Source organism: Kribbella qitaiheensis (assembly GCF_042657745.1).
Lineage (GTDB): Bacteria > Actinomycetota > Actinomycetes > Propionibacteriales > Kribbellaceae > Kribbella > Kribbella qitaiheensis.
In genome coordinates, this window is sequence record NZ_JBHSKE010000015.1 from 112478 (window position 1) to 318566 (window position 206089).

General features: G+C 68.7%; 183 protein-coding genes, 2 tRNA genes and 1 riboswitch (1 of these 186 only partly in view). Of the genes, 114 read left to right on the plus strand and 71 right to left on the minus strand.

Going from position 1 to position 206089, the window contains the following annotated elements:
• Positions 1-400, plus strand: partial view of a MurR/RpiR family transcriptional regulator gene (locus tag ACFPJ1_RS14585; protein ID WP_380104149.1) — the final stretch only. Its footprint begins 488 nt before the window's first position; the window shows 400 of its 888 coding nt (coding positions 489-888); its start codon lies off the left edge, out of view; the stop codon is at positions 398-400.
• A gap of 101 nt (positions 401-501) precedes the next feature.
• Entirely contained in the window at positions 502-1920 is a 1419-nt protein-coding gene (locus ACFPJ1_RS14590) for a hypothetical protein (protein ID WP_380104150.1), read from the plus strand.
• A gap of 6 nt (positions 1921-1926) precedes the next feature.
• Here ACFPJ1_RS14590 and ACFPJ1_RS14595 read toward each other — a convergent pair whose 3' ends face one another.
• Complete coding sequence (locus ACFPJ1_RS14595; protein WP_380104151.1) at positions 1927-3111, minus strand: citrate synthase; 1185 nt, start codon at positions 3109-3111, stop codon at positions 1927-1929.
• A 74-nt stretch (positions 3112-3185) separates the two neighbouring features.
• On the opposite strand from ACFPJ1_RS14595, the gene ACFPJ1_RS14600 reads away from it, so the two are divergent.
• The gene (locus ACFPJ1_RS14600) at positions 3186-4340 is read left to right on the plus strand and encodes a citrate/2-methylcitrate synthase (protein WP_380104152.1); all 1155 of its coding nucleotides are present in this window, start codon (positions 3186-3188) and stop codon (positions 4338-4340) included.
• 39 nt (positions 4341-4379) lie between these two features.
• Here the strand turns inward: ACFPJ1_RS14600 and ACFPJ1_RS14605 are convergent, their stop codons facing one another.
• On the minus strand, positions 4380-5837 hold the full coding sequence (locus ACFPJ1_RS14605) for a flavin-containing monooxygenase (RefSeq protein ID WP_380104153.1): 1458 nt from the start codon (positions 5835-5837) through the stop codon (positions 4380-4382).
• Between the two features lie 133 nt (positions 5838-5970).
• Between ACFPJ1_RS14605 and ACFPJ1_RS14610 the strand changes: the two genes are divergently transcribed.
• The 3 genes from ACFPJ1_RS14610 to ACFPJ1_RS14620 all read left to right on the plus strand — a co-directional run bounded on the left by ACFPJ1_RS14610 (position 5971) and on the right by ACFPJ1_RS14620 (position 8745).
• Entirely contained in the window at positions 5971-6339 is a 369-nt protein-coding gene (locus ACFPJ1_RS14610; RefSeq protein ID WP_380104154.1) for a YciI family protein, read from the plus strand.
• Positions 6340-6609: 270 nt separating this feature from the next.
• Positions 6610-7830, plus strand: coding sequence for an RNA polymerase sigma factor (locus ACFPJ1_RS14615; protein ID WP_380104155.1), 1221 nt, complete (start codon positions 6610-6612; stop codon positions 7828-7830).
• A 12-nt stretch (positions 7831-7842) separates the two neighbouring features.
• Complete coding sequence (locus tag ACFPJ1_RS14620; RefSeq protein ID WP_380104156.1) at positions 7843-8745, plus strand: aminoglycoside phosphotransferase family protein; 903 nt, start codon at positions 7843-7845, stop codon at positions 8743-8745.
• Here the strand turns inward: ACFPJ1_RS14620 and ACFPJ1_RS14625 are convergent.
• Together ACFPJ1_RS14625 and glgB are read right to left on the minus strand one after the other, a co-directional pair.
• Positions 8714-9766 carry an NUDIX hydrolase gene (locus ACFPJ1_RS14625; protein WP_380104157.1) on the minus strand — a complete coding sequence of 351 codons (1053 nt, stop codon included), beginning with the start codon at positions 9764-9766 and terminating at the stop codon, positions 8714-8716. The genes ACFPJ1_RS14620 and ACFPJ1_RS14625 overlap by 32 nt on opposite strands.
• A 143-nt stretch (positions 9767-9909) precedes the next feature.
• Positions 9910-12102 carry a 1,4-alpha-glucan branching protein GlgB gene (glgB, locus tag ACFPJ1_RS14630; protein WP_380104337.1) on the minus strand — a complete coding sequence of 731 codons (2193 nt, stop codon included), beginning with the start codon at positions 12100-12102 and terminating at the stop codon, positions 9910-9912.
• Between the two features lie 362 nt (positions 12103-12464).
• On the opposite strand from glgB, the gene ACFPJ1_RS14635 reads away from it, so the two are divergent.
• Together ACFPJ1_RS14635 and ACFPJ1_RS14640 are read left to right on the plus strand one after the other, a co-directional pair.
• Positions 12465-12695: a ribbon-helix-helix domain-containing protein gene (locus tag ACFPJ1_RS14635; protein WP_380104158.1), complete on the plus strand. Its 231-nt coding sequence runs from the start codon at positions 12465-12467 to the stop codon at positions 12693-12695.
• Between the two features lie 5 nt (positions 12696-12700).
• The gene (locus ACFPJ1_RS14640) at positions 12701-13105 is read left to right on the plus strand and encodes a type II toxin-antitoxin system VapC family toxin (RefSeq protein WP_380104338.1); all 405 of its coding nucleotides are present in this window, start codon (positions 12701-12703) and stop codon (positions 13103-13105) included.
• A 23-nt stretch (positions 13106-13128) separates the two neighbouring features.
• On the opposite strand, the gene ACFPJ1_RS14645 is transcribed toward ACFPJ1_RS14640, so the two are convergent.
• The 5 genes from ACFPJ1_RS14645 to ACFPJ1_RS14665 form a co-directional block, all read right to left on the minus strand.
• Complete coding sequence (locus ACFPJ1_RS14645) at positions 13129-14544, minus strand: maltokinase N-terminal cap-like domain-containing protein (RefSeq protein WP_380104159.1); 1416 nt, start codon at positions 14542-14544, stop codon at positions 13129-13131.
• Positions 14541-16265, minus strand: coding sequence for a maltose alpha-D-glucosyltransferase (gene treS, locus ACFPJ1_RS14650; protein ID WP_380104160.1), 1725 nt, complete (start codon positions 16263-16265; stop codon positions 14541-14543). Before treS ends, ACFPJ1_RS14645 begins: the two co-directional genes overlap by 4 nt.
• 339 nt (positions 16266-16604) lie before the next feature.
• Positions 16605-17405: a sunset domain-containing protein gene (locus ACFPJ1_RS14655; RefSeq protein WP_380104161.1), complete on the minus strand. Its 801-nt coding sequence runs from the start codon at positions 17403-17405 to the stop codon at positions 16605-16607.
• A 135-nt stretch (positions 17406-17540) separates the two neighbouring features.
• Complete coding sequence (arfA, locus tag ACFPJ1_RS14660) at positions 17541-18713, minus strand: channel-forming protein ArfA/OmpATb (RefSeq protein WP_380104162.1); 1173 nt, start codon at positions 18711-18713, stop codon at positions 17541-17543.
• Positions 18714-18812: 99 nt separating this feature from the next.
• A complete protein-coding gene (locus ACFPJ1_RS14665) occupies positions 18813-20969 on the minus strand; it encodes an MMPL family transporter (protein WP_380104163.1) in 2157 nt (718 codons plus the stop codon).
• Between the two features lie 144 nt (positions 20970-21113).
• On the opposite strand from ACFPJ1_RS14665, the gene ACFPJ1_RS14670 reads away from it, so the two are divergent.
• Positions 21114-21743: a TetR/AcrR family transcriptional regulator gene (locus ACFPJ1_RS14670; RefSeq protein ID WP_380104164.1), complete on the plus strand. Its 630-nt coding sequence runs from the start codon at positions 21114-21116 to the stop codon at positions 21741-21743.
• A 228-nt stretch (positions 21744-21971) separates the two neighbouring features.
• Entirely contained in the window at positions 21972-22616 is a 645-nt protein-coding gene (locus ACFPJ1_RS14675) for a winged helix-turn-helix domain-containing protein (protein ID WP_380104165.1), read from the plus strand.
• Positions 22617-22937: 321 nt separating this feature from the next.
• Here the strand turns inward: ACFPJ1_RS14675 and ACFPJ1_RS14680 are convergent, their stop codons facing one another.
• Complete coding sequence (locus ACFPJ1_RS14680; RefSeq protein WP_380104166.1) at positions 22938-27311, minus strand: S8 family serine peptidase; 4374 nt, start codon at positions 27309-27311, stop codon at positions 22938-22940.
• Positions 27312-27643: 332 nt separating this feature from the next.
• On the opposite strand from ACFPJ1_RS14680, the gene ACFPJ1_RS14685 reads away from it, so the two are divergent.
• From ACFPJ1_RS14685 to ACFPJ1_RS14695, 3 genes are read left to right on the plus strand one after another with little or no spacing between them, the layout of a single operon-like run.
• The gene (locus tag ACFPJ1_RS14685; RefSeq protein WP_380104167.1) at positions 27644-28300 is read left to right on the plus strand and encodes a winged helix-turn-helix domain-containing protein; all 657 of its coding nucleotides are present in this window, start codon (positions 27644-27646) and stop codon (positions 28298-28300) included.
• A gap of 25 nt (positions 28301-28325) precedes the next feature.
• Positions 28326-28754 carry a MarR family winged helix-turn-helix transcriptional regulator gene (locus ACFPJ1_RS14690; protein ID WP_380104168.1) on the plus strand — a complete coding sequence of 143 codons (429 nt, stop codon included), beginning with the start codon at positions 28326-28328 and terminating at the stop codon, positions 28752-28754.
• Between the two features lie 49 nt (positions 28755-28803).
• Positions 28804-29979: a threonine synthase gene (locus ACFPJ1_RS14695; RefSeq protein ID WP_380104169.1), complete on the plus strand. Its 1176-nt coding sequence runs from the start codon at positions 28804-28806 to the stop codon at positions 29977-29979.
• Here the strand turns inward: ACFPJ1_RS14695 and ACFPJ1_RS14700 are convergent.
• Together ACFPJ1_RS14700 and ACFPJ1_RS14705 are read right to left on the minus strand one after the other, a co-directional pair.
• Entirely contained in the window at positions 29976-30314 is a 339-nt protein-coding gene (locus ACFPJ1_RS14700; protein WP_380104170.1) for a hypothetical protein, read from the minus strand. The genes ACFPJ1_RS14695 and ACFPJ1_RS14700 overlap by 4 nt on opposite strands.
• A gap of 83 nt (positions 30315-30397) precedes the next feature.
• Entirely contained in the window at positions 30398-32386 is a 1989-nt protein-coding gene (locus ACFPJ1_RS14705) for an alpha-1,4-glucan--maltose-1-phosphate maltosyltransferase (RefSeq protein ID WP_380104171.1), read from the minus strand.
• Positions 32387-32640: 254 nt separating this feature from the next.
• Between ACFPJ1_RS14705 and glgP the strand changes: the two genes are divergently transcribed.
• The gene (glgP, locus tag ACFPJ1_RS14710; RefSeq protein WP_380104172.1) at positions 32641-35238 is read left to right on the plus strand and encodes an alpha-glucan family phosphorylase; all 2598 of its coding nucleotides are present in this window, start codon (positions 32641-32643) and stop codon (positions 35236-35238) included.
• A 25-nt stretch (positions 35239-35263) separates the two neighbouring features.
• Here the strand turns inward: glgP and ACFPJ1_RS14715 are convergent, their stop codons facing one another.
• From ACFPJ1_RS14715 to ACFPJ1_RS14725, 3 genes are all read right to left on the minus strand, one after another.
• Positions 35264-35521, minus strand: a complete 258-nt coding sequence (locus ACFPJ1_RS14715; protein WP_380104173.1) for a hypothetical protein — start codon at positions 35519-35521, stop codon at positions 35264-35266.
• A gap of 108 nt (positions 35522-35629) precedes the next feature.
• A complete protein-coding gene (locus ACFPJ1_RS14720) occupies positions 35630-36508 on the minus strand; it encodes a transglutaminase-like domain-containing protein (protein WP_380104174.1) in 879 nt (292 codons plus the stop codon).
• Complete coding sequence (locus tag ACFPJ1_RS14725) at positions 36505-37356, minus strand: MerR family transcriptional regulator (protein WP_380104175.1); 852 nt, start codon at positions 37354-37356, stop codon at positions 36505-36507. The genes ACFPJ1_RS14720 and ACFPJ1_RS14725 overlap by 4 nt, the downstream gene beginning before the upstream one ends.
• Before the next feature lie 207 nt (positions 37357-37563).
• On the opposite strand from ACFPJ1_RS14725, the gene ACFPJ1_RS14730 reads away from it, so the two are divergent.
• From ACFPJ1_RS14730 to ACFPJ1_RS14745, 4 genes are all read left to right on the plus strand, one after another.
• Positions 37564-38046 carry a PadR family transcriptional regulator gene (locus tag ACFPJ1_RS14730; RefSeq protein WP_380104176.1) on the plus strand — a complete coding sequence of 161 codons (483 nt, stop codon included), beginning with the start codon at positions 37564-37566 and terminating at the stop codon, positions 38044-38046.
• Positions 38047-38142: 96 nt separating this feature from the next.
• Positions 38143-38565, plus strand: coding sequence for a DUF3995 domain-containing protein (locus tag ACFPJ1_RS14735; protein WP_380104177.1), 423 nt, complete (start codon positions 38143-38145; stop codon positions 38563-38565).
• Positions 38562-39059 carry an RNA polymerase sigma factor gene (locus ACFPJ1_RS14740; protein ID WP_380104178.1) on the plus strand — a complete coding sequence of 166 codons (498 nt, stop codon included), beginning with the start codon at positions 38562-38564 and terminating at the stop codon, positions 39057-39059. Before ACFPJ1_RS14735 ends, ACFPJ1_RS14740 begins: the two co-directional genes overlap by 4 nt.
• Positions 39056-39514 carry an SRPBCC family protein gene (locus tag ACFPJ1_RS14745; RefSeq protein WP_380104179.1) on the plus strand — a complete coding sequence of 153 codons (459 nt, stop codon included), beginning with the start codon at positions 39056-39058 and terminating at the stop codon, positions 39512-39514. Before ACFPJ1_RS14740 ends, ACFPJ1_RS14745 begins: the two co-directional genes overlap by 4 nt.
• A gap of 47 nt (positions 39515-39561) precedes the next feature.
• Here ACFPJ1_RS14745 and ACFPJ1_RS14750 read toward each other — a convergent pair whose 3' ends face one another.
• The 3 genes from ACFPJ1_RS14750 to ACFPJ1_RS14760 form a co-directional block, all read right to left on the minus strand.
• Entirely contained in the window at positions 39562-40353 is a 792-nt protein-coding gene (locus tag ACFPJ1_RS14750; protein WP_380104180.1) for an SGNH/GDSL hydrolase family protein, read from the minus strand.
• Positions 40354-40533: 180 nt separating this feature from the next.
• On the minus strand, positions 40534-40935 hold the full coding sequence (locus ACFPJ1_RS14755; protein WP_380104181.1) for a PPOX class F420-dependent oxidoreductase: 402 nt from the start codon (positions 40933-40935) through the stop codon (positions 40534-40536).
• Between the two features lie 162 nt (positions 40936-41097).
• Positions 41098-41364, minus strand: a complete 267-nt coding sequence (locus ACFPJ1_RS14760; RefSeq protein ID WP_380104182.1) for a hypothetical protein — start codon at positions 41362-41364, stop codon at positions 41098-41100.
• Between the two features lie 259 nt (positions 41365-41623).
• Between ACFPJ1_RS14760 and ACFPJ1_RS14765 the strand changes: the two genes are divergently transcribed.
• Positions 41624-45916 carry an nSTAND1 domain-containing NTPase gene (locus tag ACFPJ1_RS14765; protein ID WP_380104183.1) on the plus strand — a complete coding sequence of 1431 codons (4293 nt, stop codon included), beginning with the start codon at positions 41624-41626 and terminating at the stop codon, positions 45914-45916.
• A 2-nt stretch (positions 45917-45918) separates the two neighbouring features.
• Here ACFPJ1_RS14765 and ACFPJ1_RS14770 read toward each other — a convergent pair whose 3' ends face one another.
• Together ACFPJ1_RS14770 and glgX are read right to left on the minus strand one after the other, a co-directional pair.
• On the minus strand, positions 45919-46443 hold the full coding sequence (locus ACFPJ1_RS14770; RefSeq protein ID WP_380104340.1) for an SGNH/GDSL hydrolase family protein: 525 nt from the start codon (positions 46441-46443) through the stop codon (positions 45919-45921).
• Between the two features lie 30 nt (positions 46444-46473).
• Complete coding sequence (glgX, locus tag ACFPJ1_RS14775) at positions 46474-48579, minus strand: glycogen debranching protein GlgX (RefSeq protein ID WP_380104184.1); 2106 nt, start codon at positions 48577-48579, stop codon at positions 46474-46476.
• 350 nt (positions 48580-48929) lie between these two features.
• Here glgX and ACFPJ1_RS14780 point away from each other — a divergent pair, with 350 nt between their 5' ends.
• Together ACFPJ1_RS14780 and ACFPJ1_RS14785 are read left to right on the plus strand one after the other, a co-directional pair.
• On the plus strand, positions 48930-49955 hold the full coding sequence (locus ACFPJ1_RS14780; protein WP_380104185.1) for a Gfo/Idh/MocA family protein: 1026 nt from the start codon (positions 48930-48932) through the stop codon (positions 49953-49955).
• Positions 49952-50995, plus strand: coding sequence for a Gfo/Idh/MocA family protein (locus ACFPJ1_RS14785; RefSeq protein WP_380104186.1), 1044 nt, complete (start codon positions 49952-49954; stop codon positions 50993-50995). Before ACFPJ1_RS14780 ends, ACFPJ1_RS14785 begins: the two co-directional genes overlap by 4 nt.
• A gap of 75 nt (positions 50996-51070) precedes the next feature.
• Here the strand turns inward: ACFPJ1_RS14785 and ACFPJ1_RS14790 are convergent, their stop codons facing one another.
• Complete coding sequence (locus tag ACFPJ1_RS14790) at positions 51071-51835, minus strand: GntR family transcriptional regulator (protein WP_380104187.1); 765 nt, start codon at positions 51833-51835, stop codon at positions 51071-51073.
• Positions 51836-52156: 321 nt separating this feature from the next.
• Between ACFPJ1_RS14790 and ACFPJ1_RS14795 the strand changes: the two genes are divergently transcribed.
• The 12 genes from ACFPJ1_RS14795 to ACFPJ1_RS14850 all read left to right on the plus strand — a co-directional run bounded on the left by ACFPJ1_RS14795 (position 52157) and on the right by ACFPJ1_RS14850 (position 63093).
• A complete protein-coding gene (locus tag ACFPJ1_RS14795) occupies positions 52157-53188 on the plus strand; it encodes an ABC transporter substrate-binding protein (protein WP_380104188.1) in 1032 nt (343 codons plus the stop codon).
• Positions 53185-54132 (plus strand): ABC transporter substrate-binding protein, encoded by a 948-nt coding sequence (locus ACFPJ1_RS14800; protein ID WP_380104189.1) that lies wholly within the window; start codon positions 53185-53187, stop codon positions 54130-54132. Before ACFPJ1_RS14795 ends, ACFPJ1_RS14800 begins: the two co-directional genes overlap by 4 nt.
• Before the next feature lie 13 nt (positions 54133-54145).
• Positions 54146-55003: an amidohydrolase family protein gene (locus tag ACFPJ1_RS14805; RefSeq protein WP_380104190.1), complete on the plus strand. Its 858-nt coding sequence runs from the start codon at positions 54146-54148 to the stop codon at positions 55001-55003.
• A complete protein-coding gene (locus ACFPJ1_RS14810; protein WP_380104191.1) occupies positions 55000-55845 on the plus strand; it encodes a substrate-binding domain-containing protein in 846 nt (281 codons plus the stop codon). The genes ACFPJ1_RS14805 and ACFPJ1_RS14810 overlap by 4 nt, the downstream gene beginning before the upstream one ends.
• A gap of 37 nt (positions 55846-55882) precedes the next feature.
• The gene (locus ACFPJ1_RS14815) at positions 55883-56692 is read left to right on the plus strand and encodes an ABC transporter ATP-binding protein (protein WP_380104192.1); all 810 of its coding nucleotides are present in this window, start codon (positions 55883-55885) and stop codon (positions 56690-56692) included.
• A complete protein-coding gene (locus tag ACFPJ1_RS14820) occupies positions 56679-57527 on the plus strand; it encodes an ABC transporter permease (protein ID WP_380104193.1) in 849 nt (282 codons plus the stop codon). The genes ACFPJ1_RS14815 and ACFPJ1_RS14820 overlap by 14 nt, the downstream gene beginning before the upstream one ends.
• Before the next feature lie 28 nt (positions 57528-57555).
• Positions 57556-58572 carry an amidohydrolase family protein gene (locus tag ACFPJ1_RS14825; protein WP_380104194.1) on the plus strand — a complete coding sequence of 339 codons (1017 nt, stop codon included), beginning with the start codon at positions 57556-57558 and terminating at the stop codon, positions 58570-58572.
• A complete protein-coding gene (locus tag ACFPJ1_RS14830; protein ID WP_380104195.1) occupies positions 58569-59243 on the plus strand; it encodes a 4-carboxy-4-hydroxy-2-oxoadipate aldolase/oxaloacetate decarboxylase in 675 nt (224 codons plus the stop codon). Before ACFPJ1_RS14825 ends, ACFPJ1_RS14830 begins: the two co-directional genes overlap by 4 nt.
• A gap of 107 nt (positions 59244-59350) precedes the next feature.
• Positions 59351-60130 carry an enoyl-CoA hydratase/isomerase family protein gene (locus tag ACFPJ1_RS14835; RefSeq protein ID WP_380104196.1) on the plus strand — a complete coding sequence of 260 codons (780 nt, stop codon included), beginning with the start codon at positions 59351-59353 and terminating at the stop codon, positions 60128-60130.
• Positions 60130-61077, plus strand: a complete 948-nt coding sequence (locus ACFPJ1_RS14840) for a methyltransferase domain-containing protein (RefSeq protein ID WP_380104197.1) — start codon at positions 60130-60132, stop codon at positions 61075-61077. The genes ACFPJ1_RS14835 and ACFPJ1_RS14840 overlap by 1 nt, the downstream gene beginning before the upstream one ends.
• Before the next feature lie 20 nt (positions 61078-61097).
• The gene (locus ACFPJ1_RS14845) at positions 61098-61979 is read left to right on the plus strand and encodes an acyltransferase (protein WP_380104198.1); all 882 of its coding nucleotides are present in this window, start codon (positions 61098-61100) and stop codon (positions 61977-61979) included.
• On the plus strand, positions 61972-63093 hold the full coding sequence (locus tag ACFPJ1_RS14850) for a hypothetical protein (RefSeq protein ID WP_380104199.1): 1122 nt from the start codon (positions 61972-61974) through the stop codon (positions 63091-63093). The genes ACFPJ1_RS14845 and ACFPJ1_RS14850 overlap by 8 nt, the downstream gene beginning before the upstream one ends.
• Before the next feature lie 42 nt (positions 63094-63135).
• Here the strand turns inward: ACFPJ1_RS14850 and ACFPJ1_RS14855 are convergent, their stop codons facing one another.
• Positions 63136-63870, minus strand: a complete 735-nt coding sequence (locus ACFPJ1_RS14855) for a class I SAM-dependent methyltransferase (RefSeq protein ID WP_380104200.1) — start codon at positions 63868-63870, stop codon at positions 63136-63138.
• 143 nt (positions 63871-64013) lie between these two features.
• Here ACFPJ1_RS14855 and ACFPJ1_RS14860 point away from each other — a divergent pair, with 143 nt between their 5' ends.
• Together ACFPJ1_RS14860 and ACFPJ1_RS14865 are read left to right on the plus strand one after the other, a co-directional pair.
• Positions 64014-64796, plus strand: a complete 783-nt coding sequence (locus ACFPJ1_RS14860) for an electron transfer flavoprotein subunit beta/FixA family protein (protein ID WP_380104201.1) — start codon at positions 64014-64016, stop codon at positions 64794-64796.
• A gap of 14 nt (positions 64797-64810) precedes the next feature.
• Positions 64811-65758, plus strand: a complete 948-nt coding sequence (locus ACFPJ1_RS14865; protein WP_380104202.1) for an electron transfer flavoprotein subunit alpha/FixB family protein — start codon at positions 64811-64813, stop codon at positions 65756-65758.
• A 599-nt stretch (positions 65759-66357) separates the two neighbouring features.
• Here the strand turns inward: ACFPJ1_RS14865 and ACFPJ1_RS14870 are convergent.
• The 10 genes from ACFPJ1_RS14870 to ACFPJ1_RS14915 all read right to left on the minus strand — a co-directional run bounded on the left by ACFPJ1_RS14870 (position 66358) and on the right by ACFPJ1_RS14915 (position 81798).
• Positions 66358-68016: a PucR family transcriptional regulator gene (locus ACFPJ1_RS14870; protein ID WP_380104203.1), complete on the minus strand. Its 1659-nt coding sequence runs from the start codon at positions 68014-68016 to the stop codon at positions 66358-66360.
• 96 nt (positions 68017-68112) lie between these two features.
• Positions 68113-69219, minus strand: coding sequence for an o-succinylbenzoate synthase (menC, locus tag ACFPJ1_RS14875; protein WP_380104204.1), 1107 nt, complete (start codon positions 69217-69219; stop codon positions 68113-68115).
• Entirely contained in the window at positions 69216-70220 is a 1005-nt protein-coding gene (locus tag ACFPJ1_RS14880; RefSeq protein ID WP_380104205.1) for a GNAT family N-acetyltransferase, read from the minus strand. Before ACFPJ1_RS14880 ends, menC begins: the two co-directional genes overlap by 4 nt.
• Positions 70217-71440, minus strand: a complete 1224-nt coding sequence (locus tag ACFPJ1_RS14885; RefSeq protein ID WP_380104206.1) for a M20 family metallopeptidase — start codon at positions 71438-71440, stop codon at positions 70217-70219. The genes ACFPJ1_RS14880 and ACFPJ1_RS14885 overlap by 4 nt, the downstream gene beginning before the upstream one ends.
• Position 71441: 1 nt before the next feature.
• Positions 71442-74789, minus strand: a complete 3348-nt coding sequence (locus tag ACFPJ1_RS14890) for a serine hydrolase (protein WP_380104207.1) — start codon at positions 74787-74789, stop codon at positions 71442-71444.
• Between the two features lie 28 nt (positions 74790-74817).
• Entirely contained in the window at positions 74818-75804 is a 987-nt protein-coding gene (locus ACFPJ1_RS14895; protein ID WP_380104208.1) for an ABC transporter ATP-binding protein, read from the minus strand.
• Positions 75801-77726: a dipeptide/oligopeptide/nickel ABC transporter permease/ATP-binding protein gene (locus ACFPJ1_RS14900; RefSeq protein WP_380104209.1), complete on the minus strand. Its 1926-nt coding sequence runs from the start codon at positions 77724-77726 to the stop codon at positions 75801-75803. Before ACFPJ1_RS14900 ends, ACFPJ1_RS14895 begins: the two co-directional genes overlap by 4 nt.
• Before the next feature lie 3 nt (positions 77727-77729).
• On the minus strand, positions 77730-78731 hold the full coding sequence (locus ACFPJ1_RS14905; RefSeq protein WP_380104210.1) for an ABC transporter permease: 1002 nt from the start codon (positions 78729-78731) through the stop codon (positions 77730-77732).
• A 41-nt stretch (positions 78732-78772) separates the two neighbouring features.
• Entirely contained in the window at positions 78773-80377 is a 1605-nt protein-coding gene (locus ACFPJ1_RS14910; RefSeq protein ID WP_380104211.1) for an ABC transporter substrate-binding protein, read from the minus strand.
• 29 nt (positions 80378-80406) lie between these two features.
• Positions 80407-81798 carry a serine hydrolase domain-containing protein gene (locus ACFPJ1_RS14915; protein ID WP_380104212.1) on the minus strand — a complete coding sequence of 464 codons (1392 nt, stop codon included), beginning with the start codon at positions 81796-81798 and terminating at the stop codon, positions 80407-80409.
• 147 nt (positions 81799-81945) lie between these two features.
• Between ACFPJ1_RS14915 and ACFPJ1_RS14920 the strand changes: the two genes are divergently transcribed.
• The 5 genes from ACFPJ1_RS14920 (at position 81946) to ligA (ending at position 88403) form a co-directional block, all read left to right on the plus strand.
• Positions 81946-82602 carry a nucleotidyltransferase domain-containing protein gene (locus ACFPJ1_RS14920; protein ID WP_380104213.1) on the plus strand — a complete coding sequence of 219 codons (657 nt, stop codon included), beginning with the start codon at positions 81946-81948 and terminating at the stop codon, positions 82600-82602.
• A gap of 148 nt (positions 82603-82750) precedes the next feature.
• Positions 82751-83953, plus strand: coding sequence for a cysteine desulfurase family protein (locus ACFPJ1_RS14925; RefSeq protein WP_380104214.1), 1203 nt, complete (start codon positions 82751-82753; stop codon positions 83951-83953).
• A complete protein-coding gene (gene mnmA / locus ACFPJ1_RS14930; protein ID WP_380104215.1) occupies positions 83953-85041 on the plus strand; it encodes a tRNA 2-thiouridine(34) synthase MnmA in 1089 nt (362 codons plus the stop codon). Before ACFPJ1_RS14925 ends, mnmA begins: the two co-directional genes overlap by 1 nt.
• Positions 85042-85136: 95 nt before the next feature.
• Complete coding sequence (locus ACFPJ1_RS14935) at positions 85137-86144, plus strand: uroporphyrinogen decarboxylase/cobalamine-independent methonine synthase family protein (RefSeq protein ID WP_380104216.1); 1008 nt, start codon at positions 85137-85139, stop codon at positions 86142-86144.
• 129 nt (positions 86145-86273) lie between these two features.
• Positions 86274-88403, plus strand: coding sequence for an NAD-dependent DNA ligase LigA (gene ligA, locus ACFPJ1_RS14940; protein ID WP_380104217.1), 2130 nt, complete (start codon positions 86274-86276; stop codon positions 88401-88403).
• Between the two features lie 55 nt (positions 88404-88458).
• On the opposite strand, the gene ACFPJ1_RS14945 is transcribed toward ligA, so the two are convergent.
• Positions 88459-88881 carry a hypothetical protein gene (locus ACFPJ1_RS14945; RefSeq protein WP_380104218.1) on the minus strand — a complete coding sequence of 141 codons (423 nt, stop codon included), beginning with the start codon at positions 88879-88881 and terminating at the stop codon, positions 88459-88461.
• A 78-nt stretch (positions 88882-88959) separates the two neighbouring features.
• Between ACFPJ1_RS14945 and ACFPJ1_RS14950 the strand changes: the two genes are divergently transcribed.
• A complete protein-coding gene (locus ACFPJ1_RS14950; protein ID WP_380104219.1) occupies positions 88960-89997 on the plus strand; it encodes a PT domain-containing protein in 1038 nt (345 codons plus the stop codon).
• Positions 89998-90035: 38 nt separating this feature from the next.
• Positions 90036-90254, plus strand: a complete 219-nt coding sequence (locus tag ACFPJ1_RS14955; protein WP_380104220.1) for a hypothetical protein — start codon at positions 90036-90038, stop codon at positions 90252-90254.
• Between the two features lie 62 nt (positions 90255-90316).
• On the opposite strand, the gene ACFPJ1_RS14960 is transcribed toward ACFPJ1_RS14955, so the two are convergent.
• The gene (locus tag ACFPJ1_RS14960; RefSeq protein WP_380104221.1) at positions 90317-90961 is read right to left on the minus strand and encodes an amino acid-binding protein; all 645 of its coding nucleotides are present in this window, start codon (positions 90959-90961) and stop codon (positions 90317-90319) included.
• A 227-nt stretch (positions 90962-91188) separates the two neighbouring features.
• On the opposite strand from ACFPJ1_RS14960, the gene gatC reads away from it, so the two are divergent.
• From gatC to gatB, 3 genes are read left to right on the plus strand one after another with little or no spacing between them, the layout of a single operon-like run.
• Entirely contained in the window at positions 91189-91488 is a 300-nt protein-coding gene (gatC, locus tag ACFPJ1_RS14965) for an Asp-tRNA(Asn)/Glu-tRNA(Gln) amidotransferase subunit GatC (protein WP_380104222.1), read from the plus strand.
• A complete protein-coding gene (gene gatA, locus ACFPJ1_RS14970) occupies positions 91488-92993 on the plus strand; it encodes an Asp-tRNA(Asn)/Glu-tRNA(Gln) amidotransferase subunit GatA (protein WP_380104223.1) in 1506 nt (501 codons plus the stop codon). The genes gatC and gatA overlap by 1 nt, the downstream gene beginning before the upstream one ends.
• Positions 92990-94492, plus strand: coding sequence for an Asp-tRNA(Asn)/Glu-tRNA(Gln) amidotransferase subunit GatB (gatB, locus tag ACFPJ1_RS14975; RefSeq protein WP_380104224.1), 1503 nt, complete (start codon positions 92990-92992; stop codon positions 94490-94492). The genes gatA and gatB overlap by 4 nt, the downstream gene beginning before the upstream one ends.
• A gap of 52 nt (positions 94493-94544) precedes the next feature.
• On the opposite strand, the gene ACFPJ1_RS14980 is transcribed toward gatB, so the two are convergent.
• A complete protein-coding gene (locus tag ACFPJ1_RS14980) occupies positions 94545-95609 on the minus strand; it encodes a PQQ-dependent sugar dehydrogenase (protein WP_380104342.1) in 1065 nt (354 codons plus the stop codon).
• A gap of 427 nt (positions 95610-96036) precedes the next feature.
• Here ACFPJ1_RS14980 and ACFPJ1_RS14985 point away from each other — a divergent pair, with 427 nt between their 5' ends.
• Positions 96037-96537 carry a GNAT family N-acetyltransferase gene (locus ACFPJ1_RS14985; RefSeq protein ID WP_380104225.1) on the plus strand — a complete coding sequence of 167 codons (501 nt, stop codon included), beginning with the start codon at positions 96037-96039 and terminating at the stop codon, positions 96535-96537.
• A gap of 123 nt (positions 96538-96660) precedes the next feature.
• On the opposite strand, the gene ACFPJ1_RS14990 is transcribed toward ACFPJ1_RS14985, so the two are convergent.
• A complete protein-coding gene (locus tag ACFPJ1_RS14990; RefSeq protein ID WP_380104226.1) occupies positions 96661-97950 on the minus strand; it encodes a class I SAM-dependent methyltransferase in 1290 nt (429 codons plus the stop codon).
• Positions 97947-99326 carry an FAD-binding oxidoreductase gene (locus ACFPJ1_RS14995; RefSeq protein ID WP_380104227.1) on the minus strand — a complete coding sequence of 460 codons (1380 nt, stop codon included), beginning with the start codon at positions 99324-99326 and terminating at the stop codon, positions 97947-97949. Before ACFPJ1_RS14995 ends, ACFPJ1_RS14990 begins: the two co-directional genes overlap by 4 nt.
• Before the next feature lie 197 nt (positions 99327-99523).
• Here ACFPJ1_RS14995 and ACFPJ1_RS15000 point away from each other — a divergent pair, with 197 nt between their 5' ends.
• The 10 genes from ACFPJ1_RS15000 (at position 99524) to serA (ending at position 113350) form a co-directional block, all read left to right on the plus strand.
• Positions 99524-100456: a 2-hydroxyacid dehydrogenase gene (locus ACFPJ1_RS15000; RefSeq protein ID WP_380104228.1), complete on the plus strand. Its 933-nt coding sequence runs from the start codon at positions 99524-99526 to the stop codon at positions 100454-100456.
• 34 nt (positions 100457-100490) lie between these two features.
• Positions 100491-101579: a WD40/YVTN/BNR-like repeat-containing protein gene (locus tag ACFPJ1_RS15005; RefSeq protein WP_380104229.1), complete on the plus strand. Its 1089-nt coding sequence runs from the start codon at positions 100491-100493 to the stop codon at positions 101577-101579.
• 79 nt (positions 101580-101658) lie between these two features.
• Positions 101659-101946 (plus strand): ubiquitin-like small modifier protein 1, encoded by a 288-nt coding sequence (locus tag ACFPJ1_RS15010; RefSeq protein ID WP_380104230.1) that lies wholly within the window; start codon positions 101659-101661, stop codon positions 101944-101946.
• A 169-nt stretch (positions 101947-102115) separates the two neighbouring features.
• Positions 102116-104377: an MMPL family transporter gene (locus ACFPJ1_RS15015; protein WP_380104231.1), complete on the plus strand. Its 2262-nt coding sequence runs from the start codon at positions 102116-102118 to the stop codon at positions 104375-104377.
• Between the two features lie 106 nt (positions 104378-104483).
• A complete protein-coding gene (gene ilvD / locus ACFPJ1_RS15020; RefSeq protein WP_380104232.1) occupies positions 104484-106181 on the plus strand; it encodes a dihydroxy-acid dehydratase in 1698 nt (565 codons plus the stop codon).
• A 313-nt stretch (positions 106182-106494) separates the two neighbouring features.
• Positions 106495-108240, plus strand: a complete 1746-nt coding sequence (locus tag ACFPJ1_RS15025) for an acetolactate synthase large subunit (RefSeq protein ID WP_380104233.1) — start codon at positions 106495-106497, stop codon at positions 108238-108240.
• 82 nt (positions 108241-108322) lie between these two features.
• Positions 108323-108985 (plus strand): acetolactate synthase small subunit, encoded by a 663-nt coding sequence (gene ilvN / locus ACFPJ1_RS15030; RefSeq protein ID WP_465261071.1) that lies wholly within the window; start codon positions 108323-108325, stop codon positions 108983-108985.
• Positions 108986-109105: 120 nt separating this feature from the next.
• Entirely contained in the window at positions 109106-110125 is a 1020-nt protein-coding gene (gene ilvC / locus ACFPJ1_RS15035; protein WP_132195401.1) for a ketol-acid reductoisomerase, read from the plus strand.
• A gap of 135 nt (positions 110126-110260) precedes the next feature.
• Positions 110261-111475 carry a S1 family peptidase gene (locus ACFPJ1_RS15040; protein ID WP_380104234.1) on the plus strand — a complete coding sequence of 405 codons (1215 nt, stop codon included), beginning with the start codon at positions 110261-110263 and terminating at the stop codon, positions 111473-111475.
• A 276-nt stretch (positions 111476-111751) separates the two neighbouring features.
• Positions 111752-113350 (plus strand): phosphoglycerate dehydrogenase, encoded by a 1599-nt coding sequence (gene serA, locus ACFPJ1_RS15045; protein WP_380104235.1) that lies wholly within the window; start codon positions 111752-111754, stop codon positions 113348-113350.
• A 607-nt stretch (positions 113351-113957) separates the two neighbouring features.
• On the opposite strand, the gene ACFPJ1_RS15050 is transcribed toward serA, so the two are convergent.
• The gene (locus ACFPJ1_RS15050; protein WP_380104236.1) at positions 113958-114524 is read right to left on the minus strand and encodes an O-methyltransferase; all 567 of its coding nucleotides are present in this window, start codon (positions 114522-114524) and stop codon (positions 113958-113960) included.
• 254 nt (positions 114525-114778) lie between these two features.
• Here ACFPJ1_RS15050 and ACFPJ1_RS15055 point away from each other — a divergent pair, with 254 nt between their 5' ends.
• The 6 genes from ACFPJ1_RS15055 to ACFPJ1_RS15080 all read left to right on the plus strand — a co-directional run bounded on the left by ACFPJ1_RS15055 (position 114779) and on the right by ACFPJ1_RS15080 (position 119922).
• Positions 114779-114931, plus strand: a complete 153-nt coding sequence (locus ACFPJ1_RS15055; RefSeq protein WP_199234912.1) for a hypothetical protein — start codon at positions 114779-114781, stop codon at positions 114929-114931.
• Complete coding sequence (locus ACFPJ1_RS15060) at positions 114928-115992, plus strand: 3-isopropylmalate dehydrogenase (RefSeq protein WP_380104237.1); 1065 nt, start codon at positions 114928-114930, stop codon at positions 115990-115992. Before ACFPJ1_RS15055 ends, ACFPJ1_RS15060 begins: the two co-directional genes overlap by 4 nt.
• Positions 115993-116118: 126 nt before the next feature.
• A complete protein-coding gene (locus ACFPJ1_RS15065; RefSeq protein ID WP_380104238.1) occupies positions 116119-117210 on the plus strand; it encodes a branched-chain amino acid aminotransferase in 1092 nt (363 codons plus the stop codon).
• A gap of 149 nt (positions 117211-117359) precedes the next feature.
• A complete protein-coding gene (locus ACFPJ1_RS15070; protein WP_380104239.1) occupies positions 117360-117758 on the plus strand; it encodes a hypothetical protein in 399 nt (132 codons plus the stop codon).
• A gap of 296 nt (positions 117759-118054) precedes the next feature.
• Positions 118055-119644, plus strand: a complete 1590-nt coding sequence (gene cimA, locus ACFPJ1_RS15075; protein ID WP_380104240.1) for a citramalate synthase — start codon at positions 118055-118057, stop codon at positions 119642-119644.
• Positions 119641-119922, plus strand: coding sequence for a hypothetical protein (locus tag ACFPJ1_RS15080; protein WP_380104241.1), 282 nt, complete (start codon positions 119641-119643; stop codon positions 119920-119922). Before cimA ends, ACFPJ1_RS15080 begins: the two co-directional genes overlap by 4 nt.
• Here the strand turns inward: ACFPJ1_RS15080 and ACFPJ1_RS15085 are convergent.
• The 6 genes from ACFPJ1_RS15085 to ACFPJ1_RS15110 form a co-directional block, all read right to left on the minus strand.
• Positions 119913-121187 carry an MGH1-like glycoside hydrolase domain-containing protein gene (locus ACFPJ1_RS15085; RefSeq protein WP_380104242.1) on the minus strand — a complete coding sequence of 425 codons (1275 nt, stop codon included), beginning with the start codon at positions 121185-121187 and terminating at the stop codon, positions 119913-119915. The two genes, ACFPJ1_RS15080 and ACFPJ1_RS15085, sit on opposite strands and share 10 nt — an antisense overlap.
• A 15-nt stretch (positions 121188-121202) precedes the next feature.
• A complete protein-coding gene (locus tag ACFPJ1_RS15090) occupies positions 121203-122288 on the minus strand; it encodes an epoxide hydrolase family protein (protein ID WP_380104243.1) in 1086 nt (361 codons plus the stop codon).
• Positions 122289-122351: 63 nt separating this feature from the next.
• The gene (locus ACFPJ1_RS15095; protein ID WP_380104244.1) at positions 122352-123434 is read right to left on the minus strand and encodes a ribonucleotide-diphosphate reductase subunit beta; all 1083 of its coding nucleotides are present in this window, start codon (positions 123432-123434) and stop codon (positions 122352-122354) included.
• Complete coding sequence (locus ACFPJ1_RS15100; RefSeq protein ID WP_380104245.1) at positions 123431-127429, minus strand: ribonucleoside-diphosphate reductase subunit alpha; 3999 nt, start codon at positions 127427-127429, stop codon at positions 123431-123433. The genes ACFPJ1_RS15095 and ACFPJ1_RS15100 overlap by 4 nt, the downstream gene beginning before the upstream one ends.
• Positions 127430-127592: 163 nt before the next feature.
• Positions 127593-127707: riboswitch (cobalamin riboswitch) on the minus strand.
• A gap of 62 nt (positions 127708-127769) precedes the next feature.
• On the minus strand, positions 127770-128351 hold the full coding sequence (locus ACFPJ1_RS15105; protein ID WP_380104246.1) for a DinB family protein: 582 nt from the start codon (positions 128349-128351) through the stop codon (positions 127770-127772).
• Positions 128352-128426: 75 nt separating this feature from the next.
• Complete coding sequence (locus tag ACFPJ1_RS15110; RefSeq protein WP_380104247.1) at positions 128427-129707, minus strand: Fic family protein; 1281 nt, start codon at positions 129705-129707, stop codon at positions 128427-128429.
• Between the two features lie 134 nt (positions 129708-129841).
• Here ACFPJ1_RS15110 and ACFPJ1_RS15115 point away from each other — a divergent pair, with 134 nt between their 5' ends.
• Entirely contained in the window at positions 129842-130669 is an 828-nt protein-coding gene (locus ACFPJ1_RS15115; protein ID WP_380104248.1) for a class I SAM-dependent methyltransferase, read from the plus strand.
• A gap of 4 nt (positions 130670-130673) precedes the next feature.
• Here the strand turns inward: ACFPJ1_RS15115 and ACFPJ1_RS15120 are convergent, their stop codons facing one another.
• Genes ACFPJ1_RS15120 through ACFPJ1_RS15130 form a run of 3 tightly spaced genes read right to left on the minus strand, consistent with a single transcriptional unit; the run spans position 130674 to position 133043 of the window.
• A complete protein-coding gene (locus tag ACFPJ1_RS15120; RefSeq protein WP_380104249.1) occupies positions 130674-131576 on the minus strand; it encodes a CehA/McbA family metallohydrolase in 903 nt (300 codons plus the stop codon).
• 37 nt (positions 131577-131613) lie between these two features.
• Positions 131614-132525: a 3-methyladenine DNA glycosylase gene (locus tag ACFPJ1_RS15125; RefSeq protein ID WP_380104250.1), complete on the minus strand. Its 912-nt coding sequence runs from the start codon at positions 132523-132525 to the stop codon at positions 131614-131616.
• 26 nt (positions 132526-132551) lie between these two features.
• Entirely contained in the window at positions 132552-133043 is a 492-nt protein-coding gene (locus ACFPJ1_RS15130) for a GNAT family N-acetyltransferase (protein ID WP_380104251.1), read from the minus strand.
• 70 nt (positions 133044-133113) lie between these two features.
• On the opposite strand from ACFPJ1_RS15130, the gene ACFPJ1_RS15135 reads away from it, so the two are divergent.
• The 5 genes from ACFPJ1_RS15135 to ACFPJ1_RS15155 all read left to right on the plus strand — a co-directional run bounded on the left by ACFPJ1_RS15135 (position 133114) and on the right by ACFPJ1_RS15155 (position 136757).
• Positions 133114-133902: a fumarylacetoacetate hydrolase family protein gene (locus ACFPJ1_RS15135; protein ID WP_380104252.1), complete on the plus strand. Its 789-nt coding sequence runs from the start codon at positions 133114-133116 to the stop codon at positions 133900-133902.
• Positions 133895-135433 carry a glutamate--tRNA ligase gene (gene gltX / locus ACFPJ1_RS15140; protein WP_380104253.1) on the plus strand — a complete coding sequence of 513 codons (1539 nt, stop codon included), beginning with the start codon at positions 133895-133897 and terminating at the stop codon, positions 135431-135433. The genes ACFPJ1_RS15135 and gltX overlap by 8 nt, the downstream gene beginning before the upstream one ends.
• A gap of 4 nt (positions 135434-135437) precedes the next feature.
• Positions 135438-136412 carry a CPBP family intramembrane glutamic endopeptidase gene (locus ACFPJ1_RS15145; protein ID WP_380104254.1) on the plus strand — a complete coding sequence of 325 codons (975 nt, stop codon included), beginning with the start codon at positions 135438-135440 and terminating at the stop codon, positions 136410-136412.
• A 116-nt stretch (positions 136413-136528) separates the two neighbouring features.
• A tRNA-Gln gene (locus ACFPJ1_RS15150) sits at positions 136529-136600 on the plus strand.
• Between the two features lie 81 nt (positions 136601-136681).
• Positions 136682-136757, plus strand: a tRNA-Glu gene (locus tag ACFPJ1_RS15155).
• A 61-nt stretch (positions 136758-136818) separates the two neighbouring features.
• Here ACFPJ1_RS15155 and ACFPJ1_RS15160 read toward each other — a convergent pair.
• Positions 136819-139362 carry an ABC transporter permease gene (locus tag ACFPJ1_RS15160; protein ID WP_380104255.1) on the minus strand — a complete coding sequence of 848 codons (2544 nt, stop codon included), beginning with the start codon at positions 139360-139362 and terminating at the stop codon, positions 136819-136821.
• Between the two features lie 3 nt (positions 139363-139365).
• A complete protein-coding gene (locus tag ACFPJ1_RS15165) occupies positions 139366-140118 on the minus strand; it encodes an ABC transporter ATP-binding protein (RefSeq protein ID WP_380104256.1) in 753 nt (250 codons plus the stop codon).
• Between the two features lie 200 nt (positions 140119-140318).
• Here ACFPJ1_RS15165 and ACFPJ1_RS15170 point away from each other — a divergent pair, with 200 nt between their 5' ends.
• Together ACFPJ1_RS15170 and ACFPJ1_RS15175 are read left to right on the plus strand one after the other, a co-directional pair.
• A complete protein-coding gene (locus tag ACFPJ1_RS15170) occupies positions 140319-141611 on the plus strand; it encodes a GAF domain-containing sensor histidine kinase (protein WP_380104257.1) in 1293 nt (430 codons plus the stop codon).
• 1 nt (position 141612) lies between these two features.
• Positions 141613-143646 (plus strand): sensor histidine kinase, encoded by a 2034-nt coding sequence (locus ACFPJ1_RS15175; protein ID WP_380104258.1) that lies wholly within the window; start codon positions 141613-141615, stop codon positions 143644-143646.
• Here the strand turns inward: ACFPJ1_RS15175 and ACFPJ1_RS15180 are convergent.
• A complete protein-coding gene (locus ACFPJ1_RS15180; protein ID WP_380104259.1) occupies positions 143606-143980 on the minus strand; it encodes a response regulator in 375 nt (124 codons plus the stop codon). The genes ACFPJ1_RS15175 and ACFPJ1_RS15180 overlap by 41 nt on opposite strands.
• Positions 143981-144073: 93 nt before the next feature.
• On the minus strand, positions 144074-144748 hold the full coding sequence (locus ACFPJ1_RS15185) for a response regulator transcription factor (RefSeq protein ID WP_380104260.1): 675 nt from the start codon (positions 144746-144748) through the stop codon (positions 144074-144076).
• A gap of 167 nt (positions 144749-144915) precedes the next feature.
• Here ACFPJ1_RS15185 and ACFPJ1_RS15190 point away from each other — a divergent pair, with 167 nt between their 5' ends.
• Complete coding sequence (locus tag ACFPJ1_RS15190) at positions 144916-145440, plus strand: 2'-5' RNA ligase family protein (RefSeq protein ID WP_380104261.1); 525 nt, start codon at positions 144916-144918, stop codon at positions 145438-145440.
• Here the strand turns inward: ACFPJ1_RS15190 and ACFPJ1_RS15195 are convergent, their stop codons facing one another.
• Positions 145441-146160: an IclR family transcriptional regulator gene (locus ACFPJ1_RS15195; RefSeq protein ID WP_012922430.1), complete on the minus strand. Its 720-nt coding sequence runs from the start codon at positions 146158-146160 to the stop codon at positions 145441-145443.
• Between the two features lie 142 nt (positions 146161-146302).
• Here ACFPJ1_RS15195 and leuC point away from each other — a divergent pair, with 142 nt between their 5' ends.
• From leuC to ACFPJ1_RS15220, 5 genes are all read left to right on the plus strand, one after another.
• Positions 146303-147733: a 3-isopropylmalate dehydratase large subunit gene (leuC, locus tag ACFPJ1_RS15200; protein ID WP_380104262.1), complete on the plus strand. Its 1431-nt coding sequence runs from the start codon at positions 146303-146305 to the stop codon at positions 147731-147733.
• Positions 147734-147746: 13 nt separating this feature from the next.
• The gene (gene leuD / locus ACFPJ1_RS15205; RefSeq protein ID WP_380104264.1) at positions 147747-148346 is read left to right on the plus strand and encodes a 3-isopropylmalate dehydratase small subunit; all 600 of its coding nucleotides are present in this window, start codon (positions 147747-147749) and stop codon (positions 148344-148346) included.
• Between the two features lie 396 nt (positions 148347-148742).
• On the plus strand, positions 148743-149909 hold the full coding sequence (gene corA, locus ACFPJ1_RS15210) for a magnesium/cobalt transporter CorA (RefSeq protein WP_380104266.1): 1167 nt from the start codon (positions 148743-148745) through the stop codon (positions 149907-149909).
• Between the two features lie 259 nt (positions 149910-150168).
• On the plus strand, positions 150169-150357 hold the full coding sequence (locus ACFPJ1_RS15215) for a hypothetical protein (RefSeq protein ID WP_380104343.1): 189 nt from the start codon (positions 150169-150171) through the stop codon (positions 150355-150357).
• 335 nt (positions 150358-150692) lie between these two features.
• The gene (locus ACFPJ1_RS15220; RefSeq protein ID WP_380104268.1) at positions 150693-151271 is read left to right on the plus strand and encodes an HU family DNA-binding protein; all 579 of its coding nucleotides are present in this window, start codon (positions 150693-150695) and stop codon (positions 151269-151271) included.
• Between the two features lie 164 nt (positions 151272-151435).
• Here ACFPJ1_RS15220 and ACFPJ1_RS15225 read toward each other — a convergent pair whose 3' ends face one another.
• Both ACFPJ1_RS15225 and cofC read right to left on the minus strand, forming a co-directional pair.
• A complete protein-coding gene (locus ACFPJ1_RS15225; protein WP_380104270.1) occupies positions 151436-151642 on the minus strand; it encodes a hypothetical protein in 207 nt (68 codons plus the stop codon).
• A 20-nt stretch (positions 151643-151662) separates the two neighbouring features.
• A complete protein-coding gene (gene cofC / locus ACFPJ1_RS15230; RefSeq protein WP_380104272.1) occupies positions 151663-152334 on the minus strand; it encodes a 2-phospho-L-lactate guanylyltransferase in 672 nt (223 codons plus the stop codon).
• A gap of 16 nt (positions 152335-152350) precedes the next feature.
• On the opposite strand from cofC, the gene ACFPJ1_RS15235 reads away from it, so the two are divergent.
• Complete coding sequence (locus ACFPJ1_RS15235) at positions 152351-153259, plus strand: lysophospholipid acyltransferase family protein (protein ID WP_380104274.1); 909 nt, start codon at positions 152351-152353, stop codon at positions 153257-153259.
• A complete protein-coding gene (locus ACFPJ1_RS15240) occupies positions 153256-154260 on the plus strand; it encodes an NAD(P)H-dependent glycerol-3-phosphate dehydrogenase (RefSeq protein WP_132191392.1) in 1005 nt (334 codons plus the stop codon). Before ACFPJ1_RS15235 ends, ACFPJ1_RS15240 begins: the two co-directional genes overlap by 4 nt.
• A 24-nt stretch (positions 154261-154284) precedes the next feature.
• On the opposite strand, the gene ACFPJ1_RS15245 is transcribed toward ACFPJ1_RS15240, so the two are convergent.
• Positions 154285-155433 (minus strand): ROK family transcriptional regulator, encoded by a 1149-nt coding sequence (locus ACFPJ1_RS15245; protein WP_380104277.1) that lies wholly within the window; start codon positions 155431-155433, stop codon positions 154285-154287.
• Between the two features lie 69 nt (positions 155434-155502).
• On the opposite strand from ACFPJ1_RS15245, the gene ACFPJ1_RS15250 reads away from it, so the two are divergent.
• Both ACFPJ1_RS15250 and ACFPJ1_RS15255 read left to right on the plus strand, forming a co-directional pair.
• Positions 155503-156597: a Gfo/Idh/MocA family protein gene (locus ACFPJ1_RS15250; protein ID WP_380104279.1), complete on the plus strand. Its 1095-nt coding sequence runs from the start codon at positions 155503-155505 to the stop codon at positions 156595-156597.
• A gap of 18 nt (positions 156598-156615) precedes the next feature.
• On the plus strand, positions 156616-157623 hold the full coding sequence (locus tag ACFPJ1_RS15255) for a sugar phosphate isomerase/epimerase family protein (protein WP_132298708.1): 1008 nt from the start codon (positions 156616-156618) through the stop codon (positions 157621-157623).
• 148 nt (positions 157624-157771) lie between these two features.
• Here the strand turns inward: ACFPJ1_RS15255 and ACFPJ1_RS15260 are convergent, their stop codons facing one another.
• A complete protein-coding gene (locus ACFPJ1_RS15260) occupies positions 157772-159058 on the minus strand; it encodes an IS4 family transposase (RefSeq protein ID WP_380104282.1) in 1287 nt (428 codons plus the stop codon).
• A gap of 9 nt (positions 159059-159067) precedes the next feature.
• On the opposite strand from ACFPJ1_RS15260, the gene ACFPJ1_RS15265 reads away from it, so the two are divergent.
• Entirely contained in the window at positions 159068-159238 is a 171-nt protein-coding gene (locus tag ACFPJ1_RS15265) for a hypothetical protein (RefSeq protein WP_380104284.1), read from the plus strand.
• Between the two features lie 131 nt (positions 159239-159369).
• Here the strand turns inward: ACFPJ1_RS15265 and ACFPJ1_RS15270 are convergent, their stop codons facing one another.
• Complete coding sequence (locus ACFPJ1_RS15270; RefSeq protein ID WP_380104286.1) at positions 159370-160062, minus strand: MerR family transcriptional regulator; 693 nt, start codon at positions 160060-160062, stop codon at positions 159370-159372.
• Between the two features lie 135 nt (positions 160063-160197).
• Between ACFPJ1_RS15270 and ACFPJ1_RS15275 the strand changes: the two genes are divergently transcribed.
• Complete coding sequence (locus ACFPJ1_RS15275; protein WP_380104287.1) at positions 160198-161022, plus strand: SMP-30/gluconolactonase/LRE family protein; 825 nt, start codon at positions 160198-160200, stop codon at positions 161020-161022.
• A gap of 6 nt (positions 161023-161028) precedes the next feature.
• On the opposite strand, the gene ACFPJ1_RS15280 is transcribed toward ACFPJ1_RS15275, so the two are convergent.
• Positions 161029-162186, minus strand: a complete 1158-nt coding sequence (locus ACFPJ1_RS15280; protein ID WP_380104288.1) for an MFS transporter — start codon at positions 162184-162186, stop codon at positions 161029-161031.
• A 95-nt stretch (positions 162187-162281) separates the two neighbouring features.
• On the opposite strand from ACFPJ1_RS15280, the gene ACFPJ1_RS15285 reads away from it, so the two are divergent.
• Positions 162282-163097 (plus strand): DeoR/GlpR family DNA-binding transcription regulator, encoded by an 816-nt coding sequence (locus tag ACFPJ1_RS15285; protein ID WP_380104290.1) that lies wholly within the window; start codon positions 162282-162284, stop codon positions 163095-163097.
• The gene (locus ACFPJ1_RS15290) at positions 163094-164287 is read left to right on the plus strand and encodes an MFS transporter (RefSeq protein ID WP_380104291.1); all 1194 of its coding nucleotides are present in this window, start codon (positions 163094-163096) and stop codon (positions 164285-164287) included. Before ACFPJ1_RS15285 ends, ACFPJ1_RS15290 begins: the two co-directional genes overlap by 4 nt.
• Here ACFPJ1_RS15290 and ACFPJ1_RS15295 read toward each other — a convergent pair.
• From ACFPJ1_RS15295 to ACFPJ1_RS15305, 3 genes are read right to left on the minus strand one after another with little or no spacing between them, the layout of a single operon-like run.
• Positions 164260-164856 carry a nucleoside deaminase gene (locus ACFPJ1_RS15295; RefSeq protein ID WP_380104292.1) on the minus strand — a complete coding sequence of 199 codons (597 nt, stop codon included), beginning with the start codon at positions 164854-164856 and terminating at the stop codon, positions 164260-164262. The genes ACFPJ1_RS15290 and ACFPJ1_RS15295 overlap by 28 nt on opposite strands.
• Positions 164856-165950 carry a trans-sulfuration enzyme family protein gene (locus ACFPJ1_RS15300; protein ID WP_380104293.1) on the minus strand — a complete coding sequence of 365 codons (1095 nt, stop codon included), beginning with the start codon at positions 165948-165950 and terminating at the stop codon, positions 164856-164858. The genes ACFPJ1_RS15295 and ACFPJ1_RS15300 overlap by 1 nt, the downstream gene beginning before the upstream one ends.
• 23 nt (positions 165951-165973) lie before the next feature.
• Positions 165974-166570: a TetR/AcrR family transcriptional regulator gene (locus ACFPJ1_RS15305; RefSeq protein ID WP_380104295.1), complete on the minus strand. Its 597-nt coding sequence runs from the start codon at positions 166568-166570 to the stop codon at positions 165974-165976.
• Positions 166571-166737: 167 nt separating this feature from the next.
• Here ACFPJ1_RS15305 and ACFPJ1_RS15310 point away from each other — a divergent pair, with 167 nt between their 5' ends.
• On the plus strand, positions 166738-167871 hold the full coding sequence (locus ACFPJ1_RS15310) for a D-alanine--D-alanine ligase family protein (RefSeq protein WP_380104296.1): 1134 nt from the start codon (positions 166738-166740) through the stop codon (positions 167869-167871).
• Positions 167872-167899: 28 nt separating this feature from the next.
• On the opposite strand, the gene ACFPJ1_RS15315 is transcribed toward ACFPJ1_RS15310, so the two are convergent.
• From ACFPJ1_RS15315 to ACFPJ1_RS15330, 4 genes are all read right to left on the minus strand, one after another.
• Positions 167900-169126: an RNA polymerase sigma factor gene (locus ACFPJ1_RS15315; RefSeq protein WP_380104298.1), complete on the minus strand. Its 1227-nt coding sequence runs from the start codon at positions 169124-169126 to the stop codon at positions 167900-167902.
• 34 nt (positions 169127-169160) lie between these two features.
• Positions 169161-169577: a YciI family protein gene (locus ACFPJ1_RS15320; protein ID WP_380104300.1), complete on the minus strand. Its 417-nt coding sequence runs from the start codon at positions 169575-169577 to the stop codon at positions 169161-169163.
• Between the two features lie 147 nt (positions 169578-169724).
• Positions 169725-170246, minus strand: coding sequence for a DUF3515 domain-containing protein (locus ACFPJ1_RS15325; RefSeq protein WP_380104301.1), 522 nt, complete (start codon positions 170244-170246; stop codon positions 169725-169727).
• Positions 170225-170461, minus strand: a complete 237-nt coding sequence (locus ACFPJ1_RS15330) for an Lrp/AsnC family transcriptional regulator (protein WP_026163142.1) — start codon at positions 170459-170461, stop codon at positions 170225-170227. Before ACFPJ1_RS15330 ends, ACFPJ1_RS15325 begins: the two co-directional genes overlap by 22 nt.
• Positions 170462-170588: 127 nt before the next feature.
• Here ACFPJ1_RS15330 and ACFPJ1_RS15335 point away from each other — a divergent pair, with 127 nt between their 5' ends.
• The 3 genes from ACFPJ1_RS15335 (at position 170589) to ACFPJ1_RS15345 (ending at position 173183) form a co-directional block, all read left to right on the plus strand.
• Positions 170589-171551, plus strand: coding sequence for a thiamine-phosphate kinase (locus ACFPJ1_RS15335; protein WP_380104302.1), 963 nt, complete (start codon positions 170589-170591; stop codon positions 171549-171551).
• Between the two features lie 133 nt (positions 171552-171684).
• Positions 171685-172500, plus strand: coding sequence for a bifunctional hydroxymethylpyrimidine kinase/phosphomethylpyrimidine kinase (gene thiD, locus ACFPJ1_RS15340; protein ID WP_380104303.1), 816 nt, complete (start codon positions 171685-171687; stop codon positions 172498-172500).
• Positions 172497-173183 carry a DinB family protein gene (locus ACFPJ1_RS15345; protein WP_380104304.1) on the plus strand — a complete coding sequence of 229 codons (687 nt, stop codon included), beginning with the start codon at positions 172497-172499 and terminating at the stop codon, positions 173181-173183. The genes thiD and ACFPJ1_RS15345 overlap by 4 nt, the downstream gene beginning before the upstream one ends.
• 3 nt (positions 173184-173186) lie before the next feature.
• On the opposite strand, the gene ACFPJ1_RS15350 is transcribed toward ACFPJ1_RS15345, so the two are convergent.
• Entirely contained in the window at positions 173187-174398 is a 1212-nt protein-coding gene (locus ACFPJ1_RS15350) for an ROK family transcriptional regulator (RefSeq protein ID WP_380104305.1), read from the minus strand.
• 48 nt (positions 174399-174446) lie between these two features.
• On the opposite strand from ACFPJ1_RS15350, the gene ACFPJ1_RS15355 reads away from it, so the two are divergent.
• Together ACFPJ1_RS15355 and ACFPJ1_RS15360 are read left to right on the plus strand one after the other, a co-directional pair.
• Positions 174447-175076, plus strand: coding sequence for an HAD-IA family hydrolase (locus ACFPJ1_RS15355; protein WP_380104306.1), 630 nt, complete (start codon positions 174447-174449; stop codon positions 175074-175076).
• Between the two features lie 167 nt (positions 175077-175243).
• Entirely contained in the window at positions 175244-176260 is a 1017-nt protein-coding gene (locus ACFPJ1_RS15360) for an MFS transporter (RefSeq protein WP_380104307.1), read from the plus strand.
• On the opposite strand, the gene ACFPJ1_RS15365 is transcribed toward ACFPJ1_RS15360, so the two are convergent.
• Both ACFPJ1_RS15365 and ACFPJ1_RS15370 read right to left on the minus strand, forming a co-directional pair.
• Positions 176251-177870, minus strand: coding sequence for a GxGYxYP domain-containing protein (locus tag ACFPJ1_RS15365; RefSeq protein WP_380104308.1), 1620 nt, complete (start codon positions 177868-177870; stop codon positions 176251-176253). The two genes, ACFPJ1_RS15360 and ACFPJ1_RS15365, sit on opposite strands and share 10 nt — an antisense overlap.
• A gap of 141 nt (positions 177871-178011) precedes the next feature.
• Positions 178012-178626, minus strand: coding sequence for an HAD family hydrolase (locus ACFPJ1_RS15370; protein ID WP_380104309.1), 615 nt, complete (start codon positions 178624-178626; stop codon positions 178012-178014).
• A 318-nt stretch (positions 178627-178944) separates the two neighbouring features.
• Here ACFPJ1_RS15370 and ACFPJ1_RS15375 point away from each other — a divergent pair, with 318 nt between their 5' ends.
• From ACFPJ1_RS15375 to rpmB, 5 genes are all read left to right on the plus strand, one after another.
• A complete protein-coding gene (locus tag ACFPJ1_RS15375) occupies positions 178945-180225 on the plus strand; it encodes an ABC transporter substrate-binding protein (protein ID WP_380104310.1) in 1281 nt (426 codons plus the stop codon).
• Position 180226: 1 nt separating this feature from the next.
• On the plus strand, positions 180227-181297 hold the full coding sequence (locus ACFPJ1_RS15380) for a carbohydrate ABC transporter permease (protein ID WP_380104311.1): 1071 nt from the start codon (positions 180227-180229) through the stop codon (positions 181295-181297).
• On the plus strand, positions 181287-182114 hold the full coding sequence (locus ACFPJ1_RS15385; protein WP_380104312.1) for a carbohydrate ABC transporter permease: 828 nt from the start codon (positions 181287-181289) through the stop codon (positions 182112-182114). Before ACFPJ1_RS15380 ends, ACFPJ1_RS15385 begins: the two co-directional genes overlap by 11 nt.
• A gap of 30 nt (positions 182115-182144) precedes the next feature.
• Positions 182145-184133, plus strand: coding sequence for an aldo/keto reductase (locus tag ACFPJ1_RS15390; protein ID WP_380104313.1), 1989 nt, complete (start codon positions 182145-182147; stop codon positions 184131-184133).
• Positions 184134-184212: 79 nt separating this feature from the next.
• On the plus strand, positions 184213-184434 hold the full coding sequence (rpmB, locus tag ACFPJ1_RS15395) for a 50S ribosomal protein L28 (RefSeq protein WP_132191415.1): 222 nt from the start codon (positions 184213-184215) through the stop codon (positions 184432-184434).
• A 66-nt stretch (positions 184435-184500) separates the two neighbouring features.
• Here rpmB and ACFPJ1_RS15400 read toward each other — a convergent pair whose 3' ends face one another.
• Entirely contained in the window at positions 184501-184980 is a 480-nt protein-coding gene (locus ACFPJ1_RS15400; protein ID WP_380104314.1) for a P-loop nucleotide/nucleoside kinase family protein, read from the minus strand.
• 14 nt (positions 184981-184994) lie between these two features.
• Positions 184995-185978 (minus strand): SAM-dependent methyltransferase, encoded by a 984-nt coding sequence (locus ACFPJ1_RS15405; RefSeq protein ID WP_380104315.1) that lies wholly within the window; start codon positions 185976-185978, stop codon positions 184995-184997.
• Between the two features lie 1404 nt (positions 185979-187382).
• Here ACFPJ1_RS15405 and ACFPJ1_RS15410 point away from each other — a divergent pair.
• From ACFPJ1_RS15410 to ACFPJ1_RS15470, 13 genes are all read left to right on the plus strand, one after another.
• On the plus strand, positions 187383-189026 hold the full coding sequence (locus ACFPJ1_RS15410) for a DAK2 domain-containing protein (protein WP_380104316.1): 1644 nt from the start codon (positions 187383-187385) through the stop codon (positions 189024-189026).
• Entirely contained in the window at positions 189023-191266 is a 2244-nt protein-coding gene (recG, locus tag ACFPJ1_RS15415) for an ATP-dependent DNA helicase RecG (RefSeq protein ID WP_380104317.1), read from the plus strand. The genes ACFPJ1_RS15410 and recG overlap by 4 nt, the downstream gene beginning before the upstream one ends.
• Positions 191263-191844, plus strand: a complete 582-nt coding sequence (gene rsmD / locus ACFPJ1_RS15420; protein WP_380104318.1) for a 16S rRNA (guanine(966)-N(2))-methyltransferase RsmD — start codon at positions 191263-191265, stop codon at positions 191842-191844. The genes recG and rsmD overlap by 4 nt, the downstream gene beginning before the upstream one ends.
• Complete coding sequence (gene coaD, locus ACFPJ1_RS15425; protein WP_380104319.1) at positions 191844-192314, plus strand: pantetheine-phosphate adenylyltransferase; 471 nt, start codon at positions 191844-191846, stop codon at positions 192312-192314. Before rsmD ends, coaD begins: the two co-directional genes overlap by 1 nt.
• A 128-nt stretch (positions 192315-192442) precedes the next feature.
• Positions 192443-192964, plus strand: a complete 522-nt coding sequence (locus ACFPJ1_RS15430; protein WP_380104320.1) for a YceD family protein — start codon at positions 192443-192445, stop codon at positions 192962-192964.
• A gap of 65 nt (positions 192965-193029) precedes the next feature.
• Positions 193030-193221, plus strand: a complete 192-nt coding sequence (gene rpmF / locus ACFPJ1_RS15435) for a 50S ribosomal protein L32 (RefSeq protein WP_380104321.1) — start codon at positions 193030-193032, stop codon at positions 193219-193221.
• Between the two features lie 35 nt (positions 193222-193256).
• Positions 193257-193988 (plus strand): ribonuclease III, encoded by a 732-nt coding sequence (gene rnc / locus ACFPJ1_RS15440; RefSeq protein WP_380104322.1) that lies wholly within the window; start codon positions 193257-193259, stop codon positions 193986-193988.
• Position 193989: 1 nt separating this feature from the next.
• Positions 193990-194844: a bifunctional DNA-formamidopyrimidine glycosylase/DNA-(apurinic or apyrimidinic site) lyase gene (gene mutM, locus ACFPJ1_RS15445; protein WP_380104323.1), complete on the plus strand. Its 855-nt coding sequence runs from the start codon at positions 193990-193992 to the stop codon at positions 194842-194844.
• Positions 194845-195021: 177 nt separating this feature from the next.
• Positions 195022-195177, plus strand: a complete 156-nt coding sequence (locus tag ACFPJ1_RS15450) for a hypothetical protein (protein ID WP_241995774.1) — start codon at positions 195022-195024, stop codon at positions 195175-195177.
• 213 nt (positions 195178-195390) lie between these two features.
• Positions 195391-198939 (plus strand): chromosome segregation protein SMC, encoded by a 3549-nt coding sequence (gene smc, locus ACFPJ1_RS15455; RefSeq protein ID WP_380104325.1) that lies wholly within the window; start codon positions 195391-195393, stop codon positions 198937-198939.
• 82 nt (positions 198940-199021) lie between these two features.
• On the plus strand, positions 199022-199594 hold the full coding sequence (locus tag ACFPJ1_RS15460; RefSeq protein ID WP_380104326.1) for a TetR/AcrR family transcriptional regulator: 573 nt from the start codon (positions 199022-199024) through the stop codon (positions 199592-199594).
• Between the two features lie 73 nt (positions 199595-199667).
• Positions 199668-200699 carry an alcohol dehydrogenase catalytic domain-containing protein gene (locus ACFPJ1_RS15465; protein WP_380104327.1) on the plus strand — a complete coding sequence of 344 codons (1032 nt, stop codon included), beginning with the start codon at positions 199668-199670 and terminating at the stop codon, positions 200697-200699.
• Between the two features lie 15 nt (positions 200700-200714).
• On the plus strand, positions 200715-201698 hold the full coding sequence (locus tag ACFPJ1_RS15470) for a zinc-dependent alcohol dehydrogenase family protein (protein WP_380104328.1): 984 nt from the start codon (positions 200715-200717) through the stop codon (positions 201696-201698).
• Here ACFPJ1_RS15470 and ACFPJ1_RS15475 read toward each other — a convergent pair.
• Positions 201688-202017 (minus strand): nuclear transport factor 2 family protein, encoded by a 330-nt coding sequence (locus ACFPJ1_RS15475; protein ID WP_380104329.1) that lies wholly within the window; start codon positions 202015-202017, stop codon positions 201688-201690. The two genes, ACFPJ1_RS15470 and ACFPJ1_RS15475, sit on opposite strands and share 11 nt — an antisense overlap.
• A 92-nt stretch (positions 202018-202109) precedes the next feature.
• On the opposite strand from ACFPJ1_RS15475, the gene ACFPJ1_RS15480 reads away from it, so the two are divergent.
• The 6 genes from ACFPJ1_RS15480 (at position 202110) to ACFPJ1_RS15505 (ending at position 205897) form a co-directional block, all read left to right on the plus strand.
• On the plus strand, positions 202110-202631 hold the full coding sequence (locus tag ACFPJ1_RS15480) for a hypothetical protein (protein ID WP_380104330.1): 522 nt from the start codon (positions 202110-202112) through the stop codon (positions 202629-202631).
• Between the two features lie 131 nt (positions 202632-202762).
• The gene (locus ACFPJ1_RS15485) at positions 202763-203296 is read left to right on the plus strand and encodes a sigma-70 family RNA polymerase sigma factor (protein ID WP_380104331.1); all 534 of its coding nucleotides are present in this window, start codon (positions 202763-202765) and stop codon (positions 203294-203296) included.
• On the plus strand, positions 203293-204030 hold the full coding sequence (locus ACFPJ1_RS15490; RefSeq protein WP_380104332.1) for an anti-sigma factor: 738 nt from the start codon (positions 203293-203295) through the stop codon (positions 204028-204030). Before ACFPJ1_RS15485 ends, ACFPJ1_RS15490 begins: the two co-directional genes overlap by 4 nt.
• A 31-nt stretch (positions 204031-204061) precedes the next feature.
• Positions 204062-205165 (plus strand): threonine aldolase family protein, encoded by a 1104-nt coding sequence (locus tag ACFPJ1_RS15495; protein WP_380104333.1) that lies wholly within the window; start codon positions 204062-204064, stop codon positions 205163-205165.
• 22 nt (positions 205166-205187) lie between these two features.
• Positions 205188-205319, plus strand: a complete 132-nt coding sequence (locus ACFPJ1_RS15500; RefSeq protein ID WP_380104334.1) for a hypothetical protein — start codon at positions 205188-205190, stop codon at positions 205317-205319.
• A gap of 26 nt (positions 205320-205345) precedes the next feature.
• Positions 205346-205897, plus strand: a complete 552-nt coding sequence (locus tag ACFPJ1_RS15505) for a dihydrofolate reductase family protein (protein ID WP_380104335.1) — start codon at positions 205346-205348, stop codon at positions 205895-205897.
• Positions 205898-206089: the final 192 nt, after the last annotated feature.

The window sequence follows — 206089 nt, forward strand, 5'->3', positions numbered from 1 at the left end:
CCGGATCGGGCGTGGCGCGAACTGCTGGAGCGATGTACACAACGCGCTCACGAGTGCCGCCTTGCTCGGTGCGGGGGATGTCGCTCTCGGCATCTCGCACAGCGGCGAGACGATCGAAGTACTGGAACCTCTGCAGCGGGCCGGGCGGCAAGGAGCCCGGACTGTTGCCATCACCAACTATCCGCGGTCGCCGTTGGCGCGGGCCGCGGACATCGTGCTGGTCACGGCCGCCCGGGACGTCACCTTCCGAACCGGCGGGATGGCCGGGCGGCACGCCCAGATGATCGTGCTCGACGCGATCTACCTCGGGGTCGCGCAGCGCGACTACCTCTTGGCCGAACAGGCCTTCGACGTCACCGCCGACGCAGTCGCCAACCACCGCACCAGGCGCGCCAACTGAGCCATAGCCATAGCCATAGCCATAGCCATAGCCAGAGCCAGAGCCAGAGCCAGTGCAACACCTCAGCAGAAACTCCCTCGACCCGCCCTTGGAGGAGAACCATGCAAAGCCCCCACCGGATCCTCGGCCCCAGCCGCCGCACCCTGCTACTCGGCGCCGGCGCAACCGCCGCCTCGCTGGCAGCAGCCGGTGCCACTGCCGGCACCGCAGCAGCTACCGCCGGCACCGCAGCAGCTTCAACCGACGCCTTGGCCGCTAACGTTGCTGCAGGCAATCAGGCTGCCGCGATCCCATCGCCCGACACCCTGCCGCTGACCGGCGGCCCGGAGTTCCCGGTCGGACTGTTCTGGCCGCCACATCCCTACGCCAGTACGCCGGAGCGCTTCACCGAGATCGCCGAGGCCGGGTTCGACTTCGTCATCTCGGGCAACTACGCGGGTGACGGCAACATCTTCCAGTACCAGCTCGGTCTGGCGCGTGATGCCGGGTTGCAGATGCTGATCTCGGACGACATCCAGATCCGCAACATGTCGCGCTGGTTCGCCATCTCCGACAACCCGGCCGACTTCCTCACCATCACGCCGGCCGAGGCGCGCGAGTTCTACACCCGGGCCAGGGATGCCTACGGCCCGTTCTCGTCGCTGGCCGGGTTCAACTTCTACGACGAGCCCGGACCGGGCTGGTTCGGCACGCTCGCGAAGACGCTGGAAGTCTCGCGGGAGCTCGCGCCACAGTTGCTGCCCTACATCAACCTGTTCCCGTCGGACGACCCGAACTACTACCGGGACTTCGTCGACGTGGTGAAGCCGTCGCTCGTCTCGTTCGACCGGTACCCGTTGCTCTCCGAGGGCCGCGAGGACGCGAACTACTTCCACAACTGGGCGATCGTGCGGGATGCCGCCCTGCGAGGCGACGTACCGGCGTGGGTGTTCATCCAGACCCTCGCGTACAACGGGCATCGCGAGCCGACCGCGGCTGAGCTGCTCTGGCAGGTCAACGTCAGCCTCGCCTACGGCGCCAAGGGCATCCAGTACTTCACCTACTGGACTCCGGAGGCCGCGCGCGGCGAGGGATTCGGCCCGGCGCTGATCACTGTGGACGGCAAGCGCACCAGCCGGTACGCCGCGGCCAAGAAGATCAACACCACCTGGCTCCACCAGGTCGGACGCGAGCTCAAGCCGTTGGTGTCCGAGTCGGTCGTGCATGCCAACGAGACGCCGTTGCCGAACGGGACAGTCGGCTTCGCCCCGACGGAGCTGGTCACCGGGATCTCCGGGCAACCAGTTGTCGTGGGCACCTTCCGCAGCCGCGACACCGCGGTCAAGGATCGCTGGCTGCTGGTGGCGAACCGGTCTCACAGCGCCAGCACCCGCGCGACGGTGACGGTCGACCCGGCCAAGGTCTACGGAGTCGAGGTGTTCCAGGCGATCTCGAAGCAGTTCGGCGCGCAACGCGGCAGCGACGTACCGGTGAACCTCGCGCCCGGCGCTGCCACCCTGCTCCGGCTCAAGGTGAAGTAACGCTGGTCAGGTGACCGAAGGGCCGGTGTAGACACCGAGGGCGCGGAAGCGGAGCCCCGGCTCGGCGTACTCCTCCAGAGCATGGGCGGTCCAGCCGATGATGCGGGCGAGGGCGAACAAGGCCTCGCCCGCATCCGGCCGGAACCCGTACGCGTGCATCATCGCGGCGACGGCGAGATCGATGTTCGGGAAGCCCGCGAACTGCCCGGTGATCACCCGGACCGTCTCCATCACCGGCTCGCCCGCGATCAGCTCGAAGAGCGCCTCGGCTCGTGGATCGCGCTGCTGGTAGATCCGATGCCCGAACCCCGGTACCGGCTCGCCCGAGCGCAGCTGGTCGGACAAGGCCTCGAGGGGATCCCGCAGGGCTCGGCCGAGGAACTGGTACGCCAAGGTGGTCGCGGCACCGTGGTAGTGCCCGTCGAGCGCGCCGAGCCCGGCCGACACCACGGAGTACAGGTTGGCTCTGGCGCTGGCGGCGACGCGCGCCGCGACGGTGGAGACGGCCAACCCGTGGTCGGCGAGGAGGATCGCCGCGGCCTCGAGCACGCGCGGTTCAGGCGGTCGCGTCGACAGCTTGGGCCACAACCGCGCTCCGACTGTGCCCTCGCCGCCCTCGCCGCCCTCGCCGCCGTCGCCACCCTCGCCAGGCAGCGCCTCGATCAGCACTCCGAGCAGCCGGCGCGCAGCGAGCACCACGGACTCCGGCGCGAGGTCGAACCGCATCGGATCACCAGCACCCAGTACTGCGACGGCAATGCGCAGCTGATCCGTCATGCGCGCACCCGGAGGCGCAACGTCCATCGCGGAGCGGGCCAGCGCAACCAGCTCGGGTGGCGCAGGGAAGGGCTCGCTCTCTTCCAGGCGGCCGGTCCAGAGGAGCTGTGCCACGGACTCCACCGACTGCGTGGTCGCCAGGTCGCGGACGGAGTGACCTCGGTAGTACAACTCCTCGTCGGCCAGTAGCGACAACTCCGACTCGATCCGCTCCACCACGCCGGGGTGATCGACCGTCCGACTCGCCAGTCGCTCGACATCGGCTGCCGCGAACAGGCTGCCGCGACGACCGCGCGCCCGGACGCTGGTGAGCTGACCGCGGCTCACGTAGGCGTAGATGGTCTCCGGCTTCACCTTCAGCCGGCGCGCCACCTCGGCCGTCGTCAGGTAATTCTCGTCACTCTGCTGCGCCATCCGCCGCTCCTCCGAGCGTCTATGTTGACTGGATCAACATTGACAATACTTGATCGCGATTCAACGCTGAGCTTATGACAATCACAGTGGATGGTCCGATCGAAGTGCCCCCGGGGCTGCGCAACGTCATCGTGACGGAGACCGAGCTCGGTGATGTCCGGGGAGGCGAAGGTTTCTATCACTACCGGCAGTACTCCGCGATCGATCTGGCGCGCTCGAAGACGGTCGAGGACGTGTGGTTCCTGCTGTTCGAGGGACGGCTCCCGACCGCCTCGGAGCGGGATGACTTCCTCGCCGAACTGGCTCCGCTGCGGGTGCTGCCGGCCGAAGTACAGGCGGTGTTGCCGGCCATCGCTTCGGCAGGCCCGGTCTTCAACCCGCTGGCAGGGTTGCGATCCGCCCTGTCCGTACTGGCCGCGGCTCGCCAGTTGCCGCCGTTGTGGGACGCGGATCGCGCGCGACGTAAGGCCGATGCCATGCTCGTGTGTGCGGTGACGCCGACGATCCTGGCCGCGTTGTACCGGCTGCGCGAAGGGCAGGAGCCGCTGGAGCCGCGGGCCGATCTCACCGCGGCGGCGAACTGGCTGTACCTGGTGACGAGCCGCGAGCCGGAGGTCGAGCAGGCGCGGGCGATCGAGCACTACCTGATCTCGACCATCGACCACGGCTTCAACGCGTCGACCTTCACCGCCCGGGTGATCGCGTCGACCGGAGCCGACGTGGTGTCGGCCGTCGCCGGGGCGATCGGGGCGTTCTCCGGACCGCTGCACGGCGGCGCGCCGGACCGCGCGCTCGCCAGCCTGGACGAGATCGGTACGCCGGACCGGATCGACGGCTGGGTCCGCGAGAAGGTGTCCGCGGGGGATCGCATCATGGGCTTCGGGCACGCGGTGTACCGGACCGAGGACCCGCGCTCGATCATGCTGCGGGACATCGCCGTCGAGCTGGGCGGCGACCTGGTCGACTTCGCCACCACGGTCGAACGGCGGATCGTGGAGGTGCTCGCCGAGCTGAAGCCCGGCCGCAACCTGTACGCCAACGTCGAGTTCTACGCGGGCGTGGTGATGTCGCTGTGCGGGTTGCCGCGGGCGATGTTCACCCCGACCTTCGCGGTCAGCCGGGTGATCGGCTGGTCCGCCAACATCCTCGAGCAGGCTGACGATCCCAAGATCATCCGCCCGGCCGCCCGCTACGTCGGCCCGGTTCCGCCGGTGCCCGTGCCCAGCTGAATCGGCCCGGCCGAATCAGGCAGCCCCGGCAGCGCCGAGTCAGCCGACCGGCTGTGGGGTGGCGGATCTGAAGTGCATGGTGCCGTCGTCGAGGGAGCCGTAGCGCAAGGTGACCAGGTCGCGGGGGTAGTTCTGGCGGAGCCGCCAGGGACCGTACGAACCCTGGCGGGGCAGGATGGACGCGGCGCGCCGGATGTAGCCGGAGGAGAGGTCGACCACCGGCCGCGGCGGCGCGTCGTACTCGGCGGGGTCGATCTCGGGGACGCAGATCCGGGTGCCGGTGCGGTCCAGGTGGTTGAGCAGCCGGCAGACGTACTGCGAGGTCAGGTCGGAGCGAAGGGTCCAGGAGTTGTTGGTGTAACCGATGCACCAGGCCAGGTTCGGTACTCCGCTGAGCATCATGCCCTTGTACACGAACGTGTCGTGCGGGTCCACCCGCTCGCCGTCCACCGTCAGCTCGATCTTGCCGAGGGCAACCATCTGCAGGCCGGTCGCGGTCACCACCAGGTCGGCCTCGAGGTGCTCGCCGGACCTGAGCCTGATGCCGGTCGGCGTGAACGTCTCGATCTCGTCCGTCACCACGGAGGCCGAGCCGTCCCGGAGCGACTCGAACAGGTCGGCGTCCGGCACCAGGCACAACCGCTGGTCCCACGGCTTGTAGCGCGGCGTGAAGTGCGGATCCGCTGGGATGGAGTCGGGTAGTTGCTTGGCGACCGTGCTGTTCAGCAGCCAGGCGGCATGGGCGGGCCAGCGCCGGAACGCGCTGTAGACCGCGGAGCTGAAGGCGACGTTCTTCCCACGGATCAGCCGGTGCGCGAGCTTCTCCGGCAGCAACGCCCGCAGCCGGTCGGAGAACGCGTCCTTCGCCGGTCGGGACGCCACGTAGCTCGGCGTCCGCTGCAGCATCGTCACGTGTGCCGCCTGCGGAGCCATCGCCGGTACCAGCGTCACCGCCGTCGCCCCGCTGCCGATCACCACGACCCGCCGGCCGCTGTAGTCGAGGTCCTCCGGCCACTGCTGCGGATGCACCACCCGGCCCTGGAACTCGTCGAGCCCGGGGAAGTCCACGACGTACCCGGAGTCGTAGTTGTAGTAGCCGCTGCACACGTAGAGGAACGAGCAGGCGTACGTCTCCTGGCTCGTCTCCACCGTCCACAGCGCTTCGCTGGACGACCACGAAGCCCGTACTACGCGGCGCCCGAAGCGGATGTTCTTGTCGATGCCGTACGTCGTCGCCGTCTCGTGCAGGTACTCCAGGATCGACGGGCCGTCCGCGATCGCCTTCGCCGCCGTCCACGGGTGGAACGGGAACCCGAGCGTGAACATGTCTGAATCCGAGCGCACTCCGGGGTACCGGAACAGGTCCCAGGTCCCGCCCAGGTCCTCCCGGGCCTCGAGCACGGCGTACGAGTGCTGCGGGCTCTGGGTCTGCAGCCGGTAGGCCGCCCCGATCCCGGAAAGCCCCGCTCCGACGACCAGCACGTCCAGATGCTCCACGCGTTCCTCCGCTCGGTCTGTTGAGTGCCCAGTCAACAGTAGGCGAAAAACCCGCCCGGGGGGTTTGTCGATTCCGTCGGAGGCCGTTCGTCAGCAAGATGTCAGTAGAAACCCCGACACAAGGGAGCCAGAGATGGCGCAGTACATGTTCCTGTTGTTCGACACCGAGGACTGGTACGACCAGGTGACGGCGGAGGAGTTCCAGTCCCAGATGAAGTTGCACACCGCGTTCGCGGCAGCGGTGGAGGCGGCCGGCGCCAGCATTCTCGGTGGTGAGGCGCTCGAGCGATCTTCCACAGCGAGCACGGTCAGGCAGGGCAACGGGGAGCCACTCGTCACCGACGGCCCGTTCATCGAGACCAAGGAAGCCCTGGGCGGCTTCTACGTGATCGAGTGCAAGGACCTCGACCAGGCTCTGGCCCTGGCGAAGGTCTGCCCCTCACCCAACATCGAGGTCCGCCCTGTCATGGACACCAGGTCCGGCGCCGAACCCCCGGCCTGAACAACTACATCATCAACTGCTGCGAGCTCGCCCGCATCCCCAGTGGACAGCCGGACGAGGGGTGCCGGCTGCGGCAAGGGGCAGCGGGCGAGCTCGCGCTGGCGCCTGGCGGGCAGTTGCCGCGGCAGCGTGCCCAGCGGGGCAGCCGGGCGAGCTGGCGGCTGGTGAGGTGGCAGCTGGGTGCCGGGAGCGGCCCGGGTGGGGGCGGGGGTTGGGCTTTGAAGGGTGATTCGGGAGTGGGGAGGGGGTGGGTAGGTGATTATGGGTGAGGTGGGGGCTCGAGAAGTTGTGCGGGTGGTGGATGAGGCGCATCGGGAGTTCTGGTCCACGGTGCTGGCTTCGACTGTGCGGTTGACGCGGGATATTGATCTGGCGGAGGACTGCACGCAGGACGCTTTCGTGCAGGCATTGAGGACCTGGCCCGACGGAGTCCCGGCGAATCCGGCCGGCTGGCTCACCACGGTGGCTCGGCGACTCGCGCTGGACCGGCTGCGACGTGAGACGACGCTGCGGCGGAAGTTGCCGCTGCTGATCGAGGATCCGGCCGCGCCGGGAGACGGCGAGCAGCCGACCGACCCGCTCCGGCTCGTGTTCACCTGCTGCCACCCCGCGCTCGCCCGCGACTCCCAGGTCGCGCTGACCCTCCGCCTGATCTGCGGCCTGACCACCCGTGAGGTCGCCGCCTGCCTGCTGATCAGCGAGCCGACCGCGGCAGCCCGGATCACCCGGGCGAAGAAGAAGATTGCCGCCGCGGGAATCCCGTACCGGATCCCCGCCGACGACGAGCTCCCCGACCGCCTGGACGCAGTACTGACGGTGGTGCAGCTCGTCTACACCGCCGGGCACGTCGCGGCCGGTCCCGAGCTGACCCGAGCCGACCTGACCGGCCGTGCTCTGGAGCTTGCCCGGCTGCTGGTGAGATTGATGCCGAGCGAGCCCGAACCCCAGGCACTCCTCGGACTCCTCCTGATGACGCAAGCCCGAGGCGACGCCCGAGTCAGCGAGGACGGCGAACTGGTGCTCCTCGCCGACCAGGACCGCTCCCGCTGGGACGCCCGCCTGCTGGCTGAAGGCGTCTCCCGAGCGACTGCCGCGCTGAACGAAGGCCGAGGGCGCTTCGCGTTGCAGGCCGCGGTCGCCGGCCTGCACGTAACGGCCCCGTCGTGGGAGAAGACCGACTGGCATCAGGTGGTCCGCATGTACGACGCGATGCTGCTCAGCTGGCCATCGCCGATCGTCGCCCTCAACCGCGCAGCCGCCCACAGCCTCGTCCCCGGCGCCGACCTGGACGTAGTACTGACCGAGCTGGATGCCCTAGGCAACGAGCCTGCGCTCAAGTCCTACGCCTATCTGCCCGCCGCCCGCGCCGACATCCTGGCCCGTCTCGACCGCCCCACCGAAGCAGTCAAGGCGTACGACGTTGCCATCGCGCTCACCGTCAACGAGACCGAGAACCGGTTCCTCCAACGCCGCCGCGCCGCCCTGCTCTGAAACACTGGAGCTGTGGACGCAGCGATCGAGTACTTCGAGCAGTACGCCGGCGGCCCGGTGCAGCTGATCGGCCAGGGGATGGAAGGCGTCGTGTACGACCTGGGCGGCGGCGAGGTCGGCAAGGTGTGGTTCGGTCGGCAGCCCGAGGACGTCCGCCCGCTCCAGGCATTCCTGGCAGAACTCTCAGAACAAGACCTGCCGTTCCGTACTCCGGACATCGTCCGCGTGGACCTTGTCGACGGCCGCGCGGTGAGTATCGAGACCAAGCTCCTCGGTACTCCGCTGAGCGAGTCCCTGGCCACTGGCGCGGTCACCCGACAACAAGGCCTGGACCTTTTCGCGGACCTGGTGGAGGCACTCGGCAGGACCACGGCGGGTCAAGCGAGCAAGGCGCTTCCACTGATCGGGGAGTCGACCGCCTCGTGGCGCGGTACTTGGGGAGAGACGCTGGCCGGAGTCGTCGACCGACGGGCAGCAGCGTCACGCCACTACTTACAGAAGGACATCAACGGGTTCGACGAGTTGCTCGAGAGCGTCCAGGCCAAGCTGAAGGCGATCGAGCCGGACGACCTGCAGATCCTGCACGGCGACATCTGCCCGCCGAATCTGCTGATCGACGGGGATGGGCGGATCGCGCTTCTCGACTGGGGATTCCTCACGACGGCGGGCGACAACACCTTCGATGCTTCGACCGCGGCCGGCTTCTTCGACATGTACGGACCCGACGCCCGCCTGATCGACGACCTGCTGCTCGACCGCTTCGAAGCCGCCGGCCACTCGCGGGAGCGCATGTACCTCTACCGAGCCGCCTACGCGATCACCACGGCAACGATCTACAGCCCGGACGCGAGCGACGGCCACTACCTGTGGTGCGTCAACAACCTCAACCGGGCAGATCTCCGGGACGCTGTTTGATCGGACTGCCGTCGCTGAGGTTGTGCAGCACACCCGGTTCGGCAAGGAGGAGCGGCAGCCGCCGTGCGTTGAGCGGCGACACCAGACCCTGGAGTTCCTCAACGGAGTACCAGGAGACGTTGAGGATCTCGAAGCCGTCGGGATTCAAGGTCTCGATGAAGGACGCGTCGTACTGGCCCCCGTCGTACAGGATCTCAATCGCGTCACCCCAGCCTTCCCACCGGGGCAGCCAGTCGATCGCGAGCACTCCCTCGAGGGGCAACGTCGTCCCGAGTTCCTCCTGCATCTCGCGCAGCGCGCCCGACGCGGGATCCTCGTCCGGCTCGACCACGCCGCCGGGGAGTTCGAGGTCCTTCTTGTAGCTGACCTTGCAGAGCAGCACGCGGCCGGCCAGATCGCGGATCACCACGTGCGCGATCACCCGCTTCTTCGGCAGCACCGAGTCCATCAGCGCGGTCCAGCCGGACAGCGTGTCGACCGCGGGATCGTCCCGGCGGAGGCCGTACACCACGACATCGCGGCGCTCGCCCTGCAGCACGGCACCACCGCGCAACAACCCCTCACGCCGGAAGCCCGAGCGGATGGCGACCCGCGCGGACGAGCGGTTCTCGGGATCCACCTCCGCCTGCAGCCGTTCCAGGCCGAGCTCGCCGAAGGCGTAGACCACCAGCAGCCGCACCGCGCGCCGGGCCACCCGCTGTCCGCGGTACGGCTTGTACGTCGTCCAGGAGACCGACCCGACGCCGGGGGAGATCCGGCGGACCTCGACGTTGCCGACCGGCCCGGGCTGCCCAGGGAGCTCGATGGCGAAGTTCACCACCGCCCGGTCGTCCGCGTACAGCGCGCGCCACCGCTCGACCCCCTCGGCCAGGCTCGCGCGGGTCGGCGTACCGGGGAAGTCGAACCAGCGGGCCATCTCGTCGTCGGCCAGGCCGTAGGCGAGGTCGATGTCCTCGTCCCGCCAGGGACGCAGTGTCAGCTCACCATCGGTCAAGGTCGGTTGGGGAGGCACGGCGGTCACCCCGCGAACGCTACCCGATCGGGCCAGGCAGAACTTTCCGCGGACTTCCCGCATCAGAGTCGGTACCGGCGTGCGGGGTCCATCGGGGCGGATGCGACCTCACACGCCGGGCCTTCCAGTTCAGGCGCGGCCGGTACTGCGGGTCAGCCGTCGTGGCGGAACCAGACGGTGCCGAGCGGGGGGACCGAGATCTCGGCGCTGCCGGCCATCCCGTGCCAGCCAGGGCCGTCGGCCTCGATGCCGCCGAAGTTGCCGACCCCCGACCCGCCGTACACCTCGGCGTCGGTATTGACCACCTCTTGCCAGTGCCCGGAGTACGGCAGGCCGACGCGGTAGCCGTGGTGCGGGATCGCGGAGAAGTTGGCCACGCAGGCCAGGGTCGGCTCACCTGGCTCGCCGTACCGGACGAACGAGAAGACGTTGTTGCTTGCGTCGTTCGCGTCGATCCAGGAGAACCGCTCGGGCACGTGGTCGTTGCCCCACAGTGCCTTGGTGTCCCGATAGCTGCCGTTCAGATCCTTGACCAGTTGCTGCAGGCCCCGGTGGTCGCTGTGGTCCAGCAGCCACCAGTCCAGCTCGCCCTTCTCGGACCACTCGGACTCCTGGCCGAACTCGCAGCCCATGAACAGCAACTGCTTGCCGGGATGGGCCCACTGCATCGCCAGGAACGCGCGCACATTGGCGAGCTGCTGCCAGCGGTCACCCGGCATCTTGCGCAGCAGTGAGCCCTTGCCGTGCACGACCTCGTCGTGGGAGATCGGCAGCACGAAGTTCTCGGAGTACGCGTACATCATCGAGAACGTCATCTCGTGGTGGTGGTACTGCCGGTGGATCGGCTCGTGCTCCAGATAGCGGAGCGAGTCGTTCATCCAGCCCATGTTCCACTTGAAGCCGAAGCCGAGTCCGCCCAGATGCGTCGCCCGGGTGACACCCGGCCAGGAGGTCGACTCCTCGGCCACGGTGATGGCGCCCGGCACCCGCTTGTAGAGGGTCGCGTTCATCTCCTGCAGGAACGACACCGCCTCGAGGTTCTCCCGGCCGCCGTACTGGTTCGGCACCCACTGGCCCACTTCGCGGGAGTAGTCCAGGTAGAGCATCGAGGCGACGGCGTCGACCCGCAGCCCGTCGATGTGGAACTCCTCGGCCCAGTAGACCGCGTTCGCGACCAGGAAGTTGCGCACCTGCGGCCGCCCGAAGTCGAACACCAGCGTGCCCCAGTCGGGCTGCTCGCCGCGGCGCGGGTCCGGGTGCTCGTACAGCGGCGTCCCGTCGAACCGGGCCAGCGCCCAGGCGTCCTTCGGGAAATGCGCCGGCACCCAGTCGACGATCACCCCGATGTTTGCCTGGTGCAACGAATCCACCAGGAACCGGAAGTCGTCCGGGTCGCCGAAGCGCGACGTCGGCGCGAAGTACGAGGTGACCTGGTAGCCCCAGGAACCGCCGAACGGGTGCTCCATCACCGGCATCATCTCGACGTGGGTGAAGCCCATCTCGGTGACGTAGGCAACGAGTTCGTCGGCCAGCTCGCGGTACGACTTGCCCTTGCGCCACGAGCCGAGGTGCACCTCGTAGACGCTCATCGGCTCCGCATACGCCTGCGAGGAAGCGCGGTGGTCCAGCCAGGCCGCGTCGTTCCATTCGTACGTCGAGTCGTGCACGACCGAGGCGTTCGCCGGGGGAGTCTCGGCCAGGTTCGCCATCGGGTCGGCCTTCTGCCGCCAGACGCCGTCGCGCCCGCAGATGTCGAACTTGTACCGCGTGCCCGGGCCGACGCCCGGCACGAACAGTTCCCAGACGCCGGACGAGCCCATCGTGCGCATCGGATGCGCGCGGCCGTCCCAGAAGTTGAAGTCGGCGGTCAGCCGGATGCCCTGCGCGTTGGGCGCCCAGACGGCGAACGAAGTACCGGTGACGGTGCCGGTCGGGCCGTCGTACCGGCGGACGTGGGCGCCGAGCACGGTCCACAACTGCTCGTGCCGGCCTTCGCCGATCAGGTGCAGGTCCATCTCGCCGAGCGACGGGAGGTATCGGTACGGGTCGTCGACCTCAAGCGCCGGGCCGTCGGTGTAGGTGACCTCGAGCCGGTAGTCCGGCACCTTGTCGACGTCGAGCACGCCGACCCAGACACCCTCGAACTCATGCTCCAGCTCGACCCGCTGGTCGTCGTACACCGCCGTCACGGTGCTCGCGAACGGCCGCAGCACCCGCAGCGTCACCACGCCGTCGCCGAGGTGCGGCCCGAGCACCTGGTGCGGATCGTGATAGGTCCCGCCGACCAGCCTCTCCAGCACCCCCCGATCGACCTTGACCGCCTTGCTCCCCGTGGACTTGCCGATCGGCTCGACAGACGGAGCCTCATAAGCCGACGCCTGCGCAGGCTCGAACGCCACAACCTGCGGCGCCTCGAATGCCCCCGGGTCGCTCGTCCCGGGCTGTCCCAACGGCTCGGTGGGCGTGGGCTCAGGGGTGGTCGGTGCGGTTTCGGGAGCCGGCTGTGAGGTGGGACCGGCCGGCATCTCGATGGCCTGATGACGCTCTTCGCCCGTCGCCTCGGAGGCCGGCTGTCCCGCCTGGTCGCGCTCGCTCGAATCCATACGCCCATCCTGCCCGATCGAAGCCATTTCCAGTGCACCCCGTACCCGCCGAACCAAGACCTACACGGCTCGGGCACGGACCGGTCGGGGTATGCTGACATACCATGAAGAGGACGTCGGTGAAGCTGCCCGATGAGCTGGATGCCCAGCTACGGCACGAGGCCGCTCGGCGTGGCATGACGATCTCCGAGCTGACCCGCGAGGCCGTCGAGTCCCACCTGGCCGGACGGCACGGTCGCCGACGTCGGCTGCTCGCCGCCGGTGCCGGCCGCAGTGGGCAGTCGGACGTGTCCGAGCGGATCGAAGAGATCCTCGCGGCGGAGGTCGAGCGATAGCACTCATCGTCGATGCCGGTCCGCTCTATGCGTACGTCGATGCGGACGATCGGCATCACGCCGAATGCCTCGAGCTGCTGGCCACACACCCAGGTCCTTTGCTGGTCCCGACCCTCGTGATCACCGAAGTCACCTACTTGCTGGCAAGCCGGCTCGGGACGACCGCCGAAGTACGGTTCCTTGGCGACCTGGCCGAAGGCAACCTGGTCGCTGAGCCCGTAGTACCGCGGGACTGGCTGCGGATCGCCGAACTGGCAGCGGTCTATCGCGACCTGCCTCTTGGTACGGCGGACGCGTCAGTGGTGGCCGCGGCCGAACGGCTCGGCGTCGCCCAGGTAGCGACCCTCGACCGTCGTCACTTCAGCGTCGTTCGGCCACTGCACGTCGACGCCTTCGAGCTGCTGCCCTGACCGTGCCGTCCGGGCGCGTGCTCCTACTCGGTGGTGCTTAGTTGGGCTGCGGCGGCTAGGGGAATGGGGAGCCAGGTGGGGCGGTTGCGGGCCTCGTAGAGGGTCTCGTAGATGACCTTGTCGGCGAGGAACGCGCTCAGCAGGACGCTCTCGTCGCGGGGGTCCGAGCCGGCCACCTCGGCGTACCCGTCGCAGAAGGCGCGGCGGTTCCGGTTGGCCCATTCGGCGGCGCGGTAGGCGATCTGCTGGTCGCCCTGGTGGTCCGCGAGCAAGGAGCGGGCCGCGTAGTCGAAGGAGCGCAGCATGCCCGCGATGTCCTTGACCGGGGTGTCCAGCGCGCGCCGCTCGATCAGCGACTTGGCCGGCTCGCCCTCGAAGTCGATCAGCTTCCAGCCATCGATGGTCCGCAGTACCTGACCCAGGTGGAAATCACCGTGGATCCGCTGCACCGTGACCGGTACGTCGTACGCCGCGAGGGCGTCGAACGCGCGGCGCAGGCCGTCGGCGTACTGGCCGAGCTCGGGGATCGCCGCGACCGCCTTGTCGAGGCGGCGCTTCATCGCGGCCGAGTGCTCGACCATCTGCGACGGCTCCCAGACGTCCGTGCCGAGCGCCTTCGCGAGCTCGGCGTGCACCTCGGCGGTCGCCGCGCCGAGCCGGTGCGACTCTCCCGCGAAGTCGCCGCCGACCTCCTCGGCGTGCAGGTCCGCCTCGGCGTACAGGTCACGCACCGAGGTGGTCGCGTACGACCAGCCGTCGGTGGAGTTCTTCTCGAACGCCGTCATCATCGCCAGGTCGCCGGAGTCGGTCCCGCCGCCGGCGCGCGGCCAGGAGCCTCGCGCAGACCCGAGCACCTCCGGGACCAGGTCCGAGCCGGCCTCGGTGAGCGCCGACTCGATCTCGACCCCGGGATTGCTCCCGGGCTCGAGCCGGCGGAACACCTTCAGCAGCGCGGTGTCGCCGAAGACCAGCGACGTGTTGCTCTGCTCGACCGTGAGGACCAGCGACTGCGCGTCGTCCGGTACCACGAGGCTGCGCTCGGGCGCGTGCACCGGATGGAACTCGAGTCCCTCCAGTCGGCGCCCGTGCGTCAGCGCGTCCAGCCAGTACGGCGTCGCTTCCTTGTCGTGCAGCGCGTCGTACACCCACACCCGGGTGTCGCCCAGGTCCTGTTCGTCCCACTCGCCGATGAACGCGTGGCCCTGGTTGTCGACCGGGGCGGGGTGGTAGCTGAGCGGCAACTGGTAGACCCGGATTGCGTTCTCCGCGCCGGGCGGCCCGGCGCAGTAGACGAACCCGATCCGGACCGCGGGCCAGGCGCCCTCGTCCGACAGCCACGCCGAGGTGGCCATCGCGTCGACGTGGACGTCATGTCCCTTCTCGCCGAACCACCGCTGGTTGGCGCAGAAGGACTGGACCTGGTCCAGATGGGAAGTCACGAAGAGCTCTCCTCACGATCAGCCGCCTTGTTGACCGGCAAGCGGAACCAGTAGAAGCCGTGCGCACCGAGCGTGAGCAGGTAGGGCAGTTCGCCGATGGTCGGGAAGTGCACCCCACCGAGCAGCTCGACCGGCTCCACGCCCTGCCACTGCCGCAGGTCCAGTTCGATCGGCTGCGGAAAGCGTGACAGGTTGTTCACGCACAGCACCACATCGTCACCGAACTCGCGAACGTAGGACAGCACGCTCGGGTTGGAACCGCCTAGATCAGTGAAAGTACCCATGCCGAAACACGGGTGCTGCTTGCGGGTCTGGATCATCCGCCGGGTCCAGTGCAGCAGCGACGACGCGTTCTCCATCTCCGCCTCGACGTTCACCGCCTGGAACCCGTAGACCGGGTCCATGATCACCGGCAGGCTCAGCTTGCCCGGGGTGGCCGTGGAGAACGACGCGTTCCGGTCCGGGGACCACTGCATCGGAGTACGGACGCCGTCACGGTCGCCGAGCCAGATGTTGTCGCCCATGCCGATCTCGTCGCCGTAGTACAGGATCGGCGAGCCGGGCAGCGACAGCAGCATCGCGGTGAACAGTTCCATCCGGTTCACGTCGTTGTCGAGCAACGGCGCGAGCCGGCGGCGGATGCCGATGTTCGCCTTCATCCGCGGGTCCTGGGCGTACTCGCCCCACATGTAGTCGCGCTCTTCGTCGGTCACCATCTCGAGGGTGAGCTCGTCGTGGTTGCGCAGGAAGATGCCCCACTGGCAGGTGTCCGGGATCTGCGGGGTCTGGGCCAGGATCTCCGAGATCGGGAATCGCGACTCGCGCCGCACGCCCATGAAGATCCGCGGCATCACCGGGAAGTGGAACGCCATCTGGCACTCGTCACCACCGGAGTCGCGGTCGCCGAAGTACTCGACCACGTCGCCGGGCCACTGGTTCGCCTCGCAGAGCAGGACGCGGTCGGTGTAGTTCGCGTCCACCTCCTTGCGGACCCGCTTCAGGAACTCGTGCGTCCTGGGCAGGTTCTCGCAGTTGGTGCCCTCCTCCTCGAACAGGTACGGCACCGCGTCGAGGCGGAACCCGTCGACGCCGAGGTCGAGCCAGAACTTCAGCGCCTCGATCATCGCGTCGCCGACGGCCGGGTTCTCGAAGTTCAGGTCGGGCTGGTTGGAGTAGAACCGGTGCCAGAAGTACTGCTGGCGGACCGGGTCCCAGGTCCAGTTCGAGGTCTCGCTGTCGACGAAGATGATCCGGGCGTCGGAGTAGGCGGTGTCGGTGTCGGACCAGACGTAGAAGTCGCCGTACGGGCCGTCCGGATTGTGCCGGGACTCCTGGAACCAGGGGTGCTGGTCCGAGGTGTGGTTCATCACGAAGTCGACGATGATCCGGATGCCGCGGGCGTGGGCGGCCTCCATGAACGCGGCGAAGTCGGCGACCGTGCCGACCTCGGGCATCACGTTCGTGTAGTCGGAGATGTCGTAGCCGCCGTCACGCAGGGGTGAGGGGTAGAACGGCGGAAGCCAGAGACAGTCCACGCCGAGCCACTCGAGGTAGTCGAGTTTCTCGGTCAAGCCTTGCAGGTCGCCGATGCCGTCGGCGTTCGAGTCCTTGAAGGACCGCACGAGGACCTCGTAGAAGACGGCCCGCTTGAACCACAGCGGGTCACTCTTCGTCAGTCCGTGGTGCTGCTCCGGCAGCATGTCGGTCACGCTCACCTCCATCGGGTGTATCCCCTCGGTCCAAACCTAGCGGTACTGCGGTTTGCCGCCGCGCGGCATTCGGACGACGCGCGGGTGGACTCCTGCCCCCAGCACTGGAATCCTCTGTTCTCCCATACCCGATCGGCGCGGCTCCAAAAGGAACCCCGATCGGCACAGTCCTGCAGAAGGCACGGCTGAAGGTGAGTCCGAGCAATGATTGAACGCTGCGGGATGGGCGGGTCCGGACGGCGTTCTGCTCAGTGTGACGGGCGTTTACCAGTACAAGCAAATGGGGCTCGATTGCCCTATTCGCGGTCCGATTCGTGACCCGGAGTACGTTGCTTTCCGGGCTACGGATCGTTATTTTCCGGGGCTCGCGGACTTGCGCGGCTTGCGGACGTACTTGCTGAAGCCGGCGCGTTCGGCGTCGGCCTCGGCACGGAACCAGACCTCGGGTTTGGTCCGTCCGTAGTACGGCGAGTCAGGCGTATGGAACAGCATCGACTGCACTTTGCCCTTGATCGTGAAGCCGTCCGGCGGCCCCTGATGCGGCACCGCCTCGGCCGAGCCCTCGCCGTACCGCCCCGGCGGGACTGCATCGGTTTCGGCCTGTACGTCAGCCGCCGCGGGCTGGGGGTCGTCGAACAGGGTCGGCACGGTGTTCCCGTTCTCCACATCCATCCGTCGTGAGAACGCGGGAGCAGCCACCGCCTTCGCCTGTACCGCGGGCGCCGGCTCGGGCTTCTCCTCGGGCTCGACGGCTACGGCTTCGACGGGTTCTGGCTCAGGGAGCGGTTCCGGGTCGGCGGCGCGGGCTTCCTCGGGGTCGGGCTCCGGATCGAGGAGCCGTTCCGGGTCGGCCGCCACGGATTCCTCGTGCTGGGTCTGGTCGAAGGCTTCGACCGGTTCCTCGTGCAGGCGCTCGGCGGGGTCCTCGAAGCGGCGCGGCGGCGCGGCGGCCGCAGTACCGGCTGCTGCTACGCCGGCCCCGACGAGGACCTGACTCTCCTCGGTCTCCTCGGCCGCCTCGCGGGTCTGCTCCTTGGCGGTTGCCTTCGCGTGCGACTGCCCCCGGCGTGTCAGCAGGAACCAGGTGATCGCAGCGCCGAGCAGGAACGCGAGCAACGCCCACAGCCAGTTGTGCCGCACCAACCACCCCATCAGCGCACGCTCTTCGTACGAGCGGGAAGTGCACGGTGCAGCAGCCAGGCGGCGGCGCTGCCGACCACGAACGCGGCCAGCAGCAGGATCCAGACCTGGGCGATCAGCCAACTCATCAAATTCCCCTAAGGAACTCTATGGAACTCGGATCTCGACCCGGCGGTTCGCGATCCGGCCGGCGGAGGTGGTGTTGGGCGCCACCGGACGGGTCTCCCCGTAACCGCGGCTGGTGATGCGCTCGGCGGGTACGCCGAGCCGGACCAGGGTCGCCTTGACGGCGTCGGCGCGCTGCTGTGACAGCGGCAGGCTGGTCGCTTGGCTGCCGAGGTTGTCGGTGTGGCCGCCGACCTCGACATCGACGGAGTCGCAGCTCTTCAGCAGCGAGGCCGCGCGCACCACCGAGGGCCGGGAGGCCTCGTTCACGATGGCGGTCCCGGACAGGAAGACGATCTTGTTCTGCGTCATCAGCCGGGCCAGCCGCGCCTCGAAGGTCTGGCACGCCTCGCTGACCTGCGGCTTGTCGGCCGTCGGCACCTGAAGCTGGTTGGCGATCACCGCGCCCGGTACGGCGGTGGCCACGGCGCGCGCCGCGGTCGCCTTGCTGGCCTGGTCGGCGACCTTGCCGCTCAGAGTGACCGTGGTGCCGTCGTACTTCACCGATGCCTCGCCGGTCGCGCTCGAGAGCGCCTGCAGCAACGCGGTCAGGGCTGCCGGGTTGCGCAGGCCCGCGGCCGGGTCGATGGTCAGTTGATTGTCGAACTTCATACCCTCGGTGAGCAGGCCCTCGATCTCCTTGGCCACCGAGTCCTTGGTGGCCTGGTCCCGCACGACCGCCTGGACGGTGAGCGAGTCGTCCGTCCTCGTCACCGCGAAGGGCGCGACCGCCACCTCTTCCTCGGTGGTCGTCGGCGTCCCGGTGGGCGTCGCGGTCGGATCGGCCGTGACCTCGGACTGGGCGACATTGCTACCACCCCTGCTGCTCGCGGTCCGGACCCCGTCCACCGCGGCCACCACTGCTCTGGCCTCGGTCGCGTCACCCCCGGCCGGTACGACGACCGTCGCGTCCCGCCCGGCGAAATCGACCTGTACTCCGGTGATGCCGCGGGCGTCGAGTGCTGCCAGCGAACGGTCGCGGAGGTCGTCCTCGGTCGGGCCGGTGCGCACCGCGATCAGCACAGCCGTGAGTAGGAGAGGAACGATCAGGGCAGCCAGCACCCAGACAAGTGCGGGCCGCCGCCGGACGAGTCCGGAACTCGTCGTGGCGGCCGGAGTGTTGTCGGACCGGGATTCGTCCGGGGATCCGGGCACTGTTCCTCCGTCGGATGCGGTCAAAAGTGACCGTGCGCGAGGACATTACTCCGTCAGGCGGCCACTGCGCACTCCAACTCGCGAACGTGTGCGTGGGGATCAGCCCGGGGTGGACTCGGTCAGGCCGATACGGGTGTGGAGAGTGCGCAGGGGAGCGGGGGACCACCAGGCCCAGCGACCCATCAGGCGGAAGGCTGCGGGCACCAGAACACCGCGGATCAGCGTGGCGTCGATCAGGACGGCCAGTCCGCTGCCGATGCCGAACAACTGGATGAAGCTGACCGAGCTGGTCCCGAAGGCGAAGAAGCTGACCGACAGGATCACCGCCGCCATCGACACGATCCGCCCGCTGCGCGCCAGCCCGGTGGTGACCGAGTCGGTCAGAGTGGCGCCTTCGTCGTGCTGTTCCTTGATCCGGCTCAGCACGAAAACCTCGTAGTCCATCGACAGCCCGAAGGCGATGCAGAAGAGCAGCACCAGCATGCTCGTGTCGAGAGGGAGTGGGGTGAACCCGAGCCAGCCGGACAGCCGGCCGTCCTGGAAGATCAGCACCATCGCACCGAGCGTCGCGGACAGCCCGATCACGTTCAGAATCAGAGCCCGCAACGGTTGCAGCAGACTCCCGGTGAACAGGAACAGCAGTACGAAGGTCGTCAGCGCGATCATCCCGCCGGCCAGCGGCAGCCGGGAACCGATCGCGTGCTGACTGTCCATGAACCTCGCCGTGTTGCCTCCGACCAGGAAGTCACCCGGCCCCGGCAAGGCCCGCACCGACTCCACCAGTTGGCGAGCCTCTGCGGAACGCGAGTCGGCCTCCGTCACGACAGCCAGTCGCTGAACACCGTCGGCGACGAGTCGTGGATTCGCCGGCGCGACCTGCTTGCCGCCCGCGAACGTCCCGGCCGCCGACTCGACCCGGACCACGTCCGGCAGGCTCGACAGCTTCTCCGCGTACTCCGGGAGGTCGCTCGTGGTGACCGGGCCGGTACTGATCAGGTTGAGCGCGTTCGTGTCGTCGCTGCCGAAGTCGTCGCGCAGCGCATCGCCGACCACTCGGCTGGTGGCCGTCGTCGGCAGCACCCGGTCATCGGGTGTCCCGAACTCCACATGCAGCAGAGGAGTTGCCAGCAGCAACAATCCGGCGACCACCGGCAGCGCGGTCAGACCCGGCCGCCGCATCGCCAGCGCGGCCAGCCGGCCCCAGAACGGCGCCTCGGTCTTCGGCACACCCTTCGCCCAGGGGAGCCGGCCGGCGTTCACCCGGTGACCGAGCACCGTCAGCAAAGCCGGCAGGACCACCAGGGCGCCGACCATGGCGATCACGATCACGCCGATCCCGGCGTACGCGAAGGAGCGGAGGAAGAAGAGCGGGAAGAGCAGCAGGGCGGCGAGCGCGACCGCGACGGTCAGCGCGCTGAACACGATGGTGCGGCCGGCGGTCTCGACCGTGCGGACGACCGCCGCCTGGACGTCGGCGCCCTTGCCGAGTTCCTCGCGGTAGCGGCTGACCATCAGCAGCGCGTAGTCGATCGACAGGCCGAGTCCGAGCGCCGTGGTCAGGTTGACCGCGTAGATCGAGACGTCCGTGGCCGATCCGAGCAGCGAGAGTTCGGCGAAGGTGCCGAAGATCGCGATCGTGCCCACCGCCAACGGCAGCAAGGCGGCGACCACGCTGCCGAACGCGAGGACGAGCAGCGCCAGGATGATCGGTACGGCGATTGCCTCCGCCAGCGCGAGGTCACGGCCGACCTGCGCGTTGACGTCGTGGTTCACCCCGACCTCACCGCCGAGGTTCACCGTCAGCCCGTCGCGCTCACCGCCGAACGTGCTGATCAGCCGGTCCGCGATCTCGGTCCGGGAGTCGAAGTCGCCGGTGATCGAGGCGACCACCAGCGCCTTCGTCCCGTCCTCGGACCGCATGGCCGGCGCCTTGGTCGACCAGTACGACGCGACGCCGGTGAGGTCGGGCTCGGCCGAGATCCTGCGAGTGAGTTCGGCACCGGACTTCGCGACGGCCGGTACATCGACACTGCGTCCAGCGTCGACGACGAAGACGAGGTCGGCCTGGCCGTCGAACTTGTCCGCGAGTGCGGTGGCGGCCTTGGTGGATTCCGCGCCGGGGTCGTCGAAACCGCCGCCGGCGAGCTTGCCGAAGGCGCCGAAGCCGACGACGCCGGCGGCGATGAGCAGGAGCGCGGTGATCAGCAGGACCGGTTTCGCGCGGTGAGCGGTGAAGGTGCCGAGGCGATGCAACATGGCGGAACTCCGTCAGGTCAGGAACTGGCAAGGGAGGTCGGGCCGCCCCGAACGCGCCGGCAGGCGATCCGCAGAAAGTTGACGGGTGTAAACTTTATGGGTGTTAACTTGCCAGAGATGTGCACAGCCGTCAACATCTGCCAGATGAGCAGTCGGGATGCGTATCACCACGGAGATCTGCGGAACGCCCTGATCGCCGCGGCTGCCGAGCTGGCCGAACAGGGCGGGCCGGCCGCTGTCACCATCCGCGCGGCGGCCCGGATCGCCGGCGTCACCCCGACAGCGGCATACCGGCACTTCTCCGGGCATGAGGCGTTGCTCGCCGCGGCCAAGGGGCACTCCCTGGACAAGATGGGCGAGGCGATGCGCAGGCGGCTGGCCGCACTGCCGCCGGAGCCGGACGAGGCCAAGGCGGCGATGGCCCGGATGGAGGCGATCGGCCGCGGCTACGTGGATTTCGCGCTCTCCGAGCCCGGCCTGTTCCGGACCGCTTTCGTGCTGGACGTGGACAAGCCGGCGCCGGACCTCCGGGGTCCGGACGGGCCGCACACGATGCTCGTCAAAGGGGTCGACGAACTCATCCGGCTGGGTTTCGTGGGGGAGGAGTACCGGGTCGGATCGGAGGTCGCGTCCTGGTCCCTGGTGCACGGGCTGTCGCTGCTGGTGCTCGAAGGCCCGCTGGCCCGGCTGCCGAAAGAGGAGCGCCAGGCGGTGGTCGATCAGACGATGAAGGCCTTCATCCGGACCTTCTGGGTGGCGCGTTCGGCCACGTGATCGCGTGGCCACATTCGGGTTTCTTCGGCCGCAGTCGCCGCGACTCAGCGCGACCGTGGAAGGCCCATTCCGTGGCGCTCCGTAGAGAACCACTGCCCAAGCGTGTCCGGCTTAGGCCAGGGCGCATTTGTGCCAGCGGTGCGCGCAGGTAATCCCTTGACTAACTCTTCGGGGTTGGCCGTACTTATCCTGCGACTGACCCCGGCATGCGGTGAACGGAGGGGCTCCATGGAGAGGCTGCCGGACTCGTCATTGATCATTGGGGTGGCCACGTCCACTGCCGACCGGGTGCAACTCGCCCGGTTGCTGGGTGGTGCCGACGCGCTGCTGCTCGTCTCCAGCGCAGAACAGGCCCGTGCTTTCCTGGACCTCGCCGCCTGCGAGTCGACCCCCGTAGTACTGACTCCCACAGTGTTGCCCACGGCATCCAGGGGAGCGGTCACTGCCCAGATCGAGTCACCCCTGCCCACATCTGGTCTCCCGCAGGGCTCCAGGCCCGCCGTGGTGGCGGCTCCACCCGCAGCGGTACGACCTGCAGCGGTGGCCACACCACCCGCAGCGGTGGCCGCAGTACCGGCCTCTGACGAGGCGCTGCGTCTCGACGAGGACCGCCGGGTGGTGCGCTGGAAGGACCGCGAGATCCCGCTGACCCGCCTGGAACACGACTTCCTGCACTGCCTGGTGAAAGAACCGGGCCAGGTCTGGACGTACCAGCGCCTCCACCACGCGGTCTGGGGCAACGAGCACCTGGGCCACGGCTCCCACATCCACTCGGTCGTCAAACGCCTCCGCCAGAAGCTCGCCGAACTAGGCGCCGCCGTAACCATCCACGCAGTCCGAGGCGTCGGCTTCCACCTCCTACCGGCCGCCTAGAACCCCTACGCAGTTCCTCTGGTCCTGGCCCGAAGCGCTTGTGTCGCTCGCTCCCACGACGTCCACCGCGAGCTGGCGGCTCGGCTGTACCGGGCGACAGGACGTGGTCGCCCTTGACGTCCACATCCATGCTTACCGAGGCGGCTGGGGTGCAGTGAGAACGCAGTACCTCCTGTCCGTCCGTACGCCGCGGTCCTCAGCGATCGCCAAACACGCGCATCCACCAGAAACTCGCCCGGTACGGTGCGGGGGCGTCGTACGCGGGCCGGCCCCGGACAGAGGATCCTGTCCGGGGCCGGCTTCGGTAGGGCTAGGTCGTGGTTACTTGATGGACTTCAGGGCGAAGTCCTCCACGGCCGGCTCACCTGCGACGAGCCTCGTCACGCGGGTTTGCGGCTTGTAGCCGTCCTTTGCGGCGATCAGGGTGAGCGGGTTGTTGCGACGGTCCAGCCAGTAGGCGTAGGTGCCGTCGGATTCGGTGATGAAGGTGTACGACTGGGCCCACGAGTCGACCTGGACGATGGCGCCCGGCAGCGGAGCGGTCGTGCCGGAGGTGGCTACCCCGGTGACCGTGCCCATGAGCTTGCTCCAGGTGTTCGGCGGCGTGACGTTCATCTTCACGTCCACCGGGTTGACGGCGTACGGCGTGTTCTCTCCGATCGTGACCGTACCGGTGTAGGTACCCGGCTGGTCGACGTTCGCCGACAGGCCCACCTTCAGGATGACCGACTCGCCCGGGGCCAGGCTGGCCTCGGTCTTGTCGATCGACAGCCAACTGACGTCCGCCGACGACTCGGCACAGTCCTCGAGACCCGGCAGGGCCTCACTGTCCACGGTCGCGGTGAAGCCGCCGGAGGAGCCACCGACCTTGTAGAAGCCACACGCCGCCGCACCGCGGTACCGCGGCATGTTGGCGTTCGGCAGAGCCGCCCAGGTACCGGCGGCCGGGTCGAAGGCGAAGCCGGCGTTGGTGACGGCGCCGGCCTGGACACCACCGACGACCAGCAGCTTGCCACCGGCGACGGCGAAGGACGCCGCCCAGTGGTCAGCCGGGGCGTCGGCGATGGCGGACCAGGAGTTGCTGCTCGGGTCGTAGACGTAGCCGGACTTCTGCGCGGCCGCGCCGTCGTTACCACCAGAGCAGTACACCAGTCCGTCGATCGCGCCGCAGGATGCGAACGCAACCGACTTCGGGTAGTTCGCCAGCGTGGCCCAGGTGTTCGACGCCGTGTCGTAAGCGACCACGGAGTTGGACATCGGGGTGCAGCCGGAGGTGGTGCAGCCGCCGACGGCGTACAGCTTGCCGTCCAGGACAGCCTGGCCGGCGGCCGCACGCGGCGCCGGGTTGCTGGCTACCGCGGACCAGGCGTTGGCCGCCGGGTCGTAGGCCCAGGTGCCTGCGTCCGGACCAGCCGCTCCCCAGCCGGAGCTGGCGATGATCTTGCCACCCACAGCGCCGACGGTGACGGCGTTACGGGCGCCCGGCAGCGGGGCGATCGCGGTCCAGGCCAGGGTGGCCGGGTCGTAGACGTAGCTGTTGGCAGTGGAAGCGCTGCCGTTGCCACCGGCGATCGAGTAGACCTTGCCGTCGAGGTTGACGACCCGGTTGTCCATCACGGTCGCCGGGTAGTCGGCGATGTCCGTCCACGGAGCCGCCATCGGCTTGGCCGCGGCGGGCGTGCCGGCCATCTTGCCCGACAGTTGGTTGGCGAACGAGGTCGCCACCTGCAGCCGCTGCAGCGGTGCACCGGTGCTGTTGAAGACCTCGGACTTGGTCGTGGTGCTGCCGTCGGCGTTCTCGATCTCGAAGCCGCCGTCGCGCTCACCGAACTTCACGTCCACCGGCGCTCCACCGGTGTTCTTGACGGTGACCGACTTGGTGACCTTGCCACCGGGCAGCTTCAGGTTGGCCTCGATCGACCCCGGGGTGACCGAGATCCGGCCGGCCGCGAGGGTGAAGTCGGCCTGGGTGACCCAGTCGGCCTCGACGTTGACGTTCTGCGTCGAGGAGACGTAGTTGCCCGCCTTGGTGGTGAAGCCGTGCTCGTCGGAGTCCGAGGAGTACAGCCAGTAGAAGCCGTCGGCCAGCCCGGTGTCCTCGGGCGTCGCCACGGTGGTCGCGGTCTCGGCCGGCTTGTCGTCACGGGTGACGACGGCGCCGTTCACGTAACCGTTGGTGTTGGCGTCCTTCACGTTGCCGACGACCAGACCGCCGCCGACCGGCACACAGTTGACCTGGCTGCCGATCAGGACGTTGTCGAGCTCCCACCACCACTCGTACGAGGCGTCGTAGTAGTGGAAGCGGACCTGCACGGCCGACTTGCCGGCCGCCTGCGGGATGGCGATCTCCTTGACACCGCGGAGGTCAGCGACCTGCGAGGTCAGGTTGGCCCAGGTGGCGCCACCGTCGATCGACAGGTCGATATCGGCCTTCTCGCCGCCGAGCCAGTTGAGGTCCTGGTTGAACTTGACCACCGGAGCGGTGACCGCGGTCAGGTCGACCACGGGGCTGACCAGCGAGGTGTCCTGCTGCTGGCCGGGGCCGTACCGGTCGCTGTCGACGATCGCGAAGCCGCCGGACGAGCCGGTCAGATTGCCGCGGTTCGCGACATCCTCGAACTTCCACACCTGGCCGTTGTTCTTGTTGTCCACGACGGTCCAGCCACTCGGGGTGGCCGTGGTGTCGAACGTCTCGTAGACGCCGTCGGAGCCGTACTTGTACCCCGGCGCCGTGGTGCACGCGTCGGTACGGACGGGGACCGCGACGTTCTTGGTCAGGTTGCCCGTGCCGACCGTGATCGGCTGGCTGACGGTCTGGTAGCCGGGGAGCTGGGACTCGATCTTGAGGGAGTACGACGCGCTGGACGGCACCTTGAGGGTGTACCGGCCGTTGGTCGGGGTGGTGTAGTCGAACACGCCACCCGGGCCCTCGACGCTCACCTTCGCGTACAGCGGCCAGCCGTGGCCGGAGCCGTCCGTGATGGTGCCACCGACGTTCACCGTCGGCGCGGACGCCAGGGTGAAGTTCTTCGTGGTGGTCGCGTTCGCGGTGATGGTCGCGGTGCCGGTCTGGCCGACGTAGCCGAAGGCGGCTACCGCGAGGTTGTAGTCGCCGGCCGGGAGGACCGACGAGAAGGTGCCGTTCGCACCGGTGGTGAGGGTACGGTCCGGCGTGCCCGCCTGGGTGACGGTCACGGTCGCACCGGAGATGGCGGCGCCACCAGTGGCGGTGACGGTACCGGCGAGCGTGCCGGTGTCACCGATCGGAGCGGAGTTCAGCAGCGCCAGCGCGTCGAGACGGCCTTCACCGTAGACGTTGTTGTCGTCGGTGGTGCCACCGCACTGGGAGTCCGCCTTGTCCACGGCCGAGCCGTCGAGCAGCGCGCGGGTGGCCACGACGTCGCCCTTCAGGCTGGGAGCCGCCGACCACAGCAGCGCGACGGTGCCCGCCATGTGCGGCGAGGCCATCGAGGTGCCGTTGAAGCTGGCGTAGGCGTTGCCCGGAACACTGGACCGGACGTTGACGCCCGGGGCCGAGATGTTCGGCTTGATCTGGCCGTTCTGCCCCGGACCGCGGGCCGAGAACGAGGCGATGTTGTTGTTGATGTCGTAGGCACCGGCGGAGTAGTTGCTCTCCAGGCTGCCCGGCGAACCGCTCGTCTGGCAGGCCGGACCGCTGTTGCCGTTGGACCAGGCGCCGAAGATGCCGGAGGCGGTCCAGGCGTCGGTGATGTCCTCCATGAACGGGTCGTTGGAGGGCAGGGTGGTACCCCACGAGTTGTTGATGATGTTCGGCCGCTTGCTCGCGTCCGGGTTCTGCCCGGCGAGGTTGGTCGGCTCGAGCATCCACTGACCGGAGTTGATCAGCGCGGCGTCCGACGGGCAGCACCCGTTGGCGGCGATCCACTTGACCGCCGGCGCGACGCCGATCTGGTTGCCCGCACCGTCGTCACCGGCCATGGTGCCCATCGTGTGGGTGCCGTGGCCGTTGGTGTCACACGGCGCCGAACCACAGGTACCGGCCGCGTCGAACCAGTTGTAATTGTGGTCGAAGGTGCCGTCACCGTTGTTGCCGCGGTACTGGTTCACCAGCGCCGGGTGGTCGTACTGCACGCCGGTGTCGATGTTCGCGATGACGATGCCGGCGCCCTTGTCGCCGTACTGGCTCCAGACGTCATCGGCGTTGATGTTGGCGATGCCCCACTCGACCGCGTTGATCTCGCGCTCGGTCTTGCCGTCGGTGACCTTCGGGACCTCCAGGGCGACCGGGTTGTAGATGCCCTCGACCTCGGCGTGCGTGGCCAGGCTCTGCGCCGTGGCCAGCGTGCCGCTCGAGACGCGGATCGCGTTGGTGCCCCAGAAGGCCTGGTACTTCACCTTCGACGCGTCGAGCTCGGCGCGTACCTTCGCCTGGCTCTCGGCAGCGGTCTTGCGCAGCGCCGCGGCGACCGCGGTACCGCGCTGGTTCCAGTCCGTGATCGTGCTGGCCTTGGACAGGTCGGCCTTGGCGGTGAAGCGGACCCAGTAGTCCGTCGCCTCCTTGGCGTCCGAGCCCTCCAGCTTCGACAGCACGTCCGGCTTGATCTTGGAGGCCGGCGCGGGCGTTCCGCCGGGCTTGGTGGGTGGTGCCGCCTGGGCCAGGCCGGCCGCGGCCAGCCCGGTGGTGACGACGGCCACCGCCGCCAGAGCACTCACCAGTGATCTGGCGAGTCCCCTTCTTCGTTGATGTGACATCTCTGCAGCCCCTCACTTGTACGACCCCGAGTCGACTCCCCCGAGTCATTGGTGCAGAGGTGCAGGACTTCGCAGATAGATCGTGGTGAACCGGTTCTGCGAACGCTCCGTGCCCCCCAGGTCGCGACGTGTTACGCCGAGAGCCTGACGTGGACCTTATGTGTCAGATGCGGAGCGGAACAAGCACACTTGGTGAGCAAGATGTCACTAGCAGTCCCTTGCTTGTAAGCAAGGTTTCGCCATTGTTTGTCAATGCGTTGACGATTTGAGGCAATGCTTGACATCGTAATCAGATGGTCACCGCCCGTGTCCCCGCCCAGACCGCCGGCGCTCTCGATCTGACCGGATCCGCCCAGGAGCCGTTCCCACTGCTGATCGCGGTGGCAGCGTCCATGGAGGAACGGGTCCGGCTCGCGGAACTCGTCGACGATGTCGCGCCGCTGCTGCTCGTCTCCAGCCTTGAGGAACTCCGCAGACTGCTCACCCCCGCGCAACAACCGCCGCCGGCTCCACCCGAGCAGCCGGAGCCCCCGGAGCCGGAGGCCGTCGATGAACCCGTCGCCCGGAAGGTGCCGGATCGCCGTACGGATCGCGGTGACCGGGACGCCGACGTACTGGCGATCGACTCGGCCCGGTCGGTCGCGCAGTGGCGGGAGCGGGAGGTGCCGTTGACCGATCTCGAGCACGATCTGCTCACCCGGCTGATCACGGAACCGTTGAGGGTGTGGACGTATGAGGCGCTGCATCAGGCCGTCTGGCGCAACCGGCACCTGCAGGGCACGGCCGACGTGCACTCGCTGGTGAAGCGGGTACGCCGCAAGCTCGACGAACTGGGCACCACCGTCACGATCGACGCGGTCCGCGGTACGGGCTTCCGCCTCACTGACCACCAGCGCCCGTCCACCACGTCCCACCAGCGCCAGTCGATCAGCGGCCTCCGCGCGGGGTGAGGCACCTTGACAGTAGACTGTCAAGGTGACAAGGGCTGAGAGTTACCGGTTGCTGGTGGCCGATGTGTATGAGCTGGCGGGGGTGTCGCGGGGGAGTAGCGAGCAGATCGCTGCCGAGCAGGGGCAGACGGTGGCTCGCTGGCATGTGATGAGCGTGCTGTCCGACCAGGCGTTCACCGTGCCCGCGATCGCGCGGCGGCTGGGGCTGACCCGGCAGAGCGTGCAGCGGGTGGCCGATGAGTTGGTGGACGAGGGTGTCGTCAAGCGTTCGGGCAATCCTGACCATCAGCGATCGCCGCTGCTCGCGTTGACCACGGAAGGGCGCGAGATGCTTCGGAAGATCGTGGCGGCTTCGGATGCCGACCGGTCCCAGCGGCTTGCTCGGGCCGGCGTGACGGTCGCCGAACTCGATGCCGCGCGCGAGACCCTGGGCAAGCTGCTGTCCGTGCTCTGACATGAGATCGACCTGCTGAGCCGTGAGTGGCGGAGTAGCCTCTGGGATTGTGCGCTTCTCGGCTCTGAGTCATCTCGAATGTCCCAAGTGCGGCCTCACCCATTCCGCGGATCAGGTGATCGGCCTGTGCTCGTGCGGATCGCCACTGCTCGTCCGGTACGACCTCGACGAGGTGCGGGCCGGGCTGAGCAAGGACGACGTGGCCGCGCGACCGCCCGACCTCTGGCGGTACCACGAACTGCTCCCGGTGCGCTCGCCGGAGAACGTGATCAGCCTGGGGGAGGGGATGACCCCGCTGCTCGCAGTACCGCAGTACGGGCGGGAGCTCGGGGTGGACGGGCTGCTGATGAAGGACGAGGGGCTGATCCCGACCGGGACGTTCAAGGCGCGCGGGGCTGCCGTCGGGGTGTCCCGGGCGCGGGAGGTCGGCGTACGGAAGATCGCGATGCCGACGAACGGGAACGCCGGGTCCGCGTGGGCGACGTACGCGGCGCGGGCCGGGATGGAGGCGCTGATCGCGATGCCGATCGCGGCGCCGGAGATCTGCCGGCGCGAGGTGAAGGTGGTCGGCGCCGAGCTGAAGCTGATCGACGGGCTGATCGGTGACGCCGGGGCGTGGGTGCGCGAGCAACTCGCCACCCGCGAGGGGTATCAGGACGTGTCGACGCTGAAGGAGCCCTACCGGATCGAGGGCAAGAAGACGATGGGCCTGGAGATCGCGGAGCAGCTCGGCTGGAAGCTGCCGGACGTGATCCTCTACCCGACCGGCGGTGGTGTCGGGCTGATCGGGATCTGGAAGGCGCTGGCGGAACTCGCCGAGCTGGGCTGGGTCGAGGGACCGATGCCGCGGCTGGTCGCAGTACAGGCGACCGGGTGCGCGCCGATCGTGCAGGCCTGGGAGAAGGGCCTGCCGGAGAGCGAACCCTGGCCGGACGCGAAGACCGTTGCCTTCGGCATCACCGTGCCGAAGGCCCTCGGCGACTTCCTCGTCCTGCAGGCCATCAAGGAGACCGACGGCTGCGCGATCGCGATCGAGGACGACGACATCCTCGCCGCCCAACGGCGAGTAGCTGAGCTCGAGGGCTCCTTCATCTGCCCGGAGGGCGCCGCCAACTTCGCCGCCGTCCAGCAGTTGCGCGAGTCCGGCTGGATCAAGGCCGACGACCAAGTCGTTGCCCTCAACACCGGAACCGGCTTGAAGTACCCGGAGACCGTGCCGCTCTAGTCCTCGGCGCGCAGTTGTTGCCAGCGGGTCGTCAGCACGAGGCCGGCTATCAGCCCGACCGGGAACCAGTACGCGTAGGCCGGGCCGTGCTGCGTCAACTCGCCGCCGGGCACCATGAAGACCACTGCCAGCAGGATCGTCACCCCGGTCGGATAGGAGAGCCGCTCGGCGAGATCGCGGGGGCTGTACCACTGCCAGAGCACACCAGCCAGGGTCCCTGCCAAGGCGAGGAGGCCCGCGCCGAGCCGCTCCGACTGGCTGATCTGCGTCTCCGTGCCCGGGACGATCCCCGACAGCACGAAACCGATGGCCGCCGGCAGCATCCACCCCGTCATGCGGCGGACCTCCGGAGATACGCGTTCTAGTACCGACATCATCGCCCCCAGTTCTTTCGTGTGAAGGCGATGATGTCAGGTGATCAGGCCTGGCCGCGGCGGACGGCGAGGATGTGGGCCGGGTTGCCGTTGGGGTCCAGCTTGATGTAGTTCTGCTGGCCCCAGCGCCAGGTGGCGCCGCTGATCTCGTCGTACACCGTGAAGGTGTCCTCGGGGCGCATGCCGAGTGCTGCCATGTCGAGGTGGACGAGTGATTCGCGGACCGAGTGCGGGTCGGTGTTGACCACCACGATGACCGTGTCGCTGTGGCCGTCCGGACCGGTGACCCGCTTCGAGAAGCACATGATCGCCTCGTCGTCCACGTTGTGCAGACTGAGGTTGCGCAACTGCTGCAGTGCGGGGTGCCGGCGGCGGATGTTGTTCAGCAGCGTCAGGTACGGCGCGAGGGTGCGGTTCTCGGCCGCGGCGGCGTCCCAGTCGCGCGGGCGGAGCTGGAACTTCTCGGTGTCCAGGTACTCCTCGGAGCCCGGCCGCAGCGCGACGTGCTCGAACAGCTCGAAGCCCGCGTAGACACCCCAGGCCGGGGACGCTGTCGCGGCGATCGCGGCGCGGATCTTGAACGCGCCCGGCCCGCCGTACTGCAGGTACGCCGTGAGGATGTCCGGGGTGTTCACGAAGAAGTTCGGCCGCAGGAAGTGGCCGGTCTCCTTGGTCAGCTCCTGCAGGTACTCCTCCAGCTCCCACTTCTCGTTGCGCCAGGTGAAGTAGGTGTACGACTGGTGGAACCCGACCTTCGCGAGCTCGCGCATCATCGGCCGGCGGGTGAACGCCTCGGACAGGAAGACCACGTCCGGGTCGGTCTTGCGGACCTCGCCGAGCAGCCACTCCCAGAAGTTCACCGGCTTGGTGTGCGGGTTGTCGACCCGGAACACGGTGACGCCGTGCGAGATCCACAGCTTCACGATCCTCAAGACCTCGGCGTAGATGCCTTCGGGATCGTTGTCGAAGTTGATCGGGTAGATGTCCTGGTACTTCTTCGGCGGGTTCTCCGCGTAGGCGATCGACCCGTCGGCGCGGACCGAGAACCACTTCGGGTGCTCCGTCACCCACGGGTGGTCCGGCGAGGCCTGCAGGGCCAGGTCGATCGCGACCTCGAGCCCGACCTCACGAGCCCTGGAGACGAAGTGGTCGAAGTCCTCGAAGGTGCCGAGCTCCGGGTGGATCGCGTCGTGCCCACCTTCCTCCGAACCGATCGCCCACGGGGATCCCGGGTCGCCCGGCTTCGGGTCGAGGGTGTTGTTCGGGCCCTTGCGGTACGACTTGCCGATCGGGTGGACCGGCGGCAGGTAGAGCACGTCGAACCCCATCGCGGCGACCGCCTCGAGCCGTTGGGCAGCGGTACGGAAGGTGCCCGAGTGCCACTCCTGCTTCTCTTCGTCGTACGTCGCGCCCTCGGAGCGCGGGAAGAACTCGTACCAACTGCCGTAGAGCGCGAGCCGCCGGTCCACCCACACGGGGTACGTCTCGGACGAGGTGATCAACTCGCGCACCGGGTAGCGCCCGAGCGCGGAGCGGACCTGCGGCGAGATCCCCGCGGCCATCCGGGCTTCGGGCGGCAGCGCGGGATTGGCGAGCGCCTGCGCGGCGTCGCTCAACGCACTGCGATCCACACGGACCGCGGGCGGTACGCCGGCCGCGGCGCGATCGAAGAAGGCCGCGCCCTCGGCGAACATCAGGTCCACGTCGAGGCCGGCCGGGATCTTGATTTCCGCGTTGTGCCGCCACGTCCCGTACGGGTCGCTCCAGCCCTCGACCGAGAAGGTCCACGCGCCCTGCTCCTGCAGGGTGACGTCGACCGTCCAGCGGTCGGTGCCCTGGCCCACTGGCGTCATCAGCATCCGTCTGGTCTGGCCCGTCGGCGACGTCAGTACGACGTTCGCGTTCACCGCGTCATGGCCTTCGCGGAACACCGTGGCCGCGATGGTGAACGTCTCGCCCACCGACGACTTGGCCGGATACGCGCCGGCGTCGACGGTCGGGGTGACCTCGGTGATCGGGATGCGCCCAGTCATGGAGTAAACGAACCTTCGCTTTCCGACTCGCGGTGGTTGACACGGGAGTTGTACAGCACTGACGTTATCGGTTCCCAACGGTTCGCGGGGCCATGCACACCGTTACTGGGGCCGGTCCTCGCTGGGGCGTCGCGGTCTTGTGAGCCGGGCGGCCGGTCCATACTGCGGAACAGGGGCTGCAAGTTCTTGCTCGCGTTGCAAAATCGATGCAGCCCGAGGGTGAGTTCGGCTCCATCGGCCGGTACGGTGTCCCGGTGCGAGCGATACGACGATTCTCCGTCCGCCCTGTCCTGCCCGAGCCGCTGACCGGTCTCGGCACCCTGGTGAACAACCTGCGCTGGGTCTGGCACCCCGAGACGCAAGACGTCTTCGAGGCTGTCGACCCCCAGCTCTGGCGCAGCACCGGCGGTGACCCGGTCAGGCTTCTCGGTGAGGTCCCGGCGGCCCGGCTCGACGAGCTGGCGAACGACCACGCCTTCCTCCGCCGTCTGGAGCTGGCTGTAGCCGACCTGACCGGCTACGTCACCGACGACCGGTGGTTCCAGGCCGAGGCCGGTTCGCCGGTCAGTTCGGTGGCCTACTTCTCCCCGGAGTTCGGCATCACCCACGTGCTGCCGCAGTACTCCGGTGGTCTCGGCATCCTGGCGGGTGACCACCTGAAGGCAGCGAGTGACCTGGGTGTCCCGCTGATCGGTGTCGGCCTCCTCTACCGGCACGGCTACTTCGGCCAGTCGCTGAACCGCGAAGGCTGGCAGCAGGAGCGCTACCCCCTCGTGGATCCTGACGGGCTGCCGATCAGCCTGCTCCGCGACGGTGACACCCCCGCGACCATCAACGTGACGCTGCCCGGCGGCCGCAAGCTGTGCGCCCAGATCTGGGTCGCCCAGGTCGGCCGGGTGCCGTTGCTGATGCTCGACGCCGACATGGAGGACAACGAGCCCGCCGAGCGCGAGGTCACCGACCGCCTGTACGGCGGGACGACCGAGCACCGGCTGCTCCAGGAACTGCTGCTGGGTGTCGGCGGCGTCCGGGCGGTCCGCGAGTACTGCCGGATCACCGGCCACGCTGCGCCCGAGGTGTTCCACACCAACGAGGGTCACGCCGGCTTCCTCGGCATCGAGCGGATCCGCGAGCTCGCCCACGACCAGGGCCTCGACTTCGACACCGCGCTCGAGGTGGCCCGCGGCGGCACCGTCTTCACCACCCACACGCCGGTCCCGGCCGGCATCGACCGCTTCTCGGTCGAGCTCATCCAGCAGCACTTCTCCGTCGACGCCTTCGGCGACGGTGTTCCGATCGACCGGATCCTCGCGCTCGGCGCCGAGGACTTCGAAGGCGGCGACCCCGGCGTCTTCAACATGGCGATCATGGGCCTTCGCCTGGCTCAGCGGGCGAATGGCGTCTCCAAGCTGCACGGCGTCGTCAGCCGCGGCATGTTCGCCGGGCTGTGGCCGAGCTTCGACCCGTCCGACGTGCCGATCACCTCGATCACCAACGGCGTGCACGCCCCCACCTGGGTGGCGCGCGAGATCTCGAACCTGACCTACGCGGCCGCCGACGAAGGCGACTCCGAGGGCATGTTCGAGGGTCTGGACAAGACCACCGACGCGGCCCTGTGGGAGACGAAGCGGATGCTGCGGCAGCGCTTCATCGACGACACCCGCGCTCGCGTCCGCGCCTCCTGGGTGAACCGCGGTGCGAGCGAGGCGGAGCTCGGCTGGGTCGACTCGATCCTCGACCCGGACGTGCTGACGATGGGATTCGCCCGCCGCGTCCCGTCGTACAAGCGACTGACGCTGATGCTGCGTGACCCGGCCCGGCTGAAGGCGCTGCTGCTGCACCCGACCCGGCCGGTCCAGATCGTCATCGCGGGCAAGGCGCACCCGGCCGACGAGGGTGGCAAGAAGCTGATCCAGGAGATGGTCCGGTTCGCCGACGACCCGGAGGTCCGGCACCGCATCGTCTTCGTGCCCGACTACGACATCGCGCTGGCGCAGCCGATGTACCCGGGCTGCGACGTCTGGCTGAACAACCCGCTCCGCCCGTACGAGGCCTGCGGCACGTCCGGCATGAAGGCGGCGCTGAACGGCGCGCTCAACCTGTCCATCCGCGACGGCTGGTGGGACGAGTGGTACGACGACGAGTTCGGCTGGGCGATCCCGTCGGCCGAGGGGATCGAGGACACCGACCGCCGCGACGACCTCGAGGCGCACGCGCTGTACGACCTGATCGAGAAGCAGGTCGCGCCGCGCTTCTACGACGGTGAGGTCCCGGGCCGCTGGATCGAGATGCTCCGGCACACCATCAAGGAGCTCGGCCCGAAGGTGCTCGCCACCCGGATGGTCCGCGACTACGTGCAGCAGCTGTACGTGCCGGCCGCGCACTCCTCCCGACGGCTCAACTCGACGTACGAGGGTGCGCGCGAGCTGGCCGCGTGGAAGAAGCGCGTCCGCGCGGCCTGGCCGCAGATCCGCGTCGACCACGTGGAGCTGCAGGGCCTCGGCGACGTACCCCAGCTCGGTACGACGGTCGGCATCCGCGCGTTCGTCTCGCTGGGCGAGCTGACTGCCGGTGACATCGACGTGGAGGCGCTGCACGGCCGGGTGAACTCCGAGGACGAGATCACCGATCCGGTCCGGGCGTCGCTGTCCCTCGCCGAGACGTACGAGGGCAACCGCCACCGGTACGAGGGTGAGCTCAAGCTCGACCGCACAGGCCCGTTCGGCTACACCGTGCGAGTACTCCCGAAGGACGACATGCTGGCCAGTCCGGCCGAGCTAGGTCTCGCAGCCGGCCCGTCCGACCCCGAGGACCCGGAATCCCCGGACCTGCCCGCAGGCTCCGAGTTCTAAGTCACTGAACAACGCCGGGCCCCGCCTACCTCACTAGGCGGGAGCCCGTCATCGGCCAGACCGCTACCAACTCCAGCGCTCTGAACCCCAGTGCCTTCGTCTCGTAGTCGTCGGTGAACATCCCGCCGAACACGAGCACCGCCATCACGACATCGATACCGAGCCAGGCGCCGACCGACGCGATGTGCAGCACCAGCACGACTTTCCGGGTCCTCGCCCCCAGTCGCCAAGGCTTGCCCGCCTTCGCGTTCGTCCGCGCTTCCGGCACCACCGCCGTACTCATCGCCCTCTCCGGACACTCGACTCGATCAACACGTCGATCGTCGGGCAGGACAGCCTTCCCGGGCATCGGCTCCGGGAAGGCTTCGCACCTACTTCGTCTGGGGTAGTCCTACGGCGCGTCGACCTTCTGGCGGGTATTGAGGTCGACAAAGGCGGGCGGCGTACCGGAGGGGGAGTGGACGAGGACCCGGTCGCCCGGGTGCAGGTCCGGGTCCTCGCGGTACCGGTCGCGGAGCTTGGTGGTGGCGGTCTCGTCGCCGGCGTCCGAGGCGATCAGCAGGGCGGCGAGCTCGTCGGTCGGGGTGAGGTCCATCTCGAGGTCATCGGCCATCGCGCCCCAGCCGTCCCAGAGCAGCAGTTCGTCGCGTTGCAGGTGCGCCAACTGCAGGAACACGTAGTCGCGGATGAACCAGCCACCCTTGAACGGCAGCGAGGGATCCACGCCGTAGACATCGCCGTCGATCTCGCCCGCGCGGAACGCCCGCCACACCTCGGCGGCCGAGTCGAACTTCCCCTTCGGAATGTCGTGGACATCGAATCCCCAGTGCTCGGCCGGCTCCAGTTCCGCGTCCAGCAGCACCCAGCGGTCGTCGTTCCAGTACTCGACGACGACGTGGTCGTGGTGGAACCCGGGCGCGAAGTACGAGCTGAAGCCGACCCGGCTACGGGCCGGGATGCCCTTGTGGCGCAGGGCCGAGACCATCAGCAGGGTGTAGTCGCGGCAGCAGCCGACGATCCGGTCGGCCGGTTCGCGCGGGGTCGCCAGGGGAGTGCCGTTGCGGCGCTGGTCGGTGGCCAGCATCGCCTCGACCCAGCGGTGGTTGATCTCCTCGAGCCGGTGGCCGGTGAACTCGATGCCACCGCCGCGGTAGTGGATCAGCAGGTTGCGGATCACCGCGGTGAGTTCGGCGATGTCGGACGGCAGTTCGTCCAGGAGAGCGGCGTGGGCGCCGGGGTCGCTGTAGGCGGACTGCTCGGCATAGTTCATCGGTTCTTCCCCTCACGTGGATGGATCGGTACTGCGACGTCGACCGCGGGGCCGTCGCCGGGCATGTCCTGGTAGCCCGCGCGGTACACCTCGCGCGGCGGGCCCGCGGCCGGCCCGGCGTACTTGCGAACCCAGTCCTCGACCAGGTCGTAGGCGAGCATGATGCGGGGGTAGACGCATTCGTCCATGGTGATCGTGCAGTAGGCCTCGGTGTGGGCGGGCTCGACGCGGATGCCGATCGGCCCGGCCGGATCCACCAGCCCGGTGAACGGCACGCACACCTCGACCGTCGCCTCGCTCTCCGGTGTCACCGCGCCGTGGTAGATCACCCACGAGCCGCCGGCGAGTCCCGCGCCCGCCTTGGTCAGGTGCGCGCGGATCTCGATCGTCGAGGACACGATGACGCCCATCAGCAGTTGCTGGTCCGTGTCCGCCCGGATCGAGGCGATCTTCGTGTCCGGTACGTCGCGGACCAGAACCGGCCGGGGAGTCAGCCCGGGGGAGCCGGCGCGGATCAGCCGGTCGCGCAGGTACTCCAGCGTCGCCTTCCGCGCGGCGGTGTTCGCCTCCTCGGCAGCCCACCACCGGTCCAGCCGGATCAGAGCTTCCTCGTCGGTCCCGGTGAGTACTTCGGCGATCGTGCTCAGCGGCATGTCGAGCTGTCGCATCACGCTGATCCGGCGAGCCCGCTCCAGCTGGTCCGCGGAGTACAGGCGGTAGCCGTTGACCGGGTCCACCCGGGCTGGCGGCAACAACCCCGAGACGTCGTACAGCCGCAAGGCCTTGTGCGAGAGCCCGGCCCGCCGACCGAACTCGCTGATCGTCAGCTCGTCCTTCGTCACCTCCATGCCGTCAGTCAACACCCTGCCCCAGGGGCAAAGTGAAGCTTGCGATGGCGGGGATAGTGAGACTTGCTTTCATGACGGTAGCGATATATCGTTAGTGTCATGAGATATATCGAGGAGGAAACCATGAACACCGAACGAGAAGGCCGCAGACGCGGTCACCACCACCATCCCCGGCGCGGCGGACCGCGATCGGGTGAAGGAATGCCCATGCATCGGCGGCGCGGCGGACGCGGCCGGGCCCCCCGCGGCGACGTCCGTGCGGCGGTCCTGATGCTGCTCGCCGAGGAGCCGATGCACGGCTACCAGTTGATGCAGGCGATCGCCGACCGCAGCGACGGACGCTGGACGCCCAGTCCCGGCGCGATCTATCCGACCATCAGCCAACTGGAAGACGAAGGCCTGGTCACCGTCATCGCCGATGCCGGTCGCAGGCTCGTCACCTTGACCGACTCCGGTCGCGAGCAGGCGGACGCCCGTCGCGAGACCGGCTCCGACCCCTTCGCCGAGTACGAGAGGTCCGAACCTGCCACCGACCTGCGCGGTCTGCTGGAGGAACTGCACGCTGCCACCCGGCAGGTAGCCCGCTCCGGCACCGAGGAACAGCGCGCCGCGGCAGCCAAGATCCTGACCGACGCACGCCGGTCCCTCTACCTGCTGCTTGCCGACGGCCCCGAGGCCCCGAACGACTGATCGCGTGGCGCAGTGAGAGCTGCGTCACGCGGTGGAACGTTTCGCGTTCCCGCCTCCTCTTCCAGGCGTCTCGACAGTCTGAGGAGGAGATGACCCATGAAGGCTCGACAGGTCGTGGCCGGTGTCCATGTCTTGCTGGCGGCGGTGCACGTGTACTGGGCGACCGGGGCGACCTGGCCCGCGATAGATCAGAGCTCGCTTTCGCAAGCTGTGCTCGGCCAAGAGGTCTCCTTCGCTCCACAGGTCGTTCTGCCCCTGGCAGTACTGCATGTACTGCTGGCCGTGGCAGTGCTGACGGTCGACCGCCTTCGACTGGCTCGGCTGGTGGTGGCAGGTCTGGCAGCCGGCTTGGCCCTTCGAGCCGCGGCCGGCCTGATGTGGGACTTCGGCCTCGGCACAGATTCCGGTACTGCGTTCTTCTGGCTGAACCTTTTCTTCTACACCCCTGCCTGCATCACATTGCTGGCTGTGGATCTGCGGCTGCTCCGGACGAGGCAACTGAGAGAGTTGCCCGCGTGATCGAAGAACCTGAGCAGTTGGTCCGCAGGGCGCAGGGTGGTGACACCCTCGCGATGAACGACCTGCTCGACCAACTCATGCCGTACGTCGGCCGGATCTGCGGGCCGATTGCCTTGAGCAACGGACCGGACGCCACCCAGGAGGCGCTGGTCGCGGTGTTCAGGTCGCTGCGGACTCTCAAGGAACCGGGTGCGTTGTTCGGCTGGGTTCGCGCCATCGCGGTCCGCGAAGCGATCCGGGTGGCACGGCAGGACCAGCGGCAGGTCGCCGCCGATCTCGACGAGTTGCCCGCGCCGAACGACCCGCAGTTGCTGGTCGACGTACGGGACACGCTGGCAAGGCTGGCTCCGGAGCACCGCGCACTCCTGGTCCTGCGCGACCTCGAGGGCCTCGACGAGCAGGCGGCCGCCGCCCTGCTCGAGCTACCCGCCGGAACAGCCAAGTCCCGGCTGCACCGAGCTCGCGCAAGCTTCCGAAAGGCATGGGGATCATGACGAACTGGCCGCAAGCAGAATTGGACGACGTACGCCGACTGCACGCGCTGGCAGCTGGTATCCCCGGAGCCGCGGTCACCGAGCGGGTCTTCAACGAACCGCTTCCAGCCGTCTGGGACCTCATGTGGAGCGACGGTCGGCGCTTCATCGAGTTCCAGCCCGACATGCGCTCGGTGGAGAACGTGCAGCGCGAGGGCGACCGGATCACGATGCTCGTCCGCAGCACCTTCGGCATGAGAGCCCGCCTGGAGGGAGTAGTCCGCCCCGGCTGGTGCTGGCTGCAAAGCCGCTTCCTCCTGATCGGCATGGCCGCCACCGAGGAACCAACCGGCGGCACCCGAGTAGCCCTCACCGGCGGCGTCCGCGTCCCCGGCAGGGCTGCGCTGGTCCCGGTCGGCGTACGCCGCGAGAGCAGGAAGTCGCTCGACCGCCTGGCGAGCAACCTGGAGAGTTAGGAGAACGACGCGGCGCCACCCGGGCTGGCTGAGTTGGGTGCCCGTGGCTACTGAGGTTGGAGGATGGCTGGAGGGAGAGCGGCGAGGACGGCTCGGGCCTGGTGGTGGTAGCCGAGGTCGTTGGGGTGGAACAGGTCGGGAGCGAACTGGCCGCGCCAGGGGCGGGAGAAATGGCGGGAGAGTTCGGCTACCGGGAAGCCTCGGTTCGCGGCGGCGCTGTGGATGGTTCTGTTGATGCTGGCGACGTACGGGCTGCAGAGGCTGCCGATAGTCCAGAGGCCGTCGGGCAGCGGCAGATCCAGCATGACGGAGGAGCGCGGCAACCGGTCGACCAACTGGCGCAGGGTGGAGCGCAGGCGCTTCGGGGGAGTGGCGAAGATGTCGTTGCTGCCGATGCCGCAGGTGACCAGGTCCGGTTTCAGGCCGAGTTCCTCGAGGACCGGAAGCTGTTGGTCGATCACTTGCCAGGTCTGCGCACCGGAACGGGACAGGTTGAGGACGCGCCAGGGACGGCTACTCCTGGCCGCCAATGCCGACATCACCTGACCGACGTAGCCGTGGAGCGGTGACGAGGCTCCGACGCCCTGGGCGGTTGAGTCGCCGAGAACGACCCAGAGCGGACCCTCGCCGGCGACGGCGGTTTTGTTGTTCGCCCGCCAGAACTCGGCAAAGGTCTGCGCCTGCACGTCGACGAAAGCGACGCCGTTGAACCACCGCTTGAGTGCACGTCGAGCCGTCGCGGTCTCGGCGTCGCCCCACCGAACCACGAGATGATGAAGAACGCCGATCGGCGTCTGGTGCTCGCGATTGACGCGCTCGTCTTGGCGCAGCAACAACATCCAGAGCCCCCCTCTGAATCCCGACCGAACAGCAGCCCTGCGCGGGTGTCGCGGACGAGGCGCTGCGGTGAACGAATGGCGAACAGCGACGGTACGACACGAAGGTGAACAAGCCGCCGATCGGCTGGAGGGCACTAAAGAGGGAGAGGCCGCCGGTCGACGGCGGGCCTCTCTCTGGGACTATTCAGGTGCCCCCTGCTGCATCGTCGTCTTCTCGACAACGATGCTGGTCGCGTACCGCGGCGTGCCCGGCGGCTCCACGTCCGCCCACTCACCGGCGTACTTCTCCGCGATCGCCCGCTCTAGCGCACAGTCCGGATCCACCGCGAGCTGGCTGACCGTCCCCCGCAGCTCGATGTAGTGCGTCGGCCGGGCCGGATCTACGACGACAAGAGCGATCCGCGGATCCCGCCGCAGATTCCGCAACTTCTGCCGCCCCTCGACCAGACTGATCCGAACAACCTCCCCGTCCCACATGAACCACAACGGCGTCACCTGCGGCTCGCCGCGCTTCCCGATCGTCGACACAAAAGCCACCGCCGTCGACCCAAGCAACCCATGAAACGCCGCTGGAATCTCCATAGCCTCCCCATCGCCATCAACCACCCACGACCAACCCACACCCGAGGCTAAGCACGCCCACCGGTCCACCGGCCGCGCTCACCGACTCGCGCGGGCAAGTCTCGGACCGAAGCAAGAGGCTGCCAGTGACGGGCGGCCTCTTGCTTCGGTAGGTGACATTGATCAGGCGGTTGGCATCGCGGTGTGGTATCGCTGGACGCCGACGGTGATGCCCAGACCCACACCGGCGAACGTGATGCCGGCCAGGGCGCCCAGGGCGACGGAGGTCGCGTCCAGACCGTCGTCGGGAGGCGCCGGCGCGGGGCTGACGATCTCCTCCGAGGAGCCGCCTTGGCCGGGGTACTCCTGCGCCATGGCCGGAGAGGCCATCATGAGGAATCCCAGGCTGACGACTGCGCCTGCGCCGAGCGACGTGATGCGTCTGACCATCGGGCGGTTCACCCGGGGGCGGTTGACGAGCGAGCAGCTTGCTGATGACTGGTTCGACTGTGCCGCCAGTCCTGGTTGAGTCTTGTGGAACATCACGGACCTTCTGTCTATCCCGAGGCGGGACTGCTATCGGCTGTCCGGTGACGCCTCGTGGCGTTGGTGCAGTTGTCCCGCCGAGCGGTATCGAGTCGGCCCTGACCGGTATCAAAGCGGTATCGCCGGCCTTGACTGCGCGCAGTACTCGGTCGACAGTCAAAACGTGGGTATCGCCGTACTCGGCCCGCTCACGATCGAGGGGGAGCGGAAAAACCTCGCAAGACGCGACCGCGTCGTACTCGCTGCTCTCGTCGTGCATCCGGGGGAGGTTGTCAGTGCTGGGGTACTCGCTGACGTGCTGTGGGGGGAACGACCGCCGGCGTCGTGGCAGAAGGTGGTCCAGGGATGCGTCGTCCGAGTGCGCAAGGTGCTCGGCCTTCACTCGATCGAGACGTCAGCGGACGGCTATCGGCTGACGGTGCCATTCGACGAGATCGACAGCCGGCGCTTCGAGCGTGCCGTCGGCAGAGCCCAGGAACTTCTCGCGGCAGACGATCCCGAGCGGTCGGCACTGGTGCTCGCGGATGCGCTGGCGCTCTGGCGGGGTCGACCACTCGTGGACCTGGAAGGCTGGGACACCGGACGCATCGAGATCGCGCGCCTGGAGGAGTTGCGACAGCTCGCCGAGGAGTTGTACGTCGAGTCGTCCCTCCGCTCCGGCCGGCCCGAGAACATCCTGGGGAAGGCCCGGGCACTGACAGAAGAGGCGCCGCTGCGCGAGCGGAGGTGGGCTCTGCTGGCGACGGCGCAGTACCAGTCCGGACGTCAGGCCGACGCGCTGACCACGCTTCGCCGGCTTCGGGCTGTGCTCGATCGGGAGCTCGGCCTGGACCCCAGCCAGGAGATCGACGCACTCGAGCAGGCGATCCTCCGCCAGGACCCGTCACTGGTGGTCGCCAGTGCCCTCCCGGAACCAAGCCCGATCTGCCCGTACCAGGGCCTGAAACCCTACGACCTCGAAGACGCGGACCTGTTCTTCGGCCGGGACGCCGAAGTCGCCGCGGGCCTGCGGAAGCTATCCGGTGGCTCGGTCCTCGCCGTCGTCGGGCCGTCCGGTTGTGGCAAGTCGTCGCTGGCAAGAGCGGGCGTCGCGGCCACCCTGCAAAGAGATGGCGGACGGGTCGTGACGATCACGCCCGGCAGGCATCCGGTGACCGCGTTGACCGCCGCGCTACCGGGCAGCGGACCAGCGCCCACCCTGCTGGTCGATCAGTGCGAGGAGGTCTTCTCCCTCTGCGACGACCTGGCCGAACGCCGGGCGTTCCTCGCCCGGCTGACCGAGTACTGCGTTGACGCGCAGCTCATCCTGTCCCTCCGGGCCGACCGGCTCGCCGACGTCTCCTCGCACCCGGCGTTCGCCCACTGCGTGGAGACGGGACTCCACCTGCTCACCGCGATGTCCGAACCCGATCTCCGGACGGCGATCACCGAACCGGCCCGACTTGCGTCGCTGTTGGTCGAGCCGGGGCTTGTCGACCTGCTGGTAGGCGAGGTCGCCGGACAGCCTGGCGCTCTGCCGTTGATGTCCCACGCATTGGCGGAGACCTGGCAACGCCGCGAAGGCCGAACGCTGACGGTCTCCGGCTACCACGCATCCGGCGGTATCCAGGGCGCGGTCGCCCAGTCGGCCGAACTCGTCTATGGCGAACTGGACCCAGAACAACAGGTCAGGCTGCGCGAACTTCTCCTGCGCCTGGTGACTCCGGGTCCGGACGGCCAGCCGGTTCGCAGTCGCCTGCCGAGGCGAACGGTGGTTACCGGCCCGGAGTCCGACCTCCTGATCGATCTGCTGGTTGGAGCCCGCCTGGTCACCAGCGATGACGGCGTCGTCGAACTGGCCCATGAGGCTCTCGCCCGGGCCTGGCCCCGCCTGCGCGGCTGGCTCGAGGACGACCTGGAAGGCCAGCAGATCCTCCACCACCTCACTCAGGTCGCCGACTCGTGGAACTCACTCGGTCGACCCGACAGTGAGCTCTACCGTGGAGTGCGCCTCGCCAACGCCCTGGACTGGCGGGAGAGCGCGACGGTGGCGCTGACGGAGATCGAGAGCGAGTTCCTCGCTGCCGGCCAACACCTGTCGGAGGCTGAACTTCGCGCGGTCGAGAACCAGGCTCGATACCAGGTCCGCGTCAACCGACGTCTCCGAGGAGCCCTGACCGCAGCCGCCCTGTTGCTGGCCGGGACGCTGATTGCTGGCGTGGTAGCCGTTCGGCAGGCGGACCAAGCCGACCAGCAGGCAGCCGCCGCGGAGCAGGCGGCCGTCCGGGAGCTCGCGCGCCGCGTTGGGGCACAAGCGCTGCTGACAGAAGGCATCAGCCACTCTCTGTTGCTCGCAGCGCAAGGGGCACGCCTGGACGACTCCCCGGAGACACGAGCCAACCTGCTGGCTGCGCTGAACAAGCGCCCACTGCTGGTCCGGTCATTTCCGGCTGCAGTGACCGGTGATCTCGGCGCCTTCTCGTTCTCCCCAGACGGAACTCGTGTCGTCGCGGGCGGTAAGAACGCGACGTGTTATCTGTACGAGACGGAATCGGGGCGAGAGATCGCCTCATTCGCGTTCGTGGCGCATCCCGACACACAACTGAGCGGGCATGTCGGCGGGATCGGGGTGGGGGGTGGGGTGTCCTGCTACCCACTCTTCACCTCGGACGGCCGGTACGTGTCGGCGATGACCAACTACACCACCGAAATGCCTGAGGGCCCGCGCGCCAAGGCCGTTCGGCTGCTGACCCCCGACGCCCTCGAAGTGGTTCCGCTCGCCTTCCCGAGCCAACAGTTGCTGTACTACCGCGACCTCGTCTCCAGCGCCGACGCCCAACACCTGGCTGCGAGCGTTCAGTTCATCCCGCAGGGGGGTGAGATGCCGATCGATGCCCCCGCCCTCGCGCTCGTCTGGGATCTCCGCGCACGCGAACGCAGGCCGCACACGGTCACCCTCCCGCCCGGCCCTCACGGACTGGCCCTCAGCCCCGATGGCCACACCGTCTACACCCAGCAGCCGCTGGCGGCGTACGACGTTGCCAGTGGGAAAGTGCAATGGCGACGCGAGGGACCCGGTCTGGTCGCAAGCAGTCCACCGCCAGCCATCGACCTCACTCGGGACGGCAACCTGTTGGCGCTCCAACCCATCGGGGCGACGGACAAGGCGATCGCGTTGGTCGACGCGCACACGGGCAGGACAGTGAGGATGCTGCGCGGTCATACCGGCGCCCTGCGAGACGTCGCCTTCTCCCGTGACGGCACGCTGCTCGGCTCCGCTTCGCAGGACGGGGAGGTCATCGTCTGGGACGTGGCTACCGGCAGTCCTCGCGAACGGATCAAGACTTTCGAGATCTCGTGGGGCGTTGGCTTCAGCCCCGACAACCGCACGCTGTACACGGCCGGCGACGAGGGCATGCTGCGAGCGTACGATCGCGCTGGGCAACAGCTGTATCTGCGCCGGACACAGCCCGTGCCCCCGCGCGACTACCTTCACGCGCTGGCCTCTGCCGACGGCAACAGAACAGCCTATGTATGGCGGGACGCAACGGACTCCTGGCTGAGCTTCGCCGACGCGGCGACCGGGGCCACCACCGCACCTGTGCGACTGCACGGCGAAGTCGAGCAGTCGCCCCGGACACCCGCTTCGTGGCATCCGGACGGCCGGCACCTCGCCGTGTTCGATGCCGGGGGCGCCGTCACGATTCTCGACGCCCAGACCGGCAAGGTTGTCGTACGGCGCCACGTCGTCGAGCCGGACATCTATTCAATTGCGTACGTCGAGGGCGGAGACCACATCCTGGTCAGTGACTCCCGGAACCACACCACGTTCTTCGACGCGCGCACACTGCAGCCCAGCAACGTACCCTTCAATCTGACCAGTAATTGTTGTACGGCGGCATCCCCCGACAATGAGAAAGCGGTCCTCTTCGATGACTCGCCCGACGGCGCGGCAGAGCACTGGCGGGTCATCCGTACGGCGACCGGCGAGGTGCTCTCGGAGGGCGACCTGAATCTCCGTACCAACCATGCGGCGTACTCGCCCGACGGTCGGCGCATCGCGGCGACGGGGAGCAAAGGCGAGCTAGTGATCATCGATGTGCCCTCGGGTCGCCCCCATATTGCTGCGACAACCGGGCACAGTGGCGCGGGCACGTTCGTTCGATTCTCGGGGGACGGGTCTCGGCTGGTGTCGGGCGCTGCCGATGGGACCTTGAGCCTCTGGGACGCACGCAACCTCGAACTGCTCGGCACCATCGCCACCTCGGCCGGCACCAAGAAGGTGGCTGTGTCCCCGAGCTTCACCGAGGGGCATGACGCGGTGACGGTCGCCGCGTTCGACGGACACACCTACCGCTGGGACACGCGCATCGGGCCGACGCTCGACTTCGCCTGCAAGATGGCCGGCCGCAGTCTTACCGATGAGGAGTGGAGACAGGCCTTCGGCGAGCGTCCGTACGAGAAGACCTGTCCCTGACGTCAGAGTGACGTCAGTACTTCGCGATCGTCGTCGGTCACATAGGGCGTCGGTGTGGCGGCGGTAGCCGAGGTTGTTGGGGTGGAAGTTGTCCGGGGCCAGCATGCGGCGCCTCGGTGGGCCGCGTGCCGGGACACTTCCGCCACCGGGAGGCCGCGCTCGGTCGCGGTGCGGATCGTCTGGTTGATGCCGGCGACGTACGGGCTGCACATTCCGCCGATGGTCCAGAAGCGGTCCGCGACCGTCAGGTCCATCACCACCGACGACAGCAGTCGCTCGATCACCTGGCGCAGATGGTCGCGGGACCGCTTCGGCGGCGTACCGAGGATGTCGTTGCTGCCGATCCCGCAGGTGACCAGGTCGGCGTTGAGACCATGGACCAAGGGAAGTTGGTCGTCCAGCACGTGCCGAGTTTGCGCACCGGAGCGCGAGAGATTCACCACCCGCCATGGACGACCGGTCCGGCGCAGTGCGTTCAGCACTTGGCCGACGTACCCGTGCAGCGGTGACGACAGACGGTGACCAATGACCGTACTGCAGGGACCGAAGCGGGCGCATCATAATGCGCGAAGGAGGACCAGGCAGCGGGGAGCCAGCGGGACTATGGCGCCTGCTTCTACTTCGGTGGCGCCGGAGTTGCTGGTGTCCAGGACTACCTCGTAGGCGGGGGCCCAGGAGGCGTCGGGGACGGTGACCTCGCGGGTCTCGGCGGTGGCGTTGAGGGCCAGGAGGAAGGAGTTGTCCGTCTGGCGGTTGCCTTCGACATCGAAGCCGCGGAGGGCGTCGCCGGCCAGGAACATGCCGATGGTACGGAGGTTGCCGTCGTGCCAGTCGGCCTCGGTCATCTCGCCGCCGTGCGGGGCGATCCAGGAGAGGTCCTTGCGGCCACCCGGTACGACGGGCTGGCCGGAGAAGTAGTGCCACTGGCGCAGGGTCGGGTGGGCGGCCCGGAGCGCGAGCAGCTTCTGCGTCAGCGCAAGGTGATCCGACCACTCAGCTGGCAGGGACCAGTCGAACCACGAGGTCTCGTTGTCCTGGCAGTAGGCGTTGTTGTTGCCGTGCTGCGTCCGCCCGCATTCGTCGCCCGCGGTGATCATCGGTACTCCGGTCGACATCACCAGGGTCGCCATCAAGTTGGCCATCTGGCGTTTCCGGAGTGCCATCACCCGTCGGTCGTCCGTCTCGCCCTCGACCCCGCAGTTCCACGAGCGGTTGTCGTCGGTGCCGTCCCGGTTGTCCTCGTGGTTGGCCTCGTTGTGCTTGTGGTCGTAGCTGACCAGATCGCGCAGGGTGAACCCGTCGTGCGCGGTGACGAAGTTGATCGACGCGTACGGGTAGCGCCCGTCGTCGCCGTACAGGTCGCTCGAGCCGGACAGCCGGTAGGCGAGGTCCTGGACGCCGTGCGACGAGGTCCGCCAGACGTCTCGCACGCTGTCGCGGAACTTGCCGTTCCACTCCGACCAGGGGGTGCCGAAGTTCCCGACCTGGTAGCCGAAGTGGCCGACGTCCCACGGTTCGGAGATCAGTTTGACCCGGCCGAGCACGGGATCCGCGGCGACCTCCGCCAGGAAGGGATGCCCGACCGTGTCGACCTCGTGCCGCTCGTTGCGGATCAGCGTCACCGCCAGGTCGAAGCGGAACCCGTCGACGCCCATCTCCTCGACCCAGTACCGCAGCGAGTCCATCACCAGGCGGCGGACCTGCGGGTGGGAGGTGTCGACGGAGTTCCCGGTGCCGGTGACGTCGTACATGGTGCCTGTCTGGGTCAGCCGGTAGTACGCGCGGTTGTCGATGCCGCGGAAGCTCAGCGTGGGACCGTCGAAACCGCCTTCGGCAGTGTGGTTGTAGACGACGTCGAGGATCACCTCGATGCCCGCGGCATGGAACGCGGCCACCATCGCCTTGAATTCCGCGACCTGCTCGCCCAAGGATCCCGACGACGAGTACGGCGCGTGCGGGGCGAAGAAGTTCAGCGAGTTGTAGCCCCAGTAGTTCGGCAGGCCCCGGGCGGCGATCGAGGGCTCGGTCAGGAAGTGGTGGATCGGCAACAACTCGACCGAGGTCACCCCGAGCTCGACCAGATAGTTGATCACCGAGGGATGGGCCAAACCGGCGTACGTACCGCGCTGGTGCTCGGGCACCTCCGGGTGGAGCTTGGTGAAGCCCTTGGTGTGCAACTCGTAGATCACGGTCTCGCCCCACGGGACCGGCCGGCTGATCGGCGGCGGCGGTTCGGAGGCCGCGACGACCACCCCGACCGGCACGTGGCCGGCCGAGTCGCCGTCGGAGGAGTCGTAGATCAGCGGGCTGGCGAAGTCGAGTGATCCGTCGACGGCTCGCGCATAGGGATCGAGCAGCAACTTCGACGGGTTGAACCGCAGCCCGTGCGACGGGTCGAAGGGGCCGTGCACGCGATACCCGTACCGCTGGCCGTGGCCGACGCTGTGGACGAAACCGGTCCAGTACTCACCTGTGTGGGCCAGGTCCAGGTTGCGCTGGCTGCCGTCGCCGCCGATCAGCGCCAGCTCGACCCGTTCGGCGGCTGGCGCCCACACCGTGAACGTGGTGCCGTCGGGGTGCACTTCCGCCCCGAGCCGCTGATTCGGATCGGGGGACTCAGGAGGGCCGAGCTCGTTCGGGGCGGCGGCGGTGGCTTCGGTCACCGGCACATTGTGCCCATGACAGGTCAAACCTGCCTCGGGGGAGGCAGGAGATGTCCACAACGAAGTTGCTAGTGTTCAGAATCGATAGTTGCGAACACCCACGCGCAATGATACAAACGCAGGAATGTTACTAAATTACCTGATCCACCCGCTTCAGGTGATCTCTTGCCCGTGAAACTACCTCCGGTGTCCTTTCAGAGACATGCAGCCCCGTCGAGACTCTCGAGCCGTGAGCCTCCTCTTCGTCATCCTGCAGCGTCGGGTCGTCGAGGGCATTGCCTTCTCCGGACTGAAATAAGGTCCGTTCCGGACTGAAATAGATCTCGAACAGATCCCCTGAAAGGGAGCTCATGTCGGAACCCCCACTGTCCGATCTGACGGTCGGACTGATCGGCGCGGGCAACATCGCGCACCTGCACGTCGCGGCCTGGAAGGCGCTCGGCGCCCGGGTGCTGGTGCACTCGGCGGCCGGTGCGCCCGAACTCGCCGAGCAGTATGGACTGGAGGTCGCTGCCACCCTGGACGGCCTGCTCGAGGAGGTGGAGTTCGTCGACATCGTCACCCCGTCGGCGACCCACAAGGAGATCGCGCTCGCGGCGATCAAGGCCGGCCGCGACGTGATCTGCGAGAAGCCGCTGACCCTGACGGCGGTGGACTCGCAGGAGTTGTCCGCCGCCGCGGAGGCCGCCGGCGTCCGGATCTACCCGGCACACGTGGTCCGCTACTTCCCCGCGTACGCCGCGGCGTACAACGCTGTGCGTGCCGGGCGGATCGGCGAGGTCGCCGTGGCGCGGTTCTTCCGGCAGGCGAGCTCACCGGCCGGCGCCGGCTGGTACCGCGATGTCGCGCGCTCGGGCGGCGTCATCATGGACCTGATGGTGCACGACCTTGACCAGGCCCGCTGGCTCTGCGGCGAGGTCGCCACTCTGTACGCCGTACAGAGTCCGCCGACCGTGGACGGAATCAGCCCGGTCAACGTCGCGGCGCATGTCACCCTCACCCACGTCAGCGGGGCGATCAGCCATCTCCGGGCGACGTGGGGAGCGACCGGGACCGAGTTCAAGTCCGGCTTCTCGATCGCCGGGTCCACCGGCACGTTGCAGTACGCGTCGGACACCGACACCGGGTTCCAGGAGGAGTTGCAGGACCTGGCTCCCCAGAGCGATCTGCTGATCCCGGCGTCGACGCTGTACGAGAGCCCCTACCTGACCCAGCTCCGGGATCTCGCCGCCGCGCTACGCGGCGGACCCGGGCCCCGAGTCGTCGCCGCCGACGGAGCGGCCGCGGTTTACCTGGCCGAGGCCGCGCGCGAGTCGATGGCGACCGGGCGCAGGATCGACATGAGCACGTTCGACCCGTCAGGAGTTGTCGCATGAGCTTGAAGGTTGCGCTCGCCTCGTTCGCGCACACCCACGCGGCGTCGTACGCGAGTCTGCTCGGCGCGATGCCCGACGTCGAGGTGCTCTCGTCCGACCCCGACGGTGCCGCGGCGCCCGACGCGGGACCCCGTGGCGCCGAGTTCGCGTCCGCGATGGGAGTGCCGTACGTCGACTCGTACGACGAACTCTTCGCCTGGGGCCCGGACGCCGTGGTGGTGACGAGCGAGAACGCCTTGCACCGTGGGCTGGTGGAACGCGCCGCGGCGGTCGGAGTACACGTGCTCTGCGAGAAGCCGCTTGCCACCGAGGTCGCCGACGGAGAAGCCATGCTCGCTGCTTGCGAGGCGGCCGGGGTGATCCTGATGACGGCGTACCCGGTCCGCTTCGCGCCGTCGTACGGGCGGTTGAGGGCGTTTGTCGAGGCCGGGCGGCTCGGCGACGTGTTCGCGGTGCTCGGGACGAACAACGGGAAGATCCCGTACGACCAGCGGCAGTGGTTCACCGACGCCAAGCTCGCCGGCGGGGGAGCCATGGTGGACCACACCGTGCACTGCGCGGACCTGATCGACGGGCTCACCGGTGGGGTCGAGGCTTCGCGGGTCCATGCCGTCGCCAACCACGTGCTGCACCAGGACAAGAACGTCTCGGTGGAGACCGGCGGTCTCGTCACGATCACCTACGAGAACGGGCTGTTGGCAACGATCGACTGCTCCTGGAGCGTCCCGGACAGCGGGCCGACCTGGGGTGGGGTGACGCTGCAGGTGACCGGGACCAACGGCTCGGTGGAGATCGCGCCGTTCCAGCCGCACGTCGGCGGCACCGACGCGTCCGGCGAGGTGTTCCTCCCGGTCGGCGGCAACCTCGACGCGATGATGCTGGCCGAGTTCCTCACCGCGGTCCGCGCCTCCGGCCCGGCCACGCCGGGTCAGCCGCCGGCCTCGGTCCCGCAGCCGGACGGCGCGGTCGGCCTCCGCACCCTGAAGATCGTCGACGCCGCCCGTCGCTCGGTCGCCTCCGGCCAGCCGGTCGACCTCTGACCCGATTGCCGTAGTCCCGCCGGACGATGCGCGGCGAACATCCGGGCGGCCGAAACCTGGGTGGCTGCCTCTCGCTCACTTGCGGGAGGCGGCCTCCAGGTGGGTGATGACGTCCTGCAGGTGATCCGTCATCGCCTGCGAGGCACCCGCCGCGTCGCGGGCGCAGATCGCGCTGATGATCCGCAGATGAGCGGCCAATGATGTCTCCGTCCGGCGCGGGATGCGCGTCATCCGGAAATGGTGCCGGATGTTCTGCGCCCGCAGCCGCTCGATGATCAGGGTCGCCGTGTTCTGCCCGCTGAGCTCCCGGATCAGCCGGTGCAGCCGGTCGTCGAGATCCGCGTACTCGAGCACGTCGCCGTCCGCGACCGCCCGGCGCATCTGCTCGCCCAGGTCGGCCAGGTCGGCCACCTCCTCGTCGCTGACCTTCGCGGCCGCCTTCGCCGCGCAGAGCGACTCGAGCACCATCCGCGCCTCGGTCACCTCGATCGCCTCGGCGATCGAGAGCGTGCGCACCCGCGAACCGCGCTGCGGGATCCGCTCGACCAGGCCCTCGGCGGACAGGTCCAGCAAGGCGGCCCGGACGCCGCTGCGCGCCACGCCGTACTGCGCGGCGAGGTCGGCCTCGACCAGGCGTTGCCCCGGGGCGAGCCGGCCCGTCGCGATGTCCTCGCGGACCGCGTCCCGGACGTACTCCTGAGCAGCCATGCCGTTCAGGCCGGCGCTTCTCACCGCTCCGTCACCGGCGTGCGCGTCCGTGGCTGCGAGCCCGGGCTGGGTGTCGATGTTGTCGTGGATGGCGAGTCCCCCTCTCTTGGCTACGCCGGATCCTGCTGACACACCAGTCTGGCGGCCGATCGGGTCCGGTGGCGGTTGGCAGGTCCGTGCGATCCCGGCCTGCTGATGAACGGCAGCATAATCTGTTGACGATAATGTTGACAATTTTGTCGACACATTCCTATGCTCCAGGTCCACGAGGCCTCTCCGTACTACGCCGGCCCACCCCCAGCCAGGCGCTCCGCAGCACCCCGCACCGCTGCACCACCCCAGACCCCGCGCAGCACCCGCACCCCTCCCGAACACCTCGGACCGCTGCACCATCCCGGATCTCCGCCCCGTCCGGGCCCTCCGCATCACCTCGCTGACCATCGGAGAACGACCATGTCCCAGGGCATCCCCGCGACGCTCGCCCACCCGTCCCGCCGTACCCTGCTCAAGTTCGGGGCGCTCGCCTCGCTGGCCGGGCTCACCGGCTGCGGCAGCAACGAGGCCGCCGGCGCCGGCGGCAAAGCCGTCACCATCGTCAACACCAGCTCGAACAGCACCCTGGTCCTGCAGGAGTTGCTGGACCGGCAGAGCTATCTGCCGTCGGTCGAGCTGTCCGCGAAGACCCAGAACGTGTCCGACGGCTCCAAGCTGATCGCCAGCCTGCTCAACGGCAGCACCGACATCACCCTGCTGTCCGGCTTCGGCCAGGTGCTGCCGGCGATCGAGAAGGGCGCCAAGCTCAAGATCATCTCCGGCTCCGGCCTGCTGCTCGCGCACGCGGTCTACGCCAAGGACGGCGGCATCAAGTCGGCGCAGGACCTGGTCGGCAAGACCATCGGTACCGGCCCGGTTGGTGCGCTCCTGCACCAGATCATGGTGGCGTACCTGGCCAAGTACGGGATCAAGAGCGAGCAGGTCAAGTTCGTCAACATCGGTTCCAGCGCCGACGTCTTCAAGGCGATCTCCGCCGGCAAGGTGGACGTCGGGCCGTCCCTGGTGGACGTCTACGACCAGCAGGACAAGTACGGCGTGCACGCGGTCGCCGAGCTTTGGAAGGAGCTGCCGGAGTACACCTACCAGGGCGCGTACACCTCCGACGCCGCGATCAAGAAGAACCGCGACGTCCTGGTCCGCACGCTGGCCGCCTACGCCAAGCTCTTCCGCTACATCTCCTCGCCGGACTCCAAGACGACCTACCTGGACGCGTACAAGAAGGCGGTCCCGAGCAGCGACGCGACCGAGGCCGGCTCGATGTGGAAGTTCGCCCAGCAGCCGGGCGCGTACGCGGTGGATCTGGCGCTGAACGAGGACCGGTTGAAGTACATGCAGGACCTGAACGTCTCGCAGGGCGTGCAGTCGAAGGTGCTGCCGTTCGACCAGATCGCCGACATGTCGCTGGCCAACGACGCGGTGAAGATGCTGTGAGCGAGCTCCCGCTGCGGGTCGCGCTCGGACGCTACGGGCACACCCGAGACCTGCTGGACGGCCGGATCCTGGTGGACGGCTGCCGGCTCGAGCCGGTCGAGTTCGAATCGATGATCCCGGCGTACCGGCGGATGGTCCGCTCGGTCGAGTTCGACGTCTGCGAGCTGGCCCCCACCACCTACCTGATCGCCCGCGCGCTGGGCGCCCCGTACGTCGCCCTGCCGGTCTTCCTCAGCAGGCGGTTCCACCACGAGGGCCTGGTCGTCCGCGAGGACGCCGGGATCAAGCGGCCGACGGACCTGCACGGCAAGCGCGTCGGAGTACGCGCCTACTCGGTGACAAGTGCCGTCTGGACCCGCGGTGTGCTGAGCGACGAGTACGGCGTCGACGCGGACCAGATCAACTGGATCGTGGACGACGACGAGCACGTGGAGTCCCTCGTCCTCCCGCGCAACGTCAGCCGGCCGGGAACCAAGCTGCTCGACCTCTTCCGCAGCGGCGAGCTCGCGGCGGCGTTCACCCGGGGAGCCGGCATCGGCAATCCCTCGGTGACGGTGGGCGGCTCGGTCCGGTACCACGAACTCCTGGCCGACGCTGATCAGCTCGCGGCCGACTGGTACCGGCGTACGGCGGTCTATCCGATCCACGGGGTCGTCGTGGTTCGGGAGGAGTTGCTGGCCAAGCACGACTGGCTGGCGGACTCGTTGGTGCGGGCGTTCAGCGCAGCCAAGGACCGCTACCTCGCGGACACGTCGGCCAGTCTGCCGGAGGACCTGCGCTATCGGCGATTGGCCGAGGTGGTCGGGGACCCGCTGCCGTACGGACTCGAGGAGAACCGTGCCTCGATCTGCGCCCTGATCGCGTACTCGAAGCAGCAGGGTCTGATCCCCACCGACAGCAGCACCGACCTGCTGTTCCCCCAGCTCGCTACTACCGGCTCCTGAGGAGACGACAACAATGCAGGACATAGCAGCGGTCGACGCGCACTGCCACGTGATCGCCGAAGACCGAGAGGCCTACCCGCGCAACCCGATCGGCGGTGTCGAGTCGAAGTGGTCGCAGGCGCGGCCGGTCGGCGCAGCGGACCTCATCGAGGCCATGGACAAGGCAGGGATCGCACGTGCGGTCGTAGTCCAGGCATCCACCGCCTACGGGCACGACAACAGCTACGTGGCTGACTCGGTGGCCGCCCACCCGGATCGATTCTCGGGTGTGTTCTCCGTGGACATGCTGGCTCCGGATGCGCCCGAGCAGTTGGCCTACTGGCACTCCCGGGGGCTCCAGGGCGCGCGACTGTTCACCACTGGCAGCACCATGCCGGGTCAGGCCTCGTGGCTGGCCGACGAGCGGTCGTACCCGGCCTGGGCCTGGGCCGAGGAGCACCAACTCCCGCTGTGCGTGCAGATGCAGCCCGAGGGAATCCCGCCGCTTCGCGAGCTCCTGGAGCGGTTCCCCGACGCCACGGTCATCCTGGATCACTCTGCACGGCCCGACCTCAGCGAGGGTTCGCCGTACGACGCCGCGCGCGAGCTGTTCGACCTGTCGCGCTACGAGGGCGTAGTACTGAAGGTCACGGAGCGGAACCTGGTCGCGAGTACCAAGGCGCCGGCGGATCCGGAGAGCTTCCTGGGCCGGCTCGTGCTCGAGTTCGGCGCCGAGCGGCTCATGTGGGGGTCGAACTTCCCCGCGGCCGAGGACGACCTGCCGACGCTGACCGAGACCAGCCGGCGGATCACGGACTTCCTGTCGGAGGACGTGCGTCGCCAGTTCTTCCGGGGCACGGCCGACCGGCTCTACCCAGGGGCCGCCGCATGACCCCGCTGCGGACCGTCCTCGCGGACTACCCGCACGTGCGGGACCTCAAGAACGGCACGCTGGACGGACCGGCCTTCGAGTTCATCGAGGTGGACCCGGTGCACCGGGCGTTCCCGGCGATGGTGCGCGAGCAGGCGTACGACGTCTGCGAGATGGCGATCGTCACCTACCTGCAAGCGAGGGCCGAGGGGAAGCCGCTCCTGCTCCTCCCGGTGGTCCTGCGGTCGCGGTTCCAGCACGACCACCTGGTCTGCATGGCCGACAACCCGATCGGCCCGGGCGATCTGGCCGGCAAGCGGGTCGGCGTCCGCACCTACGCACAGACGACCGGCGTCTGGCTGCGCGGCATCCTCGCCGACCAGTACGACGTACCGCTGGACGAGGTGCAGTGGGTCTCCATCGAGGACGGGCACCTCGCCGAGTTCCGCGACCCCGAGCAGGTCGAGCGGGCGCCGGAAGGCTCGAAGCTGGTGGAGATGCTGTACGCCGGTGAGCTGGACGCCGTGATCATGGGCCAGGACCTGCCGGACGACCCGCGGCTGGTGCCGGTGATCCCGGAGCCGAAGGCGGCCGCGGAGGACTGGTACCGGCGGGAGAACGCCGTACCGATCAACCACATGGTGGTGGTCCGCGCGGACCTGGCCGCCGAACGCCCGGGGCTGATGGACGACCTGTTCGACCTGTTCGCCCGGGCCAAGAAGAACGCGCCGCAACCGGCCGGGATCGACATGACCCCGATCGGGCTGCCGGCCAACCAGCGGGCGCTGGAACTGGTCACTCGCTACGCCTACGACCAGGGCCTGATCCCACGACGGCTCGCCGTCTCCGAGCTGTTCGGCTGAGATGCCGCACCCGACCGCACCCGACAAGGCAGGAACCATGATCCAAGCACCGGAGAAGTTACGCATCGAGCGGCTCTCCAAGACCTTCCAGACCGCCCGGCGGCCCGCTCACACCGTGCTGCACAACCTCACCTTCGGCGTCGCGGAGGGGGAGTTCGTCAGCCTGATCGGCGAGAGCGGCTGCGGCAAGACGACCGTACTGCGGATCGTCCAGGGCCTGCTCCAGCAGGATGAGGGCGACATCGTTGTCGACGGCAACGTCGTGCACGGGCCCGGCCGGGACCGCGGACTCGTCTTCCAGCAGGCGAACCTGCTGCCCTGGCGGACCGCCCGGCGCAACGTGGAGTTCGGCCTGGAGCTCCAGGGGCTGCCGCGGGCCGAGCGGTCGGCGAAGGCCAAGGAACTGCTGGACCTGGTCGGCCTGGGCGGTTTCGCCGAGCACTTCCCGCACCAGATGTCCGGCGGTATGCAGCAGCGCATCGGGCTGGCCCGGGCCCTGGCCATCGACCCGGCCGTGCTGCTGATGGATGAGCCGTTCAGCGCCCTCGACGCGCAGACCCGCGAGGTGCTGCAACGCGAGCTGATCCGGATCCACGCCGAGACCCGTAAGACCGTCCTGTTCGTCACCCACGACCTGGACGAGGCCCTGTACCTGAGCGACCGGGTGGTCATCCTGGCCGCCAACCCGGGCCGGGTCAAGGAGGTCATCGAGGTGCCGTTCGAGCGGCCCCGCCTCGAGCTGACCGCGCTCCGCGGCCTGCCCGAGTTCCAGCAGTTGCGCAGCAAGGTCTGGCAGCTGATCCGTTCACAGGACAACACCTCAGGGAGTGCGCATGTCCAGGACTGAGACCGAGGCGCCGCAGCTCCTGGCCGCTGCGGCTGTCGATGCCGAGAGCAACGACTCGATCGGCGACCAGCAGGCCCGGAACCGACGCAAGTACCGGCTGATCCGACTCGCCTCCATCCTGGTGGTGCTGGGCGTGTGGGAACTGGTCGGCCGGCAGATCGACCCGCTGTTCATGTCGTACCCGAGCGCCGTGGCCCGCGCCGCGGTCACCCTGACCACCAGCGGCGAACTGCCGTCCGCGCTGGCCAGCAGCCTGCTGACGCTCGCGCTCGGCTTCTTCATCGCCGCGATCCTGGGCGTCGTCGCCGGTCTGCTGATCGGCCGCTACAAGACGGTGGAGGTGGCGACCGACTGGCTGGTGAACGCTCTGTACGCCACGCCGCCGGTCGCAGTGGTGCCGCTGGTGATCCTGTGGTTCGGCCTGGGCTTCAGCGCGAAGCTGTTCGTGGTGGTGCTGCTGGCGATCTTCCCGGTGCTGATCAACACCGCCAGCGGAGTACGGAACGTGGCGCCGTCGCTGATCGACGTGGGCGCCGGGTTCGCCGCGAGCGAGTGGCAGATCTTCACCAAGATCATCCTGCCCGCGTCGCTGCCCTACACGATGACCGGGCTCCGGCTGGGGGTCGGCCGCGCCATCATCGGCATGGTCGTCGCCGAGTTCTTCACCGCCATCACCGGACTGGGCGCGCTGGTGATCAAGTACGGCAACCAGTTCGACACCGCCTCGATGCTGGTGCCCGTCCTGGTGCTGATGCTGCTGGGCGTCGGCCTCACCGCCGGACTGCGGCGGGCCGAGGCCAAGATCGCCCCCTGGAAGGAAGAGGAGCACAACTGATGCCGGCCAGCCGAGGGGGGAGTGGTAGATGATCATCGACATCCACGGCCACTACACCACCGCCCCCGCCGCTCTGAACGCCTACCGCGGCCGCCAGATGGCCCTGCAGAACAAGCCGGTCAAGGGCACCCTGTCGGTCACCGACGAGCAGATCGTCGCGTCGCTGGCCGGGCACCTCGACCAGATGACCAGCCGTGGCATCGACTCGCTGTTCTTCTCGCCGCGCGCCTCGGCGATGGGCCACGACGTCGGCGACGAGGTGATCAGCCGGCACTGGACCGAGATCAACAACGACCTGATCGCGCGGGTGGCGGGGTTGTACCCGGGCCGTTTCGTGCCGGTCTGCCAGTTGCCGCAGAGTCCCGGCGTACCGGCTGAGCGCGCGGTACCGGAGCTTCGGCGGTGTGTCGAGGAGCTCGGATTCGTCGGCTGCCTGATCAACCCGGATGTGTCGGGCGGGCTGGCGCCGTTCACGCCGTCGCTGGGGGACCGGTCGTGGTACCCGTTGTGGGAGGCAATGGTCGAGCTGGACGTGCCGGGCATGATCCACGCGAGCTCCACCCGCAACCCGGCGATGCACCTGAACGGCTCGCACTACATCGCGCAGCACTACGCAGCCGTGGTCGAGTTGTGCTCGTCGACCGTCTTCGAGGACTTCCCTGGATTGCGACTTATTGTGCCGCACGGCGGCGGTGGCATCCCGTTCCACTTCAACCGGAACCGGGCGCTGCACGTCGCGGAATCCCTGCCCCCGTTCGAGGAAGTCGTCCGCAACCTGTACTTCGACACCGCCGTGTACGACGCGGACTCGCTCGAGATGCTGGTCCGCAAGATCGGCGTGGACAACGTGCTCTTCGGCTCCGAGATGTTCGGTACCGCGAAGACGCGCGACGCCGTGTCCGGGCGGTTCTTCGACGATATCCTCGGTGATGTCGAAGCAATTGGGCTGTCCACAGAGGACCGGGAGAAGCTCCTGTACGGCAACGCGCTGAAGGTCTTTCCCCGTGCTGCGAAGCACCTGTCGCTGGTTGGAGTCCAGGCATGAGTGCACGCGTAATCCGTCGGATCGAGCGTCCTGCCCCGGAGCTGGTCAAGGCGGCCGCGTCGTACGGCGTCGCCACGTTGCACGAGGCGGCGCAGCGCCGCGGCCTGATGGTGGACATCCACCCGGTCGTGCCCGGGCTGCACGCCTGCGGCCCGGCGGTGACCTCGCTCAACCACCCCGGGGACAACCTGATGCTGCACGCGGCTGTCGAGGTGTGCGAGCCGGGTGACGTGCTCGTCGTCGCCACGATGAGCCGGTCGACTGACGGGATGTTCGGCGAACTGCTGGCCACGCAGTGCCGGGCGCAGGGGATCGCCGGCGTGATCCTCGACGCGGGCGCCCGGGATCGCCGGGACCTGATCGCGATGAAGTACCCGGTCTGGTCCCGCGCGATCAGCGCGGCCGGGACCGTGAAGGCGACGCCCGGTTGGGTGAACGTGCCGGTCGTCTGCGGCGGCGCCACCGTCACTCCGGGTGACCTGGTCGTGGCCGACGACGACGGCGTCACGGTGATCCCGCGGGCCGAGGTCGCCGCGGTGGTCGAGGCGGCCAAGCTCCGCGAGGAGAAGGAGGCGCGGAACCGGGTCCGGCTGGAGGCCGGCGAGCTAAGCCTGGACGTGAACAACCTCCGTCCGCTGCTCGAGCGGCTGGGTGTGACGTACGAATCCTGATGTCCTCTTGACGTCATCGTGGTACCGGTCCGGTACGGTGCCGGGGATGTGACCGGCCGGTAGCCGTAGGCTCGGCCGGTACCCCGATGACGTGTAAGGAGCAGGAGATGGGCGAGTTCGTCAACCTGACGGTGGCCGACGGGGTCGGCACGATCCGGCTGGACCGGCCGAAGATGAACGCGCTGAACGTCCAGGTCCAGGACGAGATCCGCGCCGCCGCCGAGCAGGCCGGCGCCGACGACGCAGTACGGGCCGTCGTCGTCTACGGCGGCGAGAAGGTGTTCGCGGCCGGTGCGGACATCAAGGAGATGGCCGACATGTCGTACGCCGACATGGTCCGCCGCTCCGGCCCGCTGCAGGCCTCCCTCTCCGCGGTCGCCGCGATCCCGAAGCCCACCGTCGCCGCGATCACCGGCTACGCCCTCGGTGGCGGCTGCGAGCTCGCCCTGTGCGCCGACTACCGGATCGCCGCCGACGACGCCAAGCTCGGCCAGCCCGAGATCCTGCTCGGCATCATCCCCGGCGCCGGCGGCACCCAGCGGCTGAGCCGCCTGGTCGGCCCGTCGAAAGCGAAGGACCTGATCTACACCGGCCGCTTCGTCGACGCCGCCGAATCGCTGCAGATCGGCCTGGTCGACAAGGTCGTTCCCGCTGCCGAGGTGTACTCCGCGGCCGTCGCCTGGGCGTCCCAGTTCTCCCGCGGTGCCGCGCTCGCGCTGCGCGCCGCCAAGGAAGCGATCGACGCGGGTCTCGGTGTCGACCTGCACACCGGCCTGGAAATCGAGCGGCAGCAGTTCGCAGGACTCTTCGCCACCGAGGACCGGTCGATCGGGATGAAGTCTTTCGTAGCGAACGGCCCCGGCAAGGCCGAGTTCAAGGGAATCTGATGACTACTGCTGGACCCAAGCCCGCCGCCTCCGCCGAAGAGGTCGAGGCCGCGTGGAACGACAACAAGCTGGCCCAGGTGCTCTACCACGACTGGGAAGCGTCGACCTATGACGAGAAGTGGTCGATCTCGTACGACGAACGCTGTGTCGACTACGCGCGCGGCCGGTTCAAGGCGGTGGCCGGCACTGACGGCTGGCCCTACGGCAAGTCCCTGGAGATCGGCGCCGGTACCGGCTTCTTCACGCTGAACCTGAAGCTGGCGGGCGTGCTCGCCGAAGCCCACGTGACCGACCTGTCGCCCGGCATGGTCGAGGCGGCCAAGCGGAACGCCGACACGCTGGGCTTCGCGATCGAGGGCGAGGTCGCCGACGCGGAGAAACTGCCGTACGACGACGACACGTTCGATCTGGTCATCGGGCACGCGGTGGTCCACCACATCCCGGACGTCGAGCTGGCGTTCCGCGAGATGCTCCGCGTGCTCAAGCCGGGCGGCCGGTTCGTCATCTGCGGCGAACCCACCCGGTACGGCGACTACGTGGCCCGGCGGCTCTCGCGCTTCACCTGGTGGGCGACCACCAACGTCACCAAGCTTCCGGCGCTCTCGCACTGGCGCCGTCCTCAGTCGGAGCTGGATGAGTCGTCCCGGGCGGCAGCGCTGGAGGCCGTGGTCGACCTGCACACCTTCGACCCGGACACCTTGGCCCGTACGGCGGAGCGCGCGGGCGCGACCGGCGTACGGACTCTGACCGAGGAACTGTTGGCGGCTTGGGTCGGGTGGCCGATCCGGACGTTCGAGGCGGCTGTGCCGGAGGAGAAGCTCGGCTTCGGCTGGCGGATGTTCGCCTACAAGTCCTGGCTGCAGCTGTCCAAGGTCGACAAGGTGCTGTCGCAGGTCGTGCCCGACGAGCTCTACTACAACGTGTCCATCACCGGCGTCGCTGAGTAGGCCGTGTACATACTGGACGGATGCGGTTGCTGACGGCGGCGAATCTGCGCTGGGTGGTGCACCACCGGGCGTGGACGCCGTACTACCTGAAGCGGTACTGGCGGTTCGCCTGGTTCAAGCTGCGGCATCCGCAGGTGATCACCGAGGGATTCGTGTTCCTCGGCAAGAAGCTGGAGATCGTGGCGCGACCCGGCCACGGCCGGCTGATCCTGGGCAAGTGGGTGCACCTGGGCGACGAGACCCGCCTGCGCGCGCACGAAGGCACGCTGCGGATCGGCGACAAGGTCGTGTTCGCGCGCGACGTCACGGTGAACTGCTACCTGGACATCGAGATCGGCGCGTCCACCTTGATCGCGGACTGGACCTACATTTGCGACTTCGACCACAAGACCGAGGACCTCGGGCTGCCGATCAAGGACCAGGGGCTGGTGAAGTCGCCGGTACGGATCGGGCCGGACTGCTGGCTCGCGACCAAGGTCACCGTGACGCGTGGCGCCGACATCGGCCGCGGCGTGGTGATCGGTGCGAATAGTGTTGCCCGCGGCAACATTCCGGAGCACTCCGTGGCGGTGGGCATTCCCGCTGTGGTGGTGCGGGACCGGGTCAGCCGGTACGAGGCCGAGGCGGAGCGTCGGGCTTACCTGGCCGAACTGGCCCGGGGCAACGAGGAGACTGCCGCTCGACTGCGGGCAGGCCAGCCGCTGGTGGATCCACCTGTGGTGGAGGAGCGCGAGACGGCGGGCAGTGCCGCGGCGGGAGCGGACGTAGTACCGGACAGCGCGGCGGGTAACGGAATGTCTACGACTGGTGATAAAGCAGATGTGAGCGGGGGGTTCTCAAGTTACTCGCCAGTCGGGCACTATGTCCCGGAAGTCGTCGAAGAGGAGACGCAGCGTGGCTGATCAGACCGGCGCGGCCCGGCTGGGAGCGGATCCGTCCGCTCCGGCAGAGGCTGTGCGGTCCGTCATGCCCGCCGCCGAGCCCGGTCTGCGGTCGATCCTGGACCAGGCCGCGGCGGACGGTTCGATCACCGACGCGCGGCACCAGGCGGTCGATCCGGTGCCGATCGTGACGCCCGGCAGTGATCCGGTGAGCGGTGTTCCGGCGCGGAATGTGACGGACGGTGCGGAGATCGCTACGTTGGAGTCTGTGGACGGCCTGCAACCAGTGGAGGCGTCCGGATCGATCTGGAGGGTGCGGCGCAAACTGTCGCCGCGCCCGGTCCCGGGTAATCGACGCAGGAAACCGCCGGTGCCGGCACCGGCGACGGACGAGGAACCGACCCCGGCTGAGGAGATGGGCGACGTGGGTACTCACGACGACAAGGCGGCCAGCACCGCCGATGCCGAGAAGGCGGTGACCCCGTCGGACGTGGAGGCTGAGGAGACTCCCGCGGCCGAGCAGGGGACCGGTGGTCGCGGTGCGACCGCGACGGTGACCAAACCGGCGAAGCCGAAGACCGCGGCAGAGATCGTCGCGGAGCAACGGGCCCGGGAGAGGGTGGCCGCGGAGGCATCCAGCGCTTCGAAGGCTGTTCCCGGCGACGCGAAGTCGGACACCGCGGTGACGAAGCCGGTCACGCGGCAGCCCGCCGTCTCGGCCTCGGCCGGCGCCACCGGCACGTCTGGTGCCTCAGGCAACAAAACTCCGGCCGGTAACCCGCTGGCGTCCGCCAAGGCCGCGCGGGAGGGCTCCGGCAAGAGCAAGGCGGCGATGTCCGCGGTCGGTTCGGGGGTCAACCGGTTCCGCAATCTAGTCGCCTCTTTGATCTGGCTGATCGCCGTGCTGGCTGCCGCTGTGCTCGCGCTCGGCGCGCTGTTCACGGCGCTCGACCAGGCGAACCAGAGCAACGAGATCGTGAAGTGGGTGCTGGAGCGCGGGCATGACCTGGTCGGCCCGTTCAAGGACTTGTTCCGGCTCGAGACCGCGAAGAACACCCTGCTGGTCAACTGGGGTATCGCGGCGCTGGTCTACCTGATCGCCGGCAAGATCCTGGAGCGCTTCATCCGCCCGTAGTCGTCGGTACTGCGGCCAGGTGGTTCTCGGCCGGTACTGCGGTCAGGTGGTTCGCGGCCGGGCGATGACGATGAGGTCGAGACTCTCGTCCAGGTCGCCCGGCCGGATCTCGAAGTCTTCCTGCGTGGTGCTTCTCACCAGGTCGGCGAGGTCGTGCGGCCAGTGGGCGTGGTCGGCGGCCAGTTGCGCGTCAACGCAGGAGCCGTGCTGCACTTCCCAGTTGGTCAGCCTGTCGCCATGCCAGAGTCCGAGGGTCTCGATGACCTCGAGCTCCGGGTCGACCAGGCCGATGAACTCGGCCGCGGTGAGTTCCTGGGTGTGGTACCAGTTGCCGCTCGGGAAGGTCAGCCGGTTCGGAGTGGATAGGACGAGAACGCTGTCCGGCTTGAGGATCCGGGCGCACTCAGTGATGAAGCGCGGTTGCTCCCAGAGGTGCTCGATCGTCTGCAGCGACACGACCAGGTCGAACGAGTTCGCGGCGAACCCGGTCTGGACGAGATTGCCCTGCACCGGATTGATCTGTGGATAAGCCTTCGCGAGGTGACGGAGCGTCGTACCTTCATAGTCGAGACCGAACACCTGCTCCGCCCCGGCCTGGTGGAGCAGTTCCGCGCCGTACCCCTCGCCGCAGCCGGCGTCGAGGACGCGGTGGGTCTCGGAGTCGAGCCAGTTCGCCGTGATCCAGCGGTAGGCGGCCTCGTGGCGCGCGAACCAGTAGTTCTCGTGCCAGATCCCGGGGGCTGTTCTCTCACCGGTGAGCGGTAACGTCTCGGTCACCCGGTCAGACTAGGGGTGTTCCGGTGGGTACTGCTGTTCTGACCACCGGACTGTGATGGGACTCGCACACTGCATATGTTTCTAGCGAGTAACATCCGTGGCAGGCTGGGAGAGACCGTTAACCAGAAGGGGTCCCACAAGCTATGAAGATCGTCGTCTGCGCGAAGTTCGTGCCGGATGCCACGGCGGACCGCCGCTTCCGCTCCGAGGACAACACGGTGGACCGCGCCGGTGTCGACGGGCTGCTGTCCGAACTGGACGAGTATGCCGTCGAGACCGCGCTCACCGTGAAGGAGGCGGGAGACGGTGAGGTCACCATCCTGACCGTCGGCCCGGAGCAGGCCGCCGACGCCATCAAGAAGGGTCTCCAGATGGGTGCCGACGCCGGCGTCCACGTGAACGACGAAGGGATCCACGGCTCCGACGCGGTGGCGACCTCGCTGATCCTGGCCAAGGCGCTGGGCAGGCTGGAGGCCGACCTGGTTGTGTTCGGGATGGCCTCGACGGACGGCAGCATGGGCGTCGTCCCGGCGATGGTGTCGGAGCGGCTCGGCCTGCCGGGCGTCACGCTCGGCTCGTCGGTGACGGTCGACGGCACCACCGTGACGATCCGCCGCGACGGTGACACCGCCAGCGAAACGATCGAGGGCACGCTGCCGCTGGTGCTGAGCGTCAGCGACCAGTCCGGCGAGCCGCGGTACCCGTCGTTCAAGGGCATCATGGCCGCGAAGAAGAAGCCGGTCGAGACCTGGTCGCTGGCCGACCTGGAGATCTCCGCCGACCAGGTCGGTGCGTCCGCCGCGTGGACCGAGGTCACCGAGGTGACCGCCCGTCCGCCGCGTTCGGCCGGCACGATCGTCACCGACGAGGACGGTAGCGGCGCTACCCAGCTCGTCGAGTTCCTGTCCACCAACAAGTTCCTCTGAGGGGCGACCAGAGCATGTCGAACGTTCTCGTTCTCGTTGACCACACCGGTGGCAAGGTCCGCAAGACGACCGCGGAGCTCCTCACCATCGCCCGCCGTCTCGGCGAGCCGGTCGCCGTCTACATCGGCGACGGCGTGCAGGACGCCCTGCCCGCGCTCAGCCAGTACGGCGCGACCAAGGTGATCGCCCTGACGAACCCGGAGCTGACCCAGTTCTTGGTGGCACCCAAGGCCGAGGCGCTGCAGCAGGTCGCAGCCAAGCTCGAGCCGGCCGCGATCCTGATCTCCTCGAGCGCCGAGGGCAAGGAGATCGCCGCCCGACTCGCCGTCAAGCTGGACTCGGGCTTGATCACCGACGCCGTCGACGTCCAGGAAGGCCCGGTGACCACCCAGTCGGTGTTCGCCGGCAACTACACGGTCCAGGCGAAGATCACCCACGGCACCCCGATCATCACCGTCAAGCCGAACGCGGCCACCCCCGAGGCGGCCGAGACCTCGCCGGAGGTGGAGGAGTTCGACGTCACGATCTCCGACGCCGCCAAGACCGCCCGGATCACCGCCTCCAAGCCGCGTGAGGCCACCGGTCGCCCGGAGCTCACCGAGGCCGCGATCATCGTCTCCGGCGGCCGCGGTACCGGCGGCGACTTCGGCCCGGTCGAAGCCTTCGCCGACTCGCTCGGCGCAGCCGTCGGCGCCTCCCGCGCCGCTGTCGACTCCGGCTGGTACCCGCACGCCTACCAGGTCGGCCAGACCGGCAAGACCGTCTCCCCCCAGCTGTACGTCGCCGCCGGCATCTCCGGCGCGATCCAGCACCGGGCCGGCATGCAGACCTCGAAGACCATCGTCGCCGTCAACAAGGACGAGGAAGCCCCCATCTTCGAACTGGTCGACTTCGGCGTAGTAGGCGACCTCCACAAGGTCCTCCCCGCAGCCACCGAAGAGGTCACCAAGCGCAAGTCCTGACCCCCGACCCGCGAGCCAGGCACCCCCCACCCTGACTCGCTCCCCGCAGCCCGGCTCGCACCCCCCACGAGCCGGGCTGCACCTTTCATCCCCATGTAGCTCCTGCTCGCCACTCCCACCCACCCCGGGTCGCGACTCCTCCGTCGCCGCTCAGCGAATGCCGGCTGGTCGCAGCGAATGATCACGGCCCTGGGTAGTTACCAGGCCGCGAGGTGGTCAGTCGCGGCTCAACTCACAAGAGGTGGTCAGGCGGCCGGCTCACCTTGCAAGAATCCACCCCGAACTGCGGCAGCTGGCCCTGCTGTACCGAACGACAGGTAGAGGTCGCTGGCGACGTCGATTTCCCACTTACCAAGGCGGTTGAGGCGCCGACAGATCCCAGCACTACCTGTCGTTCCGTACGCCACTCGGCCGCCGTATCGATTGCCAGGCACCCGCCTCGCAGTCTCCATACCTGCGCAGGTCGGCGGCACTCCGCGCCACCTGTGTCCGCTTGCGCGCCGTATCTGCGCCGGGTTCGGCACAATTGCGCGCGTGGTCCTGCACGTCACCCGGTGCCCGGTTCCTCGCGCAGTGCGTGCTCGGATGGCGGGTCAGGGTCAGGGGTTGGGGTGGCGTGGGGGTGGTGGGGCTACTACTCGGAGTTGGAGCATGGCGGCGAAGCGGGCTTCGGGGTCGTCCAGGTCTAGGGCGCCTACTTCGGCTAGCCGGCGGAGGCGGTAGCGGAAGGTGTTGGGGTGGACGTAGACGGCGGCTGCTGCGGCTATCACGTCGCCGAAGGCGTCCAGCCAGGCTCGGAGGGTTTCGATCAGGTTGGTCTTGTGTCGGGCGTCGTACTCGAAGAGGCGGGCTACCGGGCCAGTGGGTTCGTCGCCTCGGGCTGCAACCAGGTCTCGGAGTTCCAGGACGAGAGCTTCCACGTGGACGTCGGCCAGGCGGGCGACTCGGGCTGAGCTGCGGCCGGCTCGGAGTACTCGGAGGGCTCGGTCGGCGCTGGTGCGGGCTTGGGAGAGGTCACCGGCGTCGTGGGCGACCGGGCCGACGCCGATGGAGGCGGTCACGCGGTCGCCGATGCGTTCGAGGAAGTCCGCCGCGATCCGGACGGCACGTTCCTCGCCGTCGGTGCGGTTGCGTTGCACCGGGATGAGGCCGTACGCGACATCCCCGACCAAGGCGGCCGCAGTACGGGGATGGACGGCGCTCAGGTGCATGGCGAAGGCGTCGGCGAGCCGCTGGCGTTCGGTGGCCAGGCCCGGATCACCGAAGGTCGCGTCGTCGGGCGCCGCGTCGACGACCGCGAGTGCCAGTACTACGACCGGTTGGCCGCTGAGGCCGAGCCGGTTGAGGGCTTCGCGGGCGCCGACGCCACCTTCGAGCGCAGTACTGACGAGGTCGGCGCGCAGGCGGCGTTCGACGTCGGCGCCGGCCCGGACGCGCAGCAGGTGCAGGGCCACGAGCTTGGCGGCATCGCGGAGTGCCTGGGCGCGTTCGTCGCTCAGCGGCTGGGGGACCGCGGCCCAGATCGAGCCGAGGATCTCGTCGCCGGCTCGGACCGCCACCGCCACGCGCGGCATGGTGAACTCGTTCTCGGTGGCCATCAGGGGACGGACGAACACCGGCTCGTCAGTGCGGTAGAGCTTGCGGAAGATGCCGTGGTCGGCAAGGGCGCGGTAGTACCGCTCGGGGACGCGGCGGCCGAGGATCGTCTCCACGCGGGCGCTGTCGGCTTCGTCCTGGCGGCCCGAGAAGGCGAGGATTCGGGAACTACGGTCCTCGATGGTGATGGGTGCGTCGAGCAGGGCGGCGACTGCGTTGGCCAGGGCGAACAGGTCGCCGGACGGCATGCCGCCCAGGGACTCCGGCCCGTCGATCCCGACGTCGCCCTCGGCGAGCAGAGAACGGAGCAACGCGGCAAGTTGCGCCCAGGACGCACCGCGGGTCAAGGCGATCAGCGCGACGCCGGACTCCTTCACCGCGGCATCGATCGTCTCGTCCGGGTGGAATGGGGCGCGTACCACCAGGCCAGCGGCCTGCTGCTTGCCGAGGGTGCGGAGCAGGTTCGCGATCTCCGCACCGCCCTGCAACCCCACGCCCAGGACGAGTGCGTGGGGGGTCAGCACCGGCTCGTCCACCGGGTCGTAGATGACGATGCCGCCGAGCTCCTCGGGCTGGTCCGGGTCGCCCCGCACCAGCTCGAGCAGCGTTGCGCCCAGGTCGTCGAGGACCCGACCAAGGCTGGCCCGCGGACGTCCGTTCACAGAAGGCAGCACCTTCCGAAGCTAGGAGTCGGAAGGTCAGCGTACTTCGTCTGCGCCGACCAATTCAGGCCTTCGGTTGGTTGAGCTGGACAGAGCTCACAGAGTCAGCCACTCGACCGACTTGGTGACTGCGGCCAGTTGGTCGGGAAGGGGGTCGACGCCGATGCCAGGGGCGGTGGGGACCGGGAGGTGGCCGTCGACGAGCGTGAACGGCGGCGTGATGTCGGTCTGGTAGTAGCGGTTGGAGCCCGACGTGTCCCCGGGAAGGGTGAAGCCGGGAAGAGCGGCCAGCGCGACGTTCGCCGCGCGGCCCAGCCCGGTCTCCAGCATCCCGCCGCACCACACCGGTACTCCGTGAGCCACGCAGACGTCGTGGATGCGTCGCGCCTCCAGGTAGCCGCCGACCCGGCCGGGCTTCACGTTCACGATCGAGCACGCGCCCAGGCTGATCGCGGCGGCCGCAGCCCGAGCCGACGTGATCGACTCGTCCAGGCACACTGGCGTCTTCAACTGACGAGCCAGTTCCGCGTGGCCGAGCAGGTCCTCCTCGTCCAGCGGCTGTTCGATCAGCAGCAGGTCGAACGGGTCTAGCCGAGCGAGCTGCCGCGCATCCGCGACCGTGTACGCCGTGTTCGCGTCCACCTGCAGCAGCACCTCGTCCCCGAACCGCTCTCGTACGGCGGCAACCGGCTCAACATCCCAGCCGGGCTGGATCTTCAGCTTGATCCGGACGTAGCCCTCGTCGAGATACCCGCCCACGGCCTCGAGCAGCCGATCGACCGAGTCCATGATCCCGACCGACACGCCACACGGTACGCGGTCACGCACGGCCCCGAGCTCTCGAGCCAAAGGTCGCCCCTCGGCCCTCAACTCGGCATCCAGCACGCCCATCTCGAGCGCCGCCTTCGCCATCCGGTGGCCGTGGAACTTCGCCAGCGCCGGCGCGACCGCTGCAGCGTCGAGCCGCTCGATCGAGGCGACCGCCGGCACCAGGAAGCGACGCAGTACGTCGGCCGCGGCGTCGACGTACTCGGACGAGTAGAGCGGGTCCGTCATCGCGACGCATTCGCCCCAGCCCTCGGCGTCGCTGGTGACCACCCGGACGAGCAACGCGTCCTTGCTGGTCTCCGTCCCGAACGAGGTCCGGAAGGGCGCCACCAGCGGCATCTCGATCCGCCGCAGTTCGACCCCGGTCAGCTTCATCGCGTCGTTCCCTTCGCTGTGTCGTGGTTCCTGGTCAGCAAGTACCAGCCGGCCCGGTCGAATCCCGTCACCCGCGCTCCTTCGGCGATCAGCGTGCCGAGCACCTCGCGGACCGCGGTACGCCAGGCGTGCGCACCTTCGGGGTCCGTGCCGCGCATGCCCTCGATGTCCGGCGGAATCGCGACCAGCAATGACTCCCCGGCCAGGCTCCCGGGCACTGGCCGTCCATCGGGCGAGGACGAGAGGGCGACGACCGCGCCGCGCGCCAACTCCAGTCCTGCGTCCACTGCGACTGGCCGGCCGACCGAGGCCGCGGCGACCGCAGGGGTGTCGAGTTCCCAGCGGACCAGCAGGCGGTCGGTATCGCCGCCGCTGTTGATGCCGTCGCGCATGTCGCCGTAGAAGTTGGTCAGGTACTCCGTGGGGCGGGCGGCGAGCTTGACGACGTTGAAGTACGCGTTCCGCCGGACCAATGGGTCGAAGGTCCACGCCACGACGGCGACGCCCCGCAGCATCGCCCACGCCCGCTGGTGGATCTTGAGCGCGAAGCCGACACTCCGGCCGCGCGCCTGGCCGGATACCCCGGCGACGTGACTGTGCAAGGCGCCTTCCGAGGGCGGCGCGAAGAAGCCGACACAGGCGCCGACGAGCTCGTCTCCGTCGTACGCACCGGCGACATAGTTGCCGGCCTTGGTCAGGGCCCGGAGCAACTCGGTCGTCACCGGCGGATTCTTCGGGTCCGGTCGCCAGATGCCGTCATACAGCCGATAGACGGCGTCCAGCTCATCAAGGGCTTTCAGTTCACGAACCTGTACTCCGGCCGCCGCCGCGGCAATCTCCGCGGAGCGTACGGCCAGTTCCAGAGCCGGCTGCAGTCCGTCGGGCGGTGGCGCCGCCCCATTCGCCAACCCATCAAGGCCGCTGGTCAGATCGGGAGAGCGAGGCAGATTGGTCAGATCGGTCAGGGGACCGAGCTTGGTCAGCTTGTCGGAGGCAGTCATGATCTATCCGCACCAGCGGTCGCCCGCTTGCTCACCTGGTCGGCCGTGAGGAGGTCGGTGATGAGGGCCGTGAGCAGCGCTGTGCGGCGAGGGAGTTCTGCCACCAGAACGTGTTCGTTGTCGGCATGGGCGCCGCCACCGACAGCGCCCAGTCCGTCCAGCGTCGGCGTACCGATCCCGGCGGTGAAGTTGCCGTCCGATGCTCCGCCGACGGCGGCCTCCTCCAGCTGCCCGAGACCCAGCTCGACCGCGAGCCCGGCCGCGCGCCGGAACAGGTCCGCCGACGAGCTCCGCTCCAACGGCGGCCGGTTGGGTCCGCCGGTGATCACGAGCTCGGCCCCGGCCAGTACCGGTTGCAGCTCGAGCATCGCGGCATGGACGCGATCCTGTTCCTCGAGATCCCGAACCCGCACGTCCACCGCGAAGGTCGCCGCGGCGGGGACCGTGTTGGTCGTAGTACCGGACTCGAGAACTGTCGGTGTGACGGTCGTCCCGCGACTCGCGTCGCCCAGTTGGCTGACCGCGAGCACCTGATGCGCAGCCTCGATCGAAGCGTTCACGCCGAGCTCCGGTTCCAGCCCGGCGTGCGATGCACGACCTCGCACGGTGACTTGATACAGCGAGATCCCCTTGCGCTCGGTCTTGAGCGCGCCCCCGTCGGCCGACGCCTCGAGCACGAGGGCGGCAGCACAGCCAGCCGCCTCCGCCTCGATGAGCGCGCGGGAAGACGGCGAGCCGAGCTCCTCGTCGCCGGTGACGAGGATCGCGACACCGGATGGGTCGGCCAGGGCCGCCACCGCATGGAAGGCGATCACGACGCCTGCCTTCATGTCGAAGCAGCCCGGTCCACGTAGTACACCGGCGTCGACACCGAAGGGGTGCGTCGCCAGTGAGCCGGTCGGCCAGACGGTGTCGTGGTGGCCGAGCAGCAGCACCCGGTTCGCGCCGCTGCCGAATCGCCAGCGGAGGTGGGACCGCCCATCGAGGACCACCCGCTCCGGGACGAACCCGAGCCGACGCGTCCCGATCGCCGCCACCACGTCGGCACTACGAGCCACCGCGGCCAGATCCGCCGACGGCGACTCGCAAGTCACCAGCGCCTCCAGATCAGCCAACATCTCAGCCACCGACTCACCCGGCGACGCAGCCACCGACTCACCTGGCGACGCGGCTGCGGACTCGGGCGGCGCGTCCCGCGGCGCCGACGTTTCGTTGCCCATCTCAACCAACTTTCGGAGTGGCCCGGACACCGAAGTGCAGGTACTTCTCACCGGTCGGCAGCGAGTAGAAGGTCACCGGGCTCCAGGTCAGTGCTTCCGGCTCACGGACGACGAACAGATCGCCCGTCTCGTCCACCGGCACCATCACGAACTCGTGCGTCGGGTCTGGCATCAACTCGGCCAGCGGGCCGGTCACCGTCTGCCGAAGGACCGCCTGCCCGTCTCGCACCAGAACTTCGCCCATGACGCTGGCCCGGTCGTATCGGCCGACATGACGCTGTACGTCGACAGTCGGTGGCTCGGCCGGCGCCGCGAGCGGAGCGGGCATCGCCACGTCGGCCAGTTCCGCGAAGATCTCGCGGTACAGGTCCTGGTACAGATCCCTGGTGTTGCCGCCGTTGGTGAGCAGCGTGACAGCAAGACCCGAGTCCGGCAGGACCCGCAGGAAGGCGGCCTGGCCGATGGTGTTGCCGTCGTGCCCGATCAGCCGGTGGCCGTCCCAGCCGAAGCGGATCCAGCCGAGGCCCCACGAGTCACCCAGCGAGTACTTGTCTGGCAGGTCCGCGTGCTTCTCGGCCATCGCGGCCACCGACTCCTCGCTGAGCACGCGAGTGCCGTCCGCGGCCAGGCCACCAGCCAGGTGCATCCGGGCGAAGGCGAGGGCGTCGGCCGCAGTCGACGTGACCAGTCCGGCCGGCCCGAGGGCACGGGGGAGTCCCCACACCGGCGCCGGTTTCGGATCGGCCCCGCTCTCGCCCACGTGACCGACGGCCGCGCGGTACAGCAGGGCCTCCTCGGGCAAAGTCACAGTGTGCTCGAGTCCGAGCGGCATGTAGAGGCGCTCCCGCAGCGCCTGGTCCCAGGTCTTTCCGGTCAGCTTCTCGATCACCCGCCCGGCCAGCGAGAAGCCGGAGTTGCAGTACGACCAGGTCGCACCGAGGGGGTGGTTCTGAGCCACCTCGGCCAGCAGGTCGACGTACTTCTCAAGGCAGTCGTCACCCCGGCCGGTATCGGTGAAGACGTCGCCGTCGATCCCGCTCGTGTGGGTGAGCAGGTGCCGCATGGTCACCTGCTTGGCGACATCGGGCTCGCGCAGCGCCAGCTCAGGCAGTACTACGGAGATCGGGGCGTCCAGGTCCAGCAGGCCCTCGTCCACGAGTTGGAGGGCGAGTGTCGCCGTCCACACCTTCGTCATCGACCCGATCTGGAACAGCGAGTCCGTGGTGACCTCGACCCCGGTGTCCTTGTTCAGTACGCCGGTCGCTGCCTCGACGAGTTCGTCCTCCAAGCCCGGCTGGACCCGCAGGATCCCGAGGGTCGCACCTGGGACCCGGTGCTTCGCGGCGAGCGCGGTGAGGCGGCGTTGCCAGTGCTCCACGTCGATCCGCGGCCGCCGCGGACCGGCCGCGTCGCCGGCGTACTGCTCGACCCAGCCGAGGATCCGGCGGTTGAAGTCGAGCCGGTGCGACGGACGGCCCTGGATGATGAACAGGTGGTCGGCCTCGGGGTAGAGCACGAGCTGGGCGGGGACGCCCTGTTCGCGCAGCGCGGTGTGCCACTGCTCCGCCTGGCCGATCGGGCACCGGACATCCGCCGCGCCTTGCAGGATCAGGGTCGGCGTCTTCACCTCATCGACCTTGCTCAGCGGTGACATCTCGTCGAACCGGTCGCGCTGGTCGCCGAGCTCGTAGGCGCTGAGGAAATGGCCGGCGTCAGAGGTGCCCGACATGCTGGTCAGATCGCTGACGACACCGCCGGCCACCGCGGCCGCGAACCTGTTGTCGCGGCTGGTCAGATAGCAGGTCATGAAGCCGCCGTAGCTGTAGCCGGCGACCGCGAGGCGCTTCGGATCCGCGAGGCCCTCGGCCACGAGTTCGTCCAGCGGCTGGAGGAAGTCCTTGGCGTCGGCCGTGCCCCAGTTGCCCAGCGCCGCGTTGAAGAACTCCTCGCCGTACCCGTCGCTGCCGCGCGGGTTCATCAGCAGCACCGCCCAGCCTCGAGCGACGAGTTCCTGATGGTAGAGGTGAGCCTCGTCGGCCGCGCCGTTCCACGCGTTGTGCGGACCGCCGTGCACGTCGAGGAGCAGCGGCTGCGGCTGGGCGGCGTCGGGATCGCGGACCAGCCAGCCGGACACCTTGGTGCCATCGGAAATGGTGAACTCGCGCTCCACCCGCGGGAAGACCTCGGCGAGCTCGGCGCCATGCGTGGTCAGGGTCTGCGTCGCGCCCGAGCCCAGGTCGACGGCCACGATCTCGCCGTACGACGTGGCGGTGTTCAGCACCACGGCCGCGTTGCCGCCGGCAACCGATAGCCCGGAGACGTTCTGACCAGGCTCGCCGAGAACATGCTGAGGAGTGCCGCCCGCGGTTGGTACGGAGTACAGGTGGGAGCAGCCGCGGTCGCGGACGCAGAACAGCACGGTCGCGCCGTCGTCGACGAGCAGCGGAAGAGCACCGGGGTACGCCGGGCCGCCGGGCATCACGTTGCGGTCGAGCGAAGCCGCCAGATCGACCAGTTCGCCACCGTCCAATGGAAGCCGCAACAGCCGGGCGTGGCCGACGGGGCCGTCAAGGTTGCCGACGACGAGCAGGGATTCGCCGTCCGCGGTCCAGAGCATCGGCCCGGCCAACCCCTCGGCGAGACCGACGAGCCGTGGGGTCGCCTTCTCGTCCGAGACGTCCAGCACGCACGCCGGGGCGGTCGGGCGCAGGTCGGCGTCGGGAGCAGTGCCCGCGCCGAAGGCGAGCTTCTTGCTGTCGGGGGACCAAGCTGGATCGCCCGCGTGCCAATCGCCGTCGGTCACCTGCCGGATCTTCTTCGACGAGACGTCGAGAACGTGAACGTGCTTGCGGATGGTGCGCAGCAGCCCGGCGCCGTCGGCCTGGTAGTCGAGCCGCTCGGTCACGATCGGCGCGCTGGCCCGCTTGGTGCGGACCTCGTCGTCCTCGTCCGCGCCGGCGACGATGTCGACCGCCGAGCTGAAGGCGATCCGCTCGCCGTCCGGACTCCAGACCGGACCGCCGGCCCCGAGAGGCAGCGTGGTCAGCTGCTCGGGCTCGCCTCCGTCGACCGGGAGCACCCACACCTGCGGCGGCCCGTCCTGGGCGCGAAGGAAGGCGATCCGCGTCCCGTCCGGTGACCAGGCAGGCGACAGATCGGCGTTGCCACGGGTGAGTTGCCGGGCCTCGCCACCGGTCGACGCGACGCGCCACAGAGCGTGCTCTGCCTTGTCGGCGTCCAGGTCGCTGGTTCGCAGTACGTAGACCACCTGGCTGCCGTCAGGCGACAGGGCGGGCTGCTGCGGTACTTCGAACTCGGTCAGGTCTTCGATGCGCGGGCGTCGGGTCACGACGACTCCTCCTTGGGAAAGAGCGGGCTCACTGGACGAGATCAACCGCTTGGAGCGCGGCCGCCGCGTAGTGGCAGGCGGTGTGGTGCCGGTGTCTTCCGGCGTCGGGGGTGGGGTCTACGGTCTGGCACAGTTCGCGATCGGGCCGGACCAGCGGGCCGATCGGGCACCGCGGATGGAATCGGCAACCGGGCGGTGGATGGTGCGGGTCGGCGGGTTCGGCGTCCGCGACAGCTCGCAGCGCCGGATCGAGTTCCTCGGCGTCCAGGGTCAGGGTCCCGCGCCGGGGTGCGGCGGCGAGCAGCTCACGGGTGTAGGGATGTTGCGGATCGCCGAGCAGCTCGGCGGCGGGACCGAACTCCACGATCCGGCCGAGATACATGACGGCGATGTAGTCACTGACGTAGCGAACCACCGCGAGGTTGTGTGAGATGAACAGCATCGACAGGTGGAGTTGCCGCTGCAGGTCGCGCACCAGGTTCAGCACGGTGCCCTGGACGGATACGTCCAGCGCCGAGGTGATCTCGTCGGCCAGGATCACCTCGGGCCGCCCGGCCAGCGCCCGGGCCAGCGCGACTCGTTGCCGTTGGCCACCAGACAGCGCCGCGGGGTACGCCGAGGCGCGCTCCGGGTCGAGGTCAACCAGCTCCAGCAGTCGGGCCACCTCGTCGGCCCGCGAATAATCCGCTGACCTCGGCACAGCTTCCGCGATCGAGTTGCCGATAGTCATCCGGGGATCGAGCGACGAGTAGGGATCCTGGAAAACGAGCTGCAGCGGACGTGGCCCCCGGCTGCGGTGCACCAGCGGTACGCCGTCCAGCAGGATCCGCCCGCCGGCGAGCTCGGTCAGCCCGACCGCGGCCCGGGCCAGCGTGGACTTGCCGGAGCCCGACTCGCCGACCAGCCCGACCACTTGCCCCGAAGGGACGGTGAGATCCACCGAGTCGACCGCTGTCAGCGCGCGGCTGCCCGTGCCAAACCGCACCGTCACCTGCTCGAACGTGAGTTCACTCATCGCTGTCCCATCCGAATCGGCCATCCGAGCTCGACCACCTGGGGGTGCCAGCAGGCGACCCGGTGGCCGTCGTCCAGTTGAGTCTCCAACTCAGGGTCCTCCATACGGCACCGGTCGTCGGCGAACTCGCACCGCGCCGCGAACGCGCAGCCCGACGGCAGCCGCCCCGGATCCACCGGACGCCCCGGGATCACCGCGAGCGGTTGCTCCAGGTCGGTGTCGAGATCCGGTACTGCGGCCAGTAGCGCGCGCGTGTACGGATGCCGGGCCCCCGTCGCCAGGGCGGTCGCCGGGAGGTCCTCGACGATGCGTCCGGCGTACATCACCAGCACCCGGTCGCAGACCTGGCCGATCACGGTGATGTCGTGACTGATCAGCAGCAACGCGACCCCGTCCTCGGTCCGGATCGACTCCAGCAACCGCAGTACCTGGCGCTGCACGGTGACGTCGAGCGCGGTGGTCGGCTCGTCGGCGACGATCAGCGCGGGTTCTCCCATCAGGCCCATCCCGATCATCGCTCGCTGCCGCATCCCGCCGGAGAACTCGTGCGGGTACTGCGCGGCCCGGCGTTCCGCGGCCGGCACCCGGACTGCCCGCAGCCGGTCGATCGCCCGGGTCATCGCCTGCTGGCGGGTCAGGCCCTGGTGTTCACGGGCCCCCTCGGCCAGTTGGGCGCCGATCCGCTTGGTCGGGTTCAACGAGGTCGTCGGATCCTGGAAGACCATCGCGAACGACGTACCGAGCAACTGGCGGCGGTCGGCGTCGGGGGTGTCGAGCAGCGGCTCTCGGAGGAAGTCGAGTCGTTCGGCGCTGACCTGGCCGGGAGGTTCGATCAATTGCGCCACCGCGAGCGCCGTCAGGCTCTTGCCCGAGCCGGACTCGCCGACGACCCCGACGGCCTCGCCATGGCCGATCGTGAAGCTCACGCCGCGAACGGGAGCGATCGGGCCGTCCGGTCCCGGAAAGGTGACACGCAGGTCTCGCACCGACAAAACCACGTCCTCGACCACGTACTGCGGGGTCGGAACCTCGGGCTGCGCGATGTCGTCCGAGCGGCGGCGGTAGCGGGTCACCCCGATGGACTCCACCCCCAACCCCTTCGCCACGGCCTCACCGAAGAGGTTGAACGCCAGCCCGGAGATCACCACGGCGACTCCTGGTGCGAGCGCGGCCGCCGGGTGCACGTAGATGCTGTTGAGGCTCTCGCCCATCAGCCGGCCCCAGTCGTACGCCGGAGGCTGGACGCCGAGCCCCAGGAAGGACAGGCCCGCGAAGGCCAGCAGGGCACCGCCCGCGCCGATGGTCGCGTTCACCACCAGCGGCTCGGAGATGTTCGGCAGGATGTGCCGGACCAGCAGCCGGATCCGGCCGGCTCCGGCGATCCGTGCCGCGGCCACGAAGTCGCGGGCCGCCACCCCGGCGACCAGGGTCTGGGTGAGCCGCGCGAAGGCGGGCGCGCCGGCGAAGCCGATCGCCAGTACGGCGCCCTTCGCGCCGACGCCGAAGATCACCGCGAAGAACAGTGCCAGCAGGAGACCGGGGAAGGCGACCGCCACATTGACGATCGCCGTCACCAGCCGTCCCGGGCGTCGCCCGAGCACGGCGGGCGCAGTACCGAGGAGCAGGCCGGTCACGACGGCGATCGCGGTCGCCAGCAGCGCCAGCGCGATCGACTGCCGGGTGGCCACCAGGACCCGGTAGAAGATGTCGCGGCCCAGGTTGTCGGTGCCCAGCCAGTGGCTCGCCGACGGTCCCTCCAGCAAGTGGTCGGTGTCGATCGCGCTCGCCTGGTGGGACCACAGGACGGGCGCGAAGACCGCCAACAGGAGAACCAGGAGCAACAGCAGTCCCGCGCTGAGGCCGAGTGGCGTCCGGAACACGGTGGCCCAGCCATGCCGGCCGCTCTTCGTTCTGCTAGCCATCGATCAGCTCTCCCGGATCGTCGAGCGCGGATCGAGCAACGCCAGCGCGATGTCGACGACCAGGTTCACCAGCAGCACCCCGATCCCGTAGACGAGCACGACGCCCTGGACGAGCGGGTAGTCCTTGGACAGGATCGAGGAGACGATCGTGCTGCCCAGCCCCGGCCAGCCGAAGACGTTCTCCACCAGGACCGTGCCGGCGACCAGCCCACCCAGCAGCAGACCGCCGAGGGTGATCGTCGCGGTCAACGCGTTCGGGAGCGCGTGCCGCAGGTAGATAGTGGCCGCTGGCAACCGTTTGGCCCGGGCGGTGCGCAGGTAGTCGGTCTGCAGCACGGAGAGCAGCTCGACCCGGCAGATCCGGGCCAGCACGGCGGCCGGGCCGATGGCCAGGGCGAGCACCGGCAGGATGTACGACGCCGGCGTACTGCGGCCCGCGACCGGCAGCCAGGCGAGCTTCACCGCGAACAGGTAGACGAGCCCGACGGCGAGCAGGAACTCCGGGATCGCGGCGAGCACCACGCTGACCGAGGTGAAGCCCAGCTCCGCCCGTGGCCGGCGACCGCCGCGAGTCAGGACGCCCATCACCAGACCGGTCGGGACCGACACCAGCACGGCGAGGACGAAGGCGGCCACCGCGAGTTGCACGGTCGCGGGGAGCCGGTCGCCGATCACGTCGGAGACCGGGAGGCCCGTCGTGATCGACGTACCGAGGTCGCCGGTGACCAGGTTGCGGAGGAAGTGCCAGTACTGCACCCACAGCGGATCGTTGAGCCCGAGCGACTCGCGTCGCGCCTCGACCAGGCTCTGGCTGGCGGCCGGACCCAGTGCGCTCCTGACCGGGTCGCCCGGGATGAGGTGGATCATCAGGAACGACGCCGTCACCAGGGCCAGCAGCGATATCACCAGCCGCGCCAGCCGGCGGGTGCCGAACCGGACCCAGGGGTGGGCACTCCAGGTCGCCATGCCGCCGGTCGTCCGCAGTTGCGTGCTCGAGATCGTCACCGACCGCTTCCTCCGTCCTTCGTCGCTGATCGCACGGGCGCCTAGCCGAGCATCCGCAGCGACCCCGGTGCGACGCTGCCCGAGCTGAGCTCGAAGGTCGCCCCTTTGGCGAAGGCGGGGACGGTCGAGTCGACGAAGGGGACGACGTCCTGGTTGGTCACCACCGCCTTCTCCGCCGCGGCCCAGTCCGGGCACCCGTCCGTCCCGACGACGGCCGAAGCCTTCTGGACGGCAGCGGTGTATGCCGGGTTCTTGATCCCGGCGAAGTTGTTGCCGTTCGGCGGCGTCGCTCCGGAAAGGAAGGGCACCAGTTGGCTCGGCAGGGTCACGGTCAGCGGGATCAGCACGGCGTGCCAGGTGCCCTGGCCGGCCAGGATCACGGTGCCGATCTCAGCGGTGGAGACCGCCTTCAACGACACCTCGACGCCCAGGTCGCTCCAGGCCTTCTGCACCAGTTCCGCGCCGCTCTGCAGCGTCGGACCGAGGCTGGTCGGGTAGTAGAAGATCAGCGACAGCTTCGCGCCGTCCTTGGTCCGGACACCATCGGCGCCGGCCGTCCAGCCCGCCGCGTCCAGCGCCGACTTGGCCGCCGCGAGGTCGTGCGGCGGCAGATTGCCGGTCACCGTGTCCTCGGTACAGGGGCCCATGCCGGGGGCGACCAGTCCGGTGGCGGGCTTGCCCGTTCCACCGGTGATCACCTTGCCGAGCTGGGCCAGGTCCAGTGCCTGCGTGAGTGCCTTTCGCAGGGCCGGATCCGAGGTCGGCAGGCCGGCCTTCTGGTTGAACCAGAGCTCGCCCAGGGGAGTGGAAGCCTCGCGCTGGAAGAGTTTCTGGGCCGCCAGGCGCTGCTTGTCGGGCCCGGCGATCGCGGTGAGGTTGATCTGCCCGGACAGCAGCAGGTTCGCCGCGGTCGTCTCGTTGCTGACCACCTTGAGCACCACCTTGTCCGGCAGTCCTTGCTGGTCGGTCTTCCAGTCGCCCGGACCCCAGGCATAGTCCTTGCGGCGCTCCATCGTGTAGTGGTCGCCGGGGACGGCCTCGGTCATGGTGAACATGCCCGTCCCGTCGCCCGCCTGCTTGAGCAGGTTGCGGTCCTTCATGCCCTTGTCGCAGACGATGTGCAGACCGCCGACATTGCGGTCCAGGAATGCGTCCGGCGCAGGCACCGTCACGGTCACCGTGCCGGCCGCGTCGTCGGCCGTCGCCTTGGCGCCGGGCGGGACGAAGACCCCGATCCGGCTCGACTTGTTGGCCGGGTCGCCGACGAAGCTGATGTTCGCCGCCACGGTGGTCGCCGTCAGCGGCGTACCGTCGGCGCACGTCACGCCCTTGCGCAGCGTGTACGTCGCCTTGGTGGTCGTGCTCTCCCACTTCTCCGCCAGCCCGGGCACCATCTTCCCGGCCGGGTCGAGGCTGATCAGGGAGTCGTACATGAACGCGTCGACCTGCTGGGTGACCGACAGCGAGGTGAAGTGCGGATCGAGATTGCCGGGGTCGGCGCTGATCGCCATCGTGAAGGTCTGGCCCTCGGCGAAGTTGCCGGAGTCGCCGACCGCGGCGCTCGAGCCCGAGCCCGAGTCGCACGCGGTCAGGACGAGTCCGAGCGCGAGGGTCCCGGCCAGGGCAAGGGTCTGGGGAGATCGCATGGTGGTGCCTCCGAAGGGATTCGGTGCCGTCAGGACTGCGCGCGGCGCATCGCGCGGCCGCTGTGGAGGTAGAGGGCTCGGCCGCTGCCGTCGTCGCCGATGAAGGCCTGCGGCTGGTGGAATCCCTGCTGCGGTTCGAGCGTGATCAGCGTGTCGCCGTCGAGCCGGACGAGCTCGACCGGATCCGGCTTGCCGCCGAGCTCGGCGATCTCACCCTTGGGGGTGTGGTCGAGCCAGACCCGTCCATCCTCGTCCTGGCTGACGGTGATCTCGGCGACGTCGCAGCTGTACGTCCCGACGTACCGGGTGACGTCGTCGAGCGGCGCGCGGTCGGCCGGCGGGGTGGGCAGCGACGGCAACTCCAGCCCGATCAGCTCGCGCAGCACGTGTCCGACGACCTGCTGGTAGAGGCCGATCATGGTGCCGCCGTTGGTCAGCAGGGCGACCGAGAGCCCGTGCTCGGGCACCACTCGGAGGAACGCGCCCTGACCGATGGTGCCGCCGTCGTGGCCGATCACCGTGCTGCCCTGCCAGTCGAAGATCTCCCAGCCGAGTCCCCAGGCGTTGCCCATCATCCCCAGCGGCGGCAGCTCGACCTGGCGGTCCTGCATCGCCTCGACGCTGTCGGATCCGACTACCGCGGTACCGTCCGGGGCCTTGCCGGCGTCGAGGTGGAGCTGGGCGAAGGCGAGCAGGTCGCGGGGGCGCATCGCGAGCATCGCGCCGGCCGGAGCCATCGACCGCATCAGCGACCACACCGGTGCCGGTACCGGGTCGGCGTCCGGCTCCGACCGGATGTGACCGACGGCGGCGCGCTGCAGGATCGCCTCGTTCGCGTCGTTGGCCACGTGGGTCAGGCCGAGCGGCGTGAAGAGGTGCTCCCGCAGACAGGTGGCGTACGGCTTGCCCCGCACCAGCTCGATCAGTCGGCCCAGTACGGAGAAGGCGGCGTTGTTGTAGGAGAACATCTCGCCCGGCGGGTAGAGCTGGGTCACCCCGGCGAGCAGCGCGACGTACTTCTCGACGCAGTCGTCCCCGTTGCCCGTGTCGGTGAAGATGTCGCCCTCGAAACCGGATGTGTGGCACAGCAGTTGCCGCACGGTGATCGCCGCGGCGGCAGCCTCGTCGTCGAGCACGAACCCCGGCACGTAGTCGCGGACCCGCGCGTCCAGGTCGACCAGGCCCTCGTCGACCAGCTGCATCACCAGGGTGGTCGTCCACACCTTCGTGATCGAGCCGACCTGGAACAGGGAGTCGGCCGTGGCCTCGACACCGGTCGCCTTGCTGAGCACGCCGGCCGCCGCATCGATCACCTCACCGCGCCACGACACCGCGACCGCGGCGCCGGGCACCTGGTACTCCGCCAGCAACGTCGCCAGCCGGTCGTCCAGCCACTTCTGGATCTCGCTCAGGGTCGCCATTCCCGAACCGTAGGACCGGCGCGGGAGACAGTATTCGTCCCCGCGGACGAGGACTGGGCGTGAATCCGTCCGGGCGGACGAAGCCGATCGCACCACCCGACGGCTAATCGGCTGGCCACCTTCGGCCGGCGGTGTGAGGATCCGAGGATGGGCAGCGAGCGGCGGTACTGGTACGAGGACGGGCTGGACCCGGAGGACCTGGAGTTCCAACGGCTCTACGGTCCGGTGCTGCCGGCCACCCGAGCGGAGGCGAAGGAGTTCTTCGGCGGACTCGGTCTGCCCTGGTGGATCGCCGGCGGCTGGTCGATCGAGGCGTTCACCGGGGTATCCCGGCCGCACGACGACCTGGACGTTTCGTTCTGGCGGAAGAACGTGCCGCAACTCGTGGAGCACTCGAAGGGCCGGTACCACGTCTGGTCGGCGGGCAGCGCCGGGATCCACCCGCTGTCGGTGGAGAAGCCAGAGGTCCCGGACACCGCCGACCAGGTCTGGCTCCGGGAGCACGCCCTCGCGCCCTGGCGGTACGACGTCGTACTGAACCCCGACCGCGACGGGCGCTGGGTGTTCCGGCGCGACCCGAGCCTCGACTTCGACCTGGACGAGGTCACCTGGATCGCCGACGACGGCATCCGGTACCTCAACCCGGAGATGGCCATCTGCTACAAGGCCAAGGCCGACCGGCCCAAGGACCGCCAGGACCTCGCCAACACCCTGCCGCTGCTCTCGCCGGCCCGGCGCACCTGGCTGGCCGACATGGTGCACCACCTTCATCCCGACCATCCCTGGCTCGACCAGATCCGCTAGGCCGAACCCCCAGGCCATCAAACGGCGAGATCCGGGGTTCGGCGCACGCTTGGCGACCCCGGAGGGGGCTGCCATTGATGGGCTGGAGGTCCGCGGCCCGGGGCGGCGGAACGGGAACATCGGGCCCGGACTTACCCTTGATGGTGTTATGACTCCTCCCGCTCGTCGCACGGTCTATCTCGACCACGCCGCGACGACTCCGATGCTGCCCGCGGCGATCGAGGCGATGGCCTCTCAGCTCGGGCGCACCGGCAACGCTTCTTCCCTGCACGGTTCCGGCCGGGCGGCGCGGCGTACGGTCGAGGAGTCGCGGGAGACGATCGCCGAGGCGCTGAACGCCCAGCCCAGCGAGGTGGTGTTCACGTCCGGCGGCACCGAGGCGGACAACCTGGCGCTGAAGGGCCTGTGGTGGGCCCGGCTGAAGGACGACCCGCGCCGACGCCGGATCCTGCTCAGCGGCATAGAGCACCACGCGGTACTGGATCCCGCCATCTGGCTCGCGCAGCACGATGGCGCCGAGATCGAGTGGCTGCCGGTCGACGACCTCGGCCGGGTGCATCCGGAGGACGTCCGGCGGGCGATCGAGCAGGACCCGCACTCTGTGTCGTTCGTCACGCTGATGATGGCCAACAACGAGGTCGGCACCCTCCAGCCGATCAAGGAGATCGCCGCGCTCGCCAAGGCGTACGAGATCCCCGTGCACACCGACGCCGTCCAGGCGGTCGGACAGGTGCCGGTGGACTTCGCCGATCTGGGCGTCGACGCGATGACGATCTCCGGCCACAAGGTCGGTGGTCCGTTCGGGATCGGCGCCCTGGTGGTCCGCAAGGAGACCAAGCTGGTGCCGATCGTGCACGGCGGCGGCCAGGAGCGCGACGTACGGTCGGGCACCCTCGACACCCCGGCGACCGCCGGGTTCGCGGTCGCGATCGAGCACGCGGTCAAGCACCAGGCCGACGAGGCGCGGCGGCTGATCGAACTGCGCGACCACCTGATCGACGGGATCACCACCACGGTGCCGGGCGCGAAGCTGTCCGGCGACCCGGTCGGCCGTTTGCCCGCCAACGCACACTTGTCGTTCAAGGACTGCGAGGGCGACTCGCTGCTGCTCCTGCTGGACGCGCGCGGCATCGAGGTCTCCACCGGGTCCGCGTGCAACGCCGGCGTGGCCGAGCCGAGCCATGTGCTGCTGGCGATGGGGTACGACGACCAGCGGGCGCGCGGGTCGCTCCGGTTCACCCTGGGGCACACGTCCACCCTGGCCGACGTGGACGCCGTACTGGACGCGATCGGGCCGGTCGTCGAGCGGGCGATGTCCGCGGGATTGCAGAACGTGGGAAGGAACAACTGATGCGGGTACTCGCAGCCATGTCCGGCGGGGTCGACTCCGCCGTCGCGGCGGCGCGGATGGCCGAGGCCGGACACGACGTGGTCGGCGTCCACCTCGCCCTGAGCCGGAACCCGCAGTCGTACCGCAGTGGCGCACGCGGCTGCTGCACGATCGAGGACTCCCGGGACGCGCGCCGCGCCGCCGACGTGATCGGCATCCCCTTCTACATCTGGGACCTGGCCGAGCGCTTCCACGCGGACGTGGTCGAGGACTTCGTCGCGGAGTACGCGGCCGGCCGTACGCCGAACCCGTGCCTGCGGTGCAACGAGAAGGTCAAGTTCAGCGCGGTGCTCGAGCGGGCCCTGGCACTGGACTTCGACGCGGTCGCGACCGGGCACTACGCGCAGATCGTGGAGAACCCGACCGGCCGCGAGCTCCACCGCGCGGTGGACCCGGCCAAGGACCAGTCCTACGTGCTCGGCGTGCTCACGCAAGCGCAGTTGAAGCACGCGTTCTTCCCGCTCGGCGACACCCCCAAGACCGAGATCCGGGCCGAGGCCGAGCGCCGCGGCCTGGCGGTGGCGGCCAAGCCGGACAGCCACGACATCTGCTTCATTGCCGACGGCAACACCGCGGGCTTCCTCGGCAAGCAGCTGGGCGAGGCGCCGGGGGACATCGTCGACGCCCAGGGCAACAAGCTCGGCGAGCACAAGGGCACCCACGGCTTCACCGTCGGCCAGCGCAAGGGCCTCAAGATCGGTACTCCGGCCGCCGACGGCAAGCCCCGCTTCGTCCTCGACATCTCCCCGGTCGAGCGGACCGTCACGGTCGGGTCCCGCGCGGAGCTGGCGGTCGAGCGGCTGACGGCCTCCAAGCCGCGCTGGTGCGGCCCGGCCCCGACCGAGACCATCCAGGCGAAGGCCCAGCTGCGCGCGCACGGCGAGGAGATCGCGGTCACCGCGCGGCTGGAGGACGGCAAGGTCTTCGTCGAGTTCGACGAGCCCGCGGACGCGGTCGCCCCGGGCCAGGCGGTCGTGCTGTACGACGGCACCCGGGTGATCGGCTCCGCCACCATCGACACGGTCGAGCGCGCAACCCAGAAGGTCTGACCCGTGCTCCGGAAGCGCGCCACCGGCGCGGCCGTGATCGCCACCAGGACGCCCGGTCGGGTCTCCCGGTACCTCCAGCGGAACAGGAACCACCCGTGAGCAGTCCTTTCGGCCCAGCGGCGACCACCGGGATGGGATCGCTGCCCGGCGAGGACATGCGCAGGTGGGTGAGCGTCGTCCTGGACGTCGTCAGCATCCCCTTCCTCCCCGAGCTCCCCGCCCGCCCGTACGGCGACATGGTGAGCCGGGCTGCGGGTCTTCTCACCCAGCTGGCCCTGGACCTCCAGCCGGCCGGGTGGCGCTTGACCGGCGGTAGTGATCCCCGCGCCAGCCTTGACCAGCGCCGGGCCCGGTCCCTCCTGCTGCAGGACCTGGACATCCTCGAGGAGCTTGCCGACGGCTACTCCGGCCCGCTGAAGCTCCAGGTCACCGGACCGTGGACGCTCGCCGCGACGGTGGAACTGCCGCGCGGCGACAAGGTCCTGGCCGACCACGGCGCCAGACGCGACTTGGCGGAGACCCTGGCGTATGGCCTCCAGGAACACGTCGCAGAGGTACGCCGACGAGTCCCCGGGGCTGAGCTCGTCGTACAGCTCGACGAGCCGGCGTTGCCCGCAGTACTGGCTGGGGCTGTTCCGACGGCCAGTGGATGGAGCAAGCACCGCTCTGTCGATGGTCCCGGGGCAGTGGACCTCCTGAGCCGGGTAGTCGAGGCAGTAGCTCCTGCGATCACGCTGGTGCACTGCTGTGCCGCCCGGCCGCCTATCGAGGTGTTCCGGAAGGCCGGAGCCGACGGAGTCGCGGTAGACCTCGCCCTCCTCACGGAGGCGGCCTGGGAGCAGATCGCCTTCGCTGTCGAGGCTGACGTCACCCTCTACGCAGGCGTCATCCCCACCACGGGCGAGATCCCTCATCCTGAGCGGGCCGCCGAGCCTCTGACCCGCCGCTGGTCCGAGATCGGCCTCTCGACCCCCTCACTCGCAGACGTCGTCCTCACCCCCGCCTGCGGCCTCGCCGGAGCCCCGTCACCCGCTGACGCCCGGTCCCGCCTGGAGGTCCTCCGCCCCGCCGCCGAGTTCCTCGCCGAAACCGCCCAGGCCTGATTGTCGAAGAACGCGCCGGCTGTCCGACGCTGAATCCTTGCGTCCGAACAACTGAGGGTCAGGACCCTCGGTTCTTCGGACGCAAGCGAAGTACCGAGAATCGTCGGTGGGCGGCGGTAGGTTTTGCTCATGAGTACGGAGATTCCCGACACCACTGCCGCTGACCAGCCCGCCGCGCCGCCGAAGGTGCGCGAGCGGCATGCCGAGCTGAGCCGGGAGATCGAGGAGCACCGGTTCCGCTACTACATGGCCGCCTCGACCATCTCCGACGCCGACTTCGACGAGCTGATGCACGAGCTGCAGCGGATCGAGGAGGAGTACCCCGAGCTCCGCACGCCGGACTCCCCGACGCAGAAGGTCGGCATCCCGATCTCGACGCTGTTCACCGCGGTCGACCACCCGACCCGGATGGAGAGCCTGGGGAACGCGTTCTCCGCCGAGCAGATGGACGCCTGGGCGAAGCGGCTGGAGCGCGAGGTCACGGTCCAGCAGATCCTCGACAGCGGCTTCATCTGCGAGCTCAAGGTCGACGGGCTCGCGCTCGACCTGGTCTACGAGAACGGCCGGCTCGTTACCGGCGCCACCCGCGGCGACGGCCGGACCGGTGAGGACGTCACGCTGAACGTCCGGACCATCAAGAGCATCCCGAACCAGCTGGAAGGCGACGATCTGCCGACGTTCCTCGAGGTGCGCGGTGAGGTGTTCTTCCGGGTCGAGGACTTCGCCGACCTCAATGCGCAACTCGTCGAGGCCGGCAAGGACCCGTTCTCGAACCCGCGCAACGGCGCCGCCGGGTCCCTGCGGCAGAAGGACCCGCGGGTCTCGGCGGCCCGCCCGCTCCGCTTCGTAGTACACGGTCTCGGGCGCGTGGAGGGGTATCACGTCAGCCGGTTGTCCTCGGCGTACGAGCAGCTGAAGGCGTGGGGGCTCCCGGTCAGCGATCGCGCCCGCCGGGTCGGCACGCTCGACGAGGTGAACGAGTTCATCGCGTACTACGGAGAGAACCGGCACTCGGTGGACCATGAGATCGACGGCGTCGTGGTCAAGGTGGACGAGGTCGACCTGCAACGCGCGCTCGGCTCCACCTCGAGCGCCCCACGCTGGGCGATCGCGTACAAGTACCCGCCGGAAGAAGTCACCACCAAGCTCCTCGCCATCGAGGTCAACGTCGGCCGCACCGGCCGCGTCACCCCGTACGGCGTGATGGAACCGGTCCGGGTGGCCGGCTCGACGGTGGAGTTCGCCACCCTCCACAACGCCAAGGAGGTCGAGCGCAAGGGCGTCTACCCGGGCGACACCGTCGTACTGCGCAAGGCGGGCGACGTGATCCCGGAGATCCTCGGCCCGGTGATCGAGCTGCGCCCGGACGACGCGGAGCCCTGGGTGATGCCGACCGAGTGTCCCTCCTGCGGGACCGAGCTGCGGCCGATGAAGGAGGGGGACATCGACATCCGCTGCCCCAACTCCCGGTCCTGCCCGGCGCAGTTGCGCGAGCGGCTCTTCCACCTGGCCGGCCGGTCCGCCTTCGACATCGAGGTGCTCGGCTTCAAGGCCGCGGACGCGTTGATCAGCAGCGGGCTGATCGCCGACGAGGGCGACCTGTTCGCGCTGACCGACGAGGACCTGGCCAGCAGTTCCTTCTTCACCACCAAGGCCGGGACGCTGTCGGCCAACTCGCAGAAGCTGGTCGCGAACCTCGAGCAGGCGAAGGCCCAGCCGCTGTCCCGCGGACTCGTCGCGCTGTCGATCCGCCACGTCGGCCCGACCGCGGCGGCCGCGCTCGCCGCGGCGTACGACGACATCGATGCGATCCGGGCCGCCTCGGAGGAGGAGCTGTCCCAGATCGAGGGCGTCGGCCCGACCATCGCGCACGCGGTGATCGAGTGGTTCGAGGTCGACTGGCACCAGGCGATCGTGGACAAGTGGAAGGCCGCCGGCGTCCAGCTACGCCAGGAGCGGACCGGCCCGACCGTCGAGCAGACCCTGACCGGGTTGTCGATCGTGGTCACCGGCACGGTCGAGGGATTCAGCCGCGACGAGGCGACCGAGGCGATCGTGTCGCGCGGTGGCAAGGTGGCCAGTTCGGTGTCGAAGAAGACGTCGTTCGTGGTCGTCGGCGACTCGCCGGGCTCCAAGTACGACAAGGCCGTCCAGCTCGGCGTACCGATTCTGGACTCGACCGGATTCCAAGCCCTGCTGGAAGCAGGGCCCGACGCGGCCGCCGCGCTGGCGACGAACCCCGCTCCTGAAGATGCATAGCTGACCGGTGGATCCGGCGCGGGTATTGAGCCGTCGGACTGTTAGTTTGCACCTTCTACACGTGGGTTTCTAAGGAGCGCATATGACGACGCCGCCACAAGGGCCGTGGGGTCCTGGGCAGCCGGGGGGCCAGCCGGGCGGGCAAGGGGGACAGCCAGGTCAAGGTGGCTGGGGACAGCAGCCGGGCCAGGGTGGCGGTGGCTGGGGCCAGCGCCCCGGTGGCCAGCAGCCAGGTCAACCGCCGGTCCATCCGGGCCAGGGTCAACCTCCGCAGCAAGGTGGCGGCGGATGGGGCCAACAGCCTCAGCACCAGGGCCAGCAGCCAGGGCATGGGCAGCCAGGGCAGGGGCAGCAGCCCGGCCAGGGCGGTTGGGGCCAGCGGCCCGGTGGCCCGCAAGGCGGTCAGCCGGGGGGACAGCAGCCCGGTGGGTACCAGAAGCAGCCCTGGGGACAGCAGCAGCAAGGTGGCTGGCAGCACCAGCAGCAGGGCGGTCAGCAGCCCTGGCAGACCGGTGGACCCGGCGGTCCGAACAAGGGTGGTCTTCCCAAGGACAAGATGCCGCTGTTCGTCGGCGGTGGTCTGATCGCGCTGGTCCTGGTCGGCCTGCTGATCTTCCTGGGCGTCAAGGCGCTCGGCGGTGACGACGAGCCCATCTCGAACCCGACGACCACGACGCAGCCGACGGGCGACCCCTCCACGGAGCCGTCCGGCGAGCCGTCGGGTGAGCCGTCGGGTGAGCCGAGCGGTGAGCCGTCCTCTCCGCCCGGTGGCGAGCTCGGCAACGCGACCGGTCAGGCGAAGTCCGCGACCGACAAGCTGCAGGCCGACGGATACCAGTGCAGCGACCTGTTCAACGGCGCGCAGGGTGCGCACCGCGGCTGCTTCAAGTACAAGGACGCGACCTCGGCCGAGGCGATCTTCCAGTTCCAGCCGGACGGCACCGTCATCGGCGTGCTGCTGCGGTCCGAGGACTCGGACAACATCAACAACGCCAAGGTCACCTTCGACGCGGCGTTGCAGGCGATCGGCAACGACACCTTCGGCGGCAGCGAGGTGGTCAAGATCCAGGACGCCGTGAAGACCGGCCAGAAGACCGGCAAGATCGGCAGTACCTGGGGCGAGTTCCAGCTCCGTAACAACGGTGACGACCTGCAGCTGTCCGGCGGCAAGTCCGGCTCCGACTCGTACGATCTGCCCCGCAAGCAGTTCACCACCACCGAGGCGCAGATGTACGCGGCGCTGAAGTCGAAGCAGTACACCTGCACCTCGTCCTGCCGCAAGACGGTCGGTAAGTACGGCTCGCAGAGCATCTACGGGTACGGCGGCACGAGCGGCGGCATCCGGTCCTTCGAGATGCGCGCCTCGGGTGAGCCAGCCGACGTGAAGGCGGCGATCCCGGCGGTCATCGCCGACGGGTTCACGGCGGTCCAGGGACCGGACGTAGCGGCACTGAAGGCGTACGTCGAGGCACACAACGACGGCAAGTCGTACGCTTCATATGTGTCCGGGTGGCGGGTAGAGATCACCGGCAACAACGACGACAGCTACCGGTCGCAGACGATCTCCATCCGTTACGAGTCGTTCTACGTGTGAGCCGCGGTCTGAAGGATCGCGACGAAGCCTGAGGTGAGATGAAGCGCGATCGGCGGGAGCGTCGGGCGGTGGTGAAGCCGCCGCCCGAGTCGCTCCAGCGGGTGGACGGGGGCGGCCCTTGGGGGCCGACCCAGTTCGATCTGCCGGAACGCGACGGCAGCAACGTCCAGGCGATCGTGATGGTCGCCCTGGTCGGCGTCGTCGTCCTGCTCATCATCGCGGGGCTCTGGACCCTCGCCTACTTCCAGCTGAACTAGACATCACACCGAAAGTGGGGCCTCCTGATCAGGAGGCCCCACTTTCGCTGTCTGGGTGGGTTCTAGGCGGTGGCGCGGATGGTGACCGCGAGGCTGGCCAGATAGCTCAGGCGAGCGACCTCGGAGCCGAGGAATTCGGGGCCGCCGCGTCGGCCGATCACCAGCACGCGCCGATTCGACTCCAGCGGCGCCGCGACCAGTACCGATTCGGCCAGGCCCTTGTGGTCCGGAGCAACCAGCGTGGTCGCCTTCTCCAGCGGCAGCCACTGGTCGACCAACTGGCCGAACTCGGGCGTGGCGCTAGTCTCCAGCGCGACCTTGATCTCGCTGCCGGTGCCGTCCAGCAAGGCCGCCCAGTCTGCGTGCAGTACTGCGGGGGCCTGCTCGACCAGAATGTCGACCGCTTCGGCCGGAGCAGAGGTCATCTGCTCGACGGCTTCGAGGTCCATGTGCAGGCCGCCTCCTGCGCCGTACCGGGAGAACCAGATCACTTCGACGTCGGGCACGCTGTTGCAGGCGGAGACGAGCCGGTCGGGCAGGACACCCGGCGGCAGGTCGACCACGATGTCGTCGACGGCGGTGCCGTTCTCACGCCGGTGCTCCACGATCTCGATCGCGTGGATGTCGGCGGCCACCTCGCCGAGAGCCGTCGCCACGGTGCCCAGCGAACCGGGCCGATCGGGGATGATCAATCGCAGCAGGAACACCGAACGATCATCTCCCACCCGAATACCGCGCACGTTACGCCCTGTCGCGGCCCATGTTACAGAGCGGAACAAAGTGACACGCCCGGGGCTCTCAGCTGGTCCTCATTTTCGGCCCCGGGGAATCGGCAACACAGGTGTCACACCGGCCTACTAGGATGGGCCGGTCCGCAGGTGTGAGTCGCTTCCGACGCACCTCAGTAACTCGCTGTAGACCATTGGATCCCTTCATGCCATCGATTACCCGCGAAGAGGTCGCGCACCTCGCGCGACTGGCGCGGATCGAGCTCTCCGACGCCGAGCTCGACCACCTCGCACCGCAGCTCGACCAGATCATCGGCCTGGTCGCGCAGGTCAGCGACGTGGCCGCCGAGGACATCCCGCCGACCTCGCACGCGTTGCCGCTGAGCAACGTGATGCGCGAGGACGTGAACGTTCCGTGCCTGACGCCGGAGCAGGCGCTGTCCGGCGCGCCGGCCGCGGAGGAGCAGCGTTTCCGGGTGCCGCGGATCCTGACCGAGGAGGCGTGATGTCCGACCTGACCCGTAAGACAGCGGTCGAGCTCGCGGACCTGATGAGCAGCGGCGAGACCAGCTCGGTGGAGATCACCCAGGCACACCTGGACCGGATCGCTGGGACGGACCCCGCAGTACACGCGTTCCTGCACGTGGACACCGAGGGCGCGCTGGCGCAGGCGGCCGACGTCGACTCGCGCCGGACGGCGGGGGAGAACCTCGGCCCGCTGGCCGGCGTACCGCTGGCGTTGAAGGACGTGCTCACCCAGGAGGGTGTGCCGACCACCGCCGGCTCGAAGATCCTCGAGGGCTGGAAGCCGCCGTACGACTCGACCGTGGTGAAGCGGTTGCGGGCGGCCGGCATCGTGATCCTCGGCAAGACGAACATGGACGAGTTCGCGATGGGCTCGTCGACGGAGAACTCGGCGTACGGCACGACGCACAACCCGTGGGACCTGAACCGGATCCCCGGTGGTTCCGGTGGTGGTTCCTCGGCCGCGATCTCGGCGTACCAGGCACCGCTGGCGATCGGTACCGACACCGGTGGCTCGATCCGCCAGCCCGCCGCCTTCACCGGCACCGTTGGCATCAAGCCGACGTACGGCGGGACCTCGCGGTACGGGTTGATCGCGCTGGCGAGCAGCCTGGACACCCCGGGCCCGTGCGCGCGGACCACCCTCGACGCGGCCCTGCTGCACGAGGCGATCGCCGGCTGGGACCCGATGGACTCCACCTCGATCAACCAGGACGTGCCGCCGGTGGTCGCCGCGGCGCGGAACGGTGACGTGACCGGGATGCGGATCGGCGTGGTGAAGGAACTCGGCGGCGAGGGGTACCAGCCCGGCGTCGAGGCGCGCTTCCACGAGGCGGTCGAGCTGCTCACCAAGCTCGGCGCCGAGGTGGTCGAGGTGTCCTGCCCGCACTTCCAGTACGCGCTGCCGGCGTACTACCTGATCCTGCCGAGCGAGGCGTCGTCCAACCTGGCCAAGTTCGACGCGATGCGGTTCGGCCTGCGGGTCGGCGACGACGGCGAGAACGACGCGGAGAAGGTGATGAGCCTGACCCGCGAGGCCGGCTTCGGCGACGAGGTCAAGCGCCGGATCATGCTCGGCACGCACGCCCTGTCCAGCGGGTACTACGACGCGTACTACGGCCAGGCGCAGAAGGTCCGCACGCTGATAGCGCGGGACTTCGCTCGGGCTTATGAGCAGGTCGACGTGCTCGTCTCGCCAGCGACGCCGACCACGGCGTTCGCGATCGGCGACCGGGTGAACGACCCGATCGCCATGTACAAGAACGACCTCTGCACCATCCCGTCGAACCTGGCGGGCAACGCGGCGGCGTCGTTCCCGGTCGGCCTGGCCGACGAGGACGGCATGCCGGTCGGCTTCCACGTGATGGCCCCGGTGATGCGCGACGACCTGCTGTACCAGGTGGGGGCCGCGCTGGAGAGCGCCCTGGCCGACCAGTGGGGCGGGGTACTGATGTCGAAGGCTCCGGAGCTGGAGGTCACCCGATGACTGTTGTTGCCGATGTGCTGCCCATCGACGAGGCGCTGGCGCAGTACGACCCGGTGATGGGTCTCGAGGTCCACGTCGAGCTGAACACGAAGTCGAAGATGTTCTGCGGCTGCCCGACCGAGTTCGGCGCGCCGCCGAACACCCAGACTTGCCCGGTTTGTCTTGGTCTGCCCGGCGCCCTGCCGGTGGTGAACGCGCGCGCGGTCGAGTCCGCGATCAAGATCGGCCTCGCGCTGAACTGCGAGATCGCCGAGTGGTGCCGGTTCGCCCGGAAGAACTACTTCTACCCGGACATGCCGAAGAACTTCCAGACCTCGCAGTACGACGAGCCGATCGCCTTCAACGGGTGGACCGAGGTCGTCGTCGACGGGGAGACGTACCGGATCGAGATCGAGCGCGCCCACATGGAGGAGGACACCGGCAAGTCCACCCACGTCGGTGGCGCGACCGGCCGGATCCACGGCGCCTCGCACTCGCTGGTCGACTACAACCGGGCCGGTATCCCCCTGATCGAGATCGTCACCAAGACGATCGAGGTGCCGCCGGCGAAGGCCGCCGCTGTCGCGCGTGCGTACGTGAGCATGCTGCGGGATCTGCTGCTCGCGCTGGACGTCTCCGACGTACGGATGGACCAGGGGTCGCTGCGGTGCGACGCGAACGTGTCGCTCAAGCCCCACGGAACTTCGGCTCTGGGGACGCGGACCGAGACGAAGAACGTGAACTCGTTCCGATCGGTCGAGCGCGCGATCACCTACGAGATCACCCGGCAGGCGGCGATCCTGTCGACCGGCGGCAAGATCCTGCAGGAGACGCGGCACTGGCACGAGGACACCGGCATCACCACTTCGGGCCGGGAGAAGTCCGACGCCGACGACTACCGGTACTTCCCGGAGCCGGACCTTGTCCCGGTCGCACCGGCTCGCGAGTGGGTCGAGGAGATCCGGGCGACGTTGCCCGAGGCCCCGCCGGTCCGCCGGGCGCGGCTGCAGACCGACTGGGGCTTCACCGATCTGGAGATGCGCGACGTCATCAACGGCGGTGCGCTCGAGCTGATCGTGAAGACCGTCGACCTCGGGGTGGACGCCTCGGCCGCCAAGAAGTGGTGGCTGGGCGAGCTGGCCCGCGCGGCGAACGAGAGCGGTAAGGAGCTCGGTGATCTGGGCGTCGGGCCGGAGGTGGTCGCCGAAGTACAGAAGCTCGTCGACGAGGGCGCGCTGAACGACAAGCTCGCGCGTCAGGTCTTCGACGGTCTGGTGAAGGGCGAGGGCACGCCGGCCGAGATCATCGAGGCACGCGGTCTTGCGCTGGTGTCCGACGACTCCGCGCTGGGCGAGGCCGTCGACCGGGCGATCGCGGCGAACCCGGACGTGGTGGAGAAGGTCCAGTCGGGCAAGCCCGCTGCGGCCGGCGCGCTGATCGGCGCGGTGATGAAGGACATGCGCGGCCAGGCCGACGCCGCGAAGGTCCGGGAGCTGGTCAACTCCAAGCTCGGGATCTAGCTTCGATACTCCGCCGGGTCCGGCTCGTCTGCCGGACCCGGCGGTTTGTCGTCTATCTGCTGATCGTGACCCGAAGGATGCGGTCGTCGCCGTTTTTGGGGTCGCCGCGGCCGTCGGTGTTGGACGTGGTCAGCCACAGTGATCCGTCTGGAGCCGCCTCGACCGTACGAAGCCGGCCGTACTTCCCGGTGAAGAACGCGACCGGCTCGCCGGTTCGCTTGCCACCGGCAACGGGAATCGCCCAGAGTCGCTCACCTCTGAGGCCCGCCATGAAGATGTGGCCCTGGGCAAACGCTATGCCGGACGGCGAAGCGTCACTCGTCTTCCACTGCGCGATCGGATCCACCAGCCCGTCGATCTTGCTGATCCCCTCGGCGCCGGGCCACCCGTAGTTCGCCCCCGCGGTGATCGCGTTCAGCTCGTCCCACGTGTTCTGGCCGAACTCCGCGGCGTACAACTGGTTTCCATCGAACGCGAGGCCCTGGACATTGCGGTGGCCCTTGGAGAACCAGAGCCTGTTCCCGGGGTTGCCGGGCGCCGGCTTGCCGTCGGTGGTGATCCGCAGAATCTTGCCGCCGAGCGAGTTGTCGTCCTGCGAGTTCGGCCGATCCGCCCCGTCACCCGTCCCGGCGTACAGGAACCCATCCGGCCCGAACCTGAGCCTGCCCCCGTTGTGGATCGCCGCCGCCGGGATGCCGTCGAGAATCACCTGGGGGCTGCTGATCCGGTTGTTGCTGTAGGTCAGCCTGGCGATCCGGTTGTCATCGCCGCTGCTGTAGTAGGCATACACATAGGGTCTCTGCGGATACTGCGGATCCACCGCAAGCCCCAGCAACCCACCCTCAGACGACGGATCTACCCCCGGCACGGTCCCGACGTCACTGACGCTGCTGCCCGCCACCCGCTTGACCCGCCCAGAGTCCCGCTCAGCCACAAGCGCACTCTTGTCAGGCAAGAAGGCCAACCCCCAAGGCACCTCAATCCCGGTCGCAACATCCCCAGCCACAGTCAACTTAACCGGCCCAGCCGGCGCACTAGTGGTCGTCGCAGGACTACTAGGCGCAGAACTACTAGGTGCAGGCGTCGTACTCGTGGTGGTCGGACTGGACGTAGACACAGACGGCGCAGCATCCCCACCTCCGTCCGAACACCCGGCCACCAGCGCCACCACAGCAACCAGCCCGGCCGACCCGACCTTCGCCTTCAGCACCATCGTCTCCCTCGCTCAAGTACCCCCAACCTACTGACCCCACCAACGCTCAACCGGCCCCAGCGTTTTGCCACCAGCGCCACCCACCCCGAGACATACACCGCCCAACCACCCTCCGGTTGCATCTTTTGCCAGTTGTGACCACCCCGTAGCCACAAGCAGCGAGCAAGTCGAGCCGCAGATACTCGTCGACGATGACGAATGGCCGTCGCATGTCGTTGTTGTCCTTGGCTAGTACGACAGTCGTAGATCGTTATGTGCCCTGGTCTTGCGGCTGTCTGCCGCTGCCGGAAACCCAGGTGGCCTCAGCGTGCCATCTGGGTAGAGTCGGACAGTGCCCGAACTGAAGCAACTGCATGGTGGTCATGCCCCGGCGGTCCTGGCCTTCGAGCTGGCGAACCGCACCTACTTCGCTGCCTCGATCTCCGACCGCGGCGACGACTTCTTCGACCAGTTCACCGACCGCTACAACGCTTTGCTCGCCGAGCAGGAGGCCGGCATCTGCGCTTTCCACGTGCTCGTCGCCGAAGACGGCTCGGTACTCGGGAGGTTCAACCTGGTCGACATCGAGGATCGCACTGCGCAACTCGGCTACCGGGTCGCGCAGCACGTCGCCGGCCGCGGCGTGGCGACCGAGACCGTTCGGGAGTTGTGCCGGCTGGCGGCGTCGCAGTACGGGCTGCGCACGCTGCGGGCGGCCACCGCCCACCAGAATGCCGCGTCCCAGAAGGTGCTGACCAAAGCCGGGTTCGTCCTGGTCGGCCCAGCTGACCCGGCCGACCTCGGCGGCAAGCCAGGCAGTTGGTATCAGCGCGACCTGGTACTCCGGCCGTGAAGCGGAGGTAAAAGCTTACAGCCGGCGTGAAGACGTGGTTCGGCCCATCCGTTTGATGCGGAAGGGCCGACCACGCTTGAGTTCCGGTACCTCGAGGGAGGCGCAGCGGGCAGCGCCGTCTGCTTAGCTGCCCCAGGTGGGGCGGAGGGGGAAGTGGGCGTTGGCGTTGGCGTCTAGTTTTACTGCGAGGATTTGGTGTAGTTGGGTGTTGTTGCGTTCGAAGCCGACTCGGCAGGCTGCTAGGTAAAGGCCCCAGACCTTTGCGGTGGGGTAGCCGACCTCGGCGACCGCGGCGTCCCAGTTGGATTCCAGGTTTTCGGACCAGCCGGTCAGGGTCAGGGCGTAGTGCTCACGGAGGTTTTCTTCGTGGCGGACTTCGAAGCCGGCGTCCTGGGCTTCGGCGATGATGCGGCCGGAGCCGATGAGTTCGCCGTCGGGGAAGATGTAGCGGTCGATGAAGGCGCCGGTTGAGCGGTAGCGGTTGTCCGGGCGGGTGATGGTGTGGTTGAGGAGCCGGCCGCCGGGGCGTAGGTGGTCGAGCAGGAAGCCGAAGTACGACGGGTAGTTGCGGACGCCGATGTGTTCGGTTAGGCCGATGGAGCTGATCGCGTCGAAGTCGTGCTCCGAGACGTCGCGGTAGTCGGAGAACCGGACTTCTGCCAGGTCCTCCAGGCCCTCGCGCTTGATCGCCTTCTGGGCCCACTCGGCTTGTGCCGCGGAGAGTGTCACGCCCAGCGCCTTCACGCCGTACTCGCGGGCCGCGTGGCGGACCATGCCGCCCCAGCCGCAGCCGACGTCGAGCAGGCGCTGCCCCGGCTTGAGGTCCAGCTTGCGGGCGACCAGGTCGTACTTCTCGAACTGCGCCTCCTCCAGCGTCGCGTCCTCGGTCGGGAACACCGCGCAGGTGTAGGTCATCGACGGACCGAGGATGTACTCGTAGAAGGTGTTCGACACGTCGTAGTGGTGGTGGATCGCGGCCTTGTCGCGGCTGCGGGAGTGCCGGAGACCTTCGAAGGTACGGCGCCAGCGCGGCAGGTGCTCCTGGGGCGGCGGGGGAGGCGGCTTGAGGTGGCTCCAACCGAGGCCGCGGACGATCCGCAGGGCCTCCGCGGGAGTGGGCCGCTCGAAGTGGACCTGGTTGAGCATCATCTTCATCAGGTCGTACGGGTTGCCCGGGTGGACGCCCTCGATCTCCAGATCGCCTTGTACGTAAGCCCGGACCAGGCCGAGGTCACCCGGCGCGGTCAGGATGTACGACAGCCCTCGCTCGGTCGCGAGGTGCATGTGGATCGGGGAGTCCTCGGGCCCGGTCGCGCTGCCGTCGTACGCGGTGAACCGGAAGGGAAGACCGACAGGTGCGACCGCTGTGAGCGCACCTGCGATGGAAACCTGCGTCGTGATCGTTGCGGTCATCGGCGCGTCACCGCCTTTTCGTAGAGCCCGGTGAGCCGGGCGTCGGGGTCGTACCGTTCTTTCACCTCGGTGAGGGCCGGGACGTTGTACAGCTGGTCGAAGGTGTCTCGGTCGTAGTAAGCGTCGGAGTACAGCGATTTGTGCCCGTCGAAGTCTGCGACGGCGGCCTCGATCCGGCGGTTCACGTCACCGTCGGCGGCGCCCGGGGCGATCGCGACCGTGCCCCAGAAGCCCACGTTTACATAGGTTTCGCCCGGTTTCAGCGGATACAACGGCCAGGAGGCGTCCCCGCGCAGCCGCAGCGGGCAGAGCCAGATCGGCCGCATCCCCACCTCGGCGTCGAACCAGCGCAGAAACCCCGCCAGCCTCGACGCCGGGATCTCGACGTCCTGGACGACCCGTTCGCGGTCCGGGTTGCCCTTGCGGCGATTGATGCGCGCGGCAACCTGATGGCGGTTCTCGAAACCGATGATCTTGTGGTAGACGTCGCTGCGCCGCAGCCGCCGCGGCCAGATCCGCCGTACATAAGGGTTCTGCGCGCCGAAGGCCTGCGAGCACCAGAACCAGTCGGTGTCCCACCGCCACAGGTAGTCGTTCGCGGTGAGGAAGTCGGTCGATCGTTGCTGGATCGACCGGTAGAAGATCTGCTGACCCGTGTAGTCACTCGTCCGTACTGCGGTGTCGCTGTTGCGGCCCAACGTCAGATAGGCCTCGTCCGGGCTGAACGCGACCCCGTCGACGAAGTGCACCGGCTCGCCGTCGTAGGTGCTGTCGGCAACGATCGACTCGATCGCCGGGCCGAGCTCGTCCAGGCCGAGCCGCACGTGCCGCAGCGCGACGTACGGCGAGATCCGGTCGAGCTCGATCCGCAGCCGGGTCGCGTAGCCGAGCGAGCCGTAGGAGTTCGGGAAGGTCCGGAAGAGGTCGGCGTGCTCGCCGTCCGGGCGAGCGGTGATGATCTCGCCGGCGCCGGTCAGGATGTCCAGCTCGAGCACGGACTCGTGCGGCAGGCCGGCGCGGAACGACGACGACTCGATCCCGAGCCCGGTGACCGCGCCGCCGAGTGTGATCGTGCGCAACTGCGGCACGACCATCGGCATCAGGCCATGCGGGAGGGTCGCCGCCACCAGGTCCTCATACGTACACATGCCCTGGACATCGGCCGTCCGTCCGACCGGATCGACCCTGATCACCCCGGTGAGCCCTGAGACGTCGAGGCCCGGAGTGTCCACCTGGGTTCGCGGGCGGAACAGGTTGGAGCTGCGCTTCGCCAGCCGGACCGGTGCACCGGCGGGGATGCGCTGATAGGACTCTCGCAACCGCCCTACCGCCTGATCGTGATCGAGAGTCGAGGCCAGATCCGATGTCGTAGGCACCGATCCAACGTACTCCGAGAATTCGGCCTCGGCACGGAATTCTCATCACCTTCGAGCGAGCTTTAGGACCACTCGGTCCAGTGGTTCTACGACTCGCAAAGATTTCCCAGGACCGGATGTCGAGCGGCCGGCACCGGCTCCGACGTACCGGGTGAGTGGCTCGAAAACTGTCCGGAGGTGCGAGTAGGTTGCCGATCATGGTTGATGCGGTGAAGACGTGGCTGCCGTGGCAGGACCCGGACAGCTTCCTCGGTGGCCTGCCGGCAGGCTTCGACCCGGAGTACTACGTGGGCGGTGACCGGCCGGACTCGCTGGACTCGGTCGAGTTCTACGTGCCCAACTACATGGGCTCGTCCGATGTGGTCGAGGTGATCCGGGACATGCCCGCGCTCAAGGTCGTGCAGACCCAGACGGCCGGGTTCGAGAACCTGCTGCCGCACCTGCGCGACGAGGTCACCTTGTGCAATGCCCGGGGTGTCCACGACGCGTCCACCGCGGAGCTGGCGGTCGGGCTGATCCTGGCGACGTACCGGCGGCTGCCCCGCGCGGTGAGGAACCAGGAGCGCGGCGAGTGGCCCTCGTCGTACCGGGAGCTCGACGACTCGCTCGCCGACCGGACCGTGCTGATCCTCGGCTACGGGTCGATCGGGGAGGCGCTGGAGCGACGGCTCGACGGGTTCGAGTGCGACGTGATCCGGGTGGCGCGGCGGGCGCGGGAAGGCGTTCACCCCACCACCGACCTGCCGACGTTGCTGCCGCGCGCCGACGTCGTCGTACTGCTGACGCCGGCGACCGACGAGACGCGCGGCATGGTCGACGCGAAGTTCCTCGCCCAGCTCAAAGACGGCGCGCTGCTGGTCAACGTCGCGCGCGGAGTCGTCGTGGACACCGACGCGTTGCTCGCCGAACTGACCACCGAGCGGATCCACGCGGCGCTGGATGTGACGGATCCCGAGCCGCTGCCGGCCGGGCATCCGCTCTGGTCGGCTCCGAACGTGCTGATCAACCCGCATCGCGGCGGCGCCTCGACGGCGTTCGAGCCGCGGGTGGCGAGGCTGGTCCGTGCCCAGCTGGAGCGCTATGCCAAGGGTGAACCGCTGATCAACATCGTGGCGGGACCGCCGCGTTAAGCCATGCCGTGTCAAACCATCTGGAGGGACGACGATGTCCGAGGCCGTACTGCTGATCGGGACCAAGAAAGGGCTCTGGATCGGACGGAGCGACGCCGAGCGCCGGAACTGGACGCTCGACGGGCCGCAGTTCGAGATGCAGGGCATCTACTCCGTCGGTATCGACACCCGTGGCGATCGGCCGCGGCTGTTCACCGGCGGTACCAGCGAGCACTGGGGACCGGCCGTGTTCCACAGCGACGACCTCGGCAAGACCTGGGACGAGCCCCCGCAGGGCTCGATCGGCTTCCCCACGGAGGCCGACGCCTCGCTCGAGCGCGTCTGGCAGATCCAGCCCGGGCCGGCCGACCAGCCGGGAGTCGTGTACGCCGGAGCGCAGCCGTCGTCGTTGTGGAAGTCGACCGACGGGGGAGTGACGTTCGAGCTGGTCCGCGGCCTGTGGGACCACCCGCACCGCAAGGACTGGGGCGCGGGCTTCGGCGGGCAGGCGATTCACACCGTGCTCCCGCACCCCTCGGACCCCGCCCGGATGAGCGTCGCGATGTCGACCGGCGGGGTCTACCGGACCGCCGACGGCGGTGACTCGTGGGAGCCCGCGAACCACGGGATCAAGGCGCACTTCATGCCCGACCCGGACCCCGAGTTCGGCCAGTGCGTCCACAAGCTCGCGGGGCACCCGGCGGTGCCCGAGCGGATGTTCGCGCAGAACCACCACGGCGTCTACCGATCCGACGACGGCGGCACGATCTGGAAGTCGATCGCCGACGGGCTGCCGTCCGACTTCGGGTTCCCGATCGTGGTGCACCCGCACGAGCCCGACACGGTCTACGTCTTCCCACTGATCGCGGACGCGAACCGGATCCCCGCCGACGGGAAGTGCCACGTGTACCGGTCCCGGGACGCCGGATCGACCTGGGAGGCGCTGACGACCGGCCTGCCCGAGGTCCCGGCGTACGCGCCGGTGCTGCGCGACGCGCTCTGTGTAGACCAAGCGGACCCGGCGGGCGTCTACCTCGGGACCCGCGACGGCTGCGTCTACGCGAGCGCCGATGCCGGCGACACCTGGACCGAGGTGGCCCGACACCTGCCCGACGTCCTGACCGTCCGCGCCGCCGTCCTCTGACCCCCGGTACTGCGGGTCGCCCGCCGCGGCTCAGCTCAGCGCGGCGGGGTCGTGGCGGAACTTGAAGAAAGGTGGATCGATGGCGGTGTTAGTGAAGTTGCCGACGGTGCTGAGGCCGTTCGCGGGTGGGGTCGAGCGGGTCGAGGTCGCGTCGGGAGAGGCGGAGACCACGGTCGGCGCGGTGTTCGCCGCGCTGGAGCAGGAGCATCCGGCGCTGCGCCGTCGCCTGACCGACGAGCAAGGCGCCCTCCGGCGCCACGTCAACGTCTTCCTCGGCAACGACAACGTCCGCGACCTCGACGGCCTGGGAACCACCCTGACCGACGGCGACGAACTCCTCATTCTCCCCAGCGTCGCGGGCGGCTGAGCGAACCAAGGCTGTTGTTGGGATTTCGGCTCGGTGACGGAACGTGATCGCTTTGTAGCGTGGGGAGTTGGGCCGCGCCTCGGGGGTTGTGGCGAGGTTGGGGGCGCACTTACCGTCGGTGGTGGGTGCGGCCCGGCCGGCGTCCGGGCACCCAGGGGGAAGGTGCCGGATGCACGCATTTCTCGATCGTCTCGGCCGGGGGGCCGCTCGTCATCACTGGTTCGTCATCGGCGGCTGGGTGGTGCTTGTCGCGGGACTGTTCGTGCTCCGGTCGGCCTTCGGTGGCACCTATGTCAACGACTACACCGTTCCGGGCAGCGAGTCGTCGGCCGGCCTGAGCGTGCTGAACAAGGACTTCTCCAACCAGGGCGGCTATTCCGGCTCCATCGTCTTCCACGCGAACTCCGGCAAGGTCTCGGATCAGGCCGACGCGGTCAAGACGTCGATGGCGGCCGTCGCCAAACTCCCCGATGTCGTCGCGGCCACCGATCCGGTGGCGACCTCGCAGACGGCGTACATCTCCAAGGACGGGTCCGTCGTCAACGCTCCCGTCTCGTTCTCGGTGGTGCCGGCCTCGCTCGACGCGACGTACCTCGACTCGCTGGACGCGGCCGTCCAACCGGCCAGGGCCGCCGGTCTCGAAGTGGAGTACGGCGGCGGCGCCGGGCAGATCGGGAAACAGGCGGATGACGCGCTCTCGGAGGCGATCGGCCTCGGGCTCGCCTTGTTGCTGCTGTTCTTGATGTTCCGGTCCATCGTGGCGGCCGGGTTGCCGCTGGTGGCCGCGGTCTTCAGCGTCGGCGGAGGACTCGCCATCCTCGGCCTGCTCGCCGCCGTGAAGGACTTCCCGGTCTCGGCGCCGACGGTCGCCACCCTGCTCGGCCTGGGAGTCGCGATCGACTACGGACTCTTCCTGGTGTCCCGCCACCGTGAACAGTTGGACGACGGTATGACGGTCGAGGAATCGGCCGGCCGGGCGGAATCGACTTCCGGCGCCGCGATCCTGGTCGCCGGTGGCACGGTGGTCATCGCGATCCTCGGGCTGTACGTCTCGGGTGTGCCGTTCGTCGGCGCCCTCGGGCTCTCGTCGGCCATCGTGGTCGCAGTCACCGTCCTCGCTGCACTCACCCTCATCCCGGCCCTGCTCGGCCTCGCGAAGGTGCTGGTCCTGAACGGAGCGGACCGGCGACACCGCGCAGAAGAACGAGAGCTCGAAGCCGATCTCCCGGACGAGGTGGCAATCGCGGAGCACCGGGCGGAGGAGCGGGAGCGGCGCGACGCCAAGCACGAGCAGAGCGCCTTCGCGCGATGGGGACGCCGGGTGAGCGAACGGCCGTGGCCCTACGGCATCGTCGCCACGCTCGTCCTGCTCGTCCTGGCCATCCCGCTGTTGTCGATGAATCTGGGGCAACTCGACGCCGGCACCGACCCGGCCGAGGATTCGAGCCGCAAGGCGTACGACCTGGTGGCCGAGGGATTCGGCCCGGGTGCCAACGGCCCGCTGACGGTGGTCGTGATCCTTCCGAGTGAGAGCTCGACCGACAAGCAGTCCCTGTTGACGAGCCTCGCGTCCACCCTGCAGAAGACGCCGGGCGTGGCCGCAGTACAGCCGCCCAGTACGAACAGCAGCGGCACCACCGCGATCATCAACGTCATCCCGACCACGTCGCCCTCGTCGGCGGACACCGAGGACCTGGTCAACCGAGTCCGGGACGACGTACTGGCGGGGCAGCAGGAACAGACCTACGTGGTCGGCACCACCGCGGGGTACGTCGACTTCACCGAGAAGGTGGCCGGGCGGATGCTGTGGCTGATCGGGGCCGTCGTACTGCTGGCGTTCCTGCTGCTCACGGTCGCCTTCCGGTCGATCCTGATCGGGGTCAAGGCCGCGATCCTCAACCTGCTGTCGGTCGGCGCCGCGTACGGCGTGATCGTCGCCGTCTTCCAGTGGGGCTGGGGATCCTCGCTGGTCGGGATCGAGGAGAAGGTCCCGATCCCGTCCTTCGTGCCGATGCTGATGTTCGCCATCGTGTTCGGGCTGTCGATGGACTACGAGGTCTTCCTGCTCTCCCGGGTCCATGAGGCGTGGATCGCGACCAAGGACAGCCATCGCGCGGTGGCGATCGGGATCGGCGCGACGGCCCGCGTGATCACGACGGCGGCGGCGATCATGGTCGTCGTCTTCCTGAGCTTCGTCCTCGACGACGACCCGACCGTGAAGATGCTAGCGGTTGGTATGGCGGTCGCGGTGCTCATCGATGCCAGCATCGTGCGGATGGTGCTCGTCCCGTCGGTGATGACGCTGCTCGGCGAGAGGGCCTGGTGGCTCCCGCGCTGGCTGGACCGGATCATCCCGGACATCCAGCTCGAGGGTGGCCCGGCGCCGCAGCCCCCGGCGCGCAAGGCCCCGGCTCCCGAACACGTCTCCTGACACCGAGAGGGTTCCCGAACGCCCAGCAGGTTTCCTGACCCCGGGTGGCTTCCTCGCTACCCGGGGTCAGGTCCTTGAACGCGGTCCTGGTCCTAGAGTGAGGACCATGTCGACCGATGCCACGCAGACCACGCCCGACATCAAACCGAGGAGCCGGACCGTCACGGACGGGCTCGAGGCCACAGCGTCCCGGGGGATGCTCCGGGCGGTCGGGATGGGTGACGACGACTGGGTGAAGCCGCAGATCGGAGTCGCTTCCAGCTGGAACGAGATCACGCCCTGCAACCTGTCCCTCGACCGCCTCGCGAAGGCCGTCAAGGACGGGGTGCACGCGGCGAGCGGGTACCCGCTGGAGTTCGGCACGATCAGCGTGTCCGACGGGATCTCGATGGGCCACGTCGGGATGCACTACTCGCTTGTGAGCCGCGAGATCATCGCCGACTCGGTGGAGACGGTGATGGAGGCCGAGCGGCTCGACGGATCCGTGCTGCTGGCCGGCTGTGACAAGTCGCTGCCCGGCATGCTGATGGCTGCGGCTCGGCTCGATCTCGCGTCGGTCTTCCTGTACGCCGGGTCGATCATGCCGGGGAGGCTCGGCGACAAGGACGTCACGATCATCGATGCCTTCGAGGCTGTCGGTGCTTGTGCGCGAGGGTTGATCAGTCGCGAGGACGTGGACGCCGTCGAGCGCGCGATCTGCCCTGGTGAGGGTGCCTGCGGTGGGATGTACACGGCGAACACGATGGCATCAGCGGCTGAAGCACTCGGTATGTCGTTGCCGGGCTCGGCTGCTCCGCCCGCGGTGGATCGCCGTCGCGACGGGTTTGCCCGGAAATCGGGCGAGGCCGTGGTGAATCTGCTGGCGAAGGGGATCACGGCTCGGCAGATTCTGACCAAGGAAGCTTTCGAGAACGCCATCGCTGTGGTGATGGCGCTGGGCGGTTCGACGAACGCAGTACTGCATCTGCTGGCGATCGCTCGTGAGGCCGAGGTGGATCTGGTCCTCGACGACTTCAACCGGATCGGGGACAAGGTTCCGCATCTGGGCGACCTGAAGCCGTTCGGGCGGTACGTGATGACGGACGTCGATCGCGTCGGCGGGATCCCGGTGGTGATGCGGGCCTTGCTCGACGCCGGTCTGCTGCACGGCGACTGCCTGACCGTGACAGGCAAGACGCTCGCGGAGAACCTGGCCGACATCGCGCCGCCGGACGTCGACGGCACGATCATCCGCGCGCTGGACCGGCCGATCCACGGCACTGGTGGCATCACCATCCTCAAGGGCACGCTCGCGCCGGAAGGCGCTGTGGTGAAGAGCGCGGGCTTCGACAGCGACGTGTTCGAGGGAACCGCGCGGGTGTTCGACGGCGAGCGGGGCGCGATGGACGCGGTCGAGGACGGCTCGATGAAGGCCGGTGACGTAGTGGTGATCCGGTACGAAGGTCCGAAGGGCGGCCCGGGGATGCGCGAGATGCTCGCGGTCACCGGCGCGATCAAGGGCGTGGGCCTGGGCAAGGACGTCCTGCTGCTGACCGATGGCCGCTTCTCCGGCGGTACTACGGGACTCTGCGTGGGACACGTCGCCCCCGAAGCGGTGGACGGCGGCCCGATCGCCTTCGTCCGCGACGGCGACCGGATCACCCTCGACGTGAAGAACCGGACCCTCGAGCTGCATGTCGAACCGGAGGAGCTGGAGCGGCGCCGCGAGGGCTGGTCCCCGAAGGAGCCGGCCATCACCAAGGGCGTCCTCGGCAAGTATCGCCGGCTGGTCGGATCGGCCTCCGAGGGAGCAGTCTGTATCTGACGCCCTAAACTGTTCAGAAGTAAGACGAGCATCTCAACTGGTGGGACGGATCTCCGCCAGGCTTGACCGGATCGAGGGGAGTCGGCAAAGGTGACTGCATGCGATCGATTCTCCTCGTACTTGTGCGGCGCGCCGACTGACGCGACCCAGAGTCGAGCGCGCCCCCTTCAGCCCACCCGGCGGAGGGGGTTTTCTGTTGTTGAGGCAGGTTTTCTGTGATCCAGAAGCCGGCCGGCAGGCCCCAGGGCCGAGGACGATCGATCGCCGAACGGCCCGAGAAAAGAACCACCGTGACTGACAAGGGAAGGCACTCATGAGTGAGCAGCTGACCGGGGCACAGGCTCTGATCCGCGCACTGGAAAATGCCGGAGTGGACACCGTCTTCGGCATCCCGGGCGGGGCGATCCTCCCGGCGTACGACCCGATGCTCGACTCGACCCAGATCCGCCACATCCTGGTACGTCACGAGCAGGGCGCCGGCCACGCCGCCCAGGGCTACGCCTCCGCCACCGGCAAGACCGGCGTCTGTATGGCGACCTCGGGGCCGGGCGCGACCAACCTGGTGACGCCGATCGCCGACGCGTACATGGACTCGGTGCCGCTGGTCGCGATCACCGGCCAGGTGGCCAGCGCCGCGATCGGCACGGACGCCTTCCAGGAGGCGGACATCCGCGGCATCACGATGCCGATCACCAAGCACAACTTCCTGGTCAACGACCCGAACGAGATCGCCAGCACGATCGCCGAGGCGTTCTACATCGCCTCGACCGGCCGCCCCGGCCCGGTGCTCGTCGACGTCACCAAGGACGCGATGCAGGCCAAGGTGGACTTCCAGTGGCCGACTGAGCTCTCGCTGCCCGGGTACCGCCCGGTGACCCGCCCGCACCCCAAGCAGGTGCGCGAGGCGGCCAGGCTGATCGTCGCCGCCGAGAAGCCTGTCCTGTACGTGGGGGGCGGCGTGATCCGGGCAAAGGCGCACGTCGAGCTGAAGGAGCTCGCCGAGAAGCTCGGCATCCCGGTGGTCACCACTCTGATGGCGCGGGGCGCACTGCCCGACACCCACGAGTTGCACTTCGGCATGCCCGGCATGCACGGCTCGGTCTCGGCCGTCGGCGCACTCCAGAGGTCTGACCTGCTGATCTGCCTGGGCGCGCGGTTCGACGACCGGGTGACCGGCAAGCTCTCCTCGTTCGCCCCCGAGGCGAAGGTGATCCACGCGGACATCGACCCGGCCGAGATCGGCAAGAACCGCGCCGCCGACGTGCCGATCGTGGGTGACTGCAAGGAGGTCATCGTCGACCTGATCGCGGCGCTGACCACCGAGATCGCGAACTCTCACACCCCGGACTACTCCAGCTGGCGCAACCTGCTGGACTCGGTGAAGGCGAAGTACCCGGTCGGGTACGACGAGCCGGAGGACGGCAGCCTCTCCCCGCAGTACGTGATCCAGCGGATCGGGCAGATCGCCGGCCCGGACGCGATCTACACCAGCGGGGTCGGGCAGCACCAGATGTGGGCCGCGCACTACCTGCCGTTCGAGAAGCCGCTGCACTGGCTGAACTCCGGCGGCCTCGGCACGATGGGGTACTCCGTGCCCGCCGCGATGGGCGCCAAGGTGGCCCGGCCGGACAAGACCGTGTGGGCGATCGACGGCGACGGCTGCTTCCAGATGACGAACCAGGAGCTCGTCACCTGTGCGCTGGAGGGCATCCCGATCAAGGTCGCGGTGATCAACAACCAGTCGCTCGGCATGGTCCGGCAGTGGCAGACGCTGTTCTACGACAAGCGTTACTCCAACACCGATCTGCACTCGGCTCGGATCCCGGACTTCGCCAAGCTGGCCGAGGCGATGGGCTGCGTCGGGCTGCGGTGCTCGGACAAGGAGTCCGTGGACGCCACCATCGAGAAGGCGATGGCGGTCACCGACGCGCCGGTGGTGGTCGACTTCGTCGTGCACCGCGACGCGATGGTCTGGCCGATGGTTGCCGCCGGCACCAGTAACGACGACATCCAGATCGCCCGCGACATGGCCCCGAACTGGGACTCGGAGGAATTGTAGAGATGACCGAGCAGCGCGAGGGAACCATCCAACACAGTCGAACTTGTGCCTCATCGGCGCTCGGAGCGAAGCGAGGACGTCGATGAGCAAACACACTCTTTCGATCCTGGTCGAGAACAAGCACGGTGTGCTGGCCCGCGTCGCCGCGCTGATCTCGCGGCGCGGCTTCAACATCGACTCGCTCGCGGTCGGTCCGACCGAGCACCCCGAGGTGTCCCGGATGACCATCGCGGTCAGCGTGGACGAGCAGCCGCTGGAGCAGATCACCAAGCAGCTGAACAAGCTGGTGAACGTGATCAAGATCGTCGAGCTGGAGCCCGCCGCGACCGTGCAGCGCGAACTGCTGCTGGTCAAGGTGAAGGCGGACACCCTGAGCAGGGGGCAGGTGCTGGAGACCGTCCAGCTGTTCCGTGCGAAGGTGGTCGACGTGGCTCCGGACGCGATCACCATCGAGGCGACCGGCAATCCCGAGAAGCTCGAGGCCATGCTCCGGGTGCTGGAACCCTTCGGCGTCCGCGAGCTGGTCCAGTCCGGCATGGTCGCGATCGGTCGGGGCAGCCGCTCCATCTCCGACCGCACCCTGCGCCCCGTCCCGGTCCCGCCGCCGCACGTGGCGACGGGTGCCCCCGCGATCCAGGCCCGGCCCGCCGGCCAGGCCGCCGCGAACGGGGCCAACCCAGTGTCCCACCCGGTGCCGGCGCCGCCGCCGGGTCACCGCCCCGCCGCTCCCGCCCGCCAGGGCTGACGGCGAACCACCCCGGCCCGCCAGGGTCAGGGCGAACCACCCAGGCCGGCACCGACGTACCGATCGTCAGTCGACCCCTCTCGAGAAAATCAAGGAGACGAGCTCCCAGTGGCAGCAGAAATGTTCTACGACGACAACGCCGACCTGTCGGTGATCCAGGGCCGCAACGTGGCCGTGCTCGGCTTCGGCAGCCAGGGCCACGCCCACGCGCTGTCCCTGCGCGACTCCGGCGTCGACGTCCGGGTCGGTCTGCCGGAGGGCTCGAAGAGCCGCGCCAAGGCAGAGGCCCAGGGCCTGCGGGTACTGACCCCGTTCGAGGCCTGCGAGGAGGCCGACGTGATCGTCGTGCTGGCTCCGGACCCGGCCCAGCGTTCCCTCTACAAGGAGGCGATCGAGCCGAACCTGGTCGACGGCGACGCGCTCGTCTTCGGTCACGGCTTCAACATCCGGTTCGGCTACATCAAGCCCCCGGCGGGCGTCGACGTCTTCATGGTCGCGCCGAAGGGCCCGGGACATCTGGTCCGTCGTGAGTTCAGCGAGGGTCGCGGCGTGCCGGTGCTCGTCGCTGTCGAGCAGGACCCGACCGGCAAGGCCTGGGAGCTCGCGCTGTCCTACGCCAAGGGCATCGGCGGCCTCCGCGCCGGCGGGATCAAGACCACCTTCACCGAGGAGACCGAGACCGACCTGTTCGGCGAGCAGGCCGTGCTGTGCGGCGGCGTCTCCGCGCTGATCCAGTCCGGCTTCGAGGTGCTGACCGAGGCCGGCTACCAGCCCGAGGTCGCGTACTTCGAGTGCCTGCACGAGCTGAAGCTGATCGTCGACCTGATCTACGAAGGCGGCATCGCCAAGCAGCGCTGGTCCGTGTCCGACACCGCCGAGTACGGCGACTACGTGTCCGGCCCGCGGATCATCGACGCCTCGGTGAAGCAGCGGATGAAGGAGGTCCTCGGCGACATCACCGACGGCACCTTCGCGGCCCGCTTCATCGCCGACCAGGACGCCGGCGCGCCGGAGTTCGCCGCCTTCCGGAAGAAGAGCGAGGAGCACCCGATCGAAGCCGTCGGCAAGGACCTCCGCTCCCTGATGGCCTGGGTCAAGTCGCACGACGACGACTACGTGGAGGGCACCTCCGCCCGCTGATCGCAGGACCGGCCGGGCGCAAGATGACCGCCTGAGCGCAGTACCGGCTGGACGAAAACGTCCGGGTCACCGCCTCGGTGGCCCGGACGTTGTCCGTTTGTTTGACACAATCGGTGACGAACGGGATCCGGGCGGGTGAGCAGGGGGCAGACAATGGTGGAGGACGGCAGGCGTGAGCTGCCGAAGCCACCGCGACGCGTCCCCTCCGGGATGACCGCCCAGCTGACGTCGATCCAGGCGCCCACACCGGTGCCGTCGTCCGAGCCGCCGCTGCCGCCGAGACTGCGGTGGCGGTTCCTGATCCCGCTGATCGTGTTCGCGCTGGTGGTTGGCGCGGGAGCCGGCTGGCTGATCCGCGAAGACAGCCTGCGGCTGGACACCGCCGAGGTGCTCGAGCTCGCCGGTCCCAGCGTCGTCCGGGTGTTCGCGACGACCTGCGAGGGGACCGGTGAATCGACCGGCGTGCTGCTGGCGGACGGCCTGATCCTCACCGCGGCCTCGGCGATCAAGCAGCCGATGTCCGTCGCCTTCCTCACAGCCGACGGCCGCGTACGCCGAGCCAATGCGCTCGGCACCAGCGCCGACGGGGTCGCGCTGCTCCGGATGATCGGCAGGCTGGACGACCGCGCCGCCACCCTGGCGCAGGAGGAGCCTGCACCGCGAGCAGAACTCGCAGTCCTCGGTTTCATCGCGGCAGGACGCCAGACGATCCAGCCAGTCGGTACGACGAAGGAGCCGCGGCCGCTCCCGTCGGTGCTCAACCCCACCAAGCTGGGTTCACCTGTGCTCGACAAGTCAGGCCAGGTCGTCGGCCTGATCACCGGGAACACGGTCGCCGACGCCACGGTCGTGCCGCTCGCTCGGCTTCGCCAGTACTCCGGCTCCGGCGCGGAGGGGATCACGCCGGAGCTGGATGGCAGTTGCCAGCGGGCGCGTGGGCCGCAGATCACGATGACCCCGGATCTGGTGGTCGCGAACACAGCCTTGGCCGGGGAGTCCCTGGCCGTGCTCAGGGGCTACCTGACGGCCATGAACAAGCACGACTTCCGCGGGATCCGGACGCTCTACTCGACGAGGCTCGCGGGCAAGATGACCGAGAAGCAGGACATGGACCGGCATGAGACGTCGTTCATGTTCGGGGCGAGGATCATCGAGGTGACCCGCAACGGCGTCAGCGGCGCGAACGTCCGGATGACCTTCACCGTGCTCTTCTCGCCGAACAGCAACGGCGCCGCCGGGCAGACCTGCAACCGGCTCGACAACCGGTACCAGTTGGTTCGCGAAGGAGGCCGCCTCCGCGTCGACCTGTCCCGGCAGGTGAGTGAACCGCAGAACTGCGACTCCGACTGACCCCGGCCCCTCGAGCCACGCGCGGTCCGGGCTCGGCGGACGCCCGGACCACGGCGGTACGGCGTACCGGATGCACGGCGGAGCGGTGCGCGGGATGGACGGCGCACGGCGTACCGGATGCATGGCGGAACGGCGCACGGGATGCACGGCGCGAGGGCGTGCCGGATGGTGGCCGGGCGGACGGGTGGAACCGGGACGGGGTACCATCGGGTGCAGCGGGCACAGCGCGGTGCTCTGACTCTACGAGCCCCTACCGCTTCTGCAGGAGATATCTCCATGACTGTCGCAGCCCGACCTGTCGTCCTGATCGCCGAAGAACTGTCCCCGGCCACCGTCGAGGCGCTCGGCCCCGACTTCGAGATCCGGCAGATCAACGGCGCCGACCGCGCCGAGCTGATCCCGGCCATCGCCGACGTCGACGCGATCCTGATCCGCTCCGCCACCAAGGTGGACGCCGAGGCGCTCGCCGCCGCCAAGAAGCTCAAGGTCGTCGCCCGCGCCGGCGTCGGCCTCGACAACGTCGACGTGAAGGCCGCCACCCAGGCCGGCGTGATGGTCGTCAACGCGCCGACCTCCAACATCGTCAGCGCCGCCGAGCTCGCCGTCGCGCTGCTGCTGGCCGCCGCCCGCCGGGTGCCGGCCGCCGACCTGTCGCTGAAGAACGGCGAGTGGAAGCGCAGCAAGTACTCCGGCGTCGAGCTGTTCGAGAAGACCGTCGGCATCGTCGGCCTGGGCAAGATCGGTGTCCTGGTCGCGCAGCGGCTGGCCGCCTTCGGCATGAACGTGATCGCCTACGACCCGTACGTGCAGGCCGGCCGCGCCGCGCAGATGGGCGTCCGGCTCGCCTCCCTGGACGAGCTGCTGGCCGCCAGCGACTTCATCTCCGTGCACCTGCCGAAGACGCCGGAGACGATCGGCCTGATCGGCGACGAGCAGCTGCACAAGGTGAAGCCCGAGGTCATCATCGTGAATGCCGCCCGCGGCGGCATCGTCGACGAGCAGGCTCTCTACAGTGCTTTGAAGGAAGGCCGGGTGGCCGCGGCCGGGCTGGACGTGTTCGCCAAGGAGCCCTGCACCGACTCCCCGCTGTTCGAGTTCGAGAACGTCGTCGCCACTCCGCACCTGGGCGCGTCCACCGACGAGGCGCAGGAGAAGGCCGGGATCGCCGTCGCCAAGTCCGTCCGCCTCGCGCTGTCCGGCGAGCTGGTCCCGGACGCGGTCAACGTCCAGGGCGGCGTGATCGCCGAGGACGTCCGGCCGGGGATCTCCCTGACCGAGAAGCTCGGCCGGATCTTCACCGCGCTGGCCGGTGGCGTCGCCCAGCAGCTCGACGTCGAGGTCCGCGGCGAGATCACGCAGTACGACGTGAAGGTGCTCGAGCTGGCCGCGCTGAAGGGCGTGTTCGCGGACGTCGTCGAGGACAACGTCTCCTACGTGAACGCGCCGCTGCTCGCGGCCGAACGTGGTCTCGAAGTTCGGCTGGTGACTGACCACGACAGCCCGGAGCACCGGAACCTGATCACCCTGCGCGGCACCCTCGCCGACGGCGGGCAGGTGTCGGTATCCGGCACGCTGGTCGGCGTCAAGCAGTCCGAGCGGCTGGTCGAGATCGACGGGTTCGACCTTGAGATCGAGCTTGCGGCGCACCTGGCCTTCCTCAGCTACGAGGACCGGCCGGGCATCGTCGGTGCGGTCGGGCGGATCCTCGGCGAGTCCGACATCAACATCGCCGGCATGCAGGTCAGCCGGGACCGCAAGGGCGGCAAGGCGCTGGTCGCGCTGAGCGTCGACTCCAGCATCAGCCCGGCCGTTCTCGACGACATCGCCACCGTGGTCCAGGCGGACACGGCCCGCACGGTCGACCTCGAGGCCTGACCGCAACTCCCCTGGGTGAGTGGTCGGCCCGGGGGCCCGGGGGTTCGGTCAGACTGGGAAAGGACCGGCCTGCCGCCCGCAGGCGCATGGCGGCCGGCCAGGGCCCGAGCCCTCCCACCGGGAGCGCGCTCGGGCCCACCTTTCTTGTACCGCGTTGTCGCACGGCGGCTGACCGTTGGTGGGCAGCCATCCGTAGCTTCCATTCGCCCCTTCCGCCGCAGTTGGTCCTGCAGTCTCAGGCGAATGAAAGCAGAAGGTGTGTGGCAGCCGGTTCGCTAACCGTCCCCGTCTGAGCTGGTGTTCCGGCCCGGCTGTACCGAACGACAGGTAGATGTCGCTCGCGACGTCACCGTCCACGCTCACCGAGGCAGTCGGGGGCGCAGACAGAACGCTGCTGTTCCTGTCCTTCCGTACGCCATTCGCCCGAACCGCAGCGATTGCCAGTTGCCCCAGTTGCATCCGCCCAGGCGGCGAGGCGAGAAATCCATGTCCTTGCTCTCCGAGCCACCTGGGTGACGTTCGGCAAATGGCGGCGCTGGGGCGACGGGGGAGCGCCGTAGCTGGAGGGAGCCAGGCGACGGCGGAGACCGCGTGGGCGGCGGAGTACTTAGCGCTTGGTGGCTAGGAGTACTGCGGCGTCGGGGGCGACCATTACCTCGACGGTGGTGAAGCGTTTGTCCTGGAGCCATTCCTGGCGGAGGGTGTCGACGCGGCCCTCGTACATCGGGGGCCAGACCATCGATGGGGTGAAGTCGTCCAGTACTACGAAGCCGCCGGGTTCGACCGCTTCGGCGATGACGTCGCGGGCGGAGAGTTTTGCCTCGCGGGCGTCGACGAACAGCAGGGAGAACGGGCCACGCTCGATCAGTGCCGTCCAGTCCGCCGCGAGTACCTCGATGCGGCCGTCGTCCGCGAACAGGTCGGCCACCACCTTGGCCAGTTGCGGGTCGCTCTCGGCCGTGACGATCTTCGTGCTGTCGGTGGCTCCGTGCCGCAGCCAGGCCGAGCCGACGCCGCAACCAGTGCCGACCTCTCCGAGAGTTCCGGTGCGGGAAGCCGCCAGAGTGGCAAGCAGCCGGCCGGTCTCGTTCCGGGTCGCGCTGACGAATCCGCGCCGGCCGGACAGGCTGAGTGCCGCGGAAACCAGCGGCGGTAGTTCAGGGGGAGCGCTCACCGGTTGAGAGTTGCACAGCATCGGGCCAGCGGTGTCACTGGCATCTCACATTCCGGGACATGGTGACCGCATGGTGGCGAATTAGTCGGACGTCAGAGTATCTTCGTCCCCATCATGCAGTTCGCGGTACGCCTTATTTGCTGCCGCGCCGGGATTCGCTAAGGCCGACCCCCCGGCGCGGGTTCCGGCGTACCTCCCGCCCGGTAGCGCCACCGTCGGCCGTTTCTCGACAGCGAGTTCAACGGGAGAGCAGCATGTACGACATGTATCCGGCCACCTGGAAGGTCGTCGACGGACGCGAGCGCAAAGCCGCCCGCCGTCGCCGCCCCGCCCCGCGTCAGGCCGACAACCAGCCAGTCCAAGAGGCCATGAACCGCCGCGACAACGGGGGAGAACCCAAGAAGTGAGCACGCAACAGCACGCCACGAAGACGACCTTCACGCTCGCGGTGGTCGGTGGCGACGGGATCGGACCCGAGGTCACGGTGGAGGCCCTGAAGGTTCTCGACGCGGTCAGTGCGAACTACGGCGTCACCTTCGAGCGCACGGAGTACGACCTGGGTGCGAAGCGCTGGCACGCCACCGGCGAGACGCTGCCGGACGCCGAGCTCGAGGAGATCCGCAAGCACGACGCGATCCTGCTCGGCGCCGTCGGCGACCCGACCGTCCCGTCCGGCGTGCTCGAGCGCGGCCTGCTGCTGAAGCTCCGCTTCGCGCTGGATCACTACGTGAACCTCCGCCCGTCGAAGATCTACCCCTCGGTCGGCTCGCCGCTGGCGAACCCGGGCGAGGTCGACTTCGTCGTCGTCCGCGAGGGCACCGAGGGCCCGTACGTCGGCAACGGCGGCGCCCTGCGCGTCGGTACTCCGGCGGAGATCGCCACCGAGGTCTCGGTCAACACGGCGTACGGCGTGGAGCGGGTCGTGCGCGACGCGTTCGCCCGGGCGCAGGCGCGGCCCCGCAAGAAGCTGACGCTCGTCCACAAGAACAACGTGCTCGTGTACGCGGGTCACCTGTGGAAGCGGACCGTGGACGCGGTCGCGACCGAGTTCCCCGACATCACCGTGGACTACCTGCACGTGGACGCGGCGACGATCTTCATGGTCACCGACCCGGCCCGGTTCGACGTGATCGTCACCGACAACCTGTTCGGCGACATCATCACCGACCTGGCCGCCGCGATCAGCGGTGGCATCGGGCTGGCCGCGAGCGGCAACATCAACCCGGACCGGATCGCGCCGAGCATGTTCGAGCCAGTGCACGGCTCCGCTCCGGACATCGCCGGTCAGCAGAAAGCCGACCCGACGGCGGCGATCCTGTCCACCGCGCTGCTCTGCGACCACCTCGGACTGACCGAGGCGGCGGCCGCGATCGAGGCCGCGGTGACGGCCGATATCGAGGAGCGCACCGGTCACGCGCGGACCACCGCGGAGATCGGTGATGCGATCGCCAAGCGCGCCGCCGGCTGAAAGTGGAGGCTCGCATGACCACTTCGGCAAGAGGTACGGTGCGGCTATGAGTGAGCGTAGCGAGCGAACAAACAGAACTGCCGCCTCCGCGCTCATGCCAGAACCGAGCGCTAGCGAGGTGCAGGCATGAGCGCCGATCTGCAGTTCACCGTTGAGCCAAACACCCAACCGGCCAGCGACGACCAGCGCGCCCAGATCCTGGCAAACCCGGGGTTCGGGCAGTATTTCTCCGACCACATGGCGATCGCCACCTGGGACAAGGAGAACGGCTGGCACGACGCGAGGATCACCGCCTTCGGACCGCTGGAGCTGTCTCCCGCGACCTCGGTGTTCCACTACGCCCAGACGATCTTCGAGGGGATGAAGGCCTACCGCCACCCCGACGACTCGATCCACATGTTCCGCCCGGAGGCGAACGCGGCCCGGTTCGCCCGGTCCGCCCACCGGCTCGCCCTGCCGGAGCTTCCCGAGGACGCGTTCCTGGACTCGCTGCGCAAGCTGGTCGAGATCGACAAAGCCTGGGTTCCCGGGGGTGGCGAGACCTCGCTGTACCTGCGGCCCTTCATGTTCGGCTCCGACCCCTTCCTCGGCGTCCGCCCGTCGGCACAGGTCACGTACTGCGCGATCACGTCGCCGGCCGGCTCGTACTTCGCCAAGGGCGTCAAGCCGGTACGGATCTGGCTGAGCGAGGAGTACACCCGCGCGGCCCCTGGTGGCACCGGAGCGGCGAAGACGGGCGGCAACTACGCCTCGTCACTAGTCGCCCAGGCCGAGGCCACCGAGGAGGGCTGTGACCAGGTCGCCTTCCTCGACGCGGTCGAGAAGAAGTGGATCGAAGAGCTCGGCGGGATGAACCTGTACTTCGTGCTCGACGACAACTCGGTCGTCACGCCCGAGCTGTCCGGCACGATCCTCGAGGGGATCACCCGCGACTCGATCCTGAAGCTGGTCACCGATCTCGGCTATACCGTGACCGAGCGGAAGATCTCGATCGACGAGTGGCGCGACGGTGCCGCCTCCGGCAAGATCCGCGAGGTGTTCGCCTGTGGCACGGCCGCGGTGATCACCCCGGTCGCCTCGCTGAAGTGGAACGGCGGCGAGGTGCAGGTGGCCGACGGCAACGGTGGCCCCGTCACCAGCGCCGTCCGCACGGCTCTGCTCGACGTCCAGTACGGGCGCGCCGCCGACCCGCACAACTGGATGACCAAGATCTGCTGATCCTGAGGCAGTTACGTCCGAAGAACCCGAGACCCGTTTCTCGGGTTCTTCGGACGTCATGATTCACAGGATGTTCTCAGGTGTGCTCGGCGTGTGCCGGTTGCTGAGTGGATAGGGTCGAGGCAACGTTTCCGACTGAGGGCGAGGGTATGAGCAGCTTCCCGGAGGATGTCGAGGTTTACTACGCGGAGCTCGCGGAGAGGCGCGACTGGCCGGCTGAGACCCGGCGCGCGATCCGGTCGACGGTGGAGCTGATCAGGGATCTCGACCGGGGGACCGCGCCTCGGACGTTCGTCGCGCTCGCCGACGACGCCGGTACCGACTGGCTGTACGAGGCGGTCTGGCACGAGCGCGAGTGGGTAGTGGTCCGCCAGCTCGGCGCGGCCGAGGACGGCACGATCACCCGGTACTGGTGGCAGCGCCTCGAGGACGACGAGGGCATGCTCACCGACCAGCCGCTGGACCGGGACGAGTGGGGCCTTCGCCCGTTGAGCCGCGAGGACTTCTACACCGCCTGGGACGACCCGGGCTGGTCCCTGACCGCCTGAACCACACCGTGGGGCTGGGTGATTCCTGGACTCCGACGGGCGCGGCAGTACTGGTCGGCGTACCGGATGTTCGCGTTTCGAGACAATCAGCCATGCCTCGGAACTCCTGTGGCAGACTGCGAAATGTCATGAAGAACTACCGGGTCATCATTAGCTAGGCGCGCTCAGCAAGCACCACCTGAGCGCGCAGACCTCTCGCACCTTGCGGGAGGTTTTTTGTTTGCCCGACCCGAGTCAGACACCGCCAGACCACGACCAGACCACCGCCAGACCAGCCCCCACCGGAAGGCGATCCTGTGAGTACATCCGACGAGTTCCACGTCTACGACACCACTCTGCGCGACGGCGCGCAGCAGGAGGGTCTGGCGCTGTCCGTGGCCGACAAGATCGCCATCGCGCAGCACCTGGACGACTTGGGCGTCGGCTTCATCGAGGGCGGCTGGCCGGGGGCGGTGCCGAAGGACACCGAGTTCTTCGCACGGGCGCGGACCGAACTGCACCTGCGGCACGCGACCTTCGCGGCCTTCGGTGCGACCCGTAAGCCGGAGACGACGGCCGCAGACGACCAGCAGGTGGCCGCGCTGCGCGACTCCGGGGCCTCGGTCGTCACGTTGGTTGCCAAGAGCCACGATGCGCATGTCGAACGGGCCTTGCGTACCACGCTCGACGAGAACCTGAAGATGGTGGCCGACACCGTCCAGCACCTGCGCGAGCACGGCCAGCGGGTTTTCCTCGACACCGAGCATTTCTTCGACGGCTATCGGGCCAACCGCGCTTATGCCCTGGAGGTAGTTCGTGTCGCCGCGGAGGCAGGCGCGGATGTCGTGGCGCTCTGCGACACCAACGGCGGCACTCTGCCGAGGGAGTTGCAGGAGATCGTCCGCGACGTCCTCGAGACGACCGGCGCCCGGCTCGGCATCCACGCCCACAACGACGGCGGCTGCGCGGTGGCCAACTCGATCGCCGCCGTCGAGGCCGGCTGCACGCACGTCCAGGGCACCATCAACGGGTACGGCGAGCGCACCGGCAACGCGGATCTCCTCGCAGTGGTCGCCAACCTCGAGCTCAAACGCGGCATGGAGCTCCTGCCGCCCGGCAAGCTCGCAGAGTCGTTCCGGATCGCCCACGCGATCGCCGAAGTGACGAACGTGCCGCCGTCGACCCGGCAGCCGTACGTCGGTGTGTCCGCTTTCGCCCACAAGGCGGGACTGCACGCCAGCGCCATCAAGGTGGATCCCGACCTCTACCAGCACACGGATCCGGCCCTGGTGGGCAACGACATGCGCATGCTCGTCTCCGAGATGGCCGGCCGGGCGAGCGTCGAGCTGAAGGGCCGCGAGCTCGGCTTCGACCTCGGCAACGACCGCGACCTGGTCAGCCGGGTCACCGACCGGGTCAAGGAGATGGAGTCGCGCGGATACACCTTCGAGGCCGCGGACGCGTCGTTCGAGCTGCTGCTGACCGAGGAAGTCACCGGCAGCCGGGCGAGCTTCTTCGACGTCGAGTCGTGGCGCGTGATCACCGAGTCCCGGGCCGACGGCGAGGCGGTGTCGGAGTCCACGGTGAAGCTGGTCGCGGGCGGCGAGCGCGAGATCGTCATAGGCGAGGGCAACGGCCCGGTCAACGCGCTCGACCACGCTCTGCGCACCGCGATCGAGCGGGCCTATCCAGTGGTAAACAAGTTCGAGCTGGTCGACTACAAGGTCCGGATCCTCGACCAGGGCCATGGCACGGATGCGGTAATCAGAGTCCTGATCGAGACAGCCGACGGCGAAGGATCCTGGTTCACCGTCGGGGTTGGCCACAACATCGTCGAAGCCTCATGGGAGGCACTGGTCGACGGGCTCACCTACGGTCTGCTCCGCCACAAGGAGGTCGCCCGATGACCGCGCTGGCAACCCTCGCGCCCCGTACCGCGGACACCGCGCCCGAGTACGTCGTACCGGAGCGGGTGCTCACCGTCTTCACCGCGCAGGTGGTCGAGACCCGCGGGCTGCTGGCCCGGATCGCGGTCCAGTTGAACCCGTACGACGTCCGCGAGCTGAAGGTGTGCCTCGAGACGTGCACGCTCCGGGTCGTCGTCGAGGGCGCGGGCTTCGACGCCGGCCGCGTCGCCGCCCGCCTCGACAAGATCGTCGGCGTCCTCGAGGTCAACTACAGCTGACCCCGTTCGAGATCCAGAGCCAGCGCGGCTGTCCAGCTGAAGTTGCGGGCGCCGCGAGCCTCGCCGGTGTAGGGATCGACGTACTCGGCGAAGTCGGTCGCTGCAGCCAACTCCAGTACGTCGGTACGCAGCGCGCCGGCCAGACCCGCCTGGCCGAGGCCCACCAGGCCGCGGTGGATCAGCCAGGCGGTGTTGAACCAGCTCGGACCACGCCAGTACCGTCCGGGCTCGAATGCGGGACCCGTCAGGTCATAGCTCGGCACCATCCGCACCTCGCCGAGCCGGAACCGCGGCCCTCGTGCGGTGGCAAGCAGTTCCGTTGCCACCGGCAACCCGTCGACCAGCAACGGGATCAGGCCCGCGATGGTGTCGGCGGCAACTAATTCGCCGTCGGCCAGGTCCCGCGACCGGAAGATGCCGTCAGCAAATAGTTCCTTCACCATGGCTGCGGTGAGCTCGGCGGCAGCCTGGAGATGCGGAGCCGGGTCGAGTGACAAGACCGCGGCGATCGACGCCAGCGCATGCTCCGAAGCGATCAGTAAGGCGTTGAAGCACGGGTCCTCCAGCGCGAAGGCGAACGGTGTCGCGGCATCGTCATACCGGTGATCCCGGTACGTCGCTGCGAGCTGGACGTAACGCCCGTAGTCCAGATCGGTCGGGCGGTCGGCATCCTTGGCGTGGTCGGTGTCGCGCCGGGTGAAAGACCCAGGCGGGGCCGGGTCGACCCGAGCCAGGGCTGTATCCCAGGCCGGGCTGTTGTCCATCCCGGACTCCCAGGGATGCACGATCGCGACCAGCCCGCGGCCGCCGAGATCCCGGTGTTCGTGGAGATAGGCATGCCAGGCAACGAGCTTCGGGTAGGCCCCGGCGAGGAAGTTCCGGCGTACGGACTCCTGCTCGTCAGCCTGGTGGGTGAGCCAGACGGCGAGCGCATGCACCGGTGGCTGCACGATCCCGGACGTCTCGACGCCGCTGGGCGTGCTCGCCTGCCAGAAGTCGGGACCGGGGAAGTAGGCGTCGCGGGGGACCGAGGGGGAGAAGTTGATGTGCGGGATCCGGCCGTCGGCCCACTGCGATTCGAACAGCGACTCCAGTTCGACCTGCGCCCGCTGCGGTGACAGGTGACGCAGGCCGATCGCGATGAACGCGGAGTCCCAGCTCCACTGGTGTGGGTACAGCGAGTGCGACGGCACGGTCGAGCGCCCGGTCCAGTTGCCGAACAGGACCCGGGCCGCGGCCGAAGAATCAGCCTCCTCGATCGTCATGTGGGCAACTCTGCTCTAGCTCTGGACTAGTTGGAAGAACCTCGTCACGTCGGCGGCGAACAGGTCGGGCACCTCGAGGGCAGCGAAATGGCCGCCTCGCGCGTATTCGGTCCACTGCGCCACCTGGAACGAATGCTCAACGTGTGGCCGGATCGCCAGGGTGATGTCGTGGGGGAGCACCGCCACTCCGAGTGGAGCCGCGCAGACCGGTGGTGTGACCCCGGCCGTCTCCTTGGTCAGGCGAGCGGACGACCCCGCGGTGCCGGTCAACCAATAGAGCGAGATGTTGGTCAGCAAGTGGTCGATCGGGATCTCCGAGGCGGGGTCGGTCCACTCGGTGAACTTCTCCGCGATCCAGGCCAACTGGCCGACGGGAGAGTCGGTCAGCGCGTACGAGATGGTCTGTGGCCGCGTCGCCTGCAACGCCTGGTACGCCGGGCGGTTGGCCACCAACGCCTTGATCCGGTCCAGCCGCCGGGTGTCCTCCTCGTCGAGGTCGAACTCGACCCCCTTCGGCGGAGGCAGCGGCAGGTAGGTGACGTGGACGCCGACCACTTGGTCCGGGGCGACGTCCGCCAGCGCCCGGGCGATCCCCGATCCAAAGTCGCCACCCTGAGCGCCGTACCGGTCGTAGCCGAGGCGGTTCATCAGTTCGGCCCAGGCCCGGGCGACGCGGTGGATGTCCCAGCCCTGTTCGTGGGTCGGGCCGGAGAACCCGAAGCCGGGGATCGACGGGATGACCAGGTGGAAGTTCTCGGCGAGCGGCCGGATCACGCCGACGAACTCGAGGAACGAACCCGGCCAGCCGTGCGTGAGGATCAGCGGCAGCGCCTCGGGGTTGGCCGAGCGGACGTGCACGAAGTGGACCCGCTGCCCGTCGATCTCGGTCGTGTACTGCGGGAGTTCGTTCAGCCGGGCTTCCTGCTTGCGCCAGTCGTACGCCGTACGCCAGTGCTCGGTGAGTTCCTTCATCCACGCGAGCGGGATGCCGTAGTCCCAGCCGGCGTCGGGGAGTTCGTCGGGCCACCGGGTCCTGGCGAGGCGGTCGGCCAGGTCGTCGAGGTCGGCCTGCGGGATGTCGATGGTGAACGGCTCGATCATGGTGATCTCCTTTGTTGGTGTGACCAACGATAACCCATAATCGTTGGTCACACCAACAGAACTTCAGGAGCACAGGTGAGACCTCAGGAGATCGTCCCAGGACAGGCTGCCGCCGGACTGGTACTCGATCACGCGGGTCTCGAAGAAGTTCTTCTCCTTCTTCAGGTCCATCACCTCCGACATCCAGCCGAACGGGTTGCGGGTCTCGCCGAAGATCGGGGCGAGGCCGATCTGCTCCGCCCGGCGGTCGGTGATGAAGTGCATGTACTGCTCGCACAGGTCGGCGGTCAGGCCGAGCATGCCGTTCGGCATCGTCGCGCGGCCGTAGGCGACTTCCAGCTCGCACGCCTCGGTGAGCATCTGGCGCACCTCCGCCTGGAACCGCGCGGTCCACAGGTGCGGGTTCTCCTGCTTGATCTGGTTGATGCAGTCGATGCCGAAGTTCAGGTGGATCGACTCGTCGCGCAGGATGTACTGGTACTGCTCGGCGATCCCGACCATCTTGTTGCGCCGGCCGAGCGACAGGATCTGCGCGAAACCGGTGTAGAACCACATCCCCTCGAAGACCACGTAGAACGCGATCAGGTCGCGCAGGAAGTCGGTGTCCGCCTCCGGGGTGCCCGTCCTGAAGTCGGGATCCTCCAGGTGCTGGGTGTACTTCAGCGCCCAGGCGTCCTTGTCCGCGATGGACGGCACCTCGCGGTACATGTTGAACAGTTCGCCCTCGTCCAGGCCGAGCGAAGTACAGATGTACTGGAAGGTGTGCGTGTGCACGGCTTCCTCGAACGCCTGGCGGAGCAGGTACTGCCGGCACTCGGGGTTGGTGAGCTGCCGGTAGACCGCGAGCACGATGTTGTTCGCGACCAGGGACTCGGCGGTGGCGAAGAAGCCGAGGTTGCGCTTCAGCATCAGCCGCTCGTCCTCGGTCAACCCGTCCCGGGACTTCCAGAGGGAGATGTCGGCCTGCATCGCCACCTCGGTCGGCATCCAGTGGTTGTTGCAGGCGGCCAAGTACTTGTCCCAGGCCCACTGATACTTCAGTGGGAGCAACTGGTTCACGTCCGCGCGGGCGTTGATCATCGCTTTGTCGGCGACCTCGACCCGCGATGCTCCGATGGCGATCTCGCCCAGTCCTGTGGTGGTCACTGGCAGGCCTCGCAGTCAGGGTCGTCGATCGAGCAGACAGCACCGGTGGGTTCCGGCAGGGCCACTGGAGCGGTGGGTTCTGGCAGGGCTACGGGAACAGCGTTGAGCCGGCCGTCGGTTCCTTGCAGCGTGGACTTCTCCACGTGAGTCGCTGACTGGGAACGCAGGTAATAGGTCGTCTTGAGGCCATACCGCCAAGCCGACCGGTAGAGTTCGTCGAGTGCTTTTCCGGACGGCGCGGACATGTAGAGGTTGAGCGACTGGGCCTGGTCGAGCCACTTCTGCCGGCGCGACGCCGCCTTCACCAACCACAGCGGGTCCAGCTCGAAGGCGGTCGCGTAGAGCTCCTGCAGATCGGCCGGCACCCGGTCGATCTGGGACAGGATCCCGTCGTGGTACTTGAGGTCCGACACCATCACCTGGTCCCACAGGCCGCGTGCCTTGAGGTCGGCGACGAGGTAAGGGTTGGCGACGGTGAACTCGCCGGACATGTTCGACTTCACGAACAGGTTCCGGTAGATCGGCTCGATCGACTGGCTGACCCCGCAGATGTTGGAGATCGTCGCGGTCGGCGCGATTGCCAGTACGTTGGAGTTCCGCATCCCATCGCGCTGCACCTTGGTCCGCAGGGCGTCCCAGTCGAGCGTGCGGCCGGTGTCGACGGTGAGGTCGCCGTTGCGCGCCTCGCGGAGCAGTTCGAGCGAGTCGATCGGCAGGATGCCCTGGCTCCACAGCGATCCGTCGTACGTCTGGTAGCTGCCGCGCTCGGCGGCCAGGTCGCTCGACGCCTCGATCGCGTGGTAGCTGATCTGCTCCATCGAGCTGTCGGCGAAGGCGACGGCCGCGTCGGAGGAGTACGGGATGCGCAGCGCGAAGAGCGCGTCGGCGAATCCCATCAGGCCGAGGCCAACCGGGCGGTGCCGCTGGTTCGCGCGCTCGGACTCCGGCGTGGTGTAGAAGTTCACGTCGATCACGTTGTCGAGCATCCGGACGGCCGTCTTCACGGTGTCGCGGAGCAGTTCTGCATCCAGGCCGGTGGCGGTGAGGTGCGCGACCAGGTTGACCGAGCCCAGGTTGCAGACCGCGGTCTCGTCGACGGTGGTGTTCAGGGTGATCTCGGTGCACAGGTTGGACGAGTGGACAACGCCGTCGTGCTGCTGCGGTGAGCGCAGGTTGCACGCGTCCTTGAAGGTGATCCATGGGTGGCCGGTCTCGAAGAGCACGGTCAGCATCCGGCGCCACAGGTCGACGGCCTTGATCCGGCGGAACACCCGGATCTCACCGCGGTCGGCGGCCCGCTCGTAGTTCTCGTACGCCATGGCGAACGCGGCGCCGTACAGGTCGTGCAGGTCTGGGACCTCGTCGGGGGAGAACAGGGTCCAGTCGCCGCCGGCCTCGACCCGCTGCAGGAACAGGTCCGGCACCCAGTTCGCGGTGTTCATGTCGTGCGTCCGGCGGCGCTCATCACCGGTGTTCTTGCGCAGGTCGAGGAACTCTTCGATGTCCACGTGCCAGGTCTCGAGATACGCGCAGACCGCGCCCTTGCGCTTACCGCCGTTGTGGGCCAAGCCGGCGCTTGTCATATACGACTCGTCGACCTCGACCTCGAGATCGTGCACGACCGGCACCATCGATGTAGTACGGATCTCGCGTACGCGCGAGAAGACCATGCCTTCGTGTGCGATCCAGTTGAATTTGTGGATGGGTCTAGCGCCCACGAGCTCGGCGATTCCCGGTATGGCGGGAATACGGATATCAACCACGTGCACAGGCTTCGAGAAGGTGATCTCGGAACCATCCGAGCGCCGGCCGACGTGATGGCCGTCCCGAATACGATACTGCCCCGCGGTGGGCACTCCGAGCCTGAGCAGTTGGTAGCACAAGTCGGCGGCGAGCCTTCGTGACGTCGTCGTGAAGTAGATTTCCTTGCCACGTGATGTACCGCCGTCCGTTTCCAGGAGACCGCGGATGAGCGCACGTGTCTTGGTGGGCGGTAGGTGTGCGAACCGACGTGCGAGGTGCTTGAGGTGTTGTTCGTCGTAGAGGTCCTCGCCGGTAAACGGAAGCGTCGCCTCGCCGCGACCGGCGAAACGTCCCGTGAGCGGGTCTCTTCTGACGCCACGTCCCGCCGCCCAGTGGATCTGTGTGTAGGTGTCACCGCGACCGGTCTCCCAGAAGTGGATTTCGCGAGTGGTGAGGTAGTCGCGGACGAACGACAGATGTGAGTCGCACTGCGGGTTGCCGGATACCCCCCACTGGCTGCCGTTCTTCGACAGATGGCCGTCGCCGAGAAGGATGCCGTACAGGCGCGCATCGTCCTCCGTTAGAGAGTGAACCGGAATGACCTCCTTCGGGACGACCTGCCCGACGTAGTCACCCCTGCTGAGCATGCCGGCCTCGACCCAGGCTGCCTGAACCTTTCCCTTGGTGAGCCACTCGAGCGTGCGCTCATTACCCTGCTCCATCGGCACGCCTTGAATCGCATAGAAAGGATGCCCTGCGGTGACCGTGAGCGGCTCGATCGAGTGCTTCACGTTGAGCTCCACCATCGGGCCATCCTGGTCGTACGTGAATGTCTTCGTGACCTCGCGATAGCGGCCGCTCGCACCGAGCACCAGATCACCCACCTTGATCTCGCGAATCGCCGTTGCGCCGGCTGCGGCGTAGACGAGGGTCTCCGGAGCAAAGCACTGGTTGACTGCGACGGCGGTGTCGTTGGCGATCTTGAGGAACGGCACGACGCCCTGGGACTCGCCGTTGGTGCCGCGGATCTTCGCGCCGATACCGCGGACCGGTGTCCAGTCGTTGCCGAGTCCACCCGAGTACTTCGCGAGCAGCGCGTTGTTGCGGATGCCGCTGAAGATGCCGGCCAGATCGTCGTCGACGGTGGTGAGGAAGCACGACGACAGCTGCGGCCGGGTGGTACCGGAGTTGAACAGTGTCGGCGTGGAGGACATGAACCGGAACGAGCTGAGCAGCTCGTAGAACTCGATCGCTCGGTCCTCGCGGTTCTCCTCCTTCAGCGCGATGCCCATCGCGACGCGGAGGAAGAACGCCTGGGGGAGCTCGAAGCGGACCTTGTCGATGTGCAGCAGGTAGCGGTCGTACAGCGTTTGCAGGCCGAGGAAGGCGAGGTCCAGGTCGCGCTCCGGCTTGATCGCCGCGGCGACCTTGGCGAGGTCGAAGGTGGCGAGCTCAGGGTCGAGCAGCCCTGCCTCGATGCCTGTTTCGAGGTACTTCGGGAAGTAGCCGACGTACGCCGAGGCCATGTCCGCCTGGCTCGCCTGGCGCGGCTCACCGTGCACCCGGCCGAGCGCCTCGCGGCGGATCTGGTCCAGCAGCGGCCTGCTGGCGGCGAAGCTGTACTCCGGCTCGGTTTCGACATACGCACGGGCGGCCATCACCAGGGCGAGCTCGACCTCGTGCTGGGCGATGCCGTCGTAGCAGGAGCCGAGGGTCTCGTTCAGGATCAGCTCGGCATCGACCGAGTCGAGTCCCGCGGCTGCCTCGGCGACGATTAGGCGCAGGCGTTCCACGTCGAGGGGAGCGATGCTGCCGTCGGCGGCGCGGACGGTGATGGCCGGCGGCTGCTTGCTGAGCTCGGCCGCGTTCTCCGGGGTGCGGGCCTTGCTGCGCTCCTCCCGGTAGAGGACATACGCCCGGGCGACCTGGTGCTCGCCGGCGCGCATCAGCGCCAGCTCGACCTGGTCCTGGATGTCCTCGACCTGCACACTGCGCCTTGCGTCGCCGCGGCTGGTCAGGGTCGAGATCACCTTGGCCGTCAGGTCGCTGACCAGGTCGCGGACCCGGTGGCTGCTGCCGGCCTCCGCTCCTTCGACAGCCAAGAAGGCCTTGCTGAGAGCAACGGAGATCTTGGTCGGATCGAAGGCGGTGCTGCTGCCCTCGCGCCGTACGACGGTGAGTTGGGTCGGGGGAGCCGACTGGCCTGCGGTCGGCTGGGAAGGCGAAACGATGGTCACAAGCGCTCTCTCCACGCGAGTCTCTTTGACGACCGGGACCCCGAACGAGCGCACGACGGGACAGGCAGCGGCAGACCTGCGGTGGTTCCAGCCTGGTTCGGCCGGAGCCCGCGGTCTTGCGGATCTGCTCCTGTCGCGCCCTGCGGCCCGCCCTCGAGGCCTCGGACAGCGTGCACCGGCGGCACACGCACCGGCGGCAGGCATTCGGGCTCACGGAGCACATTCCCCGCTTACCGCTGCGGGGCAGCCCCGGATTTCCACCGGATTCCCCTACCACCAGTAGAAGGGACATTAGCTCCACAACCACCACATCTTGTGGCACGACGCGCCGCGTGCCGCACATCTTGTGTGTGAATCACGCGGCTAGGGCGTGGAGGTCTTGGAGGGTCATGATTTCCGAGCCGTGGTGGATGAGTTCGCGATTGAGGCGGAGGATGACGTGGCCGAAGGGTTCGCCGGCGTCCAGTTCGGTGGCCTGGCTCAGGCCGACGGTCATCACCTGTTGCTCGTCGAGGTCGGCAATGGACTGCTGCCACGCGTCGACCCAGTGGCTGAGCCAGGCGACGGCGTCGCGGGCGTTGCCGTGCAGGGTGATGTCGGCGCGGCCCTGGCGGCTCTCGCCGAAGGTCCACTCCCAGCGCTCGAAGAACGTCTCGGTCAGGTGGGCGATCAGCCAGGCGATCGTGCGCGGTCCTCGGTGGTCAGGCTCGTCCGGCCACTGCGCGACCCACTCGCCGGTTCCGAGTGACCTGAAGCGCCCGGCGTACTGCCGGCGGACGACGGTCAGGGCCTCGCTGCTCGGTCGCCAGAAGTACTCGTCGTCCGTCAAGGCCGCGAGCCGCCCGGACAGCACCATCCAGCTGAAGCCGAGCTGGCCCCGCACCATCGCCATCGCCGATGGTCGCTGCAGGATGTCCCAGTCGAACGGCTCCGGCATCACAGTTCCTCACACTCCCCGTTTGATCAAGCTTCGAACGTATGTTCGAATTGTTCAACGCGAGGGAAGGGAAAGTCAACTGCGACGGTGTGTTGGTGATGGCATCGACGGAACGGGTCTGCTAGGTGGCTCGATCCGGGTATCCGCCGCCGGGCTGGCGAAACGGCGTTCGAGGAGGGTGAAGGCATCGATCAGTTCAGGAGCTTCGTAGACCCGGTTGCGACGGCCGTCCGTGACCTCGCGGAGCACGCCGGCTTCGGTGAGCCGGGCGAGCCCCTGGTTGGCGGCCTGCTGTGACCTGCCGATGAGTTCGGCCGCGGCGGCTAGGGTGAGCACGGGTGCCGCCGGCAGGGTCTCGATCAGCAGGTCGACTGCCGATCCCGCGCGCACTGGGGCGGTCCGTTCGCGCCAGGCTGTCTTGAGTTCGGCCGCGGTGCGTTCGAAGCGAGCCGCCTCGGCCGTGGCATGGCTGCACGCCGTCGCGAACATCAGCAGCCACTCGTTCGCCGCGCCGCGAGCGCGAGGGCTCGTCGCCTTGCCGACGTGCCGGAACGCGGTGAGCGCTTCGACGTACTGCGTGGCGTGGGTGGCGAGTGACAGCGACACCGGCGGGACCGTGCGTTCGACGAGTCCCTCGGCCCGCAGGATCAGGTGGATCAGCGCGCGCCCGGTCCGGCCGTTGCCGTCGGCAAACGGGTGGATGGTCTCGAACTGCGCGTGCGCGATGCCGGTTTTCGCCAGCACAGGCAGGGAAGAGTCCCGCACGAATGCCATCAGGTCCTCGAGCAGTTCGGGCATGAGTTGCGCGGGCGGCGGCACGTAGTACGCCTCGGCGGGGGAGCGGCCGCCGATCCAGTTCTGCAGGAAGCGCACCTCGCCGCCGAACTCCGGATTCGGCGAGTGCGCCATCAGTCGCCGATGCGCCTCGAGCAGATGCTCGACCTCGAGTTTCTCGCCGATCTGCACGGACTCGGTCACCCACGTCATCGCGTCGACCGCGCCGAGCACCTCCTCGGCGGTGACGTCGTGATGGCGCGCGCTGTCCCGCAGAGCCTCGGCCTTCAGGAGCCGGCGCGCGCCGACCACGAGCCCCTCGATCTGCGACGACCCGACTGCCTCGGCCCGCAGCAACAACCGCGCCAAAGCCTCGCTGTTCGTCAGTACCGCGGCCGTCGCGTCGAGCCGGGCGAGATCCCCGGCCGCGTCCTCGAGCGCCGCCAGCACCTCGTCGCTGAGGTCGAACTCCCGCCCGACCAGCCTGTCCGGGAAGTACAACTCATACGACCCGCCCAGCCGCTCGGCCCGGGTGAACCCGTCAGGGTGCCCCGGCCACCTGTGCAACTCCACTCGAGCCATACCTAGGAGTGTCTCTTATTCAAGGTTGGGAGACAAGCTTGAACAAGAGACAGCCTTAGTCCAGGAGAGATGAACCGATCGGAGGGCAGACTCGAACCTGGTCACGAGACTGGGGCGACGAGACTGGAGGCACCGTGCGGCTGGACGCGGAAGCGCTCGAAATGGTGGCGGCGAACGAGGCGGACTGGGATGCGCGGGCGGCGTTGCATGCGGCCAGCCGGTTCTACAGCCAGCCTGCGGAGTACTGGTTCGGCGACTACGAGTGGGAGGATCTCGGTCCGCTCGACGGGCGCGACGTACTGCACCTCCAGTGTCATCTCGGCACCGAGACGATCGCCTTCGCCCGCCGCGGCGCCCGGACCGTCGGGCTCGACCTTTCCTCACGTTCGCTGGAGGAGGCGCGGAAGCTCGCCGGAAACCAGAAGGTCGACATCGAGTACGTCCACGCGAACGTGTACGACGCGGTGGAGGCCCTGGAGGGCAGGCAGTTCGATGCCGTCTACACCGGCAAGGGCGCGCTCTGCTACCTCCCCGACTTCGCCCAGTGGGCCGAAGTCGTCGGCCAACTCGTGAAGCCGGGCGGCTCCCTCTACATCGTCGAGTTCCACCCGCTCCTGAACGCGATGGGCCCGGTCGCCCTGCCCGGCGACACCGACGACCTGATCATCCGCAACGACTACCTGGAAGGCCGTGGCGCGATCGCCCACGACTCCACCGTCACCTACACCGGCGACCAGGTCCCCGGCCGCCAACGCAGCTTCGAGTGGATGCACAGCCTCGGCGAAGTAGTCACCACCCTCGCCAGCAGCGGCTTCCAGATCACCCGCCTCCGCGAGTCCGAAGTACTCCAATGGCCCCGCTTCAACACCATGCAGCAAACCCCCAAGGGCTGGTGGCGCATCCCGGACGAAGCGCCCCGGATCCCCTTGCTCTACGTCCTCCTGGCGACCAGGCGGGAGTGAGCGATCAGTTCAGCCAGATCGGGTTGCTCCAGGCCCGTCCACCGCTGGCATCGACGACGGTCACCCGGATGTAGGCACTCGTCCGGAACATGTCGAGTGGGAGTGAGCATTCGGTGAATGCGTCGCCGGCCCGCACCTCCTTTCCGGGAACGCAGCCGGTGACGAGTACTCGGCTGGCCGGTGAACTGCGAATCGTGATCGTGCCGTCGTCGAGACGGATGTCATGGATCTCAGGTCCGGTGCTGGCGTAGTACTGGCCGTCCTTGAGCGCGGCGAGCAGAGCGTCGGGTTCCAGGGACTCGGCGCGTACCTGCACCCACGCCGCGAAGCCTGGTGGATCCTGGGGCTGAAAGTGGGCGTCGTCGGCTGCATAGACGCCGAGCCGGTGTCCCCGGCCAAGCAGCAAATCACAGAGGTGCCAGCTGTCGCCTCGGTCCTCCCATGCCGACAGAGCGTTGTGAACCTCGACGGCGTGTGCGGCGTCCAGGCTCTCCGCATCGGCGAGAGTGAGCAGGGATGCCGCCGGGTGCGCCATGCCGATGAACGCCCCCGCGGCGCGAGCCCGGCGGGCAAGTTCAGGTCCGGTCTCCGCGGAGTCCGGCGGTGTGAAACCAAACGGCAGCCCGAGCGCGATGATGTGCCACTCCGCCGAGAACTCGGTCCGTGGTGCGTGCAGTTCAGCACCCAGCAGCGTCGTGAACGTGGAGGTCCGCAGCGCCCTGGTGTCGGTCAACGGATACCCGTACTTCGCCCTGAAGTGATCCGTGATGGCCACAAAGTCGTAGCCCGCCTCCTGATAGAGACGGCCGACCTCCTCCGGCGGCAACGCGCCATCCGACCGGTCGGAGTGGGTATGCAGGTTCCCGCGCCAGAACCGCCCTGGCCGGTCGAACGGCAGCTCGAACATGTGTCAGGAGCTCCTCTGGTGCGATGGCAGGCGAGCCTCAGATAGTGGCAGTTGTGAGGAGCTGGTCGCAGAGTTCGACTAGTCGTTGGCGGAGAGGGCGGGCGCGGTCGGCGAAGGAGCGTTGGGCTGCGGCGTACGTGGCTTTGCCAGCCGGGGTCTCGATCTGGACCGGGTCATACCCCAACGATGCGAAGTCGTAAGGGGAGGCGCGCATGTCGAGGGTGCGGATGTCGCGGGCCAGTTCGAAGCAGTCGAGGAGCAGGGAGCTGCGAGTGAAGGGCATCAGTTTGGATGCCCACTTGTAGAGGTCCATGTTGGCGTGGAGGCAGCCGCCTTGCTCCAGCTGAGGTTGGGACTCCCGGGTGGGGGAGAGGACGTTGAGGGGGCGGGCCGGTTGGGTGAAGAAGCGGAAGGCGTCGAAGTGGGAGCAGGCGATCTTGTGGGACTCGACGACCTTGTCGGTGCCGTCGGGGCCCAGTCGAAGCGGCCAGTCGTGGCGGATGTCCTCGGTCCTGTAGACCATCGCCCACTCGTGCAGGCCGAAGCAGCCGAACTGGGGCTGCCGGTCAGCCGTTGCCGCTAGCAACTGCCGGATCCAGCTGATCGAGTCGGTACGGCGCGAGACCTCGGCAAGATCCAGCTGCGCCGCGCCCTCGGAGTACAGGTAGCCGCGTCTTCCCTCGTACTGCGTGGCGCCGAGCAGGCGGATTCCGGGGCCGGGGTGCCAGACGCGGAGGTGATTCGGGCGGGTCGGGTAGTAGGTGAAGAGGAAGTCCTCCACCGGGTGCTTCTCCCGGCGCCGGCGGCGCTCCAGGTGGTCTGCGAGCAGCGCGTCGACCCGGGCGACATGGGCGGCCTGGAGCGGCTCCCATTCGGCGGCCTCGAGGGTGACGACGGAGGTCTGGGCCGAGGCGGGCACGCGACCAGGGCTCACAGGTCCACGGCTCACGGCTCCACGGCTCACAGGTCCAGGGCTCACAGGTCCAGGGCGAAGGCGTACAGGTCGACTCCGGGGCGGGGGGACCAGTCGCGTTCGGGGAGGCGGGTGAAGCCGAGGCGTTCGTAGATCCGGTGTGCCCCGGTCATGGAGGTGGCGCTGGACAGGACGACCCGGTGGTAGCCGAGCTCGCGGGACCGCTCGACGCAGTGCCGGCTCAGCGCAGTACCGAGGCCGAGGCCGCGGGCCTTGGGGGAGACGCCGAGCATCCGGAACTCGCCCTCGCCGGTCTCGGCGATCTCGCCGTAGACCGAGCCCGGCGTACAGAAAGTAACGGTGCCGAGCAGCTCCGTGTCGTCCACCGCGACCCACAGTTCGGCCTTGGCGGCACGGTCGGCGGCGTTGCGCAAGGTCAGTCCGTAGTCGGAGCCCTCGGGGATGAAGCCGTCGCTCGCGTAGGCGTCTGCGGTCAGCTCGCCGACCTCGTCGTACTCGTCGGGCTGGGCCAGGCGGATCGTCGTCGTCACCATGTAACTGTCTCACCCCGGTACGGCGGTAGGCTCGGGGCCGTTCATCCTCTGACCTGAGCAAAGGCCTGAAGTGCGTATCGCCAGATTCTCCGTCGACGACGAGCCGAAGTACGGCGTCGTCGAGACCGACGACCCCGAGGGGCTCGTCGGAACCGTAGCCGTGCTCGACTCGGACCCGCTCTACCGGCCGGTCCAGTTCACCGGCGAGCAGTTGCAACTGGCCGACGTCCGGTTGCTGGCCCCGGTGATCCCGCGCAGCAAGGTGGTCTGTGTCGGGCGCAACTACCAGGCGCACGCGGAGGAGCTCGGCAACGAGGTGCCGAAGGAGCCGCTGATCTTCCTCAAGCCGAACACCTCGGTGGTCGGCCCGCGGGACGGCATCGTCTACCCGGAGCAGACGAACGACCTGCACTTCGAGGGCGAGCTGGCGATCGTGATCGGCCGGATCTGCCGCGACCTGCCCAAGGAACGCGTGAACGAGGTGATCTTCGGGTACACCGTCGCCAACGACGTCACCGCGCGGGACCTGCAGAAGACCGACGGCCAGTGGGCCCGGGCCAAGGGGTACGACACGTTCTGCCCGCTCGGCCCGTGGATCACCACCGAGCTCGACGTCTCCGACGTCCGGGTGACCACCACGCTGAACGGCGAGCCGAAGCAGGACGGCCGGACCTCGCAGTTCATCTTCGACATCCCGGAGGTGCTGGCCTACATCACCTCCTTCACCACGTTGCTGCCCGGCGACGTGGTGCTCACCGGCACCCCCGCGGGTGTCGGCCCGATGCTGCCCGGCGACGAGGTCGCGATCAGCATCGAGGGAATCGGAACTCTGACGAACAAGGTGATCGTGCGTGACTGACAGGCCTGCCCCGACCGACGACGACGTCCTCGGTGGCTTGGAACCCGACCAGGTGCGAGTGCGCTTCCCACCGTCGCCGACCGGTCTGCTGACGGTCGGCAACATCCGCAGCGCCTTGTTCAACTGGGCTTTCGCCCGGCACTACGGCGGCAAGCTGGTGCTCCGGATCGAGGACACCGACACCTCGCGCAACACCCCCGAGGCGCTGCAGTACACGCTCGACTCGCTGCGCTGGCTCGGCCTGAACTGGGACGAGGGCCCGGAGGTCGGCGGCAACTACGGCCCGTACCTGCAGTCCGAGCGGATGGACATCTACGCCGACGTGGTGGCGAAGCTCCTGGCCGCGGGCAAGGCGTACCACTGCTACTGCTCCCAGGAAGAGCTCGAGCAGCGTCGCGAGGCAGCCCGTACCGCGGGCCAGCACAGCGGGTACGACGGTCACTGCCGCACGCTGACCCCTGAGCAGGTGCAGGCCTACCTCGACGAGGGCCGGCGCCCGGTGGTCCGGCTGCGGATGCCCGACCGGCCGATCGTGTTCGACGACCTGGTCCGCGGCGAGATCACCTTCCTGCCGGAGAACCTGGGCGACTACGTGCTCGTCCGGGCCAACGGCTACCCGCTGTACCCGCTGGTGAACCCGGTCGACGACGCGCTGATGGAGATCACCCACGTACTGCGGGGCGAGGACCTGCTGCCGTCGACGCCACGGCAGATCGCGCTCTACGAAGCGCTCGCGGAGATCGGTATCGGCTCCGGCAAGACGCCGCAGTTCGGGCACCTGCCGTTCGTGATGGGCGAGGGCAACAAGAAGCTGTCCAAGCGCGACCCGGGCTCCGGCCTCGGCGAGTACATGGAGCGCGGCTTCCTGCCCGAGGGCCTGCTGAACTACCTGGCGCTGCTCGGCTGGTCGATCGCCGACGACCGCGACGTCTTCACCATGGACGAGATGGTCAAGGCGTTCGACATCCGCAAGGTGAACGCGAACGCGGCCCGGTTCGACCCGAAGAAGTGCGAGGCGATCAACGCGTCGCACATGCGGATGCTGGATCCGTCGGAGTTCGCCGCCCGGGTGGTGCCCTTCCTGGCGCAGGCCGGCTTGCTGCCGGCCGAGCCGTCGGAGGAGCAGCTCGCGGTACTGCACGCGGCGGTGCCGTTGGTGCAGGAGCGGATGAACACGCTGTCGGAGTCGCCGGACATGCTGGGCTTCCTGTTCGTCTCCGACGAGGCGTTCACGATCGACCCGGATGCGGCCGCGAAGGTGCTGACCGGTGACGCCGGCGCGGTGCTGGAGGCGACCTCGAAGGCGCTCTCGGAGCTTGGCGAGTGGAAGACCGAGGCGATCGAGCAGGCGCTGCGCGCGTCCTTGATCGAGGGGCTCGGGCTGAAGCCGAAGAACGCCTTCGGCCCGGTCCGGGTGGCGATCTCCGGCCGCCGGATCTCGCCGCCGCTGTTCGAGTCGCTGGAACTGCTCGGCCGGGAGCGCTCGCTCCGCCGGCTGGAGCAGGCCCGCGCCGCGCTGCCGGCGGACTGACCCGATGTCGTACGACGCGACGCCGCGGCCCGGGTCCACCGTCGACCTCGGGGACCCGGGCCCGCAGCCGTACCACCGGTTGCTGCGGAACCAGGTGACGACGTGGTGGACGGTCATCCTCGGCACGTTCGCCATCCTGGCCGGCTGGATGTTCGCGAGCCTGGTGATCCTCTCGATCCAGATGGGGATCCGGGAGGATCCGGAGGGCACGGTCTCCTGGTTCGGCCTGCTCGCGACCAACCTGTCGCTGATCGTGCTGATCCCGCTGAGCATGCTGGTCGCCCAGAAGCTGAACCGGCAGTCGCCTGGGCTGCTCTCCTCGGTGGTCGGCCGGCTGCGCTGGCGTGCGCTCGCCTGGTTCGGCGTCGCCGCGGTGGCGCTCGAGTTGGTGATGCTGGGCGTCATCGAGATCGGCGGCGTCGACCTGCTGGACGACGGCGGGAGCGGTGTCGCGAAGGACGCGGCGGCCGTGATCGCCGTCACCCTGTTGACGTCCACCTTCCAGGCCGCGGGGGAGGAGTACTTCTTCCGCGGCTATCTGCTGCAGGCCGTCGGCGCGCTGGTGCGGAATTCGCTGGTGGCGGTGCTCGTCACCACCGTGGTCTTCACGATGGCGCACGGGATCTGGCCGTGGGAGAGCCCGGCGTTGTTCCTCGACCGGTTCGCCTTCGGTCTGGTGGCGGCCATGCTGGTGATCCGCACCGGTGGCCTGGAGGCGTCGATCGCGGCGCACGCGGCCAACAACGTGGTCACCTTCATCTTCGCGGCGCTGACCAACAGCGTGGGCGACAGCCTGGGGGCCACGGACGCGCCCTGGTCGCTCGTGGCGGTCGATGTGGTGAAGTTCGTGGCCTTCGGCGTGATCGCGTTGCTGATGGCCCGCAAGATGCACCTGCAGACCACCTGCGACCTGCCGCTGGTGGCGTCGCCGGCGCCTGGGACGGGACCGGGCAGCGGCCCTGGGAAGAGGCTGGTGTGACGGGAGTGACAACGCCCGGGCGGGACCTCGTTTTGGAATCTGACGGCATGCTCGGGTAGGCTCAGCGGGCCAGGTTGTGAGGGCGGAAACGCAAGCACAATCGCAGAGAAATGCCTTGGGGTATGGGGTAATTGGCAGCCCGTCTGATTCTGGTTCAGTTAGTCTAGGTTCGAGTCCTAGTACCCCAGCGAGCGATTGGACCGCACCGATGAAAGTCGGTACAGTTCATCCTCGTTGCCCAGCCCGCAAGGACCGAGCAACAACCCTCTGGCCCCGTTGTGTAGCGGCCTAGCACGCCGCCCTCTCAAGGCGGTAGCGCGGGTTCGAATCCCGTCGGGGCTACCAGAGAACACGAAGGCCCGGACCTCACGGTCCGGGCCTTCGTCTGTTTCCGCTCAACCAGATCTCAGTCCGCCACCACCGCCTTCAGGACATCGACCTTGGCGGCGGACCTGGCCGGTCCGACGGCCGCCAGAACCCCTGCGACCGCGGCCAGCACCACGTAGAGCGCCACCTGCAGGCCGGGGATCGAGATGGCCTTGATGCCCTCGTCCGCGAGTGCCTGCGACAGTGCGAGCCCCAAGCCGATGCCGAGGGCGGCGCCGGCCAGCGCACCGATCAGGGAGATGACCACGGACTCCCAGCGCACCATCGCCCGGACCTGGGCCCGCGTCATGCCGACCGCCCGGAGCAGGCCCAGCTCACGGGTCCGCTCGAAGACCGACAGCACCAGGGTGTTGACGATGCCCAGCAGCGCGATGATGACCGCGAGCAGCAACATCACCGTGACGAAGGTGAGCAGCTTGTCGATGAAACCGCCGGCTTCCTGCTCGAACCCCTTGCGATCGAGCACCTTCGCGTCGGGGTGGTCGGCCAGGGCCGCGGTGATGGCCTTCTGGACGGTCGACCGGTCGGCGCCGGGCAGGAGCGTGACCAGGCCGGAGTTGATCAGCTGCGGGCCGGCCGCGGCGGTCTGAGCGGCGATGCTGATGACGAAGTCGTCGCTGATCCAGCCCTTGCTGTCGTAGATGCCGACGACCTTCATCACGTGCTTGCCGGTCTCGGCGAACTCGGTCCCGATGCTGTCGCCGACCTTCCACCCGTGCGTGGTCGCGGCGGATTGCGCCACCACGATCCCGGTGGTGCCGAGGTCGGACACGGAGCCGGCCGACAACCGCAGGTTCAGCCCTGCCGTCGCGGTGGCCGGGTCGACGGCTGAGTAGCTCGAGTCCGCGCCGTTGAACCGGGCTTGACCCCAGCCGCTGGCGGAGACTTTGTCGACCCCGGACACGCCCTGGACCGCCTTGATCGCCTCCGGGCTGAAGCCCGGGCCCTGCGAACTCGAGGGGGTGACGAACAGGGAGGCGTTGGTCGAATCCCCGATGATGTCGGTGAACGAGGCCTTCAGCGACGAGGCGAACACGCCCATGCTGACGACGAGGGTCAGGCCGACCATCAGCGCGGCGGCCGTGGACGACGTACGGCGGGGATTGCGCATCGCGTTCTGCCTGGCCAGCTCGCCGGGCAGGCCGCGCATCCGCAGCGGTACGCCGATCAGTGACGCCAGCGGACGGGCGGCAGCCGGCAGCAGCATGAGGACACCGACGATGATGGCCAGCAGGCTGGGGCCGAACAGCTTCATACTCAGGTCGGCGTACAAGGTCATGAACAGACCGGTCAGACCGATGACGGTGACGACGGCCCCGCTGATCACCCGCTTCTTCGTCGGGTTGCCGGAGCCTGGCACTGCCTCACGCAGCGCCTCTACCGGCAGCACCTTCGTCGCCCGGTGGGCCGGGACGAGTGCCGCCGCGACGGTGACCACGGTGCCGACCAGCAGGGATACCACGATGGTGCGGGGCTCCACCTGCATCGACGTACTGGGCAGGCTGAAGCCGACCGCGCCCATCAGCAGGTTGAGGCCCTTGGCGACGAGGAGGCCGAGACCGATACCGACGGCCGACGCGACGAGGCCGAGCAGCAGCGCCTCGAGCACCAGGCTCCGGTTCACCTGGCGCCGGGTGGCGCCGATGGCCCGCAGCAGGGCGATCTCCCGGGATCGCTGGGTGATCGTCATGGTGAAGGTGTTCCAGATGATGAACGAGCCGACGAACAAGGCGATACCGGCGAAGATCATGAACATCACGGTGACGACCTTCAGGTCCTTGTTCACCGCGTCCGCGGACTCCTTCACCACGGTCGCACCGGTGACTGCCTCGGCGCCCTCGGGCAGCACCGTGTTGATCTTCTGCGCCAGGTCGGCTGGTGCTACTCCGGGATCGGCGCTGACACTGATCGAGTCGAACAGGCCGGGCGCTCCCAGCACCTGCTGCGCGGTGGCGGAGTCGAAGTACGCCCCCGTGGTACCACCGAGGTTCTTCTCGCCGCCGAAACCGACGGTGCCGACCACGGTGAACTCCTGGGTCGGACCGCGGAACAGCACCTTGATCGTGGAGCCGAGCGCGATGTGGTGTTCCTCGGCACTGGTGGCATCGATCGCCACCTGGTGCGCGCCCGAGGGCGCGGCGCCGGTGAGGAGCTTGACGTCACCTCGCAGCGCGGGATCGGCCGGCAGGCTGTAGCCCATGGTGGGCGCTCCGCCGCTGGTCAGCACGGCCCGGCCGCTGTTGTCGGTCAGCAGCGCGTAGCCGCTCACGGAGCCCTCGGCGGTGCGGACCCCGTCGGCCTGGCGTACCTGGGTGAGGACAGAGGCGGGGATCGGGGCCCGGCTGGTGCTGATGCCTTCGGACTGGCTGTAGGCGGCCTCGGCGCGGACGACCGCGTCGGTGCCGGCGGAAACCTTGCCGAACAGCTGGTCGAAGGCCAGGCGCATGGTGTCGGTCAGGACGAGGGTGCCGGCCAGGAACGCGACCCCGAGTGCGATCGAGGCCACGGTCAAGGCGAGTCGCACCTTGTGCGCGAGCATGCCGCGCAGCGTTGCGGTGAACATGGTTCAGGCTCCTAGATGCTTCATGAAGTCGAGAACGGCGTCGGCCGTCGGCTCGAACATCTCGTCGACGACGTGCCCGTCGGCCAGGAACAGGACCCGGTCGGCGTAGCTGGCGGCGGTCGGGTCGTGAGTGACCATGACGACCGTCTGGCCGAGCTCCTCGACGGCCTTGCGCAGGAAGCCGAGTAGTTCGGTTCCCGAGGCGGAGTCGAGCGCACCGGTGGGCTCGTCCGCGAAGACGATCTGCGGACGCGAGGCGAGCGCACGGGCCGCGGCGACCCGTTGCTGCTGCCCGCCGGACAGTTCGGTCGGACGATGGCTCAGCCGGTCGGCGAGCCCCAGCTTGTCGACGATCGACTTGACCCAGATGTCGTCCGGCTTGCGGCCGGCGATGCGGATCGGCAGGACGATGTTCTCCGCGGCGCTCATCGTGGGCAGCAGGTTGAACGACTGGAAGATGAAGCCGATCTGGTCCCGGCGCAACAGCGTGAGCGCTTTGTCGTTGAGCGAGGTGATCTGGGTGTCCCCGAGGAACACCTCGCCGGACGTCGGCCGGTCGAGGCCGGCGAGCATGTGCAGCAAGGTCGACTTGCCCGAGCCGGACGGCCCCATGATCGCGGTGAACCTGCCGGCGTCGAGGCTGACGCTGACGTCCTTGAGTGCGGCGATGGTCGCGTCGCCGGTGCCGTAGAACTTGCTGACGCCCTCGGCCCGGGCCGCGGCCGTCGCCGGCGCAATGGTGGTGGTGGCAGACATGTGATTCTCCCTGTGCCTGGTTCGCCCCCCGGTCGAGTGGCGTGATCCCAGCAAAGGCGTTCCGGCCGCCTGATCCCATCGGGCTGGGCGCACGCCGTCGGGGCGCTGCCCGTGGGCAATCTGCGGACGATCGTGCGGCTGACCCCACCCCTGGGGTTCGGGCACTCCCATCCCGACGCCGGTGGGCGCAGACTGCAAAGGTGAAGTTGTGGGGGCGACGGCGGACCCGCCGTGAACAACTCGCTGCTCTGCTGGTGTTGGGCGGGCTCGTGGTGTTCGTGGTGCTGGTGTACGTCGTCATCGTTCTCGGCGGTGGTGCCCTCATCGGCCACACGTCGTCGCCGCACGCGGGACTCTCGGTGCTGGCGACTGCGGTGGTGGCCCTGTCCCTCGGGCGGGTGCAGTCACGCCTCGAGGTCGTCATGTCGCGATTGGTGCACGGTGGCTCGCAGTCGCCGTACGAGGTCTTGAGCCGGTTCTCGCCGGCGGTGACCGGTGGCGGCCCGGCGACGGATGACCTGCCGGCCCGGATGGCCGAAGTACTGGCCGCCGGGACGGGTGCCAAGGCAGCGCAGGTGTGGCTGATGGTCGACGGCCGGTTGAGGCTCGCCGCAGCCTGGCCCCCTGACGGAGCGACGGTCCGCGAGTTGCCCGGTCGGCGGCAGTTGTCGGTGCGCCAGGCCGGAGAGTTGCTGGGTGTTCTGGTCGTCCAGGAACACGAGAACGTACCGCTGACGCCGGTCGAGGAACGACTCTTCGCAGGGCTGGCCAACCAGGCCGGGCTGGTACTGCGTGGCGCGCGGTTGCGGGCCGAGCTGGTTCATCGGCTCGCGGAGCTGTCCAGGCTGGCAGCGGAACTGCGAAGGTCAAGGCAACGACTCGTCGACGCGCAGGACGCCGAGCGGAAACGGCTCGAGCGCGACATCCATGACGGCGCTCAGCAGCATCTGGTCGCGCTCGCGGTGAACCTGAGATTGGCACACACCTTGGCCGGACGGTCGCCCGAGCGGGCCGATCGGCTGCTCGGGGAGCAATGCCAGGCGGCCAAAGCGGCCATCGAGGCGATCACCAGCCTGTCGCGGGGCATCTACCCGAACCTGCTCGTCGACGAAGGGCTTGCGGTTGCGCTCCGGACGGCGGTCGCCTGGAGCCCGCTGCCGGCCGAACTGCTCGCGGCTGACATCGGCCGGTACCCGGCGGGCGTCGAGGCCGCCGCGTACTTCTGTGCGCTGGAGGCGCTGCAGAACTCGGCCAAGCACTCCTCGGCGACGGCGATCCGCCTGGGCCTGCGGGGCGGCCCCACAATCCTCGAGGTGACCGTCCAGGACGACGGTGCCGGTTTCGATCTCGGGGCAGCGCATGCAGGCGCAGGTCTGGCCAACATGCGGGACCGGGTCGAGTCGGCAGGCGGAACGCTGACCATCGAGACGACACCCTTGCGCGGCACCCTGGTAGCAGCGCGACTGCCGGGTGCGCGCCGGCCGGGGGACTGACATGTACGCGCGAGTGGCCTGGGTGCTGACCGCGCTCACCGTGCTCATCGCCGGCGCCGATGTCTGGGTCACCTCGGCCTACCGGCCGCTGCTGTCCGAGGAAGCCGTCGCCGTGCACGGTTTCCCGTTCGTCACTGCTGCAGTCGTGGGGTGCTCCGCGATGGGTGCGCTGATCGTGGCACGGTGGGCGCAGCACCCGATCGGCTGGCTGCTCTGCCTGATCGGCTTCCTCTCAGCGATCTCGTTGCTGACCGAGGCTTACAGCGTGTGGGTGGTCACGGCCGACGGGCCGGGGTCGCGGAGCCTCGGCGGAATCTCAGGCTGGATCGCCGCCCTGTTGGGTGGACAGCTTTCCCTGGCTGCGCTGGCGATCCTCTTCCTGGTTGCGCCGGACGGCCGGCTCCTGTCCCGCCGTTGGCGCGCCGCGGCCGTCGTGGCGTTGGTGGGGTACGTCGGTTACGCCGGAAGCCTGCTCACCCTGTCGCCGACCGAGTTCGACATCGACCGGCAGGAGGTCGGGCCGCTCGGCAGTCTGTTGTCCGTGCTGGGTCTGCCGTTCATCGCCGCCGGCCTGGTCGCCGCGATGGTGTCCATGGTCCTCCGGCTGCGTCGTAGCCGGGGAGTGCCGCGGCAGCAGTTGCGGCTGATCGCGCTGTCGGCGGTGTTCATCGCCCTGAGCTTCGTCCACCTGATCGTCGTCCAGCTGTCCAACGGCGGACGGCAGACCTGGATCTCGAGCCTCCCGCTGTTCGTCTCCTACTTCTGTCTACCGCTGCTGTTCGCCGTCGCGGTACTGCGCTACCGGCTGTTCGATCTGGACCTGATCATCAACCGGGCCGTCGTCCTTGCCTTGGGCACCATATTTGCTGGGATCGGCTACACCGCTCTGGTCCTTGCGGTCGCATCCCTGCTCAACACCCAGACGAGTGGATTCTGGCTGTCGCTGCTCGCCACCGCGCTGGTCGCGCTCGCGTTCCAGCCGCTCCGCCAACGGGTCGTCCGATTGGCCAACCGGCTGGCCTACGGGGACAGGGCGTTGCCCTACGAGGCACTCTCCGACTACAGCCGTCGCCTCACGGAGCCGCCGTCACCGAACGCGCTGCTGCCTGCTGTCGCGGAAGCGGCCGGGCGCGCGGTGTCGGCGCGGTCCTCCACTGCGGTTCTGCAGGTTCCCGGCCTGGTCGGAATCTCCGACGTCTGGCCTGGCCCGGCCGACGGAGCACCGGACTCCGACGGAGCACCGGAGTACGAGGTGCCGGTCCGGCAGGGTGGCGACACCCTCGGCAGCATCGGCGTCACGATGCCGAAGGGGCGCGGGCTCCGGCCCGCGGACGAGCAACTGCTGCGTGATCTGGCCGACCAGACGGCGCTGGCATTCCGCAACGCCGCGATGGAGGCCGAGCTGGCGGAGCACGTGGCTGCCCTCGATCGGACCACCGAGGCGCTGGCCGAGTCCCGGCGAAGGATCATCGCGGCCGACGACGCCGCTCGCCGCCGACTGGAGTCCGCGATCTCGCGGGACGTGCTGTCCCATCTCCAGCTCATGCCCGAGCGGTTGAGCCGCCTCAGCGTGGCGAAGTCGGGGAGCACGGCGACGGACGAGCTCGAGCAGCTCGTTGACGAGACGAACGCGGCACTCGAGTCGTTGCGCGTACTGACCCAAGGGCTGTTCCCGACCCAGCTGGCCCGGGCCGGGCTGGCCCGCGCGCTCAGCTCCCATCTGGCGCGGAACGGTCAGGCTGTCACTGTGCACTTCGAGCCGTCGGCTGACCGGCGGTTCCCGGCCAGAGTCGAGGCAGCGGCGTACTTCGCCTGTATCGAGGCGGTGCGCGCCGGCTCCATGGGGGCCCGGATCGACCTCCGGGTCGTGGCAGCGGAGCTGGTCGTGCAGATCCGCGGCCACGCCCGCGACCGGATCGACGTACAGGCGATCGTCGACCGGGTCGAGGCTGCGGGCGGACGGCTGTCGCTCGACGAGGCGGGCCTGCTGTCGGTCAGCATTCCGGTCGATGCCGGCGAGCCCACGCGTCTGTGAGCAGGTCGGGACCGAACGAGGCCTTGGCCAGGTACGACGCAGCTCCACAGCCGGAGAGGTCGAACTCCTCCCGGTCATAGGTCGAGAGCAGTACGACGATCGGCGGATCGGCGTGCCGGGTGATCCGCCGGGTGGCCTCGATGCCGTCGATGCCGGGCAGGTTGACGTCCATGAGCACAAGGCTCGGCCGCAGCCTCGGGACGGCGAGCAGCGCCTCCTCCCCGGACGAGGTGGACGCGACGACGACGAAACCGTCGGTCTCCGACACGACGGTAGCGATCGCCTGGCGGAACGGCTCCTGGTCGTCCACGATCAGAACGCGTACCTCGCCCACGTGCTCACCTCCTGAAGGCCATCGTGGGGGGTCAAGGCATCGTCGCGACATGGTGCTGTCCGCCCGGCCTGGTACGGCTGACCCCCGCCGACGTCAGCGGCCGGCCGGCCCGCCGGTCGCCTCGAGGAAGGCGAGGACGGCCATGACGCGACGGTTCACGTCGGACTCGTCGGCGAGGCCGAGTTTCTGGAAGAGCGAGCTGATGTGTTTCTCGACCGCCCGAGTGCTCATGAACAGGGCTTTGGCCGTCGCCTCGTTGCTCCGGCCGGCGGCGAGTTCCTGGAGCACCTCGCGCTCCCGGTCGGTCAGGCCGGGCAAGGGGGAGCGTGATTCCTGCGCCTTTCGCGCCAGCAGACCCTCGACGACCCTGGAATCGAGGACGGAGCCGCCGCGCGCAACGTCGTACAGGGCTCGCAGCAGCTCGTCACGCTGCGACACCCGTTCCTTCAGCAGATACCCGAGGCCGGCGGCGCCCTCGGACAGCAGGTCGAACGCGTAGTCCTCCTCGACGTACTGCGACAGCACGACGACCCCGATCGACGGGTGGTCGGCCCGGATCCGCTTCGCGGCGTCGATGCCCTCGGTCGTGAAGGTCGGGGGCATCCGGATGTCGGTCAGGACGGCATCCGGCCGGTGCCGGGCCACGGACTCCAGCAACGCCGCCGGATCGGTGACCACGTCGACGAGTTCGATGTCCTCGGCCTCGGTGAGCAGCGCGGAGATGCCTTCACGCACCAGGAAGTTGTCGTCCGCAAAGACAACTCGCAACACCACAGCATTCACTGCGGGCCGAGAGAGGCGCTGATGCCGAACACCATGCCGATCACCCCGCGGACGACCAGCATCTTCCAGCCGACCGCAAACCAGTCCCGTTCCATACCGTCATGGTCATCCCGGCACGGCCGGTAAACAACAGCCCGGCCTACCGTGGTCGTATGGCACTCGCCGTGTGTCTGCTCTTCGACCGGCGATCCGACCGGATCCTGCGGGGTCTGTGGGACCGGCTGGAGGACCTCGGCGTACCAACGCTGAAGTCCCACACCCACGGCCGGCACGTGCCGCACCTGTCGCTGGCCGTACTGCGGGAATGGCAGCACGACGAGGTGCGGAAAGCCGTCGAGTCCCTGCCCGACGACGGTCCCGTCAAGCTCCACTTCGACGCGCTCGGAAGCTTCCGCCGCGGCCGCGCCTGGCTCGTCCCCGCTGTCAGCGCAGACGTATTACAGCGTCAAGAGCGAGCAGTCTCCGCGCTCAACGAGACCGGAGCGGACCTGCACCGGCACTACCAACCCGGCCTCTGGGTCCCGCACTGCACCATCGCTCCACGAGTCCCGCTGGTAGTCCTGCCGATTCTCGCGGCCGCCGTGTACGACGTACTGCCGCTGGAGACGACCGCCGACCATGCGGCCCTGATCGACAGCAGTACGGGTCGGCTGTGGCCGCTGACCCATTTGCCCTGACTACTCGGAAGCGCGGCGGAGGGCTTCGGAGAGGCGCTCGGCGGCGGCCATCACGGCCGGGGCGTGCATCCGGCCGGGCTGGCGGGAGAGGCGTTCGATCGGGCCGGAGACGGAGACCGCGGCGATCACCTTGCCGGAGGGGGAGCGGACCGGCGCGGAGACCGAGGCGACGCCCTGCTCCCGTTCGCCGACCGAGTGCGCCCAGCCGCGGCGCCGTACGCCGGCCAGGGCTGCCGCGTTGAAGGTCGCGTTGTGGAGGCCGCGGTGCATCCGCTCCGGGTCCTCCCAGGCGAGCAGTATCTGCGCTGCCGACCCGGCCGCCATGGTGAGCTGACTGCCGACGGGCACGGTGTCGCGCAGACCGGATGGACGCTCGGCGGCCGCGACGCAGACGCGGTACTCGCCTTGGCGCCGGAAGAGCTGAGCTGACTCGCCGGTGATGTCGCGCAGCCGGGCCAGCACCGGACCGGCGGTAGCCAGCAGCCGGTCCTCACCGGCCGCGGAGGCCAACTCGCTCAGGCGGGGGCCGAGCACGAACCGGCCCTGCATGTCGCGCCCCACCAACCGGTGGTGCTCGAGCGCGACGGCGAGCCGGTGAGCCGTCGGCCGGGCCAGTCCCGTCGCCGCCACGAGTCCGGCCAGGGTCGCCGGCCCGGACTCGAGTGCGGACAGAACGAGAGCTGCTTTGTCGAGAACGCCGACTCCGCTAGAGTTGTCCATGAGACGATATTGCCGTCTCGAATCGTGGAACGCAAGTCGCTGATCGGGCCGATTCCGGCGCAATGTTGGCGAGAGTGAAGCACACCACAAACCCTGACCGGGGCCGGTGGGGCGAGGAAAAGTCTCAAGGAGGAGAAGTCTGATGGGTCGGACGTTGTCGGAAAAGGTCTGGGATGCGCACGTCGTGCGCCATGCCGACGGAGAGCCCGACCTCCTCTACATCGATCTTCACCTGGTGCACGAGGTGACCAGTCCGCAGGCCTTCGACGGCCTCCGGCTGGCCGGCCGGCAGGTGCGTCGCCCCGACCTGACGATCGCCACCGAGGACCACAACGTCCCGACCCTGGATGTGGACAAGCCGATCGCCGACCTGGTGTCGCGGACCCAGGTGGACGCGCTGCGCAAGAACGCCGAGGAGTTCGGCATCCGGATCCACACCCTCGGCGACCCGGACCAGGGCGTCGTGCACGTGATCGGCCCGCAGCTCGGCCTGACCCAGCCCGGGATGACCGTGGTCTGCGGTGACAGCCACACCTCCACGCACGGCGCGTTCGGCGCGATCGCCTTCGGCATCGGCACCAGCGAGGTCGAGCACGTGCTCGCCACCCAGACGCTGATGCAGGCCCGGCCGAAGACGATGGCCGTCACCGTCGACGGAGTACTGCCCGACGGTGTCTCGGCCAAGGACCTGGTGCTGTCGCTGATCGCGCAGGTCGGTACCGGTGGCGGCCAGGGCTACATCGTGGAGTACCGCGGTGAGGCGATCCGCGCGCTGTCGATGGAAGCCCGGATGACGATCTGCAACATGTCGATCGAGTGGGGTGCCAAGGCCGGCATGATCGCGCCGGACGAGACGACCTTCGCGTACCTGAAGGACAAGCCGCACGCGCCGCAGGGCCTCGACTGGGAAGCCGCGGTCGAGTACTGGAAGAGCCTGGCGACCGACGAGGACGCCACCTTCGACCGTGAGGTCGTACTGCGGGCCGAGGACGTCGCGCCGTTCGTCACCTGGGGAACCAACCCGGGCCAGGGCGTGCCGCTGTCCGCGAACGTCCCCTCGCCTGACGACTTCGACAACGAGAACGACAAGATCGCCGCGGCCCGCGCGCTGGAGTACATGGGCCTCACCGCCGGTACGCCGCTGCGCGAGGTGCGCGTCGACACGGTGTTCCTCGGGTCCTGCACCAACGGCCGGATCGAGGACCTGCGCGCGGCCGCCGGAGTACTGGCCGGGCGGAAGGTTGCCGACGGCACCAGGATGCTCGTGGTGCCGGGCTCCGGGCGGGTCCTGCTGCAGGCCGAGGCCGAGGGCCTCGACGTGATCTTCAAGGACGCGGGCGCCGAGTGGCGTGGCGCCGGATGCTCGATGTGCCTGGGGATGAACCCGGACCAGTTGGCCCCGGGGGAGCGCAGCGCGTCGACCTCCAACCGGAACTTCGAAGGCCGCCAGGGCAAGGGTGGCCGCACCCACCTGGTGTCGCCTCTGGTCGCCGCCGCCACCGCCGTCACCGGAACCCTCGCTGCACCGGCCGATCTGCCGCCGGTCGAGGTCGCCGTACCCGAGAACGTCTGAGGACAAAGGAATCATGGAAGCCTTCACCCAGCACATCGGCACCGCGGCCCCACTACGGCGCAGCAACGTCGACACCGACCAGATCATCCCCGCGGTCTACCTCAAGCGGGTCACCCGCACCGGTTTCGAGGACGGCCTGTTCGCTGCCTGGCGCAACGATCCCGCCTTCGTCCTGAACCAGCCGCAGTACGAGGGAGTCTCGGTGCTCGTGGCCGGGCCGGACTTCGGCACCGGGTCGTCGCGTGAGCACGCGGTCTGGGCCCTGCTGGACTACGGGTTCCGGGTGGTCGTGTCGTCGCGGTTCGGCGACATCTTCCGGGGCAACTCCGGCAAGGCCGGACTGCTCGCGGCGCTCGTGGAGCAGGACGTGGTCGAGCAGTTGTGGACCGCGGTCGAGAACGACCCGGGTACCAAGGTCACGGTGGACCTGGAGCACAAGACGATCTCGGCCGGTGACGTCTCGGCGCCCTTCGAGATCGACGACTACACCCGCTACCGGCTGCTGAACGGCCTCGACGACGTCGGCATCACCTTGTCGCACGCCGACGACATCACCTCCTACGAGGCCACCCGCCCGTCCTTCAAACCCGCCACCCTCCCCGCCAAGGCCTGACCTCCAAGCTTTCGCTTGCGTCCGAAGAACCGAGGGTCATAGCCCTCAGTTCTTCGGACGTTGTGCCGTGGGGGCAGCGGCGGCGCAGTACCCGGTGGACGGGTGGGGAAACCTCGGCGTAACGAATCGCACATCAACAGCGATAACTCCAGTGTTATCCTTCTGAAGTTGTCAGAACAAGGCCTGCGAGATCTTGGAGGTGAGGCGCGCGATGACCGGCGAACCCTCCAGACATACCGATCTCGCTCGACCTTGAGGCGCTGAATCCTCTTCCAGGTCAGGTCTTCCCGCGCGGATCGCGTCGGACGACCTGCAGCGCGGTGCGCGACGTACGAGTCGCGGGGGTCGGGCAGATGACGCCCACTTCTTCCGCACCTCGCACTTGGAGGACTCATCATGTCCGACCTTCGCCTGCGCACTCTTCGTGCGTTCAGCCGCACCCCCTCGCTTCGCGCCGCCGCGCGCCGGTACGCCGCTGGGCCGGCCGTTCCGGTCCCGGCCGAGCATCAGCCGTCGCTGACCGCGGGGCCGAAACCCAAGGGCCACAGCGTGGTCGACAGCGCGATCTACTGCGACGGCAACCGGGTCGCGTCGCCGGAGTCGCTGGCCGACACCTATCAGGTGCTGCACGAGTCACCGCAAGGCCTTGCCTGGATCGGCCTGTACCGGCCGGACCGGCGTGAGCTCAACTCGCTGGCGCAGGAGTTCGACCTGCACGAGCTGGCCATCGAGGACGCGATCCAGGCCCACCAGCGGCCGAAGCTCGAGCGGTACGGCGACACCCTGTTCGTGGTCCTGAAGGCCGCGCGCTACCGGGACGCGACCGAGGAGGTCGAGTTCGGCGAGGTGCACCTGTTCGTCGGCCCGGACTTCGTGGTGACGGTCCGGCATGCCGAGGCGCCGAACCTGGCCGCCGTACGCCGCCGGGTGGAACGCGATCCCGAGCTGCTCCGCCGGGGCACCGAGGCGGTGCTCTACGCGATCATGGACAAGGTCGTCGACGGGTACGCGCCGGTGGTCGCCGGGCTCGAGAACGATATCGACGAGATCGAGACCGAGGTGTTCCGCGGCGACCCGAAGGTGTCGCGGCGCATCTACGAACTGTCCCGCGAGGTGATCGAGTTCCAGCGCGCGACCCGGCCGCTGATCGGCATGCTCGACTCGTTGCGGGCCGGCTTCGACAAGTACGGCGTGGACGAGGAGCTGCAGCGCTCCCTGCGCGACGTGGCTGACCACGTCACCCAGGTGGTCGAGCGGGTGGACGCGTTCCGCGAACTGCTGCGCGACATCCTGACGGTGAACGCGACGCTGGTCGCCCAGCAGCAGAACGAGGAGATGAAGAGCCTCACGGTCGCCAGCAACGACCAGAACGAAGAGGTGAAACGGATCTCCGCCTGGGCCGCCATTCTGTTCGCGCCGACGTTGATCGGCACCGTCTACGGGATGAACTTCGACTCGATGCCCGAACTGCACTGGCAGTTCGGCTATCCCTTCGCGATCGGCCTGATGGCGATGGTGTGTGGTGGTCTACACCTGATCTTCAAACGCCGCGGCTGGCTCTGATCCCGTTTGCCCCGAGGGCACTGGTGCCCCGAGTCGGAACCTCGACTTGGGGCACTAGTCTTCGAGGCATCGGGAACTTAGTGTCCTGTGTCGGGTGTTGTTTGGCGCTTGCGGCGCCCAGGCACGCACCTCACGGCACTGGCCAACCATCCACGATGCTCCGCATCGAGGACGCTCGTCCAGCACCGCGATGCACGCACCTGACCACCGCAATCACTCAAACAACACCCGACCCAGGACACTTGGAGGTGTGGACACGATGTGGTTGTTCCTGCGGCGAAAGCTGATCATGTGGGCGGTGCTGGCGATCGCCGTGCCGTTGGTGGAGTGGCTGCTCGGCAAGGTGAGTGAGGCGATCCGGGCGAAGAAGGGCGAGAGCACCCTGACCCGTAGCCTCGACACCGCCCAGTCGGGGATTCGCACTCTGCGCGGTGGCAAGCGCCGCTGAACGGTTCGCCGACCGACGCGGCAACGGCGTGGACTGGATCCTCGATCGGCCCGAATGCCTTGGGTCCGGGGGCTTCTTCGATGGCTTCAACGGGGTCATGATGGTGGTTCGGTGACCCCCGAGCGGGGTGTGAACGGGGTCACCGTTGGTCGCCGGTTCGTTGCTCAGCAGGGAATCGGGAACCCGTTCGGGGCCGAATCGAGGTGTTTTATGGCCCAAATCGCCTAAAACAAGGCCGAATTGCCGCGTTGGTGTTTGTGAACTCACCGATGAGTCCATAACGTTCACGGAAGATCGAGCGCTGTGCTCGACGCCTACGTTCACGGAGGGAAGCAGTGAACAAGAGCCAGTTGGTCGAAGCGCTCGCAGTGCACTTCGACGGAAATCGCCGTTCGGCCCAGCACGCCTTGGAGGCGGTGATCGACACCGTCGAGCGCGAGCTGACCAAGAAGGGCGGCAAGGTCGCCATCACCGGGTTCGGTGCCTTCGAGGCCATCGAGCGCGGTGCCCGGATGGTCCGCAACCCGCGGACCGGCGAGACCAAGCGTGCCAAGAAGACCGTGGTTCCGAAGTTCCGCGCGGGTGCGGAGCTGAAGGCCGTTGTCTCCGGGGCCAAGAAGCTGCCGAAGCTGGTGGTGCCGAAGGCGGCCACCGCCACCAAGGCAGCCGCTCCGGCCAAGAAGGCCGCGCCGGTCAAGGCCGCCGCGACCAAGACCGCCGCCAAGAAGGCGCCGGCCAAGGCCGCTGCCACCAAGACGGTCGCGAAGAAGGCCCCCGCCAAGAAGGCTCCGGCCAAGGCGGTCGCCAAGAAGACCGTGGCCAAGAAGGCTCCGGCCAAGACCGTCGCCAAGAAGGCGCCGGCCAAGAAGGCCCCCGCCAAGAAGGCTCCGGTCAAGCGCGCAGCAGCTCGCTGACCTGAAGCACTGCAGCACCAGCAACACCAGCGAAGGCCGGTCACCCCACCCCAGGGGCGACCGGCCTTCGCCGTGTCAGGAAGCTGTGTCAGGAAGCTGTGTCGGGAAGCCGTGTCAGGAAGTAGGTGTCCGCGGCAACATCAGGTCTATGCCACACAGCCGTATCAGGGCAGGGTGATGAAGTGGATCTCGGTGATCGCGACCGAGGCGCCGGAGCCGGTGGTGGTGATGCGGACCCGCTGCCCGAGCCGGAGCAGCCGGACCGGGGTGTGTGCGACAGCCTCCGCTGTGAAAGGGAGTTCGACGCCGCGGTCGGTCAACACCGTGCCCGAGGCTGTCTCGGCGTCGTACCGGCTCACTGTGGCTTGCATGACGTCACGTTAACCGATGATCAGCAGGCGAGTCCCTCGGAGCCGGTCGCGGCCCCCAGGACAAGCGACATCACGTCGGCCGTGCTCGGTCCGACTCCCAGCTGTACTGCGTGGGCGAGATCTGCCGCCGTGTCGACGTCCCGGCGTACCGACTCGATCCCCGCAAGCTCAATCGGTACTGCGCCCGACGCCTGGTGAGCCAAGGCGGAACCCACCCCGAAGCGCGGGTCCAACGCGATCCCCGGCGCGGCGGCGAGCATCGTAGTACCGGTGCCTGGCAGGTCGATCACGAAGCTTCGGTCCGCAGTGCAGGCAGCCAGGGCGAGGGTCAGCTCGGCCGGCCGGAGTGCGGGTAGGTCTGCAGACAGCGCGACCACGCCGGAGCCGGGGAACTCGGCTGCAGCGACGGCAGCGCCGTGCTCCAGCGCTTCGTTGAGCCCTGCGGCCGGGAGGTCCGGTACGACGCGTGCGCCGACCGCTGTGACGTCCGCCGAGACCACTGGATCATCGGTGACCACCAGGACGGCCCGGACGAGGGGAGACTCCAGTGCTGCCGCAGTAGTGTCGACTGCGAAGGCATGGGCGAGCTCCGGACGGTGCTGCGGGTAGGCGGCAGCAAGCCGGCTCTTCGCGATCGCCGTACGCTTCACCGGGATCACCAGGGTCCAGGGAGCGACCTGTAGGTCTGCCATCAGGCAGGATTCTCCCATGACGTACGGCAGTGACGAGCACCAGGAGGCAGTAGTGAACGGCCAGCGCACAGCCGAGGGGCCCCGGCCGCGTCGGGGTTTCTGGTTCGGCCTGGTGGTGGCCATCGTCAAACCGTTCATGCTGATCTTCACCAAGCAGGACTTCCGGGGCCGCGAGAACGTGCCGCGGACCGGCGGCATGGTGTTCGTCACGAACCACATCTCGCACTTCGACCCGTTCGTGCTCGGCTTCTACATCTGGGAGTGCCGGCGGATCCCGCGACTGCTCGGCAAGGCGTCGTTGTTCAAGCTGCCGATCGTCGGCCGGATCATCACCAGCGCCGGCCAGATCCCCGTGTACCGCGACTCGGCCGAGGCCGCCGACGCCTTCCGGGCCGCCGTCGCCGCCGTGGAGAAGGGTGAGTGCGTCGGCGTCTACCCCGAGGGCACCATCACCCGCGACCCCGAGGGCTGGCCGATGACCGGCAAGACGGGCGCCGCCCGGATCGCCCTGTTGACCGGCTGCCCGGTGATCCCGATCGCGAACTGGGGCGCGCAGGAGGTCTTCGCGTCGTACGGCAGTCTGAGGATCCGGTTGCTGCCCCGCAAGACGATGCGGGTGATCGCCGGCGAGCCGGTCGACCTGAGCGCGTTCGAGGGCCAGCCGATCACCAACCAGCTGTTGCACGAGGCAACCGAGGTGATCATGCACCGGGTCGCCGACGAGCTCGGAGTACTGCGTGCGGAAGCTCCGCCCAAGGAGTTGTTCGACCTGCGCAAGCATCAGGCGATGCAGCAGGCCGAGGCGGATGGGAAGGCCGAGGCGGATGAGAAGAACCGTGCGGCCGGCACCGACTCTGCTGGTGATCGTGAGCGGGCGGCCGGGACTGACGGCGCCGGGAACCGTGAGGATGAGGAGACTCGATGACAAAAGTTGCGGTGTTCGGCGCGGGGTCCTGGGGGACCGCCTTCGCCACGGTGCTCGCCCAGGCCGGTAACCAGGTGTCCGTCTGGGGCCGCCGTGAATCGCTCTGCGAAGTGATCAACACGCGGCACGAGAACCCGGACTACCTGCCCGGCCTGCGACTGCCGGACGCGATCACCGCAACCCACGACCCGGCCGCCGCGGCCGACGGCGCCGAGGCGATCGTGCTCGCGGTGACCAGCCAGTCGCTGCGCGAGAACCTGTCCGACTGGGCCGCGCTGATGCCACCCGCCGCACCGCTGGTGAGCCTGATGAAGGGCGTCGAGCTCGGTACGACGAAACGCATGAGCGAGGTGATCGCCGAGCTCACCGGCGCCGGCCCCGAACGGATCGCCGCCGTCTCCGGCCCCAACCTGGCCCGCGAGATCGCCGAGGGCCAACCTGCCGCCGCGGTGATCGCCTGCGTAGACGAGGGCACCGCCCACCGGCTGCAGAAGCTGTGCCACTCGCCGACGTTCCGCCCGTACACGAACACCGACGTGATCGGCGTCGAGCTCGGTGGCGCCACCAAGAACGTGATCGCACTTGCCGTCGGGATGGCCGTCGGCCTGGGCTTCGGCGACAACGCCCGGGCCTCGTTGATCACCCGCGGTCTTGCGGAGACGGCGCGGCTCGGCGCAGTACTGGGCGCAGACGAGCACACCTTCTCCGGCCTCGCCGGCCTGGGTGACCTTGTCGCGACTTGCTCGTCCCCGCTGTCCCGGAACCGCACGTTCGGCGAGAAGCTCGGCCAGGGCATGAGCGTCGCCGAGATCGCCGGTGCGACCCGTCAGGTCGCCGAAGGCGTCAAGTCCTGCTCGTCCATCAGCGAACTGGCCCACCACCACGACGTGGAGATGCCCATCGCCGAACACGTCACCAAGGTCGTGGCCGGCGAGATGACCCCCAAGGACATGCTCGTCAGCCTCATCTCCAGATCCGCCAAGTCCGAACGCTGGGGCTGACCCACGCGCGGCCTGCCCGTGAACTCAGAGGCCGAGGGTGTGGTGCAGGACCATGGTGGCGGCGCCTCGGACCGCGGCCTGCCGGCCGGTGCGGGAGGCGACCACCTGGAGCTCGGTTGTGGCCAGGGGCAAGGATCTGGCATAGATCGCTTCGCGGATGCCGGCCAGGAGGCTGTCGCCGGCCTGGGAGAGGGAACCTCCGATGACGATGACGGAGGGGTTCAGCAGACTCACGCAGGCCGCGAGGACGGTGCCGATCTCGCGACCGGCTTGGCGGACGGCCTGGGTCGCGGTGGTGTTGCCGGCCCGGACCAGGTCGACCACGTCCTGGCTGGTCTCCGCCTTCAGTCCTTCGGCTCGTAGGTTGGCCGCGATCGCCGCTGCCGACGCGACCGCCTCGAGGCAGCCCGTGTTGCCGCAGCGGCACAGCTCGGTGTGACCCGGCGCCTGGATGTGCCCGATGTCGCCCGCTGCGCCCTGCGCGCCACGATGCAGCCGGCCACCGCTGATCACCCCGGCACCGATGCCCGTGGCAACTTTGACGAAGAGCAGATGCTCGACCTCGGAGTACTGCGTGGCGTGCTCGCCGAGCGCCATCATGTTCACGTCGTTGTCGACCAGCACCGGCCCGGGGAACTCCGCCGACAGGTGACCGACGACGTCGTACGAGTCCCAGCCCGGCATGATCGGTGGGTGGTTGGGGCGTCCGGTCGAATGTTCGACCGGGCCGGGGAGCCCGACTCCTGTGCCGGCGAGTTTCGTCGTCGTGCTGCCGGTCGCGGCGAGCAATGAGCGGCCGTGCTCGGCGATCGCGCCGAGCACGATCTCCGGGCCGTCGGCGATGTTCTGCGGGACCGTGATGCTGTCGAGGATCTGCCCGGTCAGGTCGGCGAGCGCGACCGACAGATGGGTCGCGCCGACATCCGCGGCGAGCACCAACCTCGCCGCCGGGTTGAACCTGAACCGCGCCGGGGGCCGCCCGCCCGTCGACGCCGCCTCGCCGTACGGCTGGACGAACTCCATTGCGACAAGAGTTTCCAGCCGCCCGGTGACCGTCGATCTGGCCAGCCCGGTGAGGTCCATCAACTCGGTCCGCGTCCGCGGTTGGCCGTCGAGGAGCAGACGCAGTACAGGGCCCGCGTCCGCGGCCGTAGTACTGAGATCTTCTGCCACGAGACTTCCGCCGATCGGTGCTGGACTTTTGTTTGACAGGAATCGGAAGTGTGGCATAGCGTCCCGGTCATGTCCACCACAGCGCGCAAGCTCAGAGTCGGGATCGTCGGTGGCGGCTTCATGGGCCGCGTGCACGGCCGGTCTGCCCTGGTCGCCGGCGCGCAGGTCGTCGGCGCCGTCGGCTCGAGTCCGGATCGCGCGGAGGCCGCCGCGGCGGCGACCGGCGCCGAGCGTGGATTCGCCACCTTGGAAGAGTTGCTCGCCGCAGACCTCGATCTGGTCCACGTCTGTACTCCGAACAACACGCATCTGCCGGTGACCTTGCAAGCGCTCGAAGCGGGCAAGCACGTCATCTGCGAGAAGCCGCTGGCGACCTCTGCCAAGGACGCGATCGGGTTGCACGCGGCCGCGCAGGAAGCCGGGCGGGTGGCGACGGTGCCGTTCGTCTATCGCTACCACCCGATGGTCCGGGAGTTGCGGACCAGGATCGCGGAGGGCGAGGCCGGCCAGATCACCAGCCTGCACGGCAGCTACCTGCAGGATTGGCTCGCGGGTGAGAACGACCAGAACTGGCGCGTCGACGACGTGGCCGGGGGACCGTCCCGGACCTTCGCGGACATCGGCTCGCACTGGTGCGACCTGACCGAGTTCGTCACCGGTGACCGGATCGCCGACGTCAGCGCGCAGACCCGCACCGTGCGCGCGACCCGCGGCGGCGTCGAGGTGCGGACCGAGGATCTCGCCACCGCCCAGTTCCGTACCGCGGCCGGCGTCGTCGGCACGGTGGTCGTGAGCCAGGTCGCCGCCGGGCGGAAGAACCGCCTTTATCTGGAGGTCTCCGGGACCGAGTCGAGCTTCGGCTTCGACCAGGAAGACCCGGACCGCCTCTGGGTCGGCCGGCGCGCGGCGAACCTGCTGCTGACGCGCGACCCGGAGACGCTGAGCCCGCCTGCCGCCCGGGTGAACCGGCTGCCGGCCGGTCACGCCCAGGGATACCAGGACGCGTTCGACTCGTTCGTTGCCGATACCTATGCGGCCGCGCTGGACGGCGATCATCCGGACGGACTGCCGGACTTCGCCGCAGGTGCCCGTTCTGCCCAGCTCGTAGACGCCGTCCTGCGGTCCGCCGCAGCGGATGGTGCCTGGACCACTGTCGAGAACTGAACCCCGAGGAGTCTGCGCATGCCACGCCCGATCACCCTGTTCACCGGCCAGTGGGCCGACCTGCCGTTCGAAGAGGTCTGCAGCCTGGCGTCATCCTGGGGCTACGACGGCGTCGAGATCGCCTGCTCGGGCGACCACTTCGACGTCCAGCAGGCCATCGACGACGACACCTACATCGCCGGCCGCAAGGAGATCCTCGAGCGGCACGGCCTGCAGGTCTTCGCGATCTCGAACCACCTGGTCGGCCAGGCGGTCTGCGACAACCCGATCGACTTCCGGCACCAGGCGATCGTGCCGTCCCGCGTCTGGGGCGACGGCGACGCCGAGGGTGTTCGGCAGCGCGCCGCCGAGGACCTGAAGAACACCGCCCGCGCCGCGGCGAAGCTCGGGGTCGACACGGTGATCGGCTTCACCGGCTCCTCGATCTGGCAGTACGTCGCGATGTTCCCGCCGGTGCCGGCCGAGCGGATCGAGGCGGGATACCAGGACTTCGCCGACCGGTGGAACCCGATCCTCGACGTGTTCGACGAGGTCGGCGTGCGGTTCGCGCACGAGGTGCACCCGTCGGAGATCGCGTACGACTACTGGACCACCACCCTCACCCTCGAGGCGATCGGTCACCGCGAGGCGTTCGGGCTGAACTGGGACCCGAGCCACATGGTCTGGCAGGACATCGACCCGGTCGCCTTCCTGTGGGACTTCAAGGACCGGATCTACCATGTCGACTGCAAGGACACCCGGATGCGGGTCGGCGGCGGCCGCAACGGCCGGCTCGGCTCCCACCTGCCGTGGGGCGACCCGCGGCGCGGCTGGGACTTCTACTCGACCGGCCACGGTGACGTGAACTGGGAGGACTGCTTCCGCGTCCTGAACGCGATCGGCTACGACGGGCCGATCTCGGTCGAGTGGGAGGACGCCGGCATGGAACGCAAGGTCGGCGCCGCCGAAGCAGTCGACGTCATCCGCAAACTGGCCTTCGACAAGCCGGAAGCCTCCTTCGACGCCGCCTTCGCCACCGACAAGTAACCCCACGCACCAGTGCCGCCAACGAACTCGTCCGTCCCGGCCTCCCGCCGGCCGGACGAGTTCGTCATTCCCAGCGGCCCTCGGGCTCCCCAGATCCGCGGTGAGGGGCTAGGGGCAAAGCCGGTTAGTTAGGTGGTTTGGTGCGTTGTCAAGGCGGTGGGTTGTGGATGTCGATGCTGATGGTGGCTTGGTAGGTGGTGCGGTTGATGTTGGGTCCTTTGGCGGGGTATCTGGACATGGCTCGTTTGACGGCGCGGGGGCCGAGGCGGGTTCGGCGGGTGGGGAGGAGGTTGGCCAGGACGAGTCGGCCGATCTGGCCGACGAGGTCGATGACGGTGTCGGCGATGACGCCGGTGGCTTGGACGACTTGGTCGCGGGCGGCGTTGAGGGCGGTGGTGAAGCTGGCTCGGTCGGGGTCGGTGCCGGGGCGGGTGTCGGTGGCATCGGTCATGGCTTGGCGCAGGAGCTGGTAGGTGACCAGCAGGGCGTAGACCTCTTGGGTGATGCCGGTCGGGGTGCGGGCGCGCAGGACGTGTCCGCCGAGGATGGTGGATTTGATTTCCAGGTAGGCGGTCTCGATTTCCCAGCGTTGGTGGTAGAGCGTGACCAGGTCGAACGCCGGGTAGGTGTGCGGGTCGAGCAGGGTGGTGATGAGCCGGTAGGTGCCGGTGCGGGTGCCGTTCGAGGTGGCGATGGTGATCTCGGCCTCGATCACGCGGATCGCAGTGCCGTTCCACATCGACTGGTAGGACCCGTCGCGGTGGCGGTGCAGGGTGGGGAGTTTGCGGTTGGCTTTGCAGCGGATCAGTAGGTGGGCGCCGGTGGTGGTGATCGCGGTGATGATGGTCTGGGCGGCGAAGCCCCGGTCGGCCAGCACGATCATCCCGGTCCTCAGGCAGCGGGCCAGCAGCGGTGGAGCGTAAGTGGTTTCCCCGATCAGGGCCGAGCCGAACGTCGCGTCGAGGATGGTGCGGGTGCCGCAGCAGACCACGGCCAGGAGCCGGAGCAGCGGGTACCCCGAGCCGCCGTTGCCGCCGGCCTGTTTGGTGAACACGCCCAGATTGGCGGCGGTGTCGGGCACCGTCATCGTGGTGCCGTCGATCGCGGTGACCAGCAGCCCTCGCCACCGCACCCCACCCGTGGCGGTCGTCGCGGCCGGGCCACGGACCAGGTCGAACAAGGCTTTCAAGGGTGTGGCACCGAGCCGCTGCCGGGCCTGGGTCAACGCCGCCGCGGTCGGCGCGGCCACGGCCAGGCCGTGCAGGCCGGCCACCAGCCGGTGCCACACCTGGCCATAGCCGCGATCGGTGAACAGGCACCCGGCCAGGACCAGATAGACCACGACCCGAGCCGGTAGATCGCGCACCCTGGCCTGGGTCCTGCGAGTCTCGGCGAGGACCTCATCGACCATCTCGAACGGGATGAACCGGGTCAACTCGCCCAGATGACCCGGCGCGAACGCACCCTCGGCCACCCTGATCGTGCGAGTACCTGGGCCACCGCCAACAACCACCAGCAACCCCTCACCTCCCCCACCTGGCGAGAGCACTATCTAGAAGCCACCGGCCCCGACAACTCCCCCTGGCTGATCGAGCTCCAACTAGAACTCCCCTAGCCCCAAAGCCGGTTAGTTAGGCGGGTTGGGGTGCTGTCAAGGGCGTGTTGAACATGGAGCAGCGGAGCTCCTTGGGTAGACAGGTTTGTCCTCGCGAGACAACCAGCTACCGGAGGGGCTCCGCTGTCTGATCAGTCTGCTAGGGCTTGGTAGGCGGTGGAGATTGTTGCCATGGGGCCCTGGTGGACGGTTGAGGCTACTTGGGTGGATGGGAGCGTGTGAGGTTCTAGGCCGGGCACTGAGCCGTTGGGGACGGTGTAGCCGGCGGTGATGTGGACTTCAGGGGTGTCGGGGTCGGGGACGTAGTGGGCGATCGGGGTGGTTCGGTCGGCGCCGGCGGCATCCATGTGGTCGATGACTTGACCGAACAGGGACTGGACGACGGCGCCGGTGCTCTGACGGCTGGCGTCCGGGGCGGTTGCCGTGAGGCCGGCGATGGTGAAGGCGTCGCTCTGCTTGGTGGTGATCTGGGCGTTCACGTGGTTCTCCTGCTCGATCAGTCGGAGTCTCGCGGTCACCCGGTCCAGGACGTGCAGGTCGTGGCGGACCTGACGTTCGAGCTCGGCCCGGCGGAGGCGCAGCATGCCTTGCATCTGCGCGGAGTCCACGCCTTCAATTAGCAGTACGCCGACCTCCTCCAGGCTGAAGCCGAGTCCCTTGAGTGCGACCAGGCGATTGAGCACGGGAAGCTGCGCGACATCGTACGAGCGGCGGCCGGTGTGGGGGTCGACGTGGGCGGGGCTGAGGAGCCCGATGGCGTCGTAGTGCCGCAATCTGCGCGTCGACACACCACCGAGGCGAGCGAATTCTCCGATGTTGATCATGACCCCTTCACTCTCCGGCTTCACACAGTGTCAACTGCAACCCCTGGAAATCTCAGGAGGCCGCCGAGTGATGTCGAAAGGCGACGAGTGGGTTCGTACCAAGGGTGAAGGGTTCCCTAGGTGAGGAGTACGGCGATGTCGCAGGTTCTGGTGGACGGTTTGGGCTACGGGGAGTCGGCGCGCTGGCATGACGGGAGGTTGTGGCTGGCGAACTGGGGGGCCGGCGAGGTGCTCGCGGTCGGTCTCGACGGTGCGCGTGAGGTGATGGCGACCGTGCCGCCCGAGACCATCCCGTTCTCGATCGACTGGTCGGCCGACGGGACGTTGCTGGTGATCGCGGGTTCGAGGTTGCTGCGGCAGGAGGACGACGGGTCGCTCGGTACGGCGGCCGACCTGAGCGGGATCGCGGAACTGTTCAACGAGATCGTGGTCGACCCGCGCGGCAACACCTATCTGAACGGCGGCAGCCTGGACTTCAGCAAGCCCGGGGTGATCGCTGTCGTGGCGCCGGACGGATCCGCCCGGGAGGTTGCTGACGGCATCGAGTTCGGGAACGGGATGGCGGTGACGGCGGACGGGTCGACGCTGATCGTCGCGGAGTCGTTCGCGTGCCGGTTGACCGCGTTCGACCTCGGATCCGACGGCGGGCTGTCGAACCGGCGGGTCTGGGCCGACCTCGGGGACGGGCATCCGGACGGGATCTGCCTCGATGCCGAAGGCGCCGTCTGGTACGCCGATGTGCCGAACCAGCGCTGTGTTCGAGTCAGCGAAGGTGGTGAGGTCCTCCAGACGGTCGACCTCGACCGCGGCGCCTTCTCCTGCATGCTCGGAGGACCTGACGGCGACACTCTGTTCATCCTTGCGGCCCAGTGGAACGGCTTCGAGAACATGCGGCTCACCGACCGCACCGGCAAACTCCTCACCACCCAGGTCCAAACTCCCCACGCCGGCCACCCCTAGCCACCATCAGTTCGGTGGAGCTACCTGGGTTCGCGGGCGCAGTACCGGGGCTAGGACTGCTATGCCGCAGGTCAGGAGAGTGACGACCATGAAGGAGACGGTGAGGTTGGTCGCTTGGGCAATGCCGCCGATGACGGAGGGGGCGATCAGGCCTGACGTGTAGGTGACGGTGGCGACGCCGGCGATGGCCTGACTCGGGTTGGGGCCGGCGTGGCCTGCGGCGGCGAAGGCGAGGGGGACGACAACGGCGACGCCGAGACCGAGCAGGCCGAAGCCCGCCATCGCGACCAGCGGATGCTGCGCGAGCACGACCAGGAGTCCACCCGAGGCGGCAACGACTCCGCTCACCCGAACCGTGCGAACGGCTCCCCATCGATCCACCACGGCGTCTCCGACGAGCCGGGCGACGGCCATCGTCAGCGCGAAGCCGGTAGTCGCGGCGGCGGCGACGCCGGCCGAAGTGGTGAGCACGTCCTGGAGATACACCGCCGACCAGTCCAGGCTCGCGCCCTCGGCGAAGACCGCGCAGAAGCCGACCGCACCGATCAGCCACGCCGACTTCGGCGGCAACGCGAATCGTGGCGGTGCCTCCACATCGTCCGCCGGGTACAGATCGAGCACGTAGTGGCAGGCGCCCACGCCGATCAGGGTGAGTACGACGGCCGCGACCACGTGGTGAACCTGGGCACTGACGTCCAGATGCGCGGCGATCGTGCCGACACCCGCGCCGATCAGAGCGCCCACGCTCCACAGTCCGTGCAGCCCGGACATGATCGACCGCTCCATCCGCCGCTCGATCTCGACGCCGAGCGCGTTCATCGCGACATCGGCCATCCCGGCAGCGGCGCCGTAGACGAACAACGCGGCACACAACAGCGGCAGGTTCGGGGCGAAGGACGGCAGGATCAGGCACATCGTCCACAGCGCGATCAGCCCGCGGAGGGCGTTCCGACTGCCGAAGCGGTGGCTGATCCGCGCGGCCAGCGGCATCGCGAGCGACGCCCCGATCGCGGGGAACGCGAGCGCGACACCGAGCTGGCCCGGACTCGCCGAGGCGTGGTCCTGGATCCACGGCACCCGGGTCGCGAACGACCCCGTCACCGCTCCGTGCACGCAGAACACCACACCCACGGCGTACCGCGACCGTCGCACCTCGTCGACCACGAATCCAACCCCTCAACACGTCCGGATGCCCACGGGAGTCCACCATTCAAACATCGACTTTGTTTGAACGATCACCGAGATGTTAACTTTCCCCAGTGAAGAGTACGGAACGGCAGCGGGTCATCGTCGAGCGATTAAAGGCTGTACCCCGGGTCGGCGTGGCTGAGCTGGTGGCGGCGACCGGCGCCTCGGACATGACCATTCGCCGCGACCTCGACTACCTCGCCGCGCAGGGCGTGCTGAAGCGAATCCACGGTGGTGCGGTGCCGGCGATGCCGACCGGGATCGAGCCGCCGTTCGCGGCGCGTGCGACTGCCGCGCTCGGCCCGAAGCAGGCGATCGCGAAGGCGGCCGTCGAGCACCTCCGGGACGGCGACACGATCGTGTTGGACAGCGGCACCACGGCCCTGGAGGTCGCCCGGCTGCTGCACAACCGCACGGTGACGGTGATGCCACTCTCGCTGCACGTCGCGCAGGAACTCGTCGATGCTCCCGGAGTCCGGCTGCTGATGCCGGGCGGTGAACCGCGGCCGGGGGAGTTGGCGATGGTCGGTCCGCTGACATTGGCGTCGTTGCGCGCGCTGCGGTTCGACGTCGCCGTACTGAGCCCGTGCGCGTTCAGCATCGAGGCCGGGATGACCGCGTTCGACCTGGGCGATGCCGAGGTGAAGCAGCAGGCTCTCGCCGTGTCGACCCGCGCGATCGTGCTGGCCGACGGTGCCAAGTGGGACCGTGCCGCGCTCGCGTACATCTGCCCGGCCGATCGGCCCGACCTGATCATCACCGACTCGACCGCTCCCGAAGACACCCGCGCCGTGCTCGCGCAGCGCGGAGTACTGATTCAGGTCGCAGACCAGCCCATCTCCGATCAGCCAGTTGCAGCGCGACCGGTACTGGAAGGCAGCTCTTGAGCATCGACATCGCCGCGCCGCCGCGGGCCGCGCGCGTCGCGACCTGGACGTACTTCGGGCTCAACGGCTTCGCCGTCGGCATGTGGGTGGTGCACATCCCGAACGTCGAACGTGCGACCGGGATCTCGCACAGCACGCTGGGTCTCCTGCTGCTGATCCTGGGCGGCGCGGCGTTTCTCGGCATGCAGGTCGCCGGTCCGCTCGCGGACCGCGTCGGCCAGCGTCGCCTCGTCCCCGCGGCCGGCGTACTCCTCGGACTCTCGCTGTTCGGTCCAGGGCTCGCGCAGAACTGGTGGACACTCGGCCTCGCGTTGTTCGTGTTCGGCTTCGGCAATGGCTCCCTCGACGTGGGCATGAACTCGCACGCGGTGGTCGTCGAACGCGCCTACCCGCGACCGATCATGGCCGCCTTCCACGCGATGTGGTCGATCGGCGGCGCGTTCGCAGCCCTGATCGGCGCCGCGACCCTGAAGGCGGGAGTCCCGACCGCCGCCTCCCTGAGCGCTTGCGGCGCCCTGTGCATCGCGGTCTCGCTCTACATGAGCCGCTACCTGATCGAGGCCGCCGCGCCCGTCGAACACGGGGCAGCGGACGCACCACGACCGACCGCGCCTCCCTCGAAGAAGCTGGTCTGGCAACTCGGCGGCCTGGCCTTCGGCCTAATGCTCGCCGAAGGAGTCGCCAACGACTGGGCGGCCTTGCAGTTCAGGGACGTCCTCGGCACCTCGACCAGTACTGCGGCCTACGCGTACGGCGCGTTCGCGGTGGCGATGACCGTCGGGCGGTTCGCCACGGACCGGGTGGCGGCGGTGATCGGCCCAGCGGCGATCGTCCGCTACGGAGCCGCGCTGGCCGCGATCGGCCTGACCACGGTCATCGTGGTCCCGTGGGTGCCGGTCGCACTCGTCGGCTGGGCGCTCTTCGGCCTTGGGCTCTCCGGCGGTGTGCCGCAACTCTTCACTGCGGCGGGCAACCTGGACACGAAGGCGTCCGGCGCGCTGATGGCCAAGGTCGTCGGCCTCGGGTACGTCGGCCTGCTCGCGGGACCGGCCTTGATCGGCGGCCTCACCCACTGGATGCCGCTCAACGTCGCTTTCGCGCTGCCGGTCATCCTCTGCGTTCTGACCGTCATCGCAGCACCAGTGCTCAGGTCGCGTTCACGTCAGCCAATCGAACCCGCCAACCGATAGGCCTCCGCGGCGGACGCCGACTCGAGGATCCCCGCGTCCACGCAGATGCGGGCCAGCTTGACCATCGGCCAGGGGATCAGATCGCTCGGTTCCGCGACTACCTCGGGTTTGTAGCGGACCAACCAGATGGCCGGGAGCAACGAACCCCAGACGCCGTCCATCCCATCAGCCGGCCCGGTCGACACCGGCCAGCGAGACGACAGCAGGTCCGGCAGCAATCCCGGAACCCCGGCGGTGGCGTCCCACAACGGATCGGCACCCGCAAAGACGATCCGCCCGATCCCGGCCAGCCGCGAAGCGCTCAGGCAGAACAAGCAGGGCTGGAGCGTGGTGTGCAGCGTCCAGTCGCTGTAGTCCCCGGCCCGCAACTGGCCCAGTACGTCGACCTCGGCGTGCGCGATCGTCGTACCGAAGAGGTGGCCGGCAGGCGCGGATTCCTCAGCGGCTCGGTTGCGGCCCTCCACGACGACCTCGCCCGCGGCGTCGAGCAGGACGGCGCCGACCGGGTAACTGCCGGCTTGCAGGGAGTCCCAGGCCAGCTCGAACGGCCGGCGCCAGCTCCTGTCCATCAGGCTTTGAGTGCTTGTTCGAGGTCTGCCCAGAGGTCGTCCGGGTGCTCGATGCCGATGGAAAGCCGGATCAGGTCCTCGGGAATGGTCGGTACCTCGGCCGGCCAGCGGCGGCGGCGCTCCAGCATCGACTCGACGCCGCCGAGGCTGGTCGCGTGCACCCAGAGCGCGGTGCTCTCGCAGACTCGCTGGGCGCCCTCCGCGTCGCCGCCGAGTTCGATCGCCAGGATCGCGCCGAAGCCGGACATCTGGGCCGCCGCCCGCTCGTGGCCCGGGTCGTCCGGCAGGCCGGGGTAGCGGACGCGGCTCACTCGCGGGTGGGCGAGCAGTCGTTCGGCCAAGAAGGCGGCGTTGGACTGGGCGCGGTCGAGCCGCAGCGCCAGCGTCCGCAGACCGCGCAGTGCGAGCCAGGCCTCCATCGGTCCCGGGATCGCGCCCAGGCTCCGGCGACGGGCTTCGAGCGAGGTCCACAGGTTGTCGTCGGCCGTGACGATGGCTCCGAGCACCACGTCCGAGTGCCCGGCGATGAACTTGGTTGCCGAGTGCATCACGACGTCCGCGCCGAGTTTCAGGGGCTGCTGCAGCAACGGCGTCGCGAAGGTGTTGTCGACGATCACCAGGGCACCCGCGGCCCGACCGGCTGCCGACAGGGCCGGCACGTCGGCGACCTCCATGGCCGGGTTGGTCGGCGACTCGATCCACAACATGTCGGCGCCGACAACCGCCGCTGAAACTGCCGCAGTGTCCGCGACATCTACCCGATCCACCGTCAGCCGTCCGGTCGACGCTTGCTGGTCGAGCAGACCCAGTACGCCGCTGTACGCGTGCTGGGGCGCGACCACGCGGCCACCGACCGGTACGAGATCGAACAGGGTCGCAGCGGCGGCCATGCCGGACGCGAAGGTCAGGCCGCGGCCGCCTTCGAGCTCACCGAGGGTCGTCTCGAGCGCTGCCCACGCGTCGTTGTCGAAACGTCCGTAGCCGCGGTTCCCGCCCGCGATGTAGGTCGAGCTGAAGACGGGGGACTCACCGAGCGGAGCGTCCGGTACGCGGGCCGGACGGCCGGCATGCACGACGACAGTGGAGGGATCCATGCCGCGATTCTCCCAAGCGCCGGCTATTGCGAGGTCGGGAGGGGGATGCCGCCGCCACGGAGCAGGCCCATCGCCTCGTGGGCGAGGTCTTTCACCTGGGTGCCGTCCGGGTTGTCCACCCAGGTCTGCACGACGATCTCGATGATGTTCATCGTGGTCCCGGCCGCGAGGGCCGCGGTGAACTGGGCCGAGTCCCCGACGAGCCGCGCCGCCAGTTCGACCGTGAGCTCGTTCCGCCAGCGCCAGATCACCTCGGCCAGGTGCGCGCTCAGCGACGGCGTCTGCCCGGCCAGGTCGTACACGGTCCGGACCCGGTCCGGGTTGCTCTCCATCTGATCCAGCACGCGCTCGATCACGCTCTGCAGCGCGTCCGGCAGGTTGGTGTCCGCCGGCTGCTCCCGGAACCAGTCCAGTGCGCCGAACAGACTGTCCTCGACGAACTCCAGGACCAACCGCTCCTTGGTCGGGAAGTACCGGTACAGCGTGCTCGGCCCGACCTCGGCGGCCGCGGCGATCTGCTCGACCGTCGTCTGGCCGAACCCGTGGTCGGTGAACAGCTCGAACGCCTTGTCCGAGATCAGCCGCCGGGTCCGTTCCCGCTTCAGCTCGCGAAGCCCCATGCCCTACCCCAATGCCACCGCGCCGACTGGTCCTGCGTTCGGGCAGCGTACACGCCACCCGACGCGCCGGAGTCTCCGGCGGGAACGGGTGTAACTGACAGAGATCTGAAGAGGTCTTAACTGAACCCTGGTCAAAGCCGGACTGAAGTGACGCTATCGTCGAGCCGGTGAGTGAGTACTCGAGGGAAGAAAAAAGCAAGCCCCGCGTCGCCGTGGTTTTCGGCGGCCGGTCGAGCGAGCATGCCATCTCCTGCGTCACCGCGGCCAACGTGCTCCAGGTGATCGACCGGGACAAGTACGACGTCGTGCCGGTGGGCATCACCACCAGCGGCCACTGGGTGCTGGAGAGCGGCGACCCGGAGCGGCTGTCGATCACCGACGGCAAGCTGCCGGAGGTGGACGTGACCGCGCTGCCGGTGCTGTTCGGCCGGGACCGCGAGCTCGTCGTCAGCGAGCCGGGCGAAGTACCGGGCACGCTGGGCGAGGTGGACGTCGTGTTCCCGCTGCTGCACGGCCCGTGGGGTGAGGACGGCACGCTGCAGGGCCTGCTCGAGATGTCGGACATCCGGTACGTCGGCTCCGGCGTGCTGGCGAGCGCGGTCGGGATGGACAAGCACTACATGAAGGTCGTCTTCGAGGCGGCCGGTCTCGAGGTGACGCCGTACGTCGTGATCCGCGACCGCGACTGGACCCGCGACCCGCAGGCCAGCCGGGAGGCGGTCGACCAGCTCGGCTACCCGGTGTTCGTGAAGCCGGCCCGCGGCGGATCCAGCCTGGGCATCAGCAAGGTGAACAGCCTGGCCGAGCTGGACGACGCCATCGCCGAGGCACGGGCGCACGACCCGAAGGTGATCGTCGAGGCGAGCGCGAAGAACCCGCGCGAGATCGAGGTCGGCGTGCTCGGCGGCCTGAACGGCGGCCCGGCCGAGGTCAGCGTCTGCGGCGAGATCTCGGTCTCCGGCGGCGGCCACGACTTCTACGACTTCGAGGCCAAGTACCTGCCTGAGGGCGAGGAGTACACCGCGCTCTCGGTGCCGGCCGACCTGCCGGAGCACATCGTTGCCGAGGTCCGGGCGAAGGCGCTGACCGCGTTCGACGCGATCGAGGGCGAGGGCCTGGCCCGGGTCGACTTCTTCCTCGACGAGGACGAGCGAGTGGTCATCAACGAGATCAACACCATGCCCGGGTTCACCCCGACCAGCATGTTCCCGCGCCTCTGGGCCGCGACCGGCGTCGACTACCCGGCCCTGGTCGACCGCCTGCTCACCCTCGCGATGACGAGGGCCACCGGCCTCCGCTGACCAACCGGAGCTGACCACCAGCCGGCGCCTACAGCGCTGCCGCCTTCGCATTGAGGTAGCGCTGTTGCGGAACGCTGGTGGTCAGCCTGGCCGCCAGCTCGTACGCCGTACGCGCGCCGGCCGGGTCCCCGGACATCTCCAGCAGGTGGGCCCGTACGGCGTGCAGCCGGTGGTCCTTCGCGATCCGCTCGTCGTCCTCGATCCCCGCGAGCAACTCCAGCCCGGTGGACGCACCGCGAGCCATTGCCACCGCGACCACGTGGTTCAGCGCGACCATCGGATTGTCGGACAGCTGCAGCAGTACCTCGTAGAGAGCGACGATCTGCGGCCAGTCCGTCTCCTCGGCCGTCGGCGCCTCGTCGTGGACGGCGGCGATCGCGGCCTGCAACTGGTACGGCCCGACCGGTCCGCGGGGCAGCGCCTTGGTGATCAGGTCGACGCCTTCGTCGATCGACGAGCGGATCCACAACGACCGGTCCTGCTCGGCCATCGGGATCAGCTCACCTGCCGGACCGGTTCGAGCCGGTCGCCGCGCATCCGTGAGCAACATCAGCGCCAGCAGCCCTGCCACCTCGCTGTCGTCGGGCAGCAACCTGTGTACCATCCGGGCGAGCCGGATCCCCTCGGCCGCCAACTCGACCCGCTGCAGGCTCGGGCCCGTAGTACTGGCGTAGCCCTCGTTGAAGATCAGGTAGATGACCTTGAGTACGGCGTCCAGGCGCTCGGCGCGATCGGGCGGCAGCGAGAACCGGGCTCCGGCGTCCTTCACGCTCTGCTTGGCCCGGGTGATCCGCCGGGTCATCGTCGCCTCCGGCACCAGGAAGGCGCGAGCGATCTCGGCAGTGGTCAGACCGCCGACCGCGCGCAGCGTGAGCGCGATCTGGGACGCGGCCGTCAGCGACGGGTGGCAGCACAGGAACAACAGGATCAACGTGTCGTCCTGCGGCGAGTCGGCCTTGTCCGCGCTCGGCGCCAGCCACTCGTCGGGCAGCACCCACTGGGCCACCGTGTCCTCTCGCCGCTGCCGAGCCTGCTCCCGGCGAAGCAGATCGGTCAGCCGCCGGGAAGCGACGGTGATCAGCCAGGCCCGCGGATCGTCCGGATGACCCTCCGACGGCCACTGCTGAGTGGCGGCGAGCAGGGCTTCCTGTACGGCGTCCTCGGCGGTGTCGAAGTGCCCGTACCGCCGGACGAGCGCGCCGAGGACCTGCGGCGCCAGTTCGCGCAGCAGCTCCTCGAGCGCCCGCTCGGACATCAGCTCATCGCCCCGTCAGCTCCTGTCCGCGACGTCAGCTGATCATTTCCTCCCGGCCCTCCACGATCGGCCGGATGTCGGCGTACGCGGTGGCCCGGACGAACTCCGGCGCGGGAGTGTCACCCAGCCGGGCGGCGATCTCGGTGGCGCGGTCGAAGCTGTCGCACTCGACGATCCAGTAGCCGGCCAGCACCTCCTGCGTCTCGGCGTACGGGCCGTCCGTGACGACCGACGCGCCCTCCTTCGAGCCGAGTCGCCGGGTCAGGACGGGCGCGGCGAGAGCGCGGGTCTCGACCAGCTCGCCGGACTCGACCAGGTCGTTGTTGAACTTCTCCATGAAGGCGCCCATCGCGGCGAAGTCCTCCGCGGTCCAGGCGGGCTTCCCGGTGTCCTTACCGCCCATCCCGTCATAGTCCTGCTGCGAGGCGTAGGTCAGGATCATGTACTTCATCAGTAGCTCCCAGTCGGTCGCGGCACCGTGCTCGGCACCTCTCACCAGCTACGTCGACGCTCCCAGACGGAACCGGACAAGAACAGCGCGACACGATCCACGGCTGCTCTCAGCCCGCCGTTGCCCCCGCTGTCAGGCCGGCGGCCGTCAGGTGCAGGGGGTGATGAGGGTGTTGTGGGCCTTGACGGCGTCCGAGACGTCGGTGAGGGCGTTGGCCTCGGGCTGGTACTTGTCCGGGACGGCGATCTCCAGATAGACCTTGCGGCCGATCGTGGTGAAGATGAAGCCGTTGCTGACCTCCTTGGCGAACCAGCCGACGCCGTTCACCTCGAAGCACTGCGACTGCGCCTCCGCCATCCCGGCCGGTGGCGCGACCCCGCAGGTGACCTCGATCGGCGGATCGCCGTACGCCGTGGTCAGTGGGCTCGGCGGTTCGGTCTTGCGGCGGTCGGCGTCCAGCACCTTGTCCGGCAGCGCCTGAACCAGTGGCGCGCAGGCCTCGGCCACCTCCGCCGCCGGTGACGGTACGGCGATGTCGACCGGGCCCGGGCTGCAACCGGCCAGCACGAACGTGGCGAAGGCGGACAGGGCGATAGCCGGCGCGGCTCTTCGCGGGGCGCGCCGGCGCCGTGAAGCGGCGATGGGACTCAGATGTGGACGACGGGGCACGTCAGCGTGCGGGTGATGCCAGGCACGTTCTGCACCTTCGCCACGACCAGCTTGCCGAGCTCGTCGACGTTGCGGGCCTCCGCGCGCACAATCACGTCGTACGGACCGGTGACGTCCTCGGCCAGGGTGACGCCCTGGACCTCGGCGATCTGCGCTGCGACGTCGGCCGCCTTGCCGACCTCGGTCTGGATCAGGATGTAGGCCTGGACCACCACGTCGTTCTCCGCTCAGTCGTCCTCAGCTGGCGCCGGCCACGGTACTCCGAAGCGGCCGGGCGTACTCTTCGTTGCCCGGTCACCGTACCGCCTAGACTCCGGGTGGCGATATGGGAGGTCTGTTGACGTGACAGAGACGTTGGGAAGCACTGGTGAGTTCGGCCTGATCGCGGCCGTCACCAAGAGCCTTCCCCAAGGTGAGGACGTCCTGGTCGGACCGGGCGACGACGCGGCCGTGCTGGCGGTGCCGGACGGCCGGATGGTGATCACGACCGACCTGCTGGTGGAAGGCCGGCACTTCCGCCAGGACTGGTCGTCGGCGTACGACGTAGGCCGCAAGGCGGTCGCGCAGAACCTGGCGGACATCGTCGCGATGGGCGCCCGGCCGACCGCGCTGGTGGTCGGCTTCGGCGCGCCCGCGGACCTGCCGACCGCGTGGGCGCTCGAGCTCAACCAGGGACTCGCCGACGAGGCCGAACTGCTCGGCGCCAGCATCGTCGGCGGCGACACCGTGCAGTCCGACAAGATCGTGGTCTCGGTGACCGCCTTCGGCTCCCTCGACGGCCGCCCGCCCGTACTGCGTTCCGGGGCGCGCCCCGGCGACGAGGTGGCCGTGGTCGGGCGGCTCGGCTGGGCGGAGGCCGGGTTCACCGTGCTCAACCGCGGGTTCCGCTCGCCCCGCTCCGTCGTGGAGGCGCACCGCCGCCCGCAACCGCCGTACGCCGAAGGTCCGCGCGCCGCGATCGCCGGAGCCTCGTCGATGTGCGACGTGAGCGACGGACTGGTCGCCGACCTCGGCCACATCGCGGTCGCCAGCGAGGTGGTGATCGACATCCGTTCCGGGGCGCTGGCGGTCGCCGAGCCGCTCCAGGCGGTCGCCGCGGCCACGGGTGCCGACGCGCTGGCGTTCGTGCTGAGCGGGGGAGACGACCACGCCCTGGTCGGCACCTTCGAACCGGCCGACGTCCCCGAGGGCTGGACCGTCATCGGCTCAGTTGCCGAGGGCAACGAAGAACGCCCACCGGGCACCGTGACCGTCGACGGCCAGCCCTACACCAGCACCACCGGCCACGCCCACTTCAGGAACTGAGCATGTCCACCACCCCCACCGCGGCCGACCGGCCGCCGACTGAGCGCGCCGTGTGCAGGGTGCCGTCCGCGACCGCCGGGGGCAGGCGGCAGACTGGGGGGATCGTCCGTATCGCAGGCTGTCGGGAGTTGTCATGACCAGCGCACCGCCCAGGGTTCTCACCGTCGCCGGGTCCGACTCCGGCGGGGGAGCGGGGATCCAGGCCGACTTGAAGTCGATGCTGGCCAACGGAGTGCACGGGATGAGCGTGCTGACTGCCATCACCGCGCAGAACAGCCTCGGCGTGCAGGGCGCGTGGGAGTTGCCCGAGGAGCAGGTGCGGGCGCAGTTCCGCAGCGTGGTCGACGACATCGGCGTCGACGCCGTGAAGACCGGAATGCTTGCCTCAGCCTCGATGGTGCGGGTGGTGGCTTCGCTCCTGCGCACCCTGCCCGACGGCGTACCTGTGGTGGTCGACCCGGTCTCGGTGTCGAAGCACGGCGACGCGTTGCTCGCGGCCGATGCCATGGAGGCCGTCCGTGCGGAGATCGTGCCCTTGGCGACCGTGCTCACGCCGAACCTGACCGAGCTCGGTCCGGTCGCCGGCGTCGAACTCCGCAGCGTCGAGGACCGCGAGTTGGCCGCGAAGATCCTGCTCGACGCCGGTGCCTCCTGGGTACTGGTGAAGGGTGGCCACGATTCAGGCGCAGAGGCAGTGGACGTGCTGCACGGCCCCGGAGTACGGGAAGAGTTCAGGGCGCCGCGCGCGGACAACCGGCATACGCACGGCACCGGCTGCACCCTGGCCAGCGCGATCGCGTCGTACCTGGCCCGCGGGTACGACGTACCGGCGGCGGTCGGGGCGGCCAAGGAGTACATCAGCGGGGCGGTGGCCGCGGGGTTCTCGCTCGGTGGTGGCATCGGTCCGGTGGATCACGCGTGGCGGTTTCGAAACAGGAGTGACAGGTGAACAAGCGCCGCCCCCCGGTGGACGGACTTTGTGACGAGTGCGGGTTCAACTACGACACGGGTGACCTGCAGGGCACGGTGACGACACTCGTCCGGCAGTCCGCGGAGTGCAGCATGGCGCTGACCAAGGCGGCCGCCGGGCCCGACGCCGACGTGGTCCGGATCAGGCCCGAGCCGGAGGTCTGGTCCGCGATCGAGTACGCCTGCCATGTCCGCGACGTGCTCGAGGTGCAGCGGTTCCGGATCGCGCAATGCCTTGCCGAGGACCGGCCGGTGTACGCGCCGATGGACCGGACCGGCCGGGTCAAGCAGGCGAAGTACGAGGATCAGGACCCGATGGAGGTGGCGGCCGCGCTGATGGGGTTCGCCCGGGAGTTCGGCGCGGCGGCGCGAGTGCTGACTCCGCCGCAACTGGGCAAGCTCGGCCTTTACAACTACCCGGTCCGGGCGCCGCGGTCGCTGGGCTGGATCATCCGGCACACCGCCCACGAGATCCAGCACCACCGCCAGGACATCATCAACATCCTGGCCGAACTCGAACCCCCGATCATCCCAGCCCCCAAACCCGCCCAACCCGAGGAAACAGAAGCCGGTACTGCGGACGACAGCGAGGGGGATGTCCCGCGTGTCAGGGCTTCGGACGAGGCCGAGGGGTTGGCGGAGCGCAGTACGGGCGGGAGTTGAGGGTCAGCTGCGAGCGTCGGACCAAGCGGCGAGGGCGTCTTCGGTGGTGATGTGGTCCAGGCCGATGGCCGCGGCGCCGCGGAGGGCTCCGTCGTCGGAGTGAGCCGAGTCGAGCACAGGCGGCGGCGTACGGCGGTGGAACGTCATTAGCCCATCGGAGTAGGCCCGGTCGAAGGCGTCTGAGGCCGCGGCCCGGAGCGGGATCGCCAGACCGCCGAGCGTGACCACGTCGGGGTCGTGGGCATTCACCAGCCCGGCGATCCCGAAGCCGAGCGCATCAGCGACCTTGCCGACCGCTCGGGTGGCGGCCTCGTCCGGAAGTCTCTGCAGCACCGTCTCCGCATAGGCGTAGGGATCGTCGGGTTCAGGATCGCCGAGCTGCATGGCTAGCGCCCGACCGTCGATCTCGAGGTCCCAGCAGCCGCGGGCTCCACACGGACACCGTCGCGCACGATCGCCGAACGGGATATGGCCGTACTCGCCACCCGCACCGGTAGCACCGCTGGCCGGGATCCCGTCGAGGATGAGCGTCCCGCCGAGTCCTACCTCGACAATGAGATGCAGCGCGGTCCGTGCTCCGGCAGCGGCACCCGTACGCGCCTCTGCCACTCCACTGAGCGTCGCGTCGTTCCCCGTGAGCAGCGGGAGGCCAGTGCCAGCTGTGACCGGACTCAGGTCGACTTGCCCCCAGCCAAGCGTGGGAGCTTGCATCAGTTGGTCGTCCCGCACAGTGCCGGCCACGGCCAACGTCACCGCGAGCAGGCGGTCGCCGTACTGCTCCTGGGCGCTCACCACTGTCTGCTCAAGGGTGGCGAGCGCCGACTGGGCGCGGCGGCTGCGGTGGCGCTTGGACTGCTGGTCGTGAAGGACGCCGTCGAGTGACACCACTGCGCTGCGCCAGTTGCCCTGCCGTAGATCGAGCGCAAGAACCAGCGGTCCGCGCGGGTGCGGCCGCAGCACGGTCGTCGGCCGTCCGCGCCCCTGACTCGGCGCCGGCGTCTCGGTGAGCAGTTCCAGCTCCCGGAGTCGCGCCGTCACCTCCGTCGCCGAACTGGTGCTCAGCCGAAGCTCGCGAGCCACGGCGGCGCGGGTGATGCCCGGCTGGCGGGCGACCTGGCCGAGCACGTCCGCGGCCGTCTGCCACTGACCCCGGCGAGATCCACGACGGTCAGGGCGGTCCTGGCGAACCGTCGACGCGCTCCCTCTTGCGTTCATAGCACCCTTCTACCTTATGCTCGGAGAACGAGTTTAATGGAGGAGTCGATGGAGCTTCGGGATCTGCGCGCCGTGTTGTTCGACATGGACGGCACTCTCGTCACTTCGGACGAGTCGGTCGAGCGCGCCTGGACCACCTGGTCGGCGGAGTACGGCGTGAACCCGGCGGATGTGCTCGCCATCGCCCACGGTGCCCCGGCGGAGTCCACCGTCGAGAAGATGCTCCCGCGCCTCGACGAGACCTCCCGAGCAGTCGCGGCAGCCCGCCAGTTGGAACTCCAATACGACGACCTCGCCGGAGTCGCGGCGGCTCCCGGGGCCACCGAGGTGCTCGCCACGATCGAGCGGCTGGGGCTGCCTTGGGCCGTGGTGACGAGTGCGGACCACCGGCTGGCGAAGGTACGCCTGGGCGCAGCGGGCATCGACCCGCCGGTACTTGTGACGATCGAGGACATCAGCCGAGGCAAACCCGACCCCGAGGGCTACCTCCGGGCCGCGGAACTCCTCGAGGTCGACCCGCAGTACTGCCTGGTGGTCGAAGACGCAGAGGTAGGCCTCCAGGCCGCCCGCGCCGCCGGTGCTCAGACGGCCGCATTGAAGGGCCTCGACGGTGATGTGCGGCTCGTTGATCTGCATCAGTTGGCCCGCCTGCTCGATCCGCGCGAACCCTCCGAATGACCGCTCCATCCAAATCCCCTGGCCAGGAGGTTGCGGCGGGGGAGAGGGCGGGGGACGTCCTGGGTGGGCTGGCGTTGGCGGGGCTGGGGTTCGCTATCGCTGGGCTTGGGGCCTGTGTGGCCTTGCTGGCCAGGGATCTGGGGGAGTCGACTGATCGGCTTGCGTGGTTGTCGTCAGCGTTCGCGGTGGGGCTGCTGATCGTCGCCTTGATCGGGCCGATGGCGTTGCGGACCGACGCGCGGATGCTGGTACTTCGGATCGGCGCGATCGTCTGTGCGGTTGGTGCCTTGCTGCTGGCGGTGGCTCAAGGGCTCGCCGTCGCGCTCGCAGGCGGGTTGCTGGTCGGCCTGGGTGGCGCGTTGATGCTGCTCGTCGTGCCGTTGCTGCTGAGTGGACCACGAGCCGCAGTACGGATCGCCCGAGCCAACGCAGTCTCCAGTACTACGGGAATCTTCGCGCCGCTGGTGATCGGTGCGCTCGACTCGCTCGGCCCAACGGGTCGCCTCGCCATGCTTCTGGCGGTCTTGCCGCTGCTGCTCGTGCTGCCGTTGACCCGGTCGCGGGTAGCGCCTCGCGCAGTACACGTGGTTGCTGAGTCGCCGGGTAGTGGAGCGCCTTGGGGGACGGTCTTCCGGGGATGGTCGCGCGTGGTGCTGGCGGTGTCGGTCGAGTTCTGCTTCGTCATCTGGGCGGTAGCGCGGCTGCTCGCGACCGGTGTGCCGGCTGGCACGGCTGCCCTGCTCGGCAGTGCGTTCCCGATCGGCATGGCAGTCGGCCGCACGATCGGCCCCGTGAACCTCGGCCGGATATTCAGGCCGGCTGGTCTCGGCAGAGGGTCGGCACTGTTACCCGGAGGCGTCCTCGCCGCTGCCGGCACGCTCCTCGTCACAGCGTTCGACTCTCCTGCTTTGGTGACCGTCGGCCTCGGGCTCGCCGGGCTCGGGGTGGCGACGCTCTACCCGATCGTGCTCGCCGACCTGATCTCCATCCCCGGAGTCAGCCCGGCCCACCTCGCTTCCCTCAGCGCCTTCGCCTCAGGCACCGCGATTCTGCTGGCACCCGCCGCTCTGGCAGCCCTCGCCGGCGTCCTAGACCTCAGAACCGCCTTCCTGATCCCGCTCCCACTTCTCGCGATCCTCCTGCTGATCCACCGCACAACCCAGCCGGTCGTGCGTCAGCCCTGAGGATTCGCGTGGCGGCTGACCATCTTGACCAGGGTGTCGGGTGGGATCACCTTCACGTGTGGTGCCAGGCCGTCGACGACGGTCATGACGTTGTCGAGGGACTTGCTCCAGGCGTGCCAGAGAACGACCGAGTAGCCGGCAGTCGAGTGCGGATCGCGGGTCGCCGAGTTCAACTCCGCGATCACGCTCGCCTCATCCGCACCGGGCAGGCCGTCCCAGAGCATCGTGCGCGCGGAGATCACCGGCTTGCCGTTCGCCCAGACGACCTTGCCCTTGTGTGAGTCGTAGCGCGAGTACTCCAGGTAGATCAGTCCGTCGATCTGCGGCCGCTTCAGGTACGTCGACCACAACGCGGTGTCCGGGAACGAGTCGAAGTCGATGATCTGCACCACCGACAGATCAGCGCGCTCCATCTCCTGCGCCAGCGAACCCGTGTGCTTGTCCAGCGCCGCCTTCGGGAACCGGCTCGGGTACATGTACCCGCCACCCGAAGGGCCGACGACGAACCGATCCGTCCCGCTGGCGCCGGCAGCCCTACCACCTCCGCCGGACTGGTCGTAGTACCAGCGCATCACCGAAGGGGCGAGGTCCACCAAGGACGGTGAGATGCCCCAGCCCAGGTCGACCTTGCCGCGCTGGGCACTGCCGAACCATCGGGGGTCGGTCGGGAAGTCGCCCAGCATCCACTGGATGTTGTCCCCGTCCGTGATCAGGAAGCTCACGTAGTGCGCGTCCGGATCCGGTCGTGGCGTCTCCACCGGACCGCGTTGCGAGATCCGGTCCGCGCGGATCCCCGACAACACGGACAGGTTGCGCGCGTGGTCGGCCGGGATCGCCTTCACGCCGGCGTCGGAGTTCGGCCCGATGAACGTGTCCTCACCGTTCGCCGCGTCACCCCATCCGATCACCGTCGCGTCGTCGTCCAGCGCGCCGACCACCTCGGCCCGGAACGCGGAGTTGCCGTCGAAGAAGGCGAACGCTCCCGCCATCGTCGCGTAGTCACGAAGTCGCTCAGGCCAGTCCTCCTTCTGCTCGATCACCACGTCGTGGCGAAGCCGGTGCGAGTAGTTGCTCCACACCCACTGCTCGTCCTTGTCCCGCACGTCCAGGACCTTGCGCAACCCGCTCCGGATCGCTGTCGCCTCCAGGCTCTCCTCGATCGCGATGGCACCCGTCAGCCCCGCGAGAGTCGTGGCCACATTGACCGACGAGGTGCCCTGTCGAAAGAGAATGTATCCGGCCACCCGCGACTGCTCGAGGGTTTTCCACAGGTCACCCGGACCGACGCGGACGCCGTACCGGTCGGCCAGGTCGTCGAGCCACAGGCGATACCCGAGCGACGGGATGTCGAGGTACAGGCCCTCGCTGCCGGTGCGGGCGAGCTGCCCCTGCAGGGTGGTCGCGAGCGTCAGTTCGGCCGGGCTCAGCGCACTCTCCTGCAGCACGTTCAGCACCCGCGGCCGGCTGCCCTTCGGATAGCCACCGGCGGCCGCGCTCGCGGACGCAGCAACGGCTGTGGAGTTCAGGCTGACGGAGTTGAGGCCCAGTGCACCGACGGCTGCGGCACCGAGGCCGAGGGCGTGCCGACGGGTGAAACGGAGTCCGGACATGCAGTGCCTCCCACGGCTGACCCCCGATGCTGTCCCACGTTGTCAACTGGGCCGAGACGATGCCACAGCGAGGTTCCGCCGACAAGACCTCAGCCCGGATCAGGCCGAGATCGGCCAGAATCAGCCACCGTGAGGCAAGGATCAGGCGGAGACCGGCAGTCCGTAGCGGATCAGCAGGGATCGCAGGGCTTCCGTGCCTTCGGCAAGGTCGTAGACCTCCGCGTGCAGTCCGACGGTCCGTGCGCCGTCCACATTGGCTACGTTGTCGTCGATGAACAGCACCGACGTGGCCGGTCGGTCGATGGCCTGCAGGATGGTCCGGAAGTACGCCGGGTCCGGCTTGGCCAGGCCCAGATCGCAGGAGTAGAAGGTCTGGTCGAACCAGTCGCCGTAGTGCCGCTCGTCGTGCATGATCGCCCGGCGGTAGCCCTGCTGGTTGGTGGCCAGGTGGCACCCGATCCCTTGCGCCCGCAACTGCTGGATCAGGTCGACCACCACCGGCTCCGCCTCGAACCGGCGCCACAGGTCGAGCACGGCCTCCGCCGGTACTTCGGAGTGCCAGCGCCGCAGCACGTCGGTGATCGCGTCCCGGAAGTCGCCCTTGCCGACCAGCGACGGACGTTCCGACGTCATCAGGTCGAGCACGAACTCCTCGGCGTCCCCGGGGGAGACGAAGCCGGACAAGGCGGCGCGCCAGTCCACCGTCGGGCGCTGGATGACGCCGTCGGCGTCGAAGAGCACGGCATCGATCGTCATGCCGCCATCCTTTCAGCCGGCCGCTCACCCGGAGCGTGCGGGACCGCTCGGGAGGAGTCGGGGAAGCGCTCGGGAGGGGTCGGGGGAAGCGTTCGGGATGAGTCAGGCGAAGCGGGTGCTCGTCAACAGTCGGTAGACGGCACACCCGCGGTGTGTGACCGGGAACGGACGTCGGCGGCGCCGGTTGAGCCCTTGACCGGTTCAGTTGGTATGCGCTTACCTTAGCGATGTCTGAACATTTGTAGACAATCTCTCGCGAAAATGAACATGGAAATGCCCCTCCCCGGTTGCGACGCGAAGGTGTAGGTGAGGCGATTCATGGCAGTGACACGCAGGAAGTTCCTGGCGCTGGGAGCCGGGAGCGCGGCCGCGGCCGCTGGTCTGACCGGGTGTGGTTCGCGAAGTTCGCTGGGCGCGTCCGACGAGCTGAGCATGTGGTGCTGGACCGGATCGGTGAACGACGATCTGATCGCGCAGGCCGAGAAAGGCATCGCGGGCACCTCGAAGAAGCTCTCGATGACCCGGATCGGCGGCGACTACAAGACCAAGGTGCTGACCTCGCTGGCCGGCAAGTCGCTGGTGCCCGACATCATCGGGATCAACGACGACGTCGCCACCTACTTCCCGAACGCGGACCAGTTCCACGACCTGAACGAGCTCGGCGCGGACAAGCTGAAGGGCGACTTCCTGGAGTGGAAGTGGAAGCTCGGGATCACGCCGGACAACAAGATGATGGCGTTCCCGATGGACACCGGCCCGACCGCCCTGTTCTACCGCCGCGACATCTTCGAGAAGGCCGGTCTGCCGACCGAGCCGGCGGACGTGGCCGCGGCGGCCCCCGACTGGGAGCGCTACATCGAGGTCGGCAAGAAGGCCAAGCAGGCGGTGCCCGGCTCGGCCATCACCGACAACATCACCTCGGTCTTCCTCTACGCCTTGGCCCAGCTGCCCCAGCGCTTCATGACCTCCGACGGCCAGTACCTCGCTGACGGCGACCACATCCGGAAGGCCTGGGACCTGGCGGTCCGGGTGGTGAAGGAAGGCCTGTCGGCCAACGCCCAGGACGGCAGTACCGATGCCAACGCCGTCGTCACCAACGGGCGCCTGGTGGCCTTCGTTGGTGCGGTCTGGTGGGCCCAGCTCGGTCCGAAGAACGCAGCTCCCAAGACGAAGGGCCTGTGGCGGGTCACTCCCGCACCGGGCGGCGCCGGTAACCGCGGCGGCTCGTTCCTCGCGATCACCAAGTACTGCAAGGATCCCGAGGCGGCCTTTGCGTTCATCAGCTGGCTCGAGTCGTCGAAGAACCAGGCTCAGTCGTTCCTCGACCCGGTGCTCTTCCCGTCCACCCCGGCCAGCTACACCGACTCCCGGCTGGCGGCACCCGACCCGTTCTTCGGCGGTCAGCAGATCGTCGACGTGTTCGCCGACTCCGCGAAGAAGTACCCGGGCGCCTACTTCAGCCCCTACGACACGATCATCGGCGATGCGCTGAAGGCCGAGCTGGTCAACATCGAGATCGGCAGCAAGACGTCCGACGAGGCCTGGCGGGACGCGCAGCACCAGATCGACCGCGAACTCACCCGGGCGGGGGCGATCTGAGATGGCCGTCAGCGACACGATCCGCAGGACCGCCGCGGTGGCCACCAAGGACCCGGCCCCGGACAAGCCGCCCAACAAGTTCCGCCAGGCGCTGCCGCAGTACGCCGCGGTGTCGCCGTTCTTCATCCTCTTCGCCGTCTTCGGCGCCTTCCCGGTCTTCTTCTCGATCTACCTGTCCTTCCATTCCTGGGACGGCATCGGTGCGATGAAGTGGGTCGGGCTGGAGCAGTACAGCTATCTGCTCACCGATCCCCAGTTCTGGAAGGCGATCACCAACACCCTGATCATCTGGGTGATCTCGACCGTTCCGATGCTGCTGCTGGCCCTGGTGATCGCGAACTCGTTGCACAACGCAACGCGGTTCCGCAGCTTCTACCGGATCGCGTACTTCATCCCGAACATCACCTCGGTGGTGGCGGTGACGATGGTGTTCGGCTCGATCTTCAGCAACAACTTCGGCCTGCTGAACGCGTTCCTGCAGTCGATCGGGCTGGACAAGATCGAGTGGCTCAGTCAGCCGTGGGGGATCAAGGTCGCGATCGCCAGCATCGTCGCGTGGCGCTGGACCGGCTACAACGCGATCATCTTCCTGGCCGGCCTGCAGGCGATCTCGTCCGACATCTACGAGGCCGCGAAGGTGGACGGCGCCTCGCCGCGGCAGACCTTTTGGCGGATCACGGTGCCGTTGCTGCGTCCGGTGATCCTGTTCACCGCGGTCACCTCGACCATCGGCGGGCTGCAGATCTTCACCGAGTCGCAGGTGCTGTTCGGCAGTAGCGGCGCGATCGGCGGTCCGGGCGACGGCGGTCTGACCATCGTCTCCTACCTGTACGACAACGCCTTCGGCGCCAACCAGTTCGGCTACGGCGCCGCGATCGGCTGGGCGCTGTTCATCCTGATCGTGCTGTTCTCGATCATCAACTGGCGGCTGATCGGCGGCAACGACGACGAACGGCTGACCAAACGGGCCGCCCGGCGCGCGAACGCCCGGATCGCCGAGCAGGCCGCCCAGCGGCAGGCCGGCGACACGGACCGGACCGACGAGCCGAAGGAGCTGACCGATGCCCGCTGAACGGATCAAGACCGTCGTGGGTCATGTCGTGCTGATGTTCGGCGTCGCCGTCTCGATCTTCCCCTTCTACTGGATGCTGGTGATGGCCTCCAACACCACGCCCGACATCTTCACCTACCCGCCGAAGTTGCTGGTCGGTTCCCACCTGTTCGAGAACATGGGCAACGTGCTGGACAACATCGACTTCTTCGGCGCGATGCTGATCACCCTGGCCGCCTCGGTCGGGGTCACCGTGCTGGTGCTGTTCTTCGACTCGCTGGCCGCCTTCGCGTTCGCGAAGTACGAGTTCCCGGGCCGCAACCTGCTCTTCGGGCTGCTGCTGGCGACCTTCATGATCCCGTCCCAGCTCGCGCTGGTGCCGCAGTTCGTGACGCTGGCGGAGTTCGGCTGGATCGGGTCGCTGAAGGCCCTCATCATCCCGGGCGCGGCCAACGCGTTCGGCATCTTCTGGATGCGCCAGTACGCCAAGGGCGCGATCCCCGACGAACTCATCTCCGCAGCCAAGGTCGACGGCGCGGGCTTCTTCCGGCAGTACCTCACCGTCGGACTGCCCGTACTGCGACCCGGGCTGGCGTTCCTGGGCATCTTCACCTTCATCAATGTCTGGAACGACTATCTGTGGCCGTTGATCGTGATGACGGATCCGAACAGGCTCACCCTGCAGGTCGCCCTGCAGCAGCTGAACGGTGTGTACGGCACCGACTACAGCATGGTGATGGCGGGAGCGCTGATGAGCGTGATCCCCTTGATCGGTGTCTTCATCATCGGCGGTCGCCACTTCATCGCCGACATCGCCGCCGGCGCGATGAAGTTCTGACCCTGACCGCAAACTCCGAGGGGAACCTCTGTGCCTGACACCAAGCTTCGCTGGGGAATCCTGGGGACCGGAAACATCGCCTCCAGGTTCGCCAGCCAGCTCCCTTCGTCGACGACCGGCGAGCTCGCCGCAGTCGGCAGCCGTAGTACGGACTCGGCCAACGAGTTCGCGGACCGCTATGCCATCCCCAACCGCCACGGTTCGTACCAGGAGCTCCTGGACGACGACACGGTGGACGCCGTTTACATCGCCACTCCGCACCCGTTGCACGTGGAGTGGGCGATCAAGACGGCGGAGGCCGGCAAGCACGTGCTGTGCGAGAAGCCGCTGGCGATCAACCGCTCGCTGTCCGCGGCGATGATCGAGGCAGCGGTACGCAACGACGTCTTCCTGATGGAGGCGTACATGTACCGCTGCCTGCCGCAGACCAAGCTGATCGCCCAGCTCGTCCGCGACGGCGCGATCGGCACCGTGCACCAGATCCAGGCGTCCTTCGCCTTCCAGTCCTCGTTCCGCCCGGAGAGCCGCATCTTCGCCGACGAGCTGGCCGGCGGCGGCATCCTCGACGTCGGCGGCTACCCGGTCTCGATGGCGCGCCTGATCGCCGGCGCGGCCGTCGGAGCGCCGTACGCCGATCCGGCGGCGGTGACCGCGGTCGGTCAGGTCGGGGAGACCGGCGTCGACGAGTGGACGGTGGCGACGCTCTTCTTCGACAGCGGGATGACCGCTCAGGTCAGCACCGGTGTCCGGCTCAGCGACGAGAACCGGGTCCGCGTCCTCGGCAGCGAGGGCTACCTGGTGATCGACGACCCGTGGTTCGGCGGCGACGGCAAGCCGACCCACGTCAGCTTGCACAAGGTGGGAGAGGAAGCGCGGGATGTCTCCGCGGAGCCCGCCTACATCTACGCGGCCGAGGCGGACGCTGTCGCGGCCGCGATCGAGCAGCGTCAGGCCCCGGAGATGTCCTGGGCCGACACGCTGGGGAACCTCGCGGTGCAGGACGAGTGGCGCAAGCTGATCGGCCAGCAGTATGCGAGCGAGCGCGACGACGCGATCGTCCCGACACTGACGGGCCGGCCGCTGACTCGGCGGGCGGACGCGCCGATGACGTACGGGCAGGTGCCGGGCTTCGACAAGCAGGTGTCGCGGCTGGTGATGGGCGTGGACAACCAGGAGACCCTGACGCACGCCGCGACCATGTTCGACGACTTCGTCGAGCGCGGCGGAACCACCTTCGACACGGCGTACATCTACGGTCGCGGCCGCGGCGAGAAGCTCCTCGGTCAGTGGATCAAGTCGCGGGGCAACCGTGACGAGGTCGTTGTCATCGGCAAGGGTGCGCACACGCCGCACTGCGACCCGGAGTCGATCACCCGGCAGCTGGGGGAGAGCCTCGAGCGGCTGCAGACCGACCACGTCGACCTCTACCTGATGCACCGGGACAACGAAGAGGTACCGGTCGGCGAGTTCGTCGACGTGATGGACGAGCACTTCCGGGCCGGCCGGATCAAGGCGTACGGCGGGTCGAACTGGTCGACCGCGCGGTTCGACGAGGCCAACGCCTACGCGGCGGCCAACGGCAAGCAGCCGTTGACCCTCCTGAGCAACCACCTCAGCCTGGCGCGCGCGTACGACGTACCCTGGGCAGGCTGCGGGCATGTCAGCGACGACCAGTCGCAGGCGTGGTTGCGCGAACGGCAGGTCGCACTGTTCCCTTGGTCGAGCCAGGCGCGCGGGTTCTTCACCGGGCGGGCGAAGCCGGAGGACCGGTCGGACGAGGAACTGGTCCGCTGCTTCTACTCCGACGAGAACTTCGAGCGACTCCGCCGCGCGCGGGTGCTCGCGGAGGCTCGCGGGGTGGAGCCGACGGCGATCGCGCTGGCCTGGTTGCTGCACCAGCCGTACCCGGTGTTCCCGCTGATCGGGCCGCGGCAGATCAGCGAGACCAGGACCTCGCTGCCGGGGCTGTCGGTCGAGCTGACCGACGAGGATGTGGCCTGGCTAACAGCGCTCGACTGAGCGCTGGGACCGAATTGGTCGCGCGCTGACCGCTGTGTAACATGGTCTGTCGGTGTCTCGACCCTAAACACGGAGAATCATGTCTAAGAAGTGCGATGTTTGCGGCAAGCAGCCGACGTTCGGCAACAGTGTTGCGCGGCTGGGTAAGGGCGCGATGATCCGTCGGGTCAAGGCGCGTACGCCGCGTCGTTTCAACCCCAACATTCAGCCGATCCGGGCCATCATCAAGGGCACGCCCACCAAGCTGAAGGTCTGCACGTCCTGCATCAAGGCGGGCAAGGTTCAGCGCGTCGTCGGCTAGAACTTCCGGCCTCCAGTAGGCCGTCCTCCGTGTAGGGCCCCTAGGCGCCCGGGTTATCCCGGGCGCCTACTGGTGTTCCCGGGGAACCACGACGTGGCGGTCGTAGCGTGCCAACTCGTCCGGCCCTGGCCGCTGGAACAGTTCGTCGTACGACGCGAGCTCGGTGCGGGTAATGGTGAAGACCCCGCTCGGCGCTGCGGCATTGCGGGCGTTCAGGCGCTCCCACAAGACCTCCATCGGAGGCAGCAGGACTACGAGCTCGGCCCGTGCGCCCAGGCTCTGGGCTTGGGTGCGGAACAGCTCGCGCTCCTCCTCGCTCCAGCAGCCGTAGTCGAGGATCACGTCCACTCCCAGCGTCAGCGCGCGAGTCGCCACACCCCACAGCAGTTCCGATTCGAGCACCCACCGCTTGCCCTCGTGCTCGCTGGCGTCGAACAGCGGACCCATCCATTCGTCGGGAGTCAACCGAAGCGCCGCCCGCTCGGCCTCCAGCCGTTTGGCCAGGGTGGTCTTGCCCGCCCCCGGCAACCCGATGAGCAGGGTCATGGTGGCCGCCATTTTCAGCGGGCCTCGGCGATGACCGTCAGCTCATTGCGGTTGTGGTGGAGCTGACGAGCATGCAGTACGTCGTACTCCTTGCGCAGGACATCCATCCCGCGCCTGGCGGCGTCCAGTTGGTTGCGTCCGCCGCCCTTGAGGGTGACGATCGCGAGTGCTCCCCGGCGCAGGTGCGGCACCGCGTCCAGCATCACCCGAGCGCTCAGGACCTGGTCCATCCGCATGTCGTTCACCACCACGTCGAACCGGATCTGGTTGCGCCGGAAGAACTCGCCGGCCGTCGTACCGACGTGGTGGACGCGACGGTCAGCGGTCACTCGAGAGTCCAGCGCGCCGGGATCCACCGACCACACCTCCTGGCCATACTGACGCAGGATCCGGGTCCAGCCGCCCGGGCTCGCCCCGAGGTCCAGGGCCTTGCCGCCGTCGGGAAGTCGCAGGCCGAACGTCTGGATCGCCTCTTCCAGCTTGAACTCCGACCGCGAGACCCGTTCGTCGGACCGCGCCAGCCGCATCCGACCACCCGGCCAGTCGGACAGGCTGTCCTCGAGCCGATTCGCGCCCAGGACAACAGCTTTTCGCCCGACGAAGCACGAGACCACGACGTCCTGCCCCGCCCGGGTGACCTCGATCCCGCGGGAGCCGAGGCCCTCCTCCAGCAGGTGGTAGTACGAGCCGCCGGTGCCGGCTCCGTCGGTCCAGGTCTGTACGGCGAGCTGTTGGGGGTGCCGCGGCAGCTCGGCCAGGACCAGTTCGGCCAGCTCGTGCGCGGGCGGGACCTCGTCGACTCCGAAGCTCGCGATCTCGACCGTCAGATGCCGGACGAACATGATCCGCCCGCGGACGCAGGCATCGGCCAGGTCCTCGATCGACGGCCCGTTCTCCACGATCCGGCCCAGATCCCCGCTGACCCGCTCGATCCTCACCTGGGGCCCGAACTCGTCCCGGATCTCACGCACCGCCAGGTCGTAGCTGTCGGTAGCCACCGAGAAGAGCAAAGCAAGCACAACACATAGTAAGTGCCACCCATCCGGTCACCTCCCACCGCGCACCTCGCCCATCCCCGCGAGCACGACGTGCGCCATGCCCCCAACCAGCCCACCCTCTGAGGGTTACCCCCGGCTGCGACGGGTTGCCCGCCCAGACTCTGACCAGGCAACCCCCTCCCCGCGAGGTTGGCCCCTCAAACGGCAACCAGCCGGGCCGCTCGGTACGGCGACGCCACCCGGCGCGCTCGGTACGGCGACGCCACCCGGGCGCTCGGTACGGCGGCGCCGCCAGGGGCGCTCGGTACGACGGCGCCGCCCGGGGCGCTCGGTACAGCGACACCGCCCGGAGCGAACGTTACGGAGCCGCCTGGGCGAGCTCGGTACAGCGACGCCGCCCGGGGCGCGCGGTACGGCGGCGCCGCCTGGGTGGGCTGTTGGCGATCGAGGCGGACTAGATCGCCAACATCGCCGCACTGCTGCGCCTCCAGCCACCCCGAGCAGGTACTGCCACTCGGCCGGCTGTCGGGAGCACTTTGTGCATGGGGTGAGCGCCCGGGCCGGCGCCGGGTGCTCGGGTGGTGCACAAAGTGCGGGCGGCGGTGCCGGGCGGTGGTGGTGCCGACTTTGTGCTTGGAGTGAGCGCCTGGCCCGGCGGCGGGTGCTCGGGTGGTGCACAAAGTGCGGAGCTTGGGTGGTGCCGGGCTGCGGTGCGGCCGACTTTGTGCACGAGGTGAGCGCCCGAGCCGGAGGCGGGTGCTCGGTCGGTGCCCTAGCTGCGATGGCGCCGGCCGGTGGTGCTCGGCTGCGGTGAGGCCGACTTTGTGCTTGGGGTGAGCGCCTGGCCCGGCGGCGGGTGCTCCGATGGTGCACAAAGTGGTGGCCATGGTTGCCGGGCCGTGGTGGGCCCGACTTTGTGCACGAGGTGAGCGCCCGGGCCGGCGGCAGGTGCTCGGGCGGTGCACAAGGTGCGGGTTGGGGTGGCGCCGGGCCGTGGTAGGCCCGACTTTGTGCATGAGGTGAGCGCCCGGGCCGGCGGCGGGTGCTCGGGCGGTGCACAAAGTGGGGGCGGCGGGGGCTGGGGTGGCGCTGGGCTGCGGTGGGGGCGACTGTGTGCACGAGGTGAGCGCCCGGGCCGGCGGCGGGTGCTCGGGCGGTACACAAAGTGCGGGCGGCGGTGCTGCCGGGTGGGTTGGGGTGGTGCCGGGGGTGCCGGGGGTGCGGTGGCGTCGGGGTGGGTGGGCTGGCTGGTTGGCGGGGCGTTCTCGAGTGCTGGCTCTGCGACAAGCGGGCGCGGTACGGGTGCGCGCTGAGCTTGAATTGGGCTGGGATCCCCGATCCGGTTACCGGGTTTGGGGCCGTTGCGTCGGGCTGATCTGCGGGAGACCGGTTAGCCTTCCGGGCGTGGATGCGCGTGAAGAGGTGCTGACGACGGCCGTGCTGCGGAGCTGGGCCCGTACTGCGCTGTCGGAGCTCGGGCGGGCTCGGGTGGAGATCGACGAGCTGAACGTCTACCCGGTCCCGGACGGGGATACCGGCACCAACCTCTACCTGACCTGGGAGGCGGCGTGTGACGCGCTGCCCGAGGGGGAGTTGACCTTCGCGGAGGCGGTCCAGGCCTTCGGTCGGGGTGCCCTGCTCGGCGCCCGTGGCAACTCCGGCGTCATCACCTCGCAACTGGTCCGAGCCTGCGGCCTCCGCCTCGCCGAGAACCTCCCGCGTACCCAGCAGCAGCCTGGTGGCGGGCTCGCGGATGTGCGGATGAGTGAGGCGGTGGCGTTCGCGGATGCGTTGGTGTTCGCGGCCGACGCTGCATATGGGGCGGTCGCGCAGCCGGTCGAGGGAACGATGCTGACCGTGGCCCGGGAGGCTGCGAACGCAGCCCTGAAGGCGGCCAACGAAGGAAAGACGGTCGCCGAGGTGTGCCTGGCGGCGGTTGCGGCCGCACGGGTGGCGCTGACCAAGACCACCGAGCAGTTGGAGCAACTCCGCAGGGCCGGAGTCGTGGACGCCGGCGGCGCCGGGCTGGTGGTGATTCTCGGGGCGATGGAGTCGGTGCTGTCCGGCCGCGGCCCGGCGGCGACCACCGGAGTACCGGCCCGCGTGGTTCCGGCCGAGGCGCGGTCCGGGAACGACCTCGACCCCGACGGACCGGCGTACGAGGTGATGTATCTGCTGGAGGCGCCGGACGAGAAGATCGGCGACTTCCGCACCCTCCTCGCCGGCCTGGGGGACTCCGTCGTGGTGGTCGGCGGTGACGGCCTGTGGAACGTGCACGTGCACACCGACGACGTCGGCGGGGCGATCGAGCCAGGCATCGAGATCGGCCGCCCGTACCGGATCCGGGTCACGCACTTCGCTGACCAGACCCACCACGAACCAGTCCCCAGCCGCGCCGTGATCGCCGTCGCCGCGGGTGACGGCCTGGCCAAGCTGTTCACCGACTCCGGCGCGGTCGTCATCGCGGGCGGACCCGGACGACGCTGCTCGACCGGCGAGCTCTTGAAAGCGATCGAGCGGTCCGGTGCGCCGGAGATCGTGCTGCTGCCGAACGACAAGGACTCCATCGCCGTGGCCGAGGCGGCCGCCACCGCAGCGCGGCAGGACGGCGTCCGGGTCGCTGTGATCCCGACCCGAGCGCAGGTCCAGGGACTCGCGGCGATCGCGGTACACGACCCGGAGCGCAGCTTCGACGACGACGTCGTGCACCTCTCGGCCGCGGCCGGGCAGACCCGCCACGGCGCGGTGACGATCGCGGTCAAGGACGCCTGGACGATGGCCGGCACCTGCCGGATAGGCGACGCGCTCGGTGTCGTGGACGGTGACTTCGCCCTCATCACCGACGACCTGGCGACGGCCGCGACCGGAGTGGTCGACCGGTTGCTGGGCGGCGGTGGCGAGCTGCTGACCGTGGTCACCGGGCGTGATGTCGACCCCGCGCTGGTCGACGCGCTGGTGCGGCACGTACGCCGGAGCCGCCGGGATGTCGATGTCGTGGTGTACGACGGTGGTCAGGAAAGGTACCCGTTGCTGATCGGGGTGGAATGAAGACTGACATCGACCGGAAGCTCCGCGACTTCGTCGGGGCGAAGACGGCCAAGACCTTCTCCGACGTGCTCGGCATCGAGACCGTCGGCGAGCTGCTGCGGCACTACCCGCGGCGCTACCTGAAGAAGGGCGAGCTGACGCCGTTCGACGAACTGGAGGTCGGCGACCAGGCCACGGTCAGCGGACGGGTCAAGAAGGTCACCGTGCGCTCGCTGGACTCCAAGCAGGAGATCCGGCCGGACGAGGTGAACAAGTACCGCCGGCACAAGACGATCACCAAGGTGGTCGTCACCGACGGGCGCAACGACCTGGAGCTCGCCTTCTTCAACCAGCCCTGGCTGGCGAACAAGCTGACCGCCGGTACGGCGGCGCTGTTCTGGGGCGAGGTGACGATGTTCCGCGACATCATGCAGCTCAAGGGCCCCGGCACCGAGATCCTGGACGAGGAGGACCTGAGCGAGGAGGAGATCGAGCGCCGGGCCAAGCCGTTCCGGCCGCTCTACCCGGCCAGCGCGAAGCTGCCGACCGCGACGATCGAGCGCAGCATCAAGATCGTGCTCGACAACCTGGGCGAGCTGGACGACCCGATCCCCGAGCTGATCCTGCGCAAGGAGCGGCTGATCGGCCTGCGGGAGGCCCTCCAGAAGGTGCATCTGCCGGAGACCGAGAAGGACTGGGAGGTCGCGCAGAAGCGGTTCCGGTTCGAGGAAGCCCTGGTGATGCAGACGATCCTGGCCCAGCGCCGCGCGGTCACCGACGCCCTGAAGGCCGTACCGCGGGTCCGGTCCGAGGGTGGTCTGCTGGTCGACTTCGACGCGCGGCTGCCGTTCAAGCTGACCGAGGGACAGGCCGAGGTGGGCGAGGAGATCTTCGCGGACCTGGCCCGGCCGCATCCGATGCACCGGCTCCTGCAGGGCGAGGTCGGCTCGGGCAAGACCGTGGTCGCGCTGCGGGCGATGCTCTCGGTGGTCGACGCGGGCGGCCAGGCGGTCCTGCTCGCTCCGACCGAGGTGCTCGCCACCCAGCACCACAAGACCCTGACGACGATGCTCGGCGAGCTCGCGGAGCAGGGCATGCTCGGCGGCGCCGAACGAGCCACCCGGGTCGCCCTGCTGACGGGCTCCCTGAACGCGGCCTCCCGCCGTACGGCGATGTTGGACGCTGCGAGTGGTTCGGCCGGGATCGTGGTCGGGACGCACGCGCTGCTCGAGGACAAGGTGCAGTTCGCGGACCTCGGTCTGGTGGTCGTCGACGAGCAGCACCGGTTCGGCGTCGAGCAGCGGGCCGCGCTCAGCCAGAAGTCGGGGGACGCGACCCCGCACGTGCTGGTGATGACGGCGACCCCGATCCCGCGGACCGTGGCGATGACCGTGTTCGGGGATCTCGCGGTGTCGACGCTGACCGAGCTGCCGGCCGGGCGGTCGCCGATCAAGAGCTCGGTGGTCCCCGCGAAGGAGAAGCCGGCCTGGCTGGCCCGCGCCTGGGAGCGCGTCCGCGAGGAGGTCGAGAAGGGCCACCAGGCGTACGTCGTCTGCCCCCGGATCGGCGACGACGTGAAGAACGCCGCCGACGAGGAAGGCGAGTTCGCGGCCGGTTCCGAGGAGGAAGCCGAGTCCAAGGGCAAGCCGCGGCCGGCGATCTCGGTGCTGCAGGTCGCGGAGATCCTCGACGGCATCCTGGGCGACCTGCGGGTGGAGATCCTGCACGGGCGGTTGCCGGCCGACGAGAAGGACTCGGTGATGACCCGGTTTGCCGCCGGGGAGATCGACGTGCTGATCGCGACCACCGTGATCGAGGTCGGCGTGGACGTGCCGAACGCCTCGACCATGGTGGTGATGGACGCGGACCGGTTCGGCATCTCCCAGCTGCACCAGCTGCGCGGCCGGGTCGGCCGGGGCAAGGTGCCCGGTCTCTGCTTGCTGGTGACGCATGGCTGGGCCGGTTCGAAGTCGTACGCGCGGCTGGAGGCGGTCGCCGCCACGACTGACGGCTTCGAGTTGTCCCGGATCGACCTGGAGACCCGCCGCGAGGGCGATGTCCTCGGGGTCGCGCAGTCGGGCCGCCGGACCAGCCTGAAGCTGCTCAGCGTGCTCCGCGACGAGGAGATCATCCTCACCGCGCGGCACGTGGCGAACTCGCTCATCTCGGTCGACGCCGAACTGGCCGAATACCCCGTACTGCGCTCGTTCGTCCGCAGCGCGCTGGAGTCCGAGGCGACCGACTACCTGGAGAAGACGTGACGCGGATCGTCGGGGGAGTGGCGGGCGGCCGGCGGATCACCGTACCGCCGGGGAGTGGGACCAGGCCGACGGCCGACCGGGTCCGCGAGGCGCTGTTCTCCTCGCTGGAGGCCGAGTTCGGCGGCTTCCACGGCCTCACCGTCCTGGACCTGTACGCCGGGTCCGGCGCGATCGGGCTGGAGGCGCTGTCCCGGGGAGCGGAGCGGGTCGTGCTGGTCGAGGCGGACCGCAAGGCCGCGGATGTGATCACCGCGAACGTGAAGGCGGTCGGCCTGCCCGGGGCGACAGTGCTCGTCCGGCCGGCCGAGAAGGTTGCCTCCGGCGACAATTCCGGCAAGCCGTTCGACCTGGTCTTCGCCGACCCGCCGTACAAGCTGGAAACCCTTGAACTCCAGGGGATCCTGGTCGAGCTGGCGGTCAACGGCTGGCTCGCGGACGACGCGGTGGCGGTGGTCGAGCGGGGCAAGCGGGAGCCGTGGGAGTGGCCGGAGGGGTTTGCCGCGCTGCGGGATCGCAAGTACGGCGAGGCCCGGCTTTGGTACGGTCACCGCCATGACCAGGGCACTGGGGTGAACTGATGAGCCGAGCGGTGTTCCCGGGCACCTTCGACCCGCCGACGAACGGGCATCTGGACATCATCGGACGGGCGGCGGCCGCCTTCGACGAGGTGATCGTCGCGGCCGGGGTGAACCAGTCGAAGAAGCGGTTGTTCAGCGACGAGGAACGGGTCGCGATGCTGACCGAGATCGCCGAGCCGTTCGGCAACGTCCGGGTCGGCACCTTCGACGGACTGCTGGTCGACTACTGCCGGGCCGAGGACGCCGGGGTGATCGTGAAGGGCCTGCGCTCGGGCGGCGACTACGACTACGAGTTGCAGATGGCGCAGATGAACCGGCGGATGTCCGGTGTCGACACCGTCTTCCTGCCGACCGCGCCGGAGAACGCTTACATCTCCTCCAGCTTGGTCAAGGAGATCGCCAGACTCGGGGGTCCGGTCGGCGACTTCCTGCCACCCGGTGTTCACGCCCGCTTGCGCGACAGGCTGTAGTAGGCCCTGGATTGGGCCGAACGGCGCGGACTTGGTAATGTTGTCCACCGGTCTCGTTGAGACTGAGATTCTGCCTGCCCACGCCTGAAAGGGATGTCCTGAGCGTCTTGGACCCGCGGTCCCCACTCGTGATCGATACCCACGAGCTGTCGCGCCGTGCCGGGTCCCAGCGCGAAGTCACCTTCACGGCTCCGGCACCGGCTGATCTCGGAATCGATGTGATCGGCGTCCCCGAGGGCGACCCCATCCAGTTCGATCTGCGACTGGAAGCGGTTGTCGAAGGGGTGCTCGTCACCGGAACGGCCCGTGGCCGCCTGGTCGGGGAGTGCGCGCGGTGCCTGGTCGATGTCGAGGACGAGTTCCTCGCCGACGTCCAGGAGCTGTACGTCTACCCGGAGAGTGACGCCGAACCCGACGAGGCCAGCCGGATGGAGGGCGATCTGATCGACCTCGAGCCGGCGCTGAGAGACCAGGTGGTGCTCGCGCTGCCGTTCCAGCCGCTGTGTACGGACGACTGTCCGGGTCTGTGCCCCGAGTGCGGGGCACGCCTGGCGGACGAGTCCGGCCATCAGCACGAGGACGGCATCGACCCACGGTGGACCGCTCTGAGTGGCCTGCTCCAGCAGGACGAACGACCGCTAGACCGCTAGACCAAGACATAAGCCAGCCAGCCGGCCGGGTCGCAAGCCCCCGGCCGAACCGAGGAGTCATAACCGTGGCCGTTCCGAAGCGGAAGATGTCGCGCAGCAACACCCGGAGCCGTCGCGCCCAGTGGAAGACCACTGCGCCGTCGCTCGTCACCTGCGTGAACCCCGCCTGCCGCGCGAAGCACCTGCAGCACACCGTGTGCCCCACCTGCGGCCAGTACGGCCCCAAGGGTGAGCGTCGCCAGGTCGTCGAGAGCTAAGCGGCACCTCACCCAGTGAATTCGGTCAACGCTCTATGACATCGCCAGAACACGGGGGCCTCTACGCCGAGCTGAACCAGCGGCTCGGCGTATCGCTGGCTGACGAGTTATTGGAGCACGCCTTCACCCACCGTTCGTTCGCGTACGAGAACGGTGGGTTGCCGACGAACGAGCGGCTGGAGTTCCTCGGGGACTCCGTGCTCGGCGTCATCGTCACGGAGTCGCTGTTCCGCAACCATCCGGACCTCTCCGAGGGCCGGCTCGCCAAGCTGCGCGCCGCTGTGGTGAACATGCGCGCGCTGGCGGGGGTTGCCCGTGAGCTCAAGCTCGGCAAGTACCTGCGGCTGGGCCGCGGCGAGGAGGCCACCGGTGGCCGGGACAAGTCGTCGATCCTGGCCGACTGCGTCGAGGCGCTGATCGGCGCGGTCTACCTGGACCGTGGGTTCGAGGTGGCCGGCCGGGTGGTGCACACGCTGTTCGACGAGCTGATGGAGTCGTCGGCACGGCTGGGCGCCGGCCTGGACTGGAAGACCAGCCTGCAGGAACTGGTGGCACAACTCGGCGTCGGCGTACCGGAGTACGTGATCGCCGAGTCGGGTCCCGACCACGCCAAGACCTTCGAGGCGCGGGTCCGGATCGGCTCGGACACCTACGGCCACGGCATCGGCCGGAGCAAGAAGGAAGCCGAGCAGCAGGCGGCCGAGACCGCCTGGAAGGCTCTCCGAGCCGCCCACCCCGACAGCACAGACCCCTCACAGCAGCCGTAGTGTGCCTGAGCTCCCGGAAGTAGAGGTCGTCCGCCGCGGACTCGCGGAATTCACCACCGGCCGGACGATCGACGCCGTCGAGGTGCTGCACCCCCGGCCGGTACGCCGTCACCTGGCCGGGCCCGACGACTTTGTCGCGAAGCTCAAGGGTCAGACCCTTGGAACGCCCGCGCGGCGCGGGAAATACCTCTGGCTGCCGCTGGAGTCCGGTGACGCCGTGCTGGCCCACCTGGGCATGAGCGGGCAGTTCCGGGTCCAGCCGGTCGGCACCGTGGACGAGAAGCATCTGCGGGTGCGGTTCCGGTTCGCCGACGACGGGGGAGAGGTCCGTTTTCTGGACCAGCGGATGTTCGGTGGTCTGTCGTACTCCGAGGGCGGCGCGGAACTGCCCGACGAGATCGCCCACATCGCCCGGGACCCGTTCGATCCGTTGTTCGACGAGGACCTCTTCGTGACCGGCGTCCGCAAGCGCAAGACCGGCCTGAAGCGCGCTCTGCTGGACCAGTCGCTGGTCAGCGGAGTCGGCAATATCTATGCTGACGAAGCGTTGTGGCGCGCCAAGCTGCACTACGCCCGGGCGACCGAGACGATGAAACCCTTGCAAATAAGGGAAATCCTGCGTCATGCACGGGAGGTGATGGCGTCCGCACTGGATGTCGGCGGGACCAGCTTCGATGCCCTGTATGTCAACGTGAACGGGGAATCCGGCTATTTCGAGCGCGGCCTGGCGGCGTACGGGCAGGAGGGTTCGCCGTGCCCGCGGTGTGGTCGCCCGATCCGTCGCGAGGCGTTCATGAACCGTTCCTCGTATCGCTGCCCGAAGTGCCAGCCGACGCCGCGACACGCCCGGTGGTGAGCGAGATATCGTTAATTGACGTACCCCAGGTTGACCCAGGCTAATGCTGGTGTCACCCTGAAAGACGGCACACACTATGCGCTCCGCGGACCAGGGGCGCCACCTGCCAGAACCCTTCCGGAGGACAGCACAATGGCCAAGGCTCTTCTAGGGCACCTTGGAGGCACTGACCCGCGCATGCTCGAGCAGGTTCGTCTGCTCAACCGGCGTGTCGCCGATCTGGAGGCGCACGTGATGCGCTTGCAGGCAGAGAATGACCATCTCGTCGCAGCCGTTCACGACGGCCGTCTGCTCACGGTAGACGAGGCTCTGCGCGCCCCCGCTTCGGTCTGACCACCGAAGCCACAGCAGTACACATCACCGTCCGCACCACCCACGGCGGCGGCCCCCGTCCGGGCCTCCGCCGGTTTCATGTCCGCAGTCGGTAGACTCATCAGCGGAACACCTTCCCCCGGGTAGCGGCAGTGTCACTGGCAGTTACGGCGGTTCCCATCGGTTCCGTCTGTCCTTTCACGGGTTGGGAGCTACGCCTTGTACCTGAAGAGCATGACGCTCCGAGGTTTCAAGTCCTTCGCGTCGGCGACGACGATGAATTTCGAGCCGGGGATCACCTGCATCGTCGGCCCGAACGGCTCCGGGAAGTCCAACGTCGTCGACGGCCTGTCCTGGGTGATGGGCGAGCAGGGCGTGAAGTCCCTGCGCGGCGGCAAGATGGAGGACGTCATCTTCGCCGGCACCTCCGGCCGCCCCCCGCTGGGCCGGGCCGAGGTGGTGCTGACCATCGACAACTCCGACGGCGCCCTGCCGATCGACTATGCCGAGGTCACCATCTCGCGGACGATGTTCCGCAACGGCGGCTCCGACTACCAGATCAACGGCCAGAACTGCCGGCTGCTCGACGTCCAGGAACTGCTCAGCGACTCCGGTATCGGCCGCGAGATGCACGTCATCGTCGGCCAGGGCCAGCTCGACTCGATCCTGCGCGCCACCCCGGAGGGCCGGCGCGGGTTCGTCGAGGAAGCCGCCGGCGTTCTGAAGCACCGCAAACGCAAAGAGAAGGCGATCCGGAAGCTGGAGGCCACCGAGGGCAACCTGCACCGGCTCGGCGACCTGATCACCGAGATCCGCCGCCAGTTGAAGCCGCTCGGGCGCCAGGCGGAGGTGGCGCGGCGAGCGGTGACGATCCAGGCGGAGGTCCGCGACGGCCGCTCCCGGCTGCTCGCCGACGACATCGTGCAGGCCCAGTCCGCGCTCGAGGCCGAGCTCAAGGACGAGGCCGCGCTGACCGAGAAGCGGTCCCAGATCGAGGCCGCGCTGCGGGAGGCCCGGGACCTGGAAGCGACCCTCGAGGACGCCCTGCGTACCGATGCGCCGGCGCTCCAGGCCGCGCAGGACACGTGGTACCAGCTGTCCGGCTTCGGCGAGAAGATCAAGGGCACGGCCCGGATCGCGGCCGACCGGATCCGCTCGCTGAACGACGAGGCCGAGGAGCCGCGCAGTGGGCGCGACCCCGAGGAGCTCGAGCTGGAGGCCGCCCGGGTCCGGGAGACCGAGGCGCAGATCGAGGCCGAGGTCGAGGCCCACTCCGAGCTGCTCGCCGAGGCCATCGAGCGCCGCCAGCAGTTGGAGTCCGAGCACGCCGAGGAGGAGCGCCGGATCGCGGCGCTGATCCGGGCCGCCGCGGACCGCCGGGAGGGACTCGCCCGGCTGACCGGCCAGGTGAACGCGCTGAAGAGCCGCGCGGCCGCCGCCGAGTCCGAGATCGGCCGGCTCGCGGCCAACCAGCGCGAGGCGGAGGCCCGCGCCGCGAAGGCGCAGCACGACTTCACCGCGCTCGAGACCCAGGTAGCCGGCCTCGACGCCGGTGAGCGGGGGCTGGACGAGGAGTACGAGGCGACCCAGAGCGTCCTGGACGAGCTGGAGGAGCGCCTCACCAAGCTGCGCGCCGAGGAGCGCGACGCCGAGCGGGAGCGGACCGGCCTGGCCGCCCGTAAGGAAGCCCTGGAGCTGGGCCTCAACCGCAAGGACGGCGCAGGCGCTCTGCTGGCGGCGTCCGAGCAGGTGACCGGCCTGATGGGCTCGGTTGCCGCGCTGCTGAGCGTGCGGACCGGGTATGAGACAGCCATCGCCGCCGCGCTGGGCGAGGCAGCCGACGCCGTCGCCGTGACGCACACCCAGGCCGCGCTGGACGCCGTCGGACACCTGAAGGAGCACGATCTCGGCCGCGCCGGTCTGCTGCTGGGCGATGCCCCGGCCGATGACTTCGCGTCGTGGCCCCAGTTGCCGTTCGGGGCGAAGTACGCGGTCGAGGTGGTGGACTGCCCGGAGAACCTGCGGCCCGCGCTCAAGCGCCTGCTCCGCAAGGTCGCCGTGGTCGACGACGTCCCCGCGGCCCGATCGCTGGTACAGCACCTGCCCGACGTCACCGCGACCACCCGCGCCGGCGACGTACTGGGTGCGCACTTCGCGTACGGCGGGTCGGACGCGGCGCCGAGCCTCATCGAGGTGCAGTCCGCGGTCGACGAGGCCGCCGAGAAGCTGACGGAAGCCACCGCGCGGAGCGAGCGGCTGCGGTTCGAGCTCGCGGCAATGGAGCGCGAGCGGGAGCAGCAGAAGCAGTCCGTCGAGATCGCGCTGGCCCGGTTGCACGAGTCGGACGCGTCGATGGCAGCCGTCGCCGAGCAGTTGGCGCAGTTCGGGTCACTGGCGAAGGCGTCCCGTGGTGAGGCGCAGCGGATGGCCGAGGCGATCGCCGCGGCCGAGGCCGAGCGGGACCGGAACCTGTCCGGCCTCGCAGACCTCGAGAACCGGCTGAACGACGTCGAGCAGTACGGCGACGACGAGGGCGACGAGCCGGACCCGACCGAGCGTGACCGGCTCGCCGAGGCCGCCAAGGGCGGCCGGGCGGCCGAGATGGAAGCGCGGCTGGCTCTGCGGACCACCGAGGAGCGTGCCCGGGCTCTGTCCGGTCGCGCTGACTCGCTGGAGCGCGCGGCCCGCCAGGAGCGCGAGGCTCGTGCCCGGGCGATCGCGCGGGCGTCCCGGCGCGCACGCCAGTCGGAGGCGGCGCAGGCCGTGCACCTGGCGGCTGGCCACGTCCTTGCGCGGCTGGAGCACTCACTGCAGCTAGCCGCCTCGGAGCGCTCGGCGATCCAGGCCGAGCGTGCGGATCGCGAGCAGGCGCTGGCCCAAGCTCGTTCCGCGAGTCGCAACCTGAGCAGCGAGCTCGAGCAGCTGACGAACACCGTGCACCGTGACGCGCTGGCCCGGGCAGAGCAGAAGATGCGGCTCGAAGCGCTGTACGAGAAGGCCCTGGGCGAGCTGGGCACCGAGGTGGACGCGCTGATCGCGGAGTACGGTCCGGACCAGCTGGTGCCGCCGCTGCCCAAGGAGGGCGACGACGAGACCCTCGAGGTCGAGGGGGAGCCGTTCGACCGGGCGAAGGTGCAGAAGCGGCTGAAGACCGCCGAGCGCGCGCTGAACCAGCTGGGGCGGATCAACCCGCTCGCGCTGGAGGAGTTCGACGCGATGGAGGAGCGGCACCGCTTCCTGTCCGAGCAGCTCGACGACCTGAAGAAGTCACGGCGCGACCTGATGGACATCGTCAAGGAGGTCGACGACCGCGTCGAGCAGGTCTTCACCGAGGCCTACCGTGATGTCGAGGTCGCCTTCGAGCAGGTCTTCAGCCGGCTGTTCCCCGGCGGCGAGGGGCGGCTCGTGCTGACCGATCCGGACGACATGCTCGGCACCGGGATCGACGTCGAGGCCCGCCCGCCCGGCAAGAAGGTCAAGCGACTGTCGCTGCTGTCCGGTGGTGAGCGCTCGCTGGTCGCGGTCGCCTTCCTGGTCGCGCTCTTCAAGGCACGCCCGTCGCCCTTCTACATCCTCGACGAGGTCGAGGCCGCGCTGGACGACACCAACCTGGGCCGCCTGCTGGAGATCTACGAGGAGCTCCGCGAGAACAGCCAGCTCCTCGTCATCACCCACCAGAAGCGCACCATGGAGGTCGCAGACGCCCTCTACGGCGTCACCATGCGAGGCGACGGCGTCTCCGCCGTCATCTCCCAGCGAATCCGCGAAGCCGAACCCGCCTGATCCCTCACCCTCCGCTCCGGTCCTCTGTTGGCTGGAGCGGAGGGCGCTTGACTTGCCTGAGACGACCGGTCATATTGGTCGCATGGCTAGGCGGAGTATGCGGGAAGAGATCGTCGAGGCAGGGCTGGCTCAGTTTCACGAGCGGGGGTTCAATGCCGCGGCGGTGAAGGACATCACGGATCGGGCCGGGGTGCCGAAGGGGTCGTTCTACAACCACTTCGAGAGCAAGGAAGCGCTCGCGATCGAGGCTCTGGAGCGGTATGGGGTGTCCCGGCGGCTGGATGATCTGGCCGACAAGTCCGTGGAGCCGCTGGCGCGCATCCGGGCGCACTTCGAGTACCTGCGGGACGAGGTGCTCGGCTACGGCAACCTGCGGGGCTGCATGCTCGGCAACTTCACCACCGAGGTCGCCGATCACAACGACTCCATCCAGCAACTCCTGAAGCAGGGTCTCGGTCTGTGGGCCGAGCGGTTGGGCGGGGCGCTCGCGGAGGCGCAGGAGGCCGGCAGCATTCCCGCCGGGCTCGACACCGCGACGATCGGACGGTACCTCGTGAGCGCCTGGGAAGGCACTCTGATCCGGGTCCGCGCCGAGCGGTCGCCGGAGCCCTTCGACGACTTCTTCACCGTCACCTTCGACACTTTGCTCGCCTAGGCGTTCCTCCTGTTCTCCCTTCCGGGGGAGAACTCTGTCCACTTCAAGACGACCGATCATCTTAGGACCAGATATGACCACCTACCGCGCGGTGCTGGCGACCAACGACGGCGCTTTCACGCTGGTCGACCGCGAACTGATCGAACCCGGACCCGGACACGTCCGGATCGCCGTCGAGGCCTGCGGCGTCTGCCACAGCGACCTGTACGGCGTGCACAACGTCATCGGCAACCGCCCGGTCGGTACGCCGATCGTCCCCGGCCACGAGGTGGTCGGCCGGATCGACGCGCTCGGCCCGGACGTCACCGGCTGGACCGTCGGCCAGCAGGTCGGCCTGGGGTATCTCGGCGGCCACTGCGGCGCCTGCGAGAACTGCCGGCGCGGCGACTTCGTCTACTGCACGGACCAGCCGGTGCTCGGCGACTCGATCGACGGCGGCTACGCGGAATCCGTGATCGCCCGGGCGAGCGGGCTGGTCGCAGTACCGGAGGAGTTGGGGGCGGCGGAGGCGGCGCCGTTGTTGTGTGCCGGGATCACCGTGTTCAACGGGTTGCGCAAGGGCGCGCCGCGGCCCGGTGACCTGGTCGCCGTGCAGGGCATCGGCGGCCTCGGCCACCTGGCGATCCAGTACGCCGTGAAGCTCGGCCTGCGGGTGGTAGCGATCGCGCGGGGTGAAGAGAAGCGTGAACTGGCGTTGAAGCTGGGCGCGACCGAGTACATCGACAGCGCGGCGGGGGACCCGGGCAAGGCTCTGCAGGAGCTAGGTGGCGCCACGGTCATCGTCGCAACCGCCACCACCACCACCGGCGCCTCGATGACTCCGCTGGTGGAGGGTCTCGCGTTGCGCGGTCGGCTGATCGTGGTCGGTGCTGCCGGCGATCCGATCGAGGTGAGCACCTCGGCACTGATCTTCGGTGGCCGCAGCATCGCGGGTTCGCTGACCGGCACACCCAGCGAGAACGAGGAGAACCTCGCGTTCAGCCTGGCCAACGACGTCCGGCCGATGGTCGAGACGGTTCCACTCGAGAAAGCCGCGGACGCCTACGCCCGGATGCTGTCCGGCGCGGCACGTTTCCGCATGGTCCTCACCACGAACAACAACTGAGACAGGGATAGAACAATGAGCCAGTTGATCCTGAGCGCTATCGGCGACATCGACGAGTCCGTTGCCCTGGTCACCGATCCGGACCTGGCAGTCGGCCCGGCTGACGTGCTGGTCGGTATCGACGCCGCCACCATCAACCCGGTGGACTTCATGCTTGCCTCCGGCACCTATGGATACCAGGCGCAGGCGCCGTTCGCGCTCGGTTCCGAGGGTGTCGGCCGGGTCGTCCAAGCCGGTACGTCGGTGGACCAGTCGCTGGTCGGCCGGCGGGTCCTGATCGTGCCGAACTACCAGCAGGGCACCTGGGCGGACCAGGTTGTCGTTGCCTCCCGCAACATCGTGCCACTGCCCGACGAGGGTGACCCGGCGCAGCTGGCCATGGTCGGCATCAACCCGCTGACGGCGTACCTGGCGCTGAACAAGTACGTCGGCCTCCGGCCCGGGCAGTGGGTCGGGCAGAACCTGGGGAACTCCGGTGTCGGGCAGTACGTGATCGCCCTGGCGAAGAAGGCCGGCCAGAAGACCCTCAGCGTCGTACGGCGTGAGGAGGCGGCCGAGCGGCTCCGGGCTGCCGGTGCCGACCTGGTGGTTGTCGATGGCAACGACCTGGCCGGGCGGATCGCCGAGGCGCTCGGGGAGGAGAAGTTGTCCCTGGTGCTCGACGGCACCGGCGATGCCACCGCGGGTGCGCTGGCGCGGTCGTTGGAGTTCGAAGGGACAGTGGTCAGCTACTCGAGCGTTACCGGTGCTCCGACGGCGATCGGCCTCGGCGACTCCATCTATCGGCAGCTGTCGCTGCGCGGTCTGTGGATCGTCAACTGGCTGAACAAGGCGCCGCGCGAGGAGCTCGAGCGGACCTACACCGAGCTCGCCGCGCTGGTGGCCGACGGCGTACTGCGGGCCGAGGTCGAGGCGACCTACCCGCTCGCCGAGTTCCGCAAGGCGCTGGATCACGCCCGCCAGGGCGGTCGCTCGGGGAAGATCCTGTTCAGGCCGTGATCGTCATCGAGGTGACCAGGTCACCCTGGACGTCGAAGGTGAAGTGGGAGGGGCCGTTGTAGCCGTCGCCGCCGACCTGGGTGGTGATGGTGACGGGGTTGCCCGGAGTGGACACCCGGACGTCCGAGAAGGTCGCGCGCTTGCCGATCAGCTCGTTGTCGCTCCAGGACCGGATCCGCTCCGGGCCGCGGAACTGCCGGCCCCAGTCGTCGACGTACCCGTCGATCGCGAAGGCGGCCACGAAGGCTTCGTTGTCCTGCTCGTCGATCGCGGTCAGCACGCGCTGCACCGCCGGGGGCAAGGTGGCGTCGGTACTCATAACGTAACGATAACCGCGGAGCTCTCCTTGAACCGGTCGGCCCATCCATCCGTGTGGGGGGTGTCGAACGGCCCACCAGCGAAGGGGGAACCATGAAGCGCTTCGCCATCGTCGTCGGATCCGCTGTGCTCGGTTTGTCGGCGCTCCCCGCCTGCGGTGGCGGCGACGACACCCCAGCCGCCGCGCCGAGCAACACCAGCAGCCAAGCGGCGCCCGCGTCATCGGACGCCAAGCTCGCCACCGCGGATGTGGGCGACTTCGGCAAGATCGTCGTGGATGGCACTGGCCGCACGCTGTACGTGTCCGACAAGGACACCGCGGATCCGTCGAAGTCGAACTGTGATGGCGACTGTGCCGCCAAGTGGCCGCCGGTGGTGGCCGGCAGCGGTACGCCGCAGCTGGACGGGGTGGACGCCTCACTGGTCGGCACGGTGACCCGGACCGACGGCACCAAGCAGGTGACGCTGGCCGGTCTACCGCTCTACCTGTTCGCCAGTGACAGCAACGCCGGGGAGGCCAAGGGCCAGGCCGTCGGCGGGGTCTGGTGGGTCGTCGGCGCCGACGGCAAGAAGATCACCACCCAGGCCTCGGGGTCGGGCGACGGCGGGTACTGAGCCCGATGGAAGCTGCCACCTGCCTGCTGCAGGGTCCCTGTCGGGGCCCTGCAGTGTCCCCTGTGCTGCCTCTGGCCGGTGAATCGCCTATCGTACGAACGACCGCGACAGTCGAGGCCGGGAGGACAGCGGTGGGTGACACGGACCGCCGTCCGGAGGCTGCGGAGGCGTTGATCCGCTCGTTGTACGCCGAGCACGGGCGCAGCGTGCTCGCGTACGCGACCCGGCTGACCGGTGATCGGGCGGCGGCGGAGGACATCGTCCAGGAGACTCTGGTCCGGGCGTGGAAGCACGCCGACGACCTGCTCGAGGGCAAGGGATCGGTGCGCGGCTGGCTACTGACGGTCGCGCGCAACATCGTCACCGACCGGGCCCGGGCTCGCGCCGTGCGGCCCGCCGAGGTGGCGGAGGTGGAGGATCGCCCGCCGGTGGAGGGCGACCACTCCGAGGCGGTGGTGAACACGATGGTGGTGCTGGACGCGCTCCACCAGGTGTCGCCGGAACATCGTGAGGTGCTGGTGCAGCTGTACTACCGCGGCCGGTCTGTGACCGAAGCCGCGAAGGAACTCGGCGTTCCGCCGGGTACCGTGAAATCCAGATCGTATTACGCCCTCCGCGCACTCCGCGCGGTGATGAGTGGACCGGAAGCGGAGGTGGCCCGATGAGCGAACACGATCCCTCGCGGCTCGGCGCCTACTCCCTCGGCGCCCTGGAGCCGGACGAGGTCCGCGAGATCGACGAGCACCTGGCCGGCTGTGCCGAGTGCCGCCAGGAGCTGGCCGAGCTCGACGAGCTGAAGGAGTTCCTCGGCGAAGTACCGCCTGAGGCCTTCCTGGACGGGCCGCCGGCTGACGGTGACCTGCTGCTGCAGCGGACCCTGCGGGAGGTTCGCTCGACCGCGGCGGCCGAGGTTGCGGCTGCTGAGGCCGCGACTGCCGCGCCGGCTGCGGCTGCGGCTGCGGCTGTGGCGCCGCGCAAGAAGCGCTCGACGTGGTACCTGGTGGCCGCTGCCGTCGTCTTGATCGCAGGCGCGCTGGGCGGCGGCGTATACATCGGCCGTCAGACGGTGCCCGATCCGACTGTCCCCGTGGCCGGGTCGAAGCAGGTGACCGCGACGGACTCAGTGACCCAGACGACCATGGCGACCACGGTGGAGCCGCGGGCCGGCTGGAGCTGGATCATGGTCAACATCGAGGGTCTGAAGGCCGGGGCCCAGTGCGAGATGCTCGTGACCGACAAGGCCGGCAACACCTTCGTGGCCGGCAGTTGGGTGGTCTCGGAGAAGGCCGCGCGCGAGGGCAGTCGCTTCGGTGGCGGCGTACTGGTCCCGATCGACCAGGTCCGCTCCGTGGAGATCAAGACCCTCCAAGGCGAGCATGTGGTGACCACGCCGGTCTAAATCTGGTTGCTCCGTCGGAGAGGATGGATGCGTGACTTACCCGACGACGACCGCTTCCGAAGATCTTCGTTCCCGCCGTAAGGCTGCTGCCGCCGAGTGCACCCGCTGGTTGTCCGGCCGCAAGCATCCGGTCTCCGATAGCCTCCGTGCGCTGGCCGCGGCGGCGACCGAGGAGGAGCGCGACGGCTATGGCAGCGGCGGTGAGGTCGAGCTACTGGAGCAGGAGGTCGCGGAGCTGCTGGGGAAGCCGGCGGCCGTGTTCGTGCCCAGCGGGATCATGGCTCAGCAGAGTGCGCTCCGGGTGTACGCCGATCGGGCCGGCACTCAGCGGGTGGCGCTGCACGGGCTCTCGCACTTCCTGCAGCACGAGCTGAACGCCTTGGAGGAAGTGCACCACCTCCGCATCGAGCGGCTGACCTCCGAGCCGCGGCAGCCCCGCCCGGACGAGCTGGCCGCCATACCGGGTCGCCTGGCCGCTGTGGCGCTGGAATTACCTCTGCGCGACGCTGGGTTCGTGCTGCCGAGCTGGGACGAGCTGGTGGTGTTCGCCGAGGCTTGTGCGGAGCGCGGCGTACCGCTGCATCTGGATGGCGCCCGGCTGTGGGAGAGCACGCCGTACCTGGAGCACAGTCTTGCTGAGGTGGCTGCGCTGGCCTCGACCGTCTATGTGTCGTTCTACAAGGGACTGGGTGGTCTGAGCGGTGCTGCTGTCGCGGGGCCCGAGGATCTGATCGCAGAGGTACGCCGCTGGCAGCGCAGGCTCGGCGGCAACGTCTACACCCTCTTCCCGTACGCCGTGTCCGCGCGCGACGGGCTCCGCAACGTGCTGCCGCTGATGGGCGACCTCCACCAGCGGGCGATCGAGCTGGCTGCCGCCTTGCAGAGCACGGGATTCCGCGTCTTCCCGGAGCCGCCGCACACCAACTCGTTCCGGGTGTACGCGCCGCGACCGGCCGAGCAGATCGAGCCGACCGCCGTACGCCGGATGGAGGCGACCCGCGAGTCGATCTCCGGCGCGTGGCAACCGGCCGACGTACCGGGCTGGTCGTTCGTGGAACTGGTGGTGACACCGGACACGTTGCGCTGGGAGATCGACGAGGCGGCGAAGGCTTTCGGGGAACTTCTGGAAGACTGAGCTCGTAGCACTGGTGAGGCCGGTGCACGGCAACAAACGGGGAGAGAAGTCGCTAGTGCTGACGTTCGTCATCACCATGGTCATTCTGCTGGTTCTGTCAGGACTCGTCCTGCTCGCGGTCGCCCGCGGCGAGGGCAAGGGAATCGGCCACTGAGCTACTGAGCCATTAGATTGTCGGAGATGAGAGAGCTCATCTTCCAGGAGTACGTATCACTCGACGGGTATGCCGCCGGGCCCGGCGACGACCTCAGCTTCTTCGACAGCGTCGCGGACCAGGCCGACAACGACAACCTCGACCTGCTCGAGACCGTCGACACGATGCTGCTCGGCGCGACCACCTACCGCCTGTTCGTCGAATTCTGGCCGACGGCAACCGACGAGGTGATCGCGCCGCACCTGAACCGCCTTCGCAAGGTGGTCGTCTCGTCGACCCTCGACAGCGCGCCCTGGGGCGACTGGGAGCCGGGCGAGATCGTCACGGACCCGGTCGCGGCTGTCACGGCGCTGAAGGCCGAGGACGGCAAGAACATCATCCTCTGGGGCAGCATCACCCTCTTCCACACGCTCCTGATGGCGGGCTTGGTCGACGAGATCCAACTCCGCGTCTGCCCTGTCCTGTTGGGCGGAGGCAAACCCGTGTTCCCCACCCAGGACAGCCCGCAGCAACTGACGTTCCTGGAAGCAACCCCCTGGGCCACCAACGGCACCCTCCTCCGCTACAAACCCAGCTAGTACTACGTTCCACGCGGCTCAGCCGTCGCCAGCTCGGTGAGAACTGTGTCTGGAGCCAGCGCGGGGGTGTGAGCTGGACCCGTCCGGCGGTTGTGCACGTCTATCGCTGAGGTCGGACGTGCTGCGTACGCAACGACAGACACCCCAGGTGTTAAGGGTGTCAAGCGGCGGTGGTTTGGGTGCGGTGTGCCC

Excerpts from the sequence above, each read along its gene's own strand:
- ACFPJ1_RS15385 (WP_380104312.1), top strand. The coding sequence starts at position 181,287 with ATGCCCGCTGAACGGATCAAGACCGTCGTGGGTCATGTCGTGCTGATG.
- ACFPJ1_RS14635 (WP_380104158.1), top strand. The coding sequence starts at position 12,465 with ATGAAGAGGACGTCGGTGAAGCTGCCCGATGAGCTGGATGCCCAGCTA.
- ACFPJ1_RS14865 (WP_380104202.1), top strand. The coding sequence starts at position 64,811 with ATGTCGAACGTTCTCGTTCTCGTTGACCACACCGGTGGCAAGGTCCGC.
- ACFPJ1_RS15080 (WP_380104241.1), top strand. The coding sequence starts at position 119,641 with ATGACCGCGCTGGCAACCCTCGCGCCCCGTACCGCGGACACCGCGCCC.
- thiD (WP_380104303.1), top strand. The coding sequence starts at position 171,685 with ATGACCAGCGCACCGCCCAGGGTTCTCACCGTCGCCGGGTCCGACTCC.
- ACFPJ1_RS14590 (WP_380104150.1), top strand. The coding sequence starts at position 502 with ATGCAAAGCCCCCACCGGATCCTCGGCCCCAGCCGCCGCACCCTGCTA.
- ACFPJ1_RS14955 (WP_380104220.1), top strand. The coding sequence starts at position 90,036 with ATGAAGCGCGATCGGCGGGAGCGTCGGGCGGTGGTGAAGCCGCCGCCC.
- menC (WP_380104204.1), bottom strand. The coding sequence starts at position 69,219 with ATGAAGCTGACCGGGGTCGAACTGCGGCGGATCGAGATGCCGCTGGTG.
- ACFPJ1_RS14795 (WP_380104188.1), top strand. The coding sequence starts at position 52,157 with ATGTCCCAGGGCATCCCCGCGACGCTCGCCCACCCGTCCCGCCGTACC.
- ACFPJ1_RS15110 (WP_380104247.1), bottom strand. The coding sequence starts at position 129,707 with ATGGCTCGAGTGGAGTTGCACAGGTGGCCGGGGCACCCTGACGGGTTC.
- ACFPJ1_RS15005 (WP_380104229.1), top strand. The coding sequence starts at position 100,491 with ATGTCCGAGGCCGTACTGCTGATCGGGACCAAGAAAGGGCTCTGGATC.
- ACFPJ1_RS14750 (WP_380104180.1), bottom strand. The coding sequence starts at position 40,353 with ATGTTGTTGCTGCGCCAAGACGAGCGCGTCAATCGCGAGCACCAGACG.
- smc (WP_380104325.1), top strand. The coding sequence starts at position 195,391 with ATGACGCTCCGAGGTTTCAAGTCCTTCGCGTCGGCGACGACGATGAAT.
- ACFPJ1_RS15160 (WP_380104255.1), bottom strand. The coding sequence starts at position 139,362 with ATGTTCACCGCAACGCTGCGCGGCATGCTCGCGCACAAGGTGCGACTC.
- ACFPJ1_RS15480 (WP_380104330.1), top strand. The coding sequence starts at position 202,110 with ATGAAGCGCTTCGCCATCGTCGTCGGATCCGCTGTGCTCGGTTTGTCG.
- ACFPJ1_RS15225 (WP_380104270.1), bottom strand. The coding sequence starts at position 151,642 with ATGCAAGCCACAGTGAGCCGGTACGACGCCGAGACAGCCTCGGGCACG.
- ACFPJ1_RS14835 (WP_380104196.1), top strand. The coding sequence starts at position 59,351 with ATGGGCGAGTTCGTCAACCTGACGGTGGCCGACGGGGTCGGCACGATC.
- ACFPJ1_RS14655 (WP_380104161.1), bottom strand. The coding sequence starts at position 17,405 with ATGGGGTGGTTGGTGCGGCACAACTGGCTGTGGGCGTTGCTCGCGTTC.
- ACFPJ1_RS15475 (WP_380104329.1), bottom strand. The coding sequence starts at position 202,017 with ATGAGTACCGACGCCACCTTGCCCCCGGCGGTGCAGCGCGTGCTGACC.
- ACFPJ1_RS14815 (WP_380104192.1), top strand. The coding sequence starts at position 55,883 with ATGATCCAAGCACCGGAGAAGTTACGCATCGAGCGGCTCTCCAAGACC.
- ACFPJ1_RS14725 (WP_380104175.1), bottom strand. The coding sequence starts at position 37,356 with ATGGAGGTGACGAAGGACGAGCTGACGATCAGCGAGTTCGGTCGGCGG.
- ACFPJ1_RS14830 (WP_380104195.1), top strand. The coding sequence starts at position 58,569 with ATGAGTGCACGCGTAATCCGTCGGATCGAGCGTCCTGCCCCGGAGCTG.
- ACFPJ1_RS14920 (WP_380104213.1), top strand. The coding sequence starts at position 81,946 with ATGGGCAGCGAGCGGCGGTACTGGTACGAGGACGGGCTGGACCCGGAG.
- ACFPJ1_RS14760 (WP_380104182.1), bottom strand. The coding sequence starts at position 41,364 with ATGGTCAGACGCATCACGTCGCTCGGCGCAGGCGCAGTCGTCAGCCTG.
- ACFPJ1_RS14755 (WP_380104181.1), bottom strand. The coding sequence starts at position 40,935 with ATGGAGATTCCAGCGGCGTTTCATGGGTTGCTTGGGTCGACGGCGGTG.
- ACFPJ1_RS15235 (WP_380104274.1), top strand. The coding sequence starts at position 152,351 with ATGACGTACGGCAGTGACGAGCACCAGGAGGCAGTAGTGAACGGCCAG.
- gatA (WP_380104223.1), top strand. The coding sequence starts at position 91,488 with ATGTCCGACCTGACCCGTAAGACAGCGGTCGAGCTCGCGGACCTGATG.
- ACFPJ1_RS14670 (WP_380104164.1), top strand. The coding sequence starts at position 21,114 with ATGAGCAGTCGGGATGCGTATCACCACGGAGATCTGCGGAACGCCCTG.
- ACFPJ1_RS14785 (WP_380104186.1), top strand. The coding sequence starts at position 49,952 with ATGAGCTTGAAGGTTGCGCTCGCCTCGTTCGCGCACACCCACGCGGCG.
- ACFPJ1_RS14810 (WP_380104191.1), top strand. The coding sequence starts at position 55,000 with ATGACCCCGCTGCGGACCGTCCTCGCGGACTACCCGCACGTGCGGGAC.
- ACFPJ1_RS14715 (WP_380104173.1), bottom strand. The coding sequence starts at position 35,521 with ATGAGTACGGCGGTGGTGCCGGAAGCGCGGACGAACGCGAAGGCGGGC.
- ilvD (WP_380104232.1), top strand. The coding sequence starts at position 104,484 with ATGTCGACCGATGCCACGCAGACCACGCCCGACATCAAACCGAGGAGC.
- ACFPJ1_RS15090 (WP_380104243.1), bottom strand. The coding sequence starts at position 122,288 with ATGATCGAGCCGTTCACCATCGACATCCCGCAGGCCGACCTCGACGAC.
- ACFPJ1_RS15105 (WP_380104246.1), bottom strand. The coding sequence starts at position 128,351 with ATGCCGGAGCCGTTCGACTGGGACATCCTGCAGCGACCATCGGCGATG.
- ACFPJ1_RS14705 (WP_380104171.1), bottom strand. The coding sequence starts at position 32,386 with ATGACTGGGCGCATCCCGATCACCGAGGTCACCCCGACCGTCGACGCC.
- gatC (WP_380104222.1), top strand. The coding sequence starts at position 91,189 with ATGCCATCGATTACCCGCGAAGAGGTCGCGCACCTCGCGCGACTGGCG.
- corA (WP_380104266.1), top strand. The coding sequence starts at position 148,743 with ATGTCCGACCTTCGCCTGCGCACTCTTCGTGCGTTCAGCCGCACCCCC.
- ACFPJ1_RS14610 (WP_380104154.1), top strand. The coding sequence starts at position 5,971 with ATGGCGCAGTACATGTTCCTGTTGTTCGACACCGAGGACTGGTACGAC.
- ACFPJ1_RS15010 (WP_380104230.1), top strand. The coding sequence starts at position 101,659 with ATGGCGGTGTTAGTGAAGTTGCCGACGGTGCTGAGGCCGTTCGCGGGT.
- ACFPJ1_RS15145 (WP_380104254.1), top strand. The coding sequence starts at position 135,438 with ATGTCGTACGACGCGACGCCGCGGCCCGGGTCCACCGTCGACCTCGGG.
- mnmA (WP_380104215.1), top strand. The coding sequence starts at position 83,953 with ATGCGGGTACTCGCAGCCATGTCCGGCGGGGTCGACTCCGCCGTCGCG.
- ACFPJ1_RS15460 (WP_380104326.1), top strand. The coding sequence starts at position 199,022 with ATGGCTAGGCGGAGTATGCGGGAAGAGATCGTCGAGGCAGGGCTGGCT.
- ACFPJ1_RS14805 (WP_380104190.1), top strand. The coding sequence starts at position 54,146 with ATGCAGGACATAGCAGCGGTCGACGCGCACTGCCACGTGATCGCCGAA.
- ACFPJ1_RS15365 (WP_380104308.1), bottom strand. The coding sequence starts at position 177,870 with ATGTCCGGACTCCGTTTCACCCGTCGGCACGCCCTCGGCCTCGGTGCC.
- ACFPJ1_RS15215 (WP_380104343.1), top strand. The coding sequence starts at position 150,169 with ATGTGGTTGTTCCTGCGGCGAAAGCTGATCATGTGGGCGGTGCTGGCG.
- gatB (WP_380104224.1), top strand. The coding sequence starts at position 92,990 with ATGACTGTTGTTGCCGATGTGCTGCCCATCGACGAGGCGCTGGCGCAG.
- leuD (WP_380104264.1), top strand. The coding sequence starts at position 147,747 with ATGGAAGCCTTCACCCAGCACATCGGCACCGCGGCCCCACTACGGCGC.
- ACFPJ1_RS14900 (WP_380104209.1), bottom strand. The coding sequence starts at position 77,726 with ATGGCTAGCAGAACGAAGAGCGGCCGGCATGGCTGGGCCACCGTGTTC.
- ACFPJ1_RS14915 (WP_380104212.1), bottom strand. The coding sequence starts at position 81,798 with ATGGCGACCCTGAGCGAGATCCAGAAGTGGCTGGACGACCGGCTGGCG.
- ACFPJ1_RS15305 (WP_380104295.1), bottom strand. The coding sequence starts at position 166,570 with ATGGGGCTTCGCGAGCTGAAGCGGGAACGGACCCGGCGGCTGATCTCG.
- ilvC (WP_132195401.1), top strand. The coding sequence starts at position 109,106 with ATGTTCTACGACGACAACGCCGACCTGTCGGTGATCCAGGGCCGCAAC.
- ilvN (WP_465261071.1), top strand. The coding sequence starts at position 108,323 with ATGAGCAAACACACTCTTTCGATCCTGGTCGAGAACAAGCACGGTGTG.
- ACFPJ1_RS15175 (WP_380104258.1), top strand. The coding sequence starts at position 141,613 with ATGTACGCGCGAGTGGCCTGGGTGCTGACCGCGCTCACCGTGCTCATC.
- ACFPJ1_RS15300 (WP_380104293.1), bottom strand. The coding sequence starts at position 165,950 with ATGGATCCCTCCACTGTCGTCGTGCATGCCGGCCGTCCGGCCCGCGTA.
- ACFPJ1_RS15265 (WP_380104284.1), top strand. The coding sequence starts at position 159,068 with ATGACCCGGCGCGAACGCACCCTCGGCCACCCTGATCGTGCGAGTACC.
- ACFPJ1_RS15015 (WP_380104231.1), top strand. The coding sequence starts at position 102,116 with ATGCACGCATTTCTCGATCGTCTCGGCCGGGGGGCCGCTCGTCATCAC.
- ACFPJ1_RS14735 (WP_380104177.1), top strand. The coding sequence starts at position 38,143 with ATGAAGGCTCGACAGGTCGTGGCCGGTGTCCATGTCTTGCTGGCGGCG.
- ACFPJ1_RS15130 (WP_380104251.1), bottom strand. The coding sequence starts at position 133,043 with ATGGTGACGACGACGATCCGCCTGGCCCAGCCCGACGAGTACGACGAG.
- ACFPJ1_RS14925 (WP_380104214.1), top strand. The coding sequence starts at position 82,751 with ATGACTCCTCCCGCTCGTCGCACGGTCTATCTCGACCACGCCGCGACG.
- ligA (WP_380104217.1), top strand. The coding sequence starts at position 86,274 with ATGAGTACGGAGATTCCCGACACCACTGCCGCTGACCAGCCCGCCGCG.
- treS (WP_380104160.1), bottom strand. The coding sequence starts at position 16,265 with ATGGAGGTGAGCGTGACCGACATGCTGCCGGAGCAGCACCACGGACTG.
- ACFPJ1_RS15255 (WP_132298708.1), top strand. The coding sequence starts at position 156,616 with ATGCCACGCCCGATCACCCTGTTCACCGGCCAGTGGGCCGACCTGCCG.
- ACFPJ1_RS15250 (WP_380104279.1), top strand. The coding sequence starts at position 155,503 with ATGTCCACCACAGCGCGCAAGCTCAGAGTCGGGATCGTCGGTGGCGGC.
- ACFPJ1_RS14600 (WP_380104152.1), top strand. The coding sequence starts at position 3,186 with ATGACAATCACAGTGGATGGTCCGATCGAAGTGCCCCCGGGGCTGCGC.
- ACFPJ1_RS14845 (WP_380104198.1), top strand. The coding sequence starts at position 61,098 with ATGCGGTTGCTGACGGCGGCGAATCTGCGCTGGGTGGTGCACCACCGG.
- ACFPJ1_RS15380 (WP_380104311.1), top strand. The coding sequence starts at position 180,227 with ATGGCCGTCAGCGACACGATCCGCAGGACCGCCGCGGTGGCCACCAAG.
- ACFPJ1_RS15055 (WP_199234912.1), top strand. The coding sequence starts at position 114,779 with ATGTACGACATGTATCCGGCCACCTGGAAGGTCGTCGACGGACGCGAG.
- ACFPJ1_RS15450 (WP_241995774.1), top strand. The coding sequence starts at position 195,022 with ATGCTCGAGCAGGTTCGTCTGCTCAACCGGCGTGTCGCCGATCTGGAG.
- ACFPJ1_RS14745 (WP_380104179.1), top strand. The coding sequence starts at position 39,056 with ATGACGAACTGGCCGCAAGCAGAATTGGACGACGTACGCCGACTGCAC.
- ACFPJ1_RS14990 (WP_380104226.1), bottom strand. The coding sequence starts at position 97,950 with ATGACCGCAACGATCACGACGCAGGTTTCCATCGCAGGTGCGCTCACA.
- ACFPJ1_RS15270 (WP_380104286.1), bottom strand. The coding sequence starts at position 160,062 with ATGATCAACATCGGAGAATTCGCTCGCCTCGGTGGTGTGTCGACGCGC.
- ACFPJ1_RS15065 (WP_380104238.1), top strand. The coding sequence starts at position 116,119 with ATGAGCGCCGATCTGCAGTTCACCGTTGAGCCAAACACCCAACCGGCC.
- ACFPJ1_RS15470 (WP_380104328.1), top strand. The coding sequence starts at position 200,715 with ATGAGCCAGTTGATCCTGAGCGCTATCGGCGACATCGACGAGTCCGTT.
- ACFPJ1_RS14685 (WP_380104167.1), top strand. The coding sequence starts at position 27,644 with ATGGTCACCGCCCGTGTCCCCGCCCAGACCGCCGGCGCTCTCGATCTG.
- ACFPJ1_RS14825 (WP_380104194.1), top strand. The coding sequence starts at position 57,556 with ATGATCATCGACATCCACGGCCACTACACCACCGCCCCCGCCGCTCTG.
- ACFPJ1_RS15400 (WP_380104314.1), bottom strand. The coding sequence starts at position 184,980 with ATGACCCTGCTCATCGGGTTGCCGGGGGCGGGCAAGACCACCCTGGCC.
- ACFPJ1_RS15085 (WP_380104242.1), bottom strand. The coding sequence starts at position 121,187 with ATGACGATCGAGGAGGCTGATTCTTCGGCCGCGGCCCGGGTCCTGTTC.
- ACFPJ1_RS15350 (WP_380104305.1), bottom strand. The coding sequence starts at position 174,398 with ATGAACGCAAGAGGGAGCGCGTCGACGGTTCGCCAGGACCGCCCTGAC.
- ACFPJ1_RS14675 (WP_380104165.1), top strand. The coding sequence starts at position 21,972 with ATGGAGAGGCTGCCGGACTCGTCATTGATCATTGGGGTGGCCACGTCC.
- ACFPJ1_RS14860 (WP_380104201.1), top strand. The coding sequence starts at position 64,014 with ATGAAGATCGTCGTCTGCGCGAAGTTCGTGCCGGATGCCACGGCGGAC.
- ACFPJ1_RS14730 (WP_380104176.1), top strand. The coding sequence starts at position 37,564 with ATGCATCGGCGGCGCGGCGGACGCGGCCGGGCCCCCCGCGGCGACGTC.
- recG (WP_380104317.1), top strand. The coding sequence starts at position 189,023 with ATGAAGACTGACATCGACCGGAAGCTCCGCGACTTCGTCGGGGCGAAG.
- ACFPJ1_RS15315 (WP_380104298.1), bottom strand. The coding sequence starts at position 169,126 with ATGTCCGAGCGGGCGCTCGAGGAGCTGCTGCGCGAACTGGCGCCGCAG.
- ACFPJ1_RS14780 (WP_380104185.1), top strand. The coding sequence starts at position 48,930 with ATGTCGGAACCCCCACTGTCCGATCTGACGGTCGGACTGATCGGCGCG.
- ACFPJ1_RS14720 (WP_380104174.1), bottom strand. The coding sequence starts at position 36,508 with ATGAACTATGCCGAGCAGTCCGCCTACAGCGACCCCGGCGCCCACGCC.
- serA (WP_380104235.1), top strand. The coding sequence starts at position 111,752 with ATGACTGTCGCAGCCCGACCTGTCGTCCTGATCGCCGAAGAACTGTCC.
- ACFPJ1_RS15320 (WP_380104300.1), bottom strand. The coding sequence starts at position 169,577 with ATGAAGTACATGATCCTGACCTACGCCTCGCAGCAGGACTATGACGGG.
- ACFPJ1_RS15295 (WP_380104292.1), bottom strand. The coding sequence starts at position 164,856 with ATGGACAGGAGCTGGCGCCGGCCGTTCGAGCTGGCCTGGGACTCCCTG.
- ACFPJ1_RS14820 (WP_380104193.1), top strand. The coding sequence starts at position 56,679 with ATGTCCAGGACTGAGACCGAGGCGCCGCAGCTCCTGGCCGCTGCGGCT.
- leuC (WP_380104262.1), top strand. The coding sequence starts at position 146,303 with ATGGGTCGGACGTTGTCGGAAAAGGTCTGGGATGCGCACGTCGTGCGC.
- ACFPJ1_RS15465 (WP_380104327.1), top strand. The coding sequence starts at position 199,668 with ATGACCACCTACCGCGCGGTGCTGGCGACCAACGACGGCGCTTTCACG.
- ACFPJ1_RS15070 (WP_380104239.1), top strand. The coding sequence starts at position 117,360 with ATGAGCAGCTTCCCGGAGGATGTCGAGGTTTACTACGCGGAGCTCGCG.
- cofC (WP_380104272.1), bottom strand. The coding sequence starts at position 152,334 with ATGGCAGACCTACAGGTCGCTCCCTGGACCCTGGTGATCCCGGTGAAG.
- ACFPJ1_RS15355 (WP_380104306.1), top strand. The coding sequence starts at position 174,447 with ATGGAGCTTCGGGATCTGCGCGCCGTGTTGTTCGACATGGACGGCACT.
- ACFPJ1_RS15505 (WP_380104335.1), top strand. The coding sequence starts at position 205,346 with ATGAGAGAGCTCATCTTCCAGGAGTACGTATCACTCGACGGGTATGCC.
- rpmB (WP_132191415.1), top strand. The coding sequence starts at position 184,213 with ATGTCTAAGAAGTGCGATGTTTGCGGCAAGCAGCCGACGTTCGGCAAC.
- ACFPJ1_RS15165 (WP_380104256.1), bottom strand. The coding sequence starts at position 140,118 with ATGTCTGCCACCACCACCATTGCGCCGGCGACGGCCGCGGCCCGGGCC.
- ACFPJ1_RS14895 (WP_380104208.1), bottom strand. The coding sequence starts at position 75,804 with ATGAGTGAACTCACGTTCGAGCAGGTGACGGTGCGGTTTGGCACGGGC.
- ACFPJ1_RS15120 (WP_380104249.1), bottom strand. The coding sequence starts at position 131,576 with ATGTTCGAGCTGCCGTTCGACCGGCCAGGGCGGTTCTGGCGCGGGAAC.
- ACFPJ1_RS15195 (WP_012922430.1), bottom strand. The coding sequence starts at position 146,160 with ATGGACAACTCTAGCGGAGTCGGCGTTCTCGACAAAGCAGCTCTCGTT.
- ACFPJ1_RS14885 (WP_380104206.1), bottom strand. The coding sequence starts at position 71,440 with ATGGGCAACGAAACGTCGGCGCCGCGGGACGCGCCGCCCGAGTCCGCA.
- coaD (WP_380104319.1), top strand. The coding sequence starts at position 191,844 with ATGAGCCGAGCGGTGTTCCCGGGCACCTTCGACCCGCCGACGAACGGG.
- ACFPJ1_RS15190 (WP_380104261.1), top strand. The coding sequence starts at position 144,916 with ATGGCACTCGCCGTGTGTCTGCTCTTCGACCGGCGATCCGACCGGATC.
- ACFPJ1_RS15370 (WP_380104309.1), bottom strand. The coding sequence starts at position 178,626 with ATGACGATCGATGCCGTGCTCTTCGACGCCGACGGCGTCATCCAGCGC.
- ACFPJ1_RS14910 (WP_380104211.1), bottom strand. The coding sequence starts at position 80,377 with ATGCGATCTCCCCAGACCCTTGCCCTGGCCGGGACCCTCGCGCTCGGA.
- ACFPJ1_RS15240 (WP_132191392.1), top strand. The coding sequence starts at position 153,256 with ATGACAAAAGTTGCGGTGTTCGGCGCGGGGTCCTGGGGGACCGCCTTC.
- ACFPJ1_RS14950 (WP_380104219.1), top strand. The coding sequence starts at position 88,960 with ATGCCGCTGTTCGTCGGCGGTGGTCTGATCGCGCTGGTCCTGGTCGGC.
- ACFPJ1_RS14880 (WP_380104205.1), bottom strand. The coding sequence starts at position 70,220 with ATGACTGCCTCCGACAAGCTGACCAAGCTCGGTCCCCTGACCGATCTG.
- rnc (WP_380104322.1), top strand. The coding sequence starts at position 193,257 with ATGACATCGCCAGAACACGGGGGCCTCTACGCCGAGCTGAACCAGCGG.
- ACFPJ1_RS15000 (WP_380104228.1), top strand. The coding sequence starts at position 99,524 with ATGGTTGATGCGGTGAAGACGTGGCTGCCGTGGCAGGACCCGGACAGC.
- ACFPJ1_RS15375 (WP_380104310.1), top strand. The coding sequence starts at position 178,945 with ATGGCAGTGACACGCAGGAAGTTCCTGGCGCTGGGAGCCGGGAGCGCG.
- ACFPJ1_RS15275 (WP_380104287.1), top strand. The coding sequence starts at position 160,198 with ATGTCGCAGGTTCTGGTGGACGGTTTGGGCTACGGGGAGTCGGCGCGC.
- ACFPJ1_RS14665 (WP_380104163.1), bottom strand. The coding sequence starts at position 20,969 with ATGTTGCATCGCCTCGGCACCTTCACCGCTCACCGCGCGAAACCGGTC.
- ACFPJ1_RS14700 (WP_380104170.1), bottom strand. The coding sequence starts at position 30,314 with ATGACGGGGTGGATGCTGCCGGCGGCCATCGGTTTCGTGCTGTCGGGG.
- ACFPJ1_RS15025 (WP_380104233.1), top strand. The coding sequence starts at position 106,495 with ATGAGTGAGCAGCTGACCGGGGCACAGGCTCTGATCCGCGCACTGGAA.
- ACFPJ1_RS15490 (WP_380104332.1), top strand. The coding sequence starts at position 203,293 with ATGAGCGAACACGATCCCTCGCGGCTCGGCGCCTACTCCCTCGGCGCC.
- ACFPJ1_RS14595 (WP_380104151.1), bottom strand. The coding sequence starts at position 3,111 with ATGGCGCAGCAGAGTGACGAGAATTACCTGACGACGGCCGAGGTGGCG.
- ACFPJ1_RS14840 (WP_380104197.1), top strand. The coding sequence starts at position 60,130 with ATGACTACTGCTGGACCCAAGCCCGCCGCCTCCGCCGAAGAGGTCGAG.